220 protein-coding genes, 2 tRNA genes, 1 other RNA gene, 3 pseudogenes and 1 riboswitch (1 of these 227 only partly in view) are annotated in these 216,063 nt (G+C 68.0%); of the genes and pseudogenes, 99 read left to right on the plus strand and 127 right to left on the minus strand.

Going from position 1 to position 216,063, the window contains the following annotated elements; all coding sequences use genetic code 11:
• From AC1RRV_RS03040 to AC1RRV_RS03050, 3 genes are all read right to left on the minus strand, one after another.
• On the minus strand, positions 1–76 hold a 76-nt coding region (locus AC1RRV_RS03040), incomplete at its 3' end, for a hypothetical protein (RefSeq protein ID WP_418161963.1).
• 50 nt (positions 77–126) lie between these two features.
• Positions 127–200: transfer RNA gene (locus AC1RRV_RS03045), tRNA-Gly, on the minus strand.
• A gap of 108 nt (positions 201–308) precedes the next feature.
• Positions 309–394, minus strand: a tRNA-Tyr gene (locus AC1RRV_RS03050).
• 173 nt (positions 395–567) lie between these two features.
• Here AC1RRV_RS03050 and rlmB point away from each other — a divergent pair.
• From rlmB to AC1RRV_RS03065, 3 genes are all read left to right on the plus strand, one after another.
• Entirely contained in the window at positions 568–1,404 is an 837-nt protein-coding gene (gene rlmB, locus AC1RRV_RS03055) for a 23S rRNA (guanosine(2251)-2'-O)-methyltransferase RlmB (protein WP_492858107.1), read from the plus strand.
• Positions 1,405–1,655: 251 nt separating this feature from the next.
• Complete coding sequence (stpX, locus tag AC1RRV_RS03060) at positions 1,656–3,290, plus strand: stalk-specific protein StpX (protein WP_492858108.1); 1,635 nt, start codon at positions 1,656–1,658, stop codon at positions 3,288–3,290.
• 123 nt (positions 3,291–3,413) lie between these two features.
• Positions 3,414–4,154, plus strand: a complete 741-nt coding sequence (locus AC1RRV_RS03065; protein ID WP_492858109.1) for a TerC family protein — start codon at positions 3,414–3,416, stop codon at positions 4,152–4,154.
• Between the two features lie 41 nt (positions 4,155–4,195).
• On the opposite strand, the gene AC1RRV_RS03070 is transcribed toward AC1RRV_RS03065, so the two are convergent.
• From AC1RRV_RS03070 to AC1RRV_RS03080, 3 genes are read right to left on the minus strand one after another with little or no spacing between them, the layout of a single operon-like run.
• The gene (locus AC1RRV_RS03070) at positions 4,196–4,621 is read right to left on the minus strand and encodes a hypothetical protein (RefSeq protein WP_492858110.1); all 426 of its coding nucleotides are present in this window, start codon (positions 4,619–4,621) and stop codon (positions 4,196–4,198) included.
• Complete coding sequence (locus AC1RRV_RS03075; protein ID WP_492858111.1) at positions 4,618–5,643, minus strand: phosphotransferase family protein; 1,026 nt, start codon at positions 5,641–5,643, stop codon at positions 4,618–4,620. The genes AC1RRV_RS03070 and AC1RRV_RS03075 overlap by 4 nt, the downstream gene beginning before the upstream one ends.
• Positions 5,640–6,746, minus strand: coding sequence for an Rv3169 family protein (locus tag AC1RRV_RS03080; protein ID WP_492858112.1), 1,107 nt, complete (start codon positions 6,744–6,746; stop codon positions 5,640–5,642). Before AC1RRV_RS03080 ends, AC1RRV_RS03075 begins: the two co-directional genes overlap by 4 nt.
• Before the next feature lie 108 nt (positions 6,747–6,854).
• Here AC1RRV_RS03080 and AC1RRV_RS03085 point away from each other — a divergent pair, with 108 nt between their 5' ends.
• A complete protein-coding gene (locus AC1RRV_RS03085) occupies positions 6,855–7,232 on the plus strand; it encodes a DUF423 domain-containing protein (RefSeq protein ID WP_492858113.1) in 378 nt (125 codons plus the stop codon).
• Here AC1RRV_RS03085 and AC1RRV_RS03090 read toward each other — a convergent pair.
• Positions 7,223–8,440: a multidrug effflux MFS transporter gene (locus AC1RRV_RS03090; protein WP_492858114.1), complete on the minus strand. Its 1,218-nt coding sequence runs from the start codon at positions 8,438–8,440 to the stop codon at positions 7,223–7,225. The two genes, AC1RRV_RS03085 and AC1RRV_RS03090, sit on opposite strands and share 10 nt — an antisense overlap.
• A gap of 114 nt (positions 8,441–8,554) precedes the next feature.
• Here AC1RRV_RS03090 and AC1RRV_RS03095 point away from each other — a divergent pair, with 114 nt between their 5' ends.
• Complete coding sequence (locus AC1RRV_RS03095) at positions 8,555–9,547, plus strand: alpha/beta fold hydrolase (protein WP_492858115.1); 993 nt, start codon at positions 8,555–8,557, stop codon at positions 9,545–9,547.
• A gap of 9 nt (positions 9,548–9,556) precedes the next feature.
• Here AC1RRV_RS03095 and AC1RRV_RS03100 read toward each other — a convergent pair whose 3' ends face one another.
• On the minus strand, positions 9,557–9,817 hold the full coding sequence (locus tag AC1RRV_RS03100) for a low temperature requirement protein A (RefSeq protein ID WP_492858116.1): 261 nt from the start codon (positions 9,815–9,817) through the stop codon (positions 9,557–9,559).
• Positions 9,818–9,906: 89 nt separating this feature from the next.
• Here AC1RRV_RS03100 and pip point away from each other — a divergent pair, with 89 nt between their 5' ends.
• A complete protein-coding gene (gene pip, locus AC1RRV_RS03105; RefSeq protein WP_492858117.1) occupies positions 9,907–10,896 on the plus strand; it encodes a prolyl aminopeptidase in 990 nt (329 codons plus the stop codon).
• A 12-nt stretch (positions 10,897–10,908) separates the two neighbouring features.
• Here the strand turns inward: pip and rodA are convergent, their stop codons facing one another.
• From rodA to AC1RRV_RS03155, 10 genes are all read right to left on the minus strand, one after another.
• Positions 10,909–12,066 carry a rod shape-determining protein RodA gene (gene rodA, locus AC1RRV_RS03110; protein WP_492858118.1) on the minus strand — a complete coding sequence of 386 codons (1,158 nt, stop codon included), beginning with the start codon at positions 12,064–12,066 and terminating at the stop codon, positions 10,909–10,911.
• Positions 12,063–14,099 carry a penicillin-binding protein 2 gene (gene mrdA, locus AC1RRV_RS03115; protein WP_492858119.1) on the minus strand — a complete coding sequence of 679 codons (2,037 nt, stop codon included), beginning with the start codon at positions 14,097–14,099 and terminating at the stop codon, positions 12,063–12,065. Before mrdA ends, rodA begins: the two co-directional genes overlap by 4 nt.
• Positions 14,100–14,103: 4 nt before the next feature.
• Positions 14,104–14,619, minus strand: a complete 516-nt coding sequence (locus AC1RRV_RS03120; RefSeq protein ID WP_492858120.1) for a hypothetical protein — start codon at positions 14,617–14,619, stop codon at positions 14,104–14,106.
• The gene (gene mreC, locus AC1RRV_RS03125) at positions 14,616–15,671 is read right to left on the minus strand and encodes a rod shape-determining protein MreC (protein WP_492858121.1); all 1,056 of its coding nucleotides are present in this window, start codon (positions 15,669–15,671) and stop codon (positions 14,616–14,618) included. Before mreC ends, AC1RRV_RS03120 begins: the two co-directional genes overlap by 4 nt.
• Positions 15,672–15,721: 50 nt before the next feature.
• The gene (locus tag AC1RRV_RS03130) at positions 15,722–16,765 is read right to left on the minus strand and encodes a rod shape-determining protein (RefSeq protein WP_004623009.1); all 1,044 of its coding nucleotides are present in this window, start codon (positions 16,763–16,765) and stop codon (positions 15,722–15,724) included.
• 352 nt (positions 16,766–17,117) lie between these two features.
• Positions 17,118–17,996 (minus strand): DMT family transporter, encoded by an 879-nt coding sequence (locus AC1RRV_RS03135; protein ID WP_492858122.1) that lies wholly within the window; start codon positions 17,994–17,996, stop codon positions 17,118–17,120.
• 3 nt (positions 17,997–17,999) lie between these two features.
• Positions 18,000–18,578, minus strand: coding sequence for an O-methyltransferase (locus AC1RRV_RS03140; protein ID WP_492858123.1), 579 nt, complete (start codon positions 18,576–18,578; stop codon positions 18,000–18,002).
• Between the two features lie 163 nt (positions 18,579–18,741).
• Positions 18,742–20,316 carry a 2-isopropylmalate synthase gene (locus tag AC1RRV_RS03145; RefSeq protein WP_492858124.1) on the minus strand — a complete coding sequence of 525 codons (1,575 nt, stop codon included), beginning with the start codon at positions 20,314–20,316 and terminating at the stop codon, positions 18,742–18,744.
• Between the two features lie 84 nt (positions 20,317–20,400).
• A complete protein-coding gene (locus AC1RRV_RS03150) occupies positions 20,401–20,457 on the minus strand; it encodes a hypothetical protein (RefSeq protein ID WP_024265724.1) in 57 nt (18 codons plus the stop codon).
• A gap of 95 nt (positions 20,458–20,552) precedes the next feature.
• Positions 20,553–22,508: an alkyl/aryl-sulfatase gene (locus AC1RRV_RS03155; protein ID WP_492858125.1), complete on the minus strand. Its 1,956-nt coding sequence runs from the start codon at positions 22,506–22,508 to the stop codon at positions 20,553–20,555.
• A gap of 50 nt (positions 22,509–22,558) precedes the next feature.
• On the opposite strand from AC1RRV_RS03155, the gene AC1RRV_RS03160 reads away from it, so the two are divergent.
• Complete coding sequence (locus AC1RRV_RS03160) at positions 22,559–23,224, plus strand: TetR/AcrR family transcriptional regulator (RefSeq protein WP_492858126.1); 666 nt, start codon at positions 22,559–22,561, stop codon at positions 23,222–23,224.
• Here the strand turns inward: AC1RRV_RS03160 and AC1RRV_RS03165 are convergent.
• Positions 23,187–23,906 carry a TVP38/TMEM64 family protein gene (locus AC1RRV_RS03165; RefSeq protein WP_492858127.1) on the minus strand — a complete coding sequence of 240 codons (720 nt, stop codon included), beginning with the start codon at positions 23,904–23,906 and terminating at the stop codon, positions 23,187–23,189. The two genes, AC1RRV_RS03160 and AC1RRV_RS03165, sit on opposite strands and share 38 nt — an antisense overlap.
• A gap of 228 nt (positions 23,907–24,134) precedes the next feature.
• Here AC1RRV_RS03165 and AC1RRV_RS03170 point away from each other — a divergent pair, with 228 nt between their 5' ends.
• The gene (locus AC1RRV_RS03170; protein ID WP_492858128.1) at positions 24,135–24,797 is read left to right on the plus strand and encodes an AAA family ATPase; all 663 of its coding nucleotides are present in this window, start codon (positions 24,135–24,137) and stop codon (positions 24,795–24,797) included.
• Positions 24,798–24,807: 10 nt separating this feature from the next.
• Positions 24,808–25,347 (plus strand): NADPH-dependent FMN reductase, encoded by a 540-nt coding sequence (locus AC1RRV_RS03175; protein WP_492858129.1) that lies wholly within the window; start codon positions 24,808–24,810, stop codon positions 25,345–25,347.
• A gap of 3 nt (positions 25,348–25,350) precedes the next feature.
• Here the strand turns inward: AC1RRV_RS03175 and AC1RRV_RS03180 are convergent, their stop codons facing one another.
• Entirely contained in the window at positions 25,351–25,944 is a 594-nt protein-coding gene (locus AC1RRV_RS03180; RefSeq protein ID WP_492858130.1) for a carbohydrate binding domain-containing protein, read from the minus strand.
• A gap of 276 nt (positions 25,945–26,220) precedes the next feature.
• On the opposite strand from AC1RRV_RS03180, the gene AC1RRV_RS03185 reads away from it, so the two are divergent.
• Positions 26,221–27,423 carry a pyridoxal phosphate-dependent aminotransferase gene (locus tag AC1RRV_RS03185; protein WP_492858131.1) on the plus strand — a complete coding sequence of 401 codons (1,203 nt, stop codon included), beginning with the start codon at positions 26,221–26,223 and terminating at the stop codon, positions 27,421–27,423.
• Between the two features lie 63 nt (positions 27,424–27,486).
• Here the strand turns inward: AC1RRV_RS03185 and AC1RRV_RS03190 are convergent, their stop codons facing one another.
• Both AC1RRV_RS03190 and AC1RRV_RS03195 read right to left on the minus strand, forming a co-directional pair.
• Positions 27,487–27,693 (minus strand): helix-turn-helix transcriptional regulator, encoded by a 207-nt coding sequence (locus AC1RRV_RS03190; RefSeq protein ID WP_492858132.1) that lies wholly within the window; start codon positions 27,691–27,693, stop codon positions 27,487–27,489.
• Positions 27,686–28,138 carry a hypothetical protein gene (locus AC1RRV_RS03195; RefSeq protein ID WP_492858133.1) on the minus strand — a complete coding sequence of 151 codons (453 nt, stop codon included), beginning with the start codon at positions 28,136–28,138 and terminating at the stop codon, positions 27,686–27,688. Before AC1RRV_RS03195 ends, AC1RRV_RS03190 begins: the two co-directional genes overlap by 8 nt.
• A 146-nt stretch (positions 28,139–28,284) precedes the next feature.
• On the opposite strand from AC1RRV_RS03195, the gene AC1RRV_RS03200 reads away from it, so the two are divergent.
• Together AC1RRV_RS03200 and AC1RRV_RS03205 are read left to right on the plus strand one after the other, a co-directional pair.
• A complete protein-coding gene (locus AC1RRV_RS03200) occupies positions 28,285–28,866 on the plus strand; it encodes a carboxymuconolactone decarboxylase family protein (protein ID WP_492858134.1) in 582 nt (193 codons plus the stop codon).
• A 1-nt stretch (position 28,867) separates the two neighbouring features.
• Positions 28,868–29,671 (plus strand): SDR family NAD(P)-dependent oxidoreductase, encoded by an 804-nt coding sequence (locus tag AC1RRV_RS03205; RefSeq protein WP_492858135.1) that lies wholly within the window; start codon positions 28,868–28,870, stop codon positions 29,669–29,671.
• On the opposite strand, the gene AC1RRV_RS03210 is transcribed toward AC1RRV_RS03205, so the two are convergent.
• Positions 29,668–30,303, minus strand: a complete 636-nt coding sequence (locus tag AC1RRV_RS03210; RefSeq protein WP_492858136.1) for a glutathione S-transferase family protein — start codon at positions 30,301–30,303, stop codon at positions 29,668–29,670. The genes AC1RRV_RS03205 and AC1RRV_RS03210 overlap by 4 nt on opposite strands.
• A gap of 130 nt (positions 30,304–30,433) precedes the next feature.
• Positions 30,434–30,670: a DUF2171 domain-containing protein gene (locus AC1RRV_RS03215; RefSeq protein ID WP_492858137.1), complete on the minus strand. Its 237-nt coding sequence runs from the start codon at positions 30,668–30,670 to the stop codon at positions 30,434–30,436.
• A 130-nt stretch (positions 30,671–30,800) separates the two neighbouring features.
• On the opposite strand from AC1RRV_RS03215, the gene AC1RRV_RS03220 reads away from it, so the two are divergent.
• The 4 genes from AC1RRV_RS03220 to AC1RRV_RS03235 are packed head-to-tail and all read left to right on the plus strand — an operon-like array spanning position 30,801 to position 32,721.
• A complete protein-coding gene (locus tag AC1RRV_RS03220) occupies positions 30,801–31,385 on the plus strand; it encodes a glutathione S-transferase family protein (protein ID WP_492858138.1) in 585 nt (194 codons plus the stop codon).
• Entirely contained in the window at positions 31,382–32,293 is a 912-nt protein-coding gene (locus tag AC1RRV_RS03225; protein WP_492858139.1) for a DUF6807 family protein, read from the plus strand. Before AC1RRV_RS03220 ends, AC1RRV_RS03225 begins: the two co-directional genes overlap by 4 nt.
• A 24-nt stretch (positions 32,294–32,317) precedes the next feature.
• Positions 32,318–32,494 (plus strand): DUF4169 family protein, encoded by a 177-nt coding sequence (locus AC1RRV_RS03230; protein WP_492858140.1) that lies wholly within the window; start codon positions 32,318–32,320, stop codon positions 32,492–32,494.
• 11 nt (positions 32,495–32,505) lie between these two features.
• Positions 32,506–32,721 (plus strand): ribbon-helix-helix domain-containing protein, encoded by a 216-nt coding sequence (locus tag AC1RRV_RS03235; protein WP_492858141.1) that lies wholly within the window; start codon positions 32,506–32,508, stop codon positions 32,719–32,721.
• 3 nt (positions 32,722–32,724) lie between these two features.
• On the opposite strand, the gene AC1RRV_RS03240 is transcribed toward AC1RRV_RS03235, so the two are convergent.
• A complete protein-coding gene (locus tag AC1RRV_RS03240; RefSeq protein WP_492858142.1) occupies positions 32,725–33,597 on the minus strand; it encodes a helix-turn-helix domain-containing protein in 873 nt (290 codons plus the stop codon).
• 162 nt (positions 33,598–33,759) lie between these two features.
• On the opposite strand from AC1RRV_RS03240, the gene AC1RRV_RS03245 reads away from it, so the two are divergent.
• The gene (locus AC1RRV_RS03245; RefSeq protein WP_492858143.1) at positions 33,760–34,113 is read left to right on the plus strand and encodes a hypothetical protein; all 354 of its coding nucleotides are present in this window, start codon (positions 33,760–33,762) and stop codon (positions 34,111–34,113) included.
• 11 nt (positions 34,114–34,124) lie between these two features.
• Here the strand turns inward: AC1RRV_RS03245 and AC1RRV_RS03250 are convergent, their stop codons facing one another.
• Together AC1RRV_RS03250 and AC1RRV_RS03255 are read right to left on the minus strand one after the other, a co-directional pair.
• A complete protein-coding gene (locus AC1RRV_RS03250; protein WP_492858144.1) occupies positions 34,125–34,382 on the minus strand; it encodes a hypothetical protein in 258 nt (85 codons plus the stop codon).
• 8 nt (positions 34,383–34,390) lie between these two features.
• Positions 34,391–34,597 (minus strand): flagellar basal body-associated FliL family protein, encoded by a 207-nt coding sequence (locus AC1RRV_RS03255; protein ID WP_454715234.1) that lies wholly within the window; start codon positions 34,595–34,597, stop codon positions 34,391–34,393.
• Between the two features lie 135 nt (positions 34,598–34,732).
• Here AC1RRV_RS03255 and AC1RRV_RS03260 point away from each other — a divergent pair, with 135 nt between their 5' ends.
• Both AC1RRV_RS03260 and AC1RRV_RS03265 read left to right on the plus strand, forming a co-directional pair.
• Positions 34,733–37,138, plus strand: coding sequence for an ATP-dependent helicase (locus AC1RRV_RS03260; protein WP_492858145.1), 2,406 nt, complete (start codon positions 34,733–34,735; stop codon positions 37,136–37,138).
• 778 nt (positions 37,139–37,916) lie between these two features.
• A complete protein-coding gene (locus AC1RRV_RS03265; RefSeq protein WP_492858146.1) occupies positions 37,917–39,587 on the plus strand; it encodes a hypothetical protein in 1,671 nt (556 codons plus the stop codon).
• 90 nt (positions 39,588–39,677) lie between these two features.
• Here the strand turns inward: AC1RRV_RS03265 and AC1RRV_RS03270 are convergent, their stop codons facing one another.
• Positions 39,678–40,847, minus strand: a complete 1,170-nt coding sequence (locus AC1RRV_RS03270; RefSeq protein WP_492858147.1) for a low temperature requirement protein A — start codon at positions 40,845–40,847, stop codon at positions 39,678–39,680.
• A gap of 100 nt (positions 40,848–40,947) precedes the next feature.
• Here AC1RRV_RS03270 and AC1RRV_RS03275 point away from each other — a divergent pair, with 100 nt between their 5' ends.
• The 4 genes from AC1RRV_RS03275 (at position 40,948) to AC1RRV_RS03290 (ending at position 44,701) form a co-directional block, all read left to right on the plus strand.
• A complete protein-coding gene (locus AC1RRV_RS03275; RefSeq protein ID WP_492858148.1) occupies positions 40,948–41,445 on the plus strand; it encodes a hypothetical protein in 498 nt (165 codons plus the stop codon).
• A gap of 40 nt (positions 41,446–41,485) precedes the next feature.
• Positions 41,486–42,352 carry a 50S ribosomal protein L11 methyltransferase gene (locus AC1RRV_RS03280; protein WP_492858149.1) on the plus strand — a complete coding sequence of 289 codons (867 nt, stop codon included), beginning with the start codon at positions 41,486–41,488 and terminating at the stop codon, positions 42,350–42,352.
• A 62-nt stretch (positions 42,353–42,414) separates the two neighbouring features.
• Positions 42,415–42,834, plus strand: a complete 420-nt coding sequence (locus tag AC1RRV_RS03285; RefSeq protein WP_492858150.1) for a hypothetical protein — start codon at positions 42,415–42,417, stop codon at positions 42,832–42,834.
• Positions 42,835–42,889: 55 nt separating this feature from the next.
• Positions 42,890–44,701 (plus strand): aminopeptidase P family protein, encoded by a 1,812-nt coding sequence (locus tag AC1RRV_RS03290; protein WP_492858151.1) that lies wholly within the window; start codon positions 42,890–42,892, stop codon positions 44,699–44,701.
• A gap of 150 nt (positions 44,702–44,851) precedes the next feature.
• Here AC1RRV_RS03290 and AC1RRV_RS03295 read toward each other — a convergent pair whose 3' ends face one another.
• The 3 genes from AC1RRV_RS03295 to ligA form a co-directional block, all read right to left on the minus strand.
• Positions 44,852–45,271: a DUF2147 domain-containing protein gene (locus tag AC1RRV_RS03295; RefSeq protein ID WP_492858152.1), complete on the minus strand. Its 420-nt coding sequence runs from the start codon at positions 45,269–45,271 to the stop codon at positions 44,852–44,854.
• Positions 45,272–45,381: 110 nt separating this feature from the next.
• Positions 45,382–46,011 carry a 3'-5' exonuclease gene (locus tag AC1RRV_RS03300; protein ID WP_492858153.1) on the minus strand — a complete coding sequence of 210 codons (630 nt, stop codon included), beginning with the start codon at positions 46,009–46,011 and terminating at the stop codon, positions 45,382–45,384.
• Entirely contained in the window at positions 45,987–48,338 is a 2,352-nt protein-coding gene (ligA, locus tag AC1RRV_RS03305; protein WP_492858154.1) for an NAD-dependent DNA ligase LigA, read from the minus strand. Before ligA ends, AC1RRV_RS03300 begins: the two co-directional genes overlap by 25 nt.
• Positions 48,339–48,468: 130 nt before the next feature.
• Between ligA and AC1RRV_RS03310 the strand changes: the two genes are divergently transcribed.
• The gene (locus AC1RRV_RS03310) at positions 48,469–49,602 is read left to right on the plus strand and encodes an acyltransferase family protein (protein WP_492858155.1); all 1,134 of its coding nucleotides are present in this window, start codon (positions 48,469–48,471) and stop codon (positions 49,600–49,602) included.
• Positions 49,603–49,637: 35 nt separating this feature from the next.
• On the opposite strand, the pseudogene AC1RRV_RS03315 reads toward AC1RRV_RS03310, so the two are convergent.
• From AC1RRV_RS03315 to lpxC, 4 genes and pseudogenes are all read right to left on the minus strand, one after another.
• Positions 49,638–49,709 (minus strand): annotated as a pseudogene (locus AC1RRV_RS03315) (hypothetical protein); the annotation flags it as partial.
• 32 nt (positions 49,710–49,741) lie between these two features.
• Positions 49,742–51,439 (minus strand): DNA repair protein RecN, encoded by a 1,698-nt coding sequence (recN, locus tag AC1RRV_RS03320; protein ID WP_492858156.1) that lies wholly within the window; start codon positions 51,437–51,439, stop codon positions 49,742–49,744.
• An 83-nt stretch (positions 51,440–51,522) separates the two neighbouring features.
• Positions 51,523–52,455, minus strand: a complete 933-nt coding sequence (locus AC1RRV_RS03325; RefSeq protein ID WP_492858157.1) for an outer membrane protein assembly factor BamD — start codon at positions 52,453–52,455, stop codon at positions 51,523–51,525.
• A gap of 99 nt (positions 52,456–52,554) precedes the next feature.
• Positions 52,555–53,451, minus strand: coding sequence for a UDP-3-O-acyl-N-acetylglucosamine deacetylase (gene lpxC, locus AC1RRV_RS03330; RefSeq protein WP_492858158.1), 897 nt, complete (start codon positions 53,449–53,451; stop codon positions 52,555–52,557).
• Positions 53,452–53,736: 285 nt separating this feature from the next.
• On the opposite strand from lpxC, the gene AC1RRV_RS03335 reads away from it, so the two are divergent.
• Positions 53,737–55,842: a S9 family peptidase gene (locus AC1RRV_RS03335; protein ID WP_492858159.1), complete on the plus strand. Its 2,106-nt coding sequence runs from the start codon at positions 53,737–53,739 to the stop codon at positions 55,840–55,842.
• Positions 55,843–55,891: 49 nt separating this feature from the next.
• Here the strand turns inward: AC1RRV_RS03335 and AC1RRV_RS03340 are convergent, their stop codons facing one another.
• The 6 genes from AC1RRV_RS03340 to yajC form a co-directional block, all read right to left on the minus strand.
• Positions 55,892–56,605 (minus strand): squalene/phytoene synthase family protein, encoded by a 714-nt coding sequence (locus AC1RRV_RS03340; RefSeq protein ID WP_492858160.1) that lies wholly within the window; start codon positions 56,603–56,605, stop codon positions 55,892–55,894.
• 87 nt (positions 56,606–56,692) lie between these two features.
• Positions 56,693–57,307, minus strand: a complete 615-nt coding sequence (locus AC1RRV_RS03345; protein ID WP_492858161.1) for a urate hydroxylase PuuD — start codon at positions 57,305–57,307, stop codon at positions 56,693–56,695.
• 97 nt (positions 57,308–57,404) lie between these two features.
• A complete protein-coding gene (locus AC1RRV_RS03350) occupies positions 57,405–57,758 on the minus strand; it encodes an Mth938-like domain-containing protein (protein WP_492858162.1) in 354 nt (117 codons plus the stop codon).
• Positions 57,758–58,705 (minus strand): protein translocase subunit SecF, encoded by a 948-nt coding sequence (gene secF, locus AC1RRV_RS03355; protein ID WP_492858163.1) that lies wholly within the window; start codon positions 58,703–58,705, stop codon positions 57,758–57,760. The genes AC1RRV_RS03350 and secF overlap by 1 nt, the downstream gene beginning before the upstream one ends.
• Positions 58,706–58,716: 11 nt before the next feature.
• Positions 58,717–60,312 carry a protein translocase subunit SecD gene (secD, locus tag AC1RRV_RS03360; protein ID WP_492858164.1) on the minus strand — a complete coding sequence of 532 codons (1,596 nt, stop codon included), beginning with the start codon at positions 60,310–60,312 and terminating at the stop codon, positions 58,717–58,719.
• Positions 60,313–60,370: 58 nt separating this feature from the next.
• Positions 60,371–60,676 (minus strand): preprotein translocase subunit YajC, encoded by a 306-nt coding sequence (gene yajC / locus AC1RRV_RS03365; protein WP_492858165.1) that lies wholly within the window; start codon positions 60,674–60,676, stop codon positions 60,371–60,373.
• A 120-nt stretch (positions 60,677–60,796) separates the two neighbouring features.
• Between yajC and AC1RRV_RS03370 the strand changes: the two genes are divergently transcribed.
• On the plus strand, positions 60,797–61,648 hold the full coding sequence (locus tag AC1RRV_RS03370) for an ATP-binding protein (protein ID WP_492858166.1): 852 nt from the start codon (positions 60,797–60,799) through the stop codon (positions 61,646–61,648).
• A 3-nt stretch (positions 61,649–61,651) separates the two neighbouring features.
• Positions 61,652–62,128 (plus strand): GNAT family N-acetyltransferase, encoded by a 477-nt coding sequence (locus AC1RRV_RS03375; RefSeq protein WP_492858167.1) that lies wholly within the window; start codon positions 61,652–61,654, stop codon positions 62,126–62,128.
• Positions 62,129–62,216: 88 nt separating this feature from the next.
• Here the strand turns inward: AC1RRV_RS03375 and dipM are convergent, their stop codons facing one another.
• The 4 genes from dipM to serS form a co-directional block, all read right to left on the minus strand.
• Positions 62,217–64,139 (minus strand): cell division endopeptidase DipM, encoded by a 1,923-nt coding sequence (gene dipM / locus AC1RRV_RS03380; RefSeq protein ID WP_492858168.1) that lies wholly within the window; start codon positions 64,137–64,139, stop codon positions 62,217–62,219.
• Positions 64,140–64,232: 93 nt separating this feature from the next.
• The gene (locus tag AC1RRV_RS03385; RefSeq protein WP_492858169.1) at positions 64,233–64,901 is read right to left on the minus strand and encodes a protein-L-isoaspartate(D-aspartate) O-methyltransferase; all 669 of its coding nucleotides are present in this window, start codon (positions 64,899–64,901) and stop codon (positions 64,233–64,235) included.
• Positions 64,898–65,704 (minus strand): 5'/3'-nucleotidase SurE, encoded by an 807-nt coding sequence (gene surE, locus AC1RRV_RS03390; protein WP_492858170.1) that lies wholly within the window; start codon positions 65,702–65,704, stop codon positions 64,898–64,900. The genes AC1RRV_RS03385 and surE overlap by 4 nt, the downstream gene beginning before the upstream one ends.
• The gene (serS, locus tag AC1RRV_RS03395; protein WP_492858171.1) at positions 65,701–66,996 is read right to left on the minus strand and encodes a serine--tRNA ligase; all 1,296 of its coding nucleotides are present in this window, start codon (positions 66,994–66,996) and stop codon (positions 65,701–65,703) included. The genes surE and serS overlap by 4 nt, the downstream gene beginning before the upstream one ends.
• A gap of 374 nt (positions 66,997–67,370) precedes the next feature.
• On the opposite strand from serS, the gene AC1RRV_RS03400 reads away from it, so the two are divergent.
• The gene (locus tag AC1RRV_RS03400; protein ID WP_492858172.1) at positions 67,371–67,838 is read left to right on the plus strand and encodes a hypothetical protein; all 468 of its coding nucleotides are present in this window, start codon (positions 67,371–67,373) and stop codon (positions 67,836–67,838) included.
• Positions 67,839–68,104: 266 nt separating this feature from the next.
• Here AC1RRV_RS03400 and tatC read toward each other — a convergent pair whose 3' ends face one another.
• From tatC to AC1RRV_RS03415, 3 genes are all read right to left on the minus strand, one after another.
• The gene (tatC, locus tag AC1RRV_RS03405) at positions 68,105–69,013 is read right to left on the minus strand and encodes a twin-arginine translocase subunit TatC (protein WP_492858173.1); all 909 of its coding nucleotides are present in this window, start codon (positions 69,011–69,013) and stop codon (positions 68,105–68,107) included.
• Positions 69,010–69,615 carry a Sec-independent protein translocase protein TatB gene (gene tatB, locus AC1RRV_RS03410; protein ID WP_492858174.1) on the minus strand — a complete coding sequence of 202 codons (606 nt, stop codon included), beginning with the start codon at positions 69,613–69,615 and terminating at the stop codon, positions 69,010–69,012. Before tatB ends, tatC begins: the two co-directional genes overlap by 4 nt.
• An 86-nt stretch (positions 69,616–69,701) precedes the next feature.
• Complete coding sequence (locus AC1RRV_RS03415; RefSeq protein WP_492858175.1) at positions 69,702–69,926, minus strand: twin-arginine translocase TatA/TatE family subunit; 225 nt, start codon at positions 69,924–69,926, stop codon at positions 69,702–69,704.
• A gap of 279 nt (positions 69,927–70,205) precedes the next feature.
• On the opposite strand from AC1RRV_RS03415, the gene AC1RRV_RS03420 reads away from it, so the two are divergent.
• A complete protein-coding gene (locus AC1RRV_RS03420) occupies positions 70,206–70,520 on the plus strand; it encodes a hypothetical protein (RefSeq protein WP_492858176.1) in 315 nt (104 codons plus the stop codon).
• Here the strand turns inward: AC1RRV_RS03420 and scpB are convergent.
• The 5 genes from scpB to AC1RRV_RS03445 all read right to left on the minus strand — a co-directional run bounded on the left by scpB (position 70,517) and on the right by AC1RRV_RS03445 (position 75,213).
• A complete protein-coding gene (gene scpB / locus AC1RRV_RS03425) occupies positions 70,517–71,194 on the minus strand; it encodes an SMC-Scp complex subunit ScpB (RefSeq protein WP_492858177.1) in 678 nt (225 codons plus the stop codon). The two genes, AC1RRV_RS03420 and scpB, sit on opposite strands and share 4 nt — an antisense overlap.
• Positions 71,191–72,015 carry a segregation and condensation protein A gene (locus AC1RRV_RS03430; protein ID WP_492858178.1) on the minus strand — a complete coding sequence of 275 codons (825 nt, stop codon included), beginning with the start codon at positions 72,013–72,015 and terminating at the stop codon, positions 71,191–71,193. Before AC1RRV_RS03430 ends, scpB begins: the two co-directional genes overlap by 4 nt.
• On the minus strand, positions 72,012–73,049 hold the full coding sequence (gene nagZ, locus AC1RRV_RS03435; RefSeq protein WP_492858179.1) for a beta-N-acetylhexosaminidase: 1,038 nt from the start codon (positions 73,047–73,049) through the stop codon (positions 72,012–72,014). Before nagZ ends, AC1RRV_RS03430 begins: the two co-directional genes overlap by 4 nt.
• Entirely contained in the window at positions 73,046–73,849 is an 804-nt protein-coding gene (gene ftsN / locus AC1RRV_RS03440) for a cell division protein FtsN (RefSeq protein ID WP_492858180.1), read from the minus strand. Before ftsN ends, nagZ begins: the two co-directional genes overlap by 4 nt.
• A 179-nt stretch (positions 73,850–74,028) precedes the next feature.
• On the minus strand, positions 74,029–75,213 hold the full coding sequence (locus AC1RRV_RS03445; RefSeq protein ID WP_492858181.1) for a deoxyguanosinetriphosphate triphosphohydrolase: 1,185 nt from the start codon (positions 75,211–75,213) through the stop codon (positions 74,029–74,031).
• An 88-nt stretch (positions 75,214–75,301) separates the two neighbouring features.
• Here AC1RRV_RS03445 and erpA point away from each other — a divergent pair, with 88 nt between their 5' ends.
• Both erpA and AC1RRV_RS03455 read left to right on the plus strand, forming a co-directional pair.
• Positions 75,302–75,634 (plus strand): iron-sulfur cluster insertion protein ErpA, encoded by a 333-nt coding sequence (gene erpA / locus AC1RRV_RS03450; RefSeq protein WP_492858182.1) that lies wholly within the window; start codon positions 75,302–75,304, stop codon positions 75,632–75,634.
• A gap of 61 nt (positions 75,635–75,695) precedes the next feature.
• Entirely contained in the window at positions 75,696–76,634 is a 939-nt protein-coding gene (locus AC1RRV_RS03455; protein ID WP_492858183.1) for an alpha/beta hydrolase, read from the plus strand.
• On the opposite strand, the gene AC1RRV_RS03460 is transcribed toward AC1RRV_RS03455, so the two are convergent.
• Positions 76,631–76,957 (minus strand): hypothetical protein, encoded by a 327-nt coding sequence (locus AC1RRV_RS03460; RefSeq protein ID WP_492858184.1) that lies wholly within the window; start codon positions 76,955–76,957, stop codon positions 76,631–76,633. The two genes, AC1RRV_RS03455 and AC1RRV_RS03460, sit on opposite strands and share 4 nt — an antisense overlap.
• A 100-nt stretch (positions 76,958–77,057) precedes the next feature.
• On the opposite strand from AC1RRV_RS03460, the gene xth reads away from it, so the two are divergent.
• The 4 genes from xth to AC1RRV_RS03480 all read left to right on the plus strand — a co-directional run bounded on the left by xth (position 77,058) and on the right by AC1RRV_RS03480 (position 81,520).
• Positions 77,058–77,846 (plus strand): exodeoxyribonuclease III, encoded by a 789-nt coding sequence (xth, locus tag AC1RRV_RS03465; RefSeq protein ID WP_492858185.1) that lies wholly within the window; start codon positions 77,058–77,060, stop codon positions 77,844–77,846.
• A gap of 61 nt (positions 77,847–77,907) precedes the next feature.
• Complete coding sequence (locus AC1RRV_RS03470) at positions 77,908–78,438, plus strand: hypothetical protein (protein WP_492858186.1); 531 nt, start codon at positions 77,908–77,910, stop codon at positions 78,436–78,438.
• A 43-nt stretch (positions 78,439–78,481) separates the two neighbouring features.
• Entirely contained in the window at positions 78,482–79,432 is a 951-nt protein-coding gene (locus tag AC1RRV_RS03475) for a hypothetical protein (protein WP_492858187.1), read from the plus strand.
• A 120-nt stretch (positions 79,433–79,552) separates the two neighbouring features.
• Entirely contained in the window at positions 79,553–81,520 is a 1,968-nt protein-coding gene (locus tag AC1RRV_RS03480; RefSeq protein ID WP_492858188.1) for a potassium transporter Kup, read from the plus strand.
• A 17-nt stretch (positions 81,521–81,537) separates the two neighbouring features.
• On the opposite strand, the gene AC1RRV_RS03485 is transcribed toward AC1RRV_RS03480, so the two are convergent.
• Positions 81,538–82,470: a Gfo/Idh/MocA family protein gene (locus AC1RRV_RS03485; RefSeq protein ID WP_492858189.1), complete on the minus strand. Its 933-nt coding sequence runs from the start codon at positions 82,468–82,470 to the stop codon at positions 81,538–81,540.
• Positions 82,471–82,594: 124 nt separating this feature from the next.
• Here AC1RRV_RS03485 and AC1RRV_RS03490 point away from each other — a divergent pair, with 124 nt between their 5' ends.
• Both AC1RRV_RS03490 and kdsA read left to right on the plus strand, forming a co-directional pair.
• The gene (locus AC1RRV_RS03490; RefSeq protein ID WP_492858190.1) at positions 82,595–83,620 is read left to right on the plus strand and encodes an NADP-dependent oxidoreductase; all 1,026 of its coding nucleotides are present in this window, start codon (positions 82,595–82,597) and stop codon (positions 83,618–83,620) included.
• Between the two features lie 60 nt (positions 83,621–83,680).
• Positions 83,681–84,532, plus strand: a complete 852-nt coding sequence (kdsA, locus tag AC1RRV_RS03495; protein WP_492858191.1) for a 3-deoxy-8-phosphooctulonate synthase — start codon at positions 83,681–83,683, stop codon at positions 84,530–84,532.
• Here kdsA and AC1RRV_RS03500 read toward each other — a convergent pair.
• On the minus strand, positions 84,529–84,840 hold the full coding sequence (locus tag AC1RRV_RS03500) for a copper-binding protein (RefSeq protein WP_492858192.1): 312 nt from the start codon (positions 84,838–84,840) through the stop codon (positions 84,529–84,531). The two genes, kdsA and AC1RRV_RS03500, sit on opposite strands and share 4 nt — an antisense overlap.
• A gap of 323 nt (positions 84,841–85,163) precedes the next feature.
• Here AC1RRV_RS03500 and mdoH point away from each other — a divergent pair, with 323 nt between their 5' ends.
• Both mdoH and AC1RRV_RS03510 read left to right on the plus strand, forming a co-directional pair.
• The gene (gene mdoH / locus AC1RRV_RS03505; protein WP_492858193.1) at positions 85,164–87,155 is read left to right on the plus strand and encodes a glucans biosynthesis glucosyltransferase MdoH; all 1,992 of its coding nucleotides are present in this window, start codon (positions 85,164–85,166) and stop codon (positions 87,153–87,155) included.
• 93 nt (positions 87,156–87,248) lie between these two features.
• Positions 87,249–88,163 carry a cobalamin biosynthesis protein CbiG gene (locus AC1RRV_RS03510; RefSeq protein ID WP_492858194.1) on the plus strand — a complete coding sequence of 305 codons (915 nt, stop codon included), beginning with the start codon at positions 87,249–87,251 and terminating at the stop codon, positions 88,161–88,163.
• Here AC1RRV_RS03510 and AC1RRV_RS03515 read toward each other — a convergent pair.
• On the minus strand, positions 88,160–89,575 hold the full coding sequence (locus tag AC1RRV_RS03515) for an MATE family efflux transporter (RefSeq protein ID WP_492858195.1): 1,416 nt from the start codon (positions 89,573–89,575) through the stop codon (positions 88,160–88,162). The genes AC1RRV_RS03510 and AC1RRV_RS03515 overlap by 4 nt on opposite strands.
• 112 nt (positions 89,576–89,687) lie before the next feature.
• On the opposite strand from AC1RRV_RS03515, the gene AC1RRV_RS03520 reads away from it, so the two are divergent.
• A complete protein-coding gene (locus AC1RRV_RS03520) occupies positions 89,688–90,722 on the plus strand; it encodes an SDR family oxidoreductase (RefSeq protein WP_492858196.1) in 1,035 nt (344 codons plus the stop codon).
• Here AC1RRV_RS03520 and AC1RRV_RS03525 read toward each other — a convergent pair.
• A complete protein-coding gene (locus AC1RRV_RS03525; protein ID WP_492858197.1) occupies positions 90,719–91,201 on the minus strand; it encodes a hypothetical protein in 483 nt (160 codons plus the stop codon). The two genes, AC1RRV_RS03520 and AC1RRV_RS03525, sit on opposite strands and share 4 nt — an antisense overlap.
• A gap of 135 nt (positions 91,202–91,336) precedes the next feature.
• Between AC1RRV_RS03525 and AC1RRV_RS03530 the strand changes: the two genes are divergently transcribed.
• Both AC1RRV_RS03530 and AC1RRV_RS03535 read left to right on the plus strand, forming a co-directional pair.
• Positions 91,337–91,723, plus strand: coding sequence for a VOC family protein (locus AC1RRV_RS03530; protein WP_492858198.1), 387 nt, complete (start codon positions 91,337–91,339; stop codon positions 91,721–91,723).
• 7 nt (positions 91,724–91,730) lie between these two features.
• Positions 91,731–92,783, plus strand: coding sequence for a ThuA domain-containing protein (locus AC1RRV_RS03535; protein WP_492858199.1), 1,053 nt, complete (start codon positions 91,731–91,733; stop codon positions 92,781–92,783).
• A 7-nt stretch (positions 92,784–92,790) separates the two neighbouring features.
• Here the strand turns inward: AC1RRV_RS03535 and AC1RRV_RS03540 are convergent, their stop codons facing one another.
• From AC1RRV_RS03540 to AC1RRV_RS03555, 4 genes are all read right to left on the minus strand, one after another.
• The gene (locus AC1RRV_RS03540) at positions 92,791–93,873 is read right to left on the minus strand and encodes a peptidoglycan DD-metalloendopeptidase family protein (protein ID WP_492858200.1); all 1,083 of its coding nucleotides are present in this window, start codon (positions 93,871–93,873) and stop codon (positions 92,791–92,793) included.
• A 47-nt stretch (positions 93,874–93,920) separates the two neighbouring features.
• Positions 93,921–94,481, minus strand: coding sequence for a DUF2239 family protein (locus AC1RRV_RS03545; RefSeq protein WP_492858201.1), 561 nt, complete (start codon positions 94,479–94,481; stop codon positions 93,921–93,923).
• Positions 94,478–94,816: a GIY-YIG nuclease family protein gene (locus tag AC1RRV_RS03550; RefSeq protein ID WP_492858202.1), complete on the minus strand. Its 339-nt coding sequence runs from the start codon at positions 94,814–94,816 to the stop codon at positions 94,478–94,480. Before AC1RRV_RS03550 ends, AC1RRV_RS03545 begins: the two co-directional genes overlap by 4 nt.
• 74 nt (positions 94,817–94,890) lie before the next feature.
• Complete coding sequence (locus tag AC1RRV_RS03555; protein WP_492858203.1) at positions 94,891–95,277, minus strand: hypothetical protein; 387 nt, start codon at positions 95,275–95,277, stop codon at positions 94,891–94,893.
• Between the two features lie 151 nt (positions 95,278–95,428).
• On the opposite strand from AC1RRV_RS03555, the gene AC1RRV_RS03560 reads away from it, so the two are divergent.
• Positions 95,429–96,253 carry a tetratricopeptide repeat protein gene (locus AC1RRV_RS03560; RefSeq protein ID WP_492858204.1) on the plus strand — a complete coding sequence of 275 codons (825 nt, stop codon included), beginning with the start codon at positions 95,429–95,431 and terminating at the stop codon, positions 96,251–96,253.
• 3 nt (positions 96,254–96,256) lie between these two features.
• Here AC1RRV_RS03560 and AC1RRV_RS03565 read toward each other — a convergent pair whose 3' ends face one another.
• The 4 genes from AC1RRV_RS03565 to thiC form a co-directional block, all read right to left on the minus strand.
• Positions 96,257–99,055 (minus strand): TonB-dependent receptor, encoded by a 2,799-nt coding sequence (locus tag AC1RRV_RS03565; protein ID WP_492858205.1) that lies wholly within the window; start codon positions 99,053–99,055, stop codon positions 96,257–96,259.
• A 332-nt stretch (positions 99,056–99,387) separates the two neighbouring features.
• Positions 99,388–99,741 (minus strand): DUF1428 domain-containing protein, encoded by a 354-nt coding sequence (locus tag AC1RRV_RS03570; RefSeq protein ID WP_492858206.1) that lies wholly within the window; start codon positions 99,739–99,741, stop codon positions 99,388–99,390.
• 62 nt (positions 99,742–99,803) lie between these two features.
• Positions 99,804–101,180 (minus strand): S41 family peptidase, encoded by a 1,377-nt coding sequence (locus AC1RRV_RS03575; RefSeq protein ID WP_492858207.1) that lies wholly within the window; start codon positions 101,178–101,180, stop codon positions 99,804–99,806.
• Between the two features lie 45 nt (positions 101,181–101,225).
• The gene (gene thiC, locus AC1RRV_RS03580; protein WP_492858208.1) at positions 101,226–103,064 is read right to left on the minus strand and encodes a phosphomethylpyrimidine synthase ThiC; all 1,839 of its coding nucleotides are present in this window, start codon (positions 103,062–103,064) and stop codon (positions 101,226–101,228) included.
• Positions 103,065–103,138: 74 nt separating this feature from the next.
• Positions 103,139–103,244: riboswitch (TPP riboswitch) on the minus strand.
• Between the two features lie 195 nt (positions 103,245–103,439).
• Here thiC and AC1RRV_RS03585 point away from each other — a divergent pair.
• Positions 103,440–103,961 (plus strand): RidA family protein, encoded by a 522-nt coding sequence (locus AC1RRV_RS03585; protein ID WP_492858209.1) that lies wholly within the window; start codon positions 103,440–103,442, stop codon positions 103,959–103,961.
• Between the two features lies 1 nt (position 103,962).
• Here the strand turns inward: AC1RRV_RS03585 and AC1RRV_RS03590 are convergent, their stop codons facing one another.
• The 4 genes from AC1RRV_RS03590 to AC1RRV_RS03605 all read right to left on the minus strand — a co-directional run bounded on the left by AC1RRV_RS03590 (position 103,963) and on the right by AC1RRV_RS03605 (position 107,116).
• Entirely contained in the window at positions 103,963–105,189 is a 1,227-nt protein-coding gene (locus AC1RRV_RS03590; protein WP_492858210.1) for a rhomboid family intramembrane serine protease, read from the minus strand.
• Positions 105,190–105,258: 69 nt separating this feature from the next.
• Complete coding sequence (gene ypfJ / locus AC1RRV_RS03595) at positions 105,259–106,107, minus strand: KPN_02809 family neutral zinc metallopeptidase (RefSeq protein WP_492858211.1); 849 nt, start codon at positions 106,105–106,107, stop codon at positions 105,259–105,261.
• 7 nt (positions 106,108–106,114) lie between these two features.
• The gene (locus AC1RRV_RS03600; RefSeq protein ID WP_492858212.1) at positions 106,115–106,516 is read right to left on the minus strand and encodes a hypothetical protein; all 402 of its coding nucleotides are present in this window, start codon (positions 106,514–106,516) and stop codon (positions 106,115–106,117) included.
• 39 nt (positions 106,517–106,555) lie between these two features.
• Positions 106,556–107,116 carry a tetratricopeptide repeat protein gene (locus AC1RRV_RS03605; RefSeq protein WP_492858213.1) on the minus strand — a complete coding sequence of 187 codons (561 nt, stop codon included), beginning with the start codon at positions 107,114–107,116 and terminating at the stop codon, positions 106,556–106,558.
• A 181-nt stretch (positions 107,117–107,297) separates the two neighbouring features.
• Here AC1RRV_RS03605 and AC1RRV_RS03610 point away from each other — a divergent pair, with 181 nt between their 5' ends.
• From AC1RRV_RS03610 to cuyB, 3 genes are read left to right on the plus strand one after another with little or no spacing between them, the layout of a single operon-like run.
• Positions 107,298–107,789, plus strand: a complete 492-nt coding sequence (locus AC1RRV_RS03610; RefSeq protein WP_492858214.1) for a hypothetical protein — start codon at positions 107,298–107,300, stop codon at positions 107,787–107,789.
• Positions 107,790–107,836: 47 nt separating this feature from the next.
• Positions 107,837–108,838 (plus strand): D-cysteate sulfo-lyase, encoded by a 1,002-nt coding sequence (cuyA, locus tag AC1RRV_RS03615; protein WP_492858215.1) that lies wholly within the window; start codon positions 107,837–107,839, stop codon positions 108,836–108,838.
• An 11-nt stretch (positions 108,839–108,849) separates the two neighbouring features.
• A complete protein-coding gene (gene cuyB, locus AC1RRV_RS03620; protein WP_492858216.1) occupies positions 108,850–109,527 on the plus strand; it encodes a cysteate racemase in 678 nt (225 codons plus the stop codon).
• A gap of 10 nt (positions 109,528–109,537) precedes the next feature.
• Here the strand turns inward: cuyB and AC1RRV_RS03625 are convergent, their stop codons facing one another.
• Positions 109,538–109,720, minus strand: coding sequence for a hypothetical protein (locus AC1RRV_RS03625; protein ID WP_492858217.1), 183 nt, complete (start codon positions 109,718–109,720; stop codon positions 109,538–109,540).
• 548 nt (positions 109,721–110,268) lie between these two features.
• Here AC1RRV_RS03625 and AC1RRV_RS03630 point away from each other — a divergent pair.
• Positions 110,269–111,897 (plus strand): pectate lyase, encoded by a 1,629-nt coding sequence (locus AC1RRV_RS03630; RefSeq protein ID WP_492858218.1) that lies wholly within the window; start codon positions 110,269–110,271, stop codon positions 111,895–111,897.
• Between the two features lie 13 nt (positions 111,898–111,910).
• Here the strand turns inward: AC1RRV_RS03630 and AC1RRV_RS03635 are convergent, their stop codons facing one another.
• The 4 genes from AC1RRV_RS03635 to AC1RRV_RS03650 all read right to left on the minus strand — a co-directional run bounded on the left by AC1RRV_RS03635 (position 111,911) and on the right by AC1RRV_RS03650 (position 116,665).
• Entirely contained in the window at positions 111,911–112,660 is a 750-nt protein-coding gene (locus AC1RRV_RS03635; RefSeq protein ID WP_492858219.1) for a hypothetical protein, read from the minus strand.
• Between the two features lie 362 nt (positions 112,661–113,022).
• Positions 113,023–113,286 carry a helix-turn-helix domain-containing protein gene (locus AC1RRV_RS03640; RefSeq protein WP_492858220.1) on the minus strand — a complete coding sequence of 88 codons (264 nt, stop codon included), beginning with the start codon at positions 113,284–113,286 and terminating at the stop codon, positions 113,023–113,025.
• 78 nt (positions 113,287–113,364) lie between these two features.
• Positions 113,365–113,817 carry a hypothetical protein gene (locus AC1RRV_RS03645; protein ID WP_492858221.1) on the minus strand — a complete coding sequence of 151 codons (453 nt, stop codon included), beginning with the start codon at positions 113,815–113,817 and terminating at the stop codon, positions 113,365–113,367.
• 25 nt (positions 113,818–113,842) lie between these two features.
• Entirely contained in the window at positions 113,843–116,665 is a 2,823-nt protein-coding gene (locus AC1RRV_RS03650; protein WP_492858222.1) for an ATP-dependent DNA helicase, read from the minus strand.
• Between the two features lie 58 nt (positions 116,666–116,723).
• Here AC1RRV_RS03650 and AC1RRV_RS03655 point away from each other — a divergent pair.
• Both AC1RRV_RS03655 and pdeM read left to right on the plus strand, forming a co-directional pair.
• Positions 116,724–119,285 (plus strand): annotated as a pseudogene (locus tag AC1RRV_RS03655) (ligase-associated DNA damage response DEXH box helicase).
• Positions 119,282–119,989: a ligase-associated DNA damage response endonuclease PdeM gene (pdeM, locus tag AC1RRV_RS03660; RefSeq protein WP_492858223.1), complete on the plus strand. Its 708-nt coding sequence runs from the start codon at positions 119,282–119,284 to the stop codon at positions 119,987–119,989. Before AC1RRV_RS03655 ends, pdeM begins: the two are co-directional and overlap by 4 nt.
• A gap of 16 nt (positions 119,990–120,005) precedes the next feature.
• Here the strand turns inward: pdeM and AC1RRV_RS03665 are convergent, their stop codons facing one another.
• From AC1RRV_RS03665 to AC1RRV_RS03680, 4 genes are all read right to left on the minus strand, one after another.
• On the minus strand, positions 120,006–120,467 hold the full coding sequence (locus AC1RRV_RS03665; RefSeq protein WP_492858224.1) for a DUF3429 domain-containing protein: 462 nt from the start codon (positions 120,465–120,467) through the stop codon (positions 120,006–120,008).
• A gap of 3 nt (positions 120,468–120,470) precedes the next feature.
• A complete protein-coding gene (locus tag AC1RRV_RS03670) occupies positions 120,471–121,247 on the minus strand; it encodes a TIGR02186 family protein (protein WP_492858225.1) in 777 nt (258 codons plus the stop codon).
• Positions 121,244–122,167, minus strand: coding sequence for a sulfite exporter TauE/SafE family protein (locus tag AC1RRV_RS03675; protein WP_492858226.1), 924 nt, complete (start codon positions 122,165–122,167; stop codon positions 121,244–121,246). The genes AC1RRV_RS03670 and AC1RRV_RS03675 overlap by 4 nt, the downstream gene beginning before the upstream one ends.
• Before the next feature lie 111 nt (positions 122,168–122,278).
• Complete coding sequence (locus tag AC1RRV_RS03680) at positions 122,279–125,200, minus strand: SEL1-like repeat protein (protein WP_492858227.1); 2,922 nt, start codon at positions 125,198–125,200, stop codon at positions 122,279–122,281.
• Positions 125,201–125,409: 209 nt separating this feature from the next.
• Between AC1RRV_RS03680 and AC1RRV_RS03685 the strand changes: the two genes are divergently transcribed.
• Positions 125,410–125,625, plus strand: a complete 216-nt coding sequence (locus AC1RRV_RS03685) for a hypothetical protein (protein ID WP_492858228.1) — start codon at positions 125,410–125,412, stop codon at positions 125,623–125,625.
• Here AC1RRV_RS03685 and AC1RRV_RS03690 read toward each other — a convergent pair.
• Positions 125,622–127,285: pseudogene (locus AC1RRV_RS03690) on the minus strand (phosphatidylglycerol lysyltransferase domain-containing protein). The gene AC1RRV_RS03685 and the pseudogene AC1RRV_RS03690 overlap by 4 nt on opposite strands.
• Positions 127,286–127,482: 197 nt before the next feature.
• Between AC1RRV_RS03690 and AC1RRV_RS03695 the strand changes: the two are divergent.
• The 5 genes from AC1RRV_RS03695 to AC1RRV_RS03715 all read left to right on the plus strand — a co-directional run bounded on the left by AC1RRV_RS03695 (position 127,483) and on the right by AC1RRV_RS03715 (position 132,471).
• Entirely contained in the window at positions 127,483–128,688 is a 1,206-nt protein-coding gene (locus tag AC1RRV_RS03695; RefSeq protein ID WP_492858229.1) for an acyl-CoA dehydrogenase family protein, read from the plus strand.
• A gap of 4 nt (positions 128,689–128,692) precedes the next feature.
• Positions 128,693–129,304 (plus strand): 2-hydroxychromene-2-carboxylate isomerase, encoded by a 612-nt coding sequence (locus tag AC1RRV_RS03700; RefSeq protein ID WP_492858230.1) that lies wholly within the window; start codon positions 128,693–128,695, stop codon positions 129,302–129,304.
• Entirely contained in the window at positions 129,304–130,449 is a 1,146-nt protein-coding gene (locus AC1RRV_RS03705) for an acyl-CoA dehydrogenase family protein (protein ID WP_492858231.1), read from the plus strand. The genes AC1RRV_RS03700 and AC1RRV_RS03705 overlap by 1 nt, the downstream gene beginning before the upstream one ends.
• A 139-nt stretch (positions 130,450–130,588) precedes the next feature.
• Positions 130,589–131,263: an SH3 domain-containing protein gene (locus AC1RRV_RS03710; protein WP_492858232.1), complete on the plus strand. Its 675-nt coding sequence runs from the start codon at positions 130,589–130,591 to the stop codon at positions 131,261–131,263.
• A 491-nt stretch (positions 131,264–131,754) separates the two neighbouring features.
• Positions 131,755–132,471, plus strand: coding sequence for a Crp/Fnr family transcriptional regulator (locus AC1RRV_RS03715; RefSeq protein ID WP_492858233.1), 717 nt, complete (start codon positions 131,755–131,757; stop codon positions 132,469–132,471).
• A gap of 36 nt (positions 132,472–132,507) precedes the next feature.
• On the opposite strand, the gene pyk is transcribed toward AC1RRV_RS03715, so the two are convergent.
• From pyk to fliL, 12 genes are all read right to left on the minus strand, one after another.
• A complete protein-coding gene (gene pyk, locus AC1RRV_RS03720) occupies positions 132,508–133,938 on the minus strand; it encodes a pyruvate kinase (protein ID WP_492858234.1) in 1,431 nt (476 codons plus the stop codon).
• 31 nt (positions 133,939–133,969) lie between these two features.
• Entirely contained in the window at positions 133,970–136,441 is a 2,472-nt protein-coding gene (locus AC1RRV_RS03725) for a glycoside hydrolase family 3 protein (protein ID WP_492858235.1), read from the minus strand.
• 303 nt (positions 136,442–136,744) lie between these two features.
• Positions 136,745–137,764: a LacI family DNA-binding transcriptional regulator gene (locus AC1RRV_RS03730; RefSeq protein ID WP_492858236.1), complete on the minus strand. Its 1,020-nt coding sequence runs from the start codon at positions 137,762–137,764 to the stop codon at positions 136,745–136,747.
• Between the two features lie 84 nt (positions 137,765–137,848).
• On the minus strand, positions 137,849–138,844 hold the full coding sequence (gene glk / locus AC1RRV_RS03735) for a glucokinase (protein ID WP_492858237.1): 996 nt from the start codon (positions 138,842–138,844) through the stop codon (positions 137,849–137,851).
• A gap of 14 nt (positions 138,845–138,858) precedes the next feature.
• Positions 138,859–140,667 carry a phosphogluconate dehydratase gene (edd, locus tag AC1RRV_RS03740; protein ID WP_492858649.1) on the minus strand — a complete coding sequence of 603 codons (1,809 nt, stop codon included), beginning with the start codon at positions 140,665–140,667 and terminating at the stop codon, positions 138,859–138,861.
• Positions 140,667–141,365: a 6-phosphogluconolactonase gene (gene pgl / locus AC1RRV_RS03745; RefSeq protein ID WP_492858238.1), complete on the minus strand. Its 699-nt coding sequence runs from the start codon at positions 141,363–141,365 to the stop codon at positions 140,667–140,669. Before pgl ends, edd begins: the two co-directional genes overlap by 1 nt.
• 3 nt (positions 141,366–141,368) lie before the next feature.
• Positions 141,369–142,829: a glucose-6-phosphate dehydrogenase gene (gene zwf, locus AC1RRV_RS03750; RefSeq protein WP_492858239.1), complete on the minus strand. Its 1,461-nt coding sequence runs from the start codon at positions 142,827–142,829 to the stop codon at positions 141,369–141,371.
• Positions 142,830–143,065: 236 nt separating this feature from the next.
• Complete coding sequence (locus AC1RRV_RS03755) at positions 143,066–145,936, minus strand: tetratricopeptide repeat protein (RefSeq protein WP_492858240.1); 2,871 nt, start codon at positions 145,934–145,936, stop codon at positions 143,066–143,068.
• A gap of 9 nt (positions 145,937–145,945) precedes the next feature.
• Complete coding sequence (locus AC1RRV_RS03760; protein ID WP_492858241.1) at positions 145,946–146,767, minus strand: MotE family protein; 822 nt, start codon at positions 146,765–146,767, stop codon at positions 145,946–145,948.
• Complete coding sequence (locus AC1RRV_RS03765; RefSeq protein ID WP_492858242.1) at positions 146,767–147,357, minus strand: DUF6468 domain-containing protein; 591 nt, start codon at positions 147,355–147,357, stop codon at positions 146,767–146,769. The genes AC1RRV_RS03760 and AC1RRV_RS03765 overlap by 1 nt, the downstream gene beginning before the upstream one ends.
• Complete coding sequence (gene fliM, locus AC1RRV_RS03770) at positions 147,354–148,496, minus strand: flagellar motor switch protein FliM (protein WP_492858243.1); 1,143 nt, start codon at positions 148,494–148,496, stop codon at positions 147,354–147,356. The genes AC1RRV_RS03765 and fliM overlap by 4 nt, the downstream gene beginning before the upstream one ends.
• A 27-nt stretch (positions 148,497–148,523) precedes the next feature.
• Positions 148,524–149,138 (minus strand): flagellar basal body-associated protein FliL, encoded by a 615-nt coding sequence (gene fliL / locus AC1RRV_RS03775; RefSeq protein ID WP_492858244.1) that lies wholly within the window; start codon positions 149,136–149,138, stop codon positions 148,524–148,526.
• 226 nt (positions 149,139–149,364) lie between these two features.
• Between fliL and flgF the strand changes: the two genes are divergently transcribed.
• The 5 genes from flgF to AC1RRV_RS03800 all read left to right on the plus strand — a co-directional run bounded on the left by flgF (position 149,365) and on the right by AC1RRV_RS03800 (position 153,023).
• Positions 149,365–150,102 carry a flagellar basal-body rod protein FlgF gene (flgF, locus tag AC1RRV_RS03780; RefSeq protein WP_492858245.1) on the plus strand — a complete coding sequence of 246 codons (738 nt, stop codon included), beginning with the start codon at positions 149,365–149,367 and terminating at the stop codon, positions 150,100–150,102.
• A 13-nt stretch (positions 150,103–150,115) separates the two neighbouring features.
• Complete coding sequence (flgG, locus tag AC1RRV_RS03785; RefSeq protein ID WP_492858246.1) at positions 150,116–150,904, plus strand: flagellar basal-body rod protein FlgG; 789 nt, start codon at positions 150,116–150,118, stop codon at positions 150,902–150,904.
• A 4-nt stretch (positions 150,905–150,908) separates the two neighbouring features.
• Positions 150,909–151,685 (plus strand): flagellar basal body P-ring formation chaperone FlgA, encoded by a 777-nt coding sequence (flgA, locus tag AC1RRV_RS03790; protein WP_492858247.1) that lies wholly within the window; start codon positions 150,909–150,911, stop codon positions 151,683–151,685.
• Between the two features lie 15 nt (positions 151,686–151,700).
• Positions 151,701–152,435 carry a flagellar basal body L-ring protein FlgH gene (flgH, locus tag AC1RRV_RS03795; RefSeq protein WP_492858248.1) on the plus strand — a complete coding sequence of 245 codons (735 nt, stop codon included), beginning with the start codon at positions 151,701–151,703 and terminating at the stop codon, positions 152,433–152,435.
• Between the two features lie 117 nt (positions 152,436–152,552).
• On the plus strand, positions 152,553–153,023 hold the full coding sequence (locus AC1RRV_RS03800; protein WP_492858249.1) for a hypothetical protein: 471 nt from the start codon (positions 152,553–152,555) through the stop codon (positions 153,021–153,023).
• A 26-nt stretch (positions 153,024–153,049) separates the two neighbouring features.
• On the opposite strand, the gene dxs is transcribed toward AC1RRV_RS03800, so the two are convergent.
• From dxs to AC1RRV_RS03825, 5 genes are all read right to left on the minus strand, one after another.
• A complete protein-coding gene (gene dxs / locus AC1RRV_RS03805; protein WP_492858250.1) occupies positions 153,050–154,972 on the minus strand; it encodes a 1-deoxy-D-xylulose-5-phosphate synthase in 1,923 nt (640 codons plus the stop codon).
• Positions 154,973–154,989: 17 nt separating this feature from the next.
• Positions 154,990–155,889 (minus strand): polyprenyl synthetase family protein, encoded by a 900-nt coding sequence (locus AC1RRV_RS03810; RefSeq protein WP_492858251.1) that lies wholly within the window; start codon positions 155,887–155,889, stop codon positions 154,990–154,992.
• A 52-nt stretch (positions 155,890–155,941) separates the two neighbouring features.
• Positions 155,942–156,196: an exodeoxyribonuclease VII small subunit gene (locus AC1RRV_RS03815; protein ID WP_492858252.1), complete on the minus strand. Its 255-nt coding sequence runs from the start codon at positions 156,194–156,196 to the stop codon at positions 155,942–155,944.
• Between the two features lie 99 nt (positions 156,197–156,295).
• A complete protein-coding gene (locus tag AC1RRV_RS03820; protein WP_492858253.1) occupies positions 156,296–156,955 on the minus strand; it encodes a histidine phosphatase family protein in 660 nt (219 codons plus the stop codon).
• Entirely contained in the window at positions 156,952–157,872 is a 921-nt protein-coding gene (locus tag AC1RRV_RS03825) for a histone deacetylase family protein (protein WP_492858254.1), read from the minus strand. The genes AC1RRV_RS03820 and AC1RRV_RS03825 overlap by 4 nt, the downstream gene beginning before the upstream one ends.
• Before the next feature lie 16 nt (positions 157,873–157,888).
• Between AC1RRV_RS03825 and AC1RRV_RS03830 the strand changes: the two genes are divergently transcribed.
• Both AC1RRV_RS03830 and AC1RRV_RS03835 read left to right on the plus strand, forming a co-directional pair.
• Entirely contained in the window at positions 157,889–158,410 is a 522-nt protein-coding gene (locus tag AC1RRV_RS03830; RefSeq protein ID WP_492858255.1) for a GNAT family N-acetyltransferase, read from the plus strand.
• A 186-nt stretch (positions 158,411–158,596) separates the two neighbouring features.
• A complete protein-coding gene (locus AC1RRV_RS03835) occupies positions 158,597–159,775 on the plus strand; it encodes a vWA domain-containing protein (protein ID WP_492858256.1) in 1,179 nt (392 codons plus the stop codon).
• Positions 159,776–159,778: 3 nt separating this feature from the next.
• Here the strand turns inward: AC1RRV_RS03835 and AC1RRV_RS03840 are convergent, their stop codons facing one another.
• The gene (locus AC1RRV_RS03840) at positions 159,779–161,170 is read right to left on the minus strand and encodes a calcium-binding protein (protein WP_492858257.1); all 1,392 of its coding nucleotides are present in this window, start codon (positions 161,168–161,170) and stop codon (positions 159,779–159,781) included.
• Between the two features lie 11 nt (positions 161,171–161,181).
• Positions 161,182–161,529, minus strand: coding sequence for a helix-turn-helix domain-containing protein (locus AC1RRV_RS03845; RefSeq protein ID WP_492858258.1), 348 nt, complete (start codon positions 161,527–161,529; stop codon positions 161,182–161,184).
• Positions 161,530–161,685: 156 nt separating this feature from the next.
• On the opposite strand from AC1RRV_RS03845, the gene AC1RRV_RS03850 reads away from it, so the two are divergent.
• The 4 genes from AC1RRV_RS03850 to AC1RRV_RS03865 all read left to right on the plus strand — a co-directional run bounded on the left by AC1RRV_RS03850 (position 161,686) and on the right by AC1RRV_RS03865 (position 164,343).
• On the plus strand, positions 161,686–162,645 hold the full coding sequence (locus tag AC1RRV_RS03850; RefSeq protein WP_492858259.1) for a glycosyltransferase family 2 protein: 960 nt from the start codon (positions 161,686–161,688) through the stop codon (positions 162,643–162,645).
• Between the two features lie 61 nt (positions 162,646–162,706).
• Positions 162,707–163,201, plus strand: coding sequence for a hypothetical protein (locus AC1RRV_RS03855; protein WP_492858260.1), 495 nt, complete (start codon positions 162,707–162,709; stop codon positions 163,199–163,201).
• A 77-nt stretch (positions 163,202–163,278) separates the two neighbouring features.
• The gene (locus AC1RRV_RS03860; RefSeq protein WP_492858261.1) at positions 163,279–163,767 is read left to right on the plus strand and encodes a hypothetical protein; all 489 of its coding nucleotides are present in this window, start codon (positions 163,279–163,281) and stop codon (positions 163,765–163,767) included.
• 60 nt (positions 163,768–163,827) lie between these two features.
• Positions 163,828–164,343: a hypothetical protein gene (locus AC1RRV_RS03865; protein WP_492858262.1), complete on the plus strand. Its 516-nt coding sequence runs from the start codon at positions 163,828–163,830 to the stop codon at positions 164,341–164,343.
• On the opposite strand, the gene AC1RRV_RS03870 is transcribed toward AC1RRV_RS03865, so the two are convergent.
• Positions 164,340–164,867 carry a surface-adhesin E family protein gene (locus AC1RRV_RS03870; protein ID WP_492858263.1) on the minus strand — a complete coding sequence of 176 codons (528 nt, stop codon included), beginning with the start codon at positions 164,865–164,867 and terminating at the stop codon, positions 164,340–164,342. The genes AC1RRV_RS03865 and AC1RRV_RS03870 overlap by 4 nt on opposite strands.
• Positions 164,868–164,999: 132 nt before the next feature.
• Between AC1RRV_RS03870 and AC1RRV_RS03875 the strand changes: the two genes are divergently transcribed.
• The 4 genes from AC1RRV_RS03875 to AC1RRV_RS03890 all read left to right on the plus strand — a co-directional run bounded on the left by AC1RRV_RS03875 (position 165,000) and on the right by AC1RRV_RS03890 (position 167,890).
• Positions 165,000–165,668, plus strand: a complete 669-nt coding sequence (locus tag AC1RRV_RS03875; protein WP_492858264.1) for a TetR/AcrR family transcriptional regulator — start codon at positions 165,000–165,002, stop codon at positions 165,666–165,668.
• A gap of 60 nt (positions 165,669–165,728) precedes the next feature.
• The gene (locus AC1RRV_RS03880; RefSeq protein ID WP_492858265.1) at positions 165,729–166,604 is read left to right on the plus strand and encodes a transglutaminase family protein; all 876 of its coding nucleotides are present in this window, start codon (positions 165,729–165,731) and stop codon (positions 166,602–166,604) included.
• Between the two features lie 31 nt (positions 166,605–166,635).
• Entirely contained in the window at positions 166,636–166,782 is a 147-nt protein-coding gene (locus AC1RRV_RS03885; protein ID WP_492858266.1) for a hypothetical protein, read from the plus strand.
• Between the two features lie 328 nt (positions 166,783–167,110).
• Entirely contained in the window at positions 167,111–167,890 is a 780-nt protein-coding gene (locus tag AC1RRV_RS03890) for a hypothetical protein (protein ID WP_492858267.1), read from the plus strand.
• On the opposite strand, the gene AC1RRV_RS03895 is transcribed toward AC1RRV_RS03890, so the two are convergent.
• From AC1RRV_RS03895 to AC1RRV_RS03925, 7 genes are all read right to left on the minus strand, one after another.
• Entirely contained in the window at positions 167,877–169,034 is a 1,158-nt protein-coding gene (locus AC1RRV_RS03895; RefSeq protein WP_492858268.1) for a hypothetical protein, read from the minus strand. The genes AC1RRV_RS03890 and AC1RRV_RS03895 overlap by 14 nt on opposite strands.
• Positions 169,035–169,095: 61 nt before the next feature.
• Positions 169,096–169,287 (minus strand): UvrB/UvrC motif-containing protein, encoded by a 192-nt coding sequence (locus AC1RRV_RS03900; RefSeq protein ID WP_492858269.1) that lies wholly within the window; start codon positions 169,285–169,287, stop codon positions 169,096–169,098.
• A 49-nt stretch (positions 169,288–169,336) separates the two neighbouring features.
• Positions 169,337–170,398: a Leu/Phe/Val dehydrogenase gene (locus AC1RRV_RS03905; protein ID WP_492858270.1), complete on the minus strand. Its 1,062-nt coding sequence runs from the start codon at positions 170,396–170,398 to the stop codon at positions 169,337–169,339.
• A 61-nt stretch (positions 170,399–170,459) separates the two neighbouring features.
• Positions 170,460–171,521 (minus strand): alpha/beta hydrolase, encoded by a 1,062-nt coding sequence (locus tag AC1RRV_RS03910; protein WP_492858271.1) that lies wholly within the window; start codon positions 171,519–171,521, stop codon positions 170,460–170,462.
• Positions 171,518–172,102: a uracil-DNA glycosylase family protein gene (locus AC1RRV_RS03915; RefSeq protein WP_492858272.1), complete on the minus strand. Its 585-nt coding sequence runs from the start codon at positions 172,100–172,102 to the stop codon at positions 171,518–171,520. The genes AC1RRV_RS03910 and AC1RRV_RS03915 overlap by 4 nt, the downstream gene beginning before the upstream one ends.
• A gap of 54 nt (positions 172,103–172,156) precedes the next feature.
• On the minus strand, positions 172,157–173,083 hold the full coding sequence (locus AC1RRV_RS03920; RefSeq protein ID WP_492858273.1) for a S1/P1 nuclease: 927 nt from the start codon (positions 173,081–173,083) through the stop codon (positions 172,157–172,159).
• Between the two features lie 63 nt (positions 173,084–173,146).
• Entirely contained in the window at positions 173,147–173,443 is a 297-nt protein-coding gene (locus AC1RRV_RS03925; RefSeq protein WP_492858274.1) for a DUF3253 domain-containing protein, read from the minus strand.
• A 104-nt stretch (positions 173,444–173,547) separates the two neighbouring features.
• Between AC1RRV_RS03925 and AC1RRV_RS03930 the strand changes: the two genes are divergently transcribed.
• Positions 173,548–174,000, plus strand: a complete 453-nt coding sequence (locus tag AC1RRV_RS03930; protein ID WP_492858275.1) for a PaaI family thioesterase — start codon at positions 173,548–173,550, stop codon at positions 173,998–174,000.
• Positions 174,001–174,225: 225 nt separating this feature from the next.
• Here AC1RRV_RS03930 and AC1RRV_RS03935 read toward each other — a convergent pair whose 3' ends face one another.
• The 4 genes from AC1RRV_RS03935 to AC1RRV_RS03950 form a co-directional block, all read right to left on the minus strand.
• Positions 174,226–174,849 carry a glutathione S-transferase family protein gene (locus AC1RRV_RS03935; RefSeq protein ID WP_492858276.1) on the minus strand — a complete coding sequence of 208 codons (624 nt, stop codon included), beginning with the start codon at positions 174,847–174,849 and terminating at the stop codon, positions 174,226–174,228.
• A 37-nt stretch (positions 174,850–174,886) separates the two neighbouring features.
• Complete coding sequence (locus AC1RRV_RS03940) at positions 174,887–175,300, minus strand: endonuclease domain-containing protein (protein ID WP_492858277.1); 414 nt, start codon at positions 175,298–175,300, stop codon at positions 174,887–174,889.
• Between the two features lie 72 nt (positions 175,301–175,372).
• Positions 175,373–176,653, minus strand: coding sequence for a NupC/NupG family nucleoside CNT transporter (locus tag AC1RRV_RS03945; RefSeq protein ID WP_492858278.1), 1,281 nt, complete (start codon positions 176,651–176,653; stop codon positions 175,373–175,375).
• Between the two features lie 219 nt (positions 176,654–176,872).
• Positions 176,873–178,951, minus strand: a complete 2,079-nt coding sequence (locus AC1RRV_RS03950; protein ID WP_492858279.1) for a S46 family peptidase — start codon at positions 178,949–178,951, stop codon at positions 176,873–176,875.
• Positions 178,952–179,133: 182 nt separating this feature from the next.
• Here AC1RRV_RS03950 and AC1RRV_RS03955 point away from each other — a divergent pair, with 182 nt between their 5' ends.
• Genes AC1RRV_RS03955 through AC1RRV_RS03965 form a run of 3 tightly spaced genes read left to right on the plus strand, consistent with a single transcriptional unit; the run spans position 179,134 to position 182,125 of the window.
• Complete coding sequence (locus tag AC1RRV_RS03955) at positions 179,134–180,336, plus strand: ABC transporter permease (protein WP_492858280.1); 1,203 nt, start codon at positions 179,134–179,136, stop codon at positions 180,334–180,336.
• Complete coding sequence (locus AC1RRV_RS03960; protein WP_492858281.1) at positions 180,333–181,097, plus strand: ABC transporter ATP-binding protein; 765 nt, start codon at positions 180,333–180,335, stop codon at positions 181,095–181,097. The genes AC1RRV_RS03955 and AC1RRV_RS03960 overlap by 4 nt, the downstream gene beginning before the upstream one ends.
• A 20-nt stretch (positions 181,098–181,117) precedes the next feature.
• On the plus strand, positions 181,118–182,125 hold the full coding sequence (locus AC1RRV_RS03965) for an HlyD family secretion protein (protein WP_492858282.1): 1,008 nt from the start codon (positions 181,118–181,120) through the stop codon (positions 182,123–182,125).
• Positions 182,126–182,181: 56 nt separating this feature from the next.
• On the opposite strand, the gene AC1RRV_RS03970 is transcribed toward AC1RRV_RS03965, so the two are convergent.
• Positions 182,182–182,736 (minus strand): hypothetical protein, encoded by a 555-nt coding sequence (locus AC1RRV_RS03970; RefSeq protein ID WP_492858283.1) that lies wholly within the window; start codon positions 182,734–182,736, stop codon positions 182,182–182,184.
• Between the two features lie 779 nt (positions 182,737–183,515).
• Here AC1RRV_RS03970 and AC1RRV_RS03975 point away from each other — a divergent pair.
• Complete coding sequence (locus AC1RRV_RS03975) at positions 183,516–184,421, plus strand: SDR family NAD(P)-dependent oxidoreductase (RefSeq protein ID WP_492858284.1); 906 nt, start codon at positions 183,516–183,518, stop codon at positions 184,419–184,421.
• Between the two features lie 97 nt (positions 184,422–184,518).
• Here the strand turns inward: AC1RRV_RS03975 and AC1RRV_RS03980 are convergent, their stop codons facing one another.
• The 3 genes from AC1RRV_RS03980 to AC1RRV_RS03990 all read right to left on the minus strand — a co-directional run bounded on the left by AC1RRV_RS03980 (position 184,519) and on the right by AC1RRV_RS03990 (position 187,096).
• Positions 184,519–185,631: an Mrp/NBP35 family ATP-binding protein gene (locus tag AC1RRV_RS03980; RefSeq protein ID WP_492858285.1), complete on the minus strand. Its 1,113-nt coding sequence runs from the start codon at positions 185,629–185,631 to the stop codon at positions 184,519–184,521.
• A gap of 65 nt (positions 185,632–185,696) precedes the next feature.
• Positions 185,697–186,206, minus strand: coding sequence for a group I truncated hemoglobin (locus tag AC1RRV_RS03985; protein WP_492858286.1), 510 nt, complete (start codon positions 186,204–186,206; stop codon positions 185,697–185,699).
• 11 nt (positions 186,207–186,217) lie between these two features.
• Positions 186,218–187,096 carry a DUF3034 family protein gene (locus tag AC1RRV_RS03990; RefSeq protein WP_492858287.1) on the minus strand — a complete coding sequence of 293 codons (879 nt, stop codon included), beginning with the start codon at positions 187,094–187,096 and terminating at the stop codon, positions 186,218–186,220.
• A gap of 189 nt (positions 187,097–187,285) precedes the next feature.
• Between AC1RRV_RS03990 and AC1RRV_RS03995 the strand changes: the two genes are divergently transcribed.
• The 3 genes from AC1RRV_RS03995 to AC1RRV_RS04005 are packed head-to-tail and all read left to right on the plus strand — an operon-like array spanning position 187,286 to position 190,466.
• The gene (locus AC1RRV_RS03995) at positions 187,286–187,906 is read left to right on the plus strand and encodes a cupredoxin domain-containing protein (RefSeq protein WP_492858288.1); all 621 of its coding nucleotides are present in this window, start codon (positions 187,286–187,288) and stop codon (positions 187,904–187,906) included.
• A 4-nt stretch (positions 187,907–187,910) separates the two neighbouring features.
• Positions 187,911–190,253 carry a putative bifunctional diguanylate cyclase/phosphodiesterase gene (locus tag AC1RRV_RS04000; RefSeq protein WP_492858289.1) on the plus strand — a complete coding sequence of 781 codons (2,343 nt, stop codon included), beginning with the start codon at positions 187,911–187,913 and terminating at the stop codon, positions 190,251–190,253.
• Positions 190,254–190,289: 36 nt separating this feature from the next.
• The gene (locus tag AC1RRV_RS04005; protein ID WP_492858290.1) at positions 190,290–190,466 is read left to right on the plus strand and encodes a hypothetical protein; all 177 of its coding nucleotides are present in this window, start codon (positions 190,290–190,292) and stop codon (positions 190,464–190,466) included.
• Here the strand turns inward: AC1RRV_RS04005 and AC1RRV_RS04010 are convergent.
• Together AC1RRV_RS04010 and serB are read right to left on the minus strand one after the other, a co-directional pair.
• On the minus strand, positions 190,463–191,140 hold the full coding sequence (locus tag AC1RRV_RS04010; RefSeq protein WP_492858291.1) for an HAD family hydrolase: 678 nt from the start codon (positions 191,138–191,140) through the stop codon (positions 190,463–190,465). The two genes, AC1RRV_RS04005 and AC1RRV_RS04010, sit on opposite strands and share 4 nt — an antisense overlap.
• Positions 191,137–192,015 (minus strand): phosphoserine phosphatase SerB, encoded by an 879-nt coding sequence (gene serB, locus AC1RRV_RS04015; RefSeq protein WP_492858292.1) that lies wholly within the window; start codon positions 192,013–192,015, stop codon positions 191,137–191,139. Before serB ends, AC1RRV_RS04010 begins: the two co-directional genes overlap by 4 nt.
• On the opposite strand from serB, the gene miaA reads away from it, so the two are divergent.
• Positions 191,996–192,889 carry a tRNA (adenosine(37)-N6)-dimethylallyltransferase MiaA gene (gene miaA / locus AC1RRV_RS04020; RefSeq protein WP_492858293.1) on the plus strand — a complete coding sequence of 298 codons (894 nt, stop codon included), beginning with the start codon at positions 191,996–191,998 and terminating at the stop codon, positions 192,887–192,889. The genes serB and miaA overlap by 20 nt on opposite strands.
• On the opposite strand, the gene AC1RRV_RS04025 is transcribed toward miaA, so the two are convergent.
• On the minus strand, positions 192,876–193,421 hold the full coding sequence (locus AC1RRV_RS04025) for a hypothetical protein (protein ID WP_492858294.1): 546 nt from the start codon (positions 193,419–193,421) through the stop codon (positions 192,876–192,878). The genes miaA and AC1RRV_RS04025 overlap by 14 nt on opposite strands.
• Before the next feature lie 103 nt (positions 193,422–193,524).
• Between AC1RRV_RS04025 and AC1RRV_RS04030 the strand changes: the two genes are divergently transcribed.
• The 6 genes from AC1RRV_RS04030 to AC1RRV_RS04055 all read left to right on the plus strand — a co-directional run bounded on the left by AC1RRV_RS04030 (position 193,525) and on the right by AC1RRV_RS04055 (position 198,168).
• A complete protein-coding gene (locus AC1RRV_RS04030) occupies positions 193,525–194,025 on the plus strand; it encodes a CinA family protein (RefSeq protein WP_492858295.1) in 501 nt (166 codons plus the stop codon).
• 255 nt (positions 194,026–194,280) lie between these two features.
• Positions 194,281–194,328: a hypothetical protein gene (locus tag AC1RRV_RS04035; RefSeq protein ID WP_024265762.1), complete on the plus strand. Its 48-nt coding sequence runs from the start codon at positions 194,281–194,283 to the stop codon at positions 194,326–194,328.
• 112 nt (positions 194,329–194,440) lie between these two features.
• Positions 194,441–196,246 (plus strand): acetolactate synthase 3 large subunit, encoded by a 1,806-nt coding sequence (locus AC1RRV_RS04040; RefSeq protein WP_492858296.1) that lies wholly within the window; start codon positions 194,441–194,443, stop codon positions 196,244–196,246.
• A gap of 145 nt (positions 196,247–196,391) precedes the next feature.
• Positions 196,392–196,778, plus strand: coding sequence for a GIY-YIG nuclease family protein (locus AC1RRV_RS04045; protein WP_492858297.1), 387 nt, complete (start codon positions 196,392–196,394; stop codon positions 196,776–196,778).
• On the plus strand, positions 196,732–197,289 hold the full coding sequence (gene ilvN, locus AC1RRV_RS04050) for an acetolactate synthase small subunit (protein ID WP_492858298.1): 558 nt from the start codon (positions 196,732–196,734) through the stop codon (positions 197,287–197,289). Before AC1RRV_RS04045 ends, ilvN begins: the two co-directional genes overlap by 47 nt.
• A gap of 12 nt (positions 197,290–197,301) precedes the next feature.
• The gene (locus AC1RRV_RS04055; protein WP_492858299.1) at positions 197,302–198,168 is read left to right on the plus strand and encodes a hypothetical protein; all 867 of its coding nucleotides are present in this window, start codon (positions 197,302–197,304) and stop codon (positions 198,166–198,168) included.
• Here AC1RRV_RS04055 and AC1RRV_RS04060 read toward each other — a convergent pair.
• Positions 198,146–198,808 carry an aquaporin gene (locus AC1RRV_RS04060; RefSeq protein WP_492858300.1) on the minus strand — a complete coding sequence of 221 codons (663 nt, stop codon included), beginning with the start codon at positions 198,806–198,808 and terminating at the stop codon, positions 198,146–198,148. The genes AC1RRV_RS04055 and AC1RRV_RS04060 overlap by 23 nt on opposite strands.
• A 323-nt stretch (positions 198,809–199,131) precedes the next feature.
• On the opposite strand from AC1RRV_RS04060, the gene AC1RRV_RS04065 reads away from it, so the two are divergent.
• Positions 199,132–199,974 carry a hypothetical protein gene (locus AC1RRV_RS04065; protein ID WP_492858301.1) on the plus strand — a complete coding sequence of 281 codons (843 nt, stop codon included), beginning with the start codon at positions 199,132–199,134 and terminating at the stop codon, positions 199,972–199,974.
• Positions 199,975–199,980: 6 nt separating this feature from the next.
• Here AC1RRV_RS04065 and AC1RRV_RS04070 read toward each other — a convergent pair whose 3' ends face one another.
• Positions 199,981–200,889 (minus strand): AraC family transcriptional regulator, encoded by a 909-nt coding sequence (locus tag AC1RRV_RS04070; protein ID WP_492858302.1) that lies wholly within the window; start codon positions 200,887–200,889, stop codon positions 199,981–199,983.
• Positions 200,890–201,225: 336 nt separating this feature from the next.
• On the opposite strand from AC1RRV_RS04070, the gene AC1RRV_RS04075 reads away from it, so the two are divergent.
• From AC1RRV_RS04075 to AC1RRV_RS04105, 7 genes are all read left to right on the plus strand, one after another.
• Entirely contained in the window at positions 201,226–201,465 is a 240-nt protein-coding gene (locus tag AC1RRV_RS04075; RefSeq protein ID WP_492858303.1) for an Atu4866 domain-containing protein, read from the plus strand.
• A 5-nt stretch (positions 201,466–201,470) separates the two neighbouring features.
• Positions 201,471–201,835, plus strand: a transfer-messenger RNA (tmRNA) gene (gene ssrA / locus AC1RRV_RS04080).
• Between the two features lie 264 nt (positions 201,836–202,099).
• Positions 202,100–202,585, plus strand: a complete 486-nt coding sequence (locus tag AC1RRV_RS04085; RefSeq protein ID WP_492858304.1) for an SspB family protein — start codon at positions 202,100–202,102, stop codon at positions 202,583–202,585.
• 13 nt (positions 202,586–202,598) lie between these two features.
• Positions 202,599–203,072 (plus strand): PaaI family thioesterase, encoded by a 474-nt coding sequence (locus tag AC1RRV_RS04090; RefSeq protein ID WP_492858305.1) that lies wholly within the window; start codon positions 202,599–202,601, stop codon positions 203,070–203,072.
• A gap of 25 nt (positions 203,073–203,097) precedes the next feature.
• Positions 203,098–203,871 (plus strand): C13 family peptidase, encoded by a 774-nt coding sequence (locus AC1RRV_RS04095; protein ID WP_492858306.1) that lies wholly within the window; start codon positions 203,098–203,100, stop codon positions 203,869–203,871.
• 77 nt (positions 203,872–203,948) lie between these two features.
• Positions 203,949–206,135, plus strand: coding sequence for a serine hydrolase domain-containing protein (locus tag AC1RRV_RS04100; RefSeq protein ID WP_492858307.1), 2,187 nt, complete (start codon positions 203,949–203,951; stop codon positions 206,133–206,135).
• A gap of 76 nt (positions 206,136–206,211) precedes the next feature.
• The gene (locus AC1RRV_RS04105; RefSeq protein WP_492858308.1) at positions 206,212–206,598 is read left to right on the plus strand and encodes a hypothetical protein; all 387 of its coding nucleotides are present in this window, start codon (positions 206,212–206,214) and stop codon (positions 206,596–206,598) included.
• Here the strand turns inward: AC1RRV_RS04105 and AC1RRV_RS04110 are convergent.
• Genes AC1RRV_RS04110 through AC1RRV_RS04125 form a run of 4 tightly spaced genes read right to left on the minus strand, consistent with a single transcriptional unit; the run spans position 206,566 to position 209,006 of the window.
• Positions 206,566–206,955 carry a RusA family crossover junction endodeoxyribonuclease gene (locus AC1RRV_RS04110; protein WP_492858309.1) on the minus strand — a complete coding sequence of 130 codons (390 nt, stop codon included), beginning with the start codon at positions 206,953–206,955 and terminating at the stop codon, positions 206,566–206,568. The genes AC1RRV_RS04105 and AC1RRV_RS04110 overlap by 33 nt on opposite strands.
• Before the next feature lies 1 nt (position 206,956).
• Entirely contained in the window at positions 206,957–208,117 is a 1,161-nt protein-coding gene (locus AC1RRV_RS04115) for an acyltransferase family protein (RefSeq protein WP_492858310.1), read from the minus strand.
• Between the two features lie 28 nt (positions 208,118–208,145).
• Complete coding sequence (locus AC1RRV_RS04120) at positions 208,146–208,685, minus strand: DUF1697 domain-containing protein (RefSeq protein ID WP_492858311.1); 540 nt, start codon at positions 208,683–208,685, stop codon at positions 208,146–208,148.
• The gene (locus AC1RRV_RS04125; protein ID WP_492858312.1) at positions 208,686–209,006 is read right to left on the minus strand and encodes a YbjQ family protein; all 321 of its coding nucleotides are present in this window, start codon (positions 209,004–209,006) and stop codon (positions 208,686–208,688) included.
• A 117-nt stretch (positions 209,007–209,123) separates the two neighbouring features.
• Between AC1RRV_RS04125 and fumC the strand changes: the two genes are divergently transcribed.
• Together fumC and AC1RRV_RS04135 are read left to right on the plus strand one after the other, a co-directional pair.
• A complete protein-coding gene (fumC, locus tag AC1RRV_RS04130) occupies positions 209,124–210,515 on the plus strand; it encodes a class II fumarate hydratase (RefSeq protein WP_492858313.1) in 1,392 nt (463 codons plus the stop codon).
• A gap of 6 nt (positions 210,516–210,521) precedes the next feature.
• Positions 210,522–210,956, plus strand: coding sequence for a GNAT family N-acetyltransferase (locus AC1RRV_RS04135; RefSeq protein WP_492858314.1), 435 nt, complete (start codon positions 210,522–210,524; stop codon positions 210,954–210,956).
• On the opposite strand, the gene AC1RRV_RS04140 is transcribed toward AC1RRV_RS04135, so the two are convergent.
• The 3 genes from AC1RRV_RS04140 to AC1RRV_RS04150 all read right to left on the minus strand — a co-directional run bounded on the left by AC1RRV_RS04140 (position 210,953) and on the right by AC1RRV_RS04150 (position 212,959).
• The gene (locus tag AC1RRV_RS04140) at positions 210,953–211,351 is read right to left on the minus strand and encodes a YccF domain-containing protein (protein ID WP_492858315.1); all 399 of its coding nucleotides are present in this window, start codon (positions 211,349–211,351) and stop codon (positions 210,953–210,955) included. The genes AC1RRV_RS04135 and AC1RRV_RS04140 overlap by 4 nt on opposite strands.
• 91 nt (positions 211,352–211,442) lie before the next feature.
• Entirely contained in the window at positions 211,443–211,949 is a 507-nt protein-coding gene (locus AC1RRV_RS04145) for a hypothetical protein (RefSeq protein WP_492858316.1), read from the minus strand.
• Positions 211,949–212,959, minus strand: coding sequence for a polyprenyl synthetase family protein (locus AC1RRV_RS04150; protein ID WP_492858317.1), 1,011 nt, complete (start codon positions 212,957–212,959; stop codon positions 211,949–211,951). The genes AC1RRV_RS04145 and AC1RRV_RS04150 overlap by 1 nt, the downstream gene beginning before the upstream one ends.
• A 184-nt stretch (positions 212,960–213,143) precedes the next feature.
• Between AC1RRV_RS04150 and AC1RRV_RS04155 the strand changes: the two genes are divergently transcribed.
• The 3 genes from AC1RRV_RS04155 to AC1RRV_RS04165 form a co-directional block, all read left to right on the plus strand.
• Positions 213,144–213,803 carry a tRNA1(Val) (adenine(37)-N6)-methyltransferase gene (locus AC1RRV_RS04155; protein ID WP_492858651.1) on the plus strand — a complete coding sequence of 220 codons (660 nt, stop codon included), beginning with the start codon at positions 213,144–213,146 and terminating at the stop codon, positions 213,801–213,803.
• A gap of 282 nt (positions 213,804–214,085) precedes the next feature.
• Positions 214,086–214,814, plus strand: a complete 729-nt coding sequence (locus tag AC1RRV_RS04160; protein WP_492858318.1) for a hypothetical protein — start codon at positions 214,086–214,088, stop codon at positions 214,812–214,814.
• Positions 214,811–216,063: the 5' portion of an ATP-binding protein gene (locus tag AC1RRV_RS04165; protein ID WP_492858319.1), read on the plus strand. 706 nt of this gene lie beyond the right edge of the window; only the first 1,253 of its 1,959 coding nucleotides appear in the window; it begins with the start codon at positions 214,811–214,813; the stop codon falls past the right edge of the window. Before AC1RRV_RS04160 ends, AC1RRV_RS04165 begins: the two co-directional genes overlap by 4 nt.

The following is a 216,063-nucleotide window of genomic DNA, read 5'->3' on the forward strand; positions in this document are numbered from 1 at the left end:
TCTTGCCATGGTCAACGTGACCAATCGTGCCGATGTTGCAGTGCGGCTTAGTGCGTTCGAACTTTTCCTTGGCCATCGTCTCTACCTTCGCGCCGGCGGCTGTTGTTGGGATGTAACTCGGGGAGCTGGAGCGGGTAGCGGGAATCGAACCCGCGTCCTCAGCTTGGAAGGCTGCTGCACTACCATTGTGCTATACCCGCCCAATCACCCAATAGGGGCTAGCGGGGTCGCGATCGGCTCCCGGTCTCTGGCTCTGGAGCGCCCTTTTTGCCTTAAGACCGGCCTGCCCTCGGAACTCGTCGCGTGCATGGTGGGGGAAGCAGGACTCGAACCTGCGAAGGCGTACGCCAGGGGATTTACAGTCCCCCCCCTTTGCCACTCGGGACATTCCCCCAAGCACGCGACGGAGTTCCGAAGCCGGCGGCCTTTACCCGGTCCGATGCGCAACAGCAAGCCGTTGAACTTCGAACTGGAACAAAAGCTTCTTTAGCCGGTGACGGACGGTGCTAAGAGCAGCGCCGGTCGGCCGAGAAACCCTTGGGGCCCCAAATCGGAGCGCGTCTTATAGTGTCCTCTCATTCCGAACGCAACGACCGGAAACGTCCTTCTGCACCTGGACGCGATTTTCGTTCCAAGCCCCGGAAAGAGAACAACTTTTCCAAGGGCCAAGGTGACGCCAAGGACTGGATCTGGGGAACTCACGCCGTCGAAGCGGCGCTTTCGAACCCGCATCGCCCGCCGCCGAAGCGCCTCCTGGCGACCCCGGACCGCGCCAAGCGACTCGCGCCGAATCTGCAGAAACTTTCCTGCCTGCAGGTGATGGAAGGCCAGGAGATCGCCCGACAGCTGCCACAGGGCGCCGTGCACCAGGGCCTGGCGCTGAAGATCGACGAGCAAGAGGCCCTGTCGATCGCCGAACTGGGGACCCCGGCCAAGGGCCTCCTGGTCATGCTGGACCAGATCACCGACCCGCAGAACATCGGCGCCATCTTCCGCTCGGCCGCCGCCTTCGGCGCCACGGGCGTGATCCTCCAGGATCGCCACGCGCCGGCGCTGTCGGGCGTTCTGGCCAAGACCGCCGTCGGAGCCGTCGACAAGGTCGCCCACGCGCGCGTGGTCAATCTGTCCCGCGCCCTGGAAGAACTGGCCGACCTCGGCTGGCGCGCCGTCGCCTTGGCCGGCGAGGCCGAGGAAAGCCTGGAGGCCGTGCTCGACCATCAGCCGACCGTGCTCGTTCTGGGTTCCGAAGGCGAAGGCGTCCGCCGCCTGGTCGCCGAGCACTGCGACGCCCTCGGAAAGATCCCCATGCCGGGCGGCTTTGAGAGTCTCAATGTGTCAGCCGCCGCCGCGATCGCGCTCTATGAGGCCGCCAGAGTTCGCGTGAAGGATGAAATGGGTTCGTGAATCCCCGTTAACCGTTTTGATTTCGTCGCAAGCACGTGCTCTTCTCGCGAACAGTGATCCGCGAGCGCTGCTTCGCGGAGGATTCTGACATGGGATCGGGGGACCCGATGTTTGGGAATAAGGTACGCTTAGCCGCTCTGGCCACTTCGGCGGCCGGGGTTCTCTTGCTCGCCGGCTGTAGCGCCGGCGATCAGGGCCCTTCGGCGCCGCCGACCAGCGACTACCGCGCGGAATCGAGCACGCCGGACTTGATGGGGGCTCCGCCGCCGCCAAGCGCCGGTCAAGCGCAGGACGGTCTGCTGGGTGGTCCCAGCGCGCCCGGAAGCGTCAGCTCACGTCCGCTGTCCGCGCCGAATTCGAACCTGAAGACCTGGCGCCGCGCCGACGGCACGCTGGTGACCGCCATGCGTCCGGTTCCGAACCCTGGCGGCGCGCGTCATGCGGCGCATGCGGCTCCGCATGCAACCCAACGCGCCGACGTCGCCGCGACCGGCGACACCCGCAGCTGGCGTCGCGCCGACGGCACCCTGGTCACGGCCATGCGTCCGGTTCCCAATCCGAAGGGCGCGCGCCGCGTCGCTTTGGCCCCGCGCGCTCACGCCACCATCGCGACGGCGCCCGTCGCCCGTCCGGTCGCTCACGCCGCCGCCAAGCCGGTCGTCGCGCCCAAGCCCGTCGCCAAGCCCGCCGTGGTCGCGGCCGCCAAGCCCGCACCCGCCAAGCCGGGGGTGGTGAAGCCCATCACGCCAAAGACCGTCGCGCCCGCGCCGGCGCCCCTGAAGGCGGCTCAACCGGCCAAGCCGACCACGCCGCTGATCAAGCCGCCGGTCGTGGCCGCCGCCAAGCCTGTCGCCCCGCCCGCCGCGCCGCCGAAGGCCGCCAAGCCGGCCACCAAGCTCGAGAAACTGCAGGCCGCCGTCGCGACCGAAGCCACCAACGGCGCGGTCCTGGCCGCCGGCGAGAGCCTGTCGAAGAACCAGCCCGGCCAAGTGACCCTGTCGCTGCCGACCACCCTGGGCGATCTGATCAAGAAGGAAGCCGCCAAGCTGGGCCTCAGCAAGGCCGCCAGGAAGACCAGCGCCTACGCCCAGCTCTCGGGCGACGGCTATGAGGTTACCCCGAACGGTCGCCAGACCGCCGTGGTCAAGCCCGGAGAGCCGGCCACCTTCGCCTGGCAGGTCAAGCCGGGTCCGGAAGCCAAGGGCCAGCTGAAGTCGGAGTTCGGCGTCGAGCTGAACGGCGCCAAGCCCCCGCAAGGCTTCGCCCTGGGCACGATCACCAAGCGGGTCTTCGCCGTGCCGGAGCAGGTCAAGAAGGGCGTCGGCGGGATGGATCTCGGCGCGCTGAACGGCAAGGTCTCGCTGCCGGGCCTGGGCCCGACGTCGATGAAGACGGTGCTGGGCGCGATCCTGGTGCTGTTGGCCCTGGCCATCCTGGTCGGCGTCTCGCGCAACGCCGCGGCGAGCCGTCGCCGCGCCGAACGCCAGCGCAAATACCGCACGCAGTCCGACTACGGCCGCAACGAGATGGAGTTCGAGCCGCCTCAACCGGCCCAGACCTCGTACGTGAACCCGTTCATGGCCGCCGCCGGCGGCGCGGCGGTGGGCGCGGTGGCCGCCACGGCCATGGCGCGTCATGACCAGCATCAGGCCCCAGCGGAGCCGGAACCGGTCACCCAGGCCTACGAGGGCCATCCCTTCGCCGCGCCCGAAGAGCCGACTCACAACCCGCATGTCGAGGCTCATCCGGAACCGCAAGCTCCCGTCGAGCATGTCCAGGCCCCCTACGCGCCGCCGGCGACCGCGCCCGCCGCTGGCCATGATCATGGCGACCACGTCCAAGGTCATGAGACCCAGCCGGCTCGGGAACCCGAACCCGTCCACTGAGCCTGACACCGAAAGCGGCGCCCCGGATCACCGATCCGGGGCGCCTTGCTTTTGGCCTGTTCTCTTTCGCCCGCTGGCCCATTGCGTCTTGCATCGTCGCGCGCGTCGCCCCATTGAGGACGCATGTTTGAAGCACTGACGGCCCAGTTGGGCGCCCTGCAGGGACCTTTGATGGCCCTGCTGCAAGTCCTGATGATCGACCTGGTCCTCGCCGGCGACAACGCCGTGGCCGTGGGCCTGGCCGCGGGCGGCCTGCCGCCCAAGGAACGCAAGAAGGTCATCCTCTACGGCTTGGCCGCCGCCGTCGTTCTGCGTATCGGCTTCGCCCTGATCACCGCCTGGCTGCTGGGCGTTATCGGCCTGCTGCTGGCCGGCGGCTTCCTGCTGCTGTGGGTCTGCTGGAAGATGTGGCGCGAGATGCGCGAGCAGGCTTCGCATGATCAGGCCGACGCCATGGCCATGATCGACGGCAATCCCGCGACCGAACCCCGTGTCCGCCCGGCCAAGTCGTTCAAGGCCGCCTTCATCCAGGTGTTGATCGCCGACGTCTCGATGTCGCTGGACAACGTGCTGGCCGTGGCCGGCGCCGCGCGCGAGCACCCCGGCATCCTGATCTTCGGCCTGCTGCTGTCGATCGCCCTGATGGGCCTGGCTGCCAGCGCCATCGCCAACCTGCTGCACAAGCACCGCTGGATCGGCTTCATCGGCCTGGCGATCGTGCTCTATGTCGCTGCGCACATGATCTGGGAAGGTCACCGCAGCGTCGTCATGGACCTGAACAAGACCGCTGCCTACAACGCCGCCGCTCCCGGGTTCCTGGACATCAGCTCCGACGAACTGGCCAAGCACAACAAGCACAAGTAGCCGGCCCGCTTGGCGCCAGGAATGACGACCAACCGGCGCGCTCAGCGCGCCGGCATGGGAGGCAAGTCCAGCCGGCGCAGGTCCGCCATCTTGGCGTAGAGCCGTAGGATCGCGTGATGACGTGGGGTGTCGCCTCGCGCTTCCACGGCTTCATGCAGCCCGATCAGCGCCTTGCGCAGCGCCGCATTGACCCGATCCAGCGCTGAGAAGGTCACGTCCTCCGTGGACGGAAGGCCCGCGACATAGAGGCCGTAGTCTTCCGCCGCCTCGACCAAGGTCGCGCGGATCAAGGCGCTCTCCGCCACTCTCGCTGCCGCGCCGCGTTCGGCCTCCTGGGCCGCCAACAGGGACAGGATCGCGACGATTCCGACCTTGCCTGCCATGAACTCGCCCTGCTGCTCCGGCGGCCCCGCATCCAGCATGCACAGGAAGTTGCCGACCAGGATGTCAGGCAGGCTGGGCGTCATGACAGGCCCTCCAGACGCATCAGGGCGGCGGCCAGGATCTCGTCGTGCCGCCGGGCCGTGTACCAGCCCGAGACCGCCAGGATCGGCTCCTTGAAGCCGCCGTCGCGATATTCCTTGGCCGCCGAGGTCCAGATCGCCTGGCCCTTCACGGCGGAAAACAGCGACCACCAGGACAGCGCCGTCTCGTCGATCGGCAGGCCGCTGGCCCTGGACCAGATCGAGAGCGCATCGGCGCGCGGGATCATGCCGGCGACATTGGCGGCGTCGAAGTGACCCCACAGCGGATCGATCGCCCAGGCGAGGTCCTCCAGCGGATCGCCGAGGTGAACCATCTCCCAGTCCAGAACGGCCAGGATCTTCCCTGCCCCGTCGTGCAGGAAGTTGCCGGTGCGATAGTCGCCATGCACCACGCGCACCGCGCTGGCGGGCGGCGGCGGCCGGCGGCGCAAGGCCCGGATGGCGGCGCGGACGATCGGCTGCGGATGCTGCTCGTCGGCCTCGATCACCTCGGCCCACTGGTCGAGCGCCACACGCCAGCAGTCCTCGGGCGCCGGGGCCGGGGCCGCCTTGGCCAGCGGCAAGTCGGCCGGGTGGGCGGCGGCGATGGTCCCGAGGATCGAGAAGAACGCTTCGCCGATCGCGCGCGCCTGGGCGCCGTACGGCAGGACTGTGAACGGCGACGCCGCCGCCCCGCCATCGACCCGCTCCATGACGAAGAACGGCCGCTCCAGCTCTGCTCCCTCGGCGTCCATGACCACGGGGCGCGGCGCGGGCACGCGGTCGTGGAAACTTTCCAGGGCCAGGTACTCCAGGCTCCGATCGGTTTCGATCAGGCTGCCGGGCGGATCGCGGCGCAGGATCAGCGCCCGGGTTTCACCATCGACGCGGGCGGTGAAGCGATAGGTCTCGCGACTGGCGCCGCCGGGGATGCGGGAAAGATCGGCGACCGTCACCGGCGTCGCCCAGGTCCGGCTCAGATACGCCTGCAGGCGTTCGGCCAGCGTCGCGGGACCCGCGCTCATGGGGCCATATCCAGGATCGAGGCGAAGCCCGAGGGCCCGTGCGGCCCGATCGCCAGCTGCTCGAAGACGCCGCGCCCGACACGCGAACGCCCCTCCCCGTCGACATAGGTCACCCGGCTCAGCGCCTGGACGTGGAGCAGATGCGGCATCCGCCGATCGAGCTCGGCGGTGACGAAGTCCTCGCGTTCGATCTTCAGCTCGCCCTGGTTCTGGCCATGGCCCCAGGTGGGGTGGTTGTAGCCGAGGCCCAGCATGAAGAACTCCGCCTGGGGCGCAATGGTCATCGAACCGTCGGCGCCCAGGTCGAGGCTCGCGGCCGAGGCGTGGCGCGTGGCGCTCCTCCACTGGATGGCGCAGGCGGACTCGGCGAAGCCGCCGAACGCCTCCTCGCGACCGCCGTCCTCCAGCCAGACCGCGCGGCGGTTCCAGGCCCGGCCCAGCTCGTCGTCATTGGTGTGGAAGAACAGGCTGCCGTCCTCGAAATTGCACGGAGCCCACAGCCAGAAGAACTGCGGCAAGGCCGGCGGGACCTGTTCCTGCGGGTCGCGCGCGCCTATCGGACGGACACCCCAGGAGCGGTCGCGCGTGCCGACGAAGCCATCGACGCGGGTCCGCACGCCGTCGACCTCGACCCAGCCCGTGTAGCGGCCGTTCTGGGTGAGACGCGTGTAGTCCAGCAGGGTTCGGGGCCCGGTGCGTCGGACGAAGCGCGGCTCCTCGATCGGGAAGGCGCGGCCTTCGAAGACGATCTCGGCGGCGATCCCCTGCTCCGGCGCCGTGACGGTCAGCTTCAGGCGTTGCAGCGGTTGGAGAACCTCGATGGCGATCGGGCCGACGGTCAGGTCCATCCGCTCCATGCGCAGCCAGCGGCTGGCGTGGAGGTTCACCTGGCGGCCGTCCCTCATCACGCAGAAGGCGGCGTCGGCGATGTTGAGGTGGGGATAGACCCCGAATGCCGCGGCGAAGAAGAGGTCTCCGCCATCGCCTTCGGGTGCGTAGCCGTTGAAGAAATAGCGGTCGTAGAAGTTCCGGTCCGTGCCGGCATAGGCCACGGGCTCGGGCGTCTGATGGATCGGATAGTCGTCGCCCCAGGTGAGCGCCATGCCGTCCTCCCCTGTTCGCGCCGGGTCTCTGTCGGACCGGCTTTACGTCCAGGTGAACGACGTTAAGGTCGCGCCCGACGATTGCAACGGTGACGGAGCGTAAGGCCGATGGCTGGGTGGACTTCCAGAACCTGGACGAGCCTCGCGGCGATCAGCGGCCTGCTGGCGGTGGCGTTCGGCGCCTTCGCGGCGCACGGCATGACCGAGCCGAAGCCGATCGAATGGCTGCACACCGGTTCGCAGTACCAGATGGTCCACGCCTTGGCGGTGTTCGCCGCGTTCGGGCTTCATCGGGCCGGCGCCAAGAGCATGGGCGTCGTCGCGGCGCTCTTCCTGGCCGGAACCCTGCTGTTTTCGGGCTCGCTATACGCCATGGCGCTGGGCGGACCGCGCGGGCTGGGCGCGATCACGCCGCTGGGCGGGCTGGCATTCTTGGCCGGCTGGGCGCTGCTGGCCTGGCGGGCCTTCCGGCTGCCTCAGGCCTGAACCTTCTTCGCGCCAGGCAGGGCCAGCAGGAAGATCGCCAGGGCCGAGCCGACCAGACAGGCGAACATCACGCCCGCCACTGGACGCGGCGTGCCGTCATGCAGCTGGGCGCCGACCCAGGAGGCGAGCGCTCCGGCGCCGAAAGAGGCCGAGCCCATAAGGGCCGAGATCGAGCCGGCGCGGCGCGGGTCGACACTGAGCGCGCCGGCCATGGTGTTGCCGCCCATCAGACCGTAGATCGAGAGGGCGCAGAACAGCAGCGGCAGCACGGTCCATTGGCCGCCCCAGCCAGTCCAGGCCGCCAGGGTCAGCAGGAACGCCGCGACGATCGAGGCGATGCTGGCGTTGCTCAGCACCTGGTCCGGCAGGTATCGGCGCAGCAGCAGGCGGTTGACCTGACTGGCGCCGATGATGCCCACCGCGTTGAAGGCGAAGATCAGGTTGAAGACCAGCGGCGTGTGGCCGTAGGTCCCCATCACCAGGTCTGGCGCGCCCGAGATGTAGGTGAAAAGCACCGCCCCGTTCAGCGCCCCGGCGATGGCGTAGCCCATCAGCCGACGCATGCCCAGCAGGGCGATATAGGCCTTCAGCGGGTTCTCGGACCGGGCCTGGGCCTCCGTCTCGGCCGAGCGGGATTCCGCCAGGCTGACGGTCACCCAGAGACCGATGATCACGCCGAACCCGGCCAGGACCCAGAACACCCCGCGCCAGCCGGCGAAATACTGCACCACGCCGCCGAGCTGCGGCGCGAGCACCGGGGCGAGACCCATGATCAGCATCATCAGCGACAGCACGCGGGCGGTGTCCGCATGACTGAAGCGATCGCGCACGACGGCGCGGGCGACGACCGCCCCGGCGCAACCGCCCAGAGCCTGGACGAAGCGCGCGGCGATCAGGATTTCGATGGTCGGGGCCAGGGCGCAGACCACCGAGGCCGCCAGGAACACACCGATCCCGATCAGCAGCGGCGTGCGCCGACCGAACCGGTCCGAGGCCGGGCCATAGACGAACTGGCCGATGGCCATGCCCGCGAAGAAGGCCGCCAGGGTCGCCTGGGTCTGTTCCGGCCCCGCGCTCAGCGACCTGCCGATCGACGGCAGGCTGGAAAGATACATGTCGATCGACATCGGCGCGAAGGCCGTGAGCGCGCCCAGAAGCAGGACGAGGCGCCACTGAACGGCGGCGGGCGACGGGCTGGTGTCGGTCATGGCCCGCTTCTACCCCCTTTCGCCCCTAGGGAAACCTCAAATGGCGCTTGCCCGTCCAGCGAGAGCGCTCCAGGGTGATCATCAATCACATAAGAAATCGGGAGGGGCGCAAGCATGACCGTCACAAATCAGGAGGCCCCGCCCCTTCCCGCGCCCCGGTACGCGGACGTCAACGGCATCCGGATGGCCTATTACGAGGCAGGACCCCGCGAGGGCGTGCCGATCGTCTTCTGCCACGGCTTTCCCGAGCTCGCCTTTTCCTGGCGCCACCAGATCGCCGCCCTGGCCGCCGCCGGCCGTTGGGTGATCGCCCCCGACCAGCGCGGCTACGGCCTCACGCCCGGTCCGGAGACCGTCGAAGCCTATGACATGGAGCACCTGACCGGCGACCTGGTCGGCCTGCTCGACCATCTGGGTGTCGAGAAGGCGATCTTCGTCGGCCATGACTGGGGCGGCATCGTCGTCTGGCAGATGCCGCTGCTGCACCCGGACCGGGTGGCGGGCGTCATTGGGCTCAACACCCCCTTCACGCCGCGCCTGCCGATGGATCCGATCGCGATGTTCCGCAACGCCTTCGGCGAGGACATGTACATCGTCCACTTCCAGAAGCCCGGCGAGGCCGACGCCCAGCTTGCCGCCGACGTGGAACGGACGATCCGCTTCTTCATGCGCAAGCCCCGGGGGACCCAGGACGACTTCCTGGCCCGCCCCGCCGAGCGGCGCAGCCTGGCCCTGCAGGAGGCCTTGGCCCACTACGATCAGACGAGCGACGACAACCAGTTCCTCACCGCCGCCGAACTGGCCGTCTTCGTGGAGGCGTTCCAACGCACCGGCTTCACCGGCGGCATCAACTGGTACCGCAACTTCAGCCGCAACTGGGAGAAGGCCGAAACTCTGCCGCGCCGCATCGACGGCGTGCCCTGCCTGATGATCATGGCCGAACTGGACGTGGTCCTGCCGCCGGCCATGGCCGATCGCATGGGCGATCAGATCGCCGACCTCGAGAAGGTGCTGATCGAAGGCAGCGGGCACTGGACCCAGCAGGAGAAGCCCGCCGAAGTGAACGTGGCGATCCTCGACTGGCTGGATCGGCGCTTTCCGCTCTAGTTCCGCGCCCTAGTTCCGGGAGGCGATCATCGCCTCGGCGCGCCGACGCATGGCGGCGGCCAGCTGCAGCATGGCCAGGGCGGAAACCGGATCGCGTTCGCCCGCGCGCAAACTGTAGACGCTGGCCATGGCGAACAGGGCCTCGGCGCGGTCGACGCCTTCGGCCCCGAACATCTCGCCAATCTGACGGTCGAGCTCGGCCAGCTGAACCGGGTTCAGCATCTCGAGCAGCTCGTCGTCGGTATAGTCTTCAGGCGCTAGCTGAGTCATCGCCGCACCATACAGAACCGAATGAAAGGCATGAACCCAGGACGTTCCTCCGTTCACAGGCGGCGACAAAACACGTTAGGGTCGCTCTCATGGATCGTAACGCCTCCGCCGCCGCCATGAGTTCCGTCGGCCGTCGTGGCCTCTTCCGCGAGGTCGAGCCCTTCTCGTTCGGCTGGATGCAGACCGGCGGCCCACACGAGATCTACTACGAGGAATGCGGCAACCCGCGGGGCAAGCCCTGCGTGATCCTGCACGGCGGCCCGGGCGGCGCGGTCAATCCGACCATGCGGCGGTTCTTCGATCCGGCGAAGTGGCGCATGACCCTGTTCGACCAGCGCGGCTGCGGCCGCTCGCGTCCGAACGCCAGCCTGGACGACAACACCACCTGGAGCCTCATCGAGGACATCGAGCGCCTGCGCGAGCATCTGGGCGTCGAGAAATGGACCGTGTTCGGCGGCTCCTGGGGTTCGACCCTGGCCCTGGCCTACGCCATCAAGCATCCCGACCGGGTCGACGGCCTGGTCCTGCGCGGCATCTTCCTGCTGACCCAGAGGGAGCTGCGCTGGTTCTATCAGGAAGGCGCCTCGATGCTGTTCCCCGACGCCTGGGAGCGGTTCCTGGCTCCGATCCCGGAGGACGAACGCGGCGACCTGATGAGCGCCTATCACCGCCGCCTGGTGGCGCCCGACCGACGCGTCCAACTGGAAGCGGCCGCCGCCTGGAGCCAGTGGGAGGGCGACACCATCTCGCTCCGAGGGCCGGAGGCCCGTCCCCCCAAATTCAACGAAGAAGACTTCGCGATCGCCTTCGCGCGGATCGAGTGCCACTTCTTCACCAACGCCGGCTTCTTCGATCAGGACGGCTGGATCCTGAAGAACATCGACAAGATCCGCCACATCCCCGGCTGGATCGTCCAGGGTCGGTTCGATGTGGTCACGCCGCTGGACAGCGCCTGGAAGCTGCACAAGGCCTGGCCCGAGGCGCGGTTCGACATCGTCTGGGACGCCGGCCACGCCTCGACCGAGCCCGGCGTCATCGACGGCCTGATCCGCGCCACCGAGGCAGCGCTGGTCAGCTAGACCCGCAGGCGTCTAGACCAGCGAACCCTTGCCGCTGGTGACTTCGGTGTAGCGGTGCACCCTCACGGACTGCACGAGGCCGAAACCGACCATGACCGTCAGCATGACGGTGCCGCCGTACGACAGCATCGGCATCGGCACGCCCACGACGGGGGCCAGACCCATCACCATCGCCCCGTTGATCAGCACGTACAGCGAGAAGGTCGCCGTCACCCCGGCCGCCGCCAGACGTCCGAAATGGCTATGGCTGATCGACGCGATGCGCAGGGCCATGAAGATGAGCGCGCCGTACAGGAACAGCACGCCGAAACAGCCGACAAAGCCGAACTCCTCGGCCAGGGTGGCGAAGATGAAGTCGGTCTGCTTCTCGGGCAGGAAATTCAGCTGGCTCTGAGAGCCAAGGCCGAAACCCTTGCCCAGCAGACCGCCCGAGCCCAAGGCGATCTTGGACTGCAGGATGTGATAGCCGTCGCCGGACGGGTCCTGCTCGGGATTCAGGAAGGTCAGGATCCGGTTGCGCTGGTAGTCGTGCAGCCCGAACATGATGAAGGGCGGGATCGCGACGGCGGCGGCCACGGCCAGGGCCGCGATGACTCGCCAGGACAGGCCGGCCAGGACCATGATCGCCGCGCCCGTGGCGCCCAGCAGGATGGCGGTGCCGAGGTCGGGCTGCTTGGCCACCAGCAGGAACGGCACGCCGATCATCGCCGCCGGGATCAGCAGCCACCAGGAGAACTTCGCCCGATCCGCCGAGAGGCCGTGATAGAATCGCGCCAGCGCCAGGACGAGGCCGATCTTCATCACCTCGGACGGCTGGAAGCGCAGGGGCCCGATCTGCAGCCAGCGCTGGGCGCCGAGCGCGATGTCGCCGACGACATCCACCGCGATCAGCAGCAGCACGCCGACCACATAGATCGGATAGGCCAGATTGAACCACCAGCGCAGATCGCACATGGCCAGGGCGATCATGATGATGAAATAGACGCCGAACCGCAGCAGGTGCCGGTCGGCCCAGGGCTCCCACGAGGCCCCCGCGATCGAGAACAGCATCAGGCCGCCCGTACCGGCGATCAGGGCCAGCACGAGGCAGAAGGTCCAGTCCACCTCCATGAACTTGATGATCGGCCGGTCGCGTTCGCCCGGACGGGTCAGGCCGCCGCTCAGGGTCATATGTGGCCTCCCTGCGGAGCGTTGGATGGAGCGTTGGCCGGCGCGGCGCCGGGCGCTGGCGGCGGAGCTTCGACGGGGTCCTCCGGCGCGGCGCCTTCCATGACGTCTTCCGGCGCGGCCTCGGGCAGCGGCGTCGGACGCTCGATGCGGGCGCGGATCTCGGGATCCTTCAGCAAGGCGACGCGCATCACCTCGCGGGCGCGGGGCGCGCCAGCGGTGGCGCCGCCCAGACCGCCGTGCTCGATGATGACCGCCACGGCGTAGCGCGGGTCGTCATAGGGGGCGAAGGCCACGAACAGGTTGTGGTCCTTCAGGCGCCAGGTCGTAGCGTAGCCCTTCCGGTTGGTGACGCCGTCATAGCTGCGCACCTGGGCCGTGCCCGTCTTGCCGGCCATCTGCACGTCGCCCAGGCCCAACTGGCTCTGGCGATAGGCGGTGCCGCGCACGTCGTTGGCCACGGCCGCCATGCCGCCGCGTACATATTCCAGATGCTCCGCCGAGAACGGCAGGTCGGGAACGGCCGCGCCGCTGGGCTGCTCGACCCCGCCGACCGACTTGATCAGGCGAGGGTTGAGGGCCTTCTTGCCGTTGGCCAGGCGCGAGGTCATCACCGCCAGCTGCAGGGCGTTGACCGTCAGGGCCCCCTGCCCGATCCCGTAGCTGGGGGTCTCGCCGGGAAACCAGGTCTGGTTTGCCGGATTCTTCTTAAACGCCCGCTTCTTCCAGGCTCGGTCGGGCACGTTGCCCTTCTTCTGGCCGGGAATACCGATGTCGAAGAGCTGACCAAAACCCATGGCCCGGGCCGCCACGGCGATCGGGTCGGGGCCGATCTTCAGCGAGGTCTGGTAGAAGTAGACGTCGCAGGAGTTCTTGATCGCGTCGTGCAGGTTCTGCGAGCCATGGCCGCGCGGTTCCCAGCACCGCCAGGTGCGGCCGCCGTAATACCAGCTGCCGCCACAGTTGATGCGGACCTCTGGGTCGATGCCCGCGGCCAACGCCGCCAGGCCCACGGTCGGTTTGAATGTGGAGCCGGGCGGGAACAGGCCCGTCATCGACTTGTCGAGCAACGGTTTGCGCTCGTACTCGGCCAGCGCCTTGTACTCGGCGCCCGACAGCCCTTTCACGAACCGATTGGCGTCGAAGCTGGGGGCCGAGACCATGGCCAGCAGGTCGCCGTTACGGATATCCATGACGACGATCGCGCCGCTCTCGTCGCCCATCACCTCCAGCGCGCGGTTCTGGATATCGGCGTCCAGAGTCAGGCGGATTTCCTTGCCCGGGGTCGGACGGATATCGCCGGCGGGATCGAGGCGCACCACGCGACCCTGGGCGTCGACCTCGGCCTTGGTGGCGCCCGCGCGCCCGCGCAGGTCCTGGTCGAAGGCCTTCTCCACGCCCTGCTTGCCGATCCGGAAGCCCGGGTGATGCAGCAGGTCCTGGTCCTGCGTCGCGTCCCCCTCGGCCGCCTTCAGGTCGCGTTCCGAGGCCTTGGCGACATAACCAATGACGTGTGCGAAGGCGCCGCCGAACGGATAGACCCGCACCTCGCCCATATCGGCGGTCACGTGGGGCAACTCCGGCGCGCGGATATTGACGCGCGAGAACTCCTCCCACGAGAGGTCCTCCATCACGACGACAGGGGCCTTGCGCGGCGCCCGGTCCAGCTCCTTGAGCACCCGGGCCCGGCGAGTGCCGTCGATCGGCACCAGCTTGGCGAGGTCGTCCATGACGGCCTCGGCGTCCAGGTCCTTGTCCTTGTTGACCATCAGCCGGAAATTGGGCCGGTTGGACGCCAGTGATACGCCGTTGCGGTCCAGGATCAGGCCGCGCGGCGGCGGCACCAGGCGGTAGTTGAACTGGTTGCCGGCCGACAGCTTCTGATAGCGCTGGGCCTCGACCAGCTGCAGCTGGGCCAGGCGTCCGCCCAGGGCCAACAGGCCCATGCCCGTGAACCCGCCCAGCAGGAACGCGCGCCGGTGGAAGACCCCCTGACGCTCGTTGACCTCGAAGAAGAAGATGGACGGTTCGCTCATGCCCTCACCGGAAACGCACGTCGGCGTCCTCGAAGCGATCGACCAGGCGGTGGGCGAACGGGAAGAGCAGCGCGGTTACCAGGAACTGCCAGAATACGGCCAGCAGGCTAGGCATGGCCAGGCTGTCGAGCATGGTGAAAAGGAAACCGCCGGTCATGGCCATCGCCGTCACGGCCGCGAACCAGGCCCACATCATCGGCCGGCTCTGGCCGGTCATGGCGTTGCGCAGGACCAGCACCATGGCATAGGCCAGCAGGAGCGACAGGCCCCACAGGCCGGTCGGCCCGCCCCAGAAGATGTCGAGGAACAGGCCCAGCACCAGGATTGCGAACGGCGCCAGGATCGAAGGACGGATCATGGCCCAGGCGAAGGCCGGAACCATGGCGAACACGGGCTCGGGCAGTTGCAGGCCCCAGATCCGGATCGGCGCGGCGAAGATCACCGTCGCGACGACGCAGAGCAGCATGGGCACGCCCAGCCAGCGGCCAGGATTGAGGGGCCGCGCGCCGCTCATGCTCATCGGGGCGCTCCCGTCGGCGCGGGGTTCGCGGCGGGCTTGGCTGGCGGCTTGGCGGCCGGCGCCACGGTCGTCGGCTTGGGCGCGGCCGGCGTCGGCGTCCCAGCGGCGGGGGTCGCGGGTGGCGGCGGGGCCGACAGGATCGAGGTCTGCGGGTCTTCGGTCGTCACCGGTGGCAGGGTCTTGGTTTCCAGCTGCTTCTCGTCGGCCAGCTGGGCGAAGTCCTTGAACAGCAGGATACGGATGTAGTCGATCGAGGCCTGGTCGGCGAACAGCACGACGCGCCAGCGACCATCCAGGCCCTTGACGGCCGCGCCGACCGGCAGACCGCGCGGCACGACGCCGCCGTCGCCGGAGGTCACGACACGGTCGCCCTGCTGGATCGGATCGACGCCACGCAGATATTCGAGCTTCGGATTGGGCCCGCCGTCACCGGTCAGGACGGCGCGGGCGTTGGTGCGGTCGATCATCACCGGCGTGCGCGAGGCGATGTCGGTGAGCAGCAGCACCCGGCTGACGCCCTTCGAGACCCCGACGACGCGACCGACCAGGCCACGCTCGTTCAGCACGGGATTGCCGACCACGATGCCGCGCTCCGAGCCGGCGTCGGCCAGGCGGGTGTTGGCGAAGGGACCGCGGCTATCGCTGACCACCCGGGCCGAGGCCATCGGGATCGGCGGATCGGTCCGCAGGCCCAGCAGCGACTTGTAGCGGTCGTTGGTGTCCTGCAGCGCCAGGGCCCGGTCACGCCATAGGCGCATCTCGGCCAGCTCGGTCTTCAGACGGCGGTTCTCCGACGCGGTGAAGAAGTAGCTGCGGACGAAGTCCAGGCCCAGGCCCGTCCAGCGTCCCGGCGCGGCGATGGCGCCGCTGACCGGCCTGGCCACGACGTCCACCGTCTGGCGGGTGACGCCATAGGCCTGTTCCTGGAGGGTCTCGCGGCGATCGGCCAGCAGGAACGCGACGGCGATGACCGCCGCGACGATCAGGGCCACCGCCGCCGTCCAGGTAAGCGGCACTTTCAGGTCGCCGAGGGGACCTTCGCGAAAGGGCACGAATTGTATCTCCCGACGCCCCCCGAGGCGCCTCTAGAGGAAATCCTAGCTTACGCCAGCGTGGATTCCAGGACGCCCTTCATCCACTTCGGGTGCTCCAGCACCTTGCCGCAGCCCAGGGCTACGCACGACAGCGGATCATCGGCCACCGTGACCGGCAGGCCGGTGTGGTCGCGGATCTCGGCGTCCAGGCCGCGCAGCAGCGCGCCGCCGCCCGTCAGCATGATGCCCTTGTCGGCGATGTCGCTGGCCAGTTCCGGCGGGGTGGCTTCCAGCGCCACCTTCACGGCTTCGACGATCTGCCCGACCGGTTCGGCCAGGGCGTCGGCGGCCTGCTTTTCCGAGATCCGGACTTCGCGCGGCACGCCCTGCATCAGGTCGCGGCCCTTGACGTCGATCGACAGGCCTTCGCCATCGGCCGGCGCGCGGGCGGTGCCGATTTCCTTCTTGATGCGCTCGGCGGTCGTTTCGCCGATCAGCAGGTTATGGTGGCGACGCATGTAGCTGATGATCGCCTCGTCCATCTTGTCGCCGCCGACGCGGACCGAGCGCGAATAGACGATGCCCGACAGCGACAGAACGGCCACTTCGGTGGTGCCGCCGCCGATGTCGACGACCATCGAACCGGTCGGCTCGTGGATCGGCAGGCCGGCGCCGATCGCGGCGGCCATCGGCTCGTCGATCAGGCCGACGCGACGAGCGCTGGCGTTCAGACAGCTGTCGTTGATGGCGCGGCGTTCGACGGCAGTGGCGCCCGACGGCACGCAGACGATGACCTTGGGGTTCACGAAGCCCTTGCGGTTGTGAACCTTGCGGATGAAGTACTTGATCATTTCCTCGGCGACTTCAAAGTCGGCGATGACGCCGTCGCGCATCGGGCGAATGGCTTCCATGTGGCCCGGCGTGCGGCCCAGCATCTGCTTGGCCTCGATACCCACGGCGTGGACGATCTTGCGACCGCCGACATTGCGCAAGGCGACCACCGACGGCTCGTTCAGAACGATCCCCTTGCCCTTCATGTAGATGAGGGTGTTGGCCGTACCGAGGTCGATGGCGATGTCGTTCGAGATCACGCCGAAGAGGGAAGAGAACATTGAAAGCCCTGACTGAGGGATAGGAGGGGCGTAACGCGGGCAGATCGAAGTGGTCAGATCGGAGAAGAGGAGCCTATCCGTCCCGGAGACGGGGTCGGCGGAGAAGAAAAGGCTCCTACTTCAATTCAATGCGAGGACAACATGATTCCCGCATTTAGGGGATTTCGACCCGGTCCGCGCGTCTTGTCGCTCGGCGGGAGCGCCGCCCCCTGGCCGCGCCGTCGTCCGAGCGGCCAAAAGCGCGCCGACGCCCGCCCGTGTGCCCTGCGAAAGCGTTGAATTCAAGGTCTATTAGCGGGGTTGTCCAAGGCTTTTGCAGCCAAGCTGGCCAAGCATCCGATCGTGGCGAAATCTAGCCGAGCGCGGCCATGACCACGCCGACCGCCGTGATCAGTCCCGCGACCATCTGGAAGAGGCTCAGACGCTCCTTGAACAGACGGCGTCCAGCGATGGCGGCGATGGGCATTTCGACCACCCCGACCGCCCTCACCGGCCCCACCGGCGACAGGGCCATGGCGGTGAACCACAGGCCCGAGGCCGCCGCGCCGCAGAACCCCGCGCCCAGCGACTGGCGCCAGGCGGCGATCACCGCCTTCAGGGAGTCCGGATTGCGCCAGGCCAGGTAGCTGGTCAGGCCGACGGTCTGGATGGCCTGCACGACCATCACCGTCACGAACGCCGAGGCGGCGGGGTGGGCGGGATCGAAAGCCAGGCTGGCCTGGCGGAAACAGTTGGCGCTGAGCGCGAACATCGCGCCAGAGCCCAGGCCCGCCAGCACCGCGCCCTTGCGCATGACCACTTCGCCGCGCGGCCAGGTCAGGGCGGCCAGGCCCCCCGTGGCGATCAGGCCGCCGACCCAGGTGACCGGACCGATGTGGTCGCCGAAGAACAGCGCGCCCCAGATCAAGGCGAACGGCAGGCCGCTCTGCTGCATGGCCGTGCCCAAGGCGAAGGTCGAGCGGTGCATGGCGACCAGCAGCGCCGCCGTCGCCGCGATCTGCAGCCCCGCCCCCGCCGCGCACGCCAGCCAGAAGGATGGTGTCGGATGGGCGCTGGCGCCGGGCGTCAGCATCCAGGCCACGGCGGCGAACACCGTCGCGAACGGCAGACCGAACAGGAAGCGCACCAGGGTCGCGCCCCACGGCCCCGCTCCGCCCATGATCGAGCGCTGGGCGGCGTTGCGGGCGACCTGCAGGGCCGCCGCGCCGATGGTGATCGGAATCCAGATCATGCCCTACCGCCTCGCCGCGATGATCAGGCCCGAGGCCCAGGCCAGGCGGGTCGTGACCAGATCGGCATGGCTTTCCAGACGCACGGTCAACTCGTCAACCCGGGCCTGGTGTCCTTCTGGCCAGTTGGGCTGGGGCAGCATGTCATCGACCACGTACAGCCCTCCCCGTCTCAGCAGGGCCAGGGTCTCGTCCAGCCCTTCGTACTTGCCGGGCCAGGCGTCGGCGAAGATCAGGTCGAACGAGGCCGGCGGCTGATCACGGACATAGTCCAGGCCATCGGCCAGCACGAAGCGCAGGCGCTCATCCTTCAGGTGTTCGCGCGCGATCTCCTGGACCCGGGCGTCGGTGTCGACGCTGACCAGTCCGGCCGACGAATCCAGGCCCGCCAGCAGCCAGGCGGTGGCCAAGCCCGTCCCAGTTCCCAATTCCAGCATCCGGCCGCCCGGCTTGGACGCGGCAAGGAGGCGCAAGATGGCCCCGGTGTCGGCCTCGGACGGCATGTCGAAGCCCAGCGCGGCCGTGCGCGCCTGGATCGCGCGCCAAGCGCTCGGCGCGCCTTGGGTATTGTCGCCAAAGATCATGGCATGCCCCTCCGCCGCGTCATGCAAGCGCGCGCCATCGCCGGCGCCCTCGCGGGAGGCCGTTCAGGACGCACGCCATCTGGCTCGCCTTTTCAGGCGAGGCCAAGCGACGCGACTATTCAGTGATGGAAGGTCTCGGCCGGAGCCGAGACGACCGCGAACCTCAGAAGCCGCTGGCGATCGCCGCTTCCGGCCGGCTCTTTTCCTTGCGGGCGAAGAGGTTGTTCAGGGCGTTGACGTACGCCTTGGCCGAGGCCGTGAGCGTGTCGGTGTCGGCGGCCGCGCCGGTGGCGATGCGGCCGTCCTCTTCCAGACGCACCGAGACCTGGGCCTGGGCGTCCGTGCCTTCGGTCACCGCGTGCACCTGGAACAGGCGCAGGGCGGCGCTGTGCGGCACGATCTTGTGGATGGCGTTGAACACCGCGTCGACCGGGCCGTCGCCGGTGGCTTCCGCCGTGCTCGAGACGCCGTCGACGTCCAGGGTCAGCTCAGCCGACTGGCCGTCGGTGCCGGCCACCACGCGCAGGTGCGAAACGCGGATTTTCTCCGAGCCGCGCGCCAGGGCGTCATCAACCAGGGCGATGATGTCGTCGTCGTAGACGTGCTTCTTGCGGTCAGCCAAGTCCTTGAAGCGGCCGAAGGCTTCCTTCAGCGCGTTCTCGCCGAGCTCGTAGCCCAAGTCCTTCAGCTTGGCGCGGAAGGCGTGGCTGCCCGAGTGCTTGCCCATGACCAGGCTCGACGGGGCCTGGCCCACCGACTCCGGCGTCATGATCTCGTAGGTCTCGCGGTTCTTGAGCATGCCATCCTGGTGGATGCCGCTCTCGTGGGCGAAGGCGTTCTTGCCGACGATCGCCTTGTTGTACTGCACCGGGAAGCCGGTGATGGCCGAGACGTAGCGGCTGGCGCGGGTGATGTGCGTCGTGTCGATGCCGGTCTGGTAGGGCAGACGGTCGCCGCGCACCTTCAGGGCCATGACGATCTCTTCCAGCGCGGCGTTGCCGGCGCGCTCGCCCAGGCCGTTCACGGCGCACTCGACCTGGCGGGCCCCGCCCTGAACGCCGGCCAGGCTGTTGGCCACGGCCAGGCCCAGGTCGTTGTGGCAATGGGTCGAGAAGACGACGCGGTCGGCGCCCTCGACGTTCTGAGTCATCCAGCTGAACAGGTCGGCGTATTCCGACGGATAGGTGTAGCCCACCGTGTCGGGCAGGTTGATCGTCGTGGCGCCGGCCTTGATGGCGGTCTCGATGGCGCGGCGCAGGAACTGGCGGTCGCTGCGGGTGGCGTCCTCGGCCGACCACTCGACGTCATCGCGCAGGTTGCGGGCGTGGGTGACCGAGCGGGCGATCACGTCGATGACGGCGTCCGGCTCCATCTGCAGCTTGTGCTTCATGTGCAGGTCGGAGGTGGCGATGACCACGTGGATCCGGCCGCGCTGGGTCGGCTTCAGGGCCTCGGCGCACCGGTCGATGTCGACCTGGTGGGCGCGGCACAGGCCGGCGATGGTCGAGTTCTTGACGATCTTGGCCACTTCGCGGACGGCCTCGAAGTCACCGTTCGAGGCGATCGGGAAGCCGGCCTCGATGATATCGACCCCCATCTCCTCGAGGATCTTGGCCAGTTCCAGCTTCTCTTCCAGCGACATCGACGCGCCGGGCGATTGCTCGCCGTCGCGCATGGTGGTGTCGAAAATAACGACGTTGTCGCGCTTGTCGAAAGCGGCGGGCGATACGGGGGTCATGGATATACTCGTCGAATGGGGTGTCTGCGTGCGGGCTGCGGGCTCAATGTCCCCTGTGCGCCCGGCCACGACGATGCGCGGCCCCTAGAGCGCCCAGGGGCTGATAAGCCGAAGCGAAAGCAGGTCGCGCGTGACAGTCATGGCCGACTTTCTACACAGACGGCCAGAATCGAGCAAGCAATTTGCGCCAGCCGCGCGATCCGTCGCAGCTGGCGCAAGTTTATTCCAGGCCCTGGTTAATTCGGGCGCGTTACGATCGGGAAGTCGGTGGGGAAGGCGTCAAACCATCCCGCCAAACGGCCCATCGCCGCGCGATCTCCCTCAAGCTTGACTTCCCCGGTCAGGATTTTCGGGACCAGCGAGGTTCCGCGGAACAGCGAGTCCAGGAACACCGGCCGCGCGACGGTCAGGGTGGCGTCGACCCCCTCCCCGCCCGTGGAGGGCTGGGCCACCAGCACGCCGTTGCGCACCTCGACCAGGAACCGCTCGCCGCGATCCGGGAAGGCGAAGACCATGCGCAGGCGTGCGTCGCCGGCCTTGTCGGCGTTGAGGCGGATGGCCAGGACATCGAAGATCATCTGGCTATCCAGCGCGGTGATCATGTCCAGCGGCGCCATTGAGGTCGGCAGCTTGCGCACCCCGCCCCGCAGCTCGTCCGCGCCGGTCAGGTAGATGTTCCGCCACAACGAGTTCTCGGTCTGGTAGCCCATCTGCTCGTAGGCGGCGGCCAGCAGGGTCTTGGCTTCCTTGTCGGCGTCGTCGGCCATCACCGCGTGATTCAGCAGGCTCGCGGCCCAGGCGTAGTCGCCCTTCTCCACCGCTTCCTGGGCCAGCGCCTTGACCTTGGCGGCCCCGCCCATGGCCGCGACATAGCGCTTGCCCGCGTCGGCCGGCGGCGCGGGGACCAGGTGGGCCGGGTTGGCGTCGTACCAGCCCATGTAGCGCTGATAGACGGCCCGGCTGTTGAAGCTCATCGACCCGTAGTAGCCGCGATTGAACCAGTCCTTGGCCAGGCCCGGCGGCAGCTGGATCTTGGCGGCGATCTCATCGCCGGTCATGCCGAGGTTCATCATCCGCACCGTCTGGTCATGCAGATATTTGTAGGCGTCGCGGTGATCGGCCAGGAAGTCCCGGACCACCGCCCCGCCGAAGCGCGGCCAGCCATGGCTGGTGATCATCACGTCGGTGGCGTCCCCGAACAGCCGGATGGACTCGGTCAGGTCGTCGGCCCAGGCCTTGCTGTCGCGAACCAGGGCTCCACGCGGGGTCAGGATGTTGTGCATCGTGACATTGGCGTTCTCGGCCATGTCCAGGACGCGCAGCTCCGGGAAATAGAGGTTCATCTCGGCCGGGGCCTCGGTCGAGGGCGTGTACTGGAAGCGGACCTTGACCCCGTCCAGCGTCAGCTCCTGGCCGGTGTGGTCGATGCTGATGGTCGGCGGGATCAGGGTGATCGAGCCGCGCGCGATGTTCTGGCCAATGCCGGCGCTGACCTGCCCCTCGACGCCCGGCGGCAGCATGATGCCGAACTGGTATTGGGCCCGGCGGCTCATGGCGTTGCCGGCCAGGATGTTCTCGGCGGCCACCTCCTCCATAAAGCCCGTCGGGGCCACGATGGCGACCTTGCCCGCCTTGACGGCGGCCTCGTCGACCACGCCCCGCACGCCGCCGAAGTGGTCGCTGTGGCTGTGGGTATAGACCACCGCCTTGACCGGCAGGACGCCCAGCTTCTCGTTGACCAGGTCCAGCGCCGCCTTGGCGGTCTCCTTCATGGTCAGCGGATCGATGACGATCCAGCCGGTGTCGCCGCGCACGAAGGTGATGTTGGAGATGTCGAAGCCGCGCACCTGGTAGACGCGGTCCGAGACCTTGAAGAGGCCATGCTTGGACAACAGTTGCGCCTGCCGCCAGAGGCTGGGGTTCACGGTGGCCGGCGGCTCGCCCTTCAGGAAGGCGTAGGCGCCGAGGTTCCAGGCCGGCTGGCCGTCGTCGCGCTTGATCAGCGGATCGGCGCGCGTGCCCAGGAAGCCCTTGTCGGCGAACTCGAAGTCCTGGCGGTCGGCCATCGGCAGGGTCTGGGCGAAGGCCTTCTGGCGCTCGACCGTGATCGGGCTGGCGATTTCACCGGCGCTGGCCGCGCCCGCGACCATGACCACAGCCAAAGCGCTCGCCGCCAACATTTCCTTGCGCATGTCACCCTCCCGCTATTTGAAACTTTATAGTTTCATTCTATATATCACCGATGAGCGGAGTCGCGAAAGTCCCTGCGCCCAGAGGCCGCCCCGGCCAGCCCAAGCCCCGGGTGGACAAGGCCGCGCGCGGCCTGGCCGTGCTGGAGGCCGCCGTCGAGGTGTTCGCGGAAAAGGGCCTGCAGGCCGCCACCATGCAGGACGTCGCTGACCGCCTGGGCGTGGCCAAGATCCTGATCTACCGGCTCTACCCCTCACGTCAGAGCCTGATCGACGCCCTGTTCGGCGACATGCTGGCGCGCATCGAGGCCGAAGCGGGCCGCCCCTGGGGCGGCTACGGCTCCAGCATCGCGCGGCTGGTGGCGATGTCGCGCGGCAATCCCAAGCTGGCCCTATTGTTGCTCCGCGACGCGCGGGCCGCGCCCGAGGCCTTCGCCTGGCGCGAGGCGCTCGAAGCGTTGCTGACCCAGTTGATCGAACCGTTCGTGGCGCCGCCCCCGACAGCGTCCGACGCCGCCCGCGCCACCTGCCGACACGCCGCACGCACCTTCATGCACTTCGTGATCGAGGCCTGGGCGGCGGGAATCGAGGGGACGGACGGCATGGACGACGCCACTCGCACGCGCTGGTTCGGCGAGATCGTCAGAGCGTGGCGCGAGGCGACCTACGCCGCCGCGGGCCTTAGCCCACTTCCTCTTCCGCCGACTCACGACGCTTGAGCCAGGCGCGGCTGAGCAGGCCCATGGCCAGCCAGATGACGACGGCCAGCACGATCATGACGATGTGCTGTTTGCCCCCGCCCTTCATCGCCTGAACGATCGAATTGCCGGCGAAGGCGGTCAGGGCGATCTTGGGAATGATCCCGATGGCCGTGCCGGCCGCGAAGTGACGTAGCCGCATCGGCGTGACGCCGGCGGCCATGTTGACGACGATGAACGGCGCCGAGGGCACCAGACGCACGATCAGGCTGGCCATGAAGCCGTTCTTGCCGATCATCCGCATGAACTTGTTGACGCCCTCGCCCGCGAAGTCGCGCAGGATCCGCGCGCCATAGGCCCGGCCGAGCCAGAAACCGACCATCGACGAGACCAGCGTCCCGATCCAGCTGTAGGCGAAGCCTGTCCAGGGCCCGAAGGCGACCACCGCCGCGGCGATCAGCACGAACTGCGGCACGCCCAGGAAGGCCATGACCGCGAACGCCGCCACGGCCGCCGGCAGGGCCCAGGGCCCGCTGGCCGCGCCCAGCCAGTGCTCGACCGCCGCCTCGCCATTCACGCCCAGAAGCTGCGCGCCGAACAGGAAGACCACACCGACCCCGCCGAACAGGACGAACGAGACCGCCACCGTGCGCCAGGCGCGGGCGTCCATGTTGGTCACGAAGTCGAGTATGCGGCGGATCACGGGCCCTCCTCGCGCAAGCGCCGTTCCGGGTCAAGCATGCCGCCCAAAACGATGGGCGGACACGCGCAGGCGAACGGGGCGTTTTTCCGACCAACACCCCCCAACCGCGATCCGGGGACGTTAAGACTCGCCCGTCACGACAATTCAGTTGCGCGCGCTTCACATCACAGCGTTACTTATCCACAGGCTGCAAGGGCCGAAAACCTTGGCCTGACAAGGAGTCGTGACGTGAAAACCCTGGCTGTCATCTCCCGCAAGGGCGGCGCCGGCAAGACGACGCTCTCGGTCAACTTGGCGATCACCGCGCATCTTGCCGGCCTCAAGACCATGCTCGCCGACATCGACCCCCAGCGTTCCGCGTCCGACGCCCTGCGCGCCCGCAACGGCGACGGCCCGGTCCTGGCCGAGATCAACGCCGGAAAGCTGTTCTCCACCCAGATGCTGGGCCAGAACAGCCACTTCGACGCCCTGGTCATCGACACGCCTGCCTCGCCCGAAGCCGACGTGCTGCAGGCGATCCACTGCGCCGACCTCTGCGTGCTGGTTTGCCGCCCGACCTTCCTGGATATCGCCTCCGTGGTCCGCTCGGCCGAGGCTGTGCGCCGTCTGGGCAAGAAAGGCGTGATCGTGCTGAGCCAAGCCCCGGCGCGCCGCAACGGCATCGAACCGCCGGCCGTCGTGAAGGCCGCCGAGGCCCTGCGCTTCACCGGCCTGCCGCTAGCCCCGATCGGCCTGCGCGCCCGCAACGCCTTCCAGCAATCGATCGCCCATGGTCGTTCGGTGTGCGAATGGGAGCCCGGTTCGGCCGCGGCCGAGGAAATCTCGCGCCTGTGGGACCTGATCGCCCCGATGCTGCTCGGCCACGAGGACATTCGCGCCCGCGCCGGCTAGATCTTCTCGCATGAAGATTCTCGCCGTCTCCGGCAGCCTGCGGGCGGCCTCATACAACACCGCCCTGCTGCACGCCGCCCGCGAACTGGCGCCCGAGGAGATGCGGATCACGGTCTTCGGCCTGGGCGACCTGCCGTTCTTCAACCAGGACATCGAGGACCAGGGCGATCCCGCGCCCGTCGCCGCCTGGAAGACCGCCGTCCGCGAGGCCGACGGCATCCTGATCGCCTGCCCGGAATACAATGGCGGCCTGACGGCGGTGCTGAAGAACGCCATCGACTGGGCCTCGCGTGGCAAGCCCGCCCCGCTGGACGGCAAGATCGCCTGCGCCTTGGGGGCCAGCCCCGGGATCACCGGCACGGTCCGCGCCCAGGACGCCCTGCGCCTGAACCTCAAGCGCACCGGCGCCGACCTGGCCCCGCTCTCGGACATCCTGGTGGGCCAGGCCCATACCAAGTTCGAGAACGGGACCTTGATCGACGAACGCACCCGCCAGGCGATCGCGCGTCACCTGGCGAGCTTCGCGGCGATCGTTCGCGCGCGGTCCTGAAGGCTACTGGGTCAGCTTGTTGAGATCATAGTCCGGACCGAAGTCCAGGACGAAGACCGGACCTAGCAGCAAGGCTTGCTTGGCCGCGCCGATATGCAGTGAGACGTTGGCCGCGCCGGCCGGGATGTCGATCGTGGCCCGGCCGGGCACGGTGTACATCTTCCACTCCCCGCCGACCTTGACCGTGGAGCCCTGCATCGCCGCCTCGTAGGGCGCGGCGGCCTGCTGGACGCGAACGGCCGAGACCGTGCCCTCAGCCGGGCCGCCTTCGACCGCTTCGGCCTTCGCCCAGAAGGCCACCAGGATCACGTCGCCCTTGGTGACCTTGCCGGTCAGGCCCTGCTGGGCGCCGACGCCCCAGGGCTTGTCGCTGGCCGCCTGGACCTCGACCTTCATGGCCCCGCCGCCAGCCACGGCCTTGTCCTTGACCGGGCTGGTCCGCTGGCCAGCGCCATAGACCTGCCAATTGGCCGAGGGCTTGTTGATCGCCTTCTGCAGGATGTCGCCGTCGCCCGACTGGCGGGTGAAGCCCGGCGAGGCCGCGCCCAGCGCCAGCGCCAAGACGGCCAGGGCGATGTACAGAATCTTCGTGTTCACGGTGGTTTTCCCTCCCCCAAAGGGCCGTCTTCGCGGCCCGCGTTTCCCCCGAGGCCGACCGCTGTTGCGCGCGATCGATCCTACAAATGGTAGCGGTATCTGGCAGGCGCGCCGGACGCAAGACGGTCACGCGGGGGAAGCGGCGCCAAAATGTCTCAGGCCGCCCAGGAAACCGCCCTTGCTGCGTTGCACCGCGGCGAACGGGGGCGTAAACACCGCCGCAATCCTGAAACGGCCCGCTTGAAGGGCCAGGCAAGCACAGGGGAGTCCTGCAAGATGTCGCTAGAGTCCGCCGCCCTGCGGCGCATCGCACCGTCGGCCACCATCGCCATCAGCGCCAAGGCGCGCGCGCTGAAAGCCGCCGGTCGTGACGTAATCGCCCTTTCCGCGGGCGAGCCTGACTTCGACACGCCGGACAATATCAAGAACGCCGCCATCGACGCGATCAAGGCCGGCAAGACCAAATATACCGACCCGGACGGCATGCCCGAGCTGAAGGCGGCCATCTGCGCCAAGTTCAAGCGCGAGAACGGCCTGGACTACAAGCCGGCCCAGATCCACGTCGCTCCGGGCGGCAAGCCGGTGATCTTCAACGCCCTGGTCGCCACCCTGAACCCGGGCGACGAGGTGATCATCCCCGCGCCGTACTGGGTGTCGTACCCCGACATGACCCTGCTGGCCGGCGGCACGCCGGTGTCGGTCGAGACCACCGCCGAGAGCGGTTTCAAGATCACGCCGGAAGCCCTGGAAGCGGCGATCACGCCCAAGTCCAAGTGGCTGATTATCAACAGCCCGTCCAACCCCTCGGGCGGCGCCTATACGCGCGCCGAGCTGCAGGCCATCGCCGACGTCCTGCTGCGCCACCCGCAGGTCTGGGTTCTGACCGACGACATGTACGAGCACCTGGTGTTCGACGACTTCGAGTTCACCACCATCGCCCAGGTCGAGCCCAAGCTCTACGACCGCACCCTGACGATGAACGGCGTCTCGAAGGGCTATTCGATGACCGGCTGGCGGATCGGCTACGCCGGCGGTCCGGAAGCGCTGATCAAGGCCATGGGCAAGATGATCAGCCAGACGACCTCCAACCCCTGCTCGATCTCGCAGTGGGCGGCCTTGGAGGCGTTGAACGGCCCGCAGGACTTCATCAAGCCGAACGCCAAGCTGTTCCAGGAGCGCCGCGATCTGGTGGTCTCGATGCTGAACCAGGCCACCGGCCTGAACTGCCCGACCCCGGACGGCGCTTTCTACGTCTACCCCTCGTGCGCCGGCCTGATCGGCAAGACCGCGCCGTCGGGCAAGGTCATCGCCACCGACGAGGACTTCGCCGGCGAACTGCTGGAAGCCGAGGGCGTGGCGGTCGTGCACGGCGCGGCGTTCGGCCTCTCGCCGTTCTTCCGCATCAGCTACGCCACCAGCAACGACGTGCTGGAGGACGCCTGCGAACGCATCCAGCGCTTCTGCGCCAGCGTGAAGTAAGACGCTTCAAGCGACTGATATGACGAAGGGGATCGGCTCGGCCGGTCCCCTTTTTCTTGGCTTCTAGTCCGGCAACTGGAAGAGGTCCTCGACGCTGGTCTCCAGCACCTTGGCCAGGGTCAGGGCCAGGATCGTCGAGGGCACGAAGACGCCGTTCTCGACCGTGTTGATCGTCTTGCGCGAGACGCTGGCCCGCTCGGCCAAGTCAGCCTGGGTCAGTCCCTTGCCCGTGCGGATCTCGCGCAGTCGGTTGTTCAGCCGCTCATGCATCCCGGTAAGCGCGCCGCTCCAGATAGGAAAACACCAGCAGCGGGACCGTCACCCCGAAGGTGATCACCGCGTGCAGGACCTCGCGGGTCGTCACTTCCTGGAACAGGTTCAAGATGTAAAGGCCGAAGGCGGTGGCGATCATCGTCCAGAAGCCCCAGACGAAAGCCAGTCGCCGGTGCGCCCGGGTGGACTCATCGTCCAGCAGGTCGCGGATGTCCCGGCCCCGGATCAGGTTGCCACCGGTCGCCAGCAGGATCAGCAGGACGATCGCGTTCACCGCCCAGGCGCCGATCTTGATGTGGCTGGTCCGTGAGGCCTCCACCAGCGCGCCGTTGGACAGATAGACGAACTGCAGGGCCAGGAACGTCACGGCCAGGACCGCGAAGATCCTCGCCCGCTTCTTGGACAGTCGTTCGGCCCTCTCGACCCGATTGAGCTCACTCATCGCAAATCCCCCAGTGATGTAACGCTAAGGTTACATGTAACGCTTGGGTTACACGGCGACAAGCCTCAGATCGGAATCGACTCGAACATTCGTTTGACGCCCTGCGCCGCCTCGGTCGAAATGCCGAGAACAAAGGGAGACGCGCCGTGAGATTGTCCGAGGCCAGGATCCGTCCGCTCGATCCCAGCGAATGGACGCCCGACCAGGCCGAGGTCCTCGGCCCCCTCGGCGGCGGCGGGGTGATCCCGGCGGGGCCGGTGCTGAACATCTTCCGGACCATGGCCCACGCGCCCAAGGCGCTGAAGGCGTTCCTGGCCTGGGGCAACTATGTCCTCTCCAAGAAGAACGACCTGCCGCCGCGCGAGCGCGAGATCGTCATTCTCCGCACGGGTTTCCTGTGCCGCAGCGGCTACGAGTGGACCCAGCACGCCGAGATCGGCCGCCGCTGCGGCCTGACCGACGATGAGATCGAGCGGTTGAAGACCGGTCCAGCCGCCGGCTGGGGCCCCGCCGACACCGCCCTGATCCAGGCGACCGACGAGCTGCACTACGACCACTTTGTCTCGAACGTGACGTGGAGCGCCCTGCTCGCCCATTTCAGCGAGAAACAGGCCATGGATGTGGTCTTCACCGCCGGCCAGTACACCCAGGTCTCGATGCTGCTGAACACCTTCGGCGTGCAGCTCGATGAAGGCCAGACGCTCGATCCCGACCTGAAGGCCTTCTGAGATGCCGGGTCGCCTTGAAGGCAAGCGCGCCGTGGTGGTCGGGGCCGGCCAGACCCCGGGCGAGACGATCGGCAACGGCCGCGCCATCGCCCTGCTGTTCGCCCGCGAGGGGGCCAGCGTCCTTTGCGTCGACCGTCATATCGATCGCGCCGAGGAGACCGCCGCGCTGATCGCCGCCGAGGGAGGAGCCGCTCACGCCCTGGCCGCCGATATCCGCGAGACCGACGCCGGCGAAGCCATCGTGGCGGCGGCCCGGGCCCATCTCGGCGGCCTCGACATCCTGGTCAACAATGTCGGCATCGGCGGCGGCGGCGACGGGCCCGCCCATCGCCTGACCGAGGAGGCCTTCGACCGGATCCTCGATGTCAATCTGAAGGGCCTCTGGCGGGTGACCCATGCCGCCCTTCCCGTCCTACGTGACCAGGGCTCGGGCGCGATCGTCAACATCTCGTCCCTGGCCGGGATCGCCGGCGGGATCCAGCTGGCCTATGAGGTCTCCAAGGCGGGCGTGAACCGGCTGACCGCCAGCGTCGCCCAGGCTAACGCCGGCAAGGGGGTGCGCTGCAACGCCGTCGCGCCGGGCCTGATGGATACGCCGATGGCTGTCGCCGGTATCGCCGAAGCCACCGGCCAGGACATCGAGACCGTCCGCGCCGCTCGCAGCGCCCGCGTGCCGCTGGGCGGAACGATGGGCACGGCCTGGGACACAGCCTACGCCGCCCTCTATCTGGCCAGCGACGAAGCCCGCTTCGTCACCGGCGTCGTGCTTCCGGTCGACGGCGGGATGTCCACGCGTATTGGTTAGCCGTCGATCCAGTCCGTCAGGCCTTCACGCACGTGGACTTCACGCAGCGCCGGACGCTGGCGAATGCGGTCGAGATAACGCTTCAGGTTCGGAAATTCCGTCGCGGGCTTGGGCATGTTGCGCGTCCAGCGGCAGAGGATCGTGGCCAGCAGGTCAACGGTGCTGAAACGGTCGCCGACCAGGTAGTCGCGCTCCGCCAGCCGGGCGTCCATGCGCGCCAGGCCGGCTTCGATCCGCCCGCGCGCGGCGGTCTTCACCGCTTCCTGCGCTTGCCCGCCCGCTAGCTCATGCGGATAGAACCAGGCCCGGAAATTGGGCTGGAAGCTGTTGGCCAGCCAGAGAGTCCAGCTCAGATATTCGGCCCGCTCGACCGAGCCTAGCGGCGGCGCGAAACCGGCTTCCGGGTGACGCTCGGCCAGCAGGGTGGCGATGCCCGCCATCTGGGTGATCGGCGCGCCGTCGATGATCAGGGTCGGCACCACCCCGTCGGGGTTGAGCGCCAGATAGTCCGCCGTCTTGTGTTCACCCTTGTCGAAGTCGAGCAAGGTGACCTCGAACGGAACCTTCAGCTCCAGCAGCATCCAGTGGATGGCCGTCCCGGCCGTGCTGGGTGAACCATAGAGCGTGTACATCGAAGCCCTCCGCGCTGATGGCGCGGATAGGTCTCTGCTTCTCTCGGCCGGTCAAGTTAAGGACCGGCAAGGTGACGTGAAAAGGCCTCCGCCCTCGCGGACGGAGGCCTCGAAATCATCGGCGCCTGGCTCAGTGCTTCTCGCGCCACTGGGTCTTGGCGTCGTCCTTGGTCAGGCTGAGGTGGACCGCGTCGTCGTCGACATACTCCACCCACGACAGCGGGATCATGTGGTGCTTGAAGCCGCCGCCCAGATCCAGCTTGGCCAGCTCGATCTCGCCGCCGGCGATATGGTCGACCCGGCCGACGTGCCCGCCGTCGGAACCGACCACTTCCTGGTGTTCCTTGATTTGCGAGAGGTCGATCATCTGTCGTCTCCTGAAATTGCCGGGACCGTCGCGATCCCTCCGCCCTCAAACGGTCACGTCAGCGGCCAAGTTTCACTTGCGCTCGCGCGATGATTGTTCTTGATATGTTCGCGAAAACCGTGAGGCCGTCATGCTGACCCTGTTCCACGCGCCCCGCTCGCGCTCGACCCGTTTCCTCTGGCTGCTGGAGGAGCTGGGCGCGACCTACGAGATCCGCAAGGTCGACATCTATCGCAGCGTCAGCGACAGCGGCGCGCGGGATCCGGCTAATCCCCATCCCCATGGCCAAGTGCCGGCCCTGCTGGACGACGGCGTGCTGATCACCGAGTCGGCGGCCATCGCCCTCTATCTGACCGACAGGTTCCCCGACGCCGGCCTGGGTCCGGCGATCGGCGATCCTCGGCGCGGTCCTTACCTCTCCTGGCTGGCCTATTATGCCGGCGTGCTCGAGCCCTGCGTGACCAACCTCTGGAAGCAGCGCCAGGACGACCAGGACAAGGCCCAGTACCAGGCGATGGACGAACGGCTGAAGTCCACGTTGGAAAGCTCGCCCTGGCTTCTGGGCGACACCTTCTCGGCCGCCGACATCATGTTCGTCAGCCTGCTGCAGTTCGCCCGCCAGATGCTGCCGCCGCATGCGGTCTATGACGACTGGCTGGCCCGCGCCAATGCCCGTCCCGCCCTGGCGCGGGCCCTCGCCAAGGATGACGCATGAGCCTCCGCGCCCTTCTCGCCTCAGCGCTTGTCCTGGTCTTCGCCGCGCCCGCCCTCGCCGACCCGGCCATCGGCAAGCGCGTGGACGCCGTGTTCGCCGACGACGCGGTGACCCTGACCGAGGCCGGCAAGACCGTGCTCGTCTATCGCACCAAGCCGCTGGATCCGGCCGTCGAGCCCGGGCGCTCGAACTATGTCAGCCTGCTCTACGCCCCGGACGGCACGGCCCTGACCGAGGACAAGCCTGGGGACCATCCGCACCAGCGCGGCGTGTGGTGGGCCTGGATGAAGGTCCAGACCGGCGGCAAGGCCGTCGCCGACGGCTGGTACATGAAGGGCCTCACCTACTTCGTCCGTGAGAAGCGCTTCCTCGGCGACGCCGAAGGCGGCGGGACCCTGAAGGTCGAGGTCGACTGGATGGTCAATTCCGGGCCCGAGCTCGTCTATCTCGCCCGCGAGACCACCAAGGTCACCGTGCGGCCGCTGAAAGCCGGCGCACGCCGGGTTGAGTTCGACACCACCATCACCTCGCGCGTCGACAGCCTGGGCCTGGGCGGCAGCGAGGACGACCGCGGCTTCGGGGGCTTCTCGATCCGGCTCGTCGATCCAGAGCACCTGACCTTCTCGTCCGGCGGCAAGACCATCACCCCCAACGGTGGGGCGATCGACGCAGGCGCTTCGATGGGTTTCGCCTGGAGCGGCGGAACCGCCTCGCCTGCCTGGACCGTGGGCCTGGCCTGCAAGGCCAATGGCCAGGCGGTGAAGCGCTGGATGCTGTATAATGACCGCTCGATGCAGAACTGCGTCTTCCCCGGCCGCGCCCCGCTGGTGCTGAAGAAGGACCAGGCGTTGCATCTGCAGGAAACCTTGGTCATTCGTCCGATGACCGCCGCCAAGAAGAAGCCCTGAGTTCCAGGAAGCCCGAGTCCCGCCATGGCTGACATCGTCAATCTCAACCAGGCCCGCAAGGCCAAGGCCAAGGCCGACGACAAGGCCCGCGCGGCCGAGAACCGCGCCAAGTTCGGCCGCACCAAGGGCGAGAAGTCCCTGGAAACGGCGCGTGTGGAGAAGCTCAAGCGCGACCTCGACGGCGCCAAGCGCGAAGACTGAGCGTCAGGGACATGGCTGGCTTGAAGAAACGGTCGGTGAACCTGGCCGGTCACGCGACCTCCCTGGCCCTCGAGCCGGAGTTCTGGACCGTGCTGGAGCGCGCGGCCACGACCGAGGCGCTCAGCCTGGCCGGCCTCATCCAGAAGATCGACACCGAGCGCGGCGAACGCCCCCTCGCCTCGGCCTGCCGGGTGTTCGCCCTGGCGCGCGCCGGGGAAACGGGCTGACCCTCAGAGGCCGCCGTCGAGGCTGAAGCCCCTGGCCATCGACTGGCCAAAGTACATCCTGAGCAACCCGCCAAGGCCCATGCCCGCGGGGTCGGCCTCGCGAACCAGATGCGCCCTGACCGTCTCAGGCACCGAGCCCTCCGGCGCCAACGGGGTTCCCTGCGTCGCGACGCAGGTCTCATAGATCCTCAGGTCCTCGCCGGGATCCCCTGTCGGGTCGGCCACCCGATGGAGGACGCAGGTCGAGGCCACCGGCGAGCCGCCGGCGTCGCGCAGACAGGCCAGGGTGATCCCATCCAGGACCTCCGCCTTCTGCCGCGCCACACCATTGAAGATGCTGAACAGCATCGTCCCATGCGCCCGTTCCGCCGCCACGCTGAACAGCTGATGCTGCAGCAACAAAGCCCCGCCTTCGAAACACACGCCCTCGACGCCGGTACGAAACGACAGCAGGCCGTTGTCCGCGCGCTGGATCAGACAGTGGTCGTGCAGGAAGCGGCCCGGCAGATCGCTGGAGGGCCGCGTCGATCGCCAGACCCCCTCATAGGCCCCGCCCCGCGCGGCCGTGCCCTGCAAGGCCTCCTTCAGAATGGCGGGTGGTATCCAATCGGCCAGGATCTCGGCCGACGATAATGAGGAGGCCTCCACGCCCAAGGCGGCGGCCAAGCCGTCGAGATCCCTGTCCCAATCCAGCAACGTGAAGCCTGGCCGGCGGACGGCGATCAGTTCGGTCAGTCGGGTCAGGTTGTGCGCCGAAGGCACGACCTTTCCGGAAATCCACCGTCCGACCAGGGACTTGTCGACCACCAGCTCAGCCGCCATCCGCCCCCGGCTCATCGAGAGGGCCTTCAGGGCCAGTTCCAGCTTAGGGGCCAAGCCGTCCATAAGCTGGACAGTGGTCTACCCCCGCCTAGCGTGCAACCCGGATGCATTTCGCGGACCGCCGACGCCCGGCGCTGCAACTGAGCGCGCGTCCTTGGTCCCTGCAGAACAGGCTAGGGACACGCGCCAAGGCGCGACATCGGAGGAAACAACAGCATGAAGCGTTCAGTCCTAGTCACCGCCATCGCCGCCTGCGCGATGCTCGGCGCCGTCCAGGTCCAGGCCAAGCCCGCGTTCATGAAGTACGACGGCGTGAAGGGTGAAAGCCAAAAGGCCAAGGGCCAGAAGGCGGGCCGCGTGAACGTCGCCGCCGGCGACGTCACTGGCGACGGGCGGTTCAAGCGCGCCGGCAAGAAGCACGACGACCACAAGGAATGGATCCCGGTCGAAAGCGCCCAGGCCAGCCGGAGCGGCGGGGCCGGCGCCGGCAAGGCGTCCAACCACGACATCAAGGCCCAGACCGATCAGGCCGGTCTGCTGGTCCCCGCCGTCCAGAAGGTGCGCAACTGAACCTGGTCAGGTCAGTTCGGCGCCTCCGATGTCACGCCAGGCCGGCGTGACGTCGGAACCGGCGCGGGCTGCGGATTGGGCCCCTTGCGTAGCGCCAGCGCCGCCTTCGGCAAGCCCTGGCGCCATTCCACCTGGTCGCCGGCCATGACGCCCAGCCGCCAGGCGCCCCAGATCGCCATCACCAACCCGACGATGACCAGGACGGCCGTCCAGGCCGCCCCGGAGCCACGGTGGTGATCTTGATGATGATCATGAGCGAGGGTCTTCATGGTCAACCTCAGCCGGGCGCCTTGGGCGCTTCAGGCAGCTTCGGAGCATCCGGCAGCTTGGGCGCGGACGCCGAGATGTTCACGTCGACCTTCTTCTTCTGCGTGAAGCCGCCGGACATCATGAAGAAGGCGAGCACCGCGACGATGACGACGAGCCCGCCCACGATGAACGCCAGGCCACTGTTGCCCCCGCCACTGCTGGTTCCTTCGGCCATGAGAGTCTCCCCGCCTTTCGGCTCTGTTCGTGATGGCGGATCAACGGTGTCTCGGCGCGGAAGTTCCGGGATGGCGACATAAGCGCGTCGCCCATGGGGACTTAAGCGGCGCGCGCTTTGTGCTACATATGTTCCATGTATCCCGACGATGATTCATCGGATTTCCCCGGTGACCTCCCCGCTCCCCGTATCTCCGACCTCGCCCGGGCTCGCCCCCCGGCGGGCGCGTCGCCCGGCTATCTGGAGGGTCTGAACCCCGAGCAGCGCGAGGCGGTCGAGACGACCGAAGGCCCCCTGCTGGTCCTGGCCGGCGCCGGCACCGGCAAGACCCGGGTGCTGACCACCCGCTTGGCTCACATCCTGGCGACCGGCAAGGCCCGTCCGTGGGAGATGCTGGCCGTCACCTTCACCAACAAGGCCGCGCGCGAGATGCGCGAGCGGATCACCCACATCATCGGCCCGGAGGCCGAGGGCCTGCGCTGGCTGGGCACCTTCCACTCGGTGGCCGCCCAGATCCTGCGTCGCCACGCCGAGTTGGTCGGCCTCAAGTCGAACTATACGATCATCGACACCGACGATAACGAGCGGCTGCTCAAGCAGCTGATCGAGGCCGAGAACATCGACGCCAAGCGTTGGACCCCACGCATTCTCTCCGGGATCATCGACGGCTGGAAGAACCGCGGCTGGACGCCCGACCGTGTGCCGACCAGCGAGGCCGGCGAGTTCGCCAACGGCAAGGGCATCAGCCTCTATCGCCAGTACCAGGAGCGACTGCGCATCCTGAACGCCTGCGATTTCGGGGACTTGCTGCTGCACAATATCAGCCTGTTCACCGGCCATCCCGACGTGCTGGAGGATTTCCAGCGTCGCTTCAAATACGTGATGGTCGACGAGTACCAGGACACCAACGTCGCCCAGTACCTGTGGCTGCGCCTGCTGGCCCAGGGTCGCCAGAACGTCTGCTGCGTCGGCGACGACGACCAGTCGATCTATGGCTGGCGCGGGGCCGAGGTCGACAACATCCTGCGGTTCGAACGCGACTTCGCCGGCGCCAAGGTGGTGCGGCTGGAGCGCAACTACCGCTCGACCGAACACATTCTCGCGGCCGCATCGGGCCTGATCACCAGCAACAAGGGCCGCCTGGGCAAGACCCTGTGGACCGAGGCCAAGGGCGGCGAGAAGGTCAAGGTCAGCGGCGTCTGGGACGGCGAGGCCGAGAGCCGGATGATCGCCGACGCGATCGAGCGGGCCAAGCGCGACGGCCGCAAGTACAACCAGATGGCCATTCTGGTCCGGGCCAGCTTCCAGATGCGCGCCTTCGAAGAACGCTTCGTGCTGCTGCAGATCCCCTACAAGGTGGTGGGCGGGCCGCGCTTCTTCGAACGGGCCGAAATCCGCGACGCCCACGCCTATCTGCGTTTGATCCAGTCGCCCGACGATGATCTGGCTTTCGAGCGCATCGTCAACACGCCCAAGCGCGGCATCGGCGACACCAGCGTCCAGAAGCTGCTGCAGATCGCCCGGCTGGGCGGAATCTCGACCACGGAGGCCGCCCGCCAGATCATCACCAGCGACGAGCTTCCGGCCCGCACCCGCACGGCCCTGTCGAACTTCATCCGCGACCTGGACCGTTGGCGCTCGCTGATCGGCAATGTCCACCACCAGCGCCTGCTGGAGACGGTGCTGGAGGAGAGCGGCTACACGGACGCCCTGCGCCTGGACAAGGGCCCGACCAGCCAAACGCGCCTGGAGAACCTGAAGGAACTGGTCCAGTCCATGGCCGCCTTCGACACGCTTGAGGCCTATCTGGAGCACGTGTCGCTGGTCATGGACCTGGACCGCGAAGCCACCGGCGACGCCGTCTGGATCATGACCCTGCACTCGGCCAAGGGCCTGGAGTTCCCGCTGGTCTTCCTGCCAGGCTGGGAAGAAGGCGTGTTCCCCAGCCAGCGCAGCATGGACGACAAGGGCGAGAAGGGGCTCGAGGAAGAGCGCCGCCTGGCCTATGTCGGCATCACCCGCGCCCGCGAGCAGGCCTTGATCAGCTTCGTGGCCAACCGCCAGGTCTATGGCCGTTGGACCAGCCAACTGCCGTCGCGGTTTGTCGACGAACTGCCGATCGCCCACGTCGATGCCGCGTCAGAGACGGGCTATTACGGCGGCGGCCCCGGCATGCAGTCGACGGCCGCCTCGCGCTGGGACGATCCGGGGACCAGCGCCTTCCAGGCCGGAAGCTATGACAGCCCGGGCTGGAAGCGCGCCCAGGAGCGCACGGCCGGCTTCGGCGAGCGCGCGACCCCATGGCGCGGGAACACGGGTGTCCGCAGCGGTTCCTCCGCCCGCTCGGCGCCGATCGAGGGTGAAGGCCGGCTGGTGGCCATGTCCGCGCCGTCGAACAGCGCCTATTCGCGCGGCGACCGCGTGTTCCACGTCAAGTTCGGCTACGGCAAGGTCACGGGCATCGAGGGCAACAAGCTGACCGTCGCCTTCGACAAGGCCGGTGAGAAGAAGGTCATCGACAGCTTCGTCGAAAAGGCCTGATCGGGGCCTTCCGACACGGTCCGTGTCGTCGACCGACGGCCGTTCAAACACGGGCCGGGTGAGTCTCCATGCCCGCCCGCATGAGTAAGAAACACCTTACCGAACGTACATCATCGACCCGCGTTCATTAAAAACTAGACAGCTTCGCGCAGCACACGACGCTAAATTATCTAGTTAATTCAATATCTTAAATTGCAATCTGAAGATGCGGCAATCATTACGCTCGCCTGTGTGAACAAAGTTTCACTACTGCGAAGGGCCGCCGCTGGGTATCGCCCCGGCTCCCCGATAACGGGAAAAATCCAGTACCCATCGCACACCCTTTTTACGCGAGACTTCCAGAAGCAAGCCGGACCCATGTCGAACGTCGCCGCCCCCTTCGCGAAACATCGCTTGGTTCCCCGTCGGAACGGCGTCGGCCTGATGGCCGCCCCGGTTCGCGCTGGGCGCCGGTGGGCTGACGCGCGACCGCCGAGCTTTCCGATGAGTTCTCGCCGCCGAGACCTCGCTCCCGCGTGGCGACGGCGACCAACGCGCCGAATTCCGATCCCACCAGGATCACCGGCGTCCGGCGACCGACCGCCCACCAGGGCCTAGGACTCCCCGGCCGACGCCCGGCCCTTCCAGACATCCCGTCTTTGAAGATCTCCGATCGACCGTGTGACCCCGTCACGCCGAACCGGAGAACGCCATCCGCGCGCCGCGCGGATCGCGGCCGCGCGCCTGTCACCACACAAAAAAACCAAACAAATCAAAGTCAGAGAGAAGGAATACGACAATGGCAGTTATCTTCGGCACCGATGGCCACGACACCCTGAACGGCACGACCGGCATCGACCAAATGAATGGCGGCAAGGGCAACGACGTCCTGAGCGGCCTCGAGGGCAACGACACGCTCTACGGCGACGACGGCGCCGATATCCTGGATGGCGGCGACGGCGAGGACTACGTGTACGCCGGCGGGACCAACGACAATGACGGCTATGGCGACATTCTGCGAGGCGGCAACGGCTTCGATCGCCTGTTCGGCGGCATCGGCGACCACTTCGACGGCGGCGCGCACGCCAGCCAGGGCGACTACGCCTACATCAACGTGATGGGGCTGACCTCTTCGCTGATCCTCGACATGGGTGGCGCCGGCGTGCAGCAGATCGCGGGCGGCGGCAGCATCGTCAATGTGGAGCAGGTCGAGATCTGGTCGGGTTCGGCCACGGACCGCATCAAGGGCACGGCGACGGGCGACAAGATCCACGCCGGCAACGGCCATGACGCCATCTATGGCGGCGATGGTCAGGACTTCATCTACGGCCAAGCCGACAATGACGTGCTCCGCGGCGAGGCGGGCGAGGACACCCTGCGCGGCGACGCCGGCCACGACCGCCTGATCGGTGGAGATGGCAGCGACACCCTGCAGGGCGACCAGGACCTGGCCAACACCACGGACGGCCAGGATCAGTTGCAAGGCAACGCCGGCAACGACTACCTCTACGGCAACGGCGGCGACGACATCCTGATCGGCGGCGCCGGCGACGACCAGCTGTACGGCGGCGCCGGCGCCGACCGCTTCGCCTTCGCGGGCCAGGGCCAAGGCACGGACCTGGTCCGCGACTTCTCCAAGACCGAGGACCGCTTCGACCTGGACGGCAAGCAGTTCACCGGTGTGGTCAGCGACGGCAACGGCGGCTCGCGCCTGACCTGGGACGGCGGCACGATCATCGTCGAAAAGGTCACGGGCACCCTGGCCGACTGGAACGGCCTGCTGGTCAAGGGCGCCAACACCCTGGTGCGTCTGACCGATGCGTTCGACAACCTGCTGCGCTACAGCCCGGCCAGCGACACCGACCGCGCCTATGTCCAAGGCCTGACCGACAAGGTCGCCTCCGGCCAGATGACCGAGGCCAATGCGCTGAAGACCATCATCAACCTGGCCGACGCCACTTCGGCCGTCGCGACCACGTCCTACGCCTTCTTCACCGGCAAGACCCCGGGCGAAGCGGGCATGGACTATCTGGTCTCGCCGATCGGTCCCAACCCGAACAACCTCAACTCGGCCTACTACCAGACCTTCAACGCCGAGAACCGCTACATCAACTTCGCGGTCAACCTGGGCCGTGATGGCGCGGGCGCGGCATCGTTCGCGGCCGAGTACGGGACCAAGACCCTGTTCGAGGCGACGCGCACGGCCTACGCCAAGATCTTCGGTTCGTCGCCCGACGACGCCAAGGTCCACGCCCTGATCGACGATCGGACCGACTATTTCGCGTCCTACGGCAAGACCGACATGGGCACCAAGGCGGCCATGGTCGGCTGGCTGTTGGCCGAGGCGATGAAGGCGGACGTCGGCAAGTTCGCCGGCTCCAGCAACGCCTACTTCACCGATCTGGCCGATGGCGGCCCGTTCGCCGTCGACCTCGTCGGTGACTACGCCAAGCCCGAATACAATCTCTGACGAGACGGCGCCGGCCCCCTCAGCCGGCGCCTGACCGCCCGAGGGCCGCGCCTCCGCTCACCGCGGGGCGCGGTTTTTCGCGTGACAGCCTCACCGTTTGTCGGGCGGCGTCAGCATCGTCTCCCAGACCCCGACCGCGACCAGGCACAGGGTCGAGAGGATCGACAGCACCAGCGGGCTGACATGGCCGGCGATCGGGATCAGGGTCGCCAGCAGGCCAAGACCAACGATCCGGGTGTGCGACCACCGCCGGAACACCGCCAGCTTGAAGACCAGCGCGCCGAACAGGAACAGGGCCGGTCCGCCGATCACGGCCGCGGCGATCTTGAAATCGGCATGGCCCAGCGGATGGTGCAGCACCCACTCGTCGCCCACCGCCGCCACGATGATCCCCGCGATCGGCAGCAGGTGGCTGTAGGTATAGGCCACGCGCGCGATGGCGCCCGGATTGGACGAATGGGCGATGGCCTCGCTGGCTGCCTCGGCCGTGGACGAGAAATAGATCCACCACATGGCGATGCTGCAGACCAGGGCGCTGGCGAAGGCGGCGATGACGTCCGGAGTCCAAGGCAGACCAATCACCGTTCCACCGGTGACGATGATCGACTCGCCCAGGGCGATGATCGTGAACAGCGCGCAGCGTTCGGCCAGGTGCGCGCCTTCGACGCTCCAGTCGTTGGCGCTGGTCTTGCCCAGGCCCGGCGTCCAGAAGCCCAGCGCCGGCGAGACATATTCCAGACCCATGGCCAGCGCCCAGATCAACAGCCGCGCCTCGCCCTCGACGAATGCGCCGCTGATCCAGAAGACGCCCGAGAGCACCAGCCACGCCAGGATGCGGATGAAGTTCAGTCGGTGGACCGGGTCTCGCCATGTGCTCCAGAGGAAGAACAGCGTCCGCCCCACCTGGATGAAGACATAGGCCGCGGCGAACACCAGGCCGCGCTTGCCGAAGGCGTCCGGGATCGCGGCGGCCAGCACCAGTGCCGCGGCCATCATCACGAACAGCATCACCCGCACCAGCGGCCGCTCGGGGTCCAGCCAGTTGGTGACCCAGGCCGTATAGATCCAGGCCCACCAGACGGCCAGCAGCAGAAGACCCGCGTGCAGCAACCCCGGTCCGTCCGGATGGGCCAGCACGGCGTGCGACAGCTGGGTGATCGCGAACACGAAGACGAGGTCGAAGAACAGCTCCACATAGGTGACGCGGGCGTGCTCGTCGGCGCGGCGTACGCGCAGTAGCTTGGTGGTGCGGTCGGTCATGGCTCTCCCTCGCGGCCAGACTAGAGGCGCCACGGCGAGTCCCGCGAGCGCCTTTCGCAGGCTTCGGCGAACCAAAGGCTGTCTCGCGCGCTATCGCGGCATGGACCGCTTCGCCCCCATCCTCGAAACTCTGAAGGCCTTCGCCCTCACCCGCCCCGTCAGCTATGGCGCGCCGTTCTGCGCCATCGTCGGCGCGCTGGCGGGCCTGGCGATGCAGACGGGTCCCCAAGACGGTCCGTTCAAGCCCGACATGGAGCCGGTCGGCTCCACGACGGAGGCCGTCGCTGAGCCGATCTCCTGGCCGTCCGGCAGGGTTCCCGACTATGTGATCGGCACCGACTTCCTGCGGACCACCCAGCTGCCGCCGATCCAGATGGCGACCTACGACGTCGGCTACGAGGTCCCGCCCGCGCCCGAGGTCCCGCCCTACCAGCCAACCCAGCATGGCCCCGCGAGCCCGCCGCCGGATCCGGACAGCCCGAACTGGGCCTCCCAGCGCGGCGACATCCTTGACGTCTCCCTGCCCGAGGACCGCGCGCCACAGCCGATCCCCACGGTGCTGGCCGACGCGGCCGCTACCGGCATGACGACGCGCTGAAGGCTCGCTTTTTCGGCCGTCTCGCTCTAGTGGGAGCGGCATGACCGACTATACGCCCCAGCAGATCGTCGCCCGCGGCGCGCGCGCCGAAGCCGAGACCGCCGCCGACGCCATCGACAACCATCCGGGCCTGGAAGGCGCGACCTACTCGATCCTCGAAGAGGATGAGGACAAGAACATCTGGCGCATCGACGCCTTCCCGACCACGGAAGACGAAGACGCGGGCGTGATGGCTCTGCTCGCGCAGTACGACCTGAAGGTCACGCGCGACACCCTGGCCGACGCCGATTGGTTGGCCATGGCGCTGTCGGGCCTGCCGCCGGTGCGCGCCGGGCGCTTCTTCGTCTACGGCATGCACGATCGCGGCCGCCTGCCGGCCAGCACCGTCAACCTGCGCATCGAAGCCGGCGCGGCGTTCGGCACCGGCCACCATGGCACGACGGTCGGCTGCCTCCAGGCTTACGACCGGCTGATCAAGGCCCGCCGCTTCAACAAGGTGCTGGACGTCGGCGCCGGCACGGGCCTGCTGGCCATCGCCGCCGCCCGCACGGGCACGAAACTGGCCGTCGGCACCGACATCGACAAGCCCAGTGTGCGGATCGCCAAGGAAAACGCCGAGGTCAACAAGGCCAACGCCCGCTTCGTCCACGCCTCGGGTCTGGGTCACCGTCTGGTCGCCGAAAGCGCGCCCTACGACCTCGTCTTCGCCAACATCCTGGCCCGCCCGTTGATCAGCCTGGCCCAAGATATCAAGCGCGCCCTGGTCCCCGGCGGCACCGTGATCCTGTCGGGCCTGCTGCGCACTCAGGAGCGAATGGTCAAGGCCGCCTACCTGTCGCGCGGCTTCAAGGTCGTGAACCGCATCCATCGCGACGCCTGGGCGACGTTGGTTCTCCAGCGGCCTTAGGAACTTACGTCTCACTGGTCACGTTCCTTCAGCCACAGACCTTGAGGCTGGAGGAACCGCCCGTGACCTATACCGATCCCAACATCCCGCCCCCCGAACGCCGCGTCGAAATTCGCGAGAGCGGCACGAACAGCACCGGCTGGCTGATCGCCGGCATGATCGCCATCGTCGCGGTGATCGCCGTCGGCTTCCTGATGATGCGTCCGACCACCAACGACCCGAACCAGCTGCAGCAGGCCCAGGAGCAAGGTCGCCAGGCTGGTCTGGTCGAAGGCGCCTCGTCGGCGACCCAGGCCGCCCAGATGGCCGCCGAGAATGCGGCCCGCGATGCTCGCACCACCGCCGACCAGGCGCGCCGGGATACTCAGCAGGCCGCCGCGGACGCCAGCAAGGCCGCTCAGGACGCCGCCGACCGCGCGGCCGCCAGCCGCAACGACCAAGCCGTCTCGCCGGACAACCCGCCGGCGCAGCCGCCCCAGTAAACCCAGGGGAAATCGTCCCCTTTCCAGGCCGGGATCGGCGGATTACATCCAAGGCATGCGCCAGACCTTCGATGAATCCACCGACCCGTCCTTTGGACCCAAGCACGTCCCGCTGATCCGCGCCGCCATGGCCGCGCAGGGCTTGGACGGCTTCCTCGTGCCGCACGAGGACGAACACCAGAACGAATACCTCCCCGCCGCCAATGACCGCCTGGCCTGGGCCAGTGGCTTCACGGGCTCGGCGGGCGCCGGCGTGATCCTGAAGGACCGCGCCGCCGTCTTCGTCGACGGCCGCTACACCCTGCAGGTCCGCGAGCAGGTCGATCAGGACATCTTCGAGATCCGCGACCTCGTCGAAGGTGGGGTGCCGGCCTATCTGGAGACCGCCGAAAAGGGCGCGGTGATCGGCTACGACGCCCGCCTGCACAGCCCCTCGGCCCTGGAGGGCCTGAAGGCCGCCGCCACCCGCGCCGGCGCGATGCTCAAGCCGGTCGCCGGCAACCCGGTCGACCAGGCCTGGGGCGCGGCCCGTCCCGCCCAACCGATGGCGCCGATCGTGCCGCAATACGTCGAATATGCCGGCGAGGAGTCGAGCTCCAAGCGGACGCGAGTCGGCGCTTCCATCGGCGCGTTCGGCGCGGACGCGGCTGTGATCACCGCCCCCGCCTCGATCGCCTGGCTATTCAACATCCGCGGCGGCGACGTCATTCGCTCGCCCCTGCCGCTGTCGCAGGCGATCCTGAACGCCGACGGGACCGCGCGCCTGTTTATCGAGCCGGCCAAGGTCACCGCCGACCTACCCGCCTGGCTGGGCAACCAGGTCTCGCTCGAAACGCCGGACAAGCTGGAGGAGGCCCTGGGCGACCTTACCGGCAAGGCGGTCGTGGTCGATCCCGGTCAGTCATCCGCCTGGTACTTCGACACCTTGGCCACCGCCGGTGCCAAGGTCTTGCCGGCCATGGACCCCTGCACCCTGCCCCGCGCCTGCAAGAACGCCGTCGAGCTGGACGGCACGCGCGAGGCCCACAAGCGCGACGGCGCGGCCCTGACCCGCTTCCTGCACTGGCTGGCTACCGAGGGTCAGGTCAATCCGCCGGATGAGAAGGAAGCCGTCGCCAAGCTGGAGGCGTTCCGCGAAGCCACGGGCGTGCTGAAGGACCTTTCCTTCGACACCATCGGCGCCGCCAACGGCCATGGCGCCCTGCCCCACTATCGCCCGACCGAGCGCAGCAACCAGCGGGCGGCCATGGGTTCGCTGCTGCTGGTCGACAGCGGCGGCCAATACCTGGACGGCACCACCGACGTCACGCGCACCGTGGCGATCGGCGAGCCCAGCGCCGAGATGATCCAGCGCAACACCCTGGTCTTGAAGGGCCACCTGGCCATCGCCCGCCTGCGCTTCCCGGCCGGCACGACCGGCTCGGCCATCGACGCCCTCGCGCGGATGGCGCTGTGGGCGCACGGCCTGGACTACGATCACGGCACCGGGCACGGCGTCGGCGTCTATCTGGGTGTCCACGAAGGTCCGCAACGGATCTCCAAGGCCCCCAACGTCATCGCCCTGCAGCCGGGCATGATCGTCTCGAACGAGCCCGGCTACTACAAGGACGGCGAATACGGCATCCGGATCGAGAACCTTGAGGTCGTCATGCCGGCCGAAGAGGTTCGCGGCGGCGACCGCCCGATGCACCGCTTCGAAGCGCTGACCCTGGCCCCCATCGACCGCCGCCTGGTCGACAAGACGATGCTGACGGCCGACGAAGTAGCCCAGTTCGACGCCTATCACGCGCGAGTGCTGCGCGAGATCGGGCCTCGGGTCGAGCCGGAGATCCGGGCATGGATGGAAGAGGTCTGCGCGCCGCTCTAGGGCATGCCTGCTAAATCCTAAATCCTCTCCCCAGCGGGAAAGGTGTCGGCCCGAAGGGACGACGGAGAGGGAAGAAGCCGGCTCACCAGCACTTCCCCCTCCGGTCGCTCCGCGACCACCTCCCCCGCTAGGGGGAGGATCTTGAACCGCCTACCGGATCCGGTTCCAGACCTGCGTCTTGCAGAGTGGCACGATGATGCAGCCCTTCAGCTTCAGCTGATTGTCGCCGATCATCTCGATCGTGCCCGAATAGGTGCCGCCGTCCTCGGGATTGTAGACCTTGCCGCCGGTCCACTTGGTCGGACCGCCCGTGAAGTCGTAAAGCATCTGCAGGTTCTTCAGCGTGCGGGTGCGCTGCGCCTCGTCCTTGTTCTTGCTGTCCTTCAAGGCCGGGTTGGACTTGATGTTGTTGGAGGTCAGCAGCTTGCCGCACAGGCTGTTGCCGCAACGGGCGATCTCGACCTGGCCGCCGTTGCTCGGCGTGGCCCACAGGCCGCTGATGTCGCCGGCCAAGGCTGGGGTCGTCAGGACGCACAGCAGGGCGCCGGCGATCAGTGCGGTGCGGAACATCCAGAACTCCCTAGTGGCGCTTCAAATGCGCGTTTGATCGTCTTGGTTGCGCGATCTCATCGCTCGCGACAAGGCCTGACACGAAAACGAGGCGGGATTTCGGAAAGCGGTCAGGACAAGCGCCGCCACGGGCCGACGGCGGCCCGCGAAGGGGTGTAGCCGTCGTGATCCAGTCGCCCCAGGCTCATGCCCAGCCGTTTCGGCAGATCGCTCACGTGAGCCAGGCCGCTCAGGCCGGCGGCCGCCAGGGCCACCTGCCCGCAGGCATAGGCGTCAGCCGCCGCGTCGTGGTGCGCGAACTCGACGCCCAGGTGGCCGCAGACGACATTCAGCTTGTGCGACGGCAGGTCGGTCCAGACGCTGCGCGCCACTTGCACCGTGCACAGATAGTCGAAACCGGGCGCCCTCACGCCGTAGTGCTCGCAGGTCCGGCGGATCACGCTGATGTCGAACGAGGCGTTGTGCGCCATGACCAGCGCGCCTTCCAGCTCCGGCCGCAGTTGTTCCAGAACGGCCGGCCACTCCTCGGCGTCCTCGACGTGCTCGGGCCGGATGCCGTGGAACGCCATGTTGAACGACGCGAAGCGATTGCCCGGCGGGCGGATGTAGTGGTGCTCGATCCGCGCCACCGCCCCCTCCTCGATCCAGGCCAGGCCGATGGAACACGGGCTGGATCGCTGCTCGTTGGCGGTCTCGAAGTCGATCGCGATGACCTTCATCCGGCCACGAGCTCCAGCCACTCGTCCTCGGTCATCACCTGGATACCCAGCTCGGTCGCGGTCTTCAGCTTGGAGCCCGCGCCCGGACCGGCGACCACGAGGTCAGTCTTCTTGGACACCGACGAGGCGACCTTGGCCCCCAGCCCCTCGGCCTGCGCCTTGGCCTCGTCGCGGGTCATCTTCTCCAGAGACCCGGTGAAGACGATGGTTTTGCCGGCCACCGCCGTGTCGGTCTTCGGCTTGGCCACCGGCTGGATGTCGAGCTCGGCGACCAGGTTGGCCACCTTCTGACGATTGTGCTCTTCGGCGAAGAACCGGGCCAAGGACTGGGCCGCGACCGGGCCGACGCCATCGACGGCGGCCAGATGCAGATAGTCGTCGCCCGGCGCGCCCGAAGCCGCCGCGGCCAGGCCCTCGGCGAAGGCGTCCCAGGTCCCGTAGCGCTGGGCCAGGGCCGCGCGGGCGGGCTTGGTCAGCTTGGGCACGGCGTGGCCGATCTTGATCTCCAGGTCATCGGCCTGAGGCCACGGGTCGGCCAGCAGACCGCCCCTCCCCGCCTCGATCAGCGTATCGAGCGCCTTGGGCCCGACGCCCTGGGCGGTCGAGAGCTCCAGATAGGTCTCGCCCGGCAGGCCCTCGGCGGCCTTTTCGGCGGCGGCCTGCAGGTCCTCGAAGCGGTCGAAGTTGCGGGCCAGCACGGTCGAGGTCGTCTCGCCGATATCACGAGCGCCCAGGCCATAGATCATCCGGTCCATGCCGATCGTGCGGCGCGCCTCGATGCCCTTGATCAGGTTGGCGACCGAGGTCTCGCCATAGCCGTCGCGCGTGCGCAGCGCCGCCAGCTTTTCCTCGTCCTTGGCCAGTTTGAAGATGTCGGCGGGCTCGGTGATCCAGCCCTCCTCGAAGAAGGCCTGCAATTGCTTTTCGCCCAGGCCCTCGATGTCGAAGGCGCGGCGCGACACGAAATGGCGAAGGTGCTCGACGCGCTGGAAGGGACAGGCGAACTCGCCGGTGCAGCGGCGCACGACCGACTCCTGGCCCGAGGCCGTGACCTCGCGGGCCAGCGGCGTCTGGAGCGGACACGGGCAGGCATGTGGGAATTCGTAGGGCTCCGGGGCCGGATCGGGCCGCGCCTCCAGAGCCACCTCGACGATCTGCGGGATCACGTCGCCGGCGCGCTGGATCACCACCGTGTCGCCGACGCGAACGTCCAGGCGCGCGATCTCGTCGCCATTGTGCAGGGTGGCGTTGGTCACCGAGACCCCGCCGACCGTGACGGGCTTCAGCCGCGCGACCGGCGTGATGGCGCCCGTGCGACCGACTTGCAGGTCGATGGCTTCCAGGATGGTGCGGGCCCGCTGGGCGGGGAACTTGCGAGCGATCGCCCAGCGCGGCGAGCGCGAGACGAAGCCCAGGCGGCGCTGCTGCTCTAGGTCGTCGACCTTGTAGACCACGCCGTCGATGTCGAAGCCGAGGGTGGGACGCAGGGTCTCGAACTGGGCGTAGATATCCAACAGTCCTTGAGCGTTCTCGACCCGCTTGGCCGGCGGCGCCGTGGTCACGAAGCCCCATTCGGAGAGCTTTTCCAGCGCGCCCCACTGGCTGTCGGCGAAAGGCTCCGACACCAGTCCCCAGGCGTAGCCGAAGAAGCGGAGTGGCCGCTGGGCGCTGATCTTCGGGTCGATCTGGCGCAGCGAACCGGCGGCGAAGTTGCGCGGATTGGCGTAGGTGCGCTGGCCGGCCTCGAGCGCGGCGGCGTTGAAGGCGGCGAAGGCTTCGAGCTCGACATAGACCTCGCCGCGCACCTCGATCACGTCGGGCCAGCCAGAGCCCTTCAGGCGGTGCGGGATGTCGGCGATGGTGCGCAGATTGGCGGTGACGTCTTCACCGACCCGGCCGTCGCCGCGCGTCGCGCCCTGAACCAGCACGCCCTTCTCGTAGCGCAGCGACGCCGACAGGCCGTCGATCTTCGGCTCGGCCGTATAGGCGACCGTATCGCTGGGCGACAGGCGCAAGAACCGCCGGATCCGCGCGTCGAACTCGGTCGCCTCGTCGTTGGAGAAGGCGTTGTCGAGGCTCAGCATCGGCACGCCGTGCTCGACCGGCGCGAACTGCTCGGCCCGCGCCGCGCCGACCCGCATCGACGGGGAGTTGTCGCGGATCAGGTGCGGAAAGCGGGTCTCGATGTCGAGGTTGCGGCGCTTCAGGGCGTCGTACTCGCCGTCGCTGATCGTGGGCGCGTCCTGCTGGTGATAGGCCAGATCGTGGGCGGTCAGCGCGTCGGCCAGCTGCTCCAGTTCCTCGACGGCCTGGGCTTCGGTGAGGTCGGCGACGGAAATCTGGGACACGGCGGCGAATCCGGCAGCGGCAAGAGGCCGGCAGGTTAGCAACGCCGCCCGGACGGGGGGAGTCAGCTACCGATCACGTCCGGCCGAAAGTGGCCCGGGCCTTGCGGGACAAAGGACGAAGGAGTTCCGCATGTCCAAAGCCGGCACAGGTTCCGCCCCCATGGCCGCCCTGCCCGTCCTGTCGCGAGACGGACCGCTGGACGCCCTGCGCTTCCTGGCGGCCCTGTTCATCGTGCTCTACCACGTGGCCGAGCGAGCTCCGGTGTCGCTGTTCAGCCTTTCGCCCGCGTTCGGGCGCGGCTATCTGGCCACCGACTTCTTCCTGATGCTGTCGGGCTATGTGCTGGCGCGCACCTATGGGCCACGTGTCGAGAATGCTGGCGTCGACACCTTGAGCTTCCTGAAGCGCCGGGTGCAGCGAATCTGGCCGTCGCACCTGGTCATGCTGGCCCTGTTCGTCGCCTTCTTCCTAGCCACCAGCGCCATCGGCCTGGCTCCCCAGAACCCGCAGTGGTTCCAGTGGGACCAGCTGTTGCCGCAGATCTTCCTGGTCCAGGCCTGGTTCGCGCCCGGCAACTCGGGCTGGAACATGCCCACCTGGACCCTGTCGGCGCTGATCGCCGCCTACGCCCTGTTTCCGGTCGTCTGGCGAGCCGTGTCGCGCGCCAAATCGCCCTGGGTGCTGCTCGTCGCCGGCGTCGCCGCCTATCTGGCCCTCGACTATGCCGCCCTCGCCGCCTTTGGCGTCCCCGGCTACCAGCTGCCGCTACGCTTTGGTCTGATCCGGGGCGTGCCGCTGTTCATGGTCGGCCTGCTGGTGGCCCGTTTGCCGGTCGGCGAGCTGGCCCGCAGCCTCGCCGATCCGCTCGCCGCGGTCGCCCTGGTCAGCGTCCTCTGCATCCAGGCGTTCGGCAAGTTCGACCATCTGAGCCTGGCCTTGCTCGCCCTGCTGATCTACGCCGCCGGCGCGTCGCCGCCGAAGGCCTGGCGCTGGGCCGGCGCGGCCGGGCGGCTGTCGTTCTCGCTGTTCCTGACCAACACCCTGACCGCCATCGTCTGGCTGGGCGCGGTGCGCGTCATCGAGCAGAAGGTTGGCCTGCCCTCGGTCGCCGAATGGGCGCTGTGGGCCGCCACGATCCCAGCCGCGATCGTCGTCGCCTGGTTGTTCGAGCGCCTGGTCGATGCGCCGCTGCAGCGCTGGATAAAGGCGCGGCAGACCCGGGTACGCGAGTTGGCGATGCCCGCCAGCCCAATCCAGGCTTAATTTCCCTCGTCATCCCGGAAGCCTCGCAGAGGCTATCCGGGACCCAGGGGCCGATGCAGTGCGGTTGCTCCTGGGTCCCGGCTCTTCGCTACGCTTCGGCCGGGATGACGAGGGTTTGATTGTTTCGAGGAAGTCTCGGTCAGGCCATCAGGGCCCGCGCCGCCGCCCGTGCGGCTTCGGTCACCTCGGCGCCCGAGAGCATCCGCGCGATCTCTTCCTCGCTCTGGGCGGGGGTGAGCGGCTCGACCTTGGTCCGGGTCGAGGTGTCGTCGCCGGACTTGGAGATCCGCCAGTGAGCGTCGCCGCGCGCGGCGACCTGAGCCGAGTGGGTGACGACCAGCACCTGGGCGTTCTGGGCCAGGCGCTTGAGGCGCAGGCCCACCGCGTCGGCCACGGCGCCGCCGACGCCCTGGTCCACTTCGTCGAAGATCATCAGGGGCTGCGGACCGCCGCCCCGTCCGGCCAGGGCCGCCTTCAGGGCCAGGGCGAAGCGCGCCAGTTCGCCGCCCGAAGCAATGGCCTCCATCGGGCCGAACGGCGCGCCGGGATTGGTCGAGATTTCGAAGGCCACGCGATCCAGGCCCGTCGGGCCGGCGCGATCCTCGCCCAGCGGTTCGACGGCGACGCGGAACTTGGCCTTCTCCAGCTTCAGCGGGGCCAACTCGGCCTCGACCGCCTTGGCTAGGGCGTCGCCGGCGGCGCGGCGCTCGGTCGACAACTGCTCGGCGGCGTAGAGATAGGCGTCACGCGCCTCGGCGGCTTCCTTGTCGGCGGCCTTGAGAGCCTCCTCGGAGGTCTCGATGGCCTGCAGCCGCGCGGCGAATTCGGCGCGCTTGGCCGGCAGGTCCTGGACCAGGACATTGAGCTTGCGGGCCATGCCGCGCAGGGCGAACAGGCGCTCCTCAGCCTTCTCCAGGCGATCGGGCTCGAACTCGAAGGATTCGGCGACGGCGTCGATGGTCGCGCTGGCCTCCTGGGCCTCGACAAGCGCGCGGTCGACCGCCTCGCAGGCGGCCGAGAGCCGGGTCATGGCGACGCCCTCGGCGGGGGCCCCGGCCTGCAAGGCGCGATCACGGGCCCGTTCCAGGGCCCGATAGGCCTGAGCCAGCTTGCCGGACAGCGCGTCGCCGCCCAGGGCGTCCTGGGCCAGGGCGATGTCGGCCAGGGCCTTCTCGGCCGAGCTCAGCAGGGCGCGTTCCTCGGCCAGGCTGTCTTCCTCGCCCGCGCGGGGGTCAAGGCGGTCCAGTTCCGACAGACGCAGCGTCAGTTCCTCGGTCTCGGCGGCGGCGCGGCCAGCCAGGTCGCGCAGGCCTTGGGCCTTTTCGCGCGCCGCGCGCCAGCCGCTCCAGGCCGAGGCGACGGCCGAGACGGCGACGCCGCCGAAGGCGTCCAGCAGGCCCTTGTGGGTCTTGGGGTCCAGCAGGCCGACGGTCTCGTGCTGGCCGTGGACCTCCAGCAGCAGGCCGCCGAGGTCCTTCAGCACTCCGACGCTGGTGGCCTGGTCGTTGACGAAGGCGCGCGAGCGGCCGTCCGGCGACAGCTGGCGACGCAGGACCAGGTCCTCGTCCCGGCCATAGTCCAGGCCCTTGTCGTCGAGATAGGCGAAGGCGGGGTGGTCGGCCGGCAGGGCGAAGATGGCCGTCGCCGAAGCGTGGCCGGTCGCCCCGCGCCGCACCAGGCCGGCGTCGGCGCGCGCGCCTGTCGCCAGGCCCAGGGCGTCGAGAATGATCGACTTGCCGGCGCCGGTTTCACCGGTCAACGCGGTCAGGCCCTCGCCGATGGCGAGGTCCAGGCTCTCGATGAGCACGACGTCCCGAATGGAAAGGCCGATCAGCATGTCGCGCAAGATCGCCGGGAATCAGAGTTTTTCAAATAGGCATCGAGAACGGAACGAGCACAAACCCGTTCCATCGCTCGGATCTACATGCCAAGGACGCCCATCAGGCCGCCCTTTTTGGCGCGCTTCTCGCCCGGAGGCGGCAGGGTCGCGTCCTTGTCCTTCGACAGGATGCGCTCCAGCGCGTTGCGCTTCGTGCCGGCCTTCAGGGGCTCGACAGCGGGTCGAAGGCCGTTGTCGTTCAAGAGCTTGTAGGCGTCGGCGTACCAGCGATCGCCCGGGAAGTTGTAGCCCAGGACGGCGCCGTTGCGCTTGGCCTCGTCCAGCAGACCGAGGGTCATATAGGCCTCGACCAGGCGATAGAGCGCCTCGGGCGTGTGCGAAGTCGTCTGGTGGCGCTCGATCACGGCCTTGAAGCGGCCGATCGCGGCCAGGGTGCTGCCGTTGCGCAGGTACCAGCGGCCGATGGCCATTTCCTTGCCGGCCAACTGGTCATTGACCATGTCGATCTTCAGGCGGGCGTCCGTGGCGTATTCGGTGTTCGGATAGCGCTGGACGACGTCGCGCAGGGCCGCCAGGGCCTGCTCGGTGGCCGCCTGGTCGCGGTTCACGTCGACGATCTGTTCGAAATAGCAGATGGCCTTCAGATAGAAGGCGTACTGGGCCGACGGATTGCCCGGATACAGCGAGATGAAGCGGTCGGCGTCGCCGATGGCCTCATTGTACTGGTTGCCCTGATAGTGGGCGTAGCCGGTCATCAGGATCGAGCGACGCGACCATTCCGAATAGGGGTGCTGACGCTCGACTTCACGGAAGTAGTCGACGGCCTCGTTCCAGCTGCCGCGGTCCAGGCGATCGGCGCCGGTGGAGTACAGCAGCTCGACGGGGCGCTCTTCGTAGGCGAGGGTCGGCTTCTTGGGCTTGCCCGCGCAACCCGCCACCGACACGGCGACGAGCATTGCGGCGATGGTGACGGCCGAACGTCCCGAAAAATTACGAAGCACGGAGTCTCTCACCTTCGAAGCAAACGCGCGCCCCTGCGCCGTGCAAGGCTTCTACACCACGCCGCCGAAGGCGCAAATGCGAAGGCCAAGTCCGAGCTTAGGAGCTTCCCCTTAGACCGCTTCGGCCAGTTCCGGCGCGAGAGCGCGCAGGCGCCAGGCGCGCGGCTGGGACAGCAACGCCCGAACCACGGCGTTATTGAGGCCATGACCGGCCAGAACGCCTTCGAAGCGGCCGACGATCGCCTTGCCCAGCACATAGAGATCGCCGATGGCGTCCAGCGCCTTGTGGCGAACGAATTCGTCCGGACGGCGCAGGCCTTCCGGGTTCAGGACACGGTCGCCGTCGATGACCACGGCGTTTTCCATCGAACCGCCGCGGGCCAGACCGATGGCGCGCAGGGCTTCGACGTCGCGAACGAAGCCGAAGGTGCGGCAGTCGGAGAGTTCCGAACGGAACGATTCTTCGTCGATGGTCAGGTCGACGGACTGGCGGCCGATGGCCTTGCTGCCGAACTCGATCTCGAAGGCGACCTCGAAGCGATCCGACGGCAGCAGGCTGGCGCGCTTGTCGCCCTCCTCCACCGTGATCGGCGACAGGATCTCGATGTATTGGCGGACGGCTTCCTGCTTGCGGCGGCCGGCGCGGTCCAGGATCTGGACGAAGGGCTCGGACGAGCCGTCCATGATCGGCACTTCCGGGCCGTCCAGCTCGACGATGCAATTGTCGATCGAGAGGGCCGCCAGGGCCGCCATCAGGTGCTCGATTGTCGAGACGCGCACGTCGTCGCCATTGTTGATCACCGTACCCAGCTGGGTCTGGCAAACGGAGGCGACGGTGACGGGGACGCGGTTGTCACGGTCATGCACATCGGTCCGCACAAAGACGATCCCCGCGTCGGGAGCGGCCGGACGCACGGCGACGCGCACGTGCGCGCCCGTGTGCAGGCCAATCCCCGCGAAGATCACCGGTCCTGCGACCGTGTGCTGAAAATAACCCGAAGCCGACACTAGAGACCCTTACAGTTTGACGGACAGCTCTACGGCCGCCCTTTCGCCCCAACGTAGCATGTAGGAGTGATGCTGCGTCGCGGCAAAGCAAAGTCTGTTTCGGATTGTTACCGTCTAAGCGACTGACTTTATTTCACTTTTATTACACAGGCGCATACGGAGAAACAGAACGCCGATCGGCGATCCGTGCTCGGGAATCTCAGGCCGGCCGCACTAGTCGGGGCCAAAAAGCGGGACTAGGCTCCGCCCGCCAAAGGGATAACTGTTTCCGGGAAATAGGGTTTCATGATCAAGAGTTTGCGCCTCGCCGCCTCCGTCGTCGCCCTCGTCGCCGCCACGGCCGGAGCCGCCGCCGCGCAGGCGCCCCAAGCCCCGCCGGCCAAGACCGACATCTTCACCGCCAAGGACATGGCCAGCCTCGACCGCCTGAGCGATCCCCGCGTTTCGCCGGATGGCCGCTACGTCCTCTACTCGGTCCGGACCCTGGACTATCCGGCCAACAAGGCCGCGATGTCGCTATGGATCGCCGATCTGAAGACCAAGATGGCCCCGCGCAGGCTGAAGATCTCCGATGGCGGCGCCGCGAGCGGCCGCTGGAGCGGCGATGGCAAGGCGATCTATTTCAGCTCCAGCCGCGCGGGCGGGACCGAGCAGGTGTTCCGCACCGACGCGGCGGGCGAAACCGCCACCCAGGTGACTTCGGCCCCGTTCGATGTCCAGGCCTACAAGGTGGCGCCGGACGGCAAGACCATCGTCGTCGCCCTGGCCGTGTTCCCCGACTGCGCGGACTTCGCCTGCACCGAGGCCAAGCTGGCGGCCAAGACGGCGACCAAGGCCACGGGCGTGGTCTATGACCGCCTGTTCGTGCGCCACTGGGACACCTGGAACGACGGGACCAAGAATCACCTGTTCGCCTGGACCCTGGACGCCAACGGCGTGGCGGCCGGCCAGCCGATCGACCTGATGAAGGGCTTCGATGGCGACACCCCCACCAAGCCCTATGGCGGGGACGAGGACTTCGCCATCTCGCCGGACAGCAAGTTCGTCGCCTTCTCGGCCAAGGTCGCCGGCAAGGACGAGTCCTGGACCACCAACTACGACATCTGGGGCGCGCCCCTCGACGGGTCGGAGAAGCTGCAAAACCTGACGGCCGCCAACAAGGCCTGGGACACCGCCCCGGTGTTCTCGCCCGACGGCAAATGGGCCGCCTATCGCGCCATGAAGCGCCCCGGCTTCGAGGCCGACCGCTTCGGGATCATCCTGCACGACGAAGCCACCGGCCAGGAGCGCGAATTGGCCCCGACCTGGGACCGCTCGGCCGACGCCATCGCCTGGAGCCGTGACGGCAAGACGATCTACGCAACCGCCCTGGACGTCGGCCAGGGCAAGCTGTTCGCCATCGACGTCAAGACGGGCAAGGTCACGGCCCTGACCGGCGACGGCCACGTCACCGCCTTCGATGTGGGCCCCGGCGGTATCGTCTACGCCTCCGACTCGCTGAAGAGCCCGTCGGAGCTGTTCATGACGGCGCCCAAGGGGCCGCCGATCAAGATCGCCAGCGTCAGCGGCGAGGCCCTGAAGGACGTCGCCTGGGGCGAGCCCGAACAGTTCGCCTTCAAGGGCTGGAACGACGAAGAGGTCCACGGCTTCGTCGTGAAGCCGGCCAATTTCGATCCGGCCAAGAAGTACCCCGTCGCCTTCCTGATCCACGGCGGCCCGCAAGGCTCGTTCAGCAACGCCTGGTCCTATCGCTGGAACCCGCAGGTCTACGCCAACGCCGGCTACGCCGTGGTCATGGTCGATTTCCATGGCTCGACCGGCTACGGCCAGGCCTTCACCGACGCGATCAGCCAGCACTGGGGCGACCGCCCCCTGGAGGACCTGCAGAAGGGCTGGACCGCCGCCCTGGGCAAGTACGCCTTCCTCGACGGCGACCGCGCCTGCGCGCTCGGCGCCTCGTACGGCGGCTACATGATCAACTGGATCGCCGGCAACTGGAACGAGCCCTGGAAGTGCCTCGTCGACCACGACGGCGTCTTCGACACCCGGAGCATGGGCTATTCGACCGAGGAGCTGTGGTTCACCGAGTGGGAAAACGGTGGGACGCCTTCGCAGCCGGGCGCGACCTACGAGACCTTCAACCCGGTCCTCCACGTCGACAAGTGGACCAAGCCGCAATTGGTCATCCAGGGCCAGCTCGACTACCGCATCCCCGTGGAACAGGGCCTCTCGGCCTTCACCGCCCTGCAGCGCAAGGGCGTGCCCAGCAAGTTCCTGTACTTCCCCAACGAGAACCACTGGGTGCTGAAGGCCCAGAACTCGGTGCAGTGGCACAAGGAAGTGCTGGACTGGCTGGACCAGTGGACGGGGAACAAGCGACCGGGAAAGTGACCGCCGCGGGTGATCATCCCGGCTCTCGAGCCGGGACCTGGTGAAAAGTCTAGAGACGGCCCGTCGCCACCGCGAAGGTGAGGCGGGCCTTCTTTTCGAGATCGCCCATCTGGCGTCCCGCCGCGAAGGGCTTGGCCAGGGCCGCAGTCGCCACGGCCGGGAAGGCCGCCACCGGCAGCGCGCCCACCTCGCCCTGGGCCGCCTTGAGCTGCGCCTCGACCCGGCGCGCGACGTCGTCCTGCGTCCAGTCGGTCGGCAGGCGTGAGCGCCCCGCCTGCCCCAGCCGCCAGAGCCCCGCCAGGCCATAGGCTCGCGCCGCGCCCTTCACGGCATGGGGATCGGCCGAAGGATCCAACCGCCGCGCCGCCAGCACCGCCAGCGCGCCGGCGGTGGCGTCGACATAGACCAGCACCGCCGCCTCGTCCTTCAGAGGCCCCTCGTCGAGATCGGCGAACCGGGCTTCGGCCAGCACCGCCAGAGCGTTGGGGTCGAATCTCGACGCGGCCAGGGCCTCGACATTGGGATGCTTGCGCGAGGCCTTGCCGGCGGCGATCTCTTCCATCGCCTCGCGCCACCAGGTGATGCGGATCTCGCCCATCAGGGCGTTGGAGACACCGCCCGCCACCCGGGCCAGCTCGTAGTTCATGGCGTAGAGCGCGATCACATCGGCCCGCGCGGCGCCGTCGCCGATGAACCGCGTGGCCAGCCAGCGATCGGGATCGACGCGGCGGACGAGATCGTCGAGGGTTTCGGTGTCGGCCATGTTCCGGAGCGATAAGGGACTCAAACGAAAAGGGCCCGCCGGCGGATTCGCGGCGGGCCCTCCCCTTACAGCATTTCTCGGCGGTGTTTAGCCGAAGATGGTCTGGTTCATCGCCATGGTCGCCAGCATCGGCAGGCTGAGCAGGGTGTTGGTGCGCGAGAACAGCATGGCCGTCTTCGCCGCCTTGGCCTTGGCGTCGGCGTCGGCCTCGACCATGCCCAGGGCGATCTTCTGGTTTGGCCAGATGAAGACCCAGACGTTGAAGAACATCACCGTGCCCAGCCACATGCCGGTGCCGATGAAGGTGAAGCTCATGTCGACGCCCGGCGTATAGCCGCCGGCCAGGCCCAGGGTCGCCGCTTCCACCAGATAGCCGCGGCTGAAGGCCAGGATCACGCCCATGACCCAGGTGAACAGCGCCGCCCAGCGGAACCAGAACAGGGCTTCAGGCGCGATATACTTGCTGACCGCCGGCTTCAGCTCGGCCGGGATCTGCGGCATCACGCGGATTTGGACGAAATTGAAATAGTACAGCAGCCCGATCCACAGGATGCCGAACAGCACGTGCAGCCAGCGGAAGACGGCTTGCAGGAACACTTCGCCGTGGCCCTGGGGACCGTGCGAATAGCCAATGACGATCACCAGCGCCAGCACGAAGCTGACGATGATGGTGTTGCGGAAGTTGGAAAGCAGTCCAGACATCGGTTTCCCCCTCGGATCCCCTTAGAATTGCGTGGGACCATAGGACGGTTCGAGGGAGTCGGCAAAGTCGGGAGAACGACGGTCCTTCCGGGCCGCGTCAGACGGCGATCAGGGCCGCCGCCAGCCGGCGTCCCTCGCTGGCCAGGACGTTGTAGGTCCGGGCGGCCGCTTCGGTGCTCATGAACTCCAGGCCCACGCCCGCCGTCTTCAGCGCGTCGCGGACGGCGCGCGGCGGCAGGGCGTTGACAAGGCCCGTGCCCAGCAGAACGAACTCCACGGTCCCGACGGCCGCGAACACCTCGGCGAAGGATTCGGGCGTCAGGTCGGCCAGGGCGGTCACGGCCCAGTCGCGTGGCTGATCATCGATGATCAGCAGCGAACCGGGCCGCCAGTCTCCGGAAACCCGAAAGCCGCCGCCGCCCCAGGCGTCGATGGACGGCGGTTGCCGCATCAGGGCCGCGAGGCCGCGCCGAGCTTGATCGGCGTGGCTTCCTCGTCGCCGCGCCGCACGCCCCAGACCAGGATCAGCGGCAGGGCGATATAGATCGACGAGTAGGTGCCGATGATGATCCCGAAGACCATCGTGAACACCAGCGGGAACAGGACTGGGCCGCCGAAGATCATCGTGCCGCCCAGGGCCAGCAGGGCCGTGGTGCCGGTGATGATCGTCCGCGACAGACGCTCGTTTTCCGACAGGTCGATGATGTCGCGCAGCGGGGTCGTCTTGTACTTGCGCAGGTTCTCTTTCAGACGGTCGAAGGTGATGACCTTCTCGTTCATCGAATAGCCGATGACCGTCAGCAGGGCCGCGATCTCGGTCATCGAGAACTCGATTTTCATGAACGACAGCAGGCCCAGGGTCAGGACGATGTCGTGGATCACGGCCACGACCGCGCCAGTGCCGTACGACAGGCCGAAGCGGAACCAGATGTAGCCCAGGGTCAGCAGCAGGGCCACGCCGAGGGCCTTGAACCCCGACATCAGCAGCTCGCCCGACACCTTGGCGCCGACTTCCGAACGGCTGACGACCTTCAGGTCTGGGAAGCGCTTTACCAGCTCGGTCTCGACGTGCTTGGAGGCGGCAGTCGCGGCCTCGCCTTCGGCGGGCCGGAACTTGACCATCGCCGAGTTCGGCGAACCGAAGCCCTGCACCTGGGCGTCATGCGCCCCGATCTGGTTCATGGCCGCGCGCAGCGCCTCCTGCGGGACCGGCCGCGACATGGCGATTTCCAGGGCGTTGCCGCCCTTGAAGTCGATGCCGAGATTCAGGCCTTGCAGGAACAGCAGGGCGATCGAAGCGACGATCAGGACGGCCGAGAAGACGGCCGCGACGGGAGCCCAGCGCACGAACCGATAGTGGGTCGAACGCGGGATGTAGCGAATGAGGGGCCAACGCATGGTCGGGTCTCCTATGCGATCGGCAGCTTCTTCGGCTTGGTGGTCTTGAACCACCAGCCGATGAGCACTTGGGTGATGAAGATGGCGGTGAACAGCGACGTGAACACGCCGATCACCAGCGTCCAGGCGAAGCCCTTCACCGGGCCCGAGCCGAAGCCGAACATGATCAGGCCCGAGATCAGGCTGGTGATGTTGGCGTCCAGGATCGAGGTCAGGGCCAGTCTGTAGCCGTGGTCGGCCGCGGCCATGGGCGTGCGCCCGGCGTTGGCCTCGTCGCGCATGCGCTCGTAGATCAGCACGTTGGCGTCGACGGCGACGGCCAGGGTCAGGATCAGGCCGGCGATGCCCGGGAAGGTCAGCGTGGCTTGAGTCATCGACATGATGCCGATGATCAGCAGTACGTTGACCACCAGGGCGACGGCCGCGAAGCCGCCGAACAGGCCGTAGGCCAGGATCACGAACACGAACATGGCGGCCGCGCCGATGGCCAGCGAGATGGAGCCGGCCTTGACGGCGTCGGCGCCGAGCTCGGCGGTCACGGTGCGCTGGTCCTCGATGTTCAGCGGCGCCGGCAGGGCGCCCGAGCGCAACAGGAGCGCCAATTCGTTGGCGCTCTGGGCCGTGAAGCTGCCGGTGATGATGCCGCTGCCGCCCGTGATCGGATCGTTGATCACCGGGGCCGAAAGCACTCTCTTGTCGAGGACGATGGCGAACTTCTTGCCGCGATTGCGGGTGGTGACCTCACCGAACTTCTTGGCGCCCGAGCCATTGAAGGCGAAGGCCACGGCCGGCTGGCCGTTCTGGTCGAAGCTTTGCGAGGCGTTGGTCAGCTCTTCACCCGAAACCACCGCGCGCTTCTTGACCACGTAGACCGGCGAGAAGCGGTCGCCGGGCAGCACTTCCGAGCCGGGCGGAATGCGGCCCGCCTGAATGTCCTCCGGCGTGACCGTCTCGTCGACCATCTGGAAGGTCAGCTTGGCGGTCTTGCCGACGATGTCACGCAGCTTTTGCGGATCGCTCTCGCCGGGCGCCTGGATCATGATCCGGTTTTCGCCCTGGCGATTGATCGAGGGCTCCTTGGTGCCCAGGCTGTCGATGCGGCGACGGATGGTCTCGATCGACTGGTCCACGGCCTTGACCGCGTCGGCGCGGATGGCTTCCGGCACGAAGGTGACTTCGATGCGCTGGTCGCCCTTGGCCGAAATCGCCACGTCCTTGCCGCCGATCACGCCGGCCAGCGGCGCGCCGAGGTTCTTGCGCAGCAGGTTCAGAGCGTCGTTGTAGCGGCTCGCGTCCGCGATACGCACGCTGATGATCTCGCCCTGCTGGGTCAGCTCGCCGAACTGGATCTGCTCGTTGCGCAGTTGGGTGCGGGTGTCCTCCACCATGTTCGACAGACGCTCGCGATGCAGGGCGTCGGTGTCGACTTCATAGAGCAGGTAGGAGCCGCCTTGCAGGTCAAGGCCGAGATTCAGCTTCTGGTGCGGCAGCCAGCCAGGCATGGCGTCCAACGTCTTCTGAGGAAGGACGTTGGGCAGGGAGAACAGGATGCCGAAGATCACCGACAGGGTGACGGCGATGATCTTCCAGCGGGAGAGTGTCAGCATGGATCGGGACTTTTCAGGCGGCGCCGCGACGGGCGCCTCGCAGGGGTTCGGATTCGCCTTAGTTCTTGGCGTCGTTGGCCGCGGCCGGTTCGCCCTTGGCGCGGACCTCGGTGATCATGCCCTTCATGACCTTCACCGTGACGCCTTGAGCGATCTCGACGCCCACTTCCTTGTCCTCGACGCGGACGATCTTGCCCAGCACGCCCGAGGACAGGACGACATTGTCGCCGCGCTTGATGTTGGCGAGCATGGTCTGGTGCTCCTTCGCGCGCTTCTGCTGCGGGCGGATGAGCATGAAATAGAACAGCACGACCATCAGCAGGATGGGCGCGAGTTGCACGAGTTGGGCAGGCAAACCGGACATAAAGAGCTCCAAGGAAATCGGTAAGGCGCGCCGCCTGACATAGGGTCGCGCCAAGTCGGCGGAAGCTATGCGTTCGCCTTCCCTTTTGCAATGCGACCGCACAAGGGTATGGAACGCGCCATGACCGACGCGCCCTTCCCCCTGCTCGCCCCCCAGCTGACGCGCATCGCCGAAGCCTTGGAGCGCCTGGCCCCGCCACCGCCCGCCGAGCCCGATTTCGGCGCCGCGCGCCTCTTCCGGCATGAGCCGAAGGACGGCGCGTTCGTGCCCGCCCCCGACTATCCGCTGTCGCTGGACCTGCTGGTCGGAATCGACCGCCAGAAGGCGCGCTTCGTCGAGAACCTGCGCCGCTTCGCCGTCGGTCTGCCCAGCAACCACGTGCTGCTATGGGGCGTGCGCGGCACGGGCAAGAGCTCGGTGACCAAGGCCGCCTTCGTCACCCTGGCCGACGAATATCCCGCGCTGAAGCTGGTCGAGGTCGATCGTGACGAGGTCACGGCCCTGCCCCCGCTGTTCGACCTGCTACGTACGCGTTCGGAGCGCTTCGTCGTGCTGTGCGACGATCTCTCGTTCGAGGACGGCGCGGCGGCGGGCAAGGCCCTGAAGTCGGCGCTGGAGGGCGGCGTCTCGGGTCCGCCCGAAAACGTGCTGTTCGTGGCCACCTCGAACCGTCGCCACCTGATGCCGCGCGACCACGTCGAGCGCCAGGGCGCCATCGCCGCCGCCGAGAACGCGGAAGAAGAGATGAGCGTCTCCGACCGCTTTGGCCTGTGGATCGGCTTCCCGCCGATGGACCAGGACACCTATCTCAACGCCATCCGCAGCTACGCCGAGACATTCAACCTCTCGGCGCCCGACCTCGACCGCCGCGCCCTGCAGTGGTCGCAGCAGCGCGGCGGCCGTTCGGGCCGGGTGGCCTGGCAGTTCGTTCGCGACCTCGCCGGCGAACTGGGCGTGAAGCTGCCGAGCTGAGCCATGAAAGACGCCGCCCAAGCCTTCCGCATCGTCCCCGGGGACTTTGACAACCCCAAGGTCGCCGCGCTCCTGGCCGGCCACTTCGCCGCCATGCGATCGACCGCTCCGGTGGAGAGCTGTCACGTCATGCCGATCGACGCGATGCGGGACGCCGATCTCGACTTCTTCGCCGTCTGGGACGGTGAGGCGTTGGCCGGCGTCGGCGCCGTGAAGCGGCTCGACGGCGGACACGGCGAGATCAAGTCGATGCACACGGCGGCCGCTTACCGGCGGCGCGGCGTCGGACAGGTGACCCTGGACCACCTGATCGCCCATGCCGTCGCCATCGGCCTGTCACGCCTGAGTCTCGAAACCGGCGCTGGCGACTTCTTCGTCCCCGCCCGCGCCCTCTATGCCCGGAACGGCTTTGCCACATGCGAGCCGTTCGGGTCCTACAAGCCCGATCCCAACAGCGTCTTCATGACCCGAGTCCTCTGAAGCGGCTCGCCGACGCTGGCCTCGACGCCAAAGAAAACGCCCCGCCTCTCTCGAAGCGGGTCGCTCTGTTTCTTGTTCAGAGAAAGCCTTAGCGCGGCAGCACCAGGCTCGGATCGACCGGCTTGGCCTTGTCCTTGACGGTGGGGGCGAAGCGCATCTCGAAGTGCAGCTTGGGCTCATTGGTCCCGCCCGTGGCGCCGACCGCGCCCAGCTGGTCGCCCTGGCGGACGTCCTGCTGCATCTTCACGGCGATGCTGGAGAGGTGGGCGTAGGCGGTGACCCAGCCGTCGGCGTGCCTGATCAGGACCAGGTTTCCAAAGTCCGGAACCTGGTTGCCGGCATAGGCCACCTTGCCGTCGCCAGCGGACAGGACAGGCGTGCCTTGCGGCGCGCGAATATCCAGCCCGTCGTTGCGCTGGCCCGTCCCCTTCACGCCGAAGCTCGAAATGACCTCGCCGCGCAGCGGCCAGGCGAATTTGCCCTTGCCCGAGGCGATGATCTCGGCCTCGGTCGGCGCGGCGCTGCTCTCGATGATCGGACGCGAGCTGGGCGGCGGCGTGACCGGCTGGGCGGCGATCGGGGCGCTGGGGCGCGAATAGCTGGGCTGATACGGGATCGGATTGGACGGCGTCGACGGCGCGGGCGCCGAGGTCGACGGACGGGCGGCGCCCGGCGTCGGGGTCGGCGTCTCGACCTTGGCGTAGGTGTTCGACGGCTGGGCCGGCTCGGGCCGGGTCACCGTCGTCGTGGTCCGGATCGGGCCCTTGTCCCTGTAGCCGTCGGGCAGCTGGATCTTCTGGCCCTTCTTCACCGCCGCGCTGGTCCGCAGGTTGTTCTCGGCCGCCAGCGTCTTGACGCTGACGTTGAAGCGCTTGGCGATGGCGGTCAGGGTGTCGCCGCTCTGGGCGACATAGGCCTTGGCCGTGGTCGCGGGCCCTTTGACCTTCTGGCCCAGGCGCAGGGTCTTGCTGGCGCTGAGCTTGTTGTCGTCGGCGAGATCGCTGACGCTCATGTCGAACTTGCGGGCGATCGAGCTGAGGGTGTCGCCCGACTTGACTGTATGGACCAGACGCGGCCCCTGCACGGTCACGACCGAACCGGTGACGCTGAGCGAGGTGGTGCTGGTGGTGGTCGTCTCCACCGGCTCCGAGCCGATGGGCGGCAGGGCCGGACGCGAGGACGTCGAGGTCGAGGGACGCGAGGGCGTGGTCGTCGCCGGACGGGTCGGCGCGGGCTCCGCTTCACTGGCCTGCACGCCAGGCGCGCCTGGGATCACCTGGGTGGTCTTGATCGGGCCCTTGTCCTTGAAGCCCTCCGGCAGGAGCAGCTTCTGGCCCTTCTTGATGGCCGCGCCCGTCTTCAGGTCGTTCTCCTCGGCGAGCGCCGCCGCGGTGACGTTGAAGCGCTTGGCGATGGCGAACATCGTGTCGCCCGTCTGGACGGAATAGGCCTTTTGCGTCCCAGCCGGGCCCTTGATCTTCTGGCCCAGCTTCAGGGCGTAGGGCGCCTTCAGGTCGTTGATCTCGGCCAGTTCGGCCCGGGTCGTACCCATGCCGCGCGCGATGGCGTCCAGGACGTCGCCGGACTTCACGACGCGCACCTGCGGCTTTCCGGCGACCTCGACCACCGGACCGGTGACGGTGGTGGTGACGACGGTCTTCGTCGGCGCCGGACGCGGCGGCGGGGCCGAGACCGGTCGCGCCGCCGGCGGCGGGGCGGACATCGACACGGGGGCCGGAGCCGGCTGTTCCGCTTGAGTCATCGGCGCCAGGGGCTGACTCTGGATCGGCGTCGGCTTGGGCAGGGTTTCGCTCTCGCCCCGAGCGGTCTGGACCGTCTCCGGCTGAGCCACGGGCGGCGCGGGTTCCGGCTGGGTCGCGGGCTGGGTGATCGGGAAGTTCGGCGTGAAGCGCTGGCCGGCCAAGCCTTCAAGCGGCGCGGCATTCGCACCGGCGCCGAGCGTTCCAGCCGTCAGGGCGACCAGCGCCGCTTGCGTCCACAACTGCCTCATAGCCTCTCCTTTCCCGTCGGGGCTCCCAGAGGGCTCCGCCAGGGTAAACCAACCTTTAACATCGAAGAGCACGAACGCCGCGCCCCCCAACCTTCACTGATCCTTGGCCACGCCGGCCAGCAGCGGCACGAAGCGCACGTCGCAAAGGATCTCGACCCGGAAGCCCCCCTTGCCGTCGCCGGCATAGCGGCGAAGGCTCTGTACAGGCCCCTTCCCCACCGGCGCGACCAGCACGCCATTGGGTTTCAGCTGCGAAAGCAGCCGCTTGGGATCATCTTCAGCGGCAGCCGTGACCATAATGCGGTCGAACGGCGCCTGTTCGGCCCAACCTTCGCCGCCATCGCCGAACTTGGTGATGACATTGGTCAGGCCCAGCTTGTGGAAGCGGCTCTCGGCCTCCTTCATCAGGGTTCGATAGCGCTCGATCGTATAGACGAGGCGCGAGACCTTGCTGAGGATCGTCGTCTGGTAGCCCGAGCCCGTGCCGATCTCCAGCACGCGCGAGCGCGGCTCGACCGTCAGGGCCTGGGTCATCAGGCCGACGATATAGGGCTGGCTGATGGTCTGGCCGCAGGCGATCGGCAGGGCCGAGTCCTCCCACGAGCGGTCCTTGAACAGGTCCGGCGTGAACAGGTCGCGCGGCGTGGTCTCGATAGCTTTCAGCACCTGGGGATCGGTGACCCCCTGGTCGCGCAGGGCCTGCATCAGGCGCGGCAGGTCGGCCTTGGCGTTCTCGGCGGCCTTGGTCGTCCGTCCGCTCATGCGGTTCCCCCGAGGGGCTTGGGAGTCTTGGGCGGAACGCCGCCCAGCACACCCTTCAACGCATGAACCGTCTCGTTGTGCGTCAGGTCGATATGCAGCGGCGTGACCGAGATGCGGCCTTCGTAGACCGCGCGCAGGTCGGTGCCCTCGACGGGGTTCGACGCCTTGGCCGAGAAGCCCATCCAGTAGTAGTCGCGGCCGCGCAGGTCGGTGCGCTTGTCCATATGGCGCAGCAAGCCGTCGCGGAAGCCCTGGCGGGTCACCTCCACCGCCGACACCTGCTCTGGCGGCAGCGCCGGGAAGTTGACATTCATCACCACGTCGGCGGGCCAGCCCACCTCCAGCAGGCGCTGGACGATGCCGGGACCGAAGTGTTCGGCCGTCTCCCAGTGGGCGACGACCTCGTCGTGGAACCAGGTCATGGCCTGGGACAGGGCGATCGACGGGATGCCGTGGACCATACCCTCGATCGCGCCGGCGACCGTACCCGACAGGGTGACGTCCTCGGCCAGGTTCTGGCCGCGATTGACGCCCGACAGCACCAGGTCCGGCGCGGGGCCCTCGATCAATTGCTGCACGGCCATCATCACGCAGTCGGTCGGCGTGCCCTCGACGGCGAAGCGGCGGTCATCCAGGCGGCGCACGCGGATCGGGTCCGACAGGGTCAGCGCCCGGCTGGCCCCCGACTGTTCGTACTCGGGCGCGCAGATCCAGACGTCGTCGGTCAGGGCGCGGGCGATCTTTTCTAGGCTCGCCAGGCCCGGCGCGTGAATGCCGTCATCGTTGGTGAGGAGAAGCCTCACGCAGCGCCCCCGATGTGGGTCAGGCCGCCCATATAGGGCTGCAGGACGGCCGGGATCGCGATGCGGCCGGCTTCGTCCTGATAGTTTTCCATCACGGCCACCAGGGTGCGGCCGACGGCCAGGCCCGAGCCGTTCAGGGTATGGACGAAGTGGCCGCCCTTCTCGCCGGTCTTGCGGAAGCGGGCGTCCATGCGGCGCGCCTGGAAGTCGCCGCAGTTCGAGCACGAGCTGATCTCGCGATACATGCCCTGCGACGGCAGCCAGACTTCGAGGTCGTAGGTCTTCTTCGCGCCGAAGCCCATGTCGCCGGTGCACAGCAGCATGGTGCGGAAGGGCAGTTCCAGCTTCTTCAGCACGGTCTCGGCGCATTCGACCATGCGCTGGTGTTCGGCCTCGGACTGGTCGGGCGTGGTGATCGAGACCAGCTCGACCTTGTAGAACTGGTGCTGGCGGATCATGCCGCGCGTGTCGCGGCCAGCCGAACCGGCCTCGGCGCGGAACGACGGCGTCAGGGCCGTCAGGCGCATCGGCAGCTCTTCCTCGGCCAGGATCTGCTCGCGGACGATGTTGGTGAGGGAGACTTCGGCGGTGGGGATCAGCCAGCGGTCATCGTGGGTATGGAACAGGTCGTCGGCGAACTTCGGCAGTTGGCCGGTGCCGAACAGGGCCTCATCGCGCACCAGCAGCGGCGGGCTGACCTCGGTGTAGCCGTGCTCGACCGTCTGCAGGTCCAGCATGAATTGGCCGATGGCGCGCTCGAGGCGGGCGATCTCCTTCTTCAGCACCACGAAGCGCGCGCCGCTCATGCGGGCGGCGGCCTCGAAGTCCATGCCGCCGAGGGCCGCGCCCAGGTCGACGTGGTCCTTGGGCGCGTTCAGGCGGCCGGCGGGCAGCTTGCTCGCGTCGCCCCAGTGGCGCTCCTCGACATTGCCGCCCTCGTCCTCGCCCGCCGGAACTTCCGGGGCCGGGATATTGGGCAGGCTGGCCAGGAGGTCCTTCAGCTTGCCGCCGACCAAAGCCTCCTCTTCCGAGGCGGCGGCCATGACGCCTTTCAAGGACTCGACCTCGGCCATCAGGCGCGAGGCTTCGGCCTCGTCCTTCTTGGCCTTGGCCTGGCCGATCAGCTTGGAGCTCTCGTTGCGCTTGGCTTGCGCTTCCTGCAGGGCGGTCTGGGCGGCGCGCAGCTGGGCGTCCAGCTTGACCGCCTCGGCGGCCGCGCCCGAACGACCCTTGGCCGACCATTGACGGTCGAACGCTTCGGGATTGTCGCGGATGGCCTTGATGTCGTGCATCGAACGAAAGCTCGGTAGAGGCGTTGGGGAAACGCCCTCTCTAAGGCGCGTCGGCGGGGGCGCCAAGCTTTCCGGACCGCCTGCCCGCCTCTCCACGGCTTCGTGATCCGCCCCGACCGCCGCCGCGATCAGGCCGTGTTGCGCGAAATCCCGGAAATCGGAAACATGCGACCGCATGACGCGGGCTTCAAAAGTGGTTCATTCCCCACTTTTCGCCGTTGAAAGCACGAACAAGCCAACTGTTAACGGAAATTAGTCGCACTTGCACACCAGAGCTTAATCCCGAACGCGGAAAAGCCCGCCTCAATTCCAGTGCGTTTTTTCTTCCCACGGCCCTCCCCGGCCCGCTCGATCATTCAAGGATTTCGAAGACCATGAAGACGTTCGCCGCTTTCGCCGCCCTCGCCATCGCCGCCGCCGCCATCGCCGCTCCGGCCGCCGCCAAGACCACCAACGAAGTTCGCGTCTCGATCACGGGCAAGAACTCGGTCCAGATCCAAAACGAGATCAAGGCCGCGGCCAACACGGTCTGCGCCGGCTCCTCGAAGCTGGCCGCCCAAGAGTGCATCGACAACGCCCTGATGAGCGCCAACCGCCAGCTGGCCTCGATCGTCCGCGTCCGTGACGCCGGCAAGACCCCGGCCACCGAAACCGTCTCGGTCGTCCGCATCTCGCTGAAGGGCAAGACCCGCGACCAGATCCACTCGGAAATCCGCGTCGCCGCCGCCACGGTCTGCAAGGCCCAGCCGCGCTTCAGCGTCGTGACCTATCAAGCCTGCGTCAGCGACACGGTTCGCGCCGCCAAGGCCCAGCTGCAAGCCCGCGTGGGCGCCGCCGCCTAATAAGGCCGGCTACAAGAGTCACTCGCGTATCTGAGTGGGAACAGGGCTCCGCGGCACAGTCGCGGGGCCCTTTTTCGTTTTGGGCGATCTTACAGGCGCCGCAAGTAACCTTCGTCGTTCCCGCCCTTGTGGCGGGACCCCCTCTATGGGCCGCAGGTGCAGTAGTGGCGAACCGCTGACGGTTCGCTTGCGTCTCACATGTCAGCTGAACCAGGGGTTCCCGCCACAAGGGCGGGAATGACGGAAGCTGATATTTTGGAGACGCCTTAAACCGCCACGATATCCGTGCCGGCCTCGGCTTCGTCTTCCTTCTTGCGGCGGCGTTCGATCAGCCACACGCACCAGATCGAAATCTCGTAGAGCAGGCACAGCGGCACCGCGAGGGTGATCTGGCTGATCGGATCCGGCGGGGTGACGATGGCGGCCACGACGAAGACGGCGACGATCGCGTAGCGACGACCGGCCCGCAGCATCCCCGAATTCACCAGACCCGCCAGGCCGGCCAGCGACAGCACCACCGGCAGCTGGAAGCTGAGGCCGAAGGCCAGCAGCAGGGTGGTGACCAGGGTCAGATATTCCGAGACCCGCGTCTGCAGCACGACCTTCACGCCCTCGCCCACCATCTGCTGGGACAGCGAGAACCACAGCACGAACGGCAGCATGATGAAGTAGACCAGCGACGCGCCCATCAGGAACAGGACGGGCGAGGCGATCAGGAACGGCAGGAACGCGTTGCGCTCCTTCTTGTACAGACCCGGGGCGACGAAGCGGTAAAGCTGCCAGGCGATGATCGGGAAGGCGACGATGATCGCCCCGAACGCCGACAGCTTGATGTTGGTGAAGAACTGTTCCAGCGGCGCGGTGGCCTGCAGGGTGATGTCGGCCAGGGCCCCGGCCGGCAGCTTCTTGATGCCGACCAAGGCCAGCAGCAGGTCGAACTGACCATGATGCCCGCCCGCTTCCTGCATGGTCTTCAGCCCTTCCGCGACGGTGAAGGGGCGGACCAGGAACAGGAAGATCGGCCTGACGAAGGCGAAGCAGACGCCGAACGCCACCGCGATGGCGCCGACGCAGATGATCAGGCGCAAGCGTAGCTCGATCAGGTGATCCAGCAGGGGCGCGCGCGAGGATTCGATCTCCTCGTCGGGGTCGTATCCGATGGCCTTGTCGTTCACGAGACGATGTCCGAAGCGGTCGAGCCGCCGGCCTTGGCCACCCGCTTGCGGGGCGCGCGAGCGGCCTTGGGGGCTTCGACGGTGATGTCCTTCGTGGCCGGCGCGCGCTTGCGCGGGGCCTTGGCCGGTTCGACGATGGTGGGCTCGGCCACGGCGACGGCCTTCTTGCGCGAGGCGCGCTTGGGCTTCTCGATGATCTCGACGCCCGGCTGCGGCGGCAGGATCGAGTTGTCGGTGGTCAGGGCCGGATTGTGGATCTGGCCGCCCGCATAGGGGTGCATCTGGGTCGCGCCGCTGGACAGCGAAGCGTCGATATCGGCGAAGACCTGGTCGGCCCCGACGTCGCTGGCGTCGGCCGCCGCCTGCAGCGGATTGGCGAATTGGCCTGAGCGCATGGCCTGGACCTCGCGGCGCAGCTCATCCAGCTCGGACTGGCGAGCCATCTCGTCGAAGCTGGCTCGGAACTCGGACGCCATGCCGCGCATGCGCCCGACGAACTGGCCGAGCTTGCGCAGCAGAACGGGCAGATCCTTGGGACCGACCACGATCAGAGCGACGGCGGCGATGACAAGAAGTTCTGTGCCGCCGATATCAGGTAGCATGGACGCGCCCTAGAGCGGCGGAGCTCAGGCTCCCCGCGAGATTGGATCGTCGCGCGCGGAGAACCCTCCCCGCGCGCCTCAAAGCCTTACGACTTGCGAAGCTCTTCGGCTTCCGACTCGGTGCGCGGCAGCGCGCCCTTGGTCTTGTTGTCGGCGACTTCAGTGCTGGTGTCGTCCTTCAGGCCTTCCTTGAAAGCCTTAATGCCCTTGGCCGCGTCACCCATGATGCCCGACAGCTTGCCGCGACCGCCAAACAGCAGCAGCACCACGACCGCGACGATGATCCAGTGGATCGGACCGAAACTTCCCATAACGGAGACTCCTTGCGACAGCGCCCTGTAGCCGCTGCGACGCGTCGTTACAACATGCCGAAGAATATAGGCGCTCGCGGGGCCGGCGACCATCGTTCGACCGCAGGCCGACGGTCGCCGGGCCGCCGCCAGGCTGTTGGGCAAGTTCTGCTCGGCGAAGTTGACCGCCCGACCGCGCCTCGCTCAAGCCCTTGCGCCCTAAGGGATTGCAAAGCCTAGCTTTCCATCTCTGGCACACGTCTTGCCAAGATGTCGCACCCACAGTGCGGGAGCGCGTCCATGTCGATTTCCTCCATCGGTTCTTCCTTCGCCGTCACCGGCCCCTATCAGGGCCTGAGCGCCAGCGCTTCCGGGCCGTCCAGCGTGGACACCGCCCGCGAAGAGTTCATGAAGTTCCAGGCCATGACGCCCGCCCAGAAGATGCGGGCCATGATGCTGGCCAAGCTGGGCGTCACCGAGGAACAGCTGAAGGCGATGACGCCGGAAGAGCGGCAGAAGGTCGAGCAGAAGCTCAAGGACATGATCAAGCAGCAGGTCCAGGGCGATCCCGAGAAAAAGGGTCAGAAGGGCCTGGTGGCCGATATCCTGGCCTAAGGTTCGGTCTTCTCCGGTTCCCCCAGGAAGTCCTGAGCGAATTCCGGCGTTTCGCCATCCTCGAGATCCAGCGGATCCTCGTCGTCGCCGCCCGGGCGCAGGCCCAGCGGATCGGGCACGTTGAAGCCCGGCGGCAGATTCATCTCCAGCAAGCCCGCGGCCTTCATCTCGGCGATGCCCGGCAGGTCGCCCAGGTTGGCCAGCCCATAGTGCTCGAGGAAGGCGTCGGTCGTCCCGAAGGTCACCGGCCGGCCGGGCGTGCGCCGCCGCCCCCGCATGCGGATCAGGCCCAACTCCAGCAGGACGTCGATCGTGCCCCGGCTGGCCTGGACCCCACGCACCGCCTCGATCTCGGCCCGGGTCACCGGCTGGTGGTAGGCGACGATGGCCAGGGTCTCCTGGGCGGCCTTGGACAGGCGACGCGGCTCCTCGCGCTCCTCGGTCATCAGGAACGACAGGTCGTTGGCCGTCTGGAAGCGCCAGCGGCCGGCCACGCAGACCAGTTCGATCCCCCGCCCGTCGTAGCGCGCCCGCAGGCCCGCGATCCCGGCGGCGATGTCCGCGCCCTCGGGCAGGCGCTTGGCCAGGTCGACATCGCTGAGCGGCTCGGCCGCCGCGAACAGCAGGGCCTCGATGCAGCGCTCGACGAAGAGCGGTTCAAGCGCGATGGTCATTCGGTGATTTCCAACGGCTCGGCCCGCGTCCGCAAGTAGATGTCGGCGAAGGCTTCCATTTGGCGCGCTTCCAGCACGCCCTCCTTCACCAGCTCCAGCGAGGCCGACAGGGTCGAGGCCAGGTACGAGGCCGGCGAGGGCCCGTCATCCTCTTCCAGCACCCGCTCGATCGGGGCGACGGTGGTGAGGACCGTCCAGTGCTCCATCTTCGGCAGCAGGCTGCGCAGGCGGTCGCGGGCGTCCTCCAGCGGATAGGCCGTCGGTGGGCGCGGCGCGTAGTGGCGGCTGTGCTCGCGTTTGCGCTGGGTGATGTAGGCGCTCATCAGGCCGTAGAGGTCGCCTTCCAGCCGGGTCGAGGAGACGATCTTCACCGCCTCGGGATCGCCGCGCATGAAGACGTCGCGCTTGAGGATCGGGCGTTCCTTCAAGGCCTCGACGGCCTTGCGCATCACGTCCAGCTTGGCCAGGCGGAAGGCCAGTTGGGCGGCCATCTCCTCGGCCGGAGGCTCCTCGGCCTTGGCGCGCTCGGGCTTGGGCAGCAGCAGGCGGGACTTGAGGTAGGCCAGCCAGGCGGCCATCACCAGATAGTCGGCCGCCAAGGCGAAGCGTACGCGGCGGGCCTGCTGCACGAAGGCCAGGTACTGCTCGGCCAGACGGGTGATCGACAGCTGCAGCAGGTCGACCTTCTGGCTGCGGGCCAGGGCCAGGAGGACGTGCAGCGGGCCCTCGTAGCCGTCGATGTCGATGACGAGCGCCGCGCCGTCTTCGGCCGCTTCATCGGCGGCCGCGAAGTCAAAGGTGGGCTGGAAGCCCGTGCTCAAGCGTACTTTCCGTCAAACGCCGCGTCGAAACGGGCGCGGGCTTCGGCGACATCGAAGGGCTCGGGAACCTTGACCAGGCGGCCCATGACGGCCTGGGCCCGGCGGCGGGCTTCCTTGGACATCTTGCCGACGCCCGACATCACGGCCTTCATCTCGGCCATGTCGCCGTTGCAGTGCAGGACGACGTCGCAGCCGGCCGACAGGCTGTCCTTGGCGCGCTGCTTGAAGTCGCCCGACAGCGCCTTCATCGACAGGTCGTCGCTCATCAGAAGTCCGTCGAAGCCGATGGATTCGCGGATGATCTTCTTGATGGCCTTCTTCGAGGTGGTGGCCGGGTTCTTGCGGTCGATGGCCGTGTAGACGACGTGGGCGGTCATCGCCATCGGCATGTCGGACAGCACCCGGAACGGCGCGAAGTCGCGGATCTCGAGCTCCAGAAGCTTGGCCTTGACCACCGGCAGCTCCAGGTGGCTGTCGGCCATGGCGCGGCCGTGGCCGGGGATGTGCTTGATGATCGGCAGCACGCCGCCGGCCAGAAGGCCCTCGGCCGCCGCGCGCCCCAGGGTCGCCACCTGCTCGGGCGTGTCGCCATAGGCGCGGTCGCCGATGATCTCGTGGCCCTTGGGGTCGGGCACGTCCAGCACCGGCACGCAGTCGACATTGATCCCGATCGAACGCAGGTCATGAGCCATCAGGCGCGCGCCCAGGCGGGTGACCTCGCGGGCGACCAGCGGATCGTTGGCGACCAGCTGTCCGTAGGCGCGTCCCGGAGGATAGATCCGCCAGTGCGGCGGCTGCAGGCGGGCGACGCGGCCGCCCTCCTGATCGATCAGGATCGGGGCGTCCTCTCGCCCGACCGTGGCGCGCAGGGCGGCGGTCAGCGCCCTCACCTGCTCCGGGTCGGCGATGTTGCGCTTGAACAGGATGAAGCCCCAGGGCTTCACGTCCTTGAAGAAATCCACTTCCTCACGCGAAAGCGTGGTCCCGGCGCAGCCGAGGATGGCGGCCGACGCGGCGCCCGACAGCAGGCTCATTTGACGAAGCAGGACTTGCCGGACGCCGAGATGGCTTCGCAGAAAGCCTTGGCGGCCTCACGGCTGGGGAAACCCGTCACCGAGGTGCGATAGAGCGTCGTGCCGTTCTTATCCACGGCCTCGACCTTCTTGCCCTTGCCCGAGGCCAGGCCCGGGGCCAGGCGGACAGCGTCGGACCAGGCCTTGTCGGCCAAAGCCGGCGAGGACAGGGCGCCGATCTGCACCGAGGCGGGGCCCGAGGCCGTGGCGGCGGGCTTGGGCGCGGCGGTCGTCGAGACCGGCGCGGCGGCGATCGGCTTAGGCGGGGTGGCCTGGGCGACCTGGACCGGCTTCGGCGCGGCCTTGGGCGTGGCCGCGGCGGTGGCCAGGGACTCGATGGTCGGCGCGGGCGCGGCCGGCTTGGCGGCCGGCAGGGCGGCGCTCTGGACCGGGGCGCTCGCCGCCGGCGTGGTCGGACGCGTCTGCGGGGTCTCCGGCGGCGCGGCGAAGGTCGCCGACGGCTGCGGGTCCTCGTTGTGATAGATCTGCAGGCCCGAGGCCGGATCCTTCGGCTGGCTGCCGGCCGTCGGCGCGGTCTTCATCTGCGCGACTTCGGCGCCGACCGTCTGCGGCGGCTCGTTGGGGCCCCGGATGCCGCCGCGATAGATCATGACCACGGCCACGGTGAGCGTCACCAGCACCACGGCGCTGATGATCAGGGTCATGGGCAGCGGGCGGGCGCCCCGCACGGGCTGACGCGCGTCGAACGACAACGGCGCGTCGGTAGGCGGCGTATAGGCCCCGCGGTGCGGATCGGACATCTGAGACAGGCTCCAAATACTCGGTGCGCCAAAATAGAGGCGCGCGGATCGAACGCCTCGAATCAGACGCGCGCGCCCCTAGGTTACCCAACGGCGGCGCGTCTCAGAAGCGTCCGCCCCGCTCTGGTGGCAGACGGAAGGCCGCTCGCGTCCCCGCTCTGGGGCCCAGGCCTCCCGGCCTAGTTCCAGACGTCGAGGTGGAACAGCTTGCGATGCTCTTCTATCGCGAAGCGATCGGTCATGCCGGCGATGTAGTCGCACACCACCCGGGCCCGGCCGGCTTCGTCGCGATTCTGCGACTTTGCGAACCAGACGGTCGGAAGGACCTCCGGCTCGTTCAAAAAGAGCGTGAACATTTCGCCCAGAATACGGCGAGCCTGGCTGCGGGTCCGATTGACGCGCCAGTGACGGTACATTCGCTCGTAGAGGAAGGCGCGCAGGCGGGCCAGGTCTTCGGCCATGTCAGGCGAGAACGCCACCAGGGCGTGGTCCAGGCCGCGAACCTGATCAGCCGACTGCACGCCGGTGGCGGCGGCGCGCTGCAGCGTCTCGCCCATCACGTCGTCGATCATCGCGCCGATCATGCGGCGGATGGCCTCCAGGTGGGTCAGGCGCGGGTCGAGGTCGGGGCGCTCGCTCTTCACGGCGAACAGGATCGGGCCGATCAGCGGCACGTCCATCAGGTCTTCCAGGGTGAACAGGCCGGCGGTCACGCCGTCGTCGACGTCGTGGTTGTTGTAGGCGATGTCATCGGCCAGGGCCGCGACCTGCGCTTCGGCCGAGGCCCAGGTGTCCAGGCCCAGCCCATACTCGTTGTCGTACTTGGAGATCGCCTTCCAGGACGGCTTGCCCAGTTTGTTGGTCACCGGGCCGTTGTGCTTGATGATCCCTTCGAGGGTCTCCCAGGTCAGGTTCAGGCCCAGGAAGTCCGGATAACGGTGCTCGAGCTCGGTCACCACGCGGAAGGTCTGCACATTGTGGTCGAAGCCACCGTACGGCTTCATCTGGATTTCCAGCTCGTCCTCGCCGGCGTGGCCGAACGGCGGATGGCCCAGGTCGTGGCCCAGGGCGATGGTCTCGGCCAGGTCGCTGTCCAGGCCCAGGGCCGTGGCCAGCGAGCGCGCGACCTGCGCCACTTCCAGCGAATGGGTCAGGCGCGTGCGGAAGTTGTCGCCCTCGTGGGCCACGAAGACCTGGGTCTTTTCCTTCAGCCGGCGGAAGGCCGAAGTATGGATGATGCGGTCACGGTCGCGGGCGAACGGGGTCCGGGTTCGGCTTTCGTCCTCCTTGAACCGACGGCCCTTCGACTTGAAGGGATCTTCGGCATAGGGCGCGCGGGGAACGAAGTACGGGGCCTGGGACATTAACCGCCTTTATCGCTTTGGACGATTTGGCCCCTTCCGTCAGGGCCGCGACATCCTCATATAGGCTAAGGATGACCTTTCCACAGCCATGACCCAAGTAGACTTAACGCTTTCCGAAAACGCCGCTCGGCGGATCAAGACCATCGCCGCGAGCGAGGGGCGCCCCCTGATGTTGCGCGTCGCCGTCGACGGCGGCGGCTGCTCGGGCTTCCAGTACCGTTTCGATCTGGTCGACACCGTCGAGGACGACGACCTGAAGATCGAGCGCGACGGGGCCGCGGCCCTGGTCGACGTGGTGTCCATGGCCCTGCTGAAGGGTTCGGAGATCGACTTCGTCGACGAACTGGCCGGGGCGGAGTTCCGGGTCCGCAACCCGAACGCCAAGTCCAGCTGCGGCTGCGGCGTCAGCTTTTCAATCTAAGGTTTCGCTTCTAGGATTGCCGTAACGCCGGGTCGTCGAGTCGGCTTTCGGGACTCTTAGCATGCTCGCCATCGCCTTCGCCGCCAGCCTGGCCGCGACAGCCGCCGCTTCGCCCGTCGAAACCTTTGTCGAGATTTCGGGACCGCTGAAGGGCACGCAATTGGCGCCCGCCGCCGGCGCCAAGGCGCCGGTCGCGGTGATCCTGCCGGGTTCGGGCCCCACCGATCGCGACGGCAACAGTCCGCTTGGGGTCAAGGCGTCGACCTATCGCCTGCTGGCCGAGAGCCTGGCCGCCCAAGGCGTGACGACAGTGCGCATCGACAAGCGCGGCCAGTTCGCCAGCGGCGCGGCCGCGGCCGACGGCAACAAGGTGTTCATCGCCGACCTCGCCACCGACGCCAACGCCTGGGCGGCCGACCTGAAGAAGCGCACCGGCGCCCCGTGCGTATGGTTGATCGGCCACAGCGAGGGCGCCCTCGTCGCCGAGGTCGCCGGCCAAGCCGGCAAGGATCTCTGCGGCGTCGTCCTAGTGTCCGGCTCCGGCGAAAAGCTTGGTGACACCCTTCGCCGCCAGCTCAAGGCTGGCGTGCCGGCGGGACCGATCCTCGACCAGAGCCTGGCCAATATCGACACTCTGGAGGCCGGCGCCGACGTCGACGCCTCGACCCTGCCGCCGGGTCTGCAGAGGCTGTTCGCGCCGCAGGTTCAACCTTTCCTGAAGGCCGTCTTCGCCTACGATCCGGCGCTGCTGGTGAAAACCCTCGAGGGTCCAGTGCTGATCGTGCAGGGTGCGACCGATCTCCAGATCACGCCGGACAACGCCAAGCGATTGAAGGCCGCCAGGCCCGAGGCGACCTTGGTCGAGCTCGAGGGCGTCAATCATGTGCTCAAGGTCGCCCCCGTCGACCGGGCGAGCAACATGGCCGCCTACGCAGATCCGTCGCTCCCCCTGGCGCCCGGCGTGGCCGAAGCCATCGCCGGCTTCATCAAGACTCACTAGCTCGGCACGAACTGGAGCAAGGTCAGCGTCGCCGCGCCCCAGGCCAGCGGCGCGGCCATGGCGGCCCACGCCCCCTGGGTCTCGCCTTTGCGCCACAGGATCCAGCCGGCCAGCGGCGAGAGCAGACACACCACCCAGAACAGCGCCGCGAGCAGGAAGCCCACCCAGGCCACCGGGTTCAGCAGGTTGCCGTTGTCGAAGATCACCGGCGTGAAGATCGCCAGGATCGCCCCCACCACCGCCAGGGCTCCGCACACAACCGTGGCCAGGACCAACAGCAGAACCTGCTTCGATACGCGCGGCGACTTGAGCGAGACCTTCATGCGCCGCCCCTTTTCTAACACTTAGTGCGTGGCGGACGCCAAAACCGCTCACACTTTTGGCTGCCACGCACTAGCCTCCGGCCGCAGTCTGGAGCCGTCAATGCGTATCGCCACCTGGAACGTCAATTCGATCAACGCTCGCCTGGAAGGCGTCCTGGCGTGGTTCGAATCGGAAGCGCCCGACGTGGCGGTGCTTCAGGAGATCAAGTGCGTCGACGAGAAGTTCCCGACCGAAGCCTTTGAGCGCCTTGGCTACAACGTCGTCGTCCACGGCCAGAAGACCTACAACGGCGTGGCTCTGCTCTCGAAGTTTCCGCTCGAGGATGTCCGCAAGGGCCTGCCGTTCCTGTTCGACGGCGAGGTCGACGAGCAGTCGCGCTATGTCGAGGCGGTGATCGGCGCGCCGACGCCCTTCCGCGTGGTCGGCATCTACCTGCCCAACGGCAATCCGATCGGCACCGAGAAGTTCGACTACAAGCTGGCCTGGATGCGCCGCCTGCACGCCCACGCCAAGGGCCTGCTGGCGTTCGAGGAGCCCTTGGTGATCCTCGGCGACTACAACGTCATCCCCGAGGCCGAGGACGTGGCCAATCCCGAGGCGTGGGTGAACGACGCCCTCTTCCAGCCCGAGAGCCGGGGCGCGTTCCGGGCCCTGAAGAACCTGGGCCTCGCCGACGCCTACATGCAGGTCGATGGCGCGCCGGGCGGCTACACCTTCTGGGACTATCAGGCCGGCGCCTGGCCGAGGAACCTGGGTATCCGCATCGACCACCTGCTGCTCTCGCCCCAAGCCGCCGATCGGTTGACCGACGTCGTCATCCACCGCGACGAACGCGACAAGGAAAAGCCCTCGGACCACGTGCCGGTGGTCGGCCACTTCCGCGACTGACGCGGCTGGACAAACCTGAGGTTTAGCCGCAAGTATGTGAACACTCACTTCAGAGGTTCACATGTTGATCGCCGCCGTCCTGATACTGGCCTTGGCCGATCCCGCGCCGGCGCCCAAGAGCCCCACCCCGCCGTATTCGGCGCTCACCTCCTCCACGGAATCCGCGCGCTACGCGCTCATCCACGGCTGCCTCGCGGCGGCCCGACGGAGTGGAAAACTGGCAGACGCGCCAAACCACTTCATTCGGCTCGTGGACAAGAAACGCGGCGTCTATCGAATGACCGGCGCCGGCCACATCGAGCTGTCCGACACCCCGCCCCAGGTCGGCTGCTACACCCGCGTCGGTCACGGCAAGGCCGAAGCCCTGCGGAGCATGGCCCTGGGGCTACTGGAAGCGGAAGGCCCCGTGCGGCCGATGGTCGACAGCGGCCCAGGCTCGAGGGATTCCATCGGGTCCTTCCGGCAGGAGACCCACTGCGCCCGGATCGCGGGGCGCCCGTGGGCGGTTCTGATCTCGACGTCCGAGGAAAGGCGCCGGCCGGCCCTGCAGCTGTCGCTTATCCCCAGCGACGGCAAGATCTGCGCTTCCTGACCCCCTGTCGCGGAATCGGGACTCCCGCTAGCCTGTCCCGACTATGAGCGAACTCGCGCGTCTTTTGCTGTTCGTGGCCATCGCCGGCTCGGCGGTGACGTTTCTTGGCAGCCTGGCCATCTGGTATGGCGACGAGGACCGGCGCATACGCCGCGCCCTGCGCAATGTGCTGAAAAGCGAGCCCGAAGGCGTGATGGTGGCCCGCGGCCGGGGTCGCGGCGCCGGCTTCTCGTTCTCCACCAACCTGTTGGCCGTGGCCTGGGACCGGGGCGGCTGGTGCCTGGTCTATCGCCTGGAAGAGCTGATGGGGGCCGAACTGCTGGTCGACGGCCAGGTGATGGGCCGCGTGTTCCGGGGCGAAGGCCGCCGGGCCATCGACCATGTCGCGCCCCAGGCCCAGACCGTCACCCTGCGCCTGGTTTTCGACGATCCGCGCCATCCCGACTTCACGCTGGAGCTCTGGACTCCGGGTGACGAGCAGCGCCGCGAGAGCCGTTCGCCCGGCGAACTGATGCAGGAAGCCAATCGCTGGCTGGCCCGCTGCGAGGCGATCGTCCGCCGCCCCCTGCCACCTCGCCCGCCGCGTCCGGAGCCGCAAGTCGCCTCGCCGCCCGCCGCGCCCGTGCCGGCCGCCCGTCCCGCGCCCGCGCCCGCGCCCGCGCCGCCGCCGCCGCCGCCGGAGGAGGAGCCGTTCTACGACGACGAGGACGATGAGGACGACGACTACCGCGCACCGCCGCCCCTGCCCGGCACCCCGCCGCCCCTGGCGCGGCGCTCGTCGTTCGACGGCGTTCAGCGTCCGGCGCCGACCCGCCCCGGGTCACGCCCCCCGCCGCCCGCCGCCGAACCCGACATGTTCGACGCCCCGCCCTGGGACGACGACGAGGCCGACATCCCCAGGCCGCCGCCGACGCCGACCTACAAGCCGGTTTCCAAGGCCCGCCGCGATGACGCCAAGGATCAGGACGAGCTGCCCTTCGATATCGACGAGTGAGCCGGCGGCGGCGTCGCGATCACGCTTTCGAGAGGTTCGGCTTTTCGTTTGCTGCAGTGCACGCACGGGCGTAAAGCGCCGCCGCCGGACCTGAGCCGGCGCTAGGAGCCTTGAGCTTACATGGCGGGCAAAGATCCCCTCGCCGCTGCCGCCTCCGCTACCCCGACTACCCAAGCTTCCAACCACGGCCACGCGGCGTCGCGTTTCTGGCCGCTGGCGCTGGGCAGCGTGGGCGTCGTGTTCGGCGACATCGGCACCAGCCCTCTCTACGCTTTCCGCGACGCCCTGGAAGAAGCCGCCCGCGACGGTCTGGTCCGCCCCGAAATCATGGGCGTGCTGTCCCTGGCCCTCTGGGCCCTGATCCTGGTGGTCAGCATCAAGTACGTCCTCTTCCTGATGCGCGCCTCGAACAAAGGCGAAGGCGGGGTGCTGTCGCTGATGGCCCTGGCCCAGCAGGGGGCCAAGGGCCGGACCGGGCTGATCTTCGCGCTCGGCGCCATCGGCGCGGCGCTGTTCTACGGCGACGGGATCATTACGCCGGCCGTGTCGGTGCTGTCGGCGGTCGAAGGGCTCAAGTCCGTGAAGGGCTTCGAGCACTGGTTCGGGACCCAGGAGGTGATCGTCGTCAGCCTGGTGATCCTGACCGCCCTGTTCGCCTTCCAGGCCAAGGGCACGGCCAGGGTCGCCACCATCTTCGGCCCGATCATGGTCTGCTGGTTCCTGTGCCTCGGGGCCCTGGGGATCTGGCACATCAAGGACGACCCGGCGGTGCTGGGCGCGATCTCGCCGACCTATGCGATCTATTTCCTGACCCATCACGGCCTGACCGGCTTCCTGGTCATGGGCGCGGTGTTCCTGACCGTGACCGGGGCCGAGGCCCTGACCGCGGACATGGGCCACTTCGGGCGCGGACCGATCCAGGTCTCGTGGTTCACCCTGGCCCTGCCGATGCTGGCGCTGAACTATTTCGGCCAGGCGGCCCTGGCCTCGAAGGCGCTGGCCGCCGCCGAGGCCGCCGGAACCGGCCTACCGAACGCCGACTGGTTCTTCCTGCTGGCCCCGCACCAATGGCGGCTGGGCCTGGTCCTGTTCTCGGGCGTCGCCACCGTCATCGCCAGCCAGGCGGTGATCACCGGCGCCTTCTCCCTGACCCAGCAGGCGATCCAACTGGGCCTGCTGCCGCGCATGGACATCAAGATCACGTCCTCGACCGAGGCCGGCCAGATCTATGTCGCGCCGATCAACTGGCTGCTGTTCGTCGGCGTGGTGCTGGTGGTGCTGTCGTTCCGCTCGTCCAGCGCCCTGGCCCACGCCTACGGCATCTCGGTGACCGGCACAATGGTGGTGACCACCATGCTGGCCTACATCGTCGTCCGCCACGTCTGGAAATGGCGCCTGGCCGCCGCCCTGGCGCTGATCGTGCCGCTATTCGCCCTCGACCTGACCTTCTTCGCCGCCAACCTCCTGAAGGTGCTGACCGGCGGCTGGGTCCCGCTGGCCCTGGGCGCAGGCCTGTGCCTGCTGATGGCGATCTTCGTCACCGCCACCGAGCGTCTGCGGGCCAAGCTCAGCAAGGACGGCCTGCCGTTCGGCGACTTCCGCGAGATGATCCTGCGCCGCCCGGCCGCCGCCACGGCGGGCACGGCGGTCTTCCTGACCTCGGACCCCGACACCACACCGCCGGCCCTGATGCACAGCCTCAAGCACTTCAAGGTGCTGCACGAGCGCAACGTGCTGCTGAAGGTGGTCAGTGAAACCAGGCCCCACGTGCCTGACGACGAACGGGTCGAGACCCAGGTGCTGGACGACCGCTTCTCGCTGGTCACCCTGCGCTACGGCTACATGGAGAGCCCGAACATTCCCAAGGCGCTGGCGGCCTGTCGCAAGCAGGGCCTGAAGTTCGACATCATGAGCACGTCGTTCTTCGTCAGCCGTCGCACGATCGTGCCGTCGACGGCCGGCGACGCCCTGCCGGCCTGGAAGCGCAAGCTCTTTACCTTCCTGACCCGCAACGCCGCCGATCCGACCACCTTCTTCCACCTGCCGCCAGGACGGGTGGTGGAGCTGGGCACACAGGTCAGCCTGTAAGGCCCAGGCGGAGGGTCCTACCCCTCCGCCGCCTGCTCGACCGCCAGCGCCAGATCGAGGGCGCGCGCGGCCTCCTCGCCGGTGACCACGGGCCGGGGGGCCTCACCGCGCACGGCGGCCAGGAAGCCGGCGACCGACAGGCCTAGCGGGTCCTTGCCGGCCGGGGTTTCGGTGAAGTTCTCGATCAGCGGATAGGGCGTGGTGTTCCGGAAGGTGCGGGCCAGGAAGTCGATCTCGACCTCGCCCGACGGGTAGACGACCTTCATGGTCCGCTCGCGGGCCTCGGCGACGCGCGAGCTGTCGAAGACCGCGGTGAAGCCGTTGTCGAACGTGGCCTCGGCCTTCACCCAGTCCAGCGACGTGGAGCGGGTGATGGCGCCCTCGCCTTCCACCGCGATCGGCTCGCCGTCGCACAGCGCCAGGGCCAGGTCGATGTCGTGGATCATCAGGTCCAGCACGACCGAGACGTCGAGGTTGCGGTCCGAGGGCGTGCCCCGTCGCACGGCTTCCAGGCGCAACGGCTGCTCGGGGATGTCCAGCAGGCCCATGGCCTGGAACACGACCCGCTCCTGGTGACCGCAGGCCAGGGGGAGACCCGCCCAGGCTGCGACGGCGACCATCCGGTCGGCGTCCTCGGGCGCGACGGCCAGGGGTTTCTCGGAATAGACCGGCTTGCCTGCCTTCAGCGCCGCGAGGGCCGCGCTGGCGTGGTGGACGGCGGGCGTGGCGACCGTGACCACGTCGACGGCGGCCAGGAAGGCCTCCATGTCATCGAAGCCCGCCGCGCCCAGCGGCTCCGCCAAGGCCTCGGCGCGCGCGAGGTCGATGTCGAACACGCCGACCAGGGTCACACCGTCCAGCTCGGCGTACTTCTTGGCGTGATAGCCGCCGAACACGCCGGCGCCGACGACGCCCGCCCTCAGGGGACGAGAAGAAAGCTCTTGGGTCATGCCCGGCTGTCTACCGCGCTTCGTCGCCGCTTAGAAGCACTGGAGCCGCCGGCAAGGACGCGCTAAACATCCGTTTAAATTAGCAACGCTTGCCGTCCCACGGCACGCTCCCCGGAGGAACACCATGACCACCTCGCGCGAGATCCGCCTGAAGAGCCGTCCCGTGGGCATGCCCAAGGACTCCGATTTCGAACTGGCCACCGTCGAGCTGCCCGCGATCGGCGACGGCGAGGTCCAGGTCAAGAACCTCTGGATGTCGGTCGACCCCTATATGCGCGGCCGCATGTACGACCGCCCCAGCTATGTGCCGCCCTTCCAGATCGGCCAGGCCCTGCAGGGTGGCGCGATCGGCGAAATCGTCGCCTCCAACGATCCGGACTTCAAGCCGGGCGACATCGTCAATTCGATGTTCGGCTGGCGCGAGGCCTTCAACGCTCATCCCAAGTCCCTGGCGGCCGCGGGCATGGGGGCGATCACCAAGATCGACACCCACGGCATCCCGCCCCAAGCCTTCCTAGGCGTGGTGGGCATGCCGGGCATGACGGCCTACGCCGGCCTGCTGCGCGTCGCGGCGCTGAAGGACGGCGACGTCGTCTTCGTCTCGGCCGCGGCCGGCGCCGTCGGCTCGATCGTCTGCCAGATCGCCAAGCTGAAGGGCCACACCGTGATCGGCTCGGCCGGCGGCCCCGAGAAGGTGGCGTTCCTGAAGTCGATCGGCGTCGACCACGTCATCGACTACAAGGCCACGCCCGACGTGGTGGCCGAGCTGGCCAAGGTCGCTCCCAAGGGCATCGACGTCTATTTCGAGAATGTCGGCGGCGTGCACCTGGAGGCGGCCATCAACTCGGCCCGCCCCTTCGCCCGCTTCGCCCTGTGCGGAATGATCTCGCAGTACAACGAGACCGGTAAGCCCGAGGGCCCCTCGAACATCATCCTGGCGGTGGGCAAGAGCCTGCGCATGGAAGGCTTCATCGTCTCGAACCACTACGACCTCTATCCGCAGTTCGCCAAGGACATGAGCGAGTGGATCAAGGCCGGAAAGGTCACCTGGAAGGAAACCGTCGAGGACGGTATCGGGCGCGCCCCGGACGCGTTCCTCAAGCTCTTCACGGGCGAGAACCTGGGCAAGATGCTGGTCAAGCTGGGCTAGTTGCGGCCCTACTCCTGGGCGTAGATGCGGCCTTCGCATCTACGCCCTTTGGAGATTCCCATGCCCGTCGCCCGCCTCAAGCGCTGGAACCTCTCGATCGGCGACGGCCAGCCGCTGGCGGTGATCGCCGGGCTGAATGTTCTTGAGAACCTGGACCTGGCCCTGTCCGTCGGCCGGGAGCTCAAGGCGATCACCGCCGAGCTGGGCCTGCCCTATGTGTTCAAGGCCAGTTTCGACAAGGCCAACCGCTCGTCGATCACCAGCTATCGTGGCCCGGGCCTGACCGAGGGCCTGAAGCTGCTGGCCGAGATCAAGCGCCAGCTGGATGTGCCGATCGCCACCGACCTGCACGCGCCCGAACAGGCCGAGCCGGTCGCCGCCGTGGCCGACCTCGTCCAGATCCCCGCCTTCCTGGTCCGCCAGACCGATCTGATCGTCGCCGCCGCCAAGGCCACGGCGGCGAATGAAGGCCTGATGCACGTCAAGAAGGCCCAGTTCCTGGCGCCCTGGGACTGCAAGAACATCATCACCAAGGCCCGCGAGGCCGCCCCCGACCTGGAAATCGTGCTGTGCGAGCGCGGCGCCTCGTTCGGCTACAACAACCTCGTGGTCGACATGCTGGCCATCGGCCAGATGCGGGCGCTGGGCGTGCCGGTCAGCATCGACGCCACCCACGCCGTGCAGCTGCCGGGCGCCGACCCGCGCACCGGCGGGGCCTCGACCGGCGGCCGACGCGAGGGCGTGCCGATCATCGCCAAGGCGGCGGTGGCGGCGGGGGCCGACGCCGTCTTCCTGGAATTCCACCCCGATCCGGACAAGGCCCTGTGCGACGGGCCCAGCTGCCTGCCGCTGGATGGCGCGGCGGCGCTGCTCAAGACCCTGAAGGCCGTGCACGAGGCCGTGCGGGTCTAGGGGCGCGTTTCCAGCTTCGACACTTCCAGCCCGTCCGGCGCCTTCTTGAACTGGAACGTCACCCGCGCGCCGGGCGTGATCGGCGCTTCGGCCAACACGTCGGCGTAAACTTTGAATTGATCGCGGCCGGGCTTCAGGCCCGCCGCGCTCGCGCCGTCGTGATCGAGCGTGAGAATCTGGCCGTCCAGGCTCGAAATCACCCCCTGAGCGTCATAGGCTGGCAAGGATTCCGTCGACGCCATCGCCTGAACGGCGCTCGGGCGTGAGGCGGCGTGATGATCAGCCTTCTCGCACGCGGCCAAGCTCAAAACGGCGAAGGCCAGGGCAAAAGCTCTAAAATTCATAGCCTTAATAAATTTCCTCGGAGCGTCTGGCGCCCGACACACGACGCCCTCCCCATGTTTTTTCTCGCAACTGCGAAATCAGCGTGATTTCTGGTAGCGAATTTGTGATCGAAGTTTTACTGTGGGAACACCGGTGGCTCTCCACGCCGGTTTTCGACCGTCATTGAAGCCGTCACCAACACCTCGGCCCGTTCCCTAGCGGACACTCGGCGGGGCGGAAAGGGGCCAGCGGCGTCGAAACGCGCGGAGAGAGCCCGGCTCGCCGGAAAAGTCCGAGATCTGACGATATGAGCGATCGCTCCGCCCTCTTCGACGTGCGCTCCTCCACGAGCGTGACCCTCGATCAGGTCGTTCGCCGTGACACGGTCGAGATCCCGGCGGAAGTTCCGCTGGCCATGCCGGTCCAGCCGCTGGGCTTCTGGCAAGGCGGCCCCCGCCGCGCCACGGCGCTGGTGGCCAATATGACCATGCGACGCTGGATCGTGGCCCTGGCGACCATCGTCATGGGCTTCGCCGGCTGGAAGGCCACCTTCGACACCGTGGCCTTGGGCGGCGTGACCCGCCTGGAAGGCGTCGTCATCGCCTTGCTGGCCCCGCTGTTCCTGGCCCTGTCGCTGTGGTTCTGCACGGCCGTCGCCGGCTTCGTGATCCTGCTGGGCAAGCCCAAGGATCCGCTCGGCATCGACGGCGAGGCCCCGATGCCCAAGCTGCACACGCGCACGGCCATCCTGATGCCGGTCCACAACGAGGACGCCGCCGCCGTCTTCGCGCGCCTGCGCGCCATGGACGCCTCGATCGCCGAGACGGGCATGAGCCGCCACTTCGACATCTTCGTTCTCAGCGACACCCGCGACGCGCAGGTGGCCCTGGCCGAGCAGGCCTGCTTCGCCCGCTTCCGCCGCGAGGCCAACAGCAGCGTCTACTATCGCGTCCGCAAGGAAAATACGGGCCGCAAGGCCGGCAACGTCGCCGACTGGGTCAGCCGCTGGGGCAGCGCCTACGAGCACATGCTGGTCCTGGACGCCGACAGCCTGATGACCGGCGAGGCCATGGTCCGCCTGGCCGACGCCATGGAGCGTCACCCGGGCGCCGGCCTGATCCAGACCATGCCGATGATCATCAACGGCCAGACGATCTTCGCCCGCACCCTGCAGTTCGCCACGCGCCTGTATGGCCGCGTCGCCTGGACGGGTCTGGCCTGGTGGTCGGGCACGGAGAGCTCCTTCTGGGGCCACAACGCCATCGTCCGCACCCGCGCCTTCGCCGAGACCTGCGGCCTGCCGCACCTGGCCGGCCCCAAGCCCTTCGGTGGCGAAGTGATGAGCCACGACGCCCTGGAAAGCGCCCTGCTGCGCCGTGGCGGCTGGAGCGTTCACCTGGCGCCGTACCTGGAAGGCTCGTACGAGGAGAGCCCCTCGAACCTGCTCGACTTCGCCACGCGCGACCGCCGCTGGTGCCGCGGCAACGTCCAGCACGTGCCGCTGATCGCCCTGCCCGGTCTGCACTGGATGAGCCGCATGCACCTGGTGATCGGCGTGCTGAGCTACGCCCTGTCGCCGCTGTGGTTCATCGCCCTGACGGCTGGCATCACCTCGCGCGCCCTGATGCCCGAGTTGAAGAAGGCGGCCTTCACCATGGCCGACCTGCAGGCCGCCGCCCACGCCCTGATCGACTGGCGCGAGATCCAGGCCACCGCCTGGGCCATGATCATCACCTTCCTGCTGCTGTTCGGGCCCAAGATCATGGGTTCGATCCTGGTCTTCTCGCGCAAGGCCGAGACCAAGGGCTTCGGCGGCAAGCGCCGCGTGGCCGCCGGCCTCGCCGTCGAGATGCTGCTGTCGGCCCTGGTCGCCCCGATGCTGATGTTCACCCAGACGCGCGCCATCGTCGAAATCCTGGCCGGCAAGGTCGGCGGCTGGGCCACCCAGCGCCGCGACGCCGACCGGGTCAGCTTCCACGAAGCCTCGGTCGCCATGGGCTGGATCAGCGCCACCGGCCTGATCCTGTGCGCGACCTTCTGGTTCACGCCGGACCTGTTCACCTCGACCGCCCCGATCCTGCTGGGTCTGGTCCTGGCCGTGCCGCTGACCATGCTGGGCGCCAACAAGGTCGCCGGCCTGAAGCTGAAGGCCAACGGCCTGTTCATGACCCCGGAAGAGCGTCGCCCGCCGGCCATCGTCCGCGCGGCCCTGGGTTCGTCGTGCGAACCGCCGATCCGCTGGTTCGCCCGCGACGGTCGCCCGATCGGCCCGACGACCAAGATCCGCGACGCGGCCTGATATCTTCTGACTTTCAGCCCTGTTCCCGTCTGGCCCCTCGCGCCGGACGGGAGTAGAAGCGCGGCTTCGTTTCCTGCCAGGGAGCCGCGTATCGTGTCGCGTCTGTTCAGCGCCTATGTGATCGTCGACTGGAGCGCCGCGGCCAAGCCGACCACGGGCGCGGACTCCATCTGGATCGGCGTGCTCAAGCGCGACGTGCGCTTCCGGCTCACCTTTGAAAGCTACAATCCCGCGACGCGGGGCGAAGCCGAGACCCGGCTCGCGGCCGTCCTCGACGATCTGAAGAAGCGCGGCGAGCGCGCCCTGGTGGGCTTCGACTTCCCGCTGGGCTTCCCGCGTGGCCTGTCGAAGGCCCTGGCCCTGCCCGGCGAGACGCCCTGGCGCGCGGTCTGGGACCAGCTGGCCAAGATGGTCAAGGACAAGGCCGACAACACCAACAACCGCTTCGGCGTCGGGTCGGAGATAAACCGCCGCCTGACCGGCGGCCCGTTCCCGTTCTGGGGCTGCCCGCCCAAGGACGCCCTGACCACGCTGCAGCCCAAGCGTCCGCGCGAGCATGGCGCCGACGACCTGCCCGAGTTCCGCTACACGGATGAAGCGGCCCAATCTTCCGTAAAAGGAGGGGGCGCGCACTCGATCTGGAAGCTCTACTACAACGGCTCGGTCGGCGGTCAGGCGATCGTCGGCATCCCGGCCGCGCGCCGCCTGAAGGATGCGCGCTGCGAAGCCGTGCGGGTGTGGCCGTTCGAGACGGGCTTCAAGGCCCTGACCGAAGCCGACCTCGAAGGCGTCGCGGTCGTGGTCGCCGAGGTCTATCCCTCGATGGTCAAGGCCGTCCCGGCCTCGGGCGAGGTCAAGGACCTGGCCCAGGTGCGGAACCTGGCCGAACACTTCGCCAAGCTCGACGAGGCCGGCAAGCTGGGCGCCGCCTTCGCCGCGCCCAAGGGCCTCGCCGACGAGGTGGTGCAGGCCGCGGCGACCGAAGAAGGCTGGATCCTGGGCGCCTAGGCGCGCTCGGCCGCCAGCTTTCGATCCCGCCAGTCCAGTATTCTGAACCGGCCCACCAAGAAGCCCGCCGCCAGGAAACTGGTGACGATGATCGAGATCAGAACCCCGTTCAGGCCCATCCCACGCGGGATGGCCAGCCACCAGGCCAGCGGCCCCATGACCAGGGCGTAGCTGATCAGGTGGGTCGCCGTGGGCACCCACACCTCGCCACGCGCCCGCAGGGCCTGGGCCGCCACCACCTGCACCGCGTCGGGCGCGAGGAAGAGGCAGGCCAGAACCAGGGCGGGCAGGATCAATTCCAGGGCCGCCGGATCGGCGGTGTAGGCCAGCGCCACCCAATGCTTGGCCGGATAGAGCAGCAGGCCACACAAGATCCCGACCACGGCGATGACCGAAAAGGCGATCCAGCCGGCGCGGGTCATGCCCGCCGGATCGCGGGCGCCATAGGCTCGCCCGACCTGCACCGCCGTGGCCGAGGCGACGCCGAGCGGGATCATGAAGATGATCGCCGACACGTTCAGCACCACGGTATAGGCCGCGACCGCCAAGGCGCCGATCCAGCCGCAGATCAGGTTCATGCCGGCGAAGGCCGAGACCTCGAAGAAGTTCGATGCGCCGGCGCCGTAGCCGATGCGGCGCTGCTCGATCTCGGCCGGCCGGTCGCGCGCGGGCTTGTCGAAGACCCCCAGTTCGCGGGCCTCCTTCATGCGCACGACGTAGACGGCCAAGGCGACGGCGAGCGCCGTGCGGGCGACGAAGGTCGCCCAGGCCCCGCCCGTCGCCCCCATGGCGGGCAGGCCGAAGGCTCCCGGCACGAACAGCAGGTTGGCGCCGAGGTTCACGATATTGGCCAACCACATCATCACCGCCCCAGGCCCCGGCCGCGCCAGGCCTTCCAGCCAGAAGGTCAGCACCACCGAGACCGCATAGACCGGGAGGGAAAGAGAGAAGACGATCAGCGGCACGGTCGCGCCGTCGGCCAGCCCGTCCTTCAAGCCCATGGCGTGCAGGAACAGCGGCCCGAACACCGCCAGCACCGCCGCCGAACCCAGACCCAACCATGTCGCGTAGACCAGGCCTCGGCGCAGGACGGCGCCCGTCTCGTGCCGGTTGCCGGCGCCGATCGCGCGGGCGGTCATCACCTGCACCCCGACCAGCAGCCCGACGGTGGCTGTCACGAACACCGAGGTCGGGGCCCAGGCCATGGCGTGGAAGCCTAGCTGACGGGCCGAGAAGTGGCCGACGACGATCGCGTCCGTCAGGCCCATGATCATGATGCCCAGGCGCGACAGCACGACCGGCCCCGACAGGCGGAGCAGTTCGATCAGATCGGTCATGATGGGGCCGCGCGGCCGCTTCGGAGGAAGCGCCGTTCCGGCCGCGTCGCGCGGCATGGTCGTCACCAATGTCAAAGAAGGCGGGCAAGGTGGCCCATGCCCGTTTTCCGGGCAACACGCATTTAGTGACGGTGGGAACATCGCGCCACCCCAGTGGTTTTCCGGGCTCAGCCCAGGAGGAAGCCCGATGGCCGAGACCCAGACTCCCCAGTTCGAAAAGAACGCCGACCGCGTCGCCCAGGCCGAGCGTGACATCCAGGCTCCGCTGGACGCCAAGGAAGAGCGATCCTTCAAACCCCAGGATGGCGAGCCCAAGGAAGACAAGAAGGACGACAAGCGGAGCCACGCCATGCAGGCCGGCGCCCGCCCCTACCCCGCTCCGCCCTTTCCCGAGCAGCACCAGGCCAAGCCCGGCGACGAAGCCGCGCTGGATCCCGCCCCGATGTACGACGCGCCGTTCTACAAGGGCTCGGGCAAGCTGGAGCACAAGGTCGCCCTGATCACCGGCGCCGACAGCGGCATCGGCCGCGCCGTGGCGGTGCTGTTCGCCCGCGAAGGCGCGGACGTCGCCATCGCCTATCTCAGCGAGGACAAGGACGCTCAGGAAACCAAGGCCGCCGTCGAGAAGGAGGGCCGCCGCGCAATCCTGCTGCCCGGCGACGTCGCCGACCCGGCCTACGCCAAGGCGGCCGTCGAAAGGACCGTGGCCGAGCTCGGCCGGCTGGACGTCCTGGTCAACAACGCCGCCTTCCAGGAGCACGTCACCGACTTCGAGGACCTGACCGAAGAGCACTTCGACCGCACCCTGCGGACCAACCTCTATGGCTATTTCCACATGGCCAAGGCGGCGGTGAAGCACCTGCCCAATGGTGGGTCGATCATCAATACCGGCTCGGTGACGGGCCTGCTCGGCAACAAGGACCTGCTGGACTATTCGATGACCAAGGGCGGCATCCATGCCTTCACCCGGTCCTTGGCCACGCACCTGATCGAGAAGGGCATCCGCGTGAACGCCGTGGCGCCGGGCCCGGTCTGGACCCCGCTGAACCCCGCCGACAAGCTTGGGCCGCAGGTCGCCCAATTCGGCGCCAGGACGCCGATGAAGCGCGCGGCCCAGCCCGAGGAGATCGCGCCGGCCTACGTGTTTTTGGCGTCGCCGCAGATGTCGAGCTACATCACGGGCGAGATCCTGCCGATCATCGGCGGCTACAACGGGGGTTAGTGCGGCCACACCTCGGTCAGCACCTTGGCCTGGCCGTCCTTGAGGCTGACCTCCATCGAGGGTTCATCCGGCTTGCCGGCCGCGAACAGCTCGTAGATCACCATGCCGTCGGCCTGCTTGCTCTCGATCACCCGAACCGGCGTGATCGCCTTGCCCGAGGCCGCCGCCGTGTCGCGCACCAGCTTCGGGGCGTCGGTCCAGGCGACGTCGCGCTGGGTCTCGACGATCTGCCAGCCGCCGTTCTTCTCAAGCAGGTCGAACTCGATCTCCGAGCCGTCGGGCATGACGCCCTCGACGTCGTAGTAGCGGCGGTCCTCCCGCTCCTTCAGCTCGGCCTCCTTGATGGTCATGGCGGGCGCCGCGGCCTTGACCACGGCGACGACGGCGGCCGGCAAGTCCTTGGCGGCGACGGGCGTGATCTTGGTTTCGGCCATGGGGGCCAGGGCGAGGGTCAAGGTCCAGAGGACATGAACGGTCATGGCGATCTCCTGGAGAGACTAACGCTTGGACGATAGCCGCCTTTCGCGTCTTCAACGATGCGAAGGCTGTATCGCAGGGGCGCTGACAGCCGCCTGACGCGTGCTATGCAATCGCCCAACCCAAAGGAGTCGCAAATGGCCCGCCGCGTCGCGCTCGTGTCCCTGCTGGTCGCCGACTATGACGAGGCGATCGCCTTCTATGTCGGCAAGCTGGGCTTCACCCTGGTCGAGAACACCGACATGGGCCACGGCAAGCGCTGGGTCGTGGTCTCGCCCGGAACCGACGGCACGGACTTCCTGCTGGCCCAGGCGGTCGGCGACCAGGCCGAAGCGATCGGCCGCCAGGGCGGCGGCCGGGTCTGGCTGTTCCTGCACACGGACGACTTCGCCGGCGACCACGCCCGCATGACCGCCGCTGGCGTCACCTTCCTCGAGGAACCTCGCCACGAAGCCTACGGCACGGTGGCGGTGTTCGAGGACCTTTCCGGCAATCGCTGGGACCTGCTGCAACCCAAGAGCTGAGACGACGATGACCCGCCTGCTGACCGTTTTCGCGGCCGCCGCCGCTCTTGCCTTGCCGCTCGCGACCCAGGCGGCGCCGGCGAAAATCCGTGTGCTGTATCTCGACCAGTCCGTCGGCTTTGTGCACAGACCGGTCGCCCGGCCCAAGAACAGCAACGGTCCGACCCAATCCGAGATCGCCCTGGCCGAGATCGCCGCCAAGACCGGCGCCTTCACGGTCGAGTCCACCCAGGACGCTCGGATCATCACCCCCGAAAAGCTGAAGGCCATCGACGTCCTGGTCTTCTACACGACCGGCGAGCTGCCGATCTCGGCCGAGAACTGGGCGGCCGTGCAGCAATGGGTCCAGAGCGGCAAGGGCGGGTTCGTGGGGCTGCACAGCGCCACTGACACCCACTGGGACTATGAGGGACCGGGCGAGACCTACACCGCCTTCATCAACGGCAAGTTCGCCGGCCACCCGTGGACGATGGGCACGCCGATCACCGTCCAGGCGCTTGGCCAGGTCGGGGGCGGCGCCGATCCGGTCAACAAGGCCTGGCCGGCCCGTTTCGCCTATGCCGAGGAGATCTATCAGTACTCGGACTACGACCCCGCCAAGGTCCGCGTTCTGCAGGCCCTGGACTTCACCGAGACGGCGCTGAAGCGGCCCTGGTTCGTGCCGGTCACCTGGACGCGCCAGATCGGCCACGGTCGTCTGTTCCAGACCAGCATCGGCCACACCCCCAGCACCTGGAACGACCCGCGCTATCGCGCCCAGATCGTCGACGCGATCCGCTGGACCGCCCATCGCATGCCGGGAGCCGCCAAGCCCAATGCCGACGAGCAGGCGCTTTGGGCCCTGCGCTCTCTGCTGGCCTATGACGGTCGCCCCAAGGCCGAGGTCGAGGCGCGCCTCGCCAAGCTGGCCAAGGCCGATCCGACCTGGCTGCGCGACGCCGCCGCCCGCACCGCCGCCCTGCGGCCGCTGTGGCCGGCCAAGCCGGACAGCGACCGCACCAAGTTCGACGCAGCCTACAAGGCGGTGCTGGACGAGGTGGTGGCCAAGTCCGGCGGCTAGACAGGCTCTAGCGGCTCTCCATCACATCCCCGCTGTCGATCGCGCCGGACGGCAACGGCGAACGCTTGTCGCCGCGCACGCGCGTGAGGCCGCTGAACGCGCTGGGGACGCCCTCCGCCGCGAAGGTCGGGCCGTCCATCAGCTGGTAGTGCAGGTGCGGGAACATCGAGGTCCCCGAATTGCCGACGGCGGCGACGGCCTGACCGGCCTTGACCGCGTCGCCCTCCTTCACGCTTACGCTGCCCTGTTTCAGGTGACCGAGCGCGCTGAACGTCCCGTCGGCGTGGCGGACGATCACATAGTTGCCCAGCACCAGGTTCGGCCGGGCCTGGAAGGTCGAGGGATCGAACTTGCCGTCGTCGGTCTGGCCGTTTTCGATCTCGACCACCACACCGGCGGCCGGGCTGCGCACCGGCAGGCCAAAGCTCAGGTGGTTCTCGTTGCGCGCCGGGTCGCCGACGACGCGCCGCCCCTCGCCGTCCACACGGACCAGGTCATAGGAGTAGCGCATGGCGTTGCTGGAGAAGCCGAAGCCCATGATGGCCGGGTGGCTGTAATCCCAGCGCCGGTGGTGACCCAGCAGGTCATGGCCGTCCCAGACCCAGACCTTGCCGGCCAGCGGCAGGGCCAGTTTCAGGGCCGAGGCCGGCGGGGCGCGGAAGCTGGCCTTGGCCGTCCCGGTGACTGAATCCCCCTTGCCCTCGCTAGGCGACAGCTCCACCTCGACCCGGACGCCGCCGGCGGCGATGTCGGCCGGGAGCACCGGGAACGGGTTGAACACCAGCCGCGCCTCGCCGGGCTTCAGCGGCGCGAAGGCCAGGGTCTGGACCGACGGCGCGACGCCGTTGCCGTCGACGCGGCGCTCCAGCACCTCGCGACCCGAGGCGTCGACGACATGGACCGTCAGGCCCGAGACCTCCAGCGGCTTGTCGCCGTCGTTGCGGACCAGAATGTCGAAATTGGCGCTCGGCCCCGCGCTGGCAGGCTCCAGATAGGGCCGCTCCGGCAGGATCTTGATGGTTTGGGCGGCGGCCGCGCCGGCGCACGAGGCCAGCAGCAGCGCCGCGACGGCGGTCTTCACATGGTTCATAGGTCCCTCCGAGCCGGACCCTGCCACGCGCCTCGCCGGTCCGCCGCTTAAACCTCCGTCATGTCCGGACCGAAGGCCTCGGCGGCATAGGTCCGCAGCTGGGCGGCGACGTCGGCGGGCCAATCCTGAATCCGCGCCTCGAAGCCGGCGTCGTCGCCCGCGAACAGCGCGCGCATCGCTTCCTCGAAGCCGGGCAGATTGCCGCCGATGGCCGAGGCGAAGCGATAGGCTGCCTCACGCGCGGCCCGGACGCGATCCGGCCCTTCACCGGCCCGCCGCGCGGCCTCGACCAGTTTGCGCAACGCCACCGACGCCCCACCCGGTTGGCTGGCCAGCCAATCCCAGTGCCGGGGAAGCAGGGTCACCTCGCGCGCCACCACGCCCAGCTTGGGTCGTCCCCGCCCCTTCGGCGCTTCGACGGGTTCGGCCAGCCGCTGGGTGACCGCCTCCGCCCCGCCGCTGAGGTCGAAATCGACCCCGCGCCCGTCCGGCCCGAAGATCAGGACGCCGGTCTCGCCCGCGAGCGCTTGGGCCGCCAGCGCCGCTTCGAGCCGCGAGCCGACCGCCACGCGCGCCGGACCGTGGAAGACCACATACTGCCCGCTCATCGGCTCAGCCCCTTGGCGTTCAACGCGCCGGTCCAGTGATCGCGGCGCTCTTTCAGGCGGCTGGCGCGCCCGAAGGCGTCCAGCTCGTCCACGTCGACCGCCTCGACGCGTTCGAAAGCGAAGGCGTCCGCGCCATGCGTGTTCCAGGCGGCCTGCAGGGTCGGCTCGCGGTGCGACCCCAGCCGCAGCGAGAACCAGACCCCGTTCTGTCGTGTGGAAAGGTCAGGCGTCGCGCCGACCCAGGCCTCGCCGGTCGCGGCACAGCGCACGGCGTAGATGCCGGCCTCGACCTTGCGTTCCTTGTATGCGCGCAGCAGCGCCTTGCGTCCGGACATGTAATTTCCTCGGGGCGAGCCTTCTGGTTCGCTTTTTACCCGGAAGAAATTAGGAGTCAATATTGCCCGGGTAATTATGTCGACGTGGGCCGGTACGCGATGTAGCCCCGCTCGACCATCCGCCGCGTGGCCTCGTAGACCGCCGAGAGTTCGTCATAGGCTGTCCGCAGATGGGCCAGTCGCGCGACCTGGGCCTCGGAGAGGCTTGTCCCCGCATCGGCCATGGCCGCGGCCTCGGCCACCCACTTGGCGCGCGCGGTGGCGGCGGCCACGGCCAGGCGCTGGAAGCGTTCGGCGTCGGTATGCGGGATCGTCGCCCCCAGCACCGCCTTGTTCGAGGCGAAGGCGGTGTAGTCGATCTGCTCCAGATAGCCGCGCAGGCGGCGTTGGTCCTGAGGATCGACATCGCTGGGTTCGAAGTGGTCGCCGGTGCGGCGCGTGCTGGAAGTCATGATCGCCATGACGGTCTCCATCCGGCCGAGCGCGGCCGTTCAAATCAGCCTGCGCCTCACAGTTTAAGGACGGGTTGAGAGCGATGAAAGTCCATGGCTGTCGCGGAGGTTGATTTATTACGGATGTAGAATAGCCTGAACTTCAATCTGAGGAGCCGTTATGCGCCTGATCGCCCCGTTGCTTGCCATCGCCCTCGCGGTCGCACCGCTCCCGGTCCTCGCCGCCACCCAGACCATCACGACCTTCCAGGCCTCGGGTCAGGAGGCCAAGGATCAGGCCGTGGTCATGAAGGTGATGCGGAGCGGCTCGCTGCAGGCGGCCAAGGCGTTCGAGAAGGATCTGGTCGCGGTGCTCGACCATGCCCCGGCCAAGTATCCGCAGATCGAGCGCAAGGGCGACATGACGATCGTGCGCTCCACCTCCGGCCAGGGCGGCATGAGCGGCGCCATCATGATGAGCGCGCTCAACGGCAAGGACGGCAAGGCCGGAACCACCGCCACCGCCTTCAACGTCTATCCGATGGCGGCCCTGCTGCTGGGCTCGATCGCCAATGAGCGGCGCGATCCGCGTGCCGCGATCGCCTATCTGGACAGGGGCCTGGCTTTGCAGCCCGACAACATGATGCTGATCACCGAGAAGGGCGCGGCGCTGGGGGTGCTGCAGCGCTTCTCGGACGCGCTGGAGCTCTATCAATCGGCCGAGAAGACCGACTTCGTGACCAAGATGCTCGACCCTGGCGGCGAGGCGCGCCTGTTGCGCGGCAAGGGCTTCGCCCTGATCGAGCTGAAGCGCCTGGACGAGGCCGAGGCGGCCTATGTGGCGGCCCTCAAGCTGGAGCCGAACCACGCGGGCGCCAAGGGCGAGCTGGATTACATCCGCAAGCTCCGCGCGGGCGAGGGCCAGCGGAAGATCGGCCTCGTCACCGGCGACAAGGCCCAAAGCGGCGAGACCCAGGGCGTCGCCGCCGCCCCGGCCAAGCCTTAGCCCCTAAAGCAGCTTGCGGAAACCGATCCGCACCGTGCGGCCCAACGGGTCCAGGTAGTCCTTCTGATAGGCCTGGGGCGTGACGCCGTTCTGGTCGCGCACCGTCTGCTTGGTGTCGAAGATGTTGTTGAAGTTCAACGACACCTGCGCGCCCTTCAGGATCGGATGCTTGTCGACCAGCTTCTTGCGCGCCGGCGCGGCGAAGTTGGCGAAGAAGTTCAGGTCGAGGGTGGCCAGGTCGGAGAAGTACAGCGTCTGGCCGCCGGTGCCGCCGCCGTTCACCCAGGTCTGGTCCTTCCAGTTGCCGCTGAACCGCACGCCCAGGCCGTCCTTGAAGTAGCCGCCCTGCACCTGCACCTCGTGGCGGGCCTGGCCGCTGCGGGAATTGATCGCCGAGCCGTCCAGCTGGTCCAGGACCGGCAGGCCCTTGCGGATGGTCAGCTCATCGGTCAGGCGCCAGGTGTGGTAGACCGACAGCTGGAACATGCCCTGGCCGGGCCGCATCATGCCGCCGCCGCCGCCACCCGGGCCGACCATCATCATACCGCCGCCGCCGCCACCACCACCGCCGCCCGGACCGCCGAAGCGCATCATGCCACCGCCACCGCCGGGCCCGCCGCCGGGACCACCAGGGCGAGCGCCGCCCGGACCACCAGGAGCCCCGGGACCGCCAGGCCCCGCCGCGGCCGGCGTCGGCTGACCGACCGGCTTGAACAGGTTGAAGCCCCAGCGGATGTTCTCGGTCTCGGCGCTGGCGAAGTTCACCGGTCGAGCGTCGATCGCCAGCAGGCGTCCGCCAGCGTCGCGCGTGAAGCGCTCGGGGAAGGCGCGCTCCAGGTCCGGCGTGATAGCCGGGAAGCCGGAGATCATGTTCTTGGTCTCGGCCCGCGTGTAGGTCGCGTTGAACGTCAGCTCGAGCTTCTCGATCGGCTTGTAGTTCACGCCGAACCTGGACACCTGGCGATTGTCGTTGCGCAGGTTCGGGTTGCCGCCGTCGGTGCGGGTGATGATCACGGTCTGGCCGGTCGTGAAGTCGAACACCGAGACGTTCGGCGTCACCACGGTCGGGTCGTTGATCTGGTTGGTCGAGGGCGCGCCTTCCTCGTCGGTATAGTTGACGTTGAAGGTGAGCGGCTTGATCGGCGACCAGTTCATGCCGCCGCCCAGCGTGGTCAGCCCGCCCAGGTCCGACAGGTTCTCGTAGCCGAAGTTGAAGTTGGTCGAGAGGTCACCCGCCTTGGCCAGGACGTTGTTGCGCGTGCTGGTGATCGGCAGGTTGAAGCTGGTCTGGAAGTTCTCGCGCGTGCGGGTGATGTCCCGGGTGGTGGTCACGCCCGAGCGCACGGTCTTGGAGTCGAGGCCGCGGGTGTCCGCGCCGAGCTTGAAGGTCGTCTGCAGGCCACCGGCCGGCAGCCGGAACAGGTTGCCGTTCAGGACCAGTTCGGCGCTGGCCGAGGTCGAGACCGAGTGCGCGGTGTCGGGCGCGGCGGCCTTGTAGAGGTTGGAGGCGATGGTCCCGAACGGATTGACGCCGGGATCGCCGGCGGCCACCGCCGCCTGGAAGGCCGAGGCGTCCAGCCCGCGACCGGTCGTGGTGTCGGTCTTGGTGCGATCGAAGTCGCCCGTCAGGTTCCAGCGCCAGTCCTTGATCCGGCCGTTGGCGGCCGTGCTGAACTGCGTCCGCAGAGTATCGACGTCGCGCGACAGGGCGCCCGGCGCCTCGATGAAGCGATAGCCGGTCACGGTCCTGGAGAACGGCGAGAACGGGCTGCCGGTCGGCAAAGAGAACGTCACGCCCGGCAGGCCGAGCAAGGCGTGGCTGGCGCTGCTCTCGAGGTTGCCCGTGACGGTCAGCTGAGTGGTTCGGTTCAGATCACGGCTCATCGAGCCGCGCAGCGTGGCGCGATCGGACTTGGAGATCAGCGAGCGGTTGGCCGTCAGGTCGCCGGTGTTGTAGCGGCCGGCCAGCGGGGTGAAGGCCGAGAGGCTGGCCTTGCCGGCCTGGGCCGCGTCGGGCACGCCGGCCGTGGTGACGGCGCTTCCGACCAGGGCCGACAGCGCCGGATCGATCTCGCCGCCGCCGACGCCGCTGATGTTGCCGACCAGGTCGAACGGCTGGCCGTTGGGGGCGCGGACGATGTTGCGGTCCGTCTCCATCAGATACGGGTCGTGCGACAGCTGGACATCGACGTTCCAGCGCTTGTCGCCGTTGATGTTCACCCGGTTTCCGCCCCCGCTCGGCGAGACGCGGCCGCCGTCGGTGGCGATCGTCGCGGCCGCCTGGGTCTGCGTCGAGTGGTAGTTCTTCTTCAGGATGATGTTCACGACCCGCTGATCGGCCTTGTAGCCGTAGCTGAGCGCCAGTTCCTCGGGGAACACCTGCCACCTCTCGATCGCCTCGGGCGGGATGCCCTGGATCTCCTGGAAGCCCGAGATCCGGCGGCCGTTGATCAGCATTACCGGCCCACCACCGCCATCGCGGCCGCGCGTGCTGGTGGTCTGGGGCGTCAGCATGGTCAGCAGCTCGCCGATGCTGGTGGCGCCGAAGCTCTTGATCTCTTCCTCGTTGAGCTCGATCTCGGGCTCGATATTGCTTTCGACCCGGCCGCGCGGGTCGGCCTGGATCGTCAGGCCGTCGACCTCGTTGGGACCGTCATCCTTGGCCGGCGCCTTCTTCTGGTCGTCCTCGGCGGCCACGGCGGCTGGGATCGCCGACGGCGCCGGAAGCGTCGCGACGGCGGCGCCAGTAGGATCGAGCGCGGCGGCGGCCAGCCCATAGAAGAGCACGGTCGAAAGGGTCATAGAGGCCCACGGAAAACACGAGTGAAGGGGACGCCGACACTCATGGCGCCAACGCTGGGTTGCTGCTCCTTACGGGGCCGCGACGCCCTCCGCAACGCCCTCCGGAATTAACAAAGAGCAATGCAGCATAAACCACACAGCGGTGTGTCTTCCGGCGCCTATATCGCGCTCAGCCTTTGAAATATCGTCACAATTTCGGCCGTGACGTGTGGCCATGGAAATGATGTTACAAATGGGAAACAAACTGCGCGCCCGTGCCGCAGGTGTCCCAAATGACGGGATTTGGCGTCGCTCGCGGGACCTTCGACGCGAGCGACGCAACCTTGAGGTGTCTAGCGTTCCAGGAAGGCCTGGAAGCCTCCGAAGATCATCCGCTTGCCGTCGAACGGCATGCTGGCCATGTCGGCCTTCAGTCGCTCGTCGGCCATGACCTTGGCCATGATCTCGTCGCGGCTGGCGCGGTCCTTGTAGGTGATCCACGAGAAGATCACGATCTCGTCCTCGGTCAGCTGGACCGCGCGCGGGAACGAGGTGACTTCGCCATAAGGCGCGTCGTCGGCGATACATTCCACATAGGACAGCGCGCCGTACTCCATCCAGACCTCGGCGCCCTTCTGGGCCAGGGCCTTGTAGGCCTCCAGCTTGTCCTTGGGCACCGGAACCACGAAACCATCAACATAGGCCATGACGTCCTCCTTATGTGTCGTTGACGGGACAAGGACGTTCGCTACGCCGAGGTTCCGACAGCCTAGCCGCCATCCTTGCGAATTTTCTCGATCAGGCTCCGGATCGCCTTGGCGTGGCCGCCCGCCAGGTCGTTCTCCGGGAAGACGGTCAGCGGGGTATCGGGGACCAGTCCCCTGCCCTCCAGGTCCTCGCCCTTGGGCCCCTTGTAGAGTTCCGCCGGCAAGGCCAGGGCCCAGCCGTTCGGCAGCGCCTTCGGCAGCTGGTCCGAGAACGCCCCCAGCGTGGTTCCGCCCACGTGGCGGACATTGGGCAGAGCCTTCATCATCAGGGTGAAGGTCTCGCCGGCGCTGATGGTGATGTCGCTGGTCACCAGATAGACCGGACCGCTGAAACCGGGGCCGCTGGCGGGTTCGACGCGGACCGGCTGTGGCGCGGCCTTGGCGCCCACGCCCACCTTGGAATAGGCCAGACGCGGCTGGGCGGCGAAGCGGGCCGCGATCCGCTGGCTGATCGTGTCGTAGCCGCCGCGATTGTTGCTGACGTCGACGATCACCGCCTTGGCGCCGGCGAAGGCCGTCATCGCCTCATCCAGCGCGACCTCCAGGGGCCGGGGATCGTCCGGCGCGGCGTTGCGGGCGAAGGCGCCCATGGTCACGAAGTTCAGATAGCCGACATCGTCGACGCGGCCCCAGAAGATGCGGTTGTTGGCGGCCTGGCGGCCTCGCCCTTCCAGGACCTGGGTCAGGATTCCCTCGCGATAGGCCTGCAGCCAGACCTTCTCGCCGCCCGCCGGGTCGGCCGCCGCGACGCGGGTCAGGGTCGGGGACTGGCCGGGCTCAAGGTCGCGCCGCGCGCCGTCCACCATGCCATGCAGCTCGACATGCGGATCGTCGAGACCGGCCATCAGGCTCGACAGCGCCGTCCACAGCTGGAATTCCGTCGAGGTCGGGCCGACCTGGGCCAGGGCCGCCGCCCGGCGAGCCTTCCAGTCCAGGCCGCGCTCGGCCGAGCGTGGATAGAGCTCGGCGAAGGTGTCGGCGGCGAAGGCGACGATGCGGTCGGGCGTCCAGGCCGTCATCGCCTCGCATTCGGCCGGCAGAGCTGGCAGGCGATCGAAGACGTAGCGCGTGCCGGACGGATCGCCGGTCAGGCTGATCGCCCCCTGCCCCTCCGACCGCCACGAGGTCAGGACACCGTCGGGATCGGCCTCCTTGCGCGGGTCGGCATAGCAGGCGCCGCCGGCGGTCTGGAACAGTCGAGGACCGTCCGGACCGAAGTTGACGATCCAGCCATAGCCGCGCGAACGCCACGCGCCGCGCAGCTCGGCCGCCACGGGACCGCCCTTGGCCTGCACGGGCCAGAACGGGCTTTCGGCCAGGACCGGCGCAGCGACGGAAAGGACAGCGACCGCGGAGAACGCGAACAGTAGAGATTTCATGGCGCGACGGTGAAGGGCTCCCCGCCGCCGCGCCAGCGAAATCGACTACTCGGTCTTCAGGTAGATCTCCGAGCCCTGCTCGCGGAACTTCTCGCTCATCTCCGCCATGCCCAGCTCGGCGTTGTTCGGCGCGAGGCCCGCCGCGAAGTCGCGAACCTCGTGGCTGATCTTCATCGAGCAGAACTTGGGACCGCACATCGAGCAGAAGTGGGCGGTCTTGTGCGCCTCCTTCGGCAGGGTCTCGTCGTGGAACTTGCGGGCCGTTTCCGGATCGAGGCCCAGGTTGAACTGGTCCTCCCAGCGGAACTCGAACCGCGCGCGGCTGATGGCGTCGTCCCACATCGCCGCGCCCGGGTGACCCTTGGCGAGGTCGGCGGCGTGGGCGGCCAGCTTGTAGGTGATGACGCCCGTTTTCACGTCGTCGCGGTCCGGCAGGCCCAGGTGCTCCTTGGGGGTGACGTAGCAGAGCATCGCCGTGCCGAACCAGCCGATCATCGCCGCGCCGATCGCCGAGGTGATGTGGTCGTAGCCAGGCGCGATGTCCGTGGTCAACGGGCCCAAGGTGTAGAAGGGGGCCTCGTGGCAGTGCTTCAGCTGCTCATCCATGTTGGCCTTGATCTTGTGCATGGCCACGTGGCCCGGCCCTTCGATCATCACCTGGACGCCGTGCTTCCAGGCCACCTTGGTCAGTTCGCCCAGGGTGCGCAGCTCCGAGAACTGGGCCTCGTCATTGGCGTCGGCGGTCGAGCCCGGACGCAGGCCGTCGCCCAGCGAGAACGACACGTCGTAGGCGCGCATGATCTCGCAGATGTCCTCGAAGCGCTCGTAGAGGAAGTTCTCCTTGTGGTGCGCCAGGCACCACTTGGCCATGATCGAGCCGCCGCGCGAGACGATGCCCGTGACACGCTTGGCGGTCATCGGGATGAACGGCAGGCGCACGCCGGCGTGGATCGTGAAGTAGTCGACGCCCTGCTCGCACTGCTCGATCAGGGTGTCGCGGAAGACCTCCCAGTTCAGGTCCTCGGCCACGCCGTTGACCTTCTCCAGCGCCTGGTAGATCGGCACCGTGCCGATGGGGACGCTCGAGTTGCGGATGATCCAGTCGCGGATGTTGTGGATGTTGCGGCCGGTCGACAGGTCCATGACCGTGTCGGCGCCCCAGCGCGTGGCCCAGACCAGCTTGTCGACCTCGTCGGCGACGGTGGAGAGCACCGCCGAGTTGCCGATGTTGGCGTTGATCTTGACCAGGAAGTTGCGGCCGATCGCCATCGGCTCCAGCTCGCCGTGGTTGATGTTGGCCGGGATGATGGCGCGGCCGCGGGCGATTTCCTGGCGCACGAACTCTGGCGTCACGAAGTCGGGGATCGAGGCGCCGAAGTCCTCGCCGTCGCGCACGCAGGGACGGTCCTGCTCGCGGCGCAGGTTCTCGCGGATGGCGACATATTCCATCTCGGCGGTGATGATCCCGGCGCGGGCGTATTCCAGCTGGGTGACCAGCTTGCCGGGCTTGGAGCGGTAGATCGTGCGGCTGTTGTCCGGGAACTCCGGCGCCAGGTGCTTGCCCTGGGCGAAGCCGTTGTCCTCGGGCTTCACCTGGCGGGGATCGGTGACGATCTCGACGTCGCCGCGCGCCACCACGAAGGCCTCGCGGGTGCGCGGCAGGCCCTTCTCGATGTCGATGGCCACCGAAGGGTCGGTATAGGGGCCGGAAGGATCGTAGATGGTCACCGGCGGCTCGTTGGCCGACGGGTGGACGGCCACCTCGCGGAACGGCACGCGCAGTTCGGGGAACAGCTCGCCGGCCTGATAGACCTTGCGCGAGCCGGGAACCGGGCCGGTCGAGATCGTCTCGGCCACGGACTTGATGGTGGTCTGGATATTCATTTCGGGCGCTCCTCAAGCTTCAAGGAGACCCGGACGTGTCGTGCTTAAGTCGGTTTACGGACGAGCCTTGAAGCGCCTCGACCGCGTTCCCTCCCTTCGCCGGCATGACCCGGATCAGGTTCTACGGGTCAGGGCGAAAGCCCAATCTCAGCCGCCTAGGCGACCCCCCGGTGAACAATGGCCGGACCCTAGGCGCATTGACGTGGAGGTCAAGCCTGACGGTGAGGACGATGACCCGCGGAGGTCGAGGGTCACCCCCGTTCGTCGCTCCACAGGCTGACTTGGTCGCCGGCTCGCCCGCGTGACGGTTATTTCACTTGCGGCCGCAAGGCGGTCACGCGATCCGAAAGATCGACGTTCTCCCGGAGACTGCCCATGGCCTTCCGCCGCCTGATCCTGCCCGTCCTCTGCGCCCTCGTGACCACGCCCGCCCTGGCCCAGGAGACCTATCCGAAGAAGATCCCCGCCCCCGGCGGCGAGGTGATCATCCCGTCGGAACGGGCCCAGAAATCCTACGACGAGATCAAGTACGCCCCCGCCCGCCGGGTCGGCGACATGCTCTACGTCTCGGGCGTGATCGTCGCGCGCGGCAAGGACGAGGGCACCGATCCGGAATCATTCAAGAAGCAGGTCCGCCGCGCCTTCACCGCGCTGGACAACATCCTCAAGGCCTCCGGCGCGACGTTCGACGACGTGGTGATGATCAACAGCTTCCACGTCTGGGAAGGCCCCGATCAGCCCGCGCCGCGCTGGGAGCAGATCAACATGATCAACGCTGTGAAGAGCGATTTCATCAAGGGCCCGAACCCCGCCTGGACCGCCGTGGGCACGACGGGCCTGCTGGCCCCGACCGGCATCGTCGAGATCCAGCTGATCGCGCGAGTTCCGGGGAAATAGGTCAGGCGCGCGCGCAGAGGCCGGCGTCGCGTAGGCGGCGATCCATGGCCTTCAGTTCGCGTTCGGTCGGACGCAGCTTGCACAGCGGGCGGGCCTCGCGCTCGGCGTCGTCTAGTCGTTCCTGGGCGGCCAGGACCCCGACGAGATAGCCGCGCAGCACCACCTCCAGATCCGGCGACAGGTCTCTGAGAAGTTCGCGCTCGGCCAGCCCCAGACGCACCTCCCGTTCGGCATTCACGTAGTTCTCGGCCTCGACATAGACATGCGCCATTTGCAGGCGTCCCCGCGGGTCGTGGGGATAGGTGGCGACCAGGGCGCGCGCCTGAGGCTCGGCGGTCCAACCCTTGTCCGGCAGCATGAAGTCCGGGATCAGCGGTCGCCCGCGCGCGATGTAGCTTTCATGGCGCGGGACCACGAGCGCGAAGGCCAGGACGGCCAGCGCCAGACCCGCCCCACCCACGATCCACAGCAAGCGGCTGGATCGAGGGTTCTCGGACTCCTCGTCCCAGGTGGCCAGCAGGATGAAGCCCAGCACGCCGCCGGCGACAGCGCCGCCCAGGTGGGCGTTGTAGTCGGTCGTCGATCCCAGCGCCGCGCCGAACGGGATCAGCGAGGGGATGAACAGGCGCACGGTGACCCACCTCAGGCGCTTGGCGTGGCGGTGCATCGCCGGGTGCAGGCTGCACATCAGGATCATGGCCAGCAGGCCCATGATCGCCCCCGAGGCGCCGACCGACACCACGTCTTGCCGATTCAGCAGCAGCGAGGCGGCCGAGCCTCCGACGGCCGAGACGACGAACGCCGCCGCCAGCCAGGACCGGCCCACCACCCTCTCCAGCGTGATCGCCGCGAAGGCCATCACCACCGCATTGCCGATGATGTGCGCGAGGTTGCCGTGCAGCAGGGGCGCGGTGAAGATCCGCCACCATTCGCCCTGCTCGACGACCAGCTGGCGGCTCGCCCCGCCCACGGCCATCAGGTTGTGAATACTCATCTCCATGCCTGGCCCCATCGGCAGGCCGGCGGTCGGCTGGAAGATGAAGATCAGCGCCAGCAGCGTCAGCAGGCCGATGCTGAGATAGGGCGTCTTGTCGAAGCGAGGCTCGTCGACCGCCAGCCTGGGCGACGGGACACTCGACGGCGCGGGCGCCCAGGCGCGGACGTAGGACGGGGCGGCGCGCCCCTGGGGCGTGGCCGCGCGGCGACCAAAGGTGGATGTCGAGGACATCGTTCCTGGCTCCAACTCAACTGAGAGGATGCCCGGACGCCCCTGACGCCGCGTGAACGAGTTTGGTTACTACAGCCGCGAAACCTTGAACGTGTCGCACGCTCCTGGATCGCCTCGCTCGTAGCCGCGCGTGAACCAACGCATCCGTTGAGCGGCGCTGCCATGGGTGAAGCTGTCGGGCACGACCTGCCCCTGGGTCTGCTTCTGGATGGTGTCGTCGCCGACGGCCGCCGCCGCGCCGAGGCCATCCTCGATGTCGGCCGGGTTGATGACGATCCGCCCGCCCGAGACCTCGCCCGCATGCGCGGCCCAGACGCCGGCGTAGCAGTCGGCCTGCAGTTCCAGCCGCACCGAGCCGCTCTCCTCGCCCCGCGCGCCCAGCCGCCGGGCTTGCTGGTCGGCGCCGAGCAGGTGCTGCACGTGGTGACCGATCTCGTGGCTGATCACATAGGCGCGGGCGAACTCGCCCTTGGCCCCGAAACGGCCTTCAAGCTCGCTCCAGAACGACAGGTCCAGATAGACCCTCTGGTCGGCCGGGCAGTAGAACGGCCCCATGGCCGACTGGCCCGTGCCACAGCCGGTGCCCGTGGCCTGCTTGTAGAGCACGATGGCCTCGGGGGGACGGTAGTCGCCCCCTTCGCGCTGGAAGATCGGCCCCCAGACCTCGCGGTTCGAGGTCTCGATCACGTCGACGAACTGGCCCTCCTTGTCGGTGACCTGACCGCGCGCGCCCTCCTGCTGAGCGGGCTGTTGCAGGCCCTGGGTGGCCTCCATGGTCGTTTGCGGATCAATGCCGAACACGAAATAGCCGATCGCCGCCAGCACGACCGCGCCGATCCCGCCGCCGGCTATGCCGACGGGTCCCAGACCACGCCGATCCTCGATGTTGCCGGATCGGCGACCGCCTTCCCACTCCATGAGACCCTCAGTTCCTAGGTTGGCTGGCGGGCCTGATCGCCCGCATACGCGCATTGCTCTCGGCCAAGGCCGCCTGCGTCAAGCGGTCGAGGCGACTGGCGGACGAAGATAGCTCGGCTTCGCGTCGCGCCGCCTCATCAAGGGTTCGCGGCGGCTGGACGCGGAGGGATCGCGGGCTTGTCCCCACGGAACGCTGCGCGTCGAGGTCGCGCAGGTTCATCTGGGTCCGGGCGCGCTCGTTGGCGTTGGACATCTCGATCTGGCTGGACAGCAGGTCGCGCCGCGCGTCTTCCAGCGCATGGGCGGCGGCGTTGCGGGCCTGGATGTCGCGAAGGTCCTGGGCGCGCGCCAGCCCCGCCCCGGCCAGGGCGGCCAGGCTGACCGACAATAGAAGCGCGCCGCGCGTCATCGAAACCTCTTCACCGGAGCGGCCGACGACGCGTCGACGTCAGGGCCGCTTGACCGTGAAACGCGCGAGCTCGGTCTTCGGCGCCAGCCATTCTGGCTTCAGCTCGGCCGCCCGCGAATAGTCCTTGTAGGCCGCCTTGACGTCGCCAAGACCTTCATAGGCCAGGCCCCGGTTGAAGAACGCCTTCTCCGGATCCTTCACGCCCATCGTCAGGCCCTTGTCGATCTGTTCGACGCCTTCGCGATAGCGCTCTTCACCCACGAAGGTCGCGCCGCGGTTCACATAGGCCTCGCCCAGGCCGGGATCGAGGTCGGCGGCCGCGTCGAAATCGGCTCGCGCCGCCTGGAACTGGCGCTGGCGCATCTGCAACACGCCACGGTTCACATAGGTGCGGGCGCGGTCGCGGAAGTTCAGGTTCTCGACCTCCAGCGCCGTTGTGCAGGCCAGGACCGAACGGCTGTCGGACCGCCCCTTCAAGGCGGCGTCGGAGCACTCCTGGGCCGAACCGTTGCCGATGATCAAGGTCGAGGCGCCGGCGGCTCCAGCGCCGGCCAGCAGGGTCGCCGCGCAAAGGGCGGCGAAGGGGATCGCTCTGGTCATGTCGTCCTCCCATAACGACCGGTCTCGGAGGCCGGCCTTGTTCGACCACTATAGCACCGCATGCTCGGAAGCTCACATCGAAGCGCTCCCCAACGTGCGGAACGCTTTCCGCTAAATTTGAGGTTGCGAGACATCGGGCTTTGCCCAACATTCTCGTGAAACCGCTATGGAGACTTGGTCGATGTTGCTGTCGACAGTCATGGCCCTCGCCCTCGCCGGATCGCCCGGCCCCGAGGCCTCCCAGACCAACGAAGTCGCCCCGGCGATCATCCAGCCTCGGCGGGGCTGGACCGGCGTCGTTCCGTCAGACCTTCAGATCAAGCTGCAACTGGACGCGATGGTTAAGACCCATCCGGACAAGATGATCTGCCTGAGGGTTGTCAGGACAGGCAGCCGCCTGCCCCATCCGGCCTGTCGCACATTGCGGGGCTGGTACGATTTCGAGGCCGATCGGGATACCCAGGGCAATGTCGCCAGTATTATCGCGATCCTGAGGCCCGAGAGCGGCAACGACCCCGTGGGCGGCAAGGCCGGACCGCCCCACGAACTGGTCGAGATGGTGAAGGACCGCTACCAGAACCCGCGAATTCGCAAACAGGCTATGGAACGCGAGAGGGTGCGCGCCTCGGCCGCGCCGCGTTCTCCGGCCACGCCGCCGGTCTCCAATCCCTAGCGGGCCATGCTAACAGAGGCGACGACTCTGTCAGGGACCCGCCATCAATGCATCTCGCCCGTTTTCCCCGCGCCCGCTTCGCCCACCTGCCGACGCCGCTGGAGCCCCTGCCCCGCCTGGGCGCCGAGCTCGGTATCGACCTCTGGGTCAAGCGCGACGACTGCACGGGTCTGGCGGGCGGCGGCAACAAGACCCGCAAGCTGGAATTCCTGCTGGGTGAGGCCCTGGCCCAGGGCGCGGACACCCTCGTCACCCAGGGTGCGGTACAGTCCAATCACGTCCGGCAGACCATCGCCGCCGGCGCGCGCTTCGGCCTGAAGACCGAGGTGATCCTCGAGGAGCGCACCGGCTCCAAGGCCTCGGACTACATGGGCAACGGCAACGTCCTGCTGGACAAGCTGATGGGCGCGGCGATCCGCTACGTCCCCGGCGGCACGGACATGGTCGCCGAACTGGAGAGCACGGCCGAGAGCGTCCGCCAACGCGGCGGCAAGCCCTATGTGATCCCCGGCGGCGGTTCGAACACCGTCGGCGCCCTGGGCTATGTCGACTGCGCCCGTGAACTCGTCGTCCAGGCCGACCAGATGGACCTGAAGCTCGACCGCCTGGTCACCGCCACCGGCAGCGCCGGGACCCACGCCGGCCTGGTGGCGGGCTTCGCGGCGCTGTCGGTCGACATCCCGATCCTCGGCTTCGGCGTCCGCGCGCCCAAGGCCAAGCAGGAGGAGAACGTCTTCAACCTCGCCGTCGCCACCGCCGAGACGATCGGCGCCGCTGGCCGGGTGAAGCGCGAGATGGTCGTGGCCGACTGTGACTATGTCGGCGAAGGCTATGGCCTGGTCGACCAGGCCGTGATCGACGCCCTGGCGCTGGCCGCCCGCACGGAGGGCCTGCTGCTGGACCCGGTCTATTCGGGCAAGGCGATGAAGGGCCTGATCGACCAGGCTCGCAAGGGCGCGTTCAAGGGTGAGCGGGTCGTCTTCCTGCACACCGGCGGCGCTCAGGGCCTGTTCGGCTACCAGAGCGTACTGGAGCCGGCGCTGGGCTGAGGAGCGATCCGATGAGCAAGGTCTTGGGCGTCCTCGGCGGTATGGGCCCTGCCGCCACCCTCGATTTCCTGGCCAAGCTGCAGGCCGCCACCCCGGTCAAGCGCGAGCAGGACCACCTGCGGGTTCTGGTCGACATCAATCCCAAGGTGCCGGACCGCAATGTCAGCGCCTCGGATCCCGGACCGGTTCTGGCGGCCATGGCCGCCGGACTGCGCGACGGCGGGGCCGAGGTTCTGGCCATCGCCTGCAACACCGCCCACGCCTATGCCGAAGAGGTCCGCGCCTGCGGCTTGCCGCTGGTCGATATGTTGGAGACGGCCGGACTGGCCGCCCAGGCCAAGGGCGCGACGACCGTCGGCGTGCTGGGCACCAGCCTGGCCTTAAGCCTCTATCGCGACCGCTTCTCGCACATGGGGCTGGAGGTCGTGATGCTGGACGACCATGAGCAGGTCGAGTTCATGGCCCTGCTCTACCGGATCAAGCAAGGCGATCTGGGGGAGGCGTCGCGCGAGACCATGGCCGCCCTGGCCCATCGCCTGGTCGGCAAGGGCGCGCAGAGCGTGGTGGCCGGATGCACCGAAGTGCCGCTGGTGTTGTCGGCGGCGGACCTGTCGGTCCCATTCCTGGATGCGACGGAAGAATTGGCGCGACGCTGCGTGACCGTCTGCCTGGACGAGGCGAGCGCCTAGGTTCGAGGCGTCAGCGCGCCAGCGCCGGGTGGGCCTCGTCGTACGACGCTTCGTACATGCCCATCAGCGCGGCCGCGCCACGCGAGGCCTGGGCCATGCGTAGCAGCGCCTCGCGGGCATAGGCGCTGTCGGCGATCTCGGCTTGTCGCTCGAGACGCTCGGCTTCGGTCAGGTGGTCGTTTCGATTCCCCATGGTGCAAACGTTTACAGCGGTTAACCATGAAAACCATGCGACCGCTCGACGCACAGCGCACGTTGTTCGAGGAATAGCGTGCGCCAGATTGTCACGGAATGTTAAAGCGCAAGACTAGTCGCAAATGAAAACGCCCCCGGACCCTTGGGATCCGGGGGCGTCGTCCTGTTCCCCAACAGGACGGCGTCGGCAGCGCTAACTTCGAGCGCAGCGGCGTCGCCTCAAAACTGATGCGCCTGTTTCGCCGAACACGGATCATCAAGCAACGCGTCCCCCTGTCGCAGGCCCCATTCCGGGTACGCCGACCGATCTTGATTCCCTTCTACGCAAAGGATCCTCGCGGCCGCCGCGACCCGCTGTCGCGCCCTGTCCGCGAGCACGAAAAAGTGGATGGCCAAGCGATGACACCGGTAGCAACATCACCCCAAGTCGTCGCCACAAGACGGCGGGGCCCGCCGCCGGCCTGGGAGGAACGATCGCGATGCCCACATGGGCCCTCGCCGCCCTTCCGGCCCGATGGCACAAAGCTCCGCCAGCCGGAGTTCAGCATGCCCCTCAGCCCCATCTCTCGCCGTCGCCTGATGGCCACCACGGCCGCCGCCTTCGCCGCCGCCGGCGTCTTCTCACCGCTGAAGGCCATGGCCGCGCCCGACAAGGCCCAGGCCCTGGACACGATGAAGAAGGCCACCCGCTTCATGGTCGAGAAGGCCGCCTACAAGGGCGGCTATGTCTGGAGCTACCTGCCCGACTTCTCGCGCCGCTGGGGCGAGATGGAAGCCTTCCCGACGATGATCTGGGTGCAACCGCCCGGCACGGCCACCATGGGCCACCTGTTCCTCGACGCCTATCACGCCACCGGCGACAACTATTACTACGAGGCCGCCTGCAAGGCCGCCGAAGCCCTGATCGCCATCCAGCACCCGGCCGGCGGCTGGAACTATCTGGGCGACCTGGCCGGCGAGGCGTCGATCAAGAAGTGGTACGACACCATCGGCAAGAACGGCTGGCGGCTCGAGGAATTCCAGCACTACTACGGCAACGCCACCTTCGACGACGCCGGCACGGCGGAGAGCTCCCAGTTCATGCTGCGCCTCTATGTCGAGAAGAAGGACCCGCGCTTCAAGCCGGCCCTGGACAAGGCTCTGCAGTTCGTTCTCGACAGCCAGTACCCGATCGGCGGCTGGCCGCAGCGCTTCCCGCTGAAGAACGAGTTCCACCACCACGGCCGCGAGGACTACACCGGCTTCATCACCTTCAACGACGACGTCGCCGGCGAGAACATCAAGTTCCTGATCATGGTCTGGCAGGCGCTAGGCGACCCGCGCGTCCTGCCCGCCGTCAAGAAGGCCATGGACTGTTTCGTCGTCTGCCAACAGCCGCAACCGCAGCCCGCCTGGGGCCTGCAGCATCATGTCGACACCCTGAAGCCGGCCGCCGCGCGCACCTACGAGCCCGAGGCCTTCGCCTCGCACACCACCGGCGCCAACATCGCCTCGTGCATGGACTTCTACGAACTGACCGGCGATCCGAAGTACTTGGCGCGCCTGGGTGAAGCCCTCGACTGGCTGGACAGCATCAAGGTCACGCCCGAGATCCAGAAGGGCCGCCCCTATCCGACCTTCATCCAGATCGGCACGGGCAAGCCACTCTATATCCATCGCAAGGGCAGCAACGTCGTCAACGGCGAGTACTACAACGACCAGAACCCCGAGAAGACGGTCATCCACTACTCGTCGTTCCGGAGCGTGAATGTCGAAGGCCTGCGCGCGCGCCTGGCCAAGCTGAAGGCCTCCGCGCCCGAGGCGGTCAGCAAGGACTCCCCGCTGAAGAGCGGTCGCCAAGCGCTGCCCAAGTACTTCACCACCGGCGACATCTCGGTCTCGGACCTGAATGTCGGCACGCTCAAGGCCGACGCCGGCCAAGCCGCGCCCGACAAGGCCGCCGGCCTGATCGCGGCGCTGAACGGCGAAGGCTGGTGGCCGACCGAGCTGAAGGCGACCAGCAATCCCTATATCGGCGACGGCTCGCCCACCCCCGCCCCGGGCGACTTCAGCCAGACCCGGGTCGGCGACGCCACCGACACCTCGCCCTACATTACCGATACGCCGAAGATCGGCATCTCGACCGGGACCTACATCGAGAACATGTCGGCTCTGATCAAGTTCGTGACCGCCTAGACCTCCTTGCGCCCTAGGCGATCAGACGCGTCTCGGCCGGGGTCACCTCGGCCAGCAACCGGCCGAGCGCGTACTGATAGAGGGCGATGTCCTTCTGGTTCTGCGAAAGCAGCTGACGATAGGCCCTGGGGCTGAGCACGGCCTCGGCCGTGTCCTCGGCGCGGGTCACATTCAGGCGCTGCACGCTGGCCACACGACCGCTGAACACCTCGTCGGCCCAGGCCAGGGATTCATACGGGTGCTCGCAGACATAGAACCAGGCCATCCGGTCGATCAGGTCCCGGGCGGCGGCGATGTCCTGCTCGTAGATCGGCGCCCAACCCGAGCCGGTCAGCTGCCGGAAGTGGTGGTCATAGGTGTGCAGCACCACCGCCGGATCGTCGCAGGTCACGAAGTCGTCCAGGGACAAGCTCTTGGCCATGCTCACCGCCCGAAACCGCGGGTCACGCGCCTGGTCGTCGCTCAGCTGAACCACGTGGCGAAAGTAGCGATAGACCGAAACCACCCGATCGACCGGCCAGCGGAAGTTGGTCGCCGCCGGCAGCCGCCCACCCATGGCGCTGTAGATGTCGAAACCGTAGTGGCCGGCATAGAAATCGTAGCCGCGAAAAGTCTCGTAGCGTCCCGCGCGCAGGGCATGCTCGGTCGCATCGTCCTCGATCCGCGGGCAACGATGTTCGGCGGCGAACAGATGGCTGAGCGAGTTGACCACCGAGGTCCCGCCCGCCTTGGGGTTATGGAAAAAGAAGAGCTGCTCGATCACGCTAAGCCTCGACGCTGGCGAGAGGCTGCTCCACCTCGCGTTGCGTTGAACGAAGAAGCGTCACCTTTCCGTCGCGAAGATCACGAAAGCCATAGTAAAAATACCGGTTTCTATAATCGTTCGAAATCTCTCAACCAAAACAACAGTCAGTGATCACCGTTCGATCAGTCGCCACTACGGGCGATTTTAATGCTCCGGGATTGGTCAACATATTAGATTAATGTGACTGCGCGGCCCGCCATAACTCAGTGACCCGCGGAAACTTGGCCACGATCGACGGCCTATGCTTTCGAAGGCTCCCGCGAGTCTGCGCTCGGCGCGAGCCATCGCGGAAGGCGCGGGCTTGAGGATTGAACGAACGATCAGCGCTCGAAGGGCGCCAGCGCCTCGCGCACCACCTCGGGCGCATGGTCGATGACCCGCAGATAGGCCGTCAGGGCGGCGTCGGGCCGCGCATCGCCGTGTTCCAGATCCTCCAGCAGCGCCGGGTCGATGTGGAAGACCTTTGCAAAATCGCGTTGTGACAGGCCGCTGCGCCAGCGTACCGCCTGAACCAGGGCCCGGGCCGAGCGGACGCGCGCGGGGGTGGCGGCTTCATCGATCGCGGGGTCGGCGGGTCTGATCATGGTACGCTCCTGAACTCGCTCCCAAAGGACGGGAGGCGTTCTAGGCCCGGACCGTTGCAGAATTTCGACGGCTTTGAGTCAGCGCGGAGTCGTCATGGCGCGCGCCTTGGCCTCGACCAGGTCCACCCCGCGCAGGGCGTCGCCGGACGCCTCCAGCATCTTGTCGAACGCCCGCAGGTCGCCATTGCCGATCCGCTTGATCCTTTTGTCGCGTGACCATTCCAGGCCGATCAGCTGGCCCAGGCGGCAAGCCTTGGGCAGCAAGGCCGACTGCTCCTTGGGACCGCCCTTGACCAGCAGCTTGCCGACGAAGTCGTTCCAGTTCGGCGAGCCGGGGAAGCAGGTCGGCAGGTGGTCGCAGTGCCCTGTCCAGAAACGCTTGTACCAGCGGGCGTGCTGGGGCGTGTCGTAGCGAAGATCGGCGCTGGGCGCGATCGCGCCCCGGCAATCGGCGCGCACGAACTCGTCCGCCTGCGCGACATTGGCGGCCAGCAGCGTGACAGCGACGATGGGACCGGCGATACGGACCAAGAATGTCTCCAGCCAATGAGCGTTGTTAGGTCGGCGTCTTCGACAAGAATGCGGCCGTCGCCTCGATCGCATCGACAAGCCCCACCCGCTCGATAGTGACGCCTTCCGGCAAGCTTGAGAACAGGCGGGTTGGCGCGGCGGCGTCCAGCATGACGAAGACCCCTCGGTCATCGGCGCGGCGGATCAAGCGGCCGAAGGCCTGGCTGATCCGGGCCCGCGCCACGGCGTCGTCATAGCCCTTGCCGCCGAAGCGCTGGCGACGGGCCTTGTGCAGCACGTCCGGACGCGGCCAGGGCACGCGATCGAAGACCAGCAAACGCAAGGAGCGGCCCGGAACGTCCACGCCATCGCGGATGGCGTCGGTGCCCAGCAGGCAGGCGTCCTCCTCGGCCCGGAAGATGTCGACCAACGCGCCGACCTCCAGCGGGTCGACATGCTGGGCGTAGAGGGCGAGGCCCTGGTCGGCCAAGGGCGCGGCGATGCGCTCGTGCACGGCCTTCAGGCGGCGAATGGCGGTGAACAGCCCCAGCCCCCCGCCTCCGGCGGCCAGGAACAGCTCGCGCATGGCGGCGGCCACCTGGCGCGGGTCCTCCTTGTTGACGTCGGTGACGACCAGGGCCCGGGCATGGTTCTCGTAGTCGAAGGGCGACACCAGCCGCAGCACCTTGGGCGCGGTCGGCAGGCGCGCCGCGCCGGTGCGCATCTCGGCCAGGGCGAAGGGGTCTTCCAGCGCCGGGTCGACCAGGGTGGCGCTGGTCACCAGCACGCCGTGGGCCGGCGACAGCACCGCCGCGCGCAGGGGCTCGGTCGGGTCCACCCAGTGACGACGACAGGCGGCGTCGACGACACGACCATAGAGGAAGGTCGCCTCGAACCAGTCGACGAAGTCGGGATCCGTCGCCGCCGGATCGACCTCGTCGTCCTCGACGGCCTTCAGGATCGAGCGCCAGGCCGGCAGGGTCATGCGAGCGCGACGATCCAGGCCGCGCAGAGCGCCTTCGATCCGGGCGCGCTCGGACGGAGCCAGGTGTTCGGCCTCCTCGTCCAGCACGTCTTCCAGGGCGCGGGCCAGGGCCAGTAGCGGCGCTTCGATGGCGGCCAGGGCCTTGGCCGCTTCCGGCGCGCGCTCACGGACGAGGTCGGTGGCCGGACGGGCGTCGCATTGCAGGCCAAGGTCGGCGCCGCGATCGCTGGTGCGGGCGCGCAGTTGCTCGATCACCGCGACCAGGAAGTTCTCGATCGGCCCGATCGGATTGATCTGGCCATCGGGCGGCGCGACCCGGCCCGACCAGCCCTCGCCCGGCAAGGCCGCGGCGGCGTGGATGGCCTGGGTCATCGCCCCGCGCGCGCCCTCGCGATCGCCCAGGATGTCGAGCAACCTCGCCTCGAGCCCCCGCCCGCGCCGACCACGGCCCTCGGGGCCCCGGATCCAGCGGCGCAGCTCAGCGGCCTCGGCGCCGGACAGGGCCGCGGAAAACGCGCTGTCGGCGGCCTCGAACAGGTGGTGCCCCTCGTCGAAGACGATGCGCTTCAGGCTGGTGGTCTCGTTGTCGCCTTTCAGACCCCGCGCCGTCCGCGCGCCGTCGAAGGCGGCCTGGGTCAGGACCAGGGCGTGGTTGGCGATGACGATGTCGGCCCGCTTGGAGGCTCGCACGGCCTTTTCGATGTAGCAGATCCGATAGTGCTGGCAGCCGGCATGGATGCACTCGCCGCGCCGGTCGACGAGGTTCGAGGGGCTGGCCTGGGCCGACGGCGGCACGGCCGACAGTGTCGGCAGCCAGGCCGGGAAGTCGCCCCCGGTCATGTCGCCGTCGCGGGTCGCCCGCGCCCAGCGCGCCGTGAGGGCCAGGCCGATAAGATCGCCATTGCCCAGCTGGGCGCCGTTGGTCTGCTCCTGGAAGTTCAGCATGCAGAGATAATTCTCGCGCCCCTTGCGGACGACCGCCTTGCGGGCCCGCTCCTTCGGATCGGGATAGATCGACCGGCTCTCGCGCTCGATCTGGCGCTGCAGGGCGCGGGTATAGGTGCTGATCCACACGGAAGGGCCGTTGGCCTCGGCCCACAACGAGGCCGGGGCCAGGTAGCCCAGGGTCTTGCCCACGCCGGTGCCGGCCTCGGCCAGCATCATCCGGGGCTCGCCCTCGCGCTCGCGAGGCTGGAAGGCGTAGGCGGCTTCCTTGGCGAAGGTGACCTGGGCCTCGCGGATCTCCTCAAGACCCGAGCGGTGCAGCAGTTCGGCGAGGCGCTCGCCGGCGCGTTCGGGATCGATCGGCCGCGAGCCGGACTCGCCGGGCGGGGCCTGATCTTCCCACTCGGCGATACGGGCCCAGACGTCCAGGCCCGAGCCTCGAAACTGATTGCCGGCCTGGACCGAGCGCAACGCCCCGATCGCGGCGGGTCCCCACGACCAGCCGGCCTTGGCCAGGGTCTCGGCGACGGCCAGGGCCTCCTCGCGGGAAGGAACCGGCGCCATGGCCAGCTCGCGCAGCAGGGCGTCGGCGCTTTCACGCAGGCTCTGGGCCTGCTCGGACGCGCCATGCGGTTCGGCCAGACCCAGCGCCATGGCCAGGCCCACGGCCGACGGCGCGCAGAAGGTCGCCGGACGGACGAAGGCGTAGAGCTCCAACACGTCGAACAGGCGCGGATGGCGTGAGGGCGGCGACAGGTTCAAGCGACGGGCGGTCATGGCCGCGTGGGCCACCAGCACCGGGCCGTGCTCGAACAGGTCGCGGGCGTCCGGCGCGCGCAGGATTCGCCCCTCGCCGCCGCCATCGGCCATGCCGGCGCGCGGCCCGGGCAGGACGACCAGGGCCGGGGCCAGATCCAGAGTCGGCGGGAAAGCGGTCACGTGAGTCTGTTAGCAAAAGCCGGGTGAAACAGAAAGGGAACATGCTATATCGCGAGGAATGCTCGCGGCTGACGCCCTTCCCCCCAAGTTCCGAGATTGGTTCGCCGCTCGCGGCTGGAGCCCGCGTGAACACCAGCTGGCCATGCTGGAGAAGGCCCGCCAGGGGCGCGGCGCCCTGCTGATCGCGCCGACGGGCGGCGGCAAGACCTTGGCCGGCTTCCTGCCCAGCCTGATCGAACTCGCCGAACGCCCGCCACGCAATACCCCGGCCGGGATCCACACCCTCTATATCTCGCCGCTGAAGGCCCTGGCCGTCGACGTCGAGCGCAACTTGCTGACCCCCATCCGCGAGATGGACCTGCCGATCGTGGCCGAGAGCCGCACCGGCGACACCGGCGAAAGCCGCAAGGCCCGCCAGAAGATCAAGCCGCCGGACATCCTGCTGACCACGCCCGAGCAGCTGGCGCTGTTCTGCGCCTGGGAAGGCGCGCGCGACTACTTCGCCGACCTGCGCTGCGTGATCATCGACGAGGCTCACGCCATCTGGCCGTCCAAGCGCGGGGACCTGCTGGCCCTGGGCCTGGCCCGCCTGCAGCAGTTCGCGCCGACGATGCGGCGGGTCGGGCTGTCGGCGACGGTGGATGATCCGGACCTGGTGCGAAAATGGCTGGGGGTGAACAACAATCCTCCCCCAAGCGGGGGAGGTGTCGGCGCAGCCGACGGAGGGGGAAGCTCGTCCGCCCTGGCCACTTCCCCCTCCGGCGCTGCGCGCCACCTCCCCCGCTTGGGGGAGGATTTCTCGATCGACCTCGTCCTCGGCTCGGGCGGCGCCCAACCCGTCGTGGAAGTCCTGGTTTCAGGCGGACGCGTGCCCTGGGCCGGCCATACGGCCGAGCACGCCATGGCCGAGGTCTATGAGATCATCAAGGCGTCCCAGACGGCGCTGATCTTCGTCAACACCCGCTTCCAGGCCGAGTTCGCCTTCCAGCGCCTGTGGGAGCTGAACGAGGCCGACCTGCCGATCGCCCTGCACCACGGCAGCCTGTCGGCCGAGCAGCGGCGCAAGGTCGAGGCCGCCATGGCCAAGGGCGCGCTGCGGGCCGTGGTCTGCACCTCGACCCTGGACATGGGCATCGACTGGGGCGACGTCGACCTTGTCATCCAGCTGGCGGCGCCCAAGGGGGCCTCGCGCATGGTCCAGCGGATCGGGCGGGCCAACCACCGCCTGGACGAGCCCAGCCGCGCCCTGTTCGTGCCCGCCAGCCGCTTCGAGATGCTGGAGTGCCGCGCCGCCGCCGACGCCATTCTCGAGAATCACCTGGACGGCGATCCGCCGCGCATCGGGACCTTGGACACCCTGGCCCAGCACGTCATGGGCTGCGCCTGCTCCGAGCCCTTCGACCTGATCGCCCTCTACAACGAGGTCCGCTCGGCCGGTCCCTATGCCGAGCTGTCGTGGGAGGACTTCGAGACCGTCGTCGACTTCGTCTCGACCGGCGGCTACGCCCTGCGCACCTACGACAAGTTCCGCCGCATCGTGCGCAACGAGGACGGCCTCTGGACCGCCCGCAACGCCCAGGCCCGCCAGCAGCACCGGATGAACGTCGGCGCCATCGTCTCGCCTGGGATGATCAACATCCGCATCGGCGGCGGGAAGCGTCCCATGGGTGGGCGCAAGATCGGCGAGGCCGAGGAAGGCTATTTCGAGCAGCTGACACCCGGCGACACCTTCATCTTCGCCGGCCAGGTCTGGCGGTACAACAGCATGGTCGGGGCCGACGCCTTCGTCAGCCCCGCGCCGAACGACGACCCCAAGATGCCCAGCTGGGGCGGCTCGAAGTTCCCGCTCTCGACCTATCTGGCCAGCCGTGTACGCCAGATGATGCACGACGAGCGCGAATGGACCGCCCTGCCCCCGGACGTCCAGGAGTGGCTGGCCTGGCAGAAGATCCGCTCGGCCATCCCCGGGGACGGCGAGATGCTGCTGGAGACCTTTCCGAACGGGAAGCGGTTCCACATGGTCTGCTATCCGTTCGACGGCCGCCTCGCCCACACCACCCTGGCCATGCTGCTGACCCGGCGGCTGGATCGCCTGGGCGTCGGACCGCTGGGCTTCGTCTGCAACGACTACGCCCTGAACCTTTGGTCGCTGCGGCCAATGGATGGTCTGGATCTCGACGAACTGTTCGCGCAGGACATGCTAGGCGACGACCTGGAGGCCTGGCTCGACGAGAGCTTCATGATGAAGCGGGCCTTCAAGCACTGCGCCCTGATCGCCGGCTTGATCGAGCGTCGCCATCCCGGCGCCGAGAAGTCCGGACGACAGGTGACCTTCTCCACCGACCTGATCTACGACGTGCTGCGCAAACACCAACCCGACCACCTGATGCTCCGCTGCGCCCGTCAGGACGCGGCCACCGGCATGCTCGACGTCGCCCGGCTCGGAGACATGCTGGCGCGCGTGCAGGGTAACATCCGCCACATGCCGCTGGATCGCGTCTCGCCGTTCGCCGTACCGATCATGCTGGAGATCGGCCGCGAGCGCGCGCCGGGCGACGCCGCCGGCGAGATGATCCTGGCCGAGGCCGAGAGCGACCTGATCGCCGAGGCCATGCGATGACCCGCTTCCAGCCCTCCATCTGCGGCGGCCTGCGGATCGCCCTGTCCAATGTCGAGGTCATGCTGCGCTGGTCCGGCGCCCTGTGGCTGGAGACCGAGCGGACCCTGGTGGTCGCCGACCTGCACTTCGAGAAGGGCAGCAGCTACGCCGCGCGCTTCGGCCAGATGCTGCCGCCCTACGACACCCGCGAGACCCTGGACCGCCTGGACCGCGAGATCGCCCTGCTCTCGCCCGAGCGGCTGATCTTCCTGGGCGACAGCTTCCACGACGGCGGCGGCGAGGCGCGGCTGGCCGACGATGACGCCCGACGGCTGGCAGGCCTGGCCGTGGGTCGCGAACTGGTCTGGGCCGTGGGCAACCACGACGCCGACGGCCCCAAGGTCCTGCCCGGCGAGATCATCGACGAGGCGGTCATCGCCGGCCTCACCTTGCGCCATGAACCCCTGCCCGGCGTGCAGCTGGGCGAAGTCGCCGGCCACCTGCACCCAGCGGCCAAGGTCACCAGCGGACGGGCCACGATACGTCGCCGCTGCTTCGTCACCGACGGCCAGCGCCTGGTTCTGCCGGCGTTCGGCGCGTTCACGGGCGGCCTGAATATCCTCGACGAGGCCTTCTCGAACCTGTTCGCGGGTCCGCTCCTGGCGGGCGCGCTGGGCCCCAAGCGGGTGCACGCGGTCGGAATGAAGTCTCTACGGCCGGACTAGGCGGCCGCAAAAGGCGCTACATATGCAGCGCCTGCTCCAGGGCGAAGGCCAGGGAGATGGCGGCGCCGGCGGTCATCAGGGTGCGCATGCGCGGACGCCAGGTCGGGCCGTCGTGGTCGGTCACGTCCCAGACCCATTGCAGCAGGAAGACCAGCAGGAAGCCCGAAAGCTGCCAGGCCGGCTCGAACTTCAGCTCGCCCAACAACAGACCAAAGCCCGCCAGCGGAAACAGTAGCGAGATGCCCAGCACCGACCAGCGCGGGCTGGGGTGCTCGATCTCGAGCCCGGTCCGCACGCCACCGAAATACGAGACCATCGCCGCCGAATAGGCGAGCAGCGCGATCAGAGACGATTTCTGGATAGCGGCCGGGCCGTAACAGAACAGCACCGACGACGCGAAGAAGGGAATGAGAGTCGAAAGACCAAATACCCATACCGCCGGAGGTACCGGCGTCCGCCCGCCCACGGACTCGTTCATGACTCAACTCCTTCGGAAGGCGACCGAAGCCGCCCACCCTGCCCCGAGCGCGACTATTACCGACACGAGCCCATAGGTCCACGGACGATCTTTCGCGAAAACATACAGCGCGCGTTCGGCCCCGGCCTTTTCGACGACGAAAGTGCGGTCGCGGATCGACACTGGCTTGCCGTCCTGGAACAGCACGATCCGCGCCGTGTATTGCCCGATCGGCGCCTCGGCCGGCAAGTCCAGCTGGGCGCGGAACAGGCCTCGGTCGACGAAGCGGACGCCCTTCGGATCAGCCTCATAGAGGCCGGCCGTCTCCTTCAGGCGGATCACGGCGCGCCGCCAATCCAGATAGTCCGCGCCCAGTCGGCTGACCACGACGTCGCGCACGCCGTAGCGCGTCTCGACGCGCTGCTCCAGCGGCGCGGCGATGGCCAGGTGCTCCAGGCCCGCGCCCAGGTGGCGCAAGGGCGCGAAGCCGGCGATGTCGGTGAGCGGGCGCGTGGAAGCCACGTGGTAGAAGCCCGGCGCGCCACGGAACACCACCGGGCGGCTGTTCAGCCACAGTCCGGCGACCTGGGTCTTACGGGCGATGCGGATCGGCGTTTCCGGACCGCGCACGATGACCACGATGTCGCTGGGCCGGTCCTTGGGATCAAAGACCGCGCCGTACAGCACGATCCGCGCGCCTCGGAAGCCCGAGCTGACCCGGATCTCGGTATCGGTCAGGGCGGCCGAGACGGCCGGGGCCGGCGGGGCTTGAACCAGGGGAATCGGCGCGGGCGGGATCATCGCGCCGTCCCCGTCATGATGACGAAGGCTTCGTCGGGCCGGATGAACAGCTCCGCGCCCATGCGCAGGCCGACCAGCAGCACCAACAGAGCCAGCAGCGCCCGAAGCTCCTCGGCGCGGAACCGGCCCGAGGCCCGCGCGCCCAGCTGGGCGCCGATGACGCCGCCGATCAGCAGCAAGGTGGCCAGCACGATATCGACGGTCTGGTTGCGGCCGGCCTGCAGCACGCTGGTCAGCGAGGTGGTGATGACGATCTGGAACAGGCTGGTGCCCACCACGACCGGCGCGGGCATGCGCAGCAGATAGATCATGGCCGGCACCAGGATGAAGCCGCCGCCCACGCCCATCACCGCCGACAGGATCCCGACGAACACGCCCAGCAGGATTGGTGGAATGACGCTGATATAGAGCCGCGAGCGCGGAAACCGCACTTTCAGCGGCAGGGCATAGAGCAATAGAGGCCGACGATCGCGGCGCGGCTTGGGCGGTTGGCCGCTCCGGCGACGCAGGATCGCGCCGACCGACTCGGTCAGCATCAGACCGCCGATGACGCCCAGGAACACCAGATAGGATACCGACACCGCCAGGTCGGCCTGACCGATCAAGCGCAGCCAGCGGAACACCTCGACGCCGATGAACGAGCCGATCGCCCCGCCGCTGGCCAGCACCCCGCCCATGCGGAAGTCGACCACGCGCTTCTTGCTGTAGGCGATGACGCTGGAGACGGACGACGCGGCGACGTGATTGGCCTCGCTGGCCACGGCCACCACGGGCGGGATGCCCATGAACACCAGCACCGGCGTCATCAGGAAACCGCCGCCGATGCCGAACAGTCCCGAGATGAAGCCCACGAGCCCACCCAGCGCGACCAGCAGCAGCGCGTTCACCGAGACCTCGGCGATGGGAAGGTAGAAGTGCAAAGCTCGCGCGGCCCTTGCGGCGTCGGGGAGATCCCTGATTGCCGGGTGGGGACGGCAGGGTCAATCGCGGCTAGCAGATCCTCCCCTCTCGAGGGGGAGGATCAAGAAGGCTTAGCGCGCGTAGACCGCCAGGCGGTTCAGCGTCTCGCTGTCCATGCTGCCCGAGGCCGGCAGGCCCTGGTCGCGCTGGTAGGCGGCGATGGCCATGCGCAGGGCGGGCGAAGCGACGCCGTCACGCGGGCCTTGGTAGTAGCCCAGTTGCGACAGCACCCGCTGGGCGACGCCCAGATTGGCGTTGGCGGCCTGAGAGGCCGGAGCCAGGCTGGCCGTTTGGGCTTGCGTCTGCGCCCGGAAGGCCAGGGCCGAACGATCGGCGGTCTGTTGAGCTTCGGCCGTCAGTTGCGAGCGCAGCGCCGTGGCGCGGCCACGAGCCGTGGCGTCACCGGCGCGGCCGGCGATCACGTACCACTTGTAGGCCTCGGCCGGGTTCTGGCTGACGCCGAGACCGCCTTCATAGAGCTGGGCCAGGTTGAACTGGCTGTCGACCAGGCCGAGATCGGCGGCCTTGCGGAACCAGGTCGCGGCGGTGGTCACGTTGCGCGGGCCGCCCTCGCCCTTGAAATAGTAGAGCGCCAGGTTGTGCATGGCGCGCGGGTCACCGCCGGTCGCGGCGCGCTCGCTCCAGCGGCGGGCTTCCGGCATGTCCTGCTTCACGCCGCCCTTGCCGCTCTCGTACATCTTCGAGAGGTAGAACTGGGCGGCCGGGTACCCGCCGTTGGCGGCGCGCTTGAGCACTTCGAGGCCCGAGCGGTCGCCGGTCTCGATCTTGCGGACGCCGTCCTCGAACAGAGCCTTGCCGTTGTCCAGCGCGGCCGGGGTCACCGGGGCGTCGGCCTGAACCGTCGTCGGCTGACCGGTGGTCAGGGCCACGGCGGCGCGCGGCGCGCCCGGTGTGGTGTCGGCTTCCGGACGGGTGACCTCGACGTCGGCCTTGCGACCGGCGATCGCCTGGGCGACGCGGGTCGGGGCGGCGCCCGAACCATCGGTGTTGAGCAGCAAAAGGCCGCCCACGCCCGCGCCCAAGGCGCCGGCGCCGCCGAAGACCATGAAGGCCGTGGCGACGGTCGCGCCGAGGCGGGCCTTTGATTTCTTGCTGGCGAAGCCGCCGAAGCCGCTGAACAGCGACGAGCCGGACTTCTTCTTGTCGCCCTTGGCCGGCTTGGCCTTGCTGGCGCTCTTGGCGTCCGAAGCCGCGGCGGCGCGAGCGGCGGCGCGGGCCTGCTCGATGATGTCACGGGTCGACAGCGGACGAGCCGGTTCGGCCGGCGCGAAGTCGGAAACCTCGGGCTCGACCTCGTAGCGCGGCGCTTCCGGCTCGAAGCCGTCGGCCAGGGCGTAGTCTTCGTGGCCGAAGCTGCGCTCTTCAGGCTCGGAGGCCGGGAACTCGGCGACCTCGAAGGCCGGCGCGCGCGACGGCGACGGCGGGGCGTCGAAGACGTCCTCGTCTTCGTGCGCTGCGTGGTCGTGGGTGTCGTGGCTGAACGAAGCGGCCTGGCTGAAATAGGTCTCGTCGAACGGTGACACGGCCGGCGGGGCGGCGCGGGTCGGCGCGGGGGCCGGGGCCGGCGCTTGCTCGAGCTTCCGTTGGGTGTCGTGCAGACGCGTGTCGATCTTGTCGCGCGCTTCCTCAAGCATGCGGAGCGTGCGCTCCTCGCTTTGACGGATGCGGTCGACCAGCTCCTGGCTGGAGCGCTCGTGGCGTTGGTTCAGGCGCTCGGTGACGCGGGCGACCTGCTCGCCGACGTCGTCGATGGCCAGGGCGTTGCGGCGCTCGGCGCTGCCGATGCGCTCGGCCAGCTTCTCGGTGATGCGGGCGATCTCGCCGCCCAGCTTTTCCAAGGCTTGAGCCTGGACGCTGTCGTTGCGGTTCAGCTTGTGCTCGACGGTGGCGGCGATACGGGCCACCTCGCCGCCGACTTGCTCGATGGCCGTGGCGTTACGGCTCTCGGCGGCCTGGACGCGGCGGTTGAAGGCGTCGGCGACGCCGACGACCTCGCGGCCCATCCGCTCGATGGCCTGGGCAGAGCGCTGCTCGGCGACCTGAACGTGGGCGGCCATTTCGCCGAGCTTGCGCTCCATGCGGTCGAAGCGGCCGTCGGCGCTTTCGCGCAGCTTGGCGGCCATCTCCAGACGCGCGGCTTCCATCTTCTGGCTGAGGCTGGCGGCCAGGCTGTCCAAGCGTTCCTGCACGCCGGCGACCGGATTGGCGCCCTCGACGGCGCCCAGGCGCTGGTCCAGGGCCGAGAACGACGAGCCCAGTTCGCGCAGGGCGTCGCTGGTGCGGGTCTCGGCGGCTTCAAGGCGCTCGCCCAGGCGGGCCACGACGGCGTCGACCAAGGCGTTCGGATCCTGCGGCGAGGCCGACTGTTCGTTGATGCGGGCTTCCAGCGCGGCGATCGCGTCGCGGGTGCGGGCTTCGCCCTCGTAGAGATGGCCGGCGACCTTGCCCAGGGCCCCTTCCAGGGCGCGCAGAGCCTCGACCGAACGCGGTCCGGCCGCCTCGGTCTCGATGCGGCGCACACGCTCGACGGCGCGGGCCTGCTCGGTCTTAAGCTCGTCCACAGCCCCTTCGAAACGGGCGGCGACGGAAATCTGTTCACGCTCGGATTGTCCCAAACGCGTGAGCGCGTCGCGGACGGAATGGTCGATGCCCGAGATGGCGGCGGCGTTGCGGCCCTCGGCCGCCTCGATGCGCTGGGTCAGGCGATCCAGGGCGATGGCCACCCGGCCGACTTCATCGGCCGGGTGTTCGGCCATTTCGATGCGCGGCGGCGCGTCTTCCTTGACGATTTCCAGATAGGCGCGGTTAGGCGCGCTCTCGGAACCGAAGTCCGGAACTTGACCATCACCCTCGATGATCATTCGATTGAGCCACTCGCCCAAAGTCATGCCGGAGCGACGCGCGAGGTCTTTAGCGACCTCTCGTGCCTTGGGGTCGATCCCCTTTACGCTCCATGGCGATGCCGCCGTCATGCGAATCGATCTCCCCGCATCTAAGGGGAAACGCTAGTCATCGATTCCTAGATAGTAAACGCGACGAAAACGCCAGATGTAGTGGTCACGCGGTTCACTGTGGAGGAATCGGGACAGAGTCTTAACGTTCTGTAGCGCGCTTGAAAAGCAAGAGGGTTAACGCACGTTAACTATTTGCCAGGCGGATTGTCGCAGGCCTAGAAGCGGCCATGGACCTGACTCTGACCCTCGGCGCCGCGGCCGTGTTTCTCGTTCTCGCCGTGGTGTGCGGCTGGCTCGGCGCCCGTCCGATCAATGTATTAAAGGGCCCGCGGATGATTCCGTGGCGCCCACTGATGATGGTCTGCGTGGTCGGTTTGATGCTGATGCTGGTGCATCTGGCGAACCTTCTAGGCGTCCAGACGGGCAACCAACCGCGTTACTAGGTCGCGGCTAGTTCTGGGCCTTCTTCGGCCGTTTCGCGAGCCCCGACATCCCTCCGGACGACAGCAAACCGATGTCGGCGAGCAGAAAAGGGATGGCCCACTTCTGGGGCGCGGCAATGTAGCGCGGCTGCCAAACGGGGTCATACTTGTCCTTGTAGCGCCGCACGCCCTGGAAATTGTAGATCTCCTCGCCGCGCTCATAGAGTAGCCGGCCCACGCGCGACATGATCGGGGCCAGGCGGCGATCCTCCAGCCCGGCCAGCGGCGCGACGCCGAATTCGAACGCCTGGTAGCCCTCGTCCTTGCCCCACTGCAGGAGCTCGACGAACAGGTAGTCCATGACGTTCTTGGGCGCCTCGTCCGAGTAGCGCATCAGGTCCATCGAGAACGAGGTCCGGCCGGACGTCGTCCACAAGGTGGCGAAGGCGACGATCTTCCCCTCCTCGCCGCGCACCACCGCCACCGGGAACTCGGCGACATAGCGGGGGTCGAAGCCGCCCATCGAGAAGCTCTTCTCGCCGCCGGCGTGATGGCCCAGCCAGGAATCGGAGATCGCCTTCAGCTCGTCCATGATCGCCACGGCCGCGCCGACGGGCAGGACCTCGAAGGCCGCCCCGCCCTCCCCGGCCTTGCGCCAGTTGCGGCGCAGGACTTCGCGGCGTCGGCCGACCAGGCTGAAGGCCTCCAGCGGCACGGCGGCGCTCTCGCCGGTCTTCTGGATCGCCAGGCCCAGGTCGACGGTGTCGGGCAGGTCCTCGGGGCCGAGGCTGTAGAAGCCCGCGCGCGCGGCATGGGCGTCGGCCAGCTCGCGGAAGCGCCAGAACAGCTCCATGCGCTCTTCATACTTGCCGACCGGTGGCCCGAGCGCGATCCACGAGCGCCCGCGCACGCCGAACATCAGGAAACTCTCGCCCGAGGCCGAGAACAGGAAGCGCTTGTCGCCCAGCAGCGCGAGGTTGGCGCTGGGTTCGGCGTCCTCGGCCTTGGCCAGGATCGCGCGGACCCGGTCGAAGTCCGGATCGGTGTCATCGACCACGGGCGGCGTGGCGGCGGTGGCGACCAGGCGCCAGACGCCCACGGCCAGCAGGGCGATGGCGGCCGCCACCGACGAACGGATGGCCCGGGCGGCCTCGTCATGGTCCTGCAGCACCCGGATCCAGGACTTGTCGGCGAATTCGGTATGGTGGAACGACCACCAGCCCAGCACGCTGGCGCCGACGATGGCCGCGGCGGCCGACAGAAGCCAGCCGGGCGTGATTTCCATCTTGGTCAGGGCCGCCTTCCTCGGGAAGGCGTCGTGGAACGGCAGGATGGCCAGGAAGCAGAGCGACAGCATGGCCGTCTCTTCCCAGTTCAGCCCCTTGAAGATCGCCAGCACCGCCGAGGCGGCCAGGACGATCAGGGCCGCCCACCAGGCCGCGCCCAGGCGCGCGCGCAGGCCGAACGCCAGCAGCAGCAGAACCAGGCCCAGGATCGAGGAGAAGAAGTGGCTGATCTCGATCAGCAAGTCCGGCGCGAAGGCCAGCAGCAGCAGGAACCGGGTCGGCTCCGAGGGCGTCGCGCCCGAGGCCAGCAGCATGACCCCGGCCGACGCCGTGAAGATCGCCGCCAGGGTCGGGGCCATCGCCAGGGCCGCTGGCCTGTAAACTGTCGAGGACATCCAGATCCCGAAACGACGAATCCCCAGCGGGATCCAGCAGCTCGCCTTTCTATACCTCGCAAACCGCGACATGGTCGCGGGCGATGATGCGAACGATCGTTTGAATCAACTTGCCCGCGCCGTTTCGAGGCGTAGTGTGTCCGCCGAACGGCGCGCCCGACGCGTCGAGAAGACGGTCCGCTTAGGGAGAAGAGACCATGGCCGATTTCGGGGGAACCGAGCTCGACGCCTTCCGCGCCGAGACCCGCGCCTGGCTGGAGGCCAACTATCCGCCATCCCTGAACGCCCCGATGGGCGAGGACGACGCCCCCTGGGGCGGCCGCAAGATGGTCTGGAAGAACCCCGACGCCAAGCTGTGGCTCGACCGCATGGCCGAAAAGGGCTGGACCGCCCCGATGTGGCCCAAGGAATACGGCGGCGGCGGCCTCTCCAAGGCCCAGAACAAGGTGCTGGAGCAGGAGCTGCGCCGCCTGAAGGCCCGCCCGGCCCTGATGAGCTTCGGCGTCTGGATGCTGGGCCCGGTGCTGCTGGAATACGCCACCGAGGAGCAGAAGCAGCGCTATCTGCCTCAGATCGTCCGCGGCGAGATCCGCTGGTGCCAGGGCTATAGCGAACCCGGCGCCGGCTCCGACCTCGCCTCCCTGCAGACCAAGTGCGAGGACAAGGGCGATCACTACCTGATCAACGGCCAGAAGGTCTGGACCAGCTACGCCGACCAGGCCGACTGGATCTTCTGCCTGGTGCGCACCGACACCACGAAGAAGCACGAGGGCATCTCGTTCGTGCTGTTCGACATGACCTCGCCCGGCGTCGAGGCCCGCCCGATCAAGCTGATCAGCGGCTCCTCCCCCTTCTGCGAGACCTTCTTCGACAATGTGAAGGTTCCCAAGGAACAGCTGGTCGGCAAGCTGAACGGCGGCTGGGACATCGCCAAGCGCCTGCTGCAATACGAGCGCCAGAACATCAGCGCCTCGGGCTTCGGCGGCGGCGGCGGTCTCAATGTCGTCGAAGCGGCCAAGAAGGAGATCGGCGTCGACAGCGAAGGCCGGATCGCCGACGGCGACTTCCGCGCCCGCCTGGCCGCCCACACGATGGACGCCCACGCCTTCATGCTGACCGTGCGCCGCGCCGAGACGGAGTCCAAGCAGGGCTCGGGGCCCAGCGCCGCCGTCTCGATCATCAAGTACGCCGCCGCCAAGATGAACCAGGAGCGCACCGAGCTGCTGGTCGAGGCGCTTGGCCTTCAAGGCCTGGGCTGGGCGGGCGAAGGCTTCAGCGCCGAGGAGCTGGCCGCGCCGCGCGCCATGCTGCGCGCCAAGGGCAATTCGATCGAGGGCGGCACCAGTGAGGTGAACCTCAACGTCGTCGCCAAGCGCGTCCTGGGCCTGCTGGATCACCAATAAGACGATGATCGAATTCTGGTACGAGTTCGCCTCGACCTACTCCTATCCGGCGGCCATGCGCATCGAGCGGCTGGCCGCCGAGAGGGGCGTGGCGGTGGCGTGGCGGCCCTTCCTGCTGGGCCCCCTGTTCCATGAGCAGCAGGGGCTGACCGACAGCCCGTTCAACGCCGTCCCCGCGAAGGGTGACTACATGTGGCGCGACCTCCAGCGGGTCTGCGACGACGCGGGCTTGCCGCTGCGCCATCCCAGCCAGTTTCCGCGCAACAGCCTGCTGGCCGCCCGCGTGGCGATCGCCGGGCTTGAGGACGGCTGGACCCCGGCCTTCAGCCGCGCGGTCTACCAAGCCAATTTCGTCGACGACCAGGACATCTCCAGTCCCGACGTCCTCGCCCCGCTGATCGCCGGCGTCGGCGCGGGTCCCGAGCACGTCCTGGCCGCCGCCCAGTCCGATCCGATCAAGGCCCGGCTGAAGGACCATGTCCGCATGGCCAAGGAGCGCGGCCTGTTCGGCGCGCCCAGCTTTCTCACCGCCGACGGCGAGCTCTTCTGGGGCAACGACCGTCTGGAACAGGCCCTCGACTGGGCCGTCCGTCATCAATCCAGGGAGCACGCCTGATGGCCGTCCTGACCGAAGAACAGACCATGCTGCGCGACGCCGCCAAGGGCTGGACCAGCGAAAGCGCGCCCGTCGGGGCCCTGCGCAAGCTCCGCGACGGCAAGACCGGCCAGAGCTTCGATCCCGCCGCGTGGAAGGACATGGGCGAGATGGGCTGGGCCGGCGTGATCGTGCCCGAGGACTATGACGGCTCGGCCTTCGGCTATCTGGGTCTGGGCCTGATCCTCGAGGAGACCGGCCGCACCCTGGCCGCCTCTCCCCTGCTCTCCACCGCCATGATCGCCGCGTCGGCCCTGAAGCTGGGCGGCACGGACGCGCAGAAGCAGGCCTGGCTGCCGAAGATCGCCACGGGAGAGGCCGTCGCGACCTTGGCGATCGACGAAGGCGCGCATCACGCCCCGGCCCGCGTGGCGCTGACCGGAATCGAGATCAACAATGGCCTGGCGCAGGGTTACGTCCTCGATGGAACCAAGACCTTCGTGCTCGACGGCGAGGTCGCCGATCTGCTGATCGTCGCGGCGCGCACCAGGGGCAAACCCGGCGACACCGACGGGATCACCCTGTTCCTCGTCCCCGGCGACGCGCCGGGGGTCACGCGCACCCACCTGACCCTGGTCGACTCGCGCGGCGCGGCCCGCATCGCCTTCGACGGCGTTGAGGTCGGCGCTGACGCCGTGCTGGGCGAGCTCGACAAGGGTTGGGCGATCCTGGAGCCGACCCTGGACCGCGCCTATGCCGGCCTGGCGGCCGAGATGCTGGGCAGCGCCAGCGCGGCCTTCGACATCACCCTGGACTATCTGAAGACCCGCACCCAGTTCGGCCAGGTGATCGGCACGTTCCAGGCCCTCCAGCACCGCGCCGCCAAGTGGTTCACCGATCTGGAAACCACCCGCTCATGCGTCGAGGCGGCTTTGGAGGCCATCGACGCCGGCGGTGATACGCGTGCGCTCGCCTCCCTGGCCAAGGCCAAGGCCAGCGACCTCGTCCACCTGGCCTCCAACGAGATGGTCCAGATGCACGGCGGCATCGGCATGACCGACGCCCACGACGCGGGCCTCTACATGAAGCGCGCCCGCGTCACCGAGGCCCTGTTCGGCGGCGCCAGCTTCCACCGCGACCGCTATGCTCGCCTGATGGGCTTTTAGCGCGCCTGACACGCTTGCTACCCCCCGTTCGGGGGATAGGCCGCCTCGGCGGGAGCCGGATACCGTCGTTCTTGCAATGACGGACCGGCAGCCCGCAGGGAGCGGACGGTCGCTGGTCCCGTCCTCGGGGAGCAGACCTATGACCAAGACCATCGCCACCTTCGCCGCCGTGGGCCTCGCCCTTGTCGCGACCGCCGCCCATGCCCAAGCCGGCATGCCGTTGCAGCTCAGCTATCCGGCCGACGCCTCGATGACCTGCGAGCAGATCAACGCCGAAATGGTCCGTATGGACCAGATCATGGGCGTCTCCAACAGCGCCATCGCCAGCGCTGAAGGCGCCGCGCGTGGGGCCGAGACCGCCGCCAGCCTGGGCGTCAACGCCGCGCTCTATAGCGGCGCCTTGGGCCGCGTGCCTGGGCTTGGCATGTTCGCCAACGCCGCCGCCTCCGCCGCCAAGTCCGCCGCCGCCGCCAAGGCTCAGCGCGAAGCCCAGAATATCCAGACCGCCCAGCAGCGCCGCGCCGTGATGGGCGGCCTCTATCAGGGCAAGTGCACCGGCGCGGCCGCGACCACGGCGGTCTCGGCCACCATGACCACCACCAGCGCCTCGGCCACCACCACGCCGAACCTACTGACGACCACCCAGGACGTCACGCTTCGCGCTTCGGCCTCGCCGAGCGCCGCCGCCGTCGGCACGGTCAAGACCGGCGGCTTCGTCTATCCCACCGGCCAGCGCAACGGCGTCTGGATGGAGGTCGACGACGAGAACGGGGCCCGGGGCTGGATGTCCTCGGCCTTCGCCAAGCCCAAGTAAGCCTCTGGCGCGGACCGCCCGGCGGCGCGGTCCGGACGCCAACGAGCGCCCGAGCCTCCGTTTCGGCCAAGCCGACGGACGCTCGCGCGCGTGGGACCAGGCGCCAAGCCTCCTCCGTTCCCAGGGTTGGGCCGGCGCCTGAGGCGTGGGAACCGCCACCCGCGTCTCTGGCCCTTCCTTGCGGTTCCCCGATCGCAAGGAAGGCCTCCCATGCTTTCAAAGCGATCCTTCGAACTCACAAGCCGCCGCTTAGGCGGCTTTTCTTTGCCTTGACCAGTTCACGGCAAGTTGCGAACGGTTTTCATTGAGTAGTTGTGTCGGGAACCCGACAAACCTTACCAACGCCAAATGATGAGCACCGACAGAGAGTCTTGCGCACTCCTCTGTTTTTGCGGCGGTCCTGCCTGGATTGTGTCGGCTAAACGACGGCGCCCAACATCAGCCCAACCTATAGCTTGCAACCCTTGCCGTGAGACGGCGTTCGATTCTCCATGACTGGGCCGTTAGCGACCTTGAAGAACCGCCTGCTTTCCGCATTGCCGTCAGAAGACAGCGCCCTGCTCACGCCGCATCTCTCGGCCGTGGACCTTGAAAAGGGGCGCCTGCTCTATGATCCGGGCGACTTGATCGACCACGTCTACTTCCCCACCGACTGCGTCATCTCGTTGATGACCTTGATGGAGAGCGGCGCGGCCATCGAATCCGCCGCCATCGGGCGCGAGGGCGCTCTTGGCCTGATGGTCGCCGTGGCCCCCCGCCAATCGCTGTCGCGCGCCATCGTCCAGGCGCCGGGCTCGGCGTTGCGCATCGCCGCCGCCCCGCTGCACGACGCCTGGAAGCGCAGCGCCGCTCTGCGCGACCTGGTCGACCGCCACAACGAAGCGCTGTTCGGCCACGCCATCCAGTCGGTCGCCTGCAACGCCCTGCATGCGGTCGAGGCGCGCTTCTGCCGATGGCTGTTGTCGTGTCACGACCGCATCGACAACAACACCGTCAGCCTGACCCAGGAATTCCTGGCCGACATGCTGGGCGTCCAGCGCACGACCGTCACGGCGGTGGCCGGATCGCTGCAGGCCAAGGGCCTGATCAGCTACCGTCGGGGTATCGTTGAAATCCTCGACCGCGTCGGCCTCGAGGCCATGACCTGCGAGTGCTACCGCGCCGTGCGGCGCGGCTACCAGCGCCTGCTGCCGGCCTCGTTCGCCTAGAACTAGCGCCGGCGAACCGGCGCTAGATCATAGGTATTAGCGCCGACGAGCCGGCGCCGGCGCGTGGGCCAGACGCAGCAGATTGGCCGAGCCGGGCGCGCCGAACGGCGTCCCCGCCACGACCAGCAGGCGCTCGCCCGGCGCGACAAGACCCAGCTCGAGGGCCTTGCTCGAGGCGTCGGTGGTCACGACTTCCAGGCTGTCGGGCTGAGCGCTGACTCGCGGTTCGACACCCCAGCACAGCGAGAGACGACGCACCGCGTTGATGTCCGGCGACAGGGCCAGCACCGGCTGCAGCGGCCGTTCGCGCGCGAGACGGCGCGCCGTGGAGCCGGTCGTCGTGAAGGCCACGAGGCACTTGGTCGAGCCGGACTTGGCCGCGCCGGCGGCGGCGACCACCAACACGTCGGCGTCGACGTCGTCGTGGCTCTGCTCGGCCTGCATCAGCTCCGGCCAGCGCGGATCGCGCTCCACGCGTTCGATGATGCGGTTCATCATCGCCACCGACTCTTCGGGATAGTCGCCCGCGGCCGATTCCGCCGACAGCATCACCGCATCCGCGCCTTCGTAGACGGCGTTGGCCACGTCGGAGGCCTCGGCGCGGGTCGGGGTTGGCGAGTTGGTCATCGACTCCAGCATCTGGGTGGCGACGATCACCGGGATGCCGCGCTCACGCGCCGCCCGCAGGATTTCCTTCTGCGCCACCGGCACCTCTTCGGGCGCCATTTCGACGCCGAGGTCGCCGCGGGCGACCATGACGCCGTCGCAGAGATCGAGGATCGGACCCAGCACTTGCAGGGCCTGAGGCTTTTCGATCTTGGCCAGCACGGCGGCGCGGCCTTCGACGATGCGGCGCAGTTCGGCCATGTCTTCCGGCGCCTGCACGAACGACAGGGCGATCCAGTCGACGCCGAGGCGCAGAGCGAAGGCCAAGTCCTCGCGGTCCTTGGCCGTCAGGGGCGACATCGGGATGACGACGTCCGGCACCGCCACGCCCTTGCGCTCGGAGAGCTTGCCGCCATTGGCCACGGTGGTGTTGGCGTAGCCCGGACCGGCGTCGGTCACGGTCATGCGCAGCTTGCCGTCGTCCAGCAGCAGGGTCGCGCCCGGCCGCATGGCGGTCAGGATCTCGGGGTGCGGCAGGTGCACGCGGGTCTCGTCGCCCGGGGTCGGGTCGCTGTCGAAGCGGAACGCTTGGCCCGCCTTCAGCATGACCGGACCGTTGGCGAACTTGCCGACGCGGAGCTTGGGCCCCTGCAGGTCGGCCAGGATGCCCAGCGGACGGTCGACAACCTTCTCGGCCTCGCGGATGGCCGCATAGACGGCCGCGTGAGTCTCGTGAGCGCCGTGGCTGAAGTTCAGGCGGAACACGTCAGCCCCGGCCTTGGCCAGGGTGACGATCATTTCCGGCGAGCTGGAAGCGGGGCCGATCGTAGCAACGATGCGGGAGCGACGGGCGCGGATCATGCCGTCGCTCCTTCTTTGTTCAGGTCTTGGTTCAGCTTGGCGGACAGAAAGCGTCGCCCTCGTTGGACGCCAGACGGATTTCCGTAAACGACAACGTCATAGCACCCGAAGTCGACAGCGCGAACGGGGACGAAACATGCGTCATGTCCGCACCCTTGGCCATGAAGCAGGAAAGTTTGATCTTGGCCGTACGCCATTCGCCGATTTTCGCACCTGACAACGTTGACGTTACGTCTACCGCCGCGCCGCAGGATTCGCCACAGGCTAGGTTCAAGGAAACCGGTTTCCTTGGGGACGCGTCCACCCTGTAGCGGATCATGACCGCCATGTCGCCCGTCGTCTGGCGCGAGAGGTCGACCGGCTGGCCCATGATATTGATGCCGCCGGGCCCCTCCCCAGTCCAGGTCGCTTGCCGCGCATTCTCCTGCGCGCCGGCGTCCACGGTCTTCAGCGAAACCGCGCCGGCGGCATTCATCATCCAGGGCGCGGGCGCACGGCCGTCCACGAAATAGCGGTCGACGTTCACGGCGGCCGAGGCGACGCCCGGGTCTTCGGAGAGCTTCGCGACTTTTCCGGGCTTGGCGTAGCTCAGGCCGTAACCGTAGGCGAACAACGGGTCATAGCCCGGGTCGCCGACATTGATCGGCTCCTGGTCGGCGCGCTTGGGCCACGAGTACGAGAGCTTGCCCTGGAAGTCGAAGCGCGGCTTGCCGGCGCCATCGCCGATCAGCACGTCGGCGACACCGCCGCCTTCCGAGCCCGGCAGCCAGGCGGCGACGAAGGCGTCCGAGGCGTTGATCTCGGGATTGGCCCACAGGGGGCGTCCGCTCAGGAACACCGCGACTACCGGAATACCGGCGGCCTTCAGCTTCTTGAGCAAGGCCAGGTCGGATTTGTCTCCGGCCTGGTACTCGATGCTGGTGATGTCGCCCTGGAACTCGGCGTACGGATTCTCGCCAAACACCACGATGGCCACATCGGGCTTCTGCTTGAAGTCGCCCTTCACCGACAGTTCGGCGCTACCGCCGCCGGCCTTCACCGCCTCGGCCACGCCGGCATAGATCGACTGACCGTGCGGGAAGTCGCTGTTCTTGTTGCCGGTGCCCTGCCAGGTCAGGGTCCAGCCGCCGGCGGCCTTGCCGATGTCGTCGGCGCCGTCGCCGGCCACCAGCACGTGGGCCGAGCTCTTCAGCGGCAGGACGCCCTCGTTCTTCAACAGCACCAGCGACTTGCGGACCGCCTCGCGCGCCACGGCGCGATGGGCGGGCGCGCCCAACAGCTCATACTTGCCTTCCAGCGGACGCTTGTCCTCGAACAGACCCGCCTTGACCTTCACCCGCAGGATCCGGCGCACGGCGTCGTCGATCCGCGCCATTGGGATCTGGCCGGCCTTCACCTGGGCCAGGGTGTTGTCGTAGAGGCCCCGCCAGCTGTCGGGGGCCATCATCATGTCCATGCCGGCATTGTAGGCCTGGGCGCAGTTGGTGTTGGTGCAGCCATCGACCTGGCCGTGGGCATTCCAGTCGCCGACCACGAAGCCTTGGAAGCCCAGCCGCCCCTTCAGCACGTCGGTCAGCAGGCTCTTGTTGCCGGTGTGCTTGACCCCATTCCAGCTGGAGAACGACACCATCACCGACAGGATGCCGGCGTCGATCGCGGGCGGGTATCCCGCCGCGTGCAGGCGAACGAGGTCCGCCTCGGAGATCTTGGCGTCGCCCTGGTCACGACCATTCTCGGTGCCGCCGTCGGCCAGGAAGTGCTTGGCCGAGCCGGCCACATGGCCAGGCGCCAACGGCTTGCCGGCGACCAGCGGCCCCTGCAGGCCCAGGGTCATCGGGCCGGAATAGGACTTCACCACCTCCGGATCCTCGGCATAGCCCTCGTAGGCGCGACCCCAGCGCTCGTCGCGAGGCACGGCCACCGTGGGTCCGAAGGTCCAGTCGGCGCCCGAGGCGGCCATTTCCTGGGCGGTCGCCTCGCCGATACGGCGGATCAGGTCGGGATCGCGCGCCGCGCCCAGGCCGATATTGTGCGGAAAGATCGTCGAACCGACGACATTGTTGTGACCGTGCACGGCGTCGACGCCGAAGATGATCGGGATCTCCTGGTGGCCCCCGCGCTTGTCCAGCGCCGCGGCGCGGAAGGCGCGGATCCACTCCACCCAGCGCTGGGGCGAGGCGCGGTCATTGCCATCCGGCGCGCTGTTGCCCCCGACCAGCACCGAGCCCAGGCGATACTTCTTCAGCTCTTCCGGCGTGATCGAGGCGCCGTCGGCCTGGATGGTCTGAGCGACCTTCTCCTCGACGCTCATCTGGCTCATCAGCTGGGCGACGAAGGCTTCGGTCTTGGCGTCGGTGATGGCCGCGGGGCTGGCGGCCTTGGGCCACGCCTCCGGATGGGCCACGGCGGACGGAGAGGTCTGGGCCAGGGCCGTCCCCGCCAGGCCGCCGGCAAGAATAAGAGCCACGGCGGAGGCGCGGACGAGACGACCGGATGCGGACATGATGTTTCCCAGGATGCGCCCGCCCCCCGGCGGACCATGCGAAATGTCGAGAAAAGCGCCCGGCGCGGCGCTTGCGGGGAACCGCGCCGAGCGAAAGAGAAGCGGTTCAGGTCCGCTTGGAGGGGAGTGATCGTGCGCACAGGGCGCGACGGCCGCTGGTCTGGCCAGGCGAGGTCATTTCGTTTCCTCCTGACGCCGCCTTTCCGTGGGCGACCGTCTTGATCGGTCCAATCTCATGTCGATTGGACAGCGCTGTCAAGCACAATTGATTGCGGTAACATCCAGGAGGCGTGGTTGGACGTTCTAGCTTGAGGCTGGTCCGGTGGATTCTCGAACCACCAGCTCGAAATCGAGCACCTGCGAAGGCGGCGGCGCGCCCTCCTCCCGATCAACACCCTGCATCAGCATGTCGGCGGCGGCGCCGGCCATGGCGGCGATCGGCTGACGCACGGTGGTCAGCTGCGGCCAGGTGATCTTCGCGCCCGGGGTGTCGTCGAAGCCGGCGACGGAGAGCTGAGTCGGCAGGTCCAGGCGCATCCGGTTGGCGACGGCCATCACGCCCAGGGCCATGTCGTCGTTCGAGGCGAAGATGGCGGTCGGACGATCCGGACCGCCCAGCAATCTCTCGGCCGCCTCGAAGCCCGAGCGGAACGAGAACCAGCCCTGCTCCACCCGCTCCTCGCGGATCGGTAGGCCCGCGTCGCGCATGGCGTCGATGAAGCCCTGGTGGCGCTGGTGCGAAGCCCCGTGGTCCGGATGGCCGATGATGAAGCCGATGTCCTTGTGACCCAGGTCGATCAGGTGCTTGGTCATCTCATAGGCGGCCAGGCGGTCGTCCATGCTGACCCAGGCCGCGCGGTCGACGTCCCCGCCCGGCGCGATGCGGACATAGGCCACGCCCTCCCGCTCGAGCGCGGCCAGCACCACGGGATGGTCGCTGAGCGGCGGGGTCAGGATCACCCCGTCCATGCGCAACGTCGCCAGCATCGGCGCGACCTGGTCCTCGACGTCGGCGGTCGAGTCGATCGGCTCGACGATCAGGTGGTAGCCCTCCTGCCGGCACCGCGCGATCGCGCCCAGCTGTACGTCGGTGACGTAGCCGGGGCTGGGGTTGTCGAAGAAGACGCCGATCAGATAGGCCTTCGAACCCGCCAGGCTGCGGGCCGAGATGTTGGGCCGATAGTTCAACGCGGCCACGGCGGCCTGCACCCGGTCACGGGTGTCGGCCTTGACGTTGGGCTCACGGTTGAGGACCCGCGAAACGGTCTTGATCGAGACGCCGCTTTCGCGCGCCACGTCGTGGATCGTGATCTTGGCGCTCAATTCCGTTCCTCGCCGCCCCGATTCGTTCGGATTGGCGAATACTAAGCCATGACAAGGCTGTCATGGCGAGCCCCAAGAAAAGTCCTACGAAACCGCCGCCCTGCCCTCCGGCGTCAGCGCCACCGCCGCGCCGATCAGGGCGGTGTGCGGATGCAGGATGACGTGGGTCGGGATCGCCTGGGTGAAGCCCGACAGACGGCCCTTGCTGTCGAAGCGCTCGCGGAACGGGCTCTTCTCCAGGATGTCGATGATCCGGGGCGCGATGCCGCCGGCGATGAAGACGCCGCCGCGCGCGCCCAGGGTCAGGGCGATGTCGCCGGCGACCGAGCCCAGCACCGCGCAGAAGCGGTTCACCGTGGCCAGGCTGTCGGCGCAGCCCTCGACCGCGCGCTCGGTGATCTGCTTGGCGGCCAGGGCTTCGACCTTGCGGCCCTCGGCGTCGGCCAGGGCGACATGCAGGTCTTCCATGCCGGGGCCCGACAGGATGCGCTCGACCGAGACCCGGCCGCCGTCCAGCTGCTTGGTCAGGGCGCGCAGCACCGCGATCTCGACCTCGTCGACCGGGGCGAAGGCGACGTGCCCGCCCTCGGTGGCCAGCGGGATCTGCTGGCCGTGGCGACGCACCAGGCCGGCGACGCCAAAGCCCGTGCCCGGACCGAGAATGGCCAGATCGCCCTCGCCCGAGGTCGGCAGATGGCCGATCTGGCGCAGGTCCTTGGGGCTCAGGCGCGGCGCGGCCAGGGCCTGGGCCGTGAAATCGTTGATCAGCTTGGCGGTGCGGAAGCCGCCGGCGCGACGCAGGCTGTCTTCCGAGATCCGCCAGTCCAGGTTGGTCATGTGGACCTGGCCGTGGTCGATCGGACCGGCCACCGCCACCACCGCCTGGTCGGGATGCTTGACCCCGACCTTCTGCAGATAGTGCGCGATGGCGTCCTCGGCCGTGGCGTAGTCCTCGCCCTTGTAGGTGGTGGGCTCGATCAGGCGCGGGTCCTGACCGTCGAATTCGACCAGGGCGAAGCGGGCGTTGGTGCCGCCGATGTCGCCAACGAGGCCGAGGCCACCGCTATGATTGCCGTCCATGACCTAGCGCTTCCTCAAGCAAAGACGGACGCGCCGGCGTCGGCCGCGCCGACCCCCGCTCGCATCCATCCAAACAGTTCCCTACCAAAGCCCGGCTTGCTCGCCGGGACGTTCGCCGGCGTACGGGCCAGCAGCGCCGCCTCGTCCACCAGGATCTTCAGTTCGCCCGTTTCGGCGTTGACGCTGATCACGTCGCCGTCCTGGACATAGGCCAGAGGTCCGCCCTTGGCGGCTTCCGGCGTGACGTGGATGGCCGCCGGGGTCTTGCCCGAGGCGCCCGACATGCGGCCGTCGGTGACCAGGGCGACCTTGTAGCCGCGATCCAGCAGCACCGAGATCGACGGCGACAGGTTGTGCAGCTCCGGCATGCCGTTGGCCGACGGGCCCTGGAAGCGCATCACGACCACGACGTCGCGATCCAGCTCGCCGCGCTTGAAGGCGGCGATGAAGTCTTCCTGCTCCTGGAACACGGCCGCCGGGGCGGTGATCACGTGGTGTTCGGGCTTCACGGCCGAGATCTTCATGACCCCGCGGCCCAGGTTGCCGGCCATCAGGCGCAGGCCGCCTTCCTTGCTGAACGGGTCGGAGACCGGACGCACGATGGCGGTGTCCAGGCTCTCGGCCGCGCCCTCGCGCCAGGTCAGGACGCCGTCCTCGAGGTGCGGCTCCTGGGCGTAGAGCGACAGGCCTGGACCGGCGATGGTCTGGACGTCCTCGTGGACGAGCCCGGCCTTCAGCAGCTCGCGGATCACGAACGCCATGCCGCCGGCGGCCTGGAAGTGGTTCACGTCGGCCGAGCCGTTCGGATAGACGCGGGCCAGAAGCGGCGTGGCCTTGGAGATGTCGTCCAGGTCCTCCAGCGTCAGCTGGACGCCGGCCGCGTGGGCCATGGCGACGATGTGCAGGGCCAGGTTGGTCGAGCCGCCGGTGGCCATCAGGCCGACCACGCCGTTGACGATCGACTTCTCGTCGATCATCCGGCCGACCGGAATGAACTCGTTGCCCTTGTTGGTCACGGCGGCGGCGCGGCGCGCTGCTTCCTTGACCAGGGCTTCGCGCAGCGGCGTGTTGGGGTGGACAAAGGCCGAGCCGGGCAGATGGAAGCCCATCAGCTCCATCAGCATCTGGTTGGTGTTGGCCGTGCCGTAGAAGGTGCAGGTGCCTGGGCCATGATAGCTGGCGCTCTCGGCTTCCAGCAGTTCGGCGCGACCGACCTTGCCCTCGGCGTAGAGCGCGCGGATGCGGGCCTTTTCCGAGTTGGGCAGGCCCGAGGTCATCGGACCGGCGGGCACGAACAGGGCCGGCAGGTGGCTGAAGGTCAGGGCGCCGATGACCAGGCCCGGCACGATCTTGTCGCAGACGCCCAGATACAGGGCCGCGTCGAAAGCGTCGTGGGTCAGGGCGACGGCCGTGGCCATGGCGATGACGTCGCGCGAGAACAGCGATAGCTCCATGCCCGGACGGCCCTGGGTGACGCCGTCGCACATGGCCGGCACGCCGCCGGCGAACTGGGCGGTGGCCCCGGCCTCGCGCGCGGCGGCCTTGATCAGGGCCGGATACTCTTCCAGCGGCTGGTGAGCCGACAGCATGTCGTTATAGGCCGAGACGATGCCGATGTTCGGCGCGTTCGGGTCCAGGGCGCGGACCTTGTCGACACCGGGCGAGGCCGCGAAGGCGTGAGCCCAGTTGGCGCAGGACAGCTTGGCCCGCCCCGGCTGGCTCTCGATCGCGTGCTGCATGTTGGCCAGATAGGCGGCGCGGCTGTCCTTGCTGCGTTCGATGATCCGGGCGGTGACTTCGGCGATGACCGGGTTCATGGCGATTACTCCGCCCAGAGGATGCGGACCTTGGCGCGGTCCTGCTTCAAGATGGCGGCGACCGGCAGGGCCGGGTCGACGTCGCCTTCCAACAACGCTTTCTTGGCCGCGCCGGTGACCAGCAGCACGATCAGATCGGTGCGGGTCAGGGCGGCGAGGGTCAGGCTGAGGCGCTGGATGTCCGGGGCCGGATCGCCCGGCGGCACGGCCAGGACCGAACGCTCCGAGGCCAGATCCAAACCGCGCGCCAGCACCGGATTGCCTGGAAACAGCGAGGCGAAGTGGCCGTCGGGACCGACGCCCAGCAGCACCACGCCGAACGGCGCGGCGGCCTCGACCCCGGCCTGGGCCTGAAGCGCGCTTTCCTCGTGGCTGACGCCTTCGACGAACAGCGGCGCGAACTGAGCCTTGGCGGCCTCGCCGGTCAGCAGGTGACGACGGACCAGGCCCTCGTTGCTGCTGGGATCGGACGGCGGCACGAAGCGCTCGTCGGTCAGGGTGACCGTGATCTTGTCCCAAGGCGCGATCATGCCGGCCATGCGGTCATAGACCGGGGCCGGCGTCGTGCCGCCGGTCGCGGCGAAGCCCGCGCGGCCGTGGCTGGCCACGGCCGTGGTCAGCGCCCCGACCAGGATCGAGGCGGCGGCGTCATAGAGGTCTTCGCGCGAGCCGAAGGCTTCGAACTTTGCCGGTTCTTGGGCCATGTCTCAGGCCTTCCAGGACCGGCCGCCGGGCGAGATCAGCCCTTGCGACGACTGCGGCCCCCAGGTGCCGGCGGCGTAGTGGGCCGGCTCGATGCCGGCTTCGGCCCAGGCGGCCGAGACGGCGTCGATGAACTTCCAGGCCTGCTCGACCTCGTCGCGACGCACGAACAGGGTGCGGTCACCGCGGAAGGCGTCGAGGAACAGCTTCTCGTAGGCGATGCGGCGACGGCCGCCGCTCTGGCCGAACGACAGCGACAGCGGCAGCGACTGCAGGCGCATGCCCTCTTCCGAGAGGCCGGGGCGCTTGTTCATGATCGTCAGCGAGATGTCTTCGTCCGGCTGCAGATCGATGACCAGGCGGTTGGCGCAGAGTTCGCCGTCGGTGGCCTGGCCGAAGATGTTGTGCGGCAGCGGCTTGAACTGGACGACGATCTGGGTGCGGCGGTCCGGCAGGTTCTTGCCGGTGCGCAGGAAGAACGGCACGCCGTCCCAGCGCCAGTTGTCGATCGCCACCTTCATGGCCACGAAGGTCTCGGTCTTGGTGGGCTTGCCGACTTCCTCGACATAGCCGATCCGCGCCCCGCCCTCGACCACGCCGGCCACGTACTGGCCGCGCACGGTGTCGTGGGCCACCGTTTCCTTGGTAAAGGGACGCAAGCTGCGGAGAACCTTGACCTTCTCGTCACGGACCGCGTCCGGGTCGAAGCCCGACGGCGCCTCCATGGCGACCAGGCACAGCAGCTGCAACATGTGGTTCTGGACCATGTCGCGCAGCGCGCCGTACTCGTCGTAATAGGGCCAGCGGTCGCCGACCTTCTCGGTCTCGGCGATGGTGATCTGCACGTGGTCGATCGTGTTGCGATCCCACAGCGGCTCGAACAGGACGTTGGCGAAGCGCAGGGCGGTCAGGTTCTGGACCGTCTCCTTGCCCAGATAGTGGTCGATGCGGAAGACTTGGCTTTCGTCGACCACGGCGGCGACGGCGGCGTTGGTCGCCTTTGAGCTCTCCAGGTCGCGGCCCAGCGGCTTTTCCAGGATCAGGCGGGCATTGGGTCCGGTCAGACCGGCCGATTGCAGCGCCTGGCAGGCCGGGCCGTACAGGCTGGGCGACAGCGAGAAGAAGATCACCAGCGTCCCGTGCTCGCCGATCCGCTCGGCCAGCTTCTTGGTGTCTTCTTCCTTGGTGATGTTGGCAGACACGTAGTCGAGACGGGCGGCCAGGCGGTTCCAGGCCGCCTCCTCCACCGTCGCGCGCTTGCCCAGTTGCTCGCGCACCAGCGCCTTGTAGCTGGCGGCGTCATGGTCCGCGCGAGCCACGCCGATGATCCGCAAGTCGTGCGGCAGCAGTCGGTCGACTTCCAGGAAGTAGAGCGAAGGCAGAAGCATTCGCAGGGCTAGATCGCCCGCGCCGCCAAGCAGCACCAGGACCTCACGGCCGTTGTCGCCGTCGTTGTTCTTAGTCACCAATGTCTTCCACCCTATGACAACGTTGTCATGACATGCCTGCGGCAGAAAGGCAAGCGCTCGCGGATACCCCCGTCATATGGGACGGAGGGCGAGCCCTAACTAGGCTAAACGTCTGGCGCCCGCCATAAGACCAATCGGGTTTCGACAGATGATTTTCTGCCGCGTGGAAGCGCTTCGAGAACGCTCATGCCTCGAACGTCGGCGAAATTCGCGGCTGAAGGGTAGGCTCTGCCCTATTTGCCCGCGCGGACGGGCGAGCCGGCGGGCTGACCGGTGCGGAACTTGTCTTTCATCCGGCCGATCCAGCCGTTGAAGGCCTCGTTGTCGGCGGTGACCCGACCGAAGTCCGAGGCGGACAGCGATTCGACATTCATGCCTTGCAGGGCCACGCGCAGGCCGTCGGGATTGCCGGCCAGCTCGATGAAGCCCGACCAGCGCTGGCGCAGGCGCCCCAGCGAGGCGTCGTCGTCGGCGAGGCTGTAGGCCACGGCGGCGCGCAGCAGGCGCGCCTCGTCGCCGGGGGCCAGGACGCCCGGCGTCTTCCAGCGGTCGCCCAGCGTGCGTTCGTACATGGCGCCGGCGGCGGGCCAGGTATGCTGCTTCCAGGCGATCTCGGCCCGGATCTCCTGGCCGTCGCGGCTGTTGTCCTTCTCGATCAGCTCGAGGGCGTCGTCGTAGCGGCCCAGGCTCATCAGGGCCCGGGCGGTGGCCAGGCGACGCTCGACGTTGAGGGCCGGCGGCAGGATGGTGGACCGGGTCGCGTTGATCGCTTCCAGCGCGTCCTCGGGCTTCTTGTTCATCAGGTAGATCCAGGCCAGGTCGGTGGCGACCTGGGCCTTGGGCACCCCGTTCAGGCGGTTGTCGACCTGGTACTTCAGCAGCTTGCCGGCGTCGTCCAGCAGGTCGACGTCGACTAGGCGGCGGACCAGGTTGCGGACCATCTGGTCGCCGTCGGCGCCGATCGGGGTCAGGTCCTGGAAGTCGTAGAACAGGCCAACGGCCTGGACCGGCTGCATGCCGTCGGCCAGCCCTTGCAGGAAGAGCTGGCGGAAGGTGTTGGACAGGTCGTTCTGCAGAGCCAGGGCCTCGGGGCGGTCCGGCAGCTGGCGGCCGGCCGAGCGCAGCACTTCCAGCGCCTCGCGATAGCGGCCCTGGTCGATGAACAGCTTGCCCAGCGCCCGGATGACCTCAAGCTCCACCCCGTCGCCGCGCCAGCGATAGCGCAGCTGATTCAGGGTGGTGGCGGCCTGGGCGGCGTTGATCTGGCCCTTGGCGTATTGCAGCTGGGTCGCGTGCAGCAGGGCCGGCGTGGCGAGCCGGTCGATCGGCGCCTTGGCGATGGCCTGGAACATGCGCTGAGCACGGACCTTCTCGCCCTTGGCCTCGAAGATGCGAGCCTGGGTCAGGCGGGTGTCCAGCTGATCCTCGATCGGGATCTTGGGCTGGGCCAAGGCCTGGGAGATCAGTTGCATGGCGCCCGTCAGGTCGCCGACGCCGAGCGCCGCCTGGGCCTGGGCGTGCAGGAAGCGGGCGCGCCAGATCGGCGGGAACAGGTCCAGGGCCCGACCGCCGCCGACGAACTTGCTTCGGGCGTCGGCCCACTGGCCTTGCTTGGTCGAGATGTAGCCGCGCCACAGGGCGCTGGACGGGTCATCGGCCAGGACCGGCGAGGAGAAGTCGGCGTCGGCCTCGGTGAGGCGGCCGGCCAGAACCTTGGACACCCCGCGCAGACCGCGGAATTCAGCGTCGCCCATCAGGGTCTGGTGCTTGCGGCCGGCGGCGTTGAGCACGCCGATGGCCTCGAACGACATCTGCGAGCCGACCAGGAAGCGGGCCAGCGACATGCGCGCGCCGGTGTCGCCGTCCTTGCCGTCGCCATCGGGTGCGGCCGCGATGGCGTTCTGCAGGGCGTTGTAGCGAGCCAGGAAACCGCCCGAACCGGTCTTGGGCCAGTTCTCGAGATCGATGAGGGCCGGCATCGACATCGGCTGGGGCGCGCCGGCGGCGGCCTCCTCCGGCGGAGTCGCGGCCGAAACCGGCGACAGCGCCAGGCCCTTCGGACGGCCGATGCGCAGCAGGTCGCCGTCGGCCTGGACCAGGAGATCGGTGGCATAGGTCTCGACGGCCAGGCCCTGAGCCGACTGCAGCAGCGCCATTTCGACATAGTCGCGGCGCGACGGCAGGCCCTTGGACGGCGCCAAGGCCGGGGCCACGACCATCTTGTCGCCGACCGCCGGGTCGGTGACCCAGACCGCCTTGGTCACGCCCGAGACGGTGGCCGACAGGGTCGCCGGCTGCACGCTCTCGTCGCGCGCCACCTTGATGATGTCGGGCGTTTGCTGCGCACCGGGGCCCAGGCTGATCTTCCAGAGACCGCCCTGCCCTTCGGCGACATAGGGCGTGCCGTTCGGGGTGACGATCCGCAGGGCGCTGTAGTCCGCGCCCTTGAAGGCCTGGATCTTGGAATAGCGGGCGGCGGAGGCCGGCAGCTTGCGGATGTCGAGGCTGGCGGGCGTGTCGAACACGATCCAGATGGCTTCGCCGCGTCGGAATACGGCGGCGCCGGCCGGCGCGGCCCATTCGAACGTCAGGGTGACCTGCTGGTCCGCGCGCTCCAGGCCGACATGGACGACGCCGCCGGCGGGCATCGGATTGGGACGGCCGACGGGCGCGGCGACGGCCTGGTTCTGCGCGGGCGGCGCGCCCGGGCGGGCGAAGATATTGACGAAGTCGACGCCGTCGGCCTTGCCGAGGCGGGCGTCGGCGTCGTCGGTCAGGGTAAGGACGATCTCCAGCACGCCGTTGACGTGACGGGCCTCCGAGGCCTTCAGCCAGCGCGGCGGCGCGATCCTGAGCGTCGACAGGTCGGGATTGGCGTCGCGGCTGAACCGCATCACCAGGGTCTGGCCCTCGCGGTGCGAGACCATCCGGGCCCCGGCGGCCCAGTGGAACTCGATGCGCGAGAAATCCGCCGCCTGCGCGACGCGCACGTCCAACGCACCGCGCGCCGCGACGGGCGGCGGCGCGGCGTAGCCGGACGGCGCCAGTGTCGCCGCGATGCACGCGGCGGCGACGCTGGAGCGCAGGAACTGGCGAAGCGTCATGGTCCTCCCTTAACCGGCCTTTTTGGGAGCGGCCTTGGCCGGCGAAGCGCCAGCCAGCGGCGCGGCGGCGGCCTGTTGGCCCGGCGCGGCTCCGGCGCCGGCCCCTTGGGCCGTGGCGGCGTTGTCGGCGACCGCGGCCTTGCCCTTCTCCACCGCCGGATTGGTCAGGCGCGAGGCCAGGCGTTCGGTGAGGATCTTGGCGTCGCCCGGCGACATGTTGGCCAGGATCATCGCCAGGGTGCGTTCCTTCATCTTGGCGGCGATCGGCAGGCGAACCTCGTCCGACAGCAGGGTCATGCGGGCGGCGGCGTCCTTGGGCTTCATGCCGGCATAGACCGTCACCAGGCGATCGACCTCGGCCTGCTTCTGATTATCGACCTGGCCCAGCAGGCCCTGGATGTCGCCCTTCAGACCGGTCAGGGCCCGGACCTTGGCGTCCAGCTTGGCCTCGGCGGCGGCCAGCAGCTTCAGCTGGACGTCGATATCCTGTTCGCGCTGGTCGAGTTGGCCGCGACGGGCGCCCAGGCTTTGCAGGACACGCAGTTCGGCGGGCGAGAGGCCGGCTTCCTTGGCCAGGACGTCGGCCGAAGGGGCGCAGACACGCGGCGGCGGCGCGTTGGCGGCGGCCGGCTGGGCCGCGCCCTCGGCCGAGGCGGCTTCGCCCTTGCCTTCATGGCCTTCCTTGGCGGCGGGCTTGGCCACGCCCTCGGCGAAGGCCTTGGCCCCGCCCAGCAGGTCGGGAAGCGACTTGGCGCCGGCCATGGCGTTGATCGCCAGCACGCCGCCGACGGCGACGCCGACCAGGGGAAGGATGCGCGGAACGTTCTTCATTAGCGGGGCGCTCTGGGGTTGCTTCCGGGACGCGGGTTTTCACCCGGTCCGTCGAAGAGGTCATCATCGATCCGCGCCCGGGAGCGCGGAGGTTCGCGGGAGGCGCTGGGCGCTCCCAAAATCGGGCGAGACGTCGGCGGGAGGCGATCTTCGCGTTCCAGCAGGCGCTCGAAATCCTCGGCCTTCAGCCGGCGTTCGGCTTCAGGCGTAATGGCCATGTCACGGCCGGGACGCGCCGGCGACGGCGCGCGTTCGGCCCGTTCCACGCGTTCCGCGGCGCGGGGCGCCACGGTCGAGCTGGCCGTCGGCAGCGGGCGATTGACCCGTTCGTCCAGCTGAGCCGCCAGGGCCTGGGCGCGCTCGATGCGCCCAGCCAGGGTCTCGGCCGCTTCGTCGGTCGCCGCGCGCAGGTCGGCAAGACCCTGCTCGGCGCGAGCGGCGGCGTGATCCAGATCGGCCACCGCCTTGGCGAAGCCCTCGTGGCTGTCGCGCAGCGCCTTCAGGCGGCGCTCAAGGCGCCAGCCGAAGATCAGCGCCGCGATCAGCAGCACCGCGAGGAACCCGTTCATGGCGAAGGCGACGAGGCTCATTTCAGCTTCTGCACGGCCTTCTTGGCGGCGGGCGTCAGCGGCGCCTCGGCCCGGACGGCGATCGAGTGGTTGCGACGACCCATACGGCCGCGCGTCAGCGGGATGGCCCCGGCGCGCAGCTCGACCAGGCTGTCAGGCGTGCAGTTCAGCATCAAGGTGTCGCCGATCTGCATGTTCAGCACGCGCGACAGTGGCAGTTGCTGCTCGTCCAGGACGGCGCGGACCTCCATCTGGGTGGTCCACAGCTCGGTGGCCAAGTGGCCTTCCCAGATGTTGTCGCGGCCGAACTTCTCACCCATGAACTGCTGCAGCAGCATCTTCCGGATGGGTTCCAGCGTCGCGTAGGGCAGCAGCAGCTCGATGCGGCCGCCGCGGTCTTCCATGTCGATGCGCAGCTTGACCAGGATGGCGGCGTTGGCCGGCCGGGCGATGGCGGCGAAACGCGGGTTGGTCTCCAGGCGGTCCAGCGAGAAGCCGACCGGATGCAGCGGCTCGAAGGCGCTCTTCAGGTCGTTCAGCACGACCTCGATCATCCGCTGGACCAGCACGCGCTCGATCGTGGTGTAGGGACGACCTTCGATGCGCATCGCGGCCGTGCCACGACGGCCGCCCAGCAGCACGTCGACGATCGAGTAGATCAGGTTCGAGTCGACCGTCAGCAGGCCGTAGTTGTCCAGCTCCTCGGCCCGGAACACGGCCAGGATGGCCGGCAGCGGGATCGAGTTCAGATAGTCGCCGAAGCGGATCGAGCTGATGTTGTCGAGGCTGACCTCGACGTTGTCGGAGGTGAAGTTCCGCAGGGAGGTCGTCATCAACCGCACCAGGCGGTCGAAGACGATTTCCAGCATCGGCAGGCGCTCGTACGAGACCAGCGCCGAGTTGATGATGGCGCGGATGCCCGTGCGGTCTTCGCCGCCGTCGCCGGAGAGATCGAAGCCCAGCAGGCTGTCGATTTCGTCCTGGTTCAGGATGCGCTCGGAGCCACCCTCGCCGCCGCCGTCATCCCAGCCGCCCATGCCGCCGGAAAAGTCGCCGAATTCGTTGCCGCCAGCATCGCCGCCGCCTTCACCGAAGGCGCCGGGGGGATTTTGCGAGGCCCACTGGGCCATCGCCGCCTGATCGTCGATTTCTTCCGCCATGATTGTTCGCCCAACAGGTCCGGGGACCTAGTTGATCAGCATCTCCTCGATGAGGACCGCGTTCACCTTGGCCGGCGCGGCGACCAGGTTCACCCGGCGCACCAACTCGACCTGCAATTGATAGGTGCCTTGGCTGCCGTTCAGGTCCTCGGGACGCAGTTCGCGCAGGAAGGTCTGGAACATGTTCTGCAGCCTGGGCAGATTCTCCGTCAGGACCTCGCCAGTTTCCTCGTCGGACAACTCGAAGGTCAGCTTCAGCTTCAGGAAGGTCGACTTGCCGTCGGCCGTCTGCATGTTCACGACGATGTCGGGAAGGGTGTAGAAGACCACACCATCGGGGCCTTCCTTGATGACGGGGGCCGGACCGCCGGCGGCGCCCGCGCCTTCCTTGCCCTCGCCTTCCTTCTTTTCGTCCTTCTTTTCTTTCTTCTTCTTGCCGTGGTCCTCGGCGCCCTTTTCACCATGGGCGGCGGGCTTCGGCTTCATCAGGAAGAACGCGGCGGCCCCGCCACCGCCCAGCACAAGAACGCCCGCCGCGATCGCGATGATCAGGATCGGCGGTTTCTTCTTGGCGGGAGCTTCGCCCTCGGCGCCCTCTTCGCCTTCGGGAGCAGGAGCTTCCTTTTCGGGTTTCTTGGCCACGCGCGCGGTTCCTTGGAATCTATACCCGTACTCATGCGGCGAGCATGGTTAACGATGTGTTTTGGAAGCCATTCTGTCGCAGGCTGAATCTGCCCGGCAGACTCCGACCGACGCGACGGCGTTAACCTTCCTATTCCTTGTTTTATATAACGATTTCGCTCTGGCACGAAGGTTGCTTCTAGGGATGCGGCGCATTTGTCGCGCCAGCCGCCCGAGTTAACTCGTCATGGACAACGCGCTGTATGTCGGCCTTTCGCGCCAGATGACGCTCCGCCGCGAGCTGGACATCGTCGCGAACAACATCGCCAACGCGAACACGACGGGCTTCAAGGTCGAGGACCTGATGGTCCGCACCGAGCAGGCCAAGCCGGCCAAGACCCTGGACGGCGCGTCGCCCGTGAAGTTCGTCATGGACACCGGGGTGGCCCGCGACTTCACGCAAGGCGCGATGACCAAGACCGACGGCGACTATGACCTCGCGATCGAGGGCAAGGGCTTCTTCAAGATCCAGGCCGCCGGCGGCGAGCGCTACACCCGCGACGGCCGCTTCACGCCCAATCCGGAAGGCGTGCTGGTCACCCAGGCCGGCTATCCGGTGATGGACGACGGCGGCGGCCAGATCACGATCGACCCGAAGCTGGGTCCGGTCACGATCGGCAAGGACGGTATCGTCAGCCAGGGCGCGGTCCGGGTCGGCAAGATTGGCCTGGTGCGACCGGATGACATGGCCAGCCTCGCCAAGGACGGCGACAACCTCTACCGCAACACCGCCAACACCACCCTGCAGCCCGTGACGGACGCTCAGATCCATCAGGGCATGCTGGAATCCTCGAACGTCCAGCCAGTCATCGAGATCACCAAGCTGATCGAGATCCAGCGCGCCTACGAGGGCGTCGCCAAGATGATGGACAACACCGCCGAACTTTCCCGCTCCGCCGTCGAACGGCTGGGCAAAGTCAATTAAGGGACGCTAGCCCATGCAAGCTCTCCGCACCGCTGCTTCCGGCATGGCTGCTCAGCAGCTGAACGTCGAAGTCATCTCGAACAACATCGCCAACATGAACACCGTTGGCTTCAAGCGCCAACGGGCCGAGTTCCAGGACCTGCTGTACCAGACGATCGAGCGCGCTGGCTCACAGTCGTCCAGCGACGGCAACATCGTCCCGACCGGCGTTCAGGTCGGCGGCGGCGTCAAGGCCGGCTCGGTCTATCGCATCACCGAGCAGGGCACGCCCACCCTCACCGACAACCCGCTGGACGTCGCCGTCCAGGGCAAGGGCTACCTGCCGATCCTGATGCCCTCGGGCGAGACCGGCTACACCCGCGCCGGCAACTTCTCGACCAACGACCAGGGCCAGGTGGTCACCGAGGACGGCTATCTCGTCCAGCCGGGCATCACCATCCCGCAGGGCGCCGCCGACATCACGATCAGCAAGACCGGCCTGGTGCAGGTGAAGCTGGACGGCCAGACCGCCCCGCAGACCGTGGGCCAGATCCAGCTCGCCAACTTCCTGAACGAAGGCGGCCTGGAAGCGATCGGCGACAACCTCTACCTGGAAACCGCCGCCTCGGGCGCGGCCACCCTCGCCGCCCCCGGCGAGCCGGGCTTCGGCGTGCTGCTGCAGCACTACACGGAATCGTCGAACGTCGACTCCGTCTCGGAAATCACCGCCCTGATCACCGCCCAGCGCGCCTACGAGATGAACTCGAAGGTCATCACGACGGCCGATCAGATGCTGCAAGCCACCTCGCAACTGCGGTCGTAAGCTCATGAAAGCCCTCCTGATCGCCGCCGCCGCCACGCTCGTCATCAGCGCCCTCGCCGCTCCGGCCTTCGCCGGGACGGCGGTGACCCTGCGCATGGACACCACCGACGCCGACGGCCGCATCACGCTGGGCGACCTGTTCGACGGCGTCACCGGCCCGGCCGCCAACATGGTCGTCGCGGCCCGCATGGGTCAGACCGCCGTGCTCGACGCCGCCCAGGTGCAGATGTCGGCCCGTCGCGCCGGCTACGACTGGATGAACCCCAACGGCGTCCGTCGCGTCATCGTCCGCGAAGGCCTCGACAACGGCGGAACCTCGGCAAATCGCGCCGGCGCGACCGCCGCTCGGGCCAATGTGGAAGTTCTTGCCTACGCCCGCAGCCTGGCGGCCGGCGAAATCGTCCAGCCGCAGGACCTCGTCTACGTGAAGATGGCCGGCGCCCCGCTGGACGCCCCCCGCGATGCGGACGCCGTCATCGGCCTGGCGACCAAGCGCCCCCTGCGTGAAGGCGCCGCAGTCCAGAGCCGCGATGTGGGCGCCGCCCAGGTCATCAAAAGCGGTGACCTGGTCACCATCACCTACCAGGACGGCGGAATTTCCCTTTCGCTTCAAGGGAAAGCCATGGGCGCCGCCGCGACGGGCGATTTGTTCGCCGTCCAGAACACGCTCTCCAAGAAGATCATCCAGGCCGTCGCGACGGGTCCTGGCGCCGCAGCGGTCGGTCCGCAGGCCCAGACCTTGCAAGCTCGTTCGCAACCCGTCCGTTTCGCTGCTCGCTAAGAGGTTCTTACGCCCATGCGCCGCCCCGCCATCATCGCCGCCGCCCTCCTCCTGGCCCCCCTGGCCGCCTGCTCGACCGTCAAGGAAGCCGTGAAGGGCCCGGAACTGGCTCCGGTCGGCTACCCGGCCGCCCTGGCCCCGGTCCAGCAGCAGTACGTCTCGGCGCGCGAACCCGCCCCGCAGGCGGCCTCGGCCAACTCGCTGTGGCGCGTCGGCGCTCGCGCCTTCTTCAATGACCAGCGCGCCAGCCGCGTCGGCGACATCGTCACCGTGATGATCGACATCGACGACAGCGCCAGCACCAAGAACGCCACCAACAGCTCGCGCACCTCGAACGCCGGCGCCGGCGTCGACAACTTCCTCGGCCTGGAATCGAGCCTGGGCAAGATCCTGCCGGGCGGCTTCGATCCGTCGAAGGCCATCGGCACCAACTCGACCTTCAGCAACGCCGGCTCGGGCGGCGTCAGCCGGTCGGAAAAGATCAGCCTGACGATCGCCGCCGTGGTCAGCCAGGTCCTGCCGAACGGCAACATGGTCATCCAGGGCACCCAGGAGGTCCGCACCAACACCGAGCTGCGCCAGCTGACGGTGGCCGGCATCGTGCGTCCGGAAGACATTTCCTCGGCCAACACCATCCGCCACACCCAGATCGCCGAAGCCCGCATCAGCTACGGCGGCCGTGGCGACATCAGCCGCGTCCAGAAGACCCCGGCCGGCCAGTCGCTGGTCGAGAAGTTCTCGCCGTTCTAAGCGGGGTCCTTCCGGACAAGATTATCGGGCGCGGCGGCCACACGGCTTCCGCGCCCGATGCGTTTCAGGAGCCATTCATGTCGCCTCCGCGTTCATCGAACGTGGAGGAACACCGCCATGACGCCCCGCGCCATCACCATCGCCGCCATCGGCTTGCTGGCCGCCACTCTTGCCGGCTGCGCGCATGAAAAGGTCGCGGTCACCGGCTATCGGTGGGCCTACCTCGCCGACGATACGGCCTCCCCGCGCCTGTCCTATGGCCGTCCCAACAGCGATGACGTGGTGCTGATGATCAGCTGCCGCCCCGGACAGGATCGGGTCGACCTGTCGGCCATGGGCCTGACGGGCGGCCAGCTGGTGCTCGCCTCGGGCGGCGCCGAGAGCCGCTTCGACGCGGCGAGCGTCAAGGACGCGATGAGCGGCGGCGACCTCCTGGAAGCACGCGGCAAGGCCAGCGCCCCAGCCCTGGAAGCGTTCCGGAAATCAGGCGATCTGGCGCTGCTGACCAAGGGCGAACGCCACAGCCTGGCGGCCGACTCCGCCGGTCGCGGTCACGTGCGCGCCTTCTTCAAGGCTTGCGGAGCCTAGGCCCGGCTCGTTTCCGGTCTCCGCGCTTACGCCCGGCGGCCAGCTCCGGCGGCGCTGACGTTGTCCATGCCCAAGGCCGAAAGCGCTCCGCGCAGGATGCCTTCCGCGTCCAGGCCCGCCTGAGCGTACATGACGTCCGGCTTGTCCTGATCCTGGAAGATGTCCGGCAGGCACAGGGTGCGGACCTTCAGGCCGCGATCGAAGGCGCCGTGCTGGGCCAGGGCCTGCAGCACAAAGCCGCCGAAGCCGCCCATGGCGCCCTCTTCCACCGTGATCAGCGCCTCGTGCTCGCGCGCCAGGCGCAGCAGCAGGTCGATGTCCAGCGGCTTGGCGAAGCGGGCGTCGCAGACGGTGGCCGACAGGCCGCGCGCGGCCAGCAGGTCGGCCGCCTTCAAGCTTTCCGACAGGCGCGTGCCGAACGAGACGATGGCGACGCTGGTCCCCTCGCGGACGATACGGCCCTTGCCGATCTCCAGCGGGTCGACATTGGCCGGCATTTCCAGGCCCAGGCCCTCGCCGCGCGGATAGCGGAACGCGCTGGGGCGGTCGTCGATGGCGGCGGCGGTGGCCACCATGCGGGCCAGCTCCACCTCGTCGGCGGCGGCCATCAGCACCATGCCGGGCAGAGCGCCCATGAAGCCGATGTCGAAGCTGCCGGCGTGGGTCGGACCATCGGCGCCGACCAGGCCGGCGCGGTCCATGGCGAAGCGCACCGGCAGGCCCTGGATGGCCACGTCGTGGACCACCTGGTCGTAGCCGCGCTGCAGGAAGGTCGAATAGATCGCCGTGAACGGCTTCATGCCGTCGGCGGCCAGGCCGGCGGCGAAGGTCACCGCGTGCTGCTCGGCGATGCCGACGTCGAAGGTGCGGTCCGGGAAGGCCTTCTGGAAGATGTCCAGACCGGTGCCCGAGGGCATGGCGGCGGTGATGGCGACGATCTTGTCGTCCTTTTCCGCCTGCCTCACCAGTTCCTGGGCGAAGACCTTGGTGTAGCTGGGCGGGCCGCTGGCCGGCTTCTGCTGCTGGCCGGTGACCACGTCGAACTTGGCGACCGCGTGCAGCTTGTCCTCGGCCCCCTCGGCCGGGGCGTAGCCCTTGCCCTTCTGGGTGACGCAGTGGACCAGGATCGGCTTGTCGCCGAAGGCCTTGGCGTTCTTGAGCACGCTGACCAGGGCGTCCATGTCGTGGCCGTCGATCGGGCCGATATAGTAGAAGCCCAGCTCCTCGAAGAAGGTGCCGCCGGTGACCATGCCCCGGGCATATTCTTCCGCCTTGCGGGCCGCCTCGCGCATCGGGGTCGGCAGCTTCTCGACGACGGTCTTGCCCAGCTTGCGCACCGAGCGGTAGGCGCCGCCCGAGACGAGATTGGCCAGATAGGCGCTCATGCCGCCCACCGGCGGGGCGATCGACATGTCGTTGTCGTTGAGGATGACGATCAGGCGCTTGGTCGTGTCGGTCGCCGCGTTCATCGCCTCATAGGCCATGCCCGCGCCCAGCGAGCCGTCGCCGATCACGGCGATGACGTGGTTGCTCTCACCCTTGGCGTCGCGCGCGGCGCAGAAGCCCAGGGCGGCCGAGATCGAAGTCGCCGCGTGGGCCGCGCCGAACGGGTCGTATTCGCTTTCCGTCCGCTTGGTGAAGCCCGACAGGCCCCCGCCCTGGCGCAGCGTCTTGATGCGGTCGCGGCGGCCGGTGAGGATCTTGTGCGGATAGGCCTGGTGGCCGACGTCCCAGATGACGATGTCCTTGGGCGTCTCGAACACGTGGTGCAGGGCCACGGTCAGCTCGACCACGCCCAGGCCCGCGCCCAGGTGGCCGCCCGTCACCGACACCGCGTCGATTGTATCGGCCCGCACTTCGGCGGCCAGTTGCTTCAGTTCGGCGAGCGACAGCCCCCGCGTGTCGGCGGGCGAGGTGATCGAGTCGAGCAGGGGCGTTTTGGAAGACATGTGGGAAAAAAGCGCGGTCAGTTGCGGCGGTCCAGCACGAAATCGACGCTCGCGCGAAGATGTCCGGCTCTTTCGCCAAAGATTTCGAGATGGGAACGCGTCTGCTCGACCAAAAGGTTCAGGCGTTCTTTCGCCGCATCCAGGCCCAGCAGGGTGACATAGTTGGCCTTGCCCTTGGCGGCGTCCTTGCCGCCGGCGGCCTTGCCTAGGGTCTTTTCGTCGCCCTCGGCGTCGAGAATGTCGTCGACGATCTGATAGGCCAGGCCCAGGTCCTGGGCGAAAGCCATCAGGGCCGAGCGCTCGACTTCCTTGGCGCGGGCGATGATCAGCGGGATCTCGAAGGCGAAGGCGATCAGGGCGCCGGTCTTCAAACGCTGCATCCGCGCCACCGCGCCCAGGTCGTCGCGGACGCCCAGGATGTCGATCATCTGGCCGCCGGCCATGCCGCGCGCGCCCGAGGCGATGGCCAGCTTGCGCACCAGCTCCGAACGGACATGGCCGTCGTCGTGGGTGTCGGGGTGGGCCATGATCTCGAAGGCCGCCGTCTGCAGGGCGTCGCCCGCGAGGATGGCGGTGGCCTCGTCATACTGCTTGTGCACGGTCGGACGGCCGCAGCGGACGTCGTCGTCGTCCATGGCCGGCAGGTCGTCGTGAACCAGGCTGTAGGCGTGGATGCACTCCAGCGCGCAAGCCGCGCGCAGCACCGGCCGCTCGGGCAGGTCGAACATCTTGCCGGTTTCGAGGGCGAAGAACGGGCGCAGGCGCTTGCCCGGGCCAAGCGCGGCATAGCGCATGGCCTCGGTCAGACGGCTCTCGGGTCCGTCCGCGCGCGGCAGCAGCTCGTCGAGCGCCACGGTGACGATGTCGGCGGCCTGGACGATCCGCCGGGACAGGTCGGGTGGTGCGAGATCGTTCAAGGGCGACTCCCCTCGGTCTCCGGTCGCTCGGTCTTCAAAAAGGAGCCGGGCATCAGTTGAACTCGGCCGCTTCGGCGCCGACCGTACCGCCCTGCCCCAGGACGATCTTCTCGACCTTCAGGCGCGCGGCCTCCAGCTTCTTCTCGCAGTGGGCCTTCAGGGCCGCGCCGCGCTCGTAGATGTCGATCGACCGCTCCAGTGGGGCCTGGCCCGATTCCAGCTCGGCCACGATCCGCTCCAACTGCGCCAGGGCTTCCTCGAAGCTCAGGGCGGAGATGTCGGCGGGATTGCTCGTGGCGTCGGTCATTTCAACTCTCAAATGAACAGCCGTCAGCCTAGTGGTGACTGACGGCGCGGACAACGGCGTAGAGCCAAGGCGCGATCAAGGGAAGAGGCTTCTAAGCGGTCAGGCGCGACGGAAGCGCTTGATGCTCCAATAGGCGTGGCCTTCATCAACCAGTTTTGTCAGACCGCGCGCCTTGAGGGCGTCGGCGATCATCCAATTGAAGAAGCCGTGGGCCAGCACCAGGACGTCCTGTCCCTGATCCGCGAGACCAATCAGGAGGTCGGCGGCCTGGCCGGCGCGGACCTCGGCCTGCTTCCGCGTTTCCTGGCCGCCATGATTGTTGAAGAACCACCACCAGAAGCGGGCGAAGAAACCCAAGCGCTTGGGCGACATCCGAAACCAATGGGGCCATGGCGGCGGCGGCAGCGGCGCTTCGATGAAGGTCGGATCGGTGGCGAACGCGCGCTCGCCGACCACCGCGCGGGCGGTCTCGATCGAGCGGCGGCGGGTCGAAGCGATGATCACATCGGCGTCGCGCGCCAGTTCGACCAGGCTGGCCGGAGGCGTTTGGCCTTCCTTCAGGCCACCCACCTCGTATCGGCTCCACCATTCGCCGTATTCGGGCGCGTTGAGGCGAACCTTGCGCGACAAGGCGGGTTCGCCGTGACGGGCCAGGGTGATGACGCCCGGCTGTACGGGCGGGGACGCTTGGTCGGCGATGGTGACGTCGGCCATGTTGAAGAGAAGTCGGTCGGCAACCTGGCCGTTCCGCCCCCTCATCCCTCCTGAAGAGCGCGCACATGCGCGGCGGCGGAACGCCCCAGCGCCTGGAGGTCGTAACCGCCCTCGAGCGAGGACACAACCCGGCCCTTGGCGCGCGCATTGGCCACCGAGACGATCGCGCGGGTCGCCCAGGCAAAATCGTCCTCGTCCAGGCTCTGGGCCGACAGCGGGTCGCGGACGTGAGCGTCGAAGCCGGCGGAGACGATCAGCAGCTCCGGCGCGAAGGCGTCGACCTTGTCCATCAGCCCCTCGAACTTCGCGCGCCAGGTTTCGCGGGCCGCGTGGGGCGCGACGGTGGCGTTGACGATGTTGCCCAGACCGGTCTCGGACGGATCGCCCGTGCCCGGATAGAGCGGCGACTGGTGGATGGAGGCGAAGAACACGGTCGGGTCGTGCTCGAATACCGCCTGGGTGCCGTTGCCGTGGTGGACGTCGAAATCGACGATGGCCACCCGTTTCAACCCGGCGGCCTGGGCCGCGCGCGCCGCGACCGCGACGTTGGAGAAGACGCAGAAGCCCATGGCCACGCCCGGCTCGGCGTGATGGCCCGGCGGTCGCACCGCGCAAAAGGCCCGGCTGGCCTCCCCCGCCGCGATCGCGCGCACGGCCGCCGTGCTGGCGCCGGCCGCTCGCCGCGCGGCGGCGAGGCTACCGGTCGACAGCACCGTGTCGGGATCCAGCGCCAGCCGGCCCGCCTTGGGCGCGGCCGCGAACACAGCGTCGACGAAGGCTTGAGGATGCACCCGCAGCAGGTCCTCGACGTCGACCAGGGGCGCGTCCAGGGCCTCGAGTTCCAGATTGGGGTCATCGTTCAGGGCGTCGACCACCGCGCGCAGGCGCTCGGGGCTTTCCACGTGCCCGTCGCCGGGCCGGTGGTCGAGCATGTCCAAATGAGTATAAAGCGCGACGGCCATGGGAGACTTTTAGACCGTGAACGCTGCCCCGACCATCCGCCGCGCCAGCATCGATGACGCCGACGTCGTCTCCAGCCTGGGCGCGCGAACCTTCACCGAGACCTTCGCCCATCTCTATCCGCCCGAGGATCTGGAGACCTTCCTGGCCTATGCCTATGGCCTGGAGCGCACGCGCAACGACCTCGCCCATCCGGACAAGGCGACCTGGGTCCTGGAGGACGAGGACGGCGAGGCCATCGGCTACGCCCTGGCTGGCCCCTGCGACCTGCCGCATGACGAGGTGGGCCCGGCGGATGGCGAACTGAAGCGCATCTACGTCCTCAAGACCCACCAAGGCGGCGGCCGAGGCTCGGCGCTGCTGAACACCGCGCTGGACTGGCTGGAGAAGGACGGTCAGCGCCGCCTGTGGATCGGCGTTTTCTCCGAAAACTTCGGGGCCCAGAAGCTGTACGGCCGCATGGGCTTCGAAAAGGTCGGCGAGTACCACTTCGCGGTCGGCGAAACGCGGGATCTGGAGTTCATCCTGCGGCGGGGATGACTTCCGCAAATCCTCCCCCCAGCGGGGGAGGTGTCGGCTCGAAGAGACGACGGAGGGGGAGAGGCAGGCTCTGCGGCACTTCCCCCTCCGGCGCTTCGCGCCACCTCCCCCACTAGGGGGAGGATTGGATTGCACCGGCTCGCGATCGCCTCCATTCTCCCGAACATCTGTTCGAAAGCCGCGCCGATGTTCCTTCGCTTCTTCTCCGAGCTCCGCCAGGCCAAGGTGCCGGTCAGCCTGCGCGAATATCTCCTGCTGATGGAGGCCCTGGACAAGGACGTCATCGACCGCTCGGTCGAGGACTTCTACTTCCTGTCGCGCGCCAGCCTGGTGAAGGACGAGCGGAACCTCGACAAGTTCGACCGCGTGTTCGGCCATGTCTTCAAGGGTCTCGAGACGGTCAATGAAGGCCTCGCCGCCGACATTCCGGAAGAGTGGCTGAAAGCCCTGACCGAGCGCTTCCTGACCGACGAGGAGAAGGCGCAGATCGAGGCTCTGGGCGGTTTCGAGAAGCTGATGGAGACCCTGCAGGAGCGCCTGCGCGAGCAGAAGAAGCGCCACGAGGGCGGCAACAAGATGATCGGCTCGGGCGGCACCAGCCCGTTCGGCAACAACGGCTACAATCCCGAAGGCGTGCGCATCGGCCAGGACAAGAGCCGCCATGGCCGCGCGGTGAAGGTCTGGGACAAGCGCGAGTACAAGAACCTCGACGACAGCGTCGAACTGGGCACTCGCAACATCAAGGTCGCCCTACGGCGCCTGCGCAAGTTCGCCCGCACCGGCGCGGCCGAGGAGCTGGACCTGCCCGGCACGATCAAGGGCACCGCCGAGAAGGGCTATCTCGACATCCAGCTGCGCCCCGAGCGCCGCAACGCCATCAAGGTGCTGATCTTCTTCGACATCGGCGGCTCGATGGACGGCCATATCAAGCTCTGCGAGGAGCTGTTCAGCGCCGCCAAGACCGAGTTCAAGCACCTGGAATTCTACTACTTCCACAACTGCCTCTACGAGACGGTCTGGAAGGACAACAAGCGCCGTCACGCCGAGAAGATCCCGACCTTCGACGTGCTCCACAAGTTCCCGGCCGACTACAAGGTGATCTTCGTCGGCGACGCCACGATGAGCCCCTACGAGATCACCTATCCGGGCGGCAGCGTCGAACACTGGAACGAGGAGCCCGGCGCCATCTGGATGCAGCGGGTCGTCGACATCTACCAGAGCTGCGTCTGGCTGAATCCCACGCCTGAGCGGCACTGGGACTACACCCAGTCGATCGGGGTGATGAAGCAGATCCTGACCAACCGCATGTACCCGCTGACCATCGAGGGCCTGGACAAGGCGATGCGCGAACTGGTGCGGGGCTAAGGCCTAGCGCGGACCCGCCGCCTCGCCCGGATGGCCCGTATCGGGCGCTGGCTGGCCGATCAGCGACACCGGCTCGGCCGGAGGTCCCATGAGGTCGTTGACGAGCATCGTACCGACCTTGAAGGTCGCCGCGCCCGCGCCGCCCAGCAGGATGAAGGCGTCCTCGTGGCCGTCGCCGTCCAGGTCGAAGCCGACCCGCGCGCCGGCCACGACCTTGGTCACGTCCGTCACCAGCGCGGCGGTCGTCTCGCCCAGGGTCGCGCCCTGCACGGCCAGGACGTCGTCGACGTCCGCGGCGTTGACCACCGTCACCTGGCCCTTGCCCGCCACGACCAGTTGGTCGCCCTTGGCGGCCGAATAGTCGAGCACGACGCCCAGCAAGGCCTCGGCCTTGTCCGTGGGCGGCGCGGCGGAGATCAGGAAGGTGTCGGCCCCGGCGCCGCCCGTGGCGACCACGCGGGCGTCCATGACGATGTGGTCCGCGCCGGCGCCGCCGTCGATCCGGTCGATCTGGCCGGAGGCCGCGCCGCCGCCGTCGATATAGTCGGCGCCCTCGCCACCCCGGATCGTATCGCCGTAGGCGCTGCCGAAGATGGTGTCGTCGCCGGCCGTGCCGGCCATCGCGTACTTGGCGCCGGCGAAGCCCTGCCCGCTCAGTTCGTTGTTCGCCGGCGGCTCTTCGGAGGCTTCCGGCGCGCGGGCGTCACGATGGTCCGGCGCCGGGACGTCACCCGTGTGGGTCAACTTGAATCCGCCAAGGCCCGGAAGCCCTTCGGGGCCGGTCTCGACGGCGATGGCCTTGCCGCCTTCCGGCTTGATCACGGCTTCCGGCGCGGCGCCGTGCACGGCGGGTGGCGGGTTATGAGTCAGGCTTCGATCGGCCGCGAGATTCAGGGCCGCGATCAGCTTGGCCGTCACGCCCTCGATGGCCGGGTCGTCCGCGCGCGGCAGGGTGTCGAAGTTCAGGCGGCCGCCCTCGCCCATCTCGACGCCACGCATCTCCAGGAAGAGGCCGACCGCGATGACCAGCGACAGGAAGGACTGGGCCTCGCGGCTGGACGGATTGAAGGCCACCACGACCCCGCCCTGCTCGCCGGCGCCTGCCGAGAGCACGTGGCGCAGGGCGCCCCACAGGCTGCCGACCTGATGGAAGATATCCACCGCGGCGTCATGGACCACGAACTGGCCGTCGATGCGGGCGATGTGGACGATCACGTCCTGGTTGGCGTCGGTGACCACGTACCAGGGATCGCCCGAATCGGTTTGCCCGAACACGCCATCGACCACGCCGTAGCTGGAGGCCAGCTGCTGGGTGAGCAGCACCAGCAGGCCCCGCTCGTTAGCGGACCAGTCTGCGCCTTGCGGCCGGGGACTGAATGCTAGGACCTCGCCCATCGTCGTTCTCGTCAGGCCTGCGCCGCCTGATCGACGTCGGTCGGTTCGACCTCGTCGACGGCGCCGTCGAACAGCAACCTATATAGTTCGGGTTCGTAGTAGCGCAGCAGCGTGCGCGCGAATTGACCGGGATCCAGGCCCAGGCTCTCGGCCCACACGGCCTGAGCTTCGATCGGCACGCGACCGAGGCCGTTCTCGACCTGCGAGACGAAGGTGTAATAGCGCAGGCCCGTCTTCTCGGCCAATTCAGCCTGAGTCAGGCCCACGGCCTCGCGCGCGGTCTTCAACCACCGCCCCGCCTCGCGACGGAGGGACTTGGTCAGGGCCGCCTTGGCGGGATTCATCGCCGTTCGTGACATCACTAAGCCGCTTCCGCGCCCATACGCGGGCGCTCCCCTAGTTGTTACACATTGCGTAAAAACGCAACAATCTGTTGTCGGCCATTCGAATGACCTTGCGGATCGACAATTCCGCACATACAGTTTTAACGCAACTATTTTGAACGCAGTACCGACATGTACGTTTCGATCGACCCCGCCCATTCAAGGGCCGCCGCTCTAGCGATCACCCCGCGCCTGTCGCTGGTGATGGTCGTCTACATGACCGGTCCGGCCCTGATGGAGAGCGTGCGCCACGTGCTGGCGGAACCGCGGATCGAGGAGTTCATCATCGTCGACAACGGCTCGTCCCTGGCCGACGCCGCCTGGCTACGCGAGCTGGCCCGCCGCGAGCCGCGCGTGCGCCTGCTGCAAGGCCTGGGCAATATCGGCTTCGCCCGCGCCGCCAACCTGGGCGCGGCCACGGCCAAGGGCGAGGAGCTGGTTTTCCTCAATCCCGACGCCTTCCTGACGCCCGGCGCGATCGCGGCCCTGTCCGACGCCGCCCGCGACCGCCCCTCACCCTGTGTGATCGGGGCCCGGGTGCTCAATACCGACGGCACAGAACAGCGGGGCGCGCGACGCGGCGAGATCACGCCCGTCACGACCCTGCTCACCCTCTCGAAGCTTAGCGCCACCCTGCCCCCGCTGCGCCGCTTCGAGATCCACCGGGAGGGCGATCCCCCCCCGTCCTACCCGGTGGACACCCCTACGATCTCGGGCGCCTGCTTCTATATGAAGGCCGCCGATTTCCACGTCCTGGGCGGGTTCGACGAGGGCTACTTCCTGCACGTCGAGGACATCGACCTGTGCTGGCGGGCCCGCCGCCAGGGCGGATCCGTGCTGTTCCAGCCGAACGCACGCATCATCCATGTCGGCTCGACCAGCCACGAGAACCCGCTGATCGTCGAGTGGCACAAGGGTCGCGGCCTGGTGCGCTACTTCCTGAAGCGCGCCGACAGCAAGCCGAGCAAGGCCCTGACCCTGCTGCTGGCTCCGCTGATCCTGGGCGCGGCGATCGCCCGGCCGCTGCTGCGCCAGCTACGGCGCGGGCGGATGGGCCGGCCCGTCGAGCGCCTCGCCGCGATCGCCAGCTGACGGCTTTTCGACGAACCGCGTTACCGCTATCATCGGCCGCGAACCAGTCGGAAACGCGTCCATGCCACGTCCTAGTCTCGTCATCCTTGGCCTGACCGTCGCCCTCGTCGGCCAGCCCGCCTTGGCCGCGACCAAGGACAGTTGGGGCAAGGGCGGCATCTCGTACCTGCAGTACCGCACCGACGCGGTCGAGTGCGCCTACGAGGCCCAGACCAAGGCGCCGGTGGCCATCCCGGTGGTCGACCTGGCCTACATGACCGACGCGGCCCAGCCCGACGGCCAGCCCATCGCCGACCTGACCCAGCCGAACATGGATGTCGCCGCCGTGGTCGACTACGCCGCCAAGGCCCAGATGCACATGAGCAAGACCTGGCGCGAAGTGGCGCGCCAGCTGGAGCCGGCCCTGGAGTCGTGCCTGCGCGGCCGAGGCTATCGCCCCTTCCGCCTGAAACCCGACGAGGTCAACGAGCTCAAGCGCCTGCCCAGCGGCTCGCGGGCCCGGCAGGTCTATCTGTGGAACCTGTCGCTGAACGGCGCTTCGGAAACCCGCCGCTAGAGCGCTTGACGAAGATCGTCGGCGGGCGCCCAATTCCCCGGTAGGCCCAACTCCTCCATAGGAAGGTCGACCCCGCCATGCGCCCACGCCACGTTTCCATCGGCTTGGCCATTGCCCTGCTGGCCGCCCCCTTGCCCGCCTTCGCCGAACGACAGCGCCCCAACGAAAGCTGGGGCAAGCCGGGCATTTCGTTCCTCCAGTACCGCACCGACGCGGTCGAGTGCGCCCACGCCGTCGGCCAGGAAGCGCCGGTGGACTATCCGCTGGTCGACCTGGTCTTTCCGGGGAACATGCCCGGCCAGGTCGTCGGCGGGGAAGACGTCTCCCTACGCTACACGATCGAGGCCGCCGACCCTGGCCCAGGCCGCATGAGCCGGCCGTGGCGCGAGGTTTCCAGGCAGCTGCAACCGGCCCTGACCACCTGCCTGCAGGACCGGGGCTATCGCCGCTTCCGGCTCTCCAAGGACGAGGTCCGCGAGCTCAAGGCGCTGACGCCCGGCTCGAAGGCCCGTCAGGTCTATCTTTGGAACCTCGCGGTGGGCCGGGGCGCGGGAACGCGACCCTAGCCGCGCTTGACGAAAGCCGACTTCCGGCGCCCAATCGGATCAGCCGGAGGTTGATCCGCCATGCGTCCACGCCTCGTTCTCGCCAGCCTGGCCTGCGCCCTCGCCGCCACGCCCGCCTTGGCTCAGTCCCCGCGCCAGCGCCCTGACGAAAGCTGGGGCAAGCCCGGGATCTCGTACCTGCAGTACCGCACGGACGCGGTGGAGTGCGCCTACAAGGTCGGGCAGGAAGCTCCAGTGGAATACGCGCTGGTCGACGCGATCTATCCGATAGACCTGCCCCAGCCGGGCCCCGGCTACAGCGACCGGGCCTTCATGGATGCGGTCATGACCGCCTTCGATACGCAGAAGATGCACATGACCCGCGAATGGCGGACGGTCAGCGGCCAGATTCAGCCTGCCCTCGCCAAGTGCCTTTCAGAGCGTGGCTATCAGCGCTTCCGCCTGACCAAGGACCAGACGGAACAGCTCAAGGCCCTGCCGGCCGGCAGCAAGGCGCGTCACACCTATCTGTGGAACCTGGCGGTCGACCCGACGGTTCAGCGGCGTCAAGCCGTTCTCGCGAAGGCCAGCCGCTAGCCGGCCAGGGTCTCGGGCCGCATGCAGGCGGCCTCGACCACCGTCTCGTCGAAGGCGCCGGGCTCGGGCTTCATCCAGCCGTTCTCGTCGAACTTGAAGGCGATAGCCTCGCCGGTCAGGTTGTTCTCGGGATAGCGATAGACCGCCAGGCTGCGGAACGCCTTGGCCTTGCAGTCGACGTCCTGCGCTAGGCGCTCGGAACGGAAGGTCACCCCCGCTTCGCTCTGCGGCAGGCGGAATTCGTGGCGAACCCAGACCCGCTGGTACGGCTCGCTGGTCGGCGTCTTGCCGGTCTTGGCGAACATCATGACGGTCTTGTCTTCGCCCACGCCCAGGAACGGCCAGCCGATGCCCTCGATCTTGCGCGACCACGGCGGCATGGGCGCCAACTTCTTGCCCGTCGCGGTCACGGTGACGGAATCGACCTTGGCCGCGTCGTCCTTGGCGGCGGGCGCCACGGTCGCCGGCGCGGGGGCGGCCGCCTGCCCGCTCAGCAGCAAAAAGGCCGTCAGCATGCCGATCATGAGGTCGCTCTCCGCGCGTTTGACTGGATAAAGCTAAACGCGAACACGGTTACGCGCTACAGGGACGATCTTGACGCTTGCGCCAAATTCGAACGCCCGTAAGACTTCCCTACGGGTAAAGGGGAATACGTAGTGAGTCCGACCACCGACGCCGCCGCCTCGCCTGAGGTAGACGCCGGCGAAACCGAAGCCGCCACCAAGAACCTGGTCTTCGTCGCCGCCGAGCGCCTGTTCGCCCTCCACGGTTTCCAGAACGTCTCGGTGCGCGACATCACCGCCGCGGCGGGCGTCAACCTGGCGTCGGTGAACTATCACTTCGGCTCCAAGGACGCGTTGCTGTTCGAGATCTTCAAGCGGCGCACGGCCGAGCTCAATCGTGAGCGCGCTCGGATGCTGCACGAAGCCAACGACCGCAACGACGGGGTTCCGCCGCTGCGCGAGATCCTGGCCGCTCTGCTGACCCCGCCCCTGCGCTGGCTGGCGCCAGACCACGAGCGTCGCATCTCGCTGCAATTCCTGATCCGCGCCCGCAGCGAGGGCACCGACGAGATCCGCACCGTGCTGAAGACCGATGTCTCGCACCTGCGCCGCTTCTCCGACGCCTTGCTGCGCGCCCGTCCCGAACTGTCGCCGGAAGAGGTCTACTGGCGACTGCACTTCACCCTGGGCATGCTGCACAACAACCGCTTCGCCGAGTTCGACCGCCTGAACGTGCTGTCGGAAGGCCAGACCAGCGAGTCCGACGTCGTGGCCCTGCTGAACCGCATGCTGGCCTTCGCCGAAGCGGGCTTCGGCGCCTAGCCAAGCCCTCCAGCCAAGCCAAGCGGAACTGTATCCAGGGCGGCGCGTTGTCGCTCGGGCATGGGACGGCTGCGCATCCTTCACGAGACGCGGTACTACTATGAACGGCCGGTGCGGTTTGGACCGCAGCGGCTGATGCTGCGTCCACGCGACAGTCACGCCCTGCGGATCGTCCAGGCCTCGCTGCGCCTCTTCCCGCCGGGCGGCACGCGCTGGAGCTATGACGCCAACGGCAACTGCATCTGCTTCTTCGACCCGGACGGTCAGTCCGACGCCATGCGCGTGGCCAGCGAGCTGGTCATCGACCGCTATCCGGCGCCTCTGGTTCCCCAGCGGATCGAGAACCCTGACACCCTGACGCCGATCGTCTACTCCCGCGAGGATCGGATGACGCTGGAGCCGTTCATCGCGCCGGTGACCGACGACCCGGACGCGGTGCTGCTGCGCTGGCTGCGCGGGCTGCACGGCCACCGCGACGAGCCGGCCCTGGCCTTCCTGCTACGCGTCAACGAGCTGATCCACAGCCAGTTCAGCTATTGCACGCGCTATGAGGAAGGCGTCCAGACCCCGGTCGAGACCTTGAAGAAGCGCAGCGGCGCCTGCCGTGACCTGGCCTGGCTGATGGTCGAGGGTCTGCGCCGCCTGGGCTACGCGGCCCTTTTCGCCACCGGCTACATCCACTCGCCCGGAACCGACATCCGGGGCGCGGGCGCGACCCATGCCTGGTGCGAGGTCTTCCTGCCGGACCTGGGGTGGCTGGAATTCGACCCGACGAACGGCCTGGCGGAGTCGCCGGACCTGATCCGCGTGGCCGCCACCAGAACCCCGACTCAAGCGTTACCTGTGTCGGGCGCGATCATCGGCAATCCCGGTTCGTCGCGTCTTCACGTCTCCGTGGACGTGCGTTTGGTCGACGAAATCGACCGTTCGATATGATAGTTTCAGTAGCGTACGGGAGGAAAAGCCCATGACCAGTGGCTTTCAGAATCAAGACCCGATGACCAACTTCAGCTTTCCCAAGTCGGAGCCCAAGGCCCAGCACGGCCAGAAGCCCGACCAGGATTGCGTCAAGCTCAAGGAAAAGCGCGTCGTCGAGCCCAAACCGGGCCACTGAGCGCGTTGGGCGAAAGTGTGAGCGGTTTCGCCCGCCGAACGCGCTCTAAATGTTTGAACCTAGGGCGCGTTGGGCGACGTCCCCGTCACGGAACCAACCTCTTGCGAGACGACTGTACAGCCGAGGACCACGGCTTTAACTTGTCGTTAGGGGAATGGGGAGCGGTACGAGCATGCGACGCGTCGCGCTCGGATGTCTGTTGGCGACGGCTGGGCTCGCGGTTGTAGGAACCGCGACAGCCCTGTCGACGCACGCCCCCGAACCCTTCAATCAAACCCTGACGTTGGCGGGCGGGCCCGACGCCATGCGCGCGCCCGATCCTGCCTCAATGCAGGGGCCGAGCGCGGCGGTCTCCGCCCCCGCCTATGTCGACGATCCCGACGCGCCGATCGCCACCGCGCGCTACGGCGGCGAACGCTCCCGCGCCGCCGCCACGGCCGAGTCTTACGCCACGCCGGCCGCGACCACCGTGGCGATGGCCGAGGCGCCCGCCCCGCCCCTCGTCGCCAGTCCGGCGCCCGATCCGACCGAGATCCGTCAGGTCGCGACCGCCGTTACGCCCCCTGAACCGCAACCCGTCCGGGCCGAGCCCGCCCGCCCCGCCGCGCGCCTGCTGGCCGAAGCGCCGCCCGCGCGCCGGCCCATCCTGGGGCTGACCCAGGCCAATCTCGTCCGATCCTACGACAAGGTGGTGCGGATGGAGGTGAGCGACCAGCCGCTGCCCTTCACGCCGATGGGCCTGCAGTCGACCTCGGTGAAGCGACTGACACTCAACGCCTCGAACCTGATGTCCAAGGCCCGCACCTCGACCGAGGACCTGCGTCGCGGGCGCTGGCTGCTGTACATCGCCGGCTCGGGCAAGGCCTACGGCCTCAACCTGATCCGCGACACCTTCGGCGGCTGGCGCAACGCCGGCGTCAGCGAGGAGCGGCTGGCGCGGTTCGGCAGCAAGCAGGTCGGCCTCGGCTGGCGCAAGGACAACCGCCAGGTCTCCCTGACGGCCACGCGGCGCAAGCTCAATACGATCGACTATTCCGACAAGGACACGGTCGTCGGCGTCACCGTCTCGGTGCGGGCGCGCTCGGTCTCTCGCCCTAAGTCGTCTTGAGCGGCCAGAGCCGGTCGACCGGGCGCCGCGTCACCTCCGCGGCCTTGGCGTGCAGGCTGGCCGGAGCGAGCTTGCCGCTCCGGGCCGCCGCGATCGTCCAGGCCTCGAGATTTCCGCCCGTCCGGTCGTAGCCGTCGGCTTTCAGAAGGCCGTAGAGGCCCGCCGCCAGCACGTGCATGCCGTCATCGGCCTTTTCCCACCGCACATGCGGCTCGGCGGCGAAGCCCAGGCGTTCGCTGACGATCTGCTCCAGGGCCTCGACCATGTCCTCGTTGAGCAGGCCTTCCAGGCTGTTGTAGCCGAAGGCCGGATTATGCTCGGCGACGATGCGCTTCAGCAGGGCGTCCTTCTCCAGCACGGCGAGAGCGGCCTTGGCGGCCGGCCCGTCCATCGGGAACGGCGGATGCAGCACCTCGTGGGCGGCGTTGCGCAGCACGATCTCGTCGGGCCACGCGATGCCGGTGATGAAGCGCTGGCCCTGGACGCGGATCCCGTGCGGCTTGTTGAACCATAGCAGAACGATTTCCAGCGAGGCGTCCAACGGGCGGCCCAGCAAGCGCTCCTGCTCGGCGATCACGTCATGGCCCAGCAGCTTCTGGCGCAGGGCCGGCAGGCGCGTGTCGGCGGTCGGCGCCAGCATCCGCCGGCGAAGGTCGGCGAACCCCGCTTGCCGCAGCCCCTCCAGGACCAGGCGAAGGCGCGGCCGGCGCGCGAGGAACTGGTCCCAGTTCTCCTGGTCCCAGTATGGACTGGTCTTGTAGCCGGGCAGGACCGCCGTCTCGGCCGCGTCCAAGGCGCCGATCACCGCGTCGAGACTGTCGGTCGGACCGCCGGACATCAGGGTGCAGAGGCCCGGCCCGAGCAGCTGGTTCTGCTTGTCCGCCTCGGCCTGCAGGCTGGCCATCGCCTCCATCGCCGCCTTGGGCATGCGCGGCAGGATGTCGGCCAGTTCGGCCTGGTAGTAGCGGGCGTAGAAGTCCTTGCCCGACAGCGGCCCCAGGAAGCAGAGGGCGTCAAAGCCCTCCGACAGGCTCACGGTCCATTGGGTGCGGATCGGCGCGGCGGAAGCTGGCGTGGCGGAGACGGCGGTCAAACCACTCAGGGCAAGGGCGGCGGCGGACACGAAGAGCTGGCGTCGGTTCATGCCGCCAGCTTCCGGCGCTCGCGATCATCCGTCTTGAAAGGATGTGACCGGCGGCGCGCGATCAGCGGCCCGAACCGCCCCCGTCCGCGACTTGGCGCTGGAAGTAGGCGGCCCGCGGGGCGTCGTCGATGCCCCGGACCCTGGCGCTGTGCTGGATGGAGTCGATCTCGGCCCGCAGCTTGCCGGCGGTGTCGAAATCCTGGGCGGCGACGGCTGCTTCCAGCTGCTCCTCCAGATCGTCGAGATGGGACATGCGCGCCTCCAGGGGATGACCTCCCCTGAAGAACGCGCGAAGTCGGGGTTTAGCGCCGGGCGGCCGCGATGCGGGCGCGGGCGATCTCGTCGGCGACCAGGTTGGCCGGACGCTTCTCGGCGATCGACTGGTCGATGACCTCGGCCAGGGTCTGGGCCAGACGGTCCAGCTTGGCCGCCACCCAGTCGCCGTCGAAGGCGCCGCCGGCTTCCAGGGCGCGGATCTCGGCGGCCACGTTGATGATGCCGCCGCCGTTGATGACGTAGTCCGGGGCGTAGAGGATGCCGCGATCGAACACGGTCTGACCGATCATGGCGTCGGCCAGCTGGTTGTTGGCCCCGCCGGCGATCACCTTGACCTTCAGGCGCGGCAGGGTGGCATTCGAGATCGCGCCGCCCAGGGCGCAGGGGGCGAAGACGTCGGCCTCGACGTCGAAGATCGCATCGGTCGCGACGATCTTGGCGCCAGTCTTGGCGGCGACCTCGGCCAGGGCGACCTGGTTGACGTCGGCGATGGTCAGGACCGCGCCGGCGGCGTGCAGCTTCTCGGCCAGATAGGCGCCGACATGGCCGACGCCCTGGATGGCGACATGGACGCCCTTCAGGTCACGGCCCAAAGCCCGTTCGACGCACAGGCGCACGCCCCGGAACACGCCCTCGGCGGTGACCGGCGACGGATCGCCCGAGGCGGCGGCGTGGCCTTCCAGGCCGGCGACGAAGCGGGTGGTCTTGCGGGTGCTTTCCAGGTCCGACGGCGAGACGCCGACGTCCTCGGCCGTCCAGTACTTGCCGCCCAGGCTGTCGACGGCGCGGCCGAAGGCCTCGAACAGTTCCGGCGTCTTCTGGCTGCGGCTGTCGCCGATGATCACGGCCTTGCCGCCGCCGAAGTCGAGGTCGGCCATGGCGTTCTTGTACGACATGCCCCGCGACAGGCGCAGCGCGTCGGTCACCGCCGCGTCGGCGCTGGAGTAGTCCCACATACGGCAACCGCCGGCGGCCGGGCCGCGCGCGGTCGAGTGGATCGCGATGATCGACTTCAGACCAGTTTTTTCGTCGAAGAAAGCGTGGACGCCTTCGTGTCCCTCGAAATCGGGGGAATCGAACAAGGTCATGCTGTCGGTCTCGCCTCAGCTAGAATGAACGTGGCGGCGGTGTACGCCCCCTCGCTTCAGCTCACAAGCCCGAACCCTGACCTTGCGACATCTTGCTTTTGGGCGGCTTTGGCGGGTCCAACGCTGTCATCGCCGCCACGCTCGACGGGATGGCCGGAACGCCCGACGGCGGCCAGGGGCCGGGGGCGTCACGCAGAAACGCCTCGGCGTCGCGCCAGACCGTCTCGGCCTGCTTGTCGACCAGCAACAGGTGGTAGCCCTTGGCGTAGTAGGCGGTCCTCGCGCCCGCCTTCAGGCGCTTCGTAGCCTCCACCGTCGGCTCGCGCGGGATGATGTGATCGTTGGCCCCGTAGAACCACGCGGTCGGAACCGAGATCGCGCCGGGCGACCTCGACGCCCGCTCCATCAGCCCGACCAGGCCGTAGATGGTGTCGGACCGCGCGCCCCAGATCATCAGCGGATCGCGCCCCATGCGGCGCAGCTCGTCCATGTTGTCGGACGGCATGACATTGCGAACCAGCCAGTCCGGCGGCTTGACCACCCAGCTCCCGGTCGTGTGGGCGGTGATCCAGAGGCTGAGGCGGTTGGGCAGCGGCTGGTTCGACCACCCCCAGACGGCGGGGGCGAACAGCATCAGCTTGTCGACGGGGGGCGGATTCGGGGCGGCCATGGCGCTGATCGCCAGGCCGCCGCCCATGCTGATCCCGGCCAGGGCGACCTTGGCGTTGGGGTGCCGCTCGCGCACGGCCTCGATCAGGCCGCGGACGTCCTCGATGACCAGGTTGGCCGGCGCCCATACGCCGCGCTCGGGTGAGCGGCCAAAGCCTCGGACATCCAGCGAATAGGTAGCGATCCCTCTCCCCGCCCACCAGTCGGCCGCCAGGTGATAGGCGTTCGAATAGTCGTTCATGCCGTGCAGGCCGACCACGACCCAGTCCGGCTCGCCAGCGGTCGGCAGCCAGCGCATCAGCCCGAGCTTGGCCCCGTCGAAGCTGACGAAGGCGTCCTCGGTCAGGCGCGGACCGCGAAAGCCCAGGGCCGCCAGCTCGGGCCTCTGCCGCAGCGGCGCGCAGGCCGACAGGGCGGCGGCGGACGCGGTCAGGATCAGGGCGCGGCGGTTCATCGCCCTAGAATGTCCGCGACGCGCCGGCGAAGGAAGGGCGCGACGTCATCCTCGAACCACGGATTGCGCTTCAGCCAAGCGGTGTTGCGCCATGACGGATGCGGCATCGGCAGGACGTTGGGTCCGAAGTCCCGCCATCGGGCGATGGTCTCGGTCATGGTCTTGCTCGTCTTGCCCGGCAGCGCCCAGGCTTGCGCATAGCTGCCGACCAGCAAGGTCAGCTCGACGTTCGGCAGCGCCGCGAGCAGTTGGGGTCGCCACAGCGTCGCGCAGCGCGGCGGCGGCGGATAGTCGCCGCCCTTCGGGTTCGTACCGGGGAAGCAGAAGGCCATGGCCGCCACGCCGATCTCGGGCCGTCCATAGAAGGTCTCGCGATCGACGCCCATCCATTGGCGCAGCCGGTCGCCCGAGCGGTCGTTGAACGGCAGGCCGGTCTCGTGGACGATCCGCCCCGGCGCCTGGCCGGCGATCAGAATGCGCGTCTCCTCGCGCACCCGCGTCACGGGCCGGGGCGTGTGAGGCAGATACGGCGCGCAGGCCCGGCAGGCGGCGATGTCGGCCAGGATCTCGTCGAGAGGCATGGTCCGCCACTTAAGCCGCGGCCGCGCGAAAGCAAGCGTGGCCGAGCGCGCCCGTCAGCTCCGCACCAGCGCCAGAACGTCGGCCAGACGATAGCCGGCCTGAGCCACCCGCGCGTCGGCGATGCCGTTCATCTTGGCGACGTAGCCGGCCGGCAGCACCGGCGCCTGGGCCTTGACCGGAGAATTGGCCACCTTCCCCTCGCGATAGGCGACCGTCTTGGCCAGCGTCCAGCTTTCGCGCTCCCAGGCGCTGAACGAGGCCGAGGGATTGGGTCCCAGGTCGCTGCGCGCCGGACGCGGATGGGCCTTCTCGACGGCGGCCGCGACGGCCTCGGCGCCCGCCGCGCGGTCGGCGATCGGGCGGTTGGGCGCGGCGTCCCACAGGTCGTGCATGTCGACCGGCGGCGCGCCGGCCTGACGGCGGACAAAGGCCAGGGTTCCGGCCCGGTCGCTCTTGGGATAGGCCCAGGACAGCCAGTGCCCGGCGTGCAGCGGCTGATGCTGGTCACCCACGATATGCATGATCCAGCACAGGGCTATGGCCCGCTCGGCGCGGGGCGCCTTGGGGTCGCGAGCGATGGCCAGTTGCTCGCGGAAAGTCTTCTCGGCCTTGCCCACCGTGAACGGCAGCACGAACCGGGTGGGTGAAACCAGCTTCAGGGCATAGTGCCAGTCCGGCCGATCATGCGAACTGCCGCGCGTGTCGTCGGCCCAGACGGCCATCAGGGCGAACAGCCGTCGCTCGCGCGCCTTGCCGCTCAGACCCGCCAGGCGCTTCTCGAACAAGGCGCGGTCGGGATGGTCGCGCATGATCGCCACGATGGCGGCCACGGCCTTCGGGTCACGCGCGGCGAGCGCGTCATAGGCGATGTCGCCGGTGGCCATGTGGCCCTGGTCGTTCCAGGCCATGGCCGGCGCGGGCGCGAGCGCGCCCAGGGTCGTGGCGGCCGATACGGCGACCGCGATCGCGACTTTGCGCATGGTGTTCCCTCCCCTTTGTTCTTGAGAAGCAGAACACAGACGCGAAAGCCGTAAGGTCAAGCCTTACGCGTCGTCGCCTTCATCACCGGCGACGTCCTCAAACGAGGTCGGGTCGCCTTCCATGCGCAGGCGCAGGCGGTAGACGCCCCGGAACTTCTCGGGATTGACCGGCTTGTTGTGGCGCAGGACGACGATCTTGCCTTCGCGGGCCAGCTCGATGGCGTTGGTGCGCACGTGGCCCAGGATCTGCTGCCAGCGCTCGGGCTGGACCGCCTTGGCGACGTTCATCGGGTCAATCGACTTGCCCTTGGGCAGCGCCGCCAGCTGGGACAGGATGGTGTCTTGGATCGGGGTGGTCATGGACGCTCCCTTGCCACGGATTGTCAGCAGAGGCGAGACCGACGGCTTGCGCTGATCGTCTCAGGCTTCTAGCTGATCCTCAAAAGAAACTCAGGGGAAGCGCCATGGACGGCGGCAATGACATCTGGAGCGGCCCGCGCCTGGTCGAGACCGGCGACTGGGCCGGCTGGCGCACCTGGGCCGGCATGGATCCGTTCGAAGACCAGTCCGGGCCCTTCTACTTCAAGGAAGACGAGGCCGGCCAGGTCACCGCCGCCTTCCGCGCCGAGCCCAAGCACATGAACGGCGGCGGCTTCATGCACGGCGGCTGCATGATGACCTTCGCCGACTACTCGCTGTTCGCGATCGGCTGGAAGGCGCTGGGCGACAGCCGCGCGGTGACCGTCAGCCTGAATGGCGAATTCATCGGTCCCGCCCGTCCCGGCGACCTGGTCACCGCCACCGGCGAGGTGATCAAGGCGGGCGGCTCGCTGCTGTTCGTGCGCGGCCTGATCTCGACGGGGACCGGGCCCATGCTGAACTTCTCGGGCGTGATCAAGAAGATCCGCGCGCGCTAGGGCCGGTCGAGTTTCAGTTGGCGAATAAGCCAAGACACTCAATCCTCCGCCTTCCTGGGCCTTGTGCCCAGGACCCATGTCGGCGGCGAACTCCGAGCGTTCCGAGCCCGCACGACTGAAGGACCGTGAACTCTGCCTCAGCTCTGATGAGCCTGAACGATGGGTCCTGGGCACAAGGCCCAGGAAGGCGAGCAATTTGCATCTCGTGTGGTTGTCCTACGCGCCCTAGGCCGCCATTCCCGCCTTGGCGGCCGGTCGAGCCAGCATGGCGTCGAACCAGCGGTTGACGTGGGTCAGCTCAGGATCCGGCCGCCACTTGATCATCCGGCCGAAGTCGATGCTGGCCACGGCCACCACGTCGGCGATCGTCACCCGGTCGGTGGCGATGAAGGCGCTCTCGGCGAGGCGGCGATCCAGCACCTTCAGGCTCCGCTTGGCGCCGTCCAGATTATAGGCGGCGACCTCGGGGATCTGGGCCTCCAGCGCCGCCATGCCCGGATGGCTGTGGCGCACGCCCTGCATGATCGGCGTGGCGACCATCATTTCGGTCCGCCGCAGCCACATCTCGATGATCGCCGTCTCCCTGGGGTCTCGGCCGAACATGTTCGGCTCGGGATAGACGCTCTCAAGGTAGCGGCAGATGGCGACGGATTCCGTGATGACGGTCCCGTCGTCCAGCTCCAGCGCCGGCATGTGCGAGATGCCGACCTTGGCCTTGTACTCAGGGGACTTATGGTCGCCGCCCATGATCGACAGCACCACGATCTCGACGTCGTCGATCCCCTTCTCCGCCATGAACCAGCGGACACGTCGGGGATTGGGCGCGCGGGCGCAGTCGTAGAGTTTCATGTGGCTCCTCCCCTGCGGGCAGGATGCGCGCCTTCCGTCACGGAACAAAAGCCCTTCCCCCTTGATGGGGGAAGGGTTGGGATGGGGGTGTTTGCTGAATTGCCGCCGCGATGCGCTCGGCTACGAGGTGTGGGTTGCCGTAGGCCTCCCCATCCCGGATACGCATGACGCGATATCCCTGGCTCGCTAGCCAAGCGTCGCGTTCGGCGTCGCGGAGTTGGGCTTCGGGATGGTCGTGCCAACCACTGTCGACCTCGATCACCAGGCGTGCGCCGTGGTGGACGAAGTCAGCGACATAGCGACCGATCGGCGCTTGTCGACGGATGTGGAGCTTGAGTGCGCGAAGGGCGCTCCAGAGCGTTCGTTCGCTAGCGGTCATTTCGCTGCGGAGGCGTCTGGCGCGCTTGACGGCGCCGGGGGTGTGCCGGGATTTCAGAGTTCCGTCGGACACGCTGTCACCCCCATCCCCAACCCTTCCCCCATCAAAGGGGGAAGGGAGAGGATAAGAGCAACTTTTGGTTGATTAAAGCCCGAACAGCGCCCGGGGCATCAGGCCGACCAGCGAGGCGGTCAGGCAGGTGGCCAGGAACCCGGCCATCATGGCTTTCCAGACCAGGCCCAGCACTTCCTGGCGACGTTCCGGCACCAGAACCGAGAAGCCGGCCACGTTCATGCCGACCGAACCGATGTTGGCGAAGCCGCACAGCGCGTAGGTCAGGATCATGCGGGTGCGCTCGTCCAGCAACGCCGTGCTGGTCTTCGACAGCTGGATGAAGGCGGTGAACTCGGTGAGGATCAGCTTCACGCCCAGCAGACCGCCGGCCGTGCCCGCTTCCTTCCAGGGAATGCCCATCGACCAGGCCAGGGGCGAGAAGACCACGCCCAGGCCGCGCGCGATGCTCAGGGGCTGGCCGCCGATTGGGGGCATGGCGCCCAGGATCTTGTCGACCATGGTGGCCAGGGCCACGAAGACGATCAGGGTCGCGCCCACGTTCAGCGCGATCTGCAGACCGTCGGTGGTGCCCTTCATCACCGCGTCGATGGCGCTGCCGTAGGTCTTGTCCTCGCTGGCCAGGTCCAGGTCGCCGCCCTTTTCCATCGGATCGGACGGCACGATGATGCGGGCCAGCAGCACCCCGGCCGGGGCCGAAATGATCGAGGCGGTCAGCACGTGGGCCGCCGCGTTGGGCAGCACGCCGGCCAGGATGGTGGCGTAGGCGACCATGGTCGAGCCCGAGACGCAGGCCATGCCGACCGCGATCAGCATGAAGAGTTCCGAGCGGCTCAGCTTGTCGAGATAGGCGCGGATGAAGATCGGCCCTTCGACCTGACCCATGAAGATGGTGGCGGCGGTGGCCAGGGCCGGCGGGCCGCGCAGGCCCAGCGTCTTCTGGAACACGAAGCCGAAGCCCTGGGCCAGCCACTTGAGGATCTTCCAGTGCCACAGCAGCGCCGACAGGGCGCAGACCACCAGGATCACCGGCATGACGCGGAAGGCGAAGATGAAGCCCGCGCCCGGGTTGGTCATGTCGAACGGTTGGTCGCCGCCGGCCAGGTAGCCGAACACGAAGGCGGTGCCGGCCTGAGTCGAGGCGCCAAGGCCCTCGACCGCGCCATTGACGCCGCGCAGCATCTGCTGGGCCTGTGGCAGGCCGAACAGCACCAGGACCAGGAGCACCTGGATGACAATGGCGCCGATCGCCAGAACCCACGGGAATCGCTTGCGATTCTCTGAAACGAGCCAGCAAAGGCCCAAAGTGACTACCAGACCGGCGAGGGCCTGAAAGTTCTCGGGACGGAACATCAAAACGAAGACCTTACGATGAGGCGACGCCCCCGCGACGCCGACCAAGGGGCGAAGAATGACACCAACTCCGCTGTCGCACGCAAGCGGCTTGCGCAGGGAATGGTTGGGCAAGGGGCGGATTGCCTAAGTCAGAGCCTTATTACCAACCCGAACTCGCCACCCCGACGCTCCGGCAAAGGGCGGTCGCCGGCCCGCGCCGCCGACTCGCGACGTGCGTCAGCGGCCCTTCAGCTCGTTCACGAGCTGCGTCCGGCCATAGACCTTGTCCAGCGCCTCGACCACCGCCACGGCCGAGACCGACACGGTCCGATTGCGGGCCGCGTCATAGCCGTAGGCCCCGCCCAGCGAATGGATGTTGCCGTCGAAGGCCACGCCCATCAGCCGGCCCTTGGCGTCGATGACCGGCGAGCCGGAATTGCCGCCGATGATGTCGTTGGTGCTGGCGAAATCGAAGACCGTGTCCGGGTTCAGCCGGTCCTTGGCCTCGACCCAGCGCGGCGCGGCGGCGAACGGCTCCACGCCGGTGGCCCGCTGGTAGAGGCCGGCGAAGTCCGTCGTGGCCGGGATCGCCCTGCCCCGCTCCGTCCAGCCGGCGACCTTGCCGTACGACAGGCGCAGCGAGTAGGTCGCGTCCGGATAGGCGCTGTCGCCCAGCACCGCGAAGCGGGCCTTGGCGATCTTCTCCGCGGCGACGTCGATGGGCCCCGCCACCTCCGTCTCATAGGCGGCGCGCGCCTGGCGCGCGGCCGGGTCGGTGCGCAGCACGAAGCGGATCAGCGGATCGTCCGAGGCCTTGATCGCCGCGAGGCCGCCCTTCCACAGCGCCATGCGGACGTCGGGATCGGACAGCTGGCTCGCGGCCAGTTGCTCGGCGACCTGCTCGGGGCTCTCGGCGCCCAGCAGCATCCGAAGCTCCGGCGCGTCGACCGTCAGATATTCGCGGGCCTTGAGCAGCCAGTGCTCCAGATAGATCCGCTCCAGCGCCGCCTCGGCCGCCGGCGCGTCGGCCAGCTTGCGCTCGATCAGCGGCAGGCGGGTGTCGACATACTCCGGCAGGCGCTTGGCGTTGGGCTTCTCGCGCTCCTGGGCGGCCCGCACCAGCAGGCGCGCATAGTAGAAGAGGTCCGATCCGCCGCCCGCGCCGCTTTCCAGCATGCGCAGCGGCAGGAAGCGCTCGGCCGCGGCCGCCTGCGCCGCCGCGATCCGGTCCCAGGCGTCACCGGCCTGGGCCGCCAGGGCGGGATCGGCCGCGACCTTGGCCCGCAACGCGGCTTCGCTGGCGCGCTTGGCCTCGAAGAAGGCCTTGTCGTTCAGGGTGAACTGCCGGCCGAGACCCGCCTTGTAGCTGTTTTCGACCCAGGCCAGGCCCGAACCCGCGATCCGCGCATGCTCGGCGCTTTCCCGGCCGAACTGGATCAACCGGCCGCGCAGCTCGGCCCTCTGCAACTGCAGGACCGGCAGCACCAGGTCGCGCTGGGTCTCCAGCTGGGCGATGGTCAGCTGGCGCTCGGTCGAGCCGGGATTGCCGACGACGAAGGTCGGCTCGCCCTCGACCGGCGCCTTGCGCCGCCACTTCAGGAAGGCCGGGGTCGCGGCGGGCGCGTCGTCGGCATAGAGCCTGACAAAGGCGACATCGAGCGCGTAGCGCGGGAAGTTGAAGTTGTCCGGATCGCCGCCGAACGCGGAGACGGCCATCTCGGGCGCGAAGACCAGCCGCACGTCGCTGTAGCGCCGATACTTGTAGACCTTGTACTGCCCGCCCCGGAAAAAGCTGATCGCCTGGCAGCGCAGCGTCTGGTCCTGGCCGCAGGCGGCCAGCTCGGCCAGCGCCAGCGCCCCTTCGCGGGCCCGCACGAAATCGCGGCCGCTCTTGTCCTCGCCGGGCCTGTCCTCGATGGCGGCCCGCACCTGGTCGGTGACGTCGATGATGTCCAGCAGCACCTCGGCCTGCAGGCCGGCGCACTTGCGCTCCTCGTCGCGCCCATGGGTCAGGAAGCCGCCCTGGACCAGGTCATCGCCCTCGCTCGACAGCGCTTGAGCGCAATCGGCGACGCAGTGGCTGTTGGTCGCGGCCAGCCCTTGGGGACTGACCACCGCCGCCGAGCAGCCGCTGCTCAGCCGCACGGCCGAGGCCTGGACCGCGTCCAGCCAGCCGGCGTCCAGGGTCACGCCAGAGGCGGCCTTGATCCGTTCGACGGGAACCTTGTCCAGCGTCCACATGCCCTCGTCCGCGCGCGCCGACGCCGTCGCGGCGAACGCGACGATCAGGGCGGAGGCGGTGCGAAGACCCATCATGAATATGTCTGATCGCTGCACGTCAAAGGGCGCTTAGCCCCGAGATGGGGGGCGAACCAGCCTTCTTCCGCGTCCCTGGCGAATATTTCACTACAGAAATGCGCCTTACCCCGATTTAACTTGGACGTTCGACGATCGCCGTTCATTGCTGCAACCGTCGGTTTGGGGGAGCACGAGTCCGAATGTCGTTGGCCTTAGCCACTCTGCTTTACGAGTGGCGTCGTTATATGGCGGCCGTGGTCGCCCTGGCCTTTTCCGGCCTCCTCGTCCTGGCTCAGGTCGGCATGTTCGTCGGCATCGGCAAGGGTTTCACCGCCCAGATCGACCGCGCCCGCGCCGACGTCATGGTGCTGGGTCCGGGCGCCAAGGCCTTGTTCGGCGGCCCCTCCGGCCTGCCGCGCCGCATGATTCCGCTGGTCTACAGCCATCCCGAGGTCACCCAGGTGGCCCCGCTGGACGGCTCCGGCGGCCGCTTCCAGAACATCCTGTCGCCAGAGCAGCAGGCCAAGGAAGAGGCTCGCGCCAAGAAGGCCGGCAAGGGCAAGGGCCAGCCCGGCGGTTCGGGCCGCAAGAGCGAGTTCGTCAACGTGACGGTGATCGACGCGATCCCCGGCTATGTGACGGTGCCGACCGACTACACCGACTCAATGATCGAAGCCCTGCGCCGCCCCTTCGCCGTGGCGGTGGACGAGACGGCCCTCAAGCGCCTGGGCGTCAAGAAGGGCGACCGCGCCCTCTACAACGGCAAGACCATCACCATCGCCGTCATCACCCGGGGCTATCCCAACATCATCCAGCCGACCCTGGTCATGTCGCGCGACACCCTGCGAATGCTGGGCGAGGCCGACACCGGCCAGCGCGTCGGCCCGCTGATGGTCGAGATCCGCGACCCGGCCCGCGCCGAGATCGTGGCGGCCCAGCTGAACAAGAAGGCCGACGGCAAGTTCCGCGCCTGGACCCGCCAGGAACTGGCCGACGCCAACTCCAACGCCATGCTGGACGACCAGATCATCGGCATCATGCTGGGCTTCTCGGCCTTCCTGGGCCTGCTGATCGGGGTGGCGATCACCTGGCAGACCCTGCGCGGCGCGATCATGGCCAACATCAAGGAGTTCGCCTCCCTGCGCGCCCTGGGCGTGTCGATGGGCGACCTGCGCAACATCGTCATGGAGCTCAGCTTCTGGGTCGGCATCGTCGGCGTCGGCGCGGCGGGCCTCCTGACCTGGCTGGTCAGCCTGCTGGCGGTCGCCGGCGGCGTACCGATGTACTTCCCGCCGACCCTGATCGTCATCGTCGCCGTCTTCCTGGTGGTGATCGCCATGCTGTCGGGCTTCCTGTCGCTCGGCATCCTCAAGAACAGCCAACCCGCGGACCTGCTGCGATGACCCCCGACGCGAAGATTGGCGACAACGCTCACAAGCGCGGCGAGACCGCTATTCGGGCCACGGGCCTGGTCAAGCGGTTCAAGACCGGCCGCACCTATATCGAGGTGCTCAAGGGCGTGGACTTCGACGCCAAGCACGGCGACGTGACCATGGTCATGGGCCCGTCGGGCTCGGGCAAGTCGACCCTGGTCGCCGCCCTCTCCGGCCTGCTCAAGCCCGAGGAAGGCAAGGTCTCGGCCCTGGAGGCCAATGATCTCTGGGCCCTGTCGACCGGCAAGATCGACAAGTTCCGCCTCGACCACTGCGGCTTCATCTTCCAGGGCTTCAACCTGTTCCCGGCCCTGTCGGCCAAGCAGCAGGTGATGACGGCGCTGAAGTACCAGGGCGCGAGCAAGGGCGAGCAGGCTCGTCGCGCCCAGGCGGCCCTGGAAGCGGTGGGCCTGGGCCCGCGCGTCAACCAGCGTCCGTCGGAACTGTCGGGCGGCGAAAAGCAGCGCGTGGCCATCGCCCGCGCCCTGGCCAAGAACCCCAACCTGATCTTCGCCGATGAGCCGACCTCGGCCCTGGACGGCGAAAACGGCCAGATCGTCATCCGTCTGCTGCGCGAGGCCGCCTCGGTCCGCGGCGCGGCGGTGGTCTGCGTCACCCACGACCCGCGGCTCGAGGCCTATGCCGACCGCGTCATCCACATTGAAGACGGCCGGATCCTGGACGACGTGCGCCGCACGCCCGACGCCAATCCGACGCCGCTCAGCCACTGATTTTCTGGGGGAACCTCGACATGCCCGGCTTTCTGCGCCGACCCGCCTTCTGGATCGTTCTGATCGTCATCGTGCTGCTCGGCGGCGGCTTCGTCTATGCGAAGAAACAGGCCGCCGAAAAGAAGAAGCAGCTGGAAGTGGCCGCCGCCCAGGAGGAGCCCTCCCCCTACGCGGCCATCGCCCAGGGCAAGGCTGACGTCGAGGGCGGCGTGATCCAGGTGGCCGCGCGCCGCCAGGGCATCATCCGCCAGGTCTTCGTCCAGGAAGGCGACATCGTCACCCAGGGCCAGCCTCTGGCCAAGCAGGAGGACGACGACGTCCGCCTCGCCGCCCAGACGGCTTCGGCCAACCTGGCCTCGGCCAAGGCCCAGCTGCAGCTCTATCAAGTGCAGCTGCGCACGGCCCAGCGCGAGTTCAACCGCCTGCAAAGCCTGGCGGCCTCGAACTACGTCGCGGCCCAGAAGCTGGACGCCGCTCGCGACCAGATCGCCTCGGCCCAGGCCAATATCGGCGCGCAGACGGCCTCGATCAGCGTCGCCGCCGCCCAGCTGGCCCAGTCGCAGTACAACCAGGAACTCACGGTGATCCGCGCGCCGGCCAACGGCCGCATCGCCCGCCGCCAGGCCAATCCGGGCGCCGGCGCCTCGACCCTGAACGTCACGGCGATGTTCGACCTCGAGCCGAACACCCAGCGCATCGTCCGCGCCGAGATCGTCGAGGCCGACATCCCGAACGTGGCCATCGGCCAGGAGGTCGAGATCCAGCCGGAAGGCAATCCCGACAAGACCTACACCGGCAAGGTCCTGCGCCGCGCCGCCGTGTTCGGCGCCCGCAAGCTGGCCTCGGACGACCCCAGCCAACGCAGCGACGAACGCGTCGTCGAGGTCGTGGTCAGCGCCGACAACGCCCCCTTCCTGGTCGGCCAGCGCGTGCTGGTGAAGTTCATGAAGCCGGGCCAGAAAGCCGGCATCAAGCGCGACAAGCCGACGCCGCCGGTGGCCGGCGGGACGGGCAAGAAGAAGGCGTAAGAGGCCGCTTCAGCTCAAATCACTGTGGAACGCCGCGCGGCTCTCGCGCGGCGTTTTCATTTGGAACCTCGCTGATCATCGCGCAGCTCCAGCTCACACTGCCCCTTTATCGCGATCCCCAACCGGATCATCGCTTCTGCAAATTCGTGCAGCCGCGCCCAACAGGTCGGTTCAGCTAGTGATCGAACCCAAAGAATTTCCATGCTGTTCTCCAGCAAGGTCCGTGCAGTGACGTAGTTCAGTTCCTGCAACGGTAGGGCTGCGCACCTCCAAAGGTATCTTGCCAATTCTCGTCCGCATTCACCGTAGCGCCCAGCTAACTCAACTGTTTCCGAATACCGTCCTTCTGCTTCGAAGTATGCGTCGCTAGCCTCTTCAATCTCGCCTATCCGCTGAAGGAGATAGCCTAGCTGATCCCAACAGATCGCCACATCACGCAGCGCCAAGGGGTCATGTCGATTGGCGTTTAGCCGTTGCCTCGCGTGCCCAAGAGCTGCCCGAAAGAACAACTCGGCAGCTCCAAGTCGGTTTTCGCTAAGGGCTTCTCGACCGAGGATGGCATGACGATAGACGTACTCATTCGTCGGCACTGGAAGTTCGAGAACGTTCACCTGCCTCTCCTAGGCTCATCCTCCAACCGCTACGCGGTGGCCCTCTCCCTCTTTCTAAGAAAGAGCCGCAGAACCTGGTCTGTCAAAGGTCTCACCCTGTTGGCTAAGCACCCGCACCTGCGGCGGGCAGAGGGTTCCCGCCACAAGGGCGGGAATGACGGCGGTTATGGGGATTGGCGGCCGCCTATCCTCGGCGTTCGCGAAGCTGAACCAAGCAAAACCAACCACTTCCTACTTTTACGCGCCGCTGAATCATCCGCGTTCAAAACGCCCACAATACTAACTGCACCTGACGGCTTGGAAGGGACGTCCGGCCGGCGATCGTGACGGCTGTCAGGGGTGGTCGAGCGGGTAGCGCTCGTCGGCGCGGGGTCATGCCCGCAACCGCATCCCTCCTGAGGTAGTCGACCCTGGAACACAAAAACGACGTGGGATGTCGGGCTGATGAGAGCAACAGGCCCGGGCTGAAATCGCCCGAGCACGCCGGGACCGGGGTCGTCGCCCCGGCCCGCCCGTCGGGGGCCTCTTTCGAAAGCGGGTTAAGACCCCGCGCGTCGAGGGCTCACCGGATAACGGCCGCGCGGAGCGCCTGGCTTCGTCGAAACGGTAATCACTCTCCAAACCTCCGGGCGTCGCCCGGGCGCTCCGCTTCCCTTTCTTTGCTTCAGCGGCCAACCGCGTGAAGTCGAACGCGCATGGGTGACCGTCACCCTTGACGCCCTCCCCCTCGCGCCGCACAACACGGCAAAACCAAACACGCGTTTGAGGGAGACTTGGGCATGACGGACATCCGCTTCGACGGCAAGGTGGCGATCGTCACGGGCGCGGGCGGCGGGCTCGGGCGTCAGCACGCCCTGGAGCTGGCCCGTCGCGGCGCCAAGGTCGTGGTCAACGACCTGGGCGGCAGCGTCGACGGCTCGGGCGGCTCGTCAGAGGCGGCCCAGAAGGTGGTCGACGAGATCAAGGCGTTTGGCGGCGAGGCCATCGCCCACGGCGCCTCGGTCACCGACGACGCCGGCGTGGCCAACATGGTCCAGACCGCGATGGACACCTGGGGCCGCATCGACATCCTGATCGCCAACGCCGGCATCCTGCGCGACCGCACCCTGACCAAGATGGCGCTCGAGGACTTCGAGGCCGTCATGCAGGTCCACGTCTGGGGCACCTTCAAGCCGATCAAGGCGGTCTGGGACATCATGAAGGCCCAGAACTACGGCCGCATCGTCGTGACCACCTCGTCGTCGGGCATGTACGGCAACTTCGGCCAGTCCAACTACGGCGCGGCCAAGATGGCGGTGCTGGGCCTGATGAACACCCTCAAGCTGGAGGGCGCCAAGAACGACGTGAAGATCAACGCCATCAGCCCGGTCGCGGCCACCCGCATGACCGAGAACCTGATGCCGCCGGAAGTGCTGGCCAAGCTGGCGCCCGAATACGTCACGCCGGGCGTCGTCTATCTGGCCTCGGACGAGGCCCCCACCGGAGCGATCCTGACCGCCGGCGCCGGGGCCTTCGCCCTGTCGCGCATCTACGAGACCGAGGGCGTCTATCTGGGCGAAGGCGGCCTCTCGGCCGAGGAGGTCCGCGACAGCTGGGACAAGATCACCGCCGAGACGGACCAGAAGGCCTATTTCAACGGCGGCGAACAGGGCCAGAAGTTTTTCCGCAAGATGGCCGGCGGCTGACGTGAAGCCCGCCGGAGCGATCCTGGCGGGCTTTCTCGTGCCCCAAAACGCTCGTCATCCCGGCTCTCCGCTCCGCTGCTGCCGGGATGACGAGAGATTAGTGGCTGATGGCGTCCCAAAGGGTGCGGGCCGCGCTCACGAAGACCTCGGCCGCCTCGCCCTTGGGCTCGCCGATCACCACCGGAACGCCCTCGTCGCCGCCGAGGCGCACAGCGATCTCGATCGGCACGCGGCCCAGCAGCGGCACGCCCAGGCGCTCGGCCTCGGCCACGCCGCCGCCCTCGCCGAAGATCGGGATCGGGGCGCCGGTCGAGGGATCGGCGAAGTAGGCCATGTTCTCGACGAGACCCAGGATCGGGGTGGCGGTCTTCTCGAACATCGCCGCCGCGCGGCGGGCGTCGATCAGCGCGATCTCCTGGGGCGTGGTGACCAGCACCGCGCCGTCGATGCGCAGCTTCTGGACCAGGGTCAGCTGGATGTCGCCGGTGCCCGGCGGCAGGTCGACGACCAACACGTCCAGCGGCGCGGCTTCCGAGCCCCAGGCCACGTCGTGGATCATCTGGCGGACCGCCGACGAGGCCATCGGCCCGCGCCAGATCATCGCCTTGCCCTCGTCGACGATGAAGCCGATCGACATCAGCTTGACGCCATGGGCTTCCAGCGGCTGGAGCTTGTTGTCCTCGAACAGCGGATCGCCGTCGACGCCCATCATCTTGGGCGCGGAAGGCCCGTAGATGTCGGCGTCCAGCAGGCCGACGCGCAGGCCCATGCGGGCGAAGGCGACGGCGAGGTTGGTCGAGACGGTGGACTTGCCCACCCCGCCCTTGCCCGAGGCCACGGCGATCACGTGCTTCACATGGGCGGGCTTCTCGGCTTCCGGCGGCGGGACCATGCGGGCCTGCGGGTCCTCGGAGATCTTGGCGCCCTTGCGCACCCGGGTCGCGCCCTCGGCGGCCTGGGTGGTCAACACCACCTGGGCGACCTCGATCCCCGGCAAGGCGGCCAGGGCCTTCTCGGCGGTCTCGCGGATCGGGGCGTAGGTCGCGGCCTGGCTGGCGGGAACTTCCAGCATGAAGCCGGCCCGGCCGTTGCGGACGACCAAGCCCTGCACCAGGCCGGCGGCGACCAGCCCCTGCCCGCTCACCGGATCGGCGATGCGGTCCAGCGCCGAGCGGGCGTCGTCGAGGGTAGCGGGGTTTGCGCCGGTCACGTCAGTCAGGCCTCGTAGTGGGGGCCCTCATATCCGCGCGACCGGCTGCTTTTACAAGAGACGCCCTAGCGCTCGACGATGTCCCGCTGTTGCGGGGCCAGCTTGGCCAGCAGCTTGTTCTGGGCGGCGAAGGGCACGCCCTCCTTGTCCATGGCGAACCGCAGGTTCTCGACCAGGGCGTTGAAGTCCTTGTTGGTCGTGCCCTGGTCCTTGTGCGAGCTCTTCATGTCCTTGCCGGTGTAGTCGCAGCCGCCGCCCAGGATGTAGCAGAACTGCTCCTTCAGGGTCCGCTTCAGGCGCACCTTGTCGGCGGCGGCGAAGAAGTCCTTGATCCGGGGGTCGGCGAAGTTGCGCTCGACCAGGGTCTCGACGATGCGGTCGATGCCGTCCTTGCCGTGGAACGCCTCGAAGACCGCCTTGTCCGTCATCGGCGTGGCGCCGGCGTTGGCGTTCGACTGCTTGTAGGCGTCGACGGGCTTCTCGCCGGGCGGCGTGGCGGCGTCCTGCGCGAAGCCCGAGCCGACAAGGCCCAGAGCCATGGCGCCGGCGAGGAGGAAGGTCTTGGCGGTGATCATGATCGCTCCTCCTAGAAGCCGGCCTGCAGCGACAGATAGACCCCGCGCTGGTTCTTGAAGGTGGCGATGTCGCCGAGATCGACATAGGCCGCGGTCACCGACAGGTGCTTGTTCACGGCGTAGGCCGCGAACAGGTCCATCCAGTCGTCCTCCTTGGCGAAGGCCAGGTTGCTGGGCTTGGTGCGGTACTCCGCGCCGACCACGAAACGCTTGCTCAGCAAGTATCCGGCCGAGCCTTCGAACTGCGGTTTGTAGCCACCGTCCTTGGCCGAACCGAAGCCCAGGAGGCCTGTCTGGTTGGCCTTGGTCAGGCGCACCGTGCCGTTCAGCACCAGCGACTTGTCCAGCAGCAGCTTGGTCGCCGCCGCGTAGAGGTCGACGCCGCTGTCCTTCCTGGCCCCCACGGCGCGGACGATGGCGTCCTGGTTGTTGTCCTTGTACTGGGCTCCGATACTGACCTGCGGGACCCAGGTGTCCTGGTCGTAGACCGCGTCGCCCAGGACCCGGACCTTGGCGCCCAGCACCGTCTGCTTGAAGGTGAAACCCTTGCCCAGGCCCAGCTTGGCGCCGGTCGGACCGGTGTCGAATTCCTGGCGCGTGGCCGAAAGCTCGAAACGGTCGTGGAAGCCGACGGCCCCACCAAATGCGCGCAGCTTGTAATCCCTGACGTCGACATAGGTCCCGTGGACCTCGCCGCCGATCCCATGGCTGGTCTCGCCGCCAGCGATCACCGCCCAGGTCGCCAGACCGCCGCCCGCTCCGCCTTCCAGCGCGCTGACCCCATGGGTGAGCAGGAGCTTGCCGCCGGTCTCGATCTCACCGGCGTGAGCCGCCGACGCTGACGCGCCGAGCAAGGTCGCGGCGCACGCTGCATACGAAAGTCGCTTCATAGCCCCCTCCAGGAGAGCCGATCGCGAGCCCCTTACATCCCGCATCGGATGGGCCAGAACCTGGTCTCCAAAGGTTTTACGTTCGGTTTCCAAGTAGAACGAGAAACCCGAAACAGGTGTCCTCCACTCGGCGGCGTGTGGATCGCTACGTTAACGCGCATTTCACTCGGCCCGCGCTACGAAAGTCTGATGAGATACGCTGCGCTACTTCTGATGGTTGCGTTCTGGGGCGGACACGCGCTGGCCGGTGATTTCACGGCCACGGTGCGCGGGGCCGATGGCAAGCCCGTGCCCGACGCGGTGGTGATGGTCTATCCGAACGGCCAGCCGACCAAGGGCCCGATCAAATTCCCCTGGCCCTATCGCGTGGCCCAGCAGAACATCCAGTTCTCGCCCTTCATGCTGGTGGTCCCGGTCGGCGCCGAGGTCTCGTTCCCGAACCTCGATAAGGTCCGCCACCACGTCTATTCGTTCTCGCCAGGCAACAAGTTCGAGATCAAGCTCTATGGCCGCGAGGAAAACCGCACCGCCAAGATGAGCGCGGTCGGAGCGGTGGCGATCGGCTGCAACATCCACGACCAGATGGTCGGGTTCATCCGCGTGGTCGACACGGCCTATGCCGGCAAGACCGACAGCGCCGGCGTGGTCACGATCCAGGACGTTCCGGCCGGGGCCGTCGTCGCCAAGGTCTGGCACCCCTATCTTCGCGCGCCGAAGAACGAAAAGACTCTGTCGACCACCAGCGTGGGCGCGGGACCGGTCCGCGAGGCGGTGTCGGTCGAACTGCGCGCCCAGGCGGATCACCACTGACGCCATGTTCCAGCGCCTCCAGACCAAGCTGACAGTTCTCTACGCCGGGCTCTTCGCCCTGGCGCTGAGCCTTGTCGCGGTGACGGTCTATGTAGCGATCGCCAGCAACGCCCAGCGCGCCGTTCGCGAGGAACTGGCCGTCTCAGGCACGGTGTTCGATCGAGTCTGGGCCCTGCGCACCCAGCGCCTGCATGACGGCGCTGAACTTCTATCCCGCGACTTCGGTTTCCGCGCCGCCGTCGCCACCCATGACCGCCCGACCGTCGAGTCGGCGGTCGCCAACCTCCGCCAGCGCCTGGGCCTGGACCTGGCCTTCACCGTCGGCGTCGACGGCGATGTCGTGGGGCTGGATCCCGCTCGCACGGACGTGGAAAAGCTGTGGAGCGCGCTGGACGCCGAGGACGGCGCCCAGGGCGTGTTCGCCATCGACGGCCAGCCCTACCAACTGATCTCGGCCCCTATCCTGTCGCCCACCCTCACCGGCTGGATCGTCTTCGCCGCCAAGCTGGACGAGCGCGAGATGCAGGCCCTGGAAAAGCTTTCGGCGATCGGTCTGGACGCACAGGTGTTCGACCAGCGCGGCGCGACCTGGATCTCGGCTGACCAAGGCCCCGCCAACACCGCCCTCGCCGCCTTTGTAGCCAAGGCCATGCACGACAAGGTGCGCGCGCCGACCATGCTGCATGGCGGCGCCGACAGCCTGGTCCTGGTCAAGCCGATCAAGACCCTGGACAAGACCAGCGGCGCGGCGCTGGTGCTGCGCTATCCGATGGCCCAGGCCATGGCGCCCTACCGCGCCTTGATGGCCGCGGTGATCGTGGCCGGCCTGCTCAGCGCCGCCCTGGTCGCCGCCGCCAGCTGGGCCCTGTCACGCGGCCTGGCCAAGCCGATCATCGCCCTGGCCGTCGCCGCCCGCCGGCTGCAGAGCGGCGAGAGCGTGACCGTCGAGGTCACCACCCGCGATGAGATCGGCCGCCTGGCCGAGAGCTTCAACCTGATGGCCAGCGAGATCCGCGAGCGCGAGGCGGACATGATCCGTCAGGCGCTGCACGACGGCGAGACCGGCCTGCCCAACCGCCGCGCCCTGGAGCGCGCGATCGAGATGCGCCTGGCCGACCTCGGCCCGGGCGAACAGGTCGTGATCAGCGCCATCGGCTTCGACCGCTTCCCCGCCGTGCGCGCGGCCATCGGCTACGAGCTGGCCACCGAACTGGTCGCCAAGCTGGGTCAACGGATCACGGAAATCGCGCCGGGCGTCCTGGTCGGCCGCCTGACCACCTCGATCCTCTGTGTGATCACCGCGGCCAACGATCTTGAGACCGTCCTCGAACGCGTCGACGGCGCCTTGCCCTTGCTGGAAGAGCCGATCCACATCGGCGGCGAACCGGTGGACGTGCACATCACCCATGGGCTGGCCGCGACGATGGCGGACGAGCTCGACGCCGGCCGCCTGATCGAACGGGCCCTGATCGCCCTGGACCAGGCCCGCGCCGCTCACAAGAAGCTGATGGCCTTCGACGCCGTCGCCTATGGCGACCCGGCCGCCAATCTCTCCCTGATGAGCGAGATGCTGGCGGCGGTGCGCGACGGCGACCTGTTCCTGAACCACCAGCCCAAGCTGGACCTGCGCACCGGCAAGATCACCGGCGTCGAGGCCCTGGCCCGCTGGAACCACCCTACACGCGGCTCGCTGCGCCCTGACCTCTTCGTCGGCATGGCGGAAGAAACCGGCCACATCCGCGCCCTGACGGACTACGTGCTGACCCAGGCCATCGAGGACCAGGCCCGCCTGCGCGCCGCCGGCCACGACGTGCTGATGTCGATCAACATCTCCGGCCGCCTGATCGACGACCGGGTCTTCGCCGAGCACGCCATCGCCCAGGTCTCGGCCGCCGGGGCGCGCCTTTGCTTCGAGATCACCGAAACCGCCGTGATCGGCAATCCCGACGTCGCCCTGGGCGTGCTGCAACGTCTGGCCGAGGCCGGCATCCCCGTCTCGATCGACGACTACGGCTCGGGCCTGTCGTCCCTGGCCTATCTGAAGCAGATCCGCGCCGATGAGCTGAAGATCGACAAGGCCTTCGTCATGACCCTGCAATCGGGCGGCAAGGACGCGCTGCTGGTGAAGTCCACGGTCGACCTGGCCCATAGCCTGGGCATGAAGGTCACCGCCGAGGGCGTCGAGACCCGCGAAGCCCTGGCGGCCCTGCAACTGCTGGGCTGCGACCTGGCCCAAGGCTATCACATCGCTCGGCCGATGGGCCTGGACAAGCTGGTCGAGTTCCTGGGCGAGTGGTCGATCGACCTGCCGGCCGAGCACGAGGACGAGGCGCGCAAGAGCGCCTGATCCGTGCTAGTCTGGCGGCGGTTGTGGAGACTGCCGATGGTTTCGAAACGTCCCTCGCCCCTCCGGCCCGGCGCCTATGGCAAGCCGCAGCGCTGGCACGAAATTCTCACCGAGGCCGCGGACGCCCGCGCCGCCAAGCGTGAGGAACAGCGGCGCCGCGTTGAAGAGGCGGCCCAGACCGTGACGCTGCCGCCGATCATCTCGAGCTTCTAGGCGGGCTCTTCCACCGACGCCTTCAGCAGGTCCAGCACGTGGTGCAGGCTGTCGGCGATGTGGACGCACTTCTCGTGCATCTCCTCGTTGGGATCGAGGATATCCGGCACCATGACGGTCATCATGCCGGCCGCGTGGGCGGCGCGGACGCCGGGGTGAGAGTCTTCCAGCGCCAGACAGTGGGCCGGGTCGACGCCGAGGCGGCGAGCGGCTTCCAGATAGGGATCCGGATTGGGCTTGTGCTTGGTGACGTCGTGGTTGGCCACCACCGCGTTGAAGCGGCGCAGCAGATCAAAGCGCCCCAGATACTTCTCGACGGCGACGATGCCGTTGGACGTGGCGATGCCACGCGGCAGGCCCAGGTCGTCGAGATAGTCGAGGATCTCGATCACCCCAGCCTTCAGCTTGGTCTCGGCCTCAAGCAGGACCTCGACATCGGCCCAGACCCGCTCGAAATAGGCCTGAACCGGGAAGTCCTCGCCGTAGATCTCGCGCAGCATGACGCCGCATTCCGGAGTCGTCTTGCCGACCATGGCGGCATAGGTCTCGCCGGTGAAATGGACGTCGAAGACCTCGCCCGCCTCGATCATCGCGGCGCGATAGACGATCTCGGTGTCCAGCAGCAGGCCGTCCATGTCGAACACGACGCCTTCGACACGACGGGGAAAGCTCACTGGCAAAACTCCTCGGCCTTGTAGCCCTGGAAGTAGAGCAAGGTGGTCAGGTCGGTGTGGTCGACCTTGGCGTGGGCCTGCGCGGCCACGATCGGCTTGGCCCGGTAGGCCACGCCGAGACCCGCGGCCTCGATCATCGCCAGGTCGTTGGCGCCGTCGCCCACGGCCAGGGCGTCGGCCGGCGTCAGGCCCAGGGCGGCCGTCTCCTCGTTGAGGGCGGCCAGCTTGGCCTCCTTGCCGAGGATCGGATCGCCGACATGGCCGGTCAGGGCGCCATCCAGCTCGATCAGCGTGTTGGCGCGGTTCAGGTGGAAGCCCGCCGCCTCCGCCACCCGGCTGGTGAAGAAGGTGAAGCCGCCCGAGACCAGGGCGCAGCGCGCGCCGTGCTCGGCCATGGTCACGACCAGGGTCCGCGCGCCGGGGTTCAGTTGGACCCGCTGGTCGTAGCAGTTCTGCAGCGCCTCGACGCCGAGGCCCTTCAGCATGCCGACCCGCTCGCGCAGGGCGCCTTCGAAGGCCAGTTCGCCGCGCATGGCGCGCTCGGTGATCTCCGAGACCTGTTCCTTGACGCCGGCGAAGTCGGCCAGCTCGTCCAGGCACTCGACGTTGATGATCGTCGAGTCCATGTCGGCGATAAGAAGGCGCTTCTTGCGGTTCTTGACGGGCTGGACAGCGAAGTCGACGGCCAGGTCACCCAGGTCGCCCTTGAGGCCGTCCAGGTCGCCGCCCTCGACAAAGAAGTCGGCGGCCAGCGGCCCCAAGTCCTCGCGGCGGCTGGACAGCCTGGCTTCGACGCGCGACACGGCTTGTGCGTATGCGTCGGGGTTTGCCCCCACGACGGTGAGGACGGTCGGTATGGTGGAGAGTTCGGACATCGCGCCCCGCATCTGGCTGATCGCGGGCCCGACCGCAAGCGGCAAGTCGGCCTATGCGCTGCAATTGGCCGAGCAGACCGGCGGCGAGATCGTCAACGCCGACTCCATGCAGATCTATGCGGGCCTGCGCGTACTGACCGCCGGCCCCTCGCCCGAGGAGGCCGCGCGCGCGCCGCATCACCTGTTCGAAGTGGTCGACGCCGGTGTCGGCTGGTCCGTCGGGCGCTGGCTGGAAGCGGCGACCAAGGCCCTGGCCGAGATCGAGGCCCGGGGCAATCCGGCCATCGTGGTCGGCGGCACCGGCCTCTATTTTCGCGCCCTCACCCACGGCCTGGCCGACGTGCCGCCCGTGCCCGAAACCCAGCGCGAGATCTCCGGCCTGCTCTACGCCGCCAGGGGCGAGGAGGAATTCCGTGAAATCCTCAAGCCTCTCGACCCCCAGGCCGAGGCTCGCATCGAGGTCGGCGACCGCCAGCGCCTGGTCCGGGCCCACGCCGTGGCCCTGGCCACCGGCAAGTCGCTGACCGCGTGGCAGACCGACACCAAGCCGGCCCTGGTTCCCGGCAGTTGGGAGGGTGTCGTGCTCGACCCGCCGCGCGCCGACCTCTATGCCCGCTGCGACGCGCGGCTGTCAGTCATGGTCGAGCAAGGCGCCCTGGACGAAGTGCGGGCCATGGAGACCCGAGGCCTGGATCCGTCCCTGCCCGCCCTCAAGGCCGTCGGCTATCGCGAGTTCGCCGCCCACCTGCGCGGCGAAACCACCCTGGACCAGGCCCTGGACGCCGCGCGCCAGGAAACGCGCCGCTACGCCAAGCGCCAGCTGACCTGGTTCCGCAACCAGACCCCGGACTGGCGGCGCGTCAGCGTTCCGTGACGATCGTCCCGCCACGGACCAATCGCGGCTTGACGGCCAGCTGGTAGTCTTCGTCGAACATCTGGTCCTTGAGGCGATCCAGGGTCGCGATCACCCGATCCTCGGCGGCCGTCACCGGCTTGGCGAAAACCTCGCAGGCCGTCCCGGCCGGTAGGTCGGCCTGGCCGTTGTCCACCGCCATCAGCGGCTTGGTGGCGCCCTCCTCGCAGCCGAGCAGGCCCGTGATCGAATAGAAGCAGAGGTCGCGCTGAAGGTAGGACTCGACCGTCCAGGCGCAGGGGATCGCCGACACCGTCACGCCCTCCGGCGGCGTCGGGACCGCGCTCGGCTTGGCGATGGTGCGCAGGAAGATCTGGTAGCGCACCACCGCGTTCTCGGTCTTTCCGCCTTTGGCCAGGGTCAGCGGCCTCGCCTTCTGGGCCACCGGCGCCAGGCGCTGCAGCGTCGGCGGCTGGGGAACGGCGGGCGCGGTCGCGGCGGGCGGCGTGGCGTCTTGGACGAGCACAGAGATCTCCTGGTTGAGCTTGGCCATGGTGAGCACGTTCGCTCAATCTTGGCGAGAGCCACTTCGCAGGCGTGTTTGCAGGCCGCTGACTTGGCCCTATGGAAAGGCCGCCCCGTACGAAAGAAAACCGATGTCCGACCTCAACGCTCTCGCCGAACGCGTCGCCGAACGCCTGATCGCCCGGGGCGAGACCGTGGCCATCGCCGAGTCCTCGGCTGGCGGCCTGATCTCGGCGGCCCTGCTGGCGGTGCCGGGCGCGTCCAAGTTCTATGTCGGCGGGGCCGTGGTCTATACGGCCCGGGCGCGTCTGACACTGATGGACATCCCGCAGAAGGCCATGGACGGCCTGCGCTCCGCCAGCGAGCCCTACGCCGTCATGCTGGCCCGCGTGGCGCGCAAGAACCTCAAGGCGACCTGGGCCCTGTCGGAGACCGGCGCGGCTGGACCCGACGGCAACCGCTACGGCGACGCCCCCGGCCACTGCTGCATGGCCGTGGTCGGCGAGGAGGCGTCGGTCAGCGCGACGCTCGAGACCGGCAGCGCCGAGCGGGCCGCCAACATGCAGGCCTTCGCCGCGGCCGCGCTCCAACTGCTGGCCCAAACCTTGGACAGCGGGACGCCAGAGACCTGAGGCCAAAGCGCGCGCTCGCCCCCGGTTTTTCGACCCGCCGCGAAACTCTTCGCCGATCAGAAATTCGCGCCGCCCGAACGGTGAAACGCGTCTCGATTGCGAGAGCGCGGCCGTGACGGGTCAAACCTGCCTCGGACGCGCGAAACTTCGGTAAGGTCACACCGCTCTGCAAAGGCACAACCTTGCGGTAAAGAGCGCCTTGACGCTCCATCAGGCGCATGTCATGACCCATTCCGTAGCTTTGGAGCAAGACTCGTGCGCAAAACCATGATCGTACTTATGGAGCGGCCGTTCGCGGGGTGACCTAGAAGTCACGTCGTAGCTCGGTCGCGCGCGCAAAGGTCCTTCGGGACCTTTTTTCTTTTCCGCCTACCTCCAGTCCAGCTTCCCGCCCTTCCCCACCCGGATCTGTCCCATGACCGCCCATCAGACCATCGAGAGCCAGGCTCCCGCCGCCGATACCTCCCGCGCCATGACCGGCGCCGAGATCGTGGTTCGCGGCCTTGTGGACCAGGGCGTCGAGGTTCTGTTCGGCTATCCGGGCGGCGCGGTCCTGCCGATCTATGACGCGCTGTTCCACGAGCCGCGCCTGCAGCACATCCTGGTTCGCCACGAGCAAGGCGCGACCCACGCCGCCGAAGGCTACGCGCGCAGCTCGGGCAAGCCGGGCGTCGTCCTGGTCACCTCGGGCCCGGGCGCGACCAACGCCATCACCGGCATCATGGACGCCCTGATGGACTCCATTCCGATGGTCGTCATCACCGGCCAGGTCCCGACCCACCTGATCGGCACCGACGCCTTCCAGGAAGCCGACACCGTCGGCATGACCCGCTCGTGCACCAAGCACAACTACCTGGTCAAAGACGTCCGCGACCTGCCGCAGATCATCCATGAGGCCTTCAAGATCGCCACCACGGGCCGTCCGGGCCCGGTGCTGATCGACATCCCCAAGGACGTCCAGTTCGCCAAAGGCGAATATTACGGCCCGACCGAGGTCGCCTCGACCCACGCCTACGCCCCGAAGACCAAGGGCGACGCCAACCGGGTCGCCGAGGCGGCCCGCATGATCGCCCAGGCCCGCCGGCCGATCTTCTACACCGGCGGCGGCATCATCAACGCCGGCCCCAAGGCCAGCCAGGCCCTGCGCGAATTCCAGGCCCTGACCGGCGCGCCGGTCACCTCGACCCTGATGGGACTGGGCGCCTTCCCGGCGGCCGATCCCGCGTGGCTGGGCATGCTGGGCATGCACGGCACGTTCGAAGCCAACAACGCCATGCACGACTGCGACGTGATGATCTGCGTCGGCGCTCGGTTCGACGATCGGGTCACCGGCCGCCTGGACGCCTTCTCGCCGGGCAGCAAGAAGATCCACATCGATATCGACGCCTCGTCGATCAACAAGAACGTCCGCGTCGACCTGCCGATCGTCGGCGACGCCGGCTCGGTCCTCGAAGACCTGATCGCCGCCTGGAAGGCCGGCGGTCACCAGCCCAACAAGGCCGCCCTCACCGACTGGTGGGCCCAGATCGACCAGTGGCGCGCCCGCCAGTGCCTGAAGTACCGAGGCTCCGACACGGTCATCAAGCCGCAGTACGCCATCGAGCGCCTGTACGAGCTGACCAAGGACAAGGACGTCTACATCACGACCGAGGTCGGCCAGCACCAGATGTGGGCCGCCCAGTTCTTCCGCTTCGAGGAGCCGAACCGCTGGATGACCTCCGGCGGCCTGGGCACCATGGGCTACGGCCTGCCCGCCGCCCTGGGCGTGCAGCTGGCGCACCCGAAGAGCCTGGTCGTCGACATCGCCGGCGAAGCCTCGATCCAGATGTGCATCCAGGAGCTGTCGACCGCGATCCAGTTCGACCTGCCGGTCAAGATCTTCATCCTGAACAACGAGTGGATGGGCATGGTCCGCCAGTGGCAGCAGCTGCTGCACGGCGAGCGCTACAGCCACTCCTATTCCGACAGCCTGCCCGACTTCGTGATGCTGGCGCAGGCCTATGGTGCCCACGGCATCCGCTGCGACGACCCGGCCGAGCTGGACGGCAAGATCCTGGAGATGATCAACAGCGACAAGCCGGTGATCTTCGACTGCCGCGTCGAGAAGCACGAGAACTGCCTGCCGATGATCCCCTCGGGCAAGGCCCACAACGAGATGATCATGGGCGAGGTCGAGGACATCGGTAATGTGATTGGGGCTGAAGGCGCGGGGTTGGTCTGATCCATCCTGCGTCCTTCGAGGCCCTCCTTCGGAGGGCGCCTCAGGATGAGGTAAGCAGTAAAGGCTCGGTTTTTTCGCTTCTGTCGTACTCAAACTTCCTCATCCTGAGGCGCCCGCGCAGCGGGCCTCGAAGGACGCAGGGGCGATGTACGATCTCCAAAGCGCATGGGTTTACATGTTGAGATGCCGGGACGGCTCCTACTATGTCGGCTCGCATCGCGGTCCCGAGGTGGAGACACGCGTTTCTCAGCATGCCCAAGGGCACGGCGGCGAATACACCTCGGCTCGGTTGCCGGTAGAACTGGTCTGGTGCGAAGCCTTCCAATTCATCACCGACGCCATCGCGGCCGAGCGTCGCATCAAGGGTTGGTCCAGAGCCAAGAAGGAGGCGATGATGCGCGGTGAGTGGGACGAACTCCCTTCATTGTCACGTCGTCGAGGCGGTAAGCCCAAGCCAGAAACGAAACAGAAGTCAGAGCTGACAAATGACCGCCAACGTCCAACCCGCTCCCGCCTCGGCCTACGACCTTAGCCCCACGGGCCAGGTCGAGCAGACCGCGACCTTCGCCCTGCTCGTCGACAACGAGCCCGGCGTCCTACACCGCATCGTCGGCCTGTTCGCCGCGCGCGGCTACAACATCGAAAGCCTCACGGTCGCCGAGACCGATCGCAAGGCCCACACCAGCCGCATCACCGTGGTGACCCGCGGCACCCGCCACGTGCTGGACCAGATCGAGGCCCAGCTGAACAAGGTGGTCAATGTCCGCCGCGTCCACGACGTGACCCGCGATCCGAACGGCGTCGAGCGTGAGCTGGCCCTGGTCAAGGTGCGCGGTTCGGGCGCCGACCGCGTCGAAGCCCTGCGCATCGCCGAGATCTTCCGCGCCAAGCCGGTCGACACCACCCTGGAAAGCTTCGTGTTCGAAGTCTCGGGCGCGCCGTCCAAGATCGACAAGTTCCTGGACCTGATGCGCCCCCTGGGCCTGGTGGAACTTTCCCGCACGGGCGTCCTTTCCATCGAGCGGGGCGTCGAAGGGATGTAGGAGAGCCGGGTGATGAGCGGCCTGACCGGACTGATCGCGGGGCTGGCCCTCGCTAGCGTCCAGCAGGCCCCGCTGCCCGCGCCCTACCAGGACCCGGCGATCTGGTGGTCGCCGGAGGTCCCGCGTCCGCCCTCCGAGCTGGAACCGCTCTACAATCGCCGCCTTGGCCGCGACGAGCATCCCATCCCCATCGACAACGGCGTCGAGCCCCTGCTCTACCGCCTCTGGGGCCTGCAGCCGCTGCAGAGCCAGATCGTCAAGCGCGGCGAACTCATCCTGGAAGTCTGGGCCAGGCCCGCGCGTGGCGTGCGCCAGGCCGTGGTTCGTGTCACCCTGCGCCGCGACGGGCGGGCCTTCGTGCAGGCGCGCGCCGGCCTCGGATGCTGCACCCCTGAGATCGGCCGCCGGGTCGATATCGACGCCGAACTCGCCGAACCTCAGATCATGCCGCTGAAGATCCTGCCGACCGATCCGGCCTGGAGCCAGCCGCGTGCGGTGATCGTCGACTACGGCGGCGGCGCGGTCTCGGCGCTGTGCGTCGATGGCGTATCCTGGGACGTCACCCTGCTTGTCCCTGGCCAGGCTCGCCACCTGCGCCGCGCGTGTGATGACGCCGAGGTCGGCTCGATCGCCGCGATCCTGTCGGCGGCGCTCGGCGCGGCGGTCGGCCGAGACCCGCGCTTCGACGCCGTGCTGCCACGCGGCGCGGACTTCTCACGGCAGAGGCGCGCCTATGACGACCTTCTGGCGTCGGGTGGCCGCCTGATGGCCGGCGAGAGCAACCGCCCGCAACCGCCGGCGGCCCCCCTGTCCTCGGACGAGCCCATCGACCCGCCCGAGGCGACTCCAGACGGCGTCAGCCGACCTTCAGGATCTTGAAGCGATAAAGCAGCGCGCCGAGGATCGCGCCGATCGCCGGGGCCACGAAGAACAGCCATAGCTGGGCCAGCGCCTGCCCCCCGACCAGGACCGCCGGGCCGAAGCTGCGGGCCGGATTGACCGAGACGCCCGTCACTTGGATGCCGACGATGTGGATCACCGCCAGGGCGATGCCGATGCCCAGTCCCGCGAAACCCGGCGCGGCGTCAGCGCCGGTGGCGCCCAGGATGACGATGACGAACAGGGCGGTCATCACCACTTCGAAGACCAAGGCCGCGTGCAGCGAATAGGCGCCCAGATAACCGGGGCCCCAACCGTTCTGGCCCAGCCCGTGGGACGTTCCGCCCGCGATGCAGGCCAGCACGGCCGCGCCGGCCAGCGCGCCGGCGAACTGGGCGCCCCAGTAGAAGAGCATCTCCTTGACGGTCATCCGGCCGGCCACGAACGCGGCGAGGCTGACCGCCGGATTGACGTGACAGCCCGAGACCGGACCGATCCCATAGGCCAAGGCGATGATCGCGAAGCCAAAGGCCAGGGCGGTGCCCAACTGCCCGACATGGTCTCCGCCCAGCACGGCCGCGCCACACCCAAATAGAACCAGGGCGAACGTCCCGATGAATTCGGCAACAATTTTTGACATTCTGAGCTCTCCCCTACGTGTTGCTGCAAGCTTCTGACCGCTCGCCACCTCAACCATGCAGGTTTTCTTTGAGTCTTGAAATGTCTGTACTTGAGATGGGCCCGCGCCACTCACCTTGAGCAACGACGCGCCGAACAGCGGGCCTATTCGCGACTGGACGCGACGGATCACGGACTGTGACGCAGCGCACAGTCACGCTCGCATAACACCGCTACCTCAGCCGCCACGCCCGAGGGAGAAGCGCCGTGGCCCACCAGCACACCATCACTCCAGTCTTCAAAACGGCCCTCATGGGAGCAGGCGCCTTCTGCGCGCTTCTCGCCATGGCCCCGTCGGCTCAGGCGCAGGACACGCCACAGGCGGTCCAACTTCCGCGCGACTCCGCGCCAGCTCAGCCCGCCGGCATGTGGGCGGCTTGCACGCCCAATTCGGTGAATGGCGGCATGACCCCCAACTGCTGGGTCATTCAGTACAAGGGTGCCACCACCTGGGCCTACAGCTACACCGACAACCGCATGGCCTTCGGCATCGTCACCTATGACGCCAACGGCGCGATCCTGCGCAATGTGACGATGGGCGGGGCGCGATACGTCTACAAGATCACGGTCGACGCGGCCGCCCAGACCGTCACCGTCTGGGGCCAGTCCGACAACAAGGCCGTCATCAACTGGGCCGATCTGCCGGCCGCCCCGACCCCGACGCCGCCGACGCCCACGGGTCCCGTCTACACCTGGATTTCGGCCGCCGCGCCGCCGCCGAACGTGGTGACCAGCGTCGGCCCGCCCCAGGTTCCCATCTGCCGCGGGACCGGCGAGTACGACCGCCTCTGGACCGGCTGGTGGGACGGCTCCGTCTGCAACGGGACCTATTTCGGCAACAGGATGCCGGCGACGCAGAACGTCCAGTTCCTGACCGTGGTGTCCGGCTCGCCCAACTGGGTCGCGGGCGAGCACGGCAACATCTTCAACCCGATGCCGGGCAACACCATCAACGCCGGCAAGACCTTCGATCGCGGTCCGGGCTATCCCGGCTTTGACCAACTGGTGTGCTCGTACATGGGCCGGCCCGGCTGGATCTATTCCGACGGGTCCCACAACGTGTGCCAGATCTACGGCACTGTCCAAGGCGACAACATCCCCTATGCCCTGACCGGGACCTTGCAGTAGTCGGCTTCAGGCCCCCGCCATCTGCTGCGGCTCATCCCGCAGCCGCGCCACGTCCCTTAGGGGCGGCGCGCCGAACAGGCGGGCGTATTCGCGGCTGAACTGCGAGGGACTGTCGTAGCCGACCGTATGGCCGGCCGTGGCCGCGTCCAGACGCTGGACCAGGATCAGGCGACGGGCCTCCTGCAGGCGGATCTGCTTCTGGTACTGCAGCGGCGAGAGCGAGGTCACCGCCTTGAAGTGCTCGTGCAGAGCCGAGGCGCTCATCCGCGCCTCCTCGGCGACGGCGTCGATGCTGAACGGCTGGTCGAAGTTGCGCTTGATCCAGCCGATGGCGCGGTTGACCTGGCGCAGGCGACCGTCGCGACGCGCGATCTGGGCCAGGCGCGGCCCCTGGTCGCCGGTCAGCAGGCGATAGACGATCTCGCGCTCGATCAGGGGCGCCAGGATCGGAACGTCCTCGGGACAGTCGGTCAAGCTCACCATCCGGCAGACGGCGTCGAACAGCGCCGGCGTCATCGCCCCGGCCGACATGCCGCCGACCAGCGGCGCGGCCGCGTCCAGCCGCGCGGCCAGGCCACACTCCATGATCATCTCACTGATCAGGCTGGGGTCGAGCACGATGCGGAAGCTGAGATACGGCTCCTCTGGCGAGGCCGCGACCACCTGTCCGGCGGCCGGCACGTCGATCGACGACAGGAAGTAGTTGCGCTCGTCGTACTCGTGCATGACGTCGCCGACGAACACGCGCTTGCGGCCCTGGGCCAGCACGCAGAAAGACGGCTCATGCACGCCGTGGACTGGCTGGCTGGTCTGGCTGGCCCGGTACAGGTTGACCCTGGGGCAGCAGGTCTGGAGCGGCCCCTCGTCCGGCGTGAATCGTTCAATCAGGGCCTTAAGCGCCTCGCGCGTGCTCATTGGATTTCCATTGTCAGCGTGAGGCTATTTGTAGGCCTTGCACGATCCTCCGTCACGTGACGCTGTTCGGTTCCGGAGGATCGTGCAATCATGCCGGAGCATCGATCTACCCGCTGGACGAGCCGGCGCCCCATAGTGGCCTCGTTCCGCTCCCCGACGCGGCAACTCCCAAAATCAGAGCTCAGCGATGAGACGCTACACGCCCCGACGCGGCGTGACGGCTCCGCGTTGGTTCGTCGCCGCCTTGCTGGGCGGGACGGCCGCGCTGACCGCCGCGACCGCCGCGCTCCCCTCTATGTCACCCGCCCCCGCCGCCAACGCCTGGAGGATCGCCCCATGATGATGTCCGCCATCGTTCCCCACCAATCCGTCTCCGGGACCTGGACCTCGCCCGACGGCCACATCAGCCTGGAGCTGCGCGCCGACGGCCGGTTCATCGAGACCCGCGACGACTTCGCCGACGTCTTCACCGGCGTCTATGTCCTGGTCGGCGAAAGGCTGAAGCTGTTCGAGGATCACGGCGCGGTGGTCAGCGGCACATTGTCCAATGGCCGTCTAAGTCTGGGGACGGCTTAGCGCCCGCCCTTCCATCCGGGGTGCGAACCCCCTATATTGGAAATGTCCGGCTTCGGTCGAACTATGGGGATAAACGCGCACGTAATAAGCGGACTGGACCCGGGTGCGATTCCCGGCGGCTCCACCAATCTCTCCCAAGTTATCATGGGACTGCATGGGGCCGATCAGCATCGACAGACGTGTAAAGGTGTATGCTTTCTCTCGGCTTGATCCACCGTTTCGGGTCATTTTTCTAAATGCGAACGATAACTTCGCTGAAGAGTTCGCCGTCGCCGCGTAATGCGGTGCAGGTGAATTCGCCTCTTAAGTCCTAGGGGTTCAGATCCCTAGGCGGGGCCCGGAGGGAGCCTGCCAACAGAATCCCTCCACTTTCCACGACCAGTGCCGAGGTTCCCTCCTTCTTTTCTTGAAGGGATGCGGGAGCCTGCCAACAGAATCCCTCCACTTTCACGTCATCGCGGAGGATCCCTCCCCTTTTTCGAGTGGGAGCGCGGGCGCTCGCGAGCAGAATCCCTCCCCCTAATCCTCCGACATCGTTTGCGCGCATCGCGATTCCGCGTCGCCCGTCTTTGCGGCGAGCCCTCGACGCGGTACGGTCGGAATCTCGTTTCCAGTTCGAAGTACCACTCCCCGCATGTCCCAGACCGAACCGCCCGAAGACCTCATGCAGTACGAGGCCCTGGCCCAGGACGCCCTGCGCGGCGTGGTCAAGGCGGCGCTCAAGAAGGCCGCCGCGCCCGGCGGCCTGCCCGAGCCGCACCACCTCTACATCACCTTCAAGACCAAGGCGGCCGGCGTCTCGGGCCCGCAGGACCTGCTGGGCAAATACCCGGACGAAATGACCATCGTCCTGCAACACCAGTATTGGGATCTCGCCCCGGGCGAGACCTTCTTCTCGGTGACCTTGAAATTCGGCGGCCAGCCCAAGCGCCTGTCGGTGCCCTATGCGGCCCTGACCCGCTTCTACGACCCGTCGGTGCAGTTCGCCCTGCAGTTCGCGCCGCCCGAAGTGGTCGATGACGAGCCGGAACCGGAAACCGAATCCGAGAGCAAGGACGCCGCTCCGGCCGGCGATGAAGGCCCCAAGATCGTCTCGCTGGACCAGTTCCGGAAAAAATGAGCGCCCGTAAGAAATGAGCGATGTGGCCTCGGACGCTCCGCAAATCCTGACGGACGAGGCGATCCTCGCGCGCTTCCGCGCGTCCAAGAACGCGCCCACCGGCTCCCAGACCCTGGGCTTCGAGCTTAAGGCCGTGCGCCAGGCCGATCGTGAGGTCGAGGTCGGTTTCACGGCGCGCGCGGAGCTGCTGTGCAATCCGATGGGGCAGATCCAGGGCGGTTATGTCTGCGCCATGCTGGACGAGTGCATGTCGGTCGCCGGCATGATCACCTCGGGCATGACCCACGTCGTCCCCACCCTCGAGATGAAGACCAGTTTCCTCCGTCCGGCCATGCCCGGGTCGCTGCGTGGCGTCGGCCGCGTGGTCAAATGGGGCCGCACCGTCTGTTTCATGGAAGGCGAGCTCTACGACGCCGAGGGCCGGCTGCTGGCCAAGTCCACGGGCACGGCGGTCCCAACGCCTTTCGCCAGCTTCAAGAAGAAATAGCCATTTTCTAGGGAAGGGTTGAGCCATGCGGGCAGCGGCAGTGGTCATCGGACTTCTGGTGCTGCTTCTCGCGCCGCCTTCGCCCGCGCAGGCCGCCGGCCCGTTCTCGAACTGGTCCGCCGTCGTGGTGGCCGGCGACTTCCACGCCCACTCCGGCGGCCCGACCGAGGCCTTCGACAACGCCCGCCGCGACGTCTCGCAAACCCTCGTGAATCTTGGCTTCGACAAGACCTCGATCCAGCAGTTCTCGGTGAGGCCCGCGCGCTATCCGGCCGATGCGCCTGGCCAGTCGGACGCCCGAACGATCTACGACGCCCTGCGGATCAAGGCCCAGACGGCCAAGGCCGGCTGCCTGTTCTACATCAGCACCCACGGCAGCCCCGAGGGTGCGATTCTGGGCGAATCCATGCTGCGCCCGCATCTGCTGGCGGCGATGCTGGACGACGCCTGCCCGAGCCGGCCCAGCGTGGTGGTGATCTCGGCCTGTTTCTCGGGCGTCTTCATCGCGCCGTTGCAGAAGCGCGATCGCCTGATCCTGACCGCCGCCCGTTCCGACCGCGCCTCTTTCGGTTGCGGCGAGAGCGACAAGTACCCCTATTTCGACGATTGCTTCCTGTCCTCGGCCCCCAACGCCAAGGACTTCGCGGCCCTGGGGGCCAGCGTCCAGGCCTGCGTCGCCCGCAGGGAAAAGGAGACCGGCGCCGAGCCCGCCTCCGAACCTCAGGTCTGGATCGGCCCGGCGCTGCGCCCGATGTTGCCGCTCTATGCGTTCAACCGCGCCAAACCGCCCACACCTTGACCACCGAACGGGTTTGACCCGGACGATTAGCGCGCTACACAAACCCTAGGGGCTTCCGCTTCACCCAGGGGACATCGTTGACGTCGCGCGTTTCGCCCGCAGCCGCCCTCGTGGCGGCCATCATCGCACTTTGGTCCATGACAGGATTGGAGGCGCGGGCGCAGGACGCTTCGCCGCCGCCCGCCGCGCGCGACCCCGCGCTCAACTCGGCGCCGCGTCCCTACACCAGCCTGTACCCGCGCCGCGCGCGCTCGGCCCGGCCGAAGCCCGCCGTCGCGGCGCCCAAACCCGCGGCGACCGCGGTCGCCGCCACGGTCGCTGCCGCGGGCGCCGCCACGGCCGCTCCGGTTCCGGCCGCGCCGACCATCCCGGCCGCCGCGCCCGTCGCGCTCGGAACAGCGCCCCTGCCCGGCCCGCAGCTGGAGGCCTTCGTGGACGGCGTCGTTCGCCGCGCCATGACTCGCGACCACATCGCCGGCGTCACCCTGTCGGTGGTCCAGAACGGCCAGGTCGTACTCAAGAAGGGCTACGGCTTCGCCAACCTCGGCCAGCGCAAGCCGGTCGATCCCGACAAGACCCTGTTCCGCGTCGCCTCGATCTCCAAGACGTTCACCTGGATCGCCCTGATGAACGAGATCGAGTCGGGCCACATGCGGCTCGACGGCCCGGTCAACGTCTACCTGCCCGAACCGCTGCAGCTGAAGGACCAGGGCAAGAAGACCCAGGTCCGCGTGCGCGACCTGATGACCCATACCGCCGGTTTCGAAGACCGCGCCCTGGGTCAGCTGTTCGAACGCGACCCCAGCCGCGTCCGTTCGCTGGCGGACTATCTGCGCCAGGAGCGTCCGCGCCGCGTGCGCGAGCCCGGCCTGCTGCCCAGCTATTCCAACTATGGCGCCGCCCTGGCCGGCGCCGCGCTCGCCAACGTGACCGGCAAACCCTACGAGCAGCTGGTCACCGAAGAAATCATCCTGCCGGCCGGCATGAGCCACACCACCTTCCGCGAAGCGCGTCCGTGGCGTGACGGCCTGCCCGCGCCGATGTCCGAGACCCTGGCCGCCGACCTTTCGGACGCCTTCTCCTGGACGCCGATGGGCTGGAAGACCCAGTCGCGCGAGTTCATGGGCCAGGTGGCGCCCGCCGCCTCGGCCTCCAGCACGGCCGGCGACATGGCCCGCTACATGACCCTGCTGCTGAACGGCGGGACCATCGACGGCAAGACCATCTTCTCCCCGAAGGCCGCGCAGGCCTTCCGCACGCCGCTGTACCGCCCCGCCCCCGAGGCCGCGGGCTGGAACGCCGGCTTCCAGGACATGGCCATGCCGGGCGGTCGCCGCGGCTTCGGTCACCAGGGCGCGACGCTCTACTTCTTCTCCAACCTGGTGATCATCCCGGAGCTGGGCCTCGGGATCTTCGTCTCGGTCAACACCGACAGCGGCGCGAATCTGCCGTCCACCCTGCCGGCGACCATCGTCGAGCACTTCTATTCGCCGGCCCCGGCCGTGCCGCCTGCCAGCGCCCTGACCTACGACCAGGCCCGGGCCTTTGAAGGCGACTATCTGACCACCCGCCGCGCCTATGGCGGGCTCGAGAGCTTCACCAACCGCCTCGTCGGCCGCGCCACCGTGCGCGCCACCGCCGACGGCCGCCTGACCGTGATCGACGGCGGCGCCAGCACCCTATTCAACGGCACCGACCGCCCCGGCGTGTTCAAGGCCGTCGACAGCCCGCTGACCCTGGTGTTCGACGCCAACGGCGATCGCCCGTCGCGGTTCTACGCCGCCCGAGGCTTCTCCACCTACGAGCGGATCGGCTTCTTCCGCTCGGCCAGCCTGCTGACCTGGACGGCCGCCGCCGCCGGTCTCGCCAGCGCGGCCACGGTCCTGGGCACCCTGTTCCGCAATCGGCGCGAGGCCCGCCAGACCCCGGTCCAGGCCCGCGCCAGCCAGATGCAGACGATGCAGTCGGTCCTGTGGCTGATCTCGGCGACCTGCATGGGCGCGTTCGCGGCCAAGGCTTCCGACGAGACGAACGTCTTCTTCGGCTGGCCCAGCGGCTGGCTGCTCAGCGGCTCGGCCTGCGCCCTGGTCGCCGCCGCCCTGAGCGTCCTGACGCTCGGCGCCCTGCCGATGGTCTGGCGCGGCGGCCGTCGCGTCGACAGCTGGAGCGGCGGCCGCAAGGTGGCCTTCACCCTCACCGCCCTGCTGTTCGTGTTCCTGAGCGTGCTGCTCGGCGCGTGGGGCTACCTGCTGCCCTGGAGCTGATCGTCTCGCCTTCTTCGCCTCTCCCGGCGCCGGCCTTGCAGCCCGGACGTTCAGGGAGACGAGCGAGGAGACGGACGTGTCAAAACTGGACGGTCTAGCGTTCGGGGGAACGGGTTTGGCGGCCTGGTCGGCGGCCACCCTGTTCTACGCCGCTTTCGGTGGGGTCCTTCTGGAAAGCGCCTTCTGGTTCTACGCGTTGAACGCCTTCGCGGCCGCCGCGGCCGTGACGTTCGCCTTCCAGGCGGTGGCGCGGCTGACGCACACGCCACGCCGCCGCCGACTGTTCCCCATGGTGCTGTACTCGACCCCCGGACTGGTGGGCGGATGCCTGGTCGTCTCGCGCTACGCCGAGGTCATGCCCACAGCCGATCCGATCAGCGTCGGCCGCTATGGCGCCTTCCTGGTCGTGCTGTACGTGGCCGTGGCCGCCTCAGTCTTCGAGCGTGCGCCGCATAAGGCCTGAGTTCAGCTTGCGCACCTGAATGATGATCCGCTCGCGCTCGCCCGGACGCCGCTCGACCAGCAGGCGGGCGACCTGGGCGTCGTCGTGGAAGGCGTAGCCCTTGATGGCGTCCAGCAAGGCCTTGGCCAGGTTGTCCAGGTCCATCCACGGCGGCTCGCCCAGATATTCCATGCCGATCTCGACGCTGAATTCGCCCCAGGCCGGGCGCGAGCCGCGCCAGGACTTGCGAAAGAACTCGTAGATCAGCGGCTTGTAGTACTTGCCCTGGGTGGTCAGCCCGTCGACCACGATGGTGAGTTCGCCCCCGGCCTCGCGGGCACGGACCTTGCCGTGGTGGGTCCAGTCATCGTCGGACAAGTTAGAGCCTCAAGTGGATCCCACGCTTGTGCAGCGGGATCAGGATCGCGGTGATCAGGGCAAGAACCAGAACCGCGCAGGCAAGGGAAGCCAGATAAGGATCGGCGACCACCTTCAGCATCAGCGCATAGCCGAAGCCCTGGGGAGACGGGTTCGCGCCAGGCATGATGGGCAGGCCGCCGAACACGCCCAGCAGTTGGGACAGGATAAAAGCCAGGATCGCATTGCCGCCCAGGACGATCAGCAGGAAACCCAGGCTCGGCCCACGCTTCGAGCGCGACAGCAAGTCCAGACCGACCAGAACCACCGTCGAGATGCCGCTGCTGAGCAGGGCGAAGCTGGGCGTCCAGATGCGCTTGTTGATCGGCATGACGGGGTTCAGCGCCAGGCCGGCGATGATCAGGACAACACCCAGCGCCAGGATCGGCAGGACCTTGCGATCACTCCGCGTCGCCATGTGCGCGACGATCGCGCCGATCAGCACATTGACCGTCGCCGGCAAGGTCGAGAGCAGGCCCTCGGGATCGTAGGTCACGCCGACGCCCTCGGTGGTTCCCCAGCGCCAGAGGTGCGGGATCGTGAACACCACCCGGTCAATATAGGCCGGCAGGGAGCCGTTCGAATCCAGGCGGCCAGCGCCGAAGCCCGGGACCGGGACAATGGCGATCAGCGCCCAATAGAGCGCCAGCAGCGCCAGGGCGGCGATGGCGGCGGCGGGCAGGTTGAAGCGCAGGCGCCCGCCCTCTCCGCTTCGCGCGACGAACACACAGATCGCCGTGGCCAGGGCGTAGCAGAGCGCGATGCGCTGCAGGATGCCGGGGATCCGCAGATTGGCCAGGTCGAGTTCCGGCAAGGCGTTCAAAACGAGCCCCAGCAGGATCAGCAGGCCCGTACGACGCGCCACCTTCAGCCACAGCGCGGCGCTGGTCCTGTCGGTCAGCGTCAGGCGCGGAACCATCAGGCCTATCGCCATGCCCACGCAGTAGAGGAAGGTCGGAAAGACCAGGTCGCCCGGCGTCCAGCCGTGCCACTCGGCGTGCTTCAAGGGCGCGTAGGTCATTTCCCAGGACCCCGGGCTCACGACCAGGATCATGCCCGCCACGGCCAGGCCGCGCAGCAGGTCCAACGCGACCATGCGCCGGCTCGCGGATGGGTTCGACATCGTTCCTCCCCCGAACGTTTGGCGGCCTTCAGGCCCCGACCATCTCGGCCAGCTTCCTCACGGTGTTCCAGTTGCGTGTGGTGCCGACCGGATTGCGCTTGGACTTCTTCCAGTCCCGATCCAACAACGAGTCGGCCATGCTGATCGGGAAATCGATGTAGAGCTCGCGGGGCCCCACCGCGAAGCGCTCCGGCCCGGTGATCGCCGCTCGCAGAACCGCCTCGTCGCCTTCCGGCAGAGGGACCTTCAGGAAACTGACCATCACGTGGCTGGGGTGATCCTCGGCTTCGGCCTTGAACGGGTTGGCTTCGATGATCGCGCGCATCTGCTCCGGCGAGCGGATCATGAAATCGGTGCGCAGCCCGATGCGGGCGACCAGGGCCTCCTCGAGCTCCAATCCCAGAGCGTCGCCGCCGACATGGTCGCCCCATAGGACCAGATTGCCGCTGGCCAGATAGGTCTTGGCCTCCTTGAAGCCGGTATCCTGAGCGATACCCAGCAGGTCTTCCTTCAGCACCTTGCGCTTGCCGGTGTTGACCGAGCGCGGCAGGGCGATGAAGGCCGCCACCTACAGCGCCTCGACGCGGACCGCCGAGCCATAGGCCAGGACCTCGGTGATGCCCTCCATGATCTCGTTGGCGTCGTAGCGCATCGCCAGGATCGCGTTGGCCCCGAGCTCGCGGGCGTGGGCGACCAACAGGTCGTAAGCCTCCTGCCGGGCCGTCTCGGCCAGGGTGGTGTAGATCGTGATATTGCCGCCGAACAGCGACTGGATCGAGCCGCCGATATTGCCGATCACGCTGCGCGAGCGGACGGTCACGCCCCTCACCAGACCCAGGTGTTGGACGACGCGATAGCCGACAAGATCATTGGTCGTGGCGACGAGCATGGGAGCCTCCTGAGGGTCACCTTCGATATAGCGAACGGTGTTGTGCGGCGCCACGGCGTTGCGAACCGGGGCCTCAGGGGCTAGACCCCGCTCGACCGTTTTTCCGGAGATCTCCGCATGACCGCCACGCGCATCGAGACCGACACCTTTGGCCCGATCGAAGTCGCCGCCGACCGCTATTGGGGCGCGCAAGCTCAGCGCAGCCTGGGCAACTTCAAGATCGGCTGGGAGAAGCAGCCCCTGCCGGTCGTCCGCGCCCTGGGTATCGTCAAGCGCGCCGCCGCCGAGACCAACTTCAAGCTCGGCAAGCTGGACGCCAAGATCGCCGAGACGATCGTCGCCGCCGCCAACGAAGTCATCGAAGGCAAGCTGAACGACCACTTCCCCCTGGTCGTCTGGCAGACCGGCTCGGGCACCCAGTCGAACATGAACGCCAACGAGGTGATCTCGAACCGCGCGATCGAGATGCTGGGCGGCGAGATGGGCAGCAAGAAGCCTGTCCACCCGAACGACCACGTCAATATGAGCCAGTCGTCGAACGACACCTATCCGACGGCCATGCACGTGGCCTGCGCGGAACAGATCGTCCACGACCTGCTGCCGGCCTTGAAACACCTGCACGCCGCACTGGAAGCCAAGACCAAGGCCTGGGCCGACATCATCAAGATCGGCCGCACCCACACCCAGGACGCCACGCCCCTGACCCTGGGCCAGGAGTTCGGCGGCTACACCCAGCAGGTCGCCAACGGCATCGAGCGCATCGAGAGCACCCTGCCCAAGCTGATGCAGCTGGCCCAGGGCGGCACCGCCGTCGGCACGGGCCTGAACGCCCCCATCGGCTTCGCCGAGGGCGTGGCCGAGGCCATCGCCGCGATCACCGGCCTGGACTTCACCACCGCCCCGAACAAGTTCGAGGCCCTGGCCGCCCATGACGCCATGGTCTTCAGCCACGGCGCCATCAACACGGTCGCCGCCAGCCTGTTCAAGATCGCCAACGACATCCGCTTCCTGGGCTCGGGTCCGCGCGCCGGCCTCGGTGAACTGGCCCTGCCGGAGAACGAGCCGGGCTCGTCGATCATGCCGGGCAAGGTCAATCCGACCCAGTGCGAGGCCCTCACCCAGGTCTGCGTCCAGGTGTTCGGCAACCACGCCGCCCTGACCTTCGCCGGCAGCCAGGGCCATTTCGAGCTGAACGTGTTCAACCCGGTGATGGCCTACAACTTCCTGCAGTCGGTCCGTCTGCTGGCCGACGCCGCGATCAGCTTCACCGACAATTGCGTGGTCGGCATCGAGCCGCGCATCGACAACATCAGGAAGGGCGTCGAGAACAGCCTGATGCTGGTCACGGCCCTGAACGGCAAGCTGGGCTACGACGCCTGCGCCAAGATCGCCAAGACCGCGCACAAGAACGGCACGACCCTGCGCGAAGAGGCCGTCGGCGGCGGCTACCTGACGAACGAAGAGTTCGACGAGTACGTCCGTCCCGAGAAGATGGTCTCGCCGGGCTGAACCTGAATGCTCCAGCTCGTCCGGATCTTCGACGAGCTGCCGGAAGGCTTCGACGACCTGGTCGCCGAGGCCTCCGGCGAACGCGTGCGCAACATGGCTTTGCTGGTCGAGGGCTGGCAGGGCGGCGCACGCTTCCAGGACGACGGCGAGGCCCTGCTCGCCGCGTTCCTGGTCGGTGAGCTGGCGGGGATCGGCGCGCTGAGCGTCGAGCCCGCTGCCCCCGAGCCGGCGCGCCGCCTGCGTCGCTTCTACGTCCGCCCGACGATGCGCCGCCGGGGGGTGGCGACGGCGGTGGCGTCAGCGCTGATCCACGAGGGTTTCGACAGCGTGGGCCTGCTGACCGTCAACGCCGCCGCCTCGCCGGCCGCGGCGCCTTTCTGGGAGGCGCAGGGGTTTGTCGCCGACGAGAGCGGGCCGTGGACGCACAGCCTCCGCCGTTAGCGCCTGACCACCTCGCGGCCGATAGGGGCCAGGGCGATGTAGGCCAGTTGCAGGTCCTTGATCGCGAACGGGATGCCGATGATGGTCACGGCCTCGGCGACGGCGACGAGCACGTGGCCCAGGGCCAGCCACCAGCCGGCCAGGATGAACCAGATCACGTTCAGCACCGTGCCCATCGCGCCGGTGCCGATGTCCGGACGACCGGTTAGGATCTCGCGGTGGACGATCTCCTTGCCGAACGGCCAGAAGGCGAAACCGGCGATGCGGAAGGCCGCGCCGGCATAGGGCAGGCCCACGATGGTGATGGCCAGCAGCACGCCGGCCAGCAGCCAGCCGAGTCCGGTCAGCAGGCCGCCGCAGATGAACCACAGCACGTTCAGGATGAAACGGATCATTTCCCAGCCCCAAGTCAGGACATCAAGTCCAGGACCCAGAGGTGGCCCCGCCCTGCCCCGCTGTGAAGACCGTTACGCCGAATTCACCCGGCTATTTGATCAGCTGCCAGCGCCGAGCCCAGCGTCCCTTGCCGAAGCGGCTGAGCGACAGGAGATAGATTCCGGCATAGAGCACGGTCCCGACGCCGATCAGCACCCAGCCCCAGGTTCCCGGCATGTGGAGGGTTGGCGCGGTCGTGACCCAGTCGTGCGGCGGCGAGGTGAACTCCAGCCACAGGCCGCCCACCCAGGCCAGGGACAGCAGGGCGACGATCGGATAGCGCAGCAGCGGCGCCGACTGTACCAGCAACAGGAACTGCACGAACAGGGCGACGAGGGCCGCGGCGCCGCCCGCCGCCCAAGGCTGCCAGGGACCGACGAACAGGCGAGCGGCGCGCAGGCCCGCCCACAGCGGCGCCCACAGCACCGGTCCCAGCATCAGCACGATCAGGACGAAGCCCAGCAGAACTCCGACGCCGCCCCCGATCACCTTGCCAGCCGCCTCGCCGCCCTTGTGGGGACGAAGGTTAGGATCGCCGGCGGGGTTTTCGGCGCTCATCAGGCGCGACGGCTGACCGCGAAGTCCGCCAGATCGTCCAGCGCCTCGCGCCAGTCATTGGCCGGGAACACCATGAGCGCCGCCTTGGCCTTGTCGGCATAGTCGGCGGCCAGGTCGAGCGTGGCGTCCAGGGCGCCAGAGCCGATGATCAGCTCGCGGGCGCGACGGAAGTCGGCCTCGGTCTGTTCGCGGCGGCCGATGGCGCGCTCCCAGAACTCGGCCTCGCGGGGGCCGGAGCGGGCGATGGCCAGCAGCAGCGGCAAGGTCGCCTTGCCTTCCCGGAAGTCGTCGCCGGCGTTCTTGCCCAGGGTCTCGGTGGCGCCGCCGTAGTCGAGGGCGTCGTCGGCCAGTTGGAAGGCCAGGCCCAGGTTCAGGCCGTAGTCGCGAAGGGCCTGAGCCTTGCCGGCGTCGACCCCGGCCGAGACCGCGCCGGCTTCGGACGCCGCCGCGAACAGCTCGGCCGTCTTGGCCTGAATGATTTCGAGATAGATCGCCTGCGACAGGTTCAGATCGTGGCTGCGCATCAGCTGCAGCACCTCGCCTTCGGCGATGACGCGGCTGGCGCGGGCCAGGATCTCCAGCGCCTTCATCGAGTTGGTCTCGACCATCAGTTCGAAGGCGCGGGCGAAGAGGAAGTCGCCGACCAGCACGCTCTGGGCCGCGCCCCAGATTAGATGCGCGGCGACCTTGCCGCGGCGCAGCTGGCTGCCGTCGACAACGTCGTCATGCAGCAGGGTGGCGGTGTGGATGAACTCGACGGCGGCGGCCAGCTTCAGGCAGTGGTCATTGTCCGAACCGGCCAGCCGCGCGGCGGCCACGGTCAGCAGCGGACGCAGGCGCTTGCCCCCCGCGGCGATCAGGTGCTCGGCCAGCGCCGGGATGATCGGCACATCGCTCTGCATGCGGTCGGTGATCAGACTGTTGACCCCCGCCGTGTCGGCCTCGGCGAGGCGCACGAGACGATCCACCGAGCCCGACTTACGGGGGAGGGTCGCTGCGGCTGCGTCCAAAACCATAACTCCTCGCGAGGCGTCCCCCGGATGAACCGTTGCGAGGGACAATGGTGGCAGGATAGGTCACGGTCAAGGCGAGCACAAGGCCTAGAAAGCATTGGAAGAGCAGCGGGTGACGGAGGATCGGGTTTTGGGCGGCCGCGTGCGGCTGCGCCAGCGGCCCGACGGCTACAGGGCCGGCATGGACGCCGCCCTGCTGGCGGCCGCGTGCGACGCCCTCCCCGGCCAACGCGTGCTGGAACCGGGCTGCGGCGTGGGCGGCGCCCTGCTGGCGGCGGCGACTCGCCGACCGGACGTGACCTTCCAGGGCGTGGAGCGTGATCCCGCCGCCGCCGCCCTGGCCGCCGAGAACGCGACGCTGAATGGCCTCTCCGACCGGGTCGCCGTGGCCGAGGGCGACGTCGAGGCCGGGTTCCGCGCCCTCGACCTGCCGGTGTTCGATGCGGTGATGACCAATCCGCCGTTCTTCGACGACGCCAACGCCCTCCGCGCGCCCGCGCCCGCCAAGAGCGGGGCCTGGATGGCCGATGGAGGCCTGACCGCCTGGACCAGCTTCTGCCTCAAGGCCGTGCGCGAGGGCGGGACGATCACGATCATCCACCGCGCCGACCGCCTGGCCGACATCCTGGCGCATTTGGCGCCCAAGGCCGGGTCGTTCCGGATCCGTCCGATCGCCCCCTTCGCCGACTCCCCCGCCAAGCGGGTGATCGTGCGGGCGATCAAGACCGGCAAGGCGCCGCTGGTGCTCCTGCCGGCGCTGGTCCTGCACGAGCGCGAAGGCGGAAAGCACTCCGCCGAGGCCGAAGCGATTCTGCGCGGCGAGGCGGACCTTCCCTGGTGATGAATATCGCGGTTCGTTGAGCGTCGATGCGCCAACACGACGCAGGGTGACCGGTCCCATTTTCATCCAGGATTAAGCCGCGACTCTGTCTTTGGACGGTCAGTTGCTTGGGAGGAAACCTGGATGTGGCGGCGTTCCGCTTGGCGCGCCTTGGCGGCGACTGTCGCCCTGTTGGCGTTCGCGCCGGCGGCGCAAGCGCGCGCGCCGCAGCCGCCTCCGCGTGTCCTCTACTATAATCAAGGCAATGGACTCGCGACCGAAAGCACCTTCGGATTCAAGGTCTTGCAGCTGACTCTCGAGAAGAGCGGCGTGCGCTACGAACTGCGCCCCTCCCCCCTGGGCCGCGTCACCGAACCGCGCGCCATCGAGGCGATCAGCGCCGGTGACCACATGGACCTGGCCATGCTGGGGACCAGCGCCCATGCCGACGCGCACCTGGCGCCCGTCCGTATACCGATCGATCGCGGCCTTCTGGGCTATCGCATCTTCCTGATCGACGGCGCGCGCCAGGGCGAGTTCGACGCCATCCGCGATCGGAGGGATCTCAGCCGGATCTCGACGCTGCAAGGCAAGGGCTGGCCCGACGTGGCGATCCTGCGCAACGCCGGGGTCACCGTCTGGACAGGCGTCTACGAACGCCTCTTCGCCATGACCCTGGCCGGTCGCGGCGACGCCTATCCCCGCGGCGTGCTGGAAGCTCACGGCGAGCTTGAGAAGCGCGGCGCCGAACTTCCCGGGCTGGCGGTCGAGAAGCGGCTGGCCCTGCACTATCGCTTCACGAGCTTCTTCTACGTGGCCAAGAACAACACCGTCCTGCGCGGTGATCTCTATCGCGGGCTGGAGCGCGCCTTCGCCGACGGCTCCTACGACCGGCTGTTCAACAGCGACCCGAACATTCGCCGCTCCCTGGCCCAGGCCGACCTGCGCCATCGCCGCATCATCGAGATGGACAACCCCTTCCTCTCGGCCGAGACCCGCGCGATTCCCGAGCGCTACTGGTGGCGTCCATGAGCGCGACCCTGATCCAGCGGGCGCGGGGGCGCTCGATCCTGTTCCAGGTGTTGGCCCCCAGCCTGATCCTGGTCGTGCTGAGCTTTCTGGTCATGGCCGGGGTCACCGCCTGGTCGCGGGCCTCGGGCGCCTCGGAGATGTTCCAGCGCAAGGTCGAGCTATCGGCCAGTCTCTCGCGTGAGAACGTCACCGCCGGCGTCTGGATGCTGGACGACACCGCGGTCAAGGCCGCGCTCGCGCCGATCCTGGACGACCAGGACGCCCGGCTGGTGCTGATCCTGGATCCGCAGCGCAAGACCCTGCTGGAGTCGGGCGACAACGCCCTTCGGACGGTCGCCATGAAGGCGCTGAGCGAAGCTGGCGGCAAGCCAACCGACCGGCATCTGCGGCAGGATCGCTATCTGGTCTCCGTCGTGCCGCTTCTACACGAGGAGAACGACCAGGCCCGGCCTCTCGGCCAGATGGTCATCGTCTACGACACGGCCTCGGTCGAGGCGGCGGCTTGGTCGGCGGCGGCGGGGGTGGCCGGCGTGGCCATCGTCGCGACCGTCCTGATCGTGGCCCTCCTGGCGGCCCTGATGCGTCGCATCGCCCGGCCGCTGGACAATCTTTCGGACGCCATGGGCGCCCTCGCCGTCGGCGAGCTGGACACGCCGCTGACCGACCTCGATCGCGCCGACGAAATCGGCGACATGGCCCGCGCGGTTCAGGTCTTCAAGGACAACGCCCTGCGCCTGCGCCTGGCCGAGAGCGAAAGCGTGCGCCTGGAGGAGGAACGCGCCCGCGCCGACGCCGCCAACCACGCCAAGGGCGAGTTCCTGGCCCATATGAGCCACGAGCTGCGCACGCCGCTCAACGGCGTGCTGACCATGGCCCAACTGATGGCGGACAGCGACCTTGGTCCCGAACAACGCGCCAAGCTGGATGTCATCCTGATGTCGGGCCAGGACCTGCTGCACGTGATCAACGACGTGCTCGACTTCTCGAAGATCGAGGCGGGCATGCTGGAGATCGACGAGGTCGAGTTCAACGTCGACACCGTACTCGAAGGCGTCGTCGCCAGCTTCTCGGCCGTGGCCGCGCGCAAGGGCGTCCATCTGAACCTGCACATCTCGCCGTTCGCGGGCGGCTTGCGTCGCGGCGACCCGGCTCGCCTGCGCCAGATCGTCAGCAACTACGTCGCTAACGCGCTGAAGTTCACCCTGGACGGCGGGGTCGACATCCACGCCGAAGGCCTGGGCCCCGACGG

The organism is Caulobacter sp. GW821-FHT11E10, from assembly GCF_058808375.1.

What these genes read in the sequence shown, in the direction of transcription:
- stpX (WP_492858108.1), top strand. Translation starts at nt 1,656, where the DNA reads ATGGGGGCTCCGCCGCCGCCAAGCGCCGGTCAAGCGCAGGACGGTCTG.
- AC1RRV_RS03065 (WP_492858109.1), top strand. Translation starts at nt 3,414, where the DNA reads ATGTTTGAAGCACTGACGGCCCAGTTGGGCGCCCTGCAGGGACCTTTG.
- AC1RRV_RS03070 (WP_492858110.1), bottom strand. Translation starts at nt 4,621, where the DNA reads ATGACGCCCAGCCTGCCTGACATCCTGGTCGGCAACTTCCTGTGCATG.
- AC1RRV_RS03075 (WP_492858111.1), bottom strand. Translation starts at nt 5,643, where the DNA reads ATGAGCGCGGGTCCCGCGACGCTGGCCGAACGCCTGCAGGCGTATCTG.
- AC1RRV_RS03080 (WP_492858112.1), bottom strand. Translation starts at nt 6,746, where the DNA reads ATGGCGCTCACCTGGGGCGACGACTATCCGATCCATCAGACGCCCGAG.
- AC1RRV_RS03085 (WP_492858113.1), top strand. Translation starts at nt 6,855, where the DNA reads ATGGCTGGGTGGACTTCCAGAACCTGGACGAGCCTCGCGGCGATCAGC.
- AC1RRV_RS03090 (WP_492858114.1), bottom strand. Translation starts at nt 8,440, where the DNA reads ATGACCGACACCAGCCCGTCGCCCGCCGCCGTTCAGTGGCGCCTCGTC.
- AC1RRV_RS03095 (WP_492858115.1), top strand. Translation starts at nt 8,555, where the DNA reads ATGACCGTCACAAATCAGGAGGCCCCGCCCCTTCCCGCGCCCCGGTAC.
- AC1RRV_RS03100 (WP_492858116.1), bottom strand. Translation starts at nt 9,817, where the DNA reads ATGACTCAGCTAGCGCCTGAAGACTATACCGACGACGAGCTGCTCGAG.
- pip (WP_492858117.1), top strand. Translation starts at nt 9,907, where the DNA reads ATGGATCGTAACGCCTCCGCCGCCGCCATGAGTTCCGTCGGCCGTCGT.
- rodA (WP_492858118.1), bottom strand. Translation starts at nt 12,066, where the DNA reads ATGACCCTGAGCGGCGGCCTGACCCGTCCGGGCGAACGCGACCGGCCG.
- mrdA (WP_492858119.1), bottom strand. Translation starts at nt 14,099, where the DNA reads ATGAGCGAACCGTCCATCTTCTTCTTCGAGGTCAACGAGCGTCAGGGG.
- AC1RRV_RS03120 (WP_492858120.1), bottom strand. Translation starts at nt 14,619, where the DNA reads ATGAGCATGAGCGGCGCGCGGCCCCTCAATCCTGGCCGCTGGCTGGGC.
- AC1RRV_RS03130 (WP_004623009.1), bottom strand. Translation starts at nt 16,765, where the DNA reads ATGTTCTCTTCCCTCTTCGGCGTGATCTCGAACGACATCGCCATCGAC.
- AC1RRV_RS03135 (WP_492858122.1), bottom strand. Translation starts at nt 17,996, where the DNA reads ATGATCTGGATTCCGATCACCATCGGCGCGGCGGCCCTGCAGGTCGCC.
- AC1RRV_RS03140 (WP_492858123.1), bottom strand. Translation starts at nt 18,578, where the DNA reads ATGATCTTTGGCGACAATACCCAAGGCGCGCCGAGCGCTTGGCGCGCG.
- AC1RRV_RS03145 (WP_492858124.1), bottom strand. Translation starts at nt 20,316, where the DNA reads ATGACCCCCGTATCGCCCGCCGCTTTCGACAAGCGCGACAACGTCGTT.
- AC1RRV_RS03155 (WP_492858125.1), bottom strand. Translation starts at nt 22,508, where the DNA reads ATGCGCAAGGAAATGTTGGCGGCGAGCGCTTTGGCTGTGGTCATGGTC.
- AC1RRV_RS03160 (WP_492858126.1), top strand. Translation starts at nt 22,559, where the DNA reads ATGAGCGGAGTCGCGAAAGTCCCTGCGCCCAGAGGCCGCCCCGGCCAG.
- AC1RRV_RS03175 (WP_492858129.1), top strand. Translation starts at nt 24,808, where the DNA reads ATGAAGATTCTCGCCGTCTCCGGCAGCCTGCGGGCGGCCTCATACAAC.
- AC1RRV_RS03185 (WP_492858131.1), top strand. Translation starts at nt 26,221, where the DNA reads ATGTCGCTAGAGTCCGCCGCCCTGCGGCGCATCGCACCGTCGGCCACC.
- AC1RRV_RS03190 (WP_492858132.1), bottom strand. Translation starts at nt 27,693, where the DNA reads ATGCATGAGCGGCTGAACAACCGACTGCGCGAGATCCGCACGGGCAAG.
- AC1RRV_RS03195 (WP_492858133.1), bottom strand. Translation starts at nt 28,138, where the DNA reads ATGAGTGAGCTCAATCGGGTCGAGAGGGCCGAACGACTGTCCAAGAAG.
- AC1RRV_RS03205 (WP_492858135.1), top strand. Translation starts at nt 28,868, where the DNA reads ATGCCGGGTCGCCTTGAAGGCAAGCGCGCCGTGGTGGTCGGGGCCGGC.
- AC1RRV_RS03210 (WP_492858136.1), bottom strand. Translation starts at nt 30,303, where the DNA reads ATGTACACGCTCTATGGTTCACCCAGCACGGCCGGGACGGCCATCCAC.
- AC1RRV_RS03215 (WP_492858137.1), bottom strand. Translation starts at nt 30,670, where the DNA reads ATGATCGACCTCTCGCAAATCAAGGAACACCAGGAAGTGGTCGGTTCC.
- AC1RRV_RS03220 (WP_492858138.1), top strand. Translation starts at nt 30,801, where the DNA reads ATGCTGACCCTGTTCCACGCGCCCCGCTCGCGCTCGACCCGTTTCCTC.
- AC1RRV_RS03225 (WP_492858139.1), top strand. Translation starts at nt 31,382, where the DNA reads ATGAGCCTCCGCGCCCTTCTCGCCTCAGCGCTTGTCCTGGTCTTCGCC.
- AC1RRV_RS03230 (WP_492858140.1), top strand. Translation starts at nt 32,318, where the DNA reads ATGGCTGACATCGTCAATCTCAACCAGGCCCGCAAGGCCAAGGCCAAG.
- AC1RRV_RS03235 (WP_492858141.1), top strand. Translation starts at nt 32,506, where the DNA reads ATGGCTGGCTTGAAGAAACGGTCGGTGAACCTGGCCGGTCACGCGACC.
- AC1RRV_RS03245 (WP_492858143.1), top strand. Translation starts at nt 33,760, where the DNA reads ATGAAGCGTTCAGTCCTAGTCACCGCCATCGCCGCCTGCGCGATGCTC.
- AC1RRV_RS03250 (WP_492858144.1), bottom strand. Translation starts at nt 34,382, where the DNA reads ATGAAGACCCTCGCTCATGATCATCATCAAGATCACCACCGTGGCTCC.
- AC1RRV_RS03255 (WP_454715234.1), bottom strand. Translation starts at nt 34,597, where the DNA reads ATGGCCGAAGGAACCAGCAGTGGCGGGGGCAACAGTGGCCTGGCGTTC.
- AC1RRV_RS03260 (WP_492858145.1), top strand. Translation starts at nt 34,733, where the DNA reads ATGTATCCCGACGATGATTCATCGGATTTCCCCGGTGACCTCCCCGCT.
- AC1RRV_RS03265 (WP_492858146.1), top strand. Translation starts at nt 37,917, where the DNA reads ATGGCAGTTATCTTCGGCACCGATGGCCACGACACCCTGAACGGCACG.
- AC1RRV_RS03270 (WP_492858147.1), bottom strand. Translation starts at nt 40,847, where the DNA reads ATGACCGACCGCACCACCAAGCTACTGCGCGTACGCCGCGCCGACGAG.
- AC1RRV_RS03275 (WP_492858148.1), top strand. Translation starts at nt 40,948, where the DNA reads ATGGACCGCTTCGCCCCCATCCTCGAAACTCTGAAGGCCTTCGCCCTC.
- AC1RRV_RS03280 (WP_492858149.1), top strand. Translation starts at nt 41,486, where the DNA reads ATGACCGACTATACGCCCCAGCAGATCGTCGCCCGCGGCGCGCGCGCC.
- AC1RRV_RS03290 (WP_492858151.1), top strand. Translation starts at nt 42,890, where the DNA reads ATGCGCCAGACCTTCGATGAATCCACCGACCCGTCCTTTGGACCCAAG.
- AC1RRV_RS03295 (WP_492858152.1), bottom strand. Translation starts at nt 45,271, where the DNA reads ATGTTCCGCACCGCACTGATCGCCGGCGCCCTGCTGTGCGTCCTGACG.
- AC1RRV_RS03310 (WP_492858155.1), top strand. Translation starts at nt 48,469, where the DNA reads ATGTCCAAAGCCGGCACAGGTTCCGCCCCCATGGCCGCCCTGCCCGTC.
- recN (WP_492858156.1), bottom strand. Translation starts at nt 51,439, where the DNA reads ATGCTGATCGGCCTTTCCATTCGGGACGTCGTGCTCATCGAGAGCCTG.
- AC1RRV_RS03335 (WP_492858159.1), top strand. Translation starts at nt 53,737, where the DNA reads ATGATCAAGAGTTTGCGCCTCGCCGCCTCCGTCGTCGCCCTCGTCGCC.
- AC1RRV_RS03340 (WP_492858160.1), bottom strand. Translation starts at nt 56,605, where the DNA reads ATGGCCGACACCGAAACCCTCGACGATCTCGTCCGCCGCGTCGATCCC.
- AC1RRV_RS03345 (WP_492858161.1), bottom strand. Translation starts at nt 57,307, where the DNA reads ATGTCTGGACTGCTTTCCAACTTCCGCAACACCATCATCGTCAGCTTC.
- AC1RRV_RS03350 (WP_492858162.1), bottom strand. Translation starts at nt 57,758, where the DNA reads ATGCGGCAACCGCCGTCCATCGACGCCTGGGGCGGCGGCGGCTTTCGG.
- secF (WP_492858163.1), bottom strand. Translation starts at nt 58,705, where the DNA reads ATGCGTTGGCCCCTCATTCGCTACATCCCGCGTTCGACCCACTATCGG.
- secD (WP_492858164.1), bottom strand. Translation starts at nt 60,312, where the DNA reads ATGCTGACACTCTCCCGCTGGAAGATCATCGCCGTCACCCTGTCGGTG.
- yajC (WP_492858165.1), bottom strand. Translation starts at nt 60,676, where the DNA reads ATGTCCGGTTTGCCTGCCCAACTCGTGCAACTCGCGCCCATCCTGCTG.
- AC1RRV_RS03370 (WP_492858166.1), top strand. Translation starts at nt 60,797, where the DNA reads ATGACCGACGCGCCCTTCCCCCTGCTCGCCCCCCAGCTGACGCGCATC.
- AC1RRV_RS03375 (WP_492858167.1), top strand. Translation starts at nt 61,652, where the DNA reads ATGAAAGACGCCGCCCAAGCCTTCCGCATCGTCCCCGGGGACTTTGAC.
- dipM (WP_492858168.1), bottom strand. Translation starts at nt 64,139, where the DNA reads ATGAGGCAGTTGTGGACGCAAGCGGCGCTGGTCGCCCTGACGGCTGGA.
- AC1RRV_RS03385 (WP_492858169.1), bottom strand. Translation starts at nt 64,901, where the DNA reads ATGAGCGGACGGACGACCAAGGCCGCCGAGAACGCCAAGGCCGACCTG.
- serS (WP_492858171.1), bottom strand. Translation starts at nt 66,996, where the DNA reads ATGCACGACATCAAGGCCATCCGCGACAATCCCGAAGCGTTCGACCGT.
- AC1RRV_RS03400 (WP_492858172.1), top strand. Translation starts at nt 67,371, where the DNA reads ATGAAGACGTTCGCCGCTTTCGCCGCCCTCGCCATCGCCGCCGCCGCC.
- tatB (WP_492858174.1), bottom strand. Translation starts at nt 69,615, where the DNA reads ATGCTACCTGATATCGGCGGCACAGAACTTCTTGTCATCGCCGCCGTC.
- AC1RRV_RS03415 (WP_492858175.1), bottom strand. Translation starts at nt 69,926, where the DNA reads ATGGGAAGTTTCGGTCCGATCCACTGGATCATCGTCGCGGTCGTGGTG.
- AC1RRV_RS03420 (WP_492858176.1), top strand. Translation starts at nt 70,206, where the DNA reads ATGTCGATTTCCTCCATCGGTTCTTCCTTCGCCGTCACCGGCCCCTAT.
- scpB (WP_492858177.1), bottom strand. Translation starts at nt 71,194, where the DNA reads ATGACCATCGCGCTTGAACCGCTCTTCGTCGAGCGCTGCATCGAGGCC.
- nagZ (WP_492858179.1), bottom strand. Translation starts at nt 73,049, where the DNA reads ATGAGCCTGCTGTCGGGCGCCGCGTCGGCCGCCATCCTCGGCTGCGCC.
- ftsN (WP_492858180.1), bottom strand. Translation starts at nt 73,849, where the DNA reads ATGTCCGATCCGCACCGCGGGGCCTATACGCCGCCTACCGACGCGCCG.
- AC1RRV_RS03445 (WP_492858181.1), bottom strand. Translation starts at nt 75,213, where the DNA reads ATGTCCCAGGCCCCGTACTTCGTTCCCCGCGCGCCCTATGCCGAAGAT.
- erpA (WP_492858182.1), top strand. Translation starts at nt 75,302, where the DNA reads ATGACCCAAGTAGACTTAACGCTTTCCGAAAACGCCGCTCGGCGGATC.
- AC1RRV_RS03455 (WP_492858183.1), top strand. Translation starts at nt 75,696, where the DNA reads ATGCTCGCCATCGCCTTCGCCGCCAGCCTGGCCGCGACAGCCGCCGCT.
- AC1RRV_RS03460 (WP_492858184.1), bottom strand. Translation starts at nt 76,957, where the DNA reads ATGAAGGTCTCGCTCAAGTCGCCGCGCGTATCGAAGCAGGTTCTGCTG.
- xth (WP_492858185.1), top strand. Translation starts at nt 77,058, where the DNA reads ATGCGTATCGCCACCTGGAACGTCAATTCGATCAACGCTCGCCTGGAA.
- AC1RRV_RS03470 (WP_492858186.1), top strand. Translation starts at nt 77,908, where the DNA reads ATGTTGATCGCCGCCGTCCTGATACTGGCCTTGGCCGATCCCGCGCCG.
- AC1RRV_RS03475 (WP_492858187.1), top strand. Translation starts at nt 78,482, where the DNA reads ATGAGCGAACTCGCGCGTCTTTTGCTGTTCGTGGCCATCGCCGGCTCG.
- AC1RRV_RS03480 (WP_492858188.1), top strand. Translation starts at nt 79,553, where the DNA reads ATGGCGGGCAAAGATCCCCTCGCCGCTGCCGCCTCCGCTACCCCGACT.
- AC1RRV_RS03485 (WP_492858189.1), bottom strand. Translation starts at nt 82,470, where the DNA reads ATGACCCAAGAGCTTTCTTCTCGTCCCCTGAGGGCGGGCGTCGTCGGC.
- AC1RRV_RS03490 (WP_492858190.1), top strand. Translation starts at nt 82,595, where the DNA reads ATGACCACCTCGCGCGAGATCCGCCTGAAGAGCCGTCCCGTGGGCATG.
- kdsA (WP_492858191.1), top strand. Translation starts at nt 83,681, where the DNA reads ATGCCCGTCGCCCGCCTCAAGCGCTGGAACCTCTCGATCGGCGACGGC.
- mdoH (WP_492858193.1), top strand. Translation starts at nt 85,164, where the DNA reads ATGAGCGATCGCTCCGCCCTCTTCGACGTGCGCTCCTCCACGAGCGTG.
- AC1RRV_RS03520 (WP_492858196.1), top strand. Translation starts at nt 89,688, where the DNA reads ATGGCCGAGACCCAGACTCCCCAGTTCGAAAAGAACGCCGACCGCGTC.
- AC1RRV_RS03525 (WP_492858197.1), bottom strand. Translation starts at nt 91,201, where the DNA reads ATGACCGTTCATGTCCTCTGGACCTTGACCCTCGCCCTGGCCCCCATG.
- AC1RRV_RS03530 (WP_492858198.1), top strand. Translation starts at nt 91,337, where the DNA reads ATGGCCCGCCGCGTCGCGCTCGTGTCCCTGCTGGTCGCCGACTATGAC.
- AC1RRV_RS03535 (WP_492858199.1), top strand. Translation starts at nt 91,731, where the DNA reads ATGACCCGCCTGCTGACCGTTTTCGCGGCCGCCGCCGCTCTTGCCTTG.
- AC1RRV_RS03540 (WP_492858200.1), bottom strand. Translation starts at nt 93,873, where the DNA reads ATGAACCATGTGAAGACCGCCGTCGCGGCGCTGCTGCTGGCCTCGTGC.
- AC1RRV_RS03545 (WP_492858201.1), bottom strand. Translation starts at nt 94,481, where the DNA reads ATGAGCGGGCAGTATGTGGTCTTCCACGGTCCGGCGCGCGTGGCGGTC.
- AC1RRV_RS03550 (WP_492858202.1), bottom strand. Translation starts at nt 94,816, where the DNA reads ATGTCCGGACGCAAGGCGCTGCTGCGCGCATACAAGGAACGCAAGGTC.
- AC1RRV_RS03555 (WP_492858203.1), bottom strand. Translation starts at nt 95,277, where the DNA reads ATGGCGATCATGACTTCCAGCACGCGCCGCACCGGCGACCACTTCGAA.
- AC1RRV_RS03560 (WP_492858204.1), top strand. Translation starts at nt 95,429, where the DNA reads ATGCGCCTGATCGCCCCGTTGCTTGCCATCGCCCTCGCGGTCGCACCG.
- AC1RRV_RS03565 (WP_492858205.1), bottom strand. Translation starts at nt 99,055, where the DNA reads ATGACCCTTTCGACCGTGCTCTTCTATGGGCTGGCCGCCGCCGCGCTC.
- AC1RRV_RS03570 (WP_492858206.1), bottom strand. Translation starts at nt 99,741, where the DNA reads ATGGCCTATGTTGATGGTTTCGTGGTTCCGGTGCCCAAGGACAAGCTG.
- AC1RRV_RS03575 (WP_492858207.1), bottom strand. Translation starts at nt 101,180, where the DNA reads ATGAAATCTCTACTGTTCGCGTTCTCCGCGGTCGCTGTCCTTTCCGTC.
- thiC (WP_492858208.1), bottom strand. Translation starts at nt 103,064, where the DNA reads ATGAATATCCAGACCACCATCAAGTCCGTGGCCGAGACGATCTCGACC.
- AC1RRV_RS03585 (WP_492858209.1), top strand. Translation starts at nt 103,440, where the DNA reads ATGGCCTTCCGCCGCCTGATCCTGCCCGTCCTCTGCGCCCTCGTGACC.
- AC1RRV_RS03590 (WP_492858210.1), bottom strand. Translation starts at nt 105,189, where the DNA reads ATGTCCTCGACATCCACCTTTGGTCGCCGCGCGGCCACGCCCCAGGGG.
- ypfJ (WP_492858211.1), bottom strand. Translation starts at nt 106,107, where the DNA reads ATGGAGTGGGAAGGCGGTCGCCGATCCGGCAACATCGAGGATCGGCGT.
- AC1RRV_RS03600 (WP_492858212.1), bottom strand. Translation starts at nt 106,516, where the DNA reads ATGACGCGCGGCGCGCTTCTATTGTCGGTCAGCCTGGCCGCCCTGGCC.
- AC1RRV_RS03605 (WP_492858213.1), bottom strand. Translation starts at nt 107,116, where the DNA reads ATGACCAGAGCGATCCCCTTCGCCGCCCTTTGCGCGGCGACCCTGCTG.
- AC1RRV_RS03610 (WP_492858214.1), top strand. Translation starts at nt 107,298, where the DNA reads ATGTTGCTGTCGACAGTCATGGCCCTCGCCCTCGCCGGATCGCCCGGC.
- cuyA (WP_492858215.1), top strand. Translation starts at nt 107,837, where the DNA reads ATGCATCTCGCCCGTTTTCCCCGCGCCCGCTTCGCCCACCTGCCGACG.
- cuyB (WP_492858216.1), top strand. Translation starts at nt 108,850, where the DNA reads ATGAGCAAGGTCTTGGGCGTCCTCGGCGGTATGGGCCCTGCCGCCACC.
- AC1RRV_RS03625 (WP_492858217.1), bottom strand. Translation starts at nt 109,720, where the DNA reads ATGGGGAATCGAAACGACCACCTGACCGAAGCCGAGCGTCTCGAGCGA.
- AC1RRV_RS03630 (WP_492858218.1), top strand. Translation starts at nt 110,269, where the DNA reads ATGCCCCTCAGCCCCATCTCTCGCCGTCGCCTGATGGCCACCACGGCC.
- AC1RRV_RS03640 (WP_492858220.1), bottom strand. Translation starts at nt 113,286, where the DNA reads ATGATCAGACCCGCCGACCCCGCGATCGATGAAGCCGCCACCCCCGCG.
- pdeM (WP_492858223.1), top strand. Translation starts at nt 119,282, where the DNA reads ATGACCCGCTTCCAGCCCTCCATCTGCGGCGGCCTGCGGATCGCCCTG.
- AC1RRV_RS03665 (WP_492858224.1), bottom strand. Translation starts at nt 120,467, where the DNA reads ATGAACGAGTCCGTGGGCGGGCGGACGCCGGTACCTCCGGCGGTATGG.
- AC1RRV_RS03670 (WP_492858225.1), bottom strand. Translation starts at nt 121,247, where the DNA reads ATGATCCCGCCCGCGCCGATTCCCCTGGTTCAAGCCCCGCCGGCCCCG.
- AC1RRV_RS03680 (WP_492858227.1), bottom strand. Translation starts at nt 125,200, where the DNA reads ATGACGGCGGCATCGCCATGGAGCGTAAAGGGGATCGACCCCAAGGCA.
- AC1RRV_RS03685 (WP_492858228.1), top strand. Translation starts at nt 125,410, where the DNA reads ATGGACCTGACTCTGACCCTCGGCGCCGCGGCCGTGTTTCTCGTTCTC.
- AC1RRV_RS03695 (WP_492858229.1), top strand. Translation starts at nt 127,483, where the DNA reads ATGGCCGATTTCGGGGGAACCGAGCTCGACGCCTTCCGCGCCGAGACC.
- AC1RRV_RS03700 (WP_492858230.1), top strand. Translation starts at nt 128,693, where the DNA reads ATGATCGAATTCTGGTACGAGTTCGCCTCGACCTACTCCTATCCGGCG.
- AC1RRV_RS03705 (WP_492858231.1), top strand. Translation starts at nt 129,304, where the DNA reads ATGGCCGTCCTGACCGAAGAACAGACCATGCTGCGCGACGCCGCCAAG.
- AC1RRV_RS03710 (WP_492858232.1), top strand. Translation starts at nt 130,589, where the DNA reads ATGACCAAGACCATCGCCACCTTCGCCGCCGTGGGCCTCGCCCTTGTC.
- AC1RRV_RS03715 (WP_492858233.1), top strand. Translation starts at nt 131,755, where the DNA reads ATGACTGGGCCGTTAGCGACCTTGAAGAACCGCCTGCTTTCCGCATTG.
- pyk (WP_492858234.1), bottom strand. Translation starts at nt 133,938, where the DNA reads ATGATCCGCGCCCGTCGCTCCCGCATCGTTGCTACGATCGGCCCCGCT.
- AC1RRV_RS03725 (WP_492858235.1), bottom strand. Translation starts at nt 136,441, where the DNA reads ATGTCCGCATCCGGTCGTCTCGTCCGCGCCTCCGCCGTGGCTCTTATT.
- glk (WP_492858237.1), bottom strand. Translation starts at nt 138,844, where the DNA reads ATGGACGGCAATCATAGCGGTGGCCTCGGCCTCGTTGGCGACATCGGC.
- pgl (WP_492858238.1), bottom strand. Translation starts at nt 141,365, where the DNA reads ATGGCCCAAGAACCGGCAAAGTTCGAAGCCTTCGGCTCGCGCGAAGAC.
- AC1RRV_RS03755 (WP_492858240.1), bottom strand. Translation starts at nt 145,936, where the DNA reads ATGACGCTTCGCCAGTTCCTGCGCTCCAGCGTCGCCGCCGCGTGCATC.
- AC1RRV_RS03760 (WP_492858241.1), bottom strand. Translation starts at nt 146,767, where the DNA reads ATGAAGAACGTTCCGCGCATCCTTCCCCTGGTCGGCGTCGCCGTCGGC.
- AC1RRV_RS03765 (WP_492858242.1), bottom strand. Translation starts at nt 147,357, where the DNA reads ATGAGCCTCGTCGCCTTCGCCATGAACGGGTTCCTCGCGGTGCTGCTG.
- fliM (WP_492858243.1), bottom strand. Translation starts at nt 148,496, where the DNA reads ATGGCGGAAGAAATCGACGATCAGGCGGCGATGGCCCAGTGGGCCTCG.
- flgF (WP_492858245.1), top strand. Translation starts at nt 149,365, where the DNA reads ATGGACAACGCGCTGTATGTCGGCCTTTCGCGCCAGATGACGCTCCGC.
- flgG (WP_492858246.1), top strand. Translation starts at nt 150,116, where the DNA reads ATGCAAGCTCTCCGCACCGCTGCTTCCGGCATGGCTGCTCAGCAGCTG.
- flgA (WP_492858247.1), top strand. Translation starts at nt 150,909, where the DNA reads ATGAAAGCCCTCCTGATCGCCGCCGCCGCCACGCTCGTCATCAGCGCC.
- flgH (WP_492858248.1), top strand. Translation starts at nt 151,701, where the DNA reads ATGCGCCGCCCCGCCATCATCGCCGCCGCCCTCCTCCTGGCCCCCCTG.
- AC1RRV_RS03800 (WP_492858249.1), top strand. Translation starts at nt 152,553, where the DNA reads ATGACGCCCCGCGCCATCACCATCGCCGCCATCGGCTTGCTGGCCGCC.
- dxs (WP_492858250.1), bottom strand. Translation starts at nt 154,972, where the DNA reads ATGTCTTCCAAAACGCCCCTGCTCGACTCGATCACCTCGCCCGCCGAC.
- AC1RRV_RS03815 (WP_492858252.1), bottom strand. Translation starts at nt 156,196, where the DNA reads ATGACCGACGCCACGAGCAATCCCGCCGACATCTCCGCCCTGAGCTTC.
- AC1RRV_RS03820 (WP_492858253.1), bottom strand. Translation starts at nt 156,955, where the DNA reads ATGAGGGGGCGGAACGGCCAGGTTGCCGACCGACTTCTCTTCAACATG.
- AC1RRV_RS03825 (WP_492858254.1), bottom strand. Translation starts at nt 157,872, where the DNA reads ATGGCCGTCGCGCTTTATACTCATTTGGACATGCTCGACCACCGGCCC.
- AC1RRV_RS03835 (WP_492858256.1), top strand. Translation starts at nt 158,597, where the DNA reads ATGTTCCTTCGCTTCTTCTCCGAGCTCCGCCAGGCCAAGGTGCCGGTC.
- AC1RRV_RS03840 (WP_492858257.1), bottom strand. Translation starts at nt 161,170, where the DNA reads ATGGGCGAGGTCCTAGCATTCAGTCCCCGGCCGCAAGGCGCAGACTGG.
- AC1RRV_RS03845 (WP_492858258.1), bottom strand. Translation starts at nt 161,529, where the DNA reads ATGTCACGAACGGCGATGAATCCCGCCAAGGCGGCCCTGACCAAGTCC.
- AC1RRV_RS03850 (WP_492858259.1), top strand. Translation starts at nt 161,686, where the DNA reads ATGTACGTTTCGATCGACCCCGCCCATTCAAGGGCCGCCGCTCTAGCG.
- AC1RRV_RS03855 (WP_492858260.1), top strand. Translation starts at nt 162,707, where the DNA reads ATGCCACGTCCTAGTCTCGTCATCCTTGGCCTGACCGTCGCCCTCGTC.
- AC1RRV_RS03860 (WP_492858261.1), top strand. Translation starts at nt 163,279, where the DNA reads ATGCGCCCACGCCACGTTTCCATCGGCTTGGCCATTGCCCTGCTGGCC.
- AC1RRV_RS03865 (WP_492858262.1), top strand. Translation starts at nt 163,828, where the DNA reads ATGCGTCCACGCCTCGTTCTCGCCAGCCTGGCCTGCGCCCTCGCCGCC.
- AC1RRV_RS03870 (WP_492858263.1), bottom strand. Translation starts at nt 164,867, where the DNA reads ATGATCGGCATGCTGACGGCCTTTTTGCTGCTGAGCGGGCAGGCGGCC.
- AC1RRV_RS03880 (WP_492858265.1), top strand. Translation starts at nt 165,729, where the DNA reads ATGGGACGGCTGCGCATCCTTCACGAGACGCGGTACTACTATGAACGG.
- AC1RRV_RS03885 (WP_492858266.1), top strand. Translation starts at nt 166,636, where the DNA reads ATGACCAGTGGCTTTCAGAATCAAGACCCGATGACCAACTTCAGCTTT.
- AC1RRV_RS03890 (WP_492858267.1), top strand. Translation starts at nt 167,111, where the DNA reads ATGCAGGGGCCGAGCGCGGCGGTCTCCGCCCCCGCCTATGTCGACGAT.
- AC1RRV_RS03895 (WP_492858268.1), bottom strand. Translation starts at nt 169,034, where the DNA reads ATGAACCGACGCCAGCTCTTCGTGTCCGCCGCCGCCCTTGCCCTGAGT.
- AC1RRV_RS03900 (WP_492858269.1), bottom strand. Translation starts at nt 169,287, where the DNA reads ATGTCCCATCTCGACGATCTGGAGGAGCAGCTGGAAGCAGCCGTCGCC.
- AC1RRV_RS03905 (WP_492858270.1), bottom strand. Translation starts at nt 170,398, where the DNA reads ATGACCTTGTTCGATTCCCCCGATTTCGAGGGACACGAAGGCGTCCAC.
- AC1RRV_RS03910 (WP_492858271.1), bottom strand. Translation starts at nt 171,521, where the DNA reads ATGAACCGCCGCGCCCTGATCCTGACCGCGTCCGCCGCCGCCCTGTCG.
- AC1RRV_RS03915 (WP_492858272.1), bottom strand. Translation starts at nt 172,102, where the DNA reads ATGCCTCTCGACGAGATCCTGGCCGACATCGCCGCCTGCCGGGCCTGC.
- AC1RRV_RS03920 (WP_492858273.1), bottom strand. Translation starts at nt 173,083, where the DNA reads ATGCGCAAAGTCGCGATCGCGGTCGCCGTATCGGCCGCCACGACCCTG.
- AC1RRV_RS03925 (WP_492858274.1), bottom strand. Translation starts at nt 173,443, where the DNA reads ATGACCACCCCGATCCAAGACACCATCCTGTCCCAGCTGGCGGCGCTG.
- AC1RRV_RS03930 (WP_492858275.1), top strand. Translation starts at nt 173,548, where the DNA reads ATGGACGGCGGCAATGACATCTGGAGCGGCCCGCGCCTGGTCGAGACC.
- AC1RRV_RS03935 (WP_492858276.1), bottom strand. Translation starts at nt 174,849, where the DNA reads ATGAAACTCTACGACTGCGCCCGCGCGCCCAATCCCCGACGTGTCCGC.
- AC1RRV_RS03945 (WP_492858278.1), bottom strand. Translation starts at nt 176,653, where the DNA reads ATGTTCCGTCCCGAGAACTTTCAGGCCCTCGCCGGTCTGGTAGTCACT.
- AC1RRV_RS03950 (WP_492858279.1), bottom strand. Translation starts at nt 178,951, where the DNA reads ATGATGGGTCTTCGCACCGCCTCCGCCCTGATCGTCGCGTTCGCCGCG.
- AC1RRV_RS03955 (WP_492858280.1), top strand. Translation starts at nt 179,134, where the DNA reads ATGTCGTTGGCCTTAGCCACTCTGCTTTACGAGTGGCGTCGTTATATG.
- AC1RRV_RS03960 (WP_492858281.1), top strand. Translation starts at nt 180,333, where the DNA reads ATGACCCCCGACGCGAAGATTGGCGACAACGCTCACAAGCGCGGCGAG.
- AC1RRV_RS03965 (WP_492858282.1), top strand. Translation starts at nt 181,118, where the DNA reads ATGCCCGGCTTTCTGCGCCGACCCGCCTTCTGGATCGTTCTGATCGTC.
- AC1RRV_RS03975 (WP_492858284.1), top strand. Translation starts at nt 183,516, where the DNA reads ATGACGGACATCCGCTTCGACGGCAAGGTGGCGATCGTCACGGGCGCG.
- AC1RRV_RS03985 (WP_492858286.1), bottom strand. Translation starts at nt 186,206, where the DNA reads ATGATCACCGCCAAGACCTTCCTCCTCGCCGGCGCCATGGCTCTGGGC.
- AC1RRV_RS03990 (WP_492858287.1), bottom strand. Translation starts at nt 187,096, where the DNA reads ATGAAGCGACTTTCGTATGCAGCGTGCGCCGCGACCTTGCTCGGCGCG.
- AC1RRV_RS03995 (WP_492858288.1), top strand. Translation starts at nt 187,286, where the DNA reads ATGAGATACGCTGCGCTACTTCTGATGGTTGCGTTCTGGGGCGGACAC.
- AC1RRV_RS04000 (WP_492858289.1), top strand. Translation starts at nt 187,911, where the DNA reads ATGTTCCAGCGCCTCCAGACCAAGCTGACAGTTCTCTACGCCGGGCTC.
- AC1RRV_RS04005 (WP_492858290.1), top strand. Translation starts at nt 190,290, where the DNA reads ATGGTTTCGAAACGTCCCTCGCCCCTCCGGCCCGGCGCCTATGGCAAG.
- miaA (WP_492858293.1), top strand. Translation starts at nt 191,996, where the DNA reads ATGGTGGAGAGTTCGGACATCGCGCCCCGCATCTGGCTGATCGCGGGC.
- serB (WP_492858292.1), bottom strand. Translation starts at nt 192,015, where the DNA reads ATGTCCGAACTCTCCACCATACCGACCGTCCTCACCGTCGTGGGGGCA.
- AC1RRV_RS04025 (WP_492858294.1), bottom strand. Translation starts at nt 193,421, where the DNA reads ATGGCCAAGCTCAACCAGGAGATCTCTGTGCTCGTCCAAGACGCCACG.
- AC1RRV_RS04030 (WP_492858295.1), top strand. Translation starts at nt 193,525, where the DNA reads ATGTCCGACCTCAACGCTCTCGCCGAACGCGTCGCCGAACGCCTGATC.
- AC1RRV_RS04040 (WP_492858296.1), top strand. Translation starts at nt 194,441, where the DNA reads ATGACCGCCCATCAGACCATCGAGAGCCAGGCTCCCGCCGCCGATACC.
- AC1RRV_RS04045 (WP_492858297.1), top strand. Translation starts at nt 196,392, where the DNA reads ATGTACGATCTCCAAAGCGCATGGGTTTACATGTTGAGATGCCGGGAC.
- ilvN (WP_492858298.1), top strand. Translation starts at nt 196,732, where the DNA reads ATGACCGCCAACGTCCAACCCGCTCCCGCCTCGGCCTACGACCTTAGC.
- AC1RRV_RS04055 (WP_492858299.1), top strand. Translation starts at nt 197,302, where the DNA reads ATGAGCGGCCTGACCGGACTGATCGCGGGGCTGGCCCTCGCTAGCGTC.
- AC1RRV_RS04060 (WP_492858300.1), bottom strand. Translation starts at nt 198,808, where the DNA reads ATGTCAAAAATTGTTGCCGAATTCATCGGGACGTTCGCCCTGGTTCTA.
- AC1RRV_RS04065 (WP_492858301.1), top strand. Translation starts at nt 199,132, where the DNA reads ATGGCCCCGTCGGCTCAGGCGCAGGACACGCCACAGGCGGTCCAACTT.
- AC1RRV_RS04070 (WP_492858302.1), bottom strand. Translation starts at nt 200,889, where the DNA reads ATGAGCACGCGCGAGGCGCTTAAGGCCCTGATTGAACGATTCACGCCG.
- AC1RRV_RS04075 (WP_492858303.1), top strand. Translation starts at nt 201,226, where the DNA reads ATGATGATGTCCGCCATCGTTCCCCACCAATCCGTCTCCGGGACCTGG.
- AC1RRV_RS04085 (WP_492858304.1), top strand. Translation starts at nt 202,100, where the DNA reads ATGTCCCAGACCGAACCGCCCGAAGACCTCATGCAGTACGAGGCCCTG.
- AC1RRV_RS04090 (WP_492858305.1), top strand. Translation starts at nt 202,599, where the DNA reads ATGAGCGATGTGGCCTCGGACGCTCCGCAAATCCTGACGGACGAGGCG.
- AC1RRV_RS04095 (WP_492858306.1), top strand. Translation starts at nt 203,098, where the DNA reads ATGCGGGCAGCGGCAGTGGTCATCGGACTTCTGGTGCTGCTTCTCGCG.
- AC1RRV_RS04115 (WP_492858310.1), bottom strand. Translation starts at nt 208,117, where the DNA reads ATGTCGAACCCATCCGCGAGCCGGCGCATGGTCGCGTTGGACCTGCTG.
- AC1RRV_RS04125 (WP_492858312.1), bottom strand. Translation starts at nt 209,006, where the DNA reads ATGCTCGTCGCCACGACCAATGATCTTGTCGGCTATCGCGTCGTCCAA.
- fumC (WP_492858313.1), top strand. Translation starts at nt 209,124, where the DNA reads ATGACCGCCACGCGCATCGAGACCGACACCTTTGGCCCGATCGAAGTC.
- AC1RRV_RS04135 (WP_492858314.1), top strand. Translation starts at nt 210,522, where the DNA reads ATGCTCCAGCTCGTCCGGATCTTCGACGAGCTGCCGGAAGGCTTCGAC.
- AC1RRV_RS04140 (WP_492858315.1), bottom strand. Translation starts at nt 211,351, where the DNA reads ATGATCCGTTTCATCCTGAACGTGCTGTGGTTCATCTGCGGCGGCCTG.
- AC1RRV_RS04145 (WP_492858316.1), bottom strand. Translation starts at nt 211,949, where the DNA reads ATGAGCGCCGAAAACCCCGCCGGCGATCCTAACCTTCGTCCCCACAAG.
- AC1RRV_RS04155 (WP_492858651.1), top strand. Translation starts at nt 213,144, where the DNA reads ATGGACGCCGCCCTGCTGGCGGCCGCGTGCGACGCCCTCCCCGGCCAA.